Annotated in this window: 159 protein-coding genes and 1 pseudogene (1 of these 160 only partly in view); 83 read left to right on the top strand and 77 right to left on the bottom strand. The window is 47.6% G+C overall.

Annotated features, from left to right (window positions below; all coding sequences use genetic code 11):
* Positions 1 to 280 (top strand): orotidine 5'-phosphate decarboxylase / HUMPS family protein (locus KF839_RS01630; RefSeq protein ID WP_292916064.1); only part of this gene is annotated, 280 nt, incomplete at its 5' end.
* Between the two features lie 3 nt (positions 281 to 283).
* Here the strand turns inward: KF839_RS01630 and KF839_RS01625 are convergent.
* Positions 284 to 1819, bottom strand: a complete 1536-nt coding sequence (locus KF839_RS01625; protein WP_292916063.1) for a class I SAM-dependent methyltransferase — start codon at positions 1817 to 1819, stop codon at positions 284 to 286.
* A 136-nt stretch (positions 1820 to 1955) separates the two neighbouring features.
* Positions 1956 to 4574, bottom strand: a complete 2619-nt coding sequence (locus KF839_RS01620) for a beta strand repeat-containing protein (RefSeq protein ID WP_292916062.1) — start codon at positions 4572 to 4574, stop codon at positions 1956 to 1958.
* A gap of 579 nt (positions 4575 to 5153) precedes the next feature.
* On the opposite strand from KF839_RS01620, the gene KF839_RS01615 reads away from it, so the two are divergent.
* The 12 genes from KF839_RS01615 to KF839_RS01560 all read left to right on the top strand — a co-directional run bounded on the left by KF839_RS01615 (position 5154) and on the right by KF839_RS01560 (position 22426).
* Complete coding sequence (locus KF839_RS01615; RefSeq protein WP_292916061.1) at positions 5154 to 5912, top strand: ABC transporter permease; 759 nt, start codon at positions 5154 to 5156, stop codon at positions 5910 to 5912.
* Complete coding sequence (locus KF839_RS01610; protein ID WP_292916060.1) at positions 5902 to 7164, top strand: ABC transporter ATP-binding protein; 1263 nt, start codon at positions 5902 to 5904, stop codon at positions 7162 to 7164. Before KF839_RS01615 ends, KF839_RS01610 begins: the two co-directional genes overlap by 11 nt.
* Before the next feature lie 37 nt (positions 7165 to 7201).
* The gene (locus tag KF839_RS01605) at positions 7202 to 9004 is read left to right on the top strand and encodes a GNAT family N-acetyltransferase (RefSeq protein ID WP_292916059.1); all 1803 of its coding nucleotides are present in this window, start codon (positions 7202 to 7204) and stop codon (positions 9002 to 9004) included.
* Positions 9005 to 9017: 13 nt separating this feature from the next.
* Complete coding sequence (locus tag KF839_RS01600; RefSeq protein ID WP_292916058.1) at positions 9018 to 10199, top strand: glycosyltransferase family 4 protein; 1182 nt, start codon at positions 9018 to 9020, stop codon at positions 10197 to 10199.
* On the top strand, positions 10165 to 10944 hold the full coding sequence (locus tag KF839_RS01595) for a PIG-L deacetylase family protein (RefSeq protein ID WP_292916057.1): 780 nt from the start codon (positions 10165 to 10167) through the stop codon (positions 10942 to 10944). The genes KF839_RS01600 and KF839_RS01595 overlap by 35 nt, the downstream gene beginning before the upstream one ends.
* A 59-nt stretch (positions 10945 to 11003) precedes the next feature.
* Positions 11004 to 14867, top strand: coding sequence for a rhamnan synthesis F family protein (locus KF839_RS01590; RefSeq protein ID WP_292916056.1), 3864 nt, complete (start codon positions 11004 to 11006; stop codon positions 14865 to 14867).
* A gap of 55 nt (positions 14868 to 14922) precedes the next feature.
* Positions 14923 to 15924 (top strand): glycosyltransferase family 2 protein, encoded by a 1002-nt coding sequence (locus KF839_RS01585; RefSeq protein WP_292916055.1) that lies wholly within the window; start codon positions 14923 to 14925, stop codon positions 15922 to 15924.
* Between the two features lie 74 nt (positions 15925 to 15998).
* Positions 15999 to 16940 (top strand): glycosyltransferase family 2 protein, encoded by a 942-nt coding sequence (locus KF839_RS01580; RefSeq protein WP_292916054.1) that lies wholly within the window; start codon positions 15999 to 16001, stop codon positions 16938 to 16940.
* Positions 16933 to 17823: an NAD-dependent epimerase/dehydratase family protein gene (locus tag KF839_RS01575; protein WP_292916053.1), complete on the top strand. Its 891-nt coding sequence runs from the start codon at positions 16933 to 16935 to the stop codon at positions 17821 to 17823. Before KF839_RS01580 ends, KF839_RS01575 begins: the two co-directional genes overlap by 8 nt.
* A 70-nt stretch (positions 17824 to 17893) precedes the next feature.
* The gene (locus KF839_RS01570; protein WP_292916052.1) at positions 17894 to 19660 is read left to right on the top strand and encodes a type I secretion system permease/ATPase; all 1767 of its coding nucleotides are present in this window, start codon (positions 17894 to 17896) and stop codon (positions 19658 to 19660) included.
* A 73-nt stretch (positions 19661 to 19733) separates the two neighbouring features.
* Positions 19734 to 21086 carry an HlyD family type I secretion periplasmic adaptor subunit gene (locus KF839_RS01565; RefSeq protein ID WP_292916051.1) on the top strand — a complete coding sequence of 451 codons (1353 nt, stop codon included), beginning with the start codon at positions 19734 to 19736 and terminating at the stop codon, positions 21084 to 21086.
* Between the two features lie 5 nt (positions 21087 to 21091).
* Positions 21092 to 22426 carry a TolC family outer membrane protein gene (locus KF839_RS01560; RefSeq protein WP_292916050.1) on the top strand — a complete coding sequence of 445 codons (1335 nt, stop codon included), beginning with the start codon at positions 21092 to 21094 and terminating at the stop codon, positions 22424 to 22426.
* A gap of 20 nt (positions 22427 to 22446) precedes the next feature.
* On the opposite strand, the gene KF839_RS01555 is transcribed toward KF839_RS01560, so the two are convergent.
* Complete coding sequence (locus KF839_RS01555; protein WP_292916049.1) at positions 22447 to 22941, bottom strand: DUF5658 family protein; 495 nt, start codon at positions 22939 to 22941, stop codon at positions 22447 to 22449.
* 219 nt (positions 22942 to 23160) lie between these two features.
* Here KF839_RS01555 and rpmH point away from each other — a divergent pair, with 219 nt between their 5' ends.
* The 5 genes from rpmH (at position 23161) to mnmE (ending at position 27343) form a co-directional block, all read left to right on the top strand.
* Positions 23161 to 23295 (top strand): 50S ribosomal protein L34, encoded by a 135-nt coding sequence (rpmH, locus tag KF839_RS01550; RefSeq protein WP_090721140.1) that lies wholly within the window; start codon positions 23161 to 23163, stop codon positions 23293 to 23295.
* Positions 23296 to 23310: 15 nt separating this feature from the next.
* A complete protein-coding gene (rnpA, locus tag KF839_RS01545; protein ID WP_323802040.1) occupies positions 23311 to 23667 on the top strand; it encodes a ribonuclease P protein component in 357 nt (118 codons plus the stop codon).
* Positions 23655 to 23864 (top strand): membrane protein insertion efficiency factor YidD, encoded by a 210-nt coding sequence (yidD, locus tag KF839_RS01540; RefSeq protein ID WP_292916048.1) that lies wholly within the window; start codon positions 23655 to 23657, stop codon positions 23862 to 23864. The genes rnpA and yidD overlap by 13 nt, the downstream gene beginning before the upstream one ends.
* A gap of 148 nt (positions 23865 to 24012) precedes the next feature.
* Entirely contained in the window at positions 24013 to 25914 is a 1902-nt protein-coding gene (yidC, locus tag KF839_RS01535) for a membrane protein insertase YidC (protein ID WP_292916047.1), read from the top strand.
* Between the two features lie 73 nt (positions 25915 to 25987).
* Complete coding sequence (gene mnmE, locus KF839_RS01530; protein WP_292916075.1) at positions 25988 to 27343, top strand: tRNA uridine-5-carboxymethylaminomethyl(34) synthesis GTPase MnmE; 1356 nt, start codon at positions 25988 to 25990, stop codon at positions 27341 to 27343.
* Positions 27344 to 27357: 14 nt separating this feature from the next.
* Here the strand turns inward: mnmE and KF839_RS01525 are convergent, their stop codons facing one another.
* The 3 genes from KF839_RS01525 to KF839_RS01515 are packed head-to-tail and all read right to left on the bottom strand — an operon-like array spanning position 27358 to position 28705.
* On the bottom strand, positions 27358 to 27786 hold the full coding sequence (locus tag KF839_RS01525) for a DUF3106 domain-containing protein (protein WP_292916046.1): 429 nt from the start codon (positions 27784 to 27786) through the stop codon (positions 27358 to 27360).
* Positions 27768 to 28142, bottom strand: a complete 375-nt coding sequence (locus tag KF839_RS01520; RefSeq protein ID WP_292916045.1) for a DUF3619 family protein — start codon at positions 28140 to 28142, stop codon at positions 27768 to 27770. Before KF839_RS01520 ends, KF839_RS01525 begins: the two co-directional genes overlap by 19 nt.
* The gene (locus tag KF839_RS01515) at positions 28139 to 28705 is read right to left on the bottom strand and encodes an RNA polymerase sigma factor (protein ID WP_292916074.1); all 567 of its coding nucleotides are present in this window, start codon (positions 28703 to 28705) and stop codon (positions 28139 to 28141) included. The genes KF839_RS01520 and KF839_RS01515 overlap by 4 nt, the downstream gene beginning before the upstream one ends.
* Positions 28706 to 28901: 196 nt before the next feature.
* Between KF839_RS01515 and KF839_RS01510 the strand changes: the two genes are divergently transcribed.
* Together KF839_RS01510 and KF839_RS01505 are read left to right on the top strand one after the other, a co-directional pair.
* A complete protein-coding gene (locus KF839_RS01510) occupies positions 28902 to 29087 on the top strand; it encodes a DNA gyrase inhibitor YacG (RefSeq protein ID WP_292916044.1) in 186 nt (61 codons plus the stop codon).
* Between the two features lies 1 nt (position 29088).
* Positions 29089 to 30210 carry a DUF484 family protein gene (locus tag KF839_RS01505; protein ID WP_292916043.1) on the top strand — a complete coding sequence of 374 codons (1122 nt, stop codon included), beginning with the start codon at positions 29089 to 29091 and terminating at the stop codon, positions 30208 to 30210.
* On the opposite strand, the gene KF839_RS01500 is transcribed toward KF839_RS01505, so the two are convergent.
* The 4 genes from KF839_RS01500 to prfB all read right to left on the bottom strand — a co-directional run bounded on the left by KF839_RS01500 (position 30207) and on the right by prfB (position 34534).
* Positions 30207 to 31184 (bottom strand): Nudix family hydrolase, encoded by a 978-nt coding sequence (locus KF839_RS01500; RefSeq protein ID WP_292916042.1) that lies wholly within the window; start codon positions 31182 to 31184, stop codon positions 30207 to 30209. The genes KF839_RS01505 and KF839_RS01500 overlap by 4 nt on opposite strands.
* A 12-nt stretch (positions 31185 to 31196) precedes the next feature.
* Positions 31197 to 32063, bottom strand: a complete 867-nt coding sequence (locus tag KF839_RS01495) for an ATP-binding protein (RefSeq protein ID WP_292916041.1) — start codon at positions 32061 to 32063, stop codon at positions 31197 to 31199.
* A gap of 18 nt (positions 32064 to 32081) precedes the next feature.
* On the bottom strand, positions 32082 to 33305 hold the full coding sequence (gene argJ / locus KF839_RS01490) for a bifunctional glutamate N-acetyltransferase/amino-acid acetyltransferase ArgJ (protein ID WP_292916040.1): 1224 nt from the start codon (positions 33303 to 33305) through the stop codon (positions 32082 to 32084).
* Positions 33306 to 33429: 124 nt separating this feature from the next.
* Positions 33430 to 34534 (bottom strand): peptide chain release factor 2 gene (gene prfB / locus KF839_RS01485; RefSeq protein ID WP_292916039.1). Its coding sequence is split into 2 segments (ribosomal slippage): positions 33430 to 34452 and positions 34454 to 34534, totalling 1104 coding nucleotides; the frame shifts between segments, so codons are not numbered across the junction.
* A 201-nt stretch (positions 34535 to 34735) separates the two neighbouring features.
* Here prfB and ispD point away from each other — a divergent pair.
* Genes ispD through KF839_RS01455 form a run of 6 tightly spaced genes read left to right on the top strand, consistent with a single transcriptional unit; the run spans position 34736 to position 38393 of the window.
* Positions 34736 to 35440, top strand: a complete 705-nt coding sequence (gene ispD / locus KF839_RS01480; RefSeq protein ID WP_292916038.1) for a 2-C-methyl-D-erythritol 4-phosphate cytidylyltransferase — start codon at positions 34736 to 34738, stop codon at positions 35438 to 35440.
* Positions 35441 to 35445: 5 nt separating this feature from the next.
* Complete coding sequence (ispF, locus tag KF839_RS01475) at positions 35446 to 35925, top strand: 2-C-methyl-D-erythritol 2,4-cyclodiphosphate synthase (RefSeq protein WP_292916037.1); 480 nt, start codon at positions 35446 to 35448, stop codon at positions 35923 to 35925.
* A gap of 1 nt (position 35926) precedes the next feature.
* Positions 35927 to 36475, top strand: coding sequence for an RNA 2',3'-cyclic phosphodiesterase (gene thpR / locus KF839_RS01470; RefSeq protein WP_292916036.1), 549 nt, complete (start codon positions 35927 to 35929; stop codon positions 36473 to 36475).
* Positions 36476 to 36529: 54 nt separating this feature from the next.
* Positions 36530 to 37210: a tRNA (adenosine(37)-N6)-threonylcarbamoyltransferase complex dimerization subunit type 1 TsaB gene (gene tsaB, locus KF839_RS01465; protein WP_292916035.1), complete on the top strand. Its 681-nt coding sequence runs from the start codon at positions 36530 to 36532 to the stop codon at positions 37208 to 37210.
* A complete protein-coding gene (rimI, locus tag KF839_RS01460; protein ID WP_292916034.1) occupies positions 37207 to 37662 on the top strand; it encodes a ribosomal protein S18-alanine N-acetyltransferase in 456 nt (151 codons plus the stop codon). Before tsaB ends, rimI begins: the two co-directional genes overlap by 4 nt.
* Complete coding sequence (locus tag KF839_RS01455; protein WP_292916033.1) at positions 37659 to 38393, top strand: uracil-DNA glycosylase; 735 nt, start codon at positions 37659 to 37661, stop codon at positions 38391 to 38393. Before rimI ends, KF839_RS01455 begins: the two co-directional genes overlap by 4 nt.
* 38 nt (positions 38394 to 38431) lie before the next feature.
* Here the strand turns inward: KF839_RS01455 and lplT are convergent, their stop codons facing one another.
* Positions 38432 to 39706: a lysophospholipid transporter LplT gene (gene lplT / locus KF839_RS01450; protein ID WP_292916032.1), complete on the bottom strand. Its 1275-nt coding sequence runs from the start codon at positions 39704 to 39706 to the stop codon at positions 38432 to 38434.
* A gap of 218 nt (positions 39707 to 39924) precedes the next feature.
* Between lplT and alr the strand changes: the two genes are divergently transcribed.
* On the top strand, positions 39925 to 40998 hold the full coding sequence (gene alr / locus KF839_RS01445; protein ID WP_292916031.1) for an alanine racemase: 1074 nt from the start codon (positions 39925 to 39927) through the stop codon (positions 40996 to 40998).
* Positions 40999 to 41037: 39 nt separating this feature from the next.
* Here alr and KF839_RS01440 read toward each other — a convergent pair whose 3' ends face one another.
* The 14 genes and pseudogenes from KF839_RS01440 to KF839_RS01375 all read right to left on the bottom strand — a co-directional run.
* Positions 41038 to 41874, bottom strand: coding sequence for a peptidyl-prolyl cis-trans isomerase (locus KF839_RS01440; protein ID WP_292916030.1), 837 nt, complete (start codon positions 41872 to 41874; stop codon positions 41038 to 41040).
* A gap of 110 nt (positions 41875 to 41984) precedes the next feature.
* A complete protein-coding gene (locus KF839_RS01435) occupies positions 41985 to 42287 on the bottom strand; it encodes a YciI family protein (RefSeq protein WP_292916029.1) in 303 nt (100 codons plus the stop codon).
* A gap of 2 nt (positions 42288 to 42289) precedes the next feature.
* On the bottom strand, positions 42290 to 42907 hold the full coding sequence (locus tag KF839_RS01430; protein WP_292916028.1) for a septation protein A: 618 nt from the start codon (positions 42905 to 42907) through the stop codon (positions 42290 to 42292).
* 58 nt (positions 42908 to 42965) lie between these two features.
* Positions 42966 to 44117, bottom strand: a complete 1152-nt coding sequence (locus tag KF839_RS01425) for an FAD-dependent oxidoreductase (RefSeq protein ID WP_292916027.1) — start codon at positions 44115 to 44117, stop codon at positions 42966 to 42968.
* Between the two features lie 225 nt (positions 44118 to 44342).
* Positions 44343 to 45107: an MlaA family lipoprotein gene (locus KF839_RS01420; protein WP_292916026.1), complete on the bottom strand. Its 765-nt coding sequence runs from the start codon at positions 45105 to 45107 to the stop codon at positions 44343 to 44345.
* A 240-nt stretch (positions 45108 to 45347) separates the two neighbouring features.
* Entirely contained in the window at positions 45348 to 47441 is a 2094-nt protein-coding gene (locus KF839_RS01415) for a M3 family metallopeptidase (protein WP_292916025.1), read from the bottom strand.
* Between the two features lie 73 nt (positions 47442 to 47514).
* Positions 47515 to 48789: a dihydroorotase gene (locus tag KF839_RS01410; RefSeq protein ID WP_292916024.1), complete on the bottom strand. Its 1275-nt coding sequence runs from the start codon at positions 48787 to 48789 to the stop codon at positions 47515 to 47517.
* Positions 48790 to 48798: 9 nt separating this feature from the next.
* On the bottom strand, positions 48799 to 49752 hold the full coding sequence (locus KF839_RS01405; RefSeq protein ID WP_292916023.1) for an aspartate carbamoyltransferase catalytic subunit: 954 nt from the start codon (positions 49750 to 49752) through the stop codon (positions 48799 to 48801).
* Positions 49749 to 50255, bottom strand: a complete 507-nt coding sequence (gene pyrR / locus KF839_RS01400) for a bifunctional pyr operon transcriptional regulator/uracil phosphoribosyltransferase PyrR (RefSeq protein WP_292916073.1) — start codon at positions 50253 to 50255, stop codon at positions 49749 to 49751. The genes KF839_RS01405 and pyrR overlap by 4 nt, the downstream gene beginning before the upstream one ends.
* Complete coding sequence (ruvX, locus tag KF839_RS01395) at positions 50236 to 50724, bottom strand: Holliday junction resolvase RuvX (RefSeq protein ID WP_292916022.1); 489 nt, start codon at positions 50722 to 50724, stop codon at positions 50236 to 50238. The genes pyrR and ruvX overlap by 20 nt, the downstream gene beginning before the upstream one ends.
* A gap of 15 nt (positions 50725 to 50739) precedes the next feature.
* Positions 50740 to 51300: a YqgE/AlgH family protein gene (locus tag KF839_RS01390; RefSeq protein ID WP_292916021.1), complete on the bottom strand. Its 561-nt coding sequence runs from the start codon at positions 51298 to 51300 to the stop codon at positions 50740 to 50742.
* Between the two features lie 64 nt (positions 51301 to 51364).
* Complete coding sequence (coq7, locus tag KF839_RS01385; RefSeq protein ID WP_292916020.1) at positions 51365 to 51991, bottom strand: 2-polyprenyl-3-methyl-6-methoxy-1,4-benzoquinone monooxygenase; 627 nt, start codon at positions 51989 to 51991, stop codon at positions 51365 to 51367.
* 73 nt (positions 51992 to 52064) lie between these two features.
* Complete coding sequence (locus KF839_RS01380; protein WP_292916072.1) at positions 52065 to 52874, bottom strand: (Fe-S)-binding protein; 810 nt, start codon at positions 52872 to 52874, stop codon at positions 52065 to 52067.
* Between the two features lie 246 nt (positions 52875 to 53120).
* Positions 53121 to 53354, bottom strand: a pseudogene (locus KF839_RS01375) (4Fe-4S dicluster domain-containing protein); the annotation flags it as partial.
* Between the two features lie 157 nt (positions 53355 to 53511).
* Here KF839_RS01375 and rpsP point away from each other — a divergent pair.
* From rpsP to rplS, 4 genes are read left to right on the top strand one after another with little or no spacing between them, the layout of a single operon-like run.
* The gene (rpsP, locus tag KF839_RS01370) at positions 53512 to 53787 is read left to right on the top strand and encodes a 30S ribosomal protein S16 (RefSeq protein ID WP_292916019.1); all 276 of its coding nucleotides are present in this window, start codon (positions 53512 to 53514) and stop codon (positions 53785 to 53787) included.
* A gap of 13 nt (positions 53788 to 53800) precedes the next feature.
* Positions 53801 to 54313 (top strand): ribosome maturation factor RimM, encoded by a 513-nt coding sequence (gene rimM / locus KF839_RS01365; protein WP_292916018.1) that lies wholly within the window; start codon positions 53801 to 53803, stop codon positions 54311 to 54313.
* 12 nt (positions 54314 to 54325) lie between these two features.
* Complete coding sequence (gene trmD, locus KF839_RS01360) at positions 54326 to 55099, top strand: tRNA (guanosine(37)-N1)-methyltransferase TrmD (RefSeq protein ID WP_292916017.1); 774 nt, start codon at positions 54326 to 54328, stop codon at positions 55097 to 55099.
* Positions 55100 to 55121: 22 nt separating this feature from the next.
* Positions 55122 to 55541, top strand: a complete 420-nt coding sequence (gene rplS / locus KF839_RS01355) for a 50S ribosomal protein L19 (protein WP_292916016.1) — start codon at positions 55122 to 55124, stop codon at positions 55539 to 55541.
* 107 nt (positions 55542 to 55648) lie between these two features.
* Here rplS and KF839_RS01350 read toward each other — a convergent pair whose 3' ends face one another.
* From KF839_RS01350 to KF839_RS01340, 3 genes are all read right to left on the bottom strand, one after another.
* Positions 55649 to 55996 carry an arsenate reductase family protein gene (locus KF839_RS01350; RefSeq protein ID WP_292916015.1) on the bottom strand — a complete coding sequence of 116 codons (348 nt, stop codon included), beginning with the start codon at positions 55994 to 55996 and terminating at the stop codon, positions 55649 to 55651.
* A gap of 22 nt (positions 55997 to 56018) precedes the next feature.
* Complete coding sequence (locus tag KF839_RS01345) at positions 56019 to 56534, bottom strand: invasion associated locus B family protein (RefSeq protein ID WP_292916014.1); 516 nt, start codon at positions 56532 to 56534, stop codon at positions 56019 to 56021.
* Positions 56535 to 56638: 104 nt separating this feature from the next.
* A complete protein-coding gene (locus tag KF839_RS01340; protein ID WP_292916013.1) occupies positions 56639 to 56893 on the bottom strand; it encodes a DUF2024 family protein in 255 nt (84 codons plus the stop codon).
* A 432-nt stretch (positions 56894 to 57325) separates the two neighbouring features.
* On the opposite strand from KF839_RS01340, the gene KF839_RS01335 reads away from it, so the two are divergent.
* From KF839_RS01335 to KF839_RS01315, 5 genes are all read left to right on the top strand, one after another.
* Positions 57326 to 57910 (top strand): nucleoside deaminase, encoded by a 585-nt coding sequence (locus KF839_RS01335; RefSeq protein ID WP_292916012.1) that lies wholly within the window; start codon positions 57326 to 57328, stop codon positions 57908 to 57910.
* A 65-nt stretch (positions 57911 to 57975) separates the two neighbouring features.
* Positions 57976 to 58185 carry a DUF2798 domain-containing protein gene (locus KF839_RS01330; protein WP_292916011.1) on the top strand — a complete coding sequence of 70 codons (210 nt, stop codon included), beginning with the start codon at positions 57976 to 57978 and terminating at the stop codon, positions 58183 to 58185.
* A 109-nt stretch (positions 58186 to 58294) separates the two neighbouring features.
* Positions 58295 to 58489, top strand: coding sequence for a type II toxin-antitoxin system VapB family antitoxin (locus tag KF839_RS01325; protein WP_292916010.1), 195 nt, complete (start codon positions 58295 to 58297; stop codon positions 58487 to 58489).
* Entirely contained in the window at positions 58489 to 58878 is a 390-nt protein-coding gene (locus KF839_RS01320) for a PIN domain-containing protein (protein ID WP_292916009.1), read from the top strand. The genes KF839_RS01325 and KF839_RS01320 overlap by 1 nt, the downstream gene beginning before the upstream one ends.
* A gap of 123 nt (positions 58879 to 59001) precedes the next feature.
* Positions 59002 to 59577: an HNH endonuclease gene (locus tag KF839_RS01315; protein ID WP_292916008.1), complete on the top strand. Its 576-nt coding sequence runs from the start codon at positions 59002 to 59004 to the stop codon at positions 59575 to 59577.
* An 84-nt stretch (positions 59578 to 59661) separates the two neighbouring features.
* On the opposite strand, the gene KF839_RS01310 is transcribed toward KF839_RS01315, so the two are convergent.
* The 7 genes from KF839_RS01310 to KF839_RS01280 all read right to left on the bottom strand — a co-directional run bounded on the left by KF839_RS01310 (position 59662) and on the right by KF839_RS01280 (position 66036).
* Complete coding sequence (locus KF839_RS01310) at positions 59662 to 60363, bottom strand: O-methyltransferase (protein WP_292916007.1); 702 nt, start codon at positions 60361 to 60363, stop codon at positions 59662 to 59664.
* A complete protein-coding gene (locus KF839_RS01305) occupies positions 60339 to 61322 on the bottom strand; it encodes a class I SAM-dependent methyltransferase (RefSeq protein ID WP_292916006.1) in 984 nt (327 codons plus the stop codon). The genes KF839_RS01310 and KF839_RS01305 overlap by 25 nt, the downstream gene beginning before the upstream one ends.
* The gene (locus KF839_RS01300) at positions 61309 to 62619 is read right to left on the bottom strand and encodes an O-antigen ligase family protein (protein WP_292916005.1); all 1311 of its coding nucleotides are present in this window, start codon (positions 62617 to 62619) and stop codon (positions 61309 to 61311) included. The genes KF839_RS01305 and KF839_RS01300 overlap by 14 nt, the downstream gene beginning before the upstream one ends.
* Entirely contained in the window at positions 62517 to 63545 is a 1029-nt protein-coding gene (locus KF839_RS01295) for a glycosyltransferase family 2 protein (protein ID WP_292916004.1), read from the bottom strand. The genes KF839_RS01300 and KF839_RS01295 overlap by 103 nt, the downstream gene beginning before the upstream one ends.
* 146 nt (positions 63546 to 63691) lie before the next feature.
* Entirely contained in the window at positions 63692 to 64456 is a 765-nt protein-coding gene (locus KF839_RS01290) for an FkbM family methyltransferase (protein ID WP_292916003.1), read from the bottom strand.
* A gap of 57 nt (positions 64457 to 64513) precedes the next feature.
* Positions 64514 to 65779, bottom strand: coding sequence for a hypothetical protein (locus KF839_RS01285; RefSeq protein WP_292916002.1), 1266 nt, complete (start codon positions 65777 to 65779; stop codon positions 64514 to 64516).
* 89 nt (positions 65780 to 65868) lie between these two features.
* The gene (locus tag KF839_RS01280; RefSeq protein ID WP_292916001.1) at positions 65869 to 66036 is read right to left on the bottom strand and encodes a hypothetical protein; all 168 of its coding nucleotides are present in this window, start codon (positions 66034 to 66036) and stop codon (positions 65869 to 65871) included.
* 18 nt (positions 66037 to 66054) lie between these two features.
* On the opposite strand from KF839_RS01280, the gene KF839_RS01275 reads away from it, so the two are divergent.
* From KF839_RS01275 to pgl, 6 genes are read left to right on the top strand one after another with little or no spacing between them, the layout of a single operon-like run.
* Positions 66055 to 66804, top strand: coding sequence for a 3-deoxy-manno-octulosonate cytidylyltransferase (locus tag KF839_RS01275; RefSeq protein WP_292916000.1), 750 nt, complete (start codon positions 66055 to 66057; stop codon positions 66802 to 66804).
* Between the two features lie 14 nt (positions 66805 to 66818).
* A complete protein-coding gene (locus KF839_RS01270) occupies positions 66819 to 67586 on the top strand; it encodes an HpcH/HpaI aldolase family protein (RefSeq protein ID WP_292915999.1) in 768 nt (255 codons plus the stop codon).
* Positions 67586 to 68518 carry a phosphoglycerate dehydrogenase gene (locus KF839_RS01265; RefSeq protein WP_292915998.1) on the top strand — a complete coding sequence of 311 codons (933 nt, stop codon included), beginning with the start codon at positions 67586 to 67588 and terminating at the stop codon, positions 68516 to 68518. Before KF839_RS01270 ends, KF839_RS01265 begins: the two co-directional genes overlap by 1 nt.
* A complete protein-coding gene (locus KF839_RS01260; protein ID WP_292915997.1) occupies positions 68515 to 69453 on the top strand; it encodes an NAD-dependent epimerase/dehydratase family protein in 939 nt (312 codons plus the stop codon). Before KF839_RS01265 ends, KF839_RS01260 begins: the two co-directional genes overlap by 4 nt.
* A gap of 4 nt (positions 69454 to 69457) precedes the next feature.
* Entirely contained in the window at positions 69458 to 70099 is a 642-nt protein-coding gene (locus KF839_RS01255; RefSeq protein WP_292915996.1) for an HAD family hydrolase, read from the top strand.
* Positions 70100 to 70115: 16 nt separating this feature from the next.
* A complete protein-coding gene (pgl, locus tag KF839_RS01250; protein WP_292915995.1) occupies positions 70116 to 70796 on the top strand; it encodes a 6-phosphogluconolactonase in 681 nt (226 codons plus the stop codon).
* A 122-nt stretch (positions 70797 to 70918) separates the two neighbouring features.
* Here the strand turns inward: pgl and KF839_RS01245 are convergent, their stop codons facing one another.
* The gene (locus tag KF839_RS01245; protein WP_292915994.1) at positions 70919 to 71341 is read right to left on the bottom strand and encodes an acyl-CoA thioesterase; all 423 of its coding nucleotides are present in this window, start codon (positions 71339 to 71341) and stop codon (positions 70919 to 70921) included.
* A gap of 134 nt (positions 71342 to 71475) precedes the next feature.
* On the opposite strand from KF839_RS01245, the gene KF839_RS01240 reads away from it, so the two are divergent.
* Positions 71476 to 72321: a ferritin-like domain-containing protein gene (locus KF839_RS01240; RefSeq protein ID WP_292915993.1), complete on the top strand. Its 846-nt coding sequence runs from the start codon at positions 71476 to 71478 to the stop codon at positions 72319 to 72321.
* 39 nt (positions 72322 to 72360) lie between these two features.
* On the opposite strand, the gene metW is transcribed toward KF839_RS01240, so the two are convergent.
* From metW to KF839_RS01215, 5 genes are all read right to left on the bottom strand, one after another.
* The gene (gene metW, locus KF839_RS01235) at positions 72361 to 72978 is read right to left on the bottom strand and encodes a methionine biosynthesis protein MetW (RefSeq protein WP_292915992.1); all 618 of its coding nucleotides are present in this window, start codon (positions 72976 to 72978) and stop codon (positions 72361 to 72363) included.
* A 7-nt stretch (positions 72979 to 72985) separates the two neighbouring features.
* Positions 72986 to 74113 carry a homoserine O-succinyltransferase MetX gene (gene metX, locus KF839_RS01230; RefSeq protein WP_292915991.1) on the bottom strand — a complete coding sequence of 376 codons (1128 nt, stop codon included), beginning with the start codon at positions 74111 to 74113 and terminating at the stop codon, positions 72986 to 72988.
* Positions 74114 to 74223: 110 nt separating this feature from the next.
* Complete coding sequence (gene ptsP / locus KF839_RS01225; RefSeq protein WP_292915990.1) at positions 74224 to 75954, bottom strand: phosphoenolpyruvate--protein phosphotransferase; 1731 nt, start codon at positions 75952 to 75954, stop codon at positions 74224 to 74226.
* Positions 75951 to 76220 (bottom strand): HPr family phosphocarrier protein, encoded by a 270-nt coding sequence (locus KF839_RS01220; RefSeq protein WP_292915989.1) that lies wholly within the window; start codon positions 76218 to 76220, stop codon positions 75951 to 75953. The genes ptsP and KF839_RS01220 overlap by 4 nt, the downstream gene beginning before the upstream one ends.
* A 2-nt stretch (positions 76221 to 76222) precedes the next feature.
* The gene (locus KF839_RS01215; RefSeq protein ID WP_292915988.1) at positions 76223 to 76615 is read right to left on the bottom strand and encodes a PTS sugar transporter subunit IIA; all 393 of its coding nucleotides are present in this window, start codon (positions 76613 to 76615) and stop codon (positions 76223 to 76225) included.
* Positions 76616 to 76868: 253 nt separating this feature from the next.
* On the opposite strand from KF839_RS01215, the gene KF839_RS01210 reads away from it, so the two are divergent.
* The 6 genes from KF839_RS01210 to KF839_RS01185 all read left to right on the top strand — a co-directional run bounded on the left by KF839_RS01210 (position 76869) and on the right by KF839_RS01185 (position 83341).
* Positions 76869 to 78119 carry a diguanylate cyclase gene (locus KF839_RS01210; RefSeq protein WP_292915987.1) on the top strand — a complete coding sequence of 417 codons (1251 nt, stop codon included), beginning with the start codon at positions 76869 to 76871 and terminating at the stop codon, positions 78117 to 78119.
* A 295-nt stretch (positions 78120 to 78414) separates the two neighbouring features.
* Positions 78415 to 80238 carry a fatty acyl-AMP ligase gene (locus tag KF839_RS01205; protein WP_292915986.1) on the top strand — a complete coding sequence of 608 codons (1824 nt, stop codon included), beginning with the start codon at positions 78415 to 78417 and terminating at the stop codon, positions 80236 to 80238.
* A gap of 7 nt (positions 80239 to 80245) precedes the next feature.
* Positions 80246 to 81160 (top strand): NAD-dependent epimerase/dehydratase family protein, encoded by a 915-nt coding sequence (locus tag KF839_RS01200; protein WP_292915985.1) that lies wholly within the window; start codon positions 80246 to 80248, stop codon positions 81158 to 81160.
* A 24-nt stretch (positions 81161 to 81184) separates the two neighbouring features.
* Positions 81185 to 81439: an acyl carrier protein gene (locus tag KF839_RS01195; protein ID WP_292915984.1), complete on the top strand. Its 255-nt coding sequence runs from the start codon at positions 81185 to 81187 to the stop codon at positions 81437 to 81439.
* The gene (gene spt / locus KF839_RS01190) at positions 81439 to 82620 is read left to right on the top strand and encodes a serine palmitoyltransferase (RefSeq protein ID WP_292915983.1); all 1182 of its coding nucleotides are present in this window, start codon (positions 81439 to 81441) and stop codon (positions 82618 to 82620) included. The genes KF839_RS01195 and spt overlap by 1 nt, the downstream gene beginning before the upstream one ends.
* A 73-nt stretch (positions 82621 to 82693) precedes the next feature.
* Positions 82694 to 83341 carry a hypothetical protein gene (locus tag KF839_RS01185; protein WP_292915982.1) on the top strand — a complete coding sequence of 216 codons (648 nt, stop codon included), beginning with the start codon at positions 82694 to 82696 and terminating at the stop codon, positions 83339 to 83341.
* 101 nt (positions 83342 to 83442) lie between these two features.
* Here KF839_RS01185 and KF839_RS01180 read toward each other — a convergent pair whose 3' ends face one another.
* Complete coding sequence (locus tag KF839_RS01180; protein WP_292915981.1) at positions 83443 to 84333, bottom strand: PEPxxWA-CTERM sorting domain-containing protein; 891 nt, start codon at positions 84331 to 84333, stop codon at positions 83443 to 83445.
* A gap of 371 nt (positions 84334 to 84704) precedes the next feature.
* Here KF839_RS01180 and KF839_RS01175 point away from each other — a divergent pair, with 371 nt between their 5' ends.
* Positions 84705 to 85715 (top strand): metal-dependent hydrolase, encoded by a 1011-nt coding sequence (locus KF839_RS01175; RefSeq protein ID WP_292915980.1) that lies wholly within the window; start codon positions 84705 to 84707, stop codon positions 85713 to 85715.
* Here the strand turns inward: KF839_RS01175 and KF839_RS01170 are convergent.
* Positions 85692 to 85940 carry a hypothetical protein gene (locus tag KF839_RS01170; RefSeq protein WP_292915979.1) on the bottom strand — a complete coding sequence of 83 codons (249 nt, stop codon included), beginning with the start codon at positions 85938 to 85940 and terminating at the stop codon, positions 85692 to 85694. The two genes, KF839_RS01175 and KF839_RS01170, sit on opposite strands and share 24 nt — an antisense overlap.
* Positions 85941 to 86055: 115 nt before the next feature.
* Positions 86056 to 86757: a type 1 glutamine amidotransferase gene (locus tag KF839_RS01165; RefSeq protein ID WP_292915978.1), complete on the bottom strand. Its 702-nt coding sequence runs from the start codon at positions 86755 to 86757 to the stop codon at positions 86056 to 86058.
* A 149-nt stretch (positions 86758 to 86906) separates the two neighbouring features.
* Here KF839_RS01165 and KF839_RS01160 point away from each other — a divergent pair, with 149 nt between their 5' ends.
* The gene (locus KF839_RS01160; RefSeq protein WP_292915977.1) at positions 86907 to 88289 is read left to right on the top strand and encodes a DUF2868 domain-containing protein; all 1383 of its coding nucleotides are present in this window, start codon (positions 86907 to 86909) and stop codon (positions 88287 to 88289) included.
* Positions 88290 to 88292: 3 nt separating this feature from the next.
* Positions 88293 to 89696 (top strand): GTPase/DUF3482 domain-containing protein, encoded by a 1404-nt coding sequence (locus KF839_RS01155; RefSeq protein ID WP_292915976.1) that lies wholly within the window; start codon positions 88293 to 88295, stop codon positions 89694 to 89696.
* A gap of 47 nt (positions 89697 to 89743) precedes the next feature.
* Here the strand turns inward: KF839_RS01155 and KF839_RS01150 are convergent, their stop codons facing one another.
* A complete protein-coding gene (locus KF839_RS01150; protein ID WP_292915975.1) occupies positions 89744 to 90910 on the bottom strand; it encodes an FAD-dependent oxidoreductase in 1167 nt (388 codons plus the stop codon).
* Between the two features lie 209 nt (positions 90911 to 91119).
* On the opposite strand from KF839_RS01150, the gene KF839_RS01145 reads away from it, so the two are divergent.
* The 5 genes from KF839_RS01145 (at position 91120) to KF839_RS01125 (ending at position 97697) form a co-directional block, all read left to right on the top strand.
* The gene (locus KF839_RS01145; RefSeq protein ID WP_292915974.1) at positions 91120 to 91653 is read left to right on the top strand and encodes a peptidoglycan-binding domain-containing protein; all 534 of its coding nucleotides are present in this window, start codon (positions 91120 to 91122) and stop codon (positions 91651 to 91653) included.
* Positions 91654 to 92080: 427 nt separating this feature from the next.
* The gene (gene hpnH / locus KF839_RS01140) at positions 92081 to 93199 is read left to right on the top strand and encodes an adenosyl-hopene transferase HpnH (RefSeq protein WP_292915973.1); all 1119 of its coding nucleotides are present in this window, start codon (positions 92081 to 92083) and stop codon (positions 93197 to 93199) included.
* Between the two features lie 54 nt (positions 93200 to 93253).
* Positions 93254 to 94381 carry a glycosyltransferase gene (locus KF839_RS01135; RefSeq protein WP_292915972.1) on the top strand — a complete coding sequence of 376 codons (1128 nt, stop codon included), beginning with the start codon at positions 93254 to 93256 and terminating at the stop codon, positions 94379 to 94381.
* The gene (locus KF839_RS01130; RefSeq protein WP_292915971.1) at positions 94359 to 94997 is read left to right on the top strand and encodes an ABC transporter substrate-binding protein; all 639 of its coding nucleotides are present in this window, start codon (positions 94359 to 94361) and stop codon (positions 94995 to 94997) included. The genes KF839_RS01135 and KF839_RS01130 overlap by 23 nt, the downstream gene beginning before the upstream one ends.
* A gap of 33 nt (positions 94998 to 95030) precedes the next feature.
* Positions 95031 to 97697, top strand: coding sequence for an MMPL family transporter (locus tag KF839_RS01125; RefSeq protein WP_292915970.1), 2667 nt, complete (start codon positions 95031 to 95033; stop codon positions 97695 to 97697).
* An 11-nt stretch (positions 97698 to 97708) separates the two neighbouring features.
* Here the strand turns inward: KF839_RS01125 and KF839_RS01120 are convergent, their stop codons facing one another.
* From KF839_RS01120 to purM, 4 genes are read right to left on the bottom strand one after another with little or no spacing between them, the layout of a single operon-like run.
* Positions 97709 to 98971, bottom strand: a complete 1263-nt coding sequence (locus KF839_RS01120; protein WP_292915969.1) for an RsmB/NOP family class I SAM-dependent RNA methyltransferase — start codon at positions 98969 to 98971, stop codon at positions 97709 to 97711.
* Between the two features lie 44 nt (positions 98972 to 99015).
* Positions 99016 to 99732: a DUF3108 domain-containing protein gene (locus KF839_RS01115; protein ID WP_292915968.1), complete on the bottom strand. Its 717-nt coding sequence runs from the start codon at positions 99730 to 99732 to the stop codon at positions 99016 to 99018.
* The gene (purN, locus tag KF839_RS01110) at positions 99729 to 100367 is read right to left on the bottom strand and encodes a phosphoribosylglycinamide formyltransferase (RefSeq protein WP_292915967.1); all 639 of its coding nucleotides are present in this window, start codon (positions 100365 to 100367) and stop codon (positions 99729 to 99731) included. The genes KF839_RS01115 and purN overlap by 4 nt, the downstream gene beginning before the upstream one ends.
* 16 nt (positions 100368 to 100383) lie before the next feature.
* Positions 100384 to 101442 carry a phosphoribosylformylglycinamidine cyclo-ligase gene (gene purM / locus KF839_RS01105; RefSeq protein WP_292915966.1) on the bottom strand — a complete coding sequence of 353 codons (1059 nt, stop codon included), beginning with the start codon at positions 101440 to 101442 and terminating at the stop codon, positions 100384 to 100386.
* Positions 101443 to 101967: 525 nt separating this feature from the next.
* Between purM and KF839_RS01100 the strand changes: the two genes are divergently transcribed.
* The 5 genes from KF839_RS01100 to KF839_RS01080 all read left to right on the top strand — a co-directional run bounded on the left by KF839_RS01100 (position 101968) and on the right by KF839_RS01080 (position 107103).
* The gene (locus KF839_RS01100) at positions 101968 to 102822 is read left to right on the top strand and encodes a C1 family peptidase (RefSeq protein ID WP_292915965.1); all 855 of its coding nucleotides are present in this window, start codon (positions 101968 to 101970) and stop codon (positions 102820 to 102822) included.
* 450 nt (positions 102823 to 103272) lie between these two features.
* Positions 103273 to 104667: an aspartate aminotransferase family protein gene (locus tag KF839_RS01095; protein ID WP_292915964.1), complete on the top strand. Its 1395-nt coding sequence runs from the start codon at positions 103273 to 103275 to the stop codon at positions 104665 to 104667.
* Between the two features lie 5 nt (positions 104668 to 104672).
* A complete protein-coding gene (locus tag KF839_RS01090; RefSeq protein WP_292915963.1) occupies positions 104673 to 105737 on the top strand; it encodes an AI-2E family transporter in 1065 nt (354 codons plus the stop codon).
* A 35-nt stretch (positions 105738 to 105772) separates the two neighbouring features.
* Positions 105773 to 106444 carry a DnaA regulatory inactivator Hda gene (gene hda / locus KF839_RS01085; RefSeq protein ID WP_292915962.1) on the top strand — a complete coding sequence of 224 codons (672 nt, stop codon included), beginning with the start codon at positions 105773 to 105775 and terminating at the stop codon, positions 106442 to 106444.
* A complete protein-coding gene (locus KF839_RS01080; RefSeq protein WP_292915961.1) occupies positions 106441 to 107103 on the top strand; it encodes a histidinol-phosphatase in 663 nt (220 codons plus the stop codon). The genes hda and KF839_RS01080 overlap by 4 nt, the downstream gene beginning before the upstream one ends.
* A 49-nt stretch (positions 107104 to 107152) precedes the next feature.
* On the opposite strand, the gene KF839_RS01075 is transcribed toward KF839_RS01080, so the two are convergent.
* The 4 genes from KF839_RS01075 to KF839_RS01060 form a co-directional block, all read right to left on the bottom strand.
* A complete protein-coding gene (locus tag KF839_RS01075) occupies positions 107153 to 110992 on the bottom strand; it encodes a translocation/assembly module TamB domain-containing protein (protein WP_292915960.1) in 3840 nt (1279 codons plus the stop codon).
* A 17-nt stretch (positions 110993 to 111009) separates the two neighbouring features.
* Positions 111010 to 112824 carry an autotransporter assembly complex protein TamA gene (locus KF839_RS01070; RefSeq protein ID WP_292915959.1) on the bottom strand — a complete coding sequence of 605 codons (1815 nt, stop codon included), beginning with the start codon at positions 112822 to 112824 and terminating at the stop codon, positions 111010 to 111012.
* Positions 112825 to 112983: 159 nt separating this feature from the next.
* Positions 112984 to 114723 (bottom strand): LTA synthase family protein, encoded by a 1740-nt coding sequence (locus tag KF839_RS01065; RefSeq protein WP_292915958.1) that lies wholly within the window; start codon positions 114721 to 114723, stop codon positions 112984 to 112986.
* Between the two features lie 143 nt (positions 114724 to 114866).
* Positions 114867 to 115121 carry a hypothetical protein gene (locus KF839_RS01060; RefSeq protein ID WP_292915957.1) on the bottom strand — a complete coding sequence of 85 codons (255 nt, stop codon included), beginning with the start codon at positions 115119 to 115121 and terminating at the stop codon, positions 114867 to 114869.
* A gap of 75 nt (positions 115122 to 115196) precedes the next feature.
* Here KF839_RS01060 and KF839_RS01055 point away from each other — a divergent pair, with 75 nt between their 5' ends.
* Entirely contained in the window at positions 115197 to 115703 is a 507-nt protein-coding gene (locus KF839_RS01055) for a BrnT family toxin (RefSeq protein WP_292915956.1), read from the top strand.
* 101 nt (positions 115704 to 115804) lie between these two features.
* Here the strand turns inward: KF839_RS01055 and KF839_RS01050 are convergent, their stop codons facing one another.
* The 7 genes from KF839_RS01050 to KF839_RS01020 all read right to left on the bottom strand — a co-directional run bounded on the left by KF839_RS01050 (position 115805) and on the right by KF839_RS01020 (position 122923).
* Positions 115805 to 116011 (bottom strand): hypothetical protein, encoded by a 207-nt coding sequence (locus KF839_RS01050; protein ID WP_292915955.1) that lies wholly within the window; start codon positions 116009 to 116011, stop codon positions 115805 to 115807.
* The gene (locus tag KF839_RS01045) at positions 116008 to 116235 is read right to left on the bottom strand and encodes an addiction module protein (RefSeq protein WP_292915954.1); all 228 of its coding nucleotides are present in this window, start codon (positions 116233 to 116235) and stop codon (positions 116008 to 116010) included. Before KF839_RS01045 ends, KF839_RS01050 begins: the two co-directional genes overlap by 4 nt.
* Before the next feature lie 147 nt (positions 116236 to 116382).
* Positions 116383 to 117108, bottom strand: coding sequence for a hypothetical protein (locus KF839_RS01040; protein ID WP_292915953.1), 726 nt, complete (start codon positions 117106 to 117108; stop codon positions 116383 to 116385).
* A gap of 128 nt (positions 117109 to 117236) precedes the next feature.
* Positions 117237 to 118505 (bottom strand): hypothetical protein, encoded by a 1269-nt coding sequence (locus tag KF839_RS01035; RefSeq protein WP_292915952.1) that lies wholly within the window; start codon positions 118503 to 118505, stop codon positions 117237 to 117239.
* Between the two features lie 297 nt (positions 118506 to 118802).
* A complete protein-coding gene (gene lysS, locus KF839_RS01030; protein WP_292915951.1) occupies positions 118803 to 120311 on the bottom strand; it encodes a lysine--tRNA ligase in 1509 nt (502 codons plus the stop codon).
* Positions 120312 to 120486: 175 nt separating this feature from the next.
* Positions 120487 to 121254 (bottom strand): hypothetical protein, encoded by a 768-nt coding sequence (locus KF839_RS01025; protein ID WP_292915950.1) that lies wholly within the window; start codon positions 121252 to 121254, stop codon positions 120487 to 120489.
* Complete coding sequence (locus KF839_RS01020) at positions 121238 to 122923, bottom strand: hypothetical protein (RefSeq protein ID WP_292915949.1); 1686 nt, start codon at positions 122921 to 122923, stop codon at positions 121238 to 121240. Before KF839_RS01020 ends, KF839_RS01025 begins: the two co-directional genes overlap by 17 nt.
* Positions 122924 to 123451: 528 nt before the next feature.
* On the opposite strand from KF839_RS01020, the gene gdhA reads away from it, so the two are divergent.
* The 3 genes from gdhA to KF839_RS01005 all read left to right on the top strand — a co-directional run bounded on the left by gdhA (position 123452) and on the right by KF839_RS01005 (position 128288).
* A complete protein-coding gene (gene gdhA, locus KF839_RS01015; protein WP_292915948.1) occupies positions 123452 to 124795 on the top strand; it encodes an NADP-specific glutamate dehydrogenase in 1344 nt (447 codons plus the stop codon).
* A 272-nt stretch (positions 124796 to 125067) separates the two neighbouring features.
* The gene (locus KF839_RS01010) at positions 125068 to 126978 is read left to right on the top strand and encodes a lytic transglycosylase domain-containing protein (RefSeq protein ID WP_292915947.1); all 1911 of its coding nucleotides are present in this window, start codon (positions 125068 to 125070) and stop codon (positions 126976 to 126978) included.
* A gap of 41 nt (positions 126979 to 127019) precedes the next feature.
* The gene (locus KF839_RS01005; RefSeq protein ID WP_292915946.1) at positions 127020 to 128288 is read left to right on the top strand and encodes a multifunctional CCA addition/repair protein; all 1269 of its coding nucleotides are present in this window, start codon (positions 127020 to 127022) and stop codon (positions 128286 to 128288) included.
* 132 nt (positions 128289 to 128420) lie between these two features.
* Here KF839_RS01005 and KF839_RS01000 read toward each other — a convergent pair whose 3' ends face one another.
* From KF839_RS01000 to KF839_RS00985, 4 genes are all read right to left on the bottom strand, one after another.
* Positions 128421 to 129506: a calcium-binding protein gene (locus tag KF839_RS01000; protein WP_292915945.1), complete on the bottom strand. Its 1086-nt coding sequence runs from the start codon at positions 129504 to 129506 to the stop codon at positions 128421 to 128423.
* A gap of 85 nt (positions 129507 to 129591) precedes the next feature.
* Positions 129592 to 129942, bottom strand: a complete 351-nt coding sequence (locus KF839_RS00995) for a YdbL family probable chaperone protein (RefSeq protein ID WP_292915944.1) — start codon at positions 129940 to 129942, stop codon at positions 129592 to 129594.
* A 24-nt stretch (positions 129943 to 129966) separates the two neighbouring features.
* Positions 129967 to 130182, bottom strand: coding sequence for a YnbE family lipoprotein (locus KF839_RS00990; RefSeq protein WP_292915943.1), 216 nt, complete (start codon positions 130180 to 130182; stop codon positions 129967 to 129969).
* A 98-nt stretch (positions 130183 to 130280) separates the two neighbouring features.
* Positions 130281 to 132701, bottom strand: coding sequence for an intermembrane phospholipid transport YdbH family protein (locus KF839_RS00985; protein WP_292915942.1), 2421 nt, complete (start codon positions 132699 to 132701; stop codon positions 130281 to 130283).
* 270 nt (positions 132702 to 132971) lie between these two features.
* On the opposite strand from KF839_RS00985, the gene KF839_RS00980 reads away from it, so the two are divergent.
* On the top strand, positions 132972 to 134825 hold the full coding sequence (locus tag KF839_RS00980) for an ABC-F family ATP-binding cassette domain-containing protein (RefSeq protein ID WP_292915941.1): 1854 nt from the start codon (positions 132972 to 132974) through the stop codon (positions 134823 to 134825).
* A gap of 39 nt (positions 134826 to 134864) precedes the next feature.
* On the opposite strand, the gene fliE is transcribed toward KF839_RS00980, so the two are convergent.
* The 3 genes from fliE to KF839_RS00965 form a co-directional block, all read right to left on the bottom strand.
* Entirely contained in the window at positions 134865 to 135188 is a 324-nt protein-coding gene (fliE, locus tag KF839_RS00975) for a flagellar hook-basal body complex protein FliE (protein ID WP_292915940.1), read from the bottom strand.
* A gap of 97 nt (positions 135189 to 135285) precedes the next feature.
* On the bottom strand, positions 135286 to 136593 hold the full coding sequence (locus KF839_RS00970) for a sigma-54-dependent transcriptional regulator (protein WP_292915939.1): 1308 nt from the start codon (positions 136591 to 136593) through the stop codon (positions 135286 to 135288).
* A gap of 3 nt (positions 136594 to 136596) precedes the next feature.
* Positions 136597 to 137739, bottom strand: coding sequence for a sensor histidine kinase (locus tag KF839_RS00965; protein ID WP_292915938.1), 1143 nt, complete (start codon positions 137737 to 137739; stop codon positions 136597 to 136599).
* A 381-nt stretch (positions 137740 to 138120) separates the two neighbouring features.
* Between KF839_RS00965 and fliF the strand changes: the two genes are divergently transcribed.
* The 14 genes from fliF (at position 138121) to KF839_RS00895 (ending at position 151588) form a co-directional block, all read left to right on the top strand.
* Positions 138121 to 139839, top strand: coding sequence for a flagellar basal-body MS-ring/collar protein FliF (gene fliF / locus KF839_RS00960; protein WP_292915937.1), 1719 nt, complete (start codon positions 138121 to 138123; stop codon positions 139837 to 139839).
* Positions 139832 to 140827 (top strand): flagellar motor switch protein FliG, encoded by a 996-nt coding sequence (gene fliG, locus KF839_RS00955; RefSeq protein WP_292915936.1) that lies wholly within the window; start codon positions 139832 to 139834, stop codon positions 140825 to 140827. Before fliF ends, fliG begins: the two co-directional genes overlap by 8 nt.
* Before the next feature lie 64 nt (positions 140828 to 140891).
* Positions 140892 to 141596 carry a flagellar assembly protein FliH gene (locus KF839_RS00950; RefSeq protein ID WP_292915935.1) on the top strand — a complete coding sequence of 235 codons (705 nt, stop codon included), beginning with the start codon at positions 140892 to 140894 and terminating at the stop codon, positions 141594 to 141596.
* 1 nt (position 141597) lies between these two features.
* Positions 141598 to 143004, top strand: coding sequence for a flagellar protein export ATPase FliI (gene fliI, locus KF839_RS00945; RefSeq protein WP_292916071.1), 1407 nt, complete (start codon positions 141598 to 141600; stop codon positions 143002 to 143004).
* Positions 143005 to 143015: 11 nt separating this feature from the next.
* Positions 143016 to 143477: a flagellar export protein FliJ gene (gene fliJ / locus KF839_RS00940; RefSeq protein WP_292915934.1), complete on the top strand. Its 462-nt coding sequence runs from the start codon at positions 143016 to 143018 to the stop codon at positions 143475 to 143477.
* An 88-nt stretch (positions 143478 to 143565) separates the two neighbouring features.
* A complete protein-coding gene (locus tag KF839_RS00935; RefSeq protein ID WP_292915933.1) occupies positions 143566 to 144717 on the top strand; it encodes a flagellar hook-length control protein FliK in 1152 nt (383 codons plus the stop codon).
* 257 nt (positions 144718 to 144974) lie between these two features.
* Complete coding sequence (gene fliL / locus KF839_RS00930) at positions 144975 to 145484, top strand: flagellar basal body-associated protein FliL (protein WP_292915932.1); 510 nt, start codon at positions 144975 to 144977, stop codon at positions 145482 to 145484.
* A gap of 7 nt (positions 145485 to 145491) precedes the next feature.
* Positions 145492 to 146472 (top strand): flagellar motor switch protein FliM, encoded by a 981-nt coding sequence (gene fliM, locus KF839_RS00925; RefSeq protein WP_292915931.1) that lies wholly within the window; start codon positions 145492 to 145494, stop codon positions 146470 to 146472.
* Positions 146473 to 146483: 11 nt separating this feature from the next.
* Positions 146484 to 146993 carry a flagellar motor switch protein FliN gene (gene fliN, locus KF839_RS00920; RefSeq protein ID WP_292915930.1) on the top strand — a complete coding sequence of 170 codons (510 nt, stop codon included), beginning with the start codon at positions 146484 to 146486 and terminating at the stop codon, positions 146991 to 146993.
* A 9-nt stretch (positions 146994 to 147002) separates the two neighbouring features.
* The gene (fliO, locus tag KF839_RS00915; RefSeq protein ID WP_292915929.1) at positions 147003 to 147434 is read left to right on the top strand and encodes a flagellar biosynthetic protein FliO; all 432 of its coding nucleotides are present in this window, start codon (positions 147003 to 147005) and stop codon (positions 147432 to 147434) included.
* 94 nt (positions 147435 to 147528) lie between these two features.
* Entirely contained in the window at positions 147529 to 148281 is a 753-nt protein-coding gene (gene fliP / locus KF839_RS00910) for a flagellar type III secretion system pore protein FliP (protein WP_292915928.1), read from the top strand.
* A 13-nt stretch (positions 148282 to 148294) separates the two neighbouring features.
* Complete coding sequence (gene fliQ, locus KF839_RS00905; protein WP_292915927.1) at positions 148295 to 148567, top strand: flagellar biosynthesis protein FliQ; 273 nt, start codon at positions 148295 to 148297, stop codon at positions 148565 to 148567.
* A gap of 69 nt (positions 148568 to 148636) precedes the next feature.
* The gene (gene fliR, locus KF839_RS00900; protein ID WP_292915926.1) at positions 148637 to 149434 is read left to right on the top strand and encodes a flagellar biosynthetic protein FliR; all 798 of its coding nucleotides are present in this window, start codon (positions 148637 to 148639) and stop codon (positions 149432 to 149434) included.
* A gap of 237 nt (positions 149435 to 149671) precedes the next feature.
* Positions 149672 to 151588, top strand: coding sequence for a hypothetical protein (locus KF839_RS00895; RefSeq protein ID WP_292915925.1), 1917 nt, complete (start codon positions 149672 to 149674; stop codon positions 151586 to 151588).
* A gap of 3 nt (positions 151589 to 151591) precedes the next feature.
* Here the strand turns inward: KF839_RS00895 and KF839_RS00890 are convergent, their stop codons facing one another.
* From KF839_RS00890 to KF839_RS00860, 7 genes are all read right to left on the bottom strand, one after another.
* The gene (locus tag KF839_RS00890; RefSeq protein WP_292915924.1) at positions 151592 to 152851 is read right to left on the bottom strand and encodes an MgtC/SapB family protein; all 1260 of its coding nucleotides are present in this window, start codon (positions 152849 to 152851) and stop codon (positions 151592 to 151594) included.
* The gene (gene recJ / locus KF839_RS00885) at positions 152841 to 154628 is read right to left on the bottom strand and encodes a single-stranded-DNA-specific exonuclease RecJ (RefSeq protein ID WP_292915923.1); all 1788 of its coding nucleotides are present in this window, start codon (positions 154626 to 154628) and stop codon (positions 152841 to 152843) included. The genes KF839_RS00890 and recJ overlap by 11 nt, the downstream gene beginning before the upstream one ends.
* A gap of 43 nt (positions 154629 to 154671) precedes the next feature.
* Positions 154672 to 155520, bottom strand: a complete 849-nt coding sequence (locus KF839_RS00880; protein ID WP_292915922.1) for an HlyC/CorC family transporter — start codon at positions 155518 to 155520, stop codon at positions 154672 to 154674.
* A 47-nt stretch (positions 155521 to 155567) separates the two neighbouring features.
* Entirely contained in the window at positions 155568 to 155990 is a 423-nt protein-coding gene (ybeY, locus tag KF839_RS00875) for an rRNA maturation RNase YbeY (RefSeq protein ID WP_292916070.1), read from the bottom strand.
* A gap of 29 nt (positions 155991 to 156019) precedes the next feature.
* Complete coding sequence (locus KF839_RS00870; RefSeq protein ID WP_292915921.1) at positions 156020 to 157018, bottom strand: PhoH family protein; 999 nt, start codon at positions 157016 to 157018, stop codon at positions 156020 to 156022.
* A 122-nt stretch (positions 157019 to 157140) separates the two neighbouring features.
* Positions 157141 to 158469 (bottom strand): tRNA (N6-isopentenyl adenosine(37)-C2)-methylthiotransferase MiaB, encoded by a 1329-nt coding sequence (miaB, locus tag KF839_RS00865; protein WP_292915920.1) that lies wholly within the window; start codon positions 158467 to 158469, stop codon positions 157141 to 157143.
* Positions 158470 to 158487: 18 nt separating this feature from the next.
* Positions 158488 to 158856, bottom strand: a complete 369-nt coding sequence (locus KF839_RS00860; protein ID WP_292915919.1) for a hypothetical protein — start codon at positions 158854 to 158856, stop codon at positions 158488 to 158490.
* A gap of 139 nt (positions 158857 to 158995) precedes the next feature.
* Between KF839_RS00860 and KF839_RS00855 the strand changes: the two genes are divergently transcribed.
* Complete coding sequence (locus KF839_RS00855) at positions 158996 to 159130, top strand: hypothetical protein (protein WP_292915918.1); 135 nt, start codon at positions 158996 to 158998, stop codon at positions 159128 to 159130.
* A 301-nt stretch (positions 159131 to 159431) separates the two neighbouring features.
* Positions 159432 to 160496, top strand: coding sequence for a PEP-CTERM sorting domain-containing protein (locus KF839_RS00850; RefSeq protein WP_292915917.1), 1065 nt, complete (start codon positions 159432 to 159434; stop codon positions 160494 to 160496).
* Between the two features lie 56 nt (positions 160497 to 160552).
* Here KF839_RS00850 and rlmD read toward each other — a convergent pair whose 3' ends face one another.
* The 3 genes from rlmD to KF839_RS00835 all read right to left on the bottom strand — a co-directional run.
* Positions 160553 to 161911: a 23S rRNA (uracil(1939)-C(5))-methyltransferase RlmD gene (rlmD, locus tag KF839_RS00845; protein ID WP_292915916.1), complete on the bottom strand. Its 1359-nt coding sequence runs from the start codon at positions 161909 to 161911 to the stop codon at positions 160553 to 160555.
* Positions 161912 to 161960: 49 nt separating this feature from the next.
* The gene (locus KF839_RS00840; protein ID WP_292915915.1) at positions 161961 to 164624 is read right to left on the bottom strand and encodes a hypothetical protein; all 2664 of its coding nucleotides are present in this window, start codon (positions 164622 to 164624) and stop codon (positions 161961 to 161963) included.
* Between the two features lie 151 nt (positions 164625 to 164775).
* Positions 164776 to 166162: the 3' portion of a DegQ family serine endoprotease gene (locus KF839_RS00835; RefSeq protein WP_292915914.1), read on the bottom strand. Its footprint extends 98 nt past the window's final position; the window shows 1387 of its 1485 coding nt (coding positions 99–1485); the start codon falls outside the window, past its right edge; its stop codon occupies positions 164776 to 164778.

The raw sequence follows: 166162 nt of genomic DNA, 5'->3' as shown, positions 1-166162 counted from the left end.
CGAACGCCTGGCGCGACTCGCAAGTGATTGCGGACTCGATGGCGTTGTGTGTTCGGCGCTGGAGACACACCAACTACGTCTGCAACTAGGTGAGAATTTTTGTTTGGTAACCCCTGGCATCAGACCCGGCAACGCGGCATCCAATGACCAAAAGCGAATCACCACACCCAAGCAGGCCATACTTGATGGCGCACATTATCTGGTCATCGGTCGGCCAATCACGCAAGCAAAAGACCCGGTTTTAGCATGCCGACAAATTAATTCTGAAATTTCTGAATAGTTGTTACACAATTTGCAGTGCTTTCAGAATAGGCAAGCGCTTTTCCGAAAATTCTACCGCTTGATGTGTTAATTCGGCGATATTTTCTTCGGATGTTGGGAGACTCTTTCCTTCTTTAATAAGACGTTGATTCAGTATCTCCAAATGCCGCCACGCAAAATTCGCCCATTCATGTGGCTGTTTGTGTCCCTGATGACGCGCAAGTAAGAATAACTGTTGAAAACGGCTGACCGATATGCCACCACCGGTAAGAGGGCTCGCAAGATAAGCGATATCGCTGCTGCTACGGCTCTTATTCAGCAAATAAAGATTCAGTTTATCAGTAGCTCGTTTCGCTCTGTTAATAACTGTATCGTCTTGCAGAATCCCTAAGTCGCCTTTACCCGCCAGAATCATCACTGCTTGCAGCACTTGAGCAAACACCAGTTCCTCCTTTTTCATTTCATACTCGATTTGGCCGAGACTGCGCGGCTTATGATCTGCCAGCAAATCCAGTATAGGTCGGTAAACATCCTCGTTGAGTGTCGCCTCTCCGCGGGCGCCCCCTACTTTCAGTTCCACTGATGTTTTTTCCGTTGTCAACATGACACGCTGCGCCCTGAGTTGCTCACCTCGGTCAAATGTACCTAGTTGACGTTCACCTTTCACCCAATAATCACGGCGAAATTGCGTATTACACATAAAATCCCGGACAGATTGCCGGAATGCAGCATCCGGTAATTCCCGCAGAAGCGCTTGTTGTTCTGTGCTGAGATTCACGGCATCAACGTGATCGCTATAATGCGCGGAACAAGTAAAACCAAGTTTTGCAGCTGAAAGCCATTCCGCCATGCGGGCAAATGACATGGGATGCCAGTCGCGATTGAAATATTCGTGTGCCAGATAATGACGGCTCTGCTCTTTCATGCGTTTTATACGCTCAACAACCTGTGGATTGATCTTGCTATAAAGCGGATCGGTGGCAAGCATCCGTTCCACAAAATCCAAAGCCGCATCGATACGGTTTGCGATCCCTTGTCCGCTGGCACCCATCACTTCCGTATGCAAGTTGAGTAGCTCGCGCATCGGCACCATAGCCGCCCACCCCGGTTGCGTGTTATAGCTGATATACAATACTCCGCCAATTTTCAATTTACGCCGCAGGAAATCGATAATAACGCGGCGATTCTGATCGTTTATCCAACTCCATATGCCATGTAAGCCGATATAGTCAAACTCAGGCAAGTCCGTGCGAGAACAAAAATCTTCAAATGCTTCATCGTAAAGCGTTGCATCTGCGCCAGCGGCAGCGGCAATCTCTTGAGCAAAACCTGCCTGACTTGGGTTGAAGTCAGTTCCATACCACGATACTTGCGATGCGGCTGCATGCATAGCGATACTCATTCCTTGACCAAATCCAAGCTCACACGCTGTTCTCACTTCGGGTAATGCTTGTCCGGTTGCGAGAAATGGCAATTTGAGCCGCTGCGGATTCAATTCGGTGTAATACCCATACGTATATCCAATATCAGCCACGTATCCTGCGGTCCAGTTGCTCATCGAAATTCCCTTCACTTAATTTGCGCTTCTGAAATAGGAGCCGATTATCGGCAACGAAAAACCCCGCCCCTTTTACAGGAGACGGGGTTTTAATTCTATCCTCAAGCAAGGCAAACCGCAGTTTGCCTTTAACCAATTAGAAGTTAACGTCAACTTCGGAGATACTGGTAATACCTGTTAATTTGATAACAATATCGTCAGCAGCCGTAAAGTTACCGTCTTTATTAGCATCGACAAATACGTAACTATCGGCACCAATATTTGTATAAGCTACACCACGATCACCGGCCACAGAACTGAAAAGATCTGCAATACTGGTCAGATCAGTTGTATTGCCAACTGTCGCGCTGACATTCTCGACACCGCGTTGCGCGCCTGTGAAACCAAAATTAGTGAGATCCAGACGATCAGTTATTGCAGTACCACCGATATCAAACTTGGTGATGTCATCGAAACCTGTATCGGCACCAAGTGTGATCTTACCGTCTTTACTGGTATCGGTCAGTTGCGAATCGGATGCGGCTTTCAGCACGAAGGTATCTCGAGCTGCGCCTGTTGACGCTGTCAAATCAATCACGTCAGCACCTTTACCAGAATAAATCGTATCACCCGTCGCTGTTGCAGTGTAAGTATCCACTCCATCAGAACCGGTGTAAGCAACACTCTTAGCATGCGTAGACAAGTCTACCGTCACATTGCCTGTCGAGCCACTGGCATTTACCTTGGTTACTACGCCGATGGTGGTTACGCTGGAAAGATCGACAGAAGCATCACCGGTAATCGTCAAGGTTTCAGCTTCGGTCGCAACGATTTTCGCGGTCAATGTGTGTTTCGAAGCTTCCAACGCATCGGTACCACCATCCAGCGTGCCGACTTTAGCTTGGACCGTTAAATTCTCAACACCCGCCACCGTCACCGTTTGTGCATTGATATCACCGTCCGCTGCGTTATCTTTGTTGCCGTCATTAATTGTGGCAGCCAGCGTGAACGATTCAGCAGTTCCTTTGGCAGTCGTACCGGTGTAATCCTTACCAGTCACAGTAATGTTTTTCACAACATCGAAGTTAGCGTTTGTTTCCGCTTTACTTGCGATGTTCAGCACAAAAGTATCCGCAGCATTTTTGAAATCGATATCGCCTGTTAATGCACCGGCAATCGCTTCATCAATCTGCACTGTAGCAAAACTATTCAGCGAAACATCGTAATTACCCGTACCACCGGAAACATCCAGAGTTTCGAAGTTTGTGATGTAGTTAGCAGTGGTGGAAGTCAATGTTGAACCATCGGTAATATTGATGATATCGGTACCGTCGCCACCATTCGCGCCCTTGTCGAATGCTGCCAAATTTGCACCCACGAAAAGGGTATCATCGCCGCCGCCCAAGTTTGCCGAGGAACCTGCTGTCGCGATCGCGTCACCATCAATCACATCATTACCGCTACCCGTGGTAATGGTGACAGCTTTAGCCGCTTGCGTGAGTTCAGCTTTAACAGCACCTGTCGAAGCGGAAGCATCGAAGGTTGTAACCGCTGCCAGCGCCGCGCCTGTCAGATCCACCGCACCGCTGCCGGTAACAGTAACACTAGTCAAGGATGCGCCGCTATCGGTAAAGGTCAGTGCGTTATCGCCAGATGCTGCAATCGTTGCAGTCGTAATCGCATCGGCATTCGTCGAATTCACATCCACATAAGCATTATTTGCCGTGATATTAGCAGTGGTCGCTTTGCTGGCATTATTTTTACCCAAGTCCAAAACAATCGCTGTCGTATCGGTACCGACCGTATCCAGATTCAAAGCGATCGTCGTCGCAGTACCTGCTGTACCGCCGATAGCGACATCTTGCTTCTGATTTTTAACAGCTAAGGATGCGATATCACCGATGTTATTAACGGTACCCGCTGTGGTGCTGTCAATAACAGTCGCTGTGGTTGCACCAGTGGTGTTGGATAAATCCAATACGGCACCAGCATCTGCAAACCGTACATTAATCTTCTCGATATTCTTGATCGTTGCAGCTACAGTAGCATTTTGCGCCAAAGTCGCATTCAGGGAATCAATACCGGCGCCACCATCGATTGAATCAACGCTTTGCAGTGTATTGGTCAGTGTACCGGAGACATTCTGAGCTGCGGCTTCAAAAACATCAACCCCTGCCGTACCAGTAAAAGCAGAGCCACTATCTTGATTGACGGTAAGCGTAAAGGTTTTTCCAATGCCACCCGCTCCGTCCAATATTGCTTGCACATCATCATCCGTATAAGGTGCTGTGCCAGTCACATCACTCAAAATTTTCTGAAGCGTATCAAAATCGGTTGAAGTACTTACTTTAGAAAAAGCATCGGCAACCAATGCTTTATTTTCCAGCAATGTTTTGGTGTCGGCAAATACCGGATCAGTCGTTGTCGATAAAAAAGTCACCGCGTCGTAGACGATATCGCCAAAACCGTCACCCGCTTCGAGGCGAGTATGGAAGTAGTTATGCGCCTGCGCGCCTGCACTCGCTGCATCCTCACTATCGGTCAAACCAAAATGGTCCATCAGGACACCAACCTGATCCTCTACCGTTACTTTTCCAGCCAAAATATTTGTGGTAAAAATCGGGAGTCCAGCTAATGCATTGGATAATTGCTGAATGGTTCCACCATTCGAAACAAAATTTGCCAAATCAGTTAGATAGATCCCGCCTGGTGCTGCATTGAACAAACCTGCAACAACCTTCAAAATTTCTGTTTTCTGTGCATCATTTATAGCCATGGGGAGCTCCCTTGATAAAAATTAAAAATAATTACGAAAGTAAATTACTTGCAAGTTTTTCACTTTTCACTATGTCTCTTTGTAACCTCTGTGAAAACCAGCAATTTGCCTAGCAGAAATTACCACAAAAGCCAAGTTAAAGTGCATTCTGCCCAAAACAATCTCTCATTGCAAGTCTGCCAGGGAAGTTTTCTCTTGAAATGTTGCTTATTTGCAACATTGTTGCGAATGATAACAACAATGATTTTAGGTGATTAATCCAAGAAACCGGCATAGCAAATGTTTTTTTAACTTCAACTGCAAATCCCATCTACCTACATTCGTTAAAATATGATAAACAAAGCATCAAACGTAAATGACACCACACAAATCGATCAAATATTACACAATGCAGTACCTATCACCCAGTATTATTAGCAAACTTCAGTAGTAGTAATCTTTATAAATTATTATTTTTTGCTTATGATAGATAAGGCATACTGACTGTCATTTTCATTATTCAATTTCTTGCAGCAATTCAAATTCAACTTTCTAAGTCATTTCTCTAGTTTGAGACAACACTATCCTTTGATCGTACAAATGATCAAACGAGAGATCATTGGCCGATATCGAGGCTCATTCTTGGGGTTATTATGGACATTCATCAATCCCATCCTGATGCTTGCTATATATACTTTCGTTTTTAGCGTCGTTTTTAAGGTGCGGCTCGATCCGCAAAATAGCGATATTTACGAAGATAAATTTTCCTTTGCACTACTGCTATTCACCGGCCTCATACTTTTTAATTTATTCTCTGAATGCTTATCCCGCGCACCCGGACTAATACTGTCAAATGTTAATTATGTGAAAAAGGTGATTTTTCCTCTCGAAATCTTGCCGCTGGTTTCTTTGGGATCAGCCCTATTCCATGCCGGAATCAGTTTTTTAGTACTGACTATTTTTTTGTTGATCGTTAACCATCCCATTCATCTAACACTGCTACTCCTGCCCATCATCGTACTTCCGTTTGTATTACTCACCATGGGATTATCTTGGATGCTCACTTCTATCGGTGTTTTTGTACGCGATATCGGTCAGTTTATCGGTTTGGCTTTAACCATGTTGTTGTTTCTCAGTCCGATTTTCTATCCTGCTTCCGCACTGCCGGAATCAATTCGCGACTACCTGTTTCTCAACCCTTTAACATTCATCATCGAACAAACCAGAAGCATCATTCTCTATGGTCAAATGCCGGATTGGATCGGTCTTATCGCCTATTATGCATTAGCTGCCTTCGTCGCCTGGGTGGGATTGACCTGGTTTCATAAAACCCGAAAAGGTTTTGCTGATGTCCTTTAATACCGTTGATCCTGTACCCGCGATACAGGCTGTTAATTTATCGAAATGCTATCAGTTGTATCAGCATCCAAAAGATCGGCTTAAGCAGTTTTTATGGCCGCATCAATGGCTGGGGCCACGACGGTTCTTTCGTGAACTGTGGGCGCTGCACGAAGTCAATTTGTCCGTTATGCCAGGAGAAGTGGTTGGTATTGTCGGTCAGAACGGCTCCGGAAAATCCACCTTGCTACAATTGGTTTGCGGCACATTAACGCCCACAAGCGGTGAAGTTCAAGTCAATGGCCGGATTGCCGCCTTATTAGAGCTTGGAGCCGGCTTCAATCCTGAATTCAGCGGGCGAGAAAACATTTTGATGAGCTCAACCATCATGGGATTAAGTCAGTCAGAAATAGCCGATCGAATTGACGACATCATCGATTTTTCGGGTGTCGGGGATTTTATTGACCAGCCGGTGAAAACTTACTCCAGCGGCATGTATGTCCGTTTGGCTTTTTCCGTAGCGATTAACGTTGATCCGGATATCCTGGTGATTGATGAAGCTTTATCTGTCGGTGATGGTGCTTTTGCCCGTAAATCATTTGCACGGATTATGCAAATGCGCGACACCGGGAAAACCATATTGTTCTGCTCGCATTCATTATTCCAAGTGGAATCGCTGTGCGCTCGCACCATTTGGATTAATCGCGGTCGAATCATGCTTGACGGTGAATCAGCCGAAGTAGTGACCGCTTATCAAGCATTTCTTGATAAAAACACACCCAATTTAGCGAACGATGCGCCTACTCCTTTTACAAATAAAGTCATTACTTCTGAAAATTGCAAACCGCCTTCCGGTACCGCCAGATTATTAAAAGTAGCGCTACAAGAAAATGATGCGAACACGCATGCTAGTATCATGAGCGGCGAATCCAGCATCCAAGTATCGATTGCTTTCGCTTCCGATCCGTCACTGCCCTGTCCGAATGTCGCGATGACGCTACAAACACCGGATGGTCGAACGATTACCAGCGCAGCAACATGGGAAGATCAATTCGTCCTGCACCGGACAACGGAAGGAATGGGCGAAATCAATCTTAAGTTAGATGAAATACCATTACTCAAAGGTGAATATCTGGTTAATATCTATCTGATGTGTGAACGCGGTTTGCACATTTACGATACCGCGATCGCGGCAGCCACGCTTCAAATAAAACAATCAAGCCGCTTACAAGGTTATTTCTCAATACCGCATCGATGGGAAAATACGCTTTGATAGTTGAGGTATGACGAAATCAGTGGATCACAAATTGATGAAATCGAAAATACAGCTCTACCGGCAAGCGGATTATGGGGTATCCGCGACTGCGGTTTTGCCGTCGCCATGCAGAAATTTTGTTTTTCCTTATAATGTCTACGCACACGCAATGCTGCTGCAAGAAGGCAAAGTTTTTGATCTTCATTATGGTTTATTCTCACCAACCATCACCCGCTTACACAGTGCGCAACAATTTGCCACAGATTTGATTTTGACCAAGCTTCCACCGCCTCCCGGGCGAATTCTTGAAGTCGGTGTCGGTCTGGGTACCGTTCTTTCAGTGTTAAGTCAGCGTGGCCACATGGTTCACGGAATCACCGCCGACACTCAACAGATAGCTTATCTTCAAAGTACCTTAGGAACGGACATTTCCGTCAGCAATCACTCTTTGGAAACTTACAAAGCCGAACCGGAAAGTCTGACTGCCATTCTATTAAAAGAAACAACCCAACCGATTGAACCGCTATCAATTCTCAACAAAGCACAAGATTTATTAGCGCAATCCGGGCAATTGCTTATGATGGGTGAGTTTTTGCTGAAAAACGATGCAGCCATACGTAACCCCAGAAACCTTCCACAACTCGATCATATGATCACATTGGCTGAGCGATTCGGGTTTGAATTGGTCGAGCGCTTGGATTTATCCGCTTCAGCAGCACCAATGCTGGATTATCTGCTGCAGATCATCGTCACACACCGGCAGCGATTAATCAGAGATCTGCTATTGAGTCACGAGCAACTTGCGCAGCTCGAGCAATCCAATCAAGTCTGCCGCGATATGTACAACAACAACCAAGCCGGTTATGCACTACTGCAGTTTAGAAAAAAGACGCAACCCAAATGGCGTTTACAACTTCTGAGAAAAAATCAAATGCCGGAATTGCTTGAGTTGTTTAAAAAAACATTTGATCATGACATGATTCCGACTGTCTGGCACTGGAAATACAATACACTTCCAGGGCAGGAAATCGGAGTTTGGCGGGATCAAAAATTAATCGCCCATTATGGCGGTATTGCGAGAAAAATTCTTTTCTTTGGTCAATCACAAACAGCGGTACAAATCGGTGATGTCATGGTCGATAGCACCGAGCGGGGCACATTGACTAAGAAAGGTCCTTTTTTTCTGATGGCTGCGACTTTTCTGGAGCATTACATTGGTTACAACAAACCCTATTTGGTGGGATTCGGTTTTCCAAATGAACGGGCAATGAGAGTTGCGGAACGGCACGGACTTTACGCAGAAGTCGGCAGGATGATCGAATTCTCCTGGAGCCCGTTATCCAAGTGGCCTCGCATCAAATCCCGATTATATGCGATTGATCAAGCGGACGACCCTAATGCCGCTGCCACTGTCGACCACTGCTGGCAACAAATGGCCCAAGATTTATCCGAATCCCTCGTTGGCATCCGCGATTGGTCTTATTTGCAATATCGCTACCTGAATCACCCCACGAATCACTATCAAATCGTGTTAGTAAAAAACCGATTTGGCGGAAAAGCACGAGGAATATTTGTACTGCATTACGATTCCACTGGTTGCGAAGTCGTTGATCTGATAGCAGCGCTTAGCGAAATCCCCGAATTGATCGTGCACGCCAGGCGGTTGGCAGGTATTAACGGTCATCAGCGGCTTTACTGCCGGATTACGGAAAATTTTGCAACACCCTTTGCTGCAACTGGCGGCACTCAACAAGCTTTGGACTTCCGCATTCCCGCCAGTATCTGGGACAGTGCGCCATCCATCGAATTGTTACGAGACCGTTGGTGGCTCATGTCCGGAGACATGGATTTCCGTTGAGCAATCGGCATTCATGAAAATTCTCATGGTGACTCGCGAGACACAGGCGGATCAGCGTTACGGTCTTGGCCGCAGCCTCATGCCGCTGCTACAGGCGTTTCGTCTGCGCGGCATTACTGTCGACTATCTTTGTCAAGCTGATTTGGGGCAACGTGCCTTGCTGTGGCAACACCGTTGCCTTGCTATAGGTTCATTTCTGCTTGGAAAATGGCCCGTTTCCACCAATCTCCCGGCGTTGCTCCAGGTGCTGCTGGAGCGCATCAATATGGGACGCCTTGCCGCCAAACTTTCGACCACGCAGCAATACACACATGTGCATTGTCACGACCCTTTCATCGCTGCAGGTTTACGTTTTTTCTTGCATTTCTACCGTAACCAGCCCATCGTCTGGGGCATCACCGAGCATGGTTTTGGTTGCTACGCTCAAGCGATTCATGAAGATGGCATTCACATGAGCGCTAGCATGATGCGCCTCATCCGCCGATGGGAAGCTCATACGCTGCTCGCCGCATCCTGGGTAATTGCGCCGACCCGCCGATGCTTGAACCAGATCGCCGATGACTTGAGAATCTCCCCATTACCTGGAGACTGGTATTCTATCGTTCATGCGCGCCCTGCACTTAATCACTATAGCCGCCAAGAAGCGCGGCAGCGGCTGGGCTGGGACAATAACGCAATTTATATTCTCAGCGTTGGCCGCATCGCGCCGGTGAAACGGTTCCCCATGCTCATCGAAGCATGCTCCAAATTAATTTTGGAAAAAGATTGGCAACTGGTAATTCTCGGTGAAGGCGATCACCATCTATTGCAACAGCAAGCGCAGCATCTGCAATTTACGCGTGAAATCCTGTTCGCAGTCACCGACGATGTTGGTTTGTATCTTTGCGCCGCCGACTTATATGTCAGCGCTTCGGCATCGGAATCGTTCGGTCTTGCCAATCTGGAAGCACTAACCGCAGGCACTGCGGCGGTATGCACTGCAGTTGGCGGCGTACCGGAAGTTGTCGGTGACGGCGCGTTATTATCCGCTTCCGATACCGACGCACTCGCAGAGGCCATGCAACGCATGTTAAATGATGTTCAACTGCGTCAACGGATCTCTCAGAACGGCCGGGCAAGAGCCGAAGCATGGCCCGATATCATTGAAATTACCGATCAATATGAAACAATTTATCGCCAAGCTGCAGCAGGCTAGAATCTCCCGTTTGGATCTTTGCCCATTGCCGGCCCTGCTCACTCCGATTGAGCGTGGCACCGTACTTGTTTTTGCACCGCACCCGGACGATGAAACATTGGGTTGCGGTGGCACCTTGGCGCTGCTGCGGCAAAAACAATGCAGGGTCAAAGTTGTTTTTGTCACAGATGGCGCAGGCGCGGGTAGCCTCGATACCGACGCTCCCGCCATCCGACGCAAAGAAGCCATAGCCGCTTTAACAATCCTGGGAATCGACGACATCGAGTTCCTCGACGAACCCGACGGGAATTTTCGTAATTCAATCCACTTTGAAAACAAAGTCCGCAATTTGCTACAGCAATTTCAGCCGGATTGGCTATTCGTACCTTCGGTGCTTGATTATCATCGTGATCATGTCGCCATCGGGCAGGCCGTTCTATCTTGCTGGCGGGACTGGAAACCATCAGGGCGCGCATTCATTTACGAAATCTGGTGCCCGCTTCCTGCTACGCATGTCATCGACATCGGCAGTGTGATCGGTATCAAGCAACAAGCCATTTCCTGCTACGCCTTACCGCTCGCGCATTGCGATTATCTTTCCGCAAGTATCGGATTAGCGAGCTACCGGGGTCTTTACTTGCCAGGCAAGCGAGATTGTAATTACGCGGAAGCTTTCACCGAAGTGGAAAAGAAAACCTCTTTTGGAGGCTTACTGCAAAAAATGCTAAACTTACGGCTCTATCTTGAAAACCTATTGAAGCGTTAAACTTGGCTTACTTCTTAAGTTTAAGTGATTTCTTTCCAAATTAATTCCGGAATTCCAGAATGCCTGTAGAAAACGGCGTTGTGCACCCTCTTGTCAGCGTCATCATCCGTAGTATGGATCGTCCGACATTATCCGAAGCATTGGACTCAGTCGCCTCGCAAACTTATCCGAATATTGAAGTGGTGATTGTCAATGCTAAGGGGCATGATCATCAAAAACTGGACGAATGGTGCGGATGTTTCCCACTCAGAACTATTGACAATGATGGGCCATTAAATCGAAGTCGGGCGGCCAATATCGGACTTCATTCAGCCAGAGGAAGTTATCTGATTTTCCTGGATGACGATGATCTATTTTATCCGGAACATATTACAAACCTTGTTGCTGCTCTACAAAATCACACAAACGTTCGATGCGCATACGCCGGCGTACGTCTTGAAAATTACTTGGATCAGCAACTTCAAAACATCTCTACATTTAATGAACCTTATGATCAACGGCGGCTTTGGGGAAGGAATTTTATTCCGATTCACGCCATGTTGTTTGAGCAATCTTTAGTCACTACCGATCATTGTGGTTTTGATGAAAACCTGGAAGTCTTTGAAGATTGGGATTTCTGGATTCAGCTCAGTCAACACAGTGAGATATTGCACATCGATAAAATTACCGCCATTTACCGCAATCACGGGCACTCTGGTTTAGGAATTAAGCAGAATGAAACCTTCATAAAAAAATCCAGAAGCCGAGTTTATGATAAATGGAAAACACGTCTGAGCGGAGAACAACTAGAAGAGTTAATTCAATACCGCGAGGATGCGATATCCAGCCTCCGCAACCAGTTGACTGATAATGAAAAACTGGCCGATTCACTACAAGATCGTCTCGAACAAAATTTATTTGCAAGTACTCAACGTGAACAAAAGCTACAAAAAACAATTGATGATCTACGAAAAACAATCGATGATTTACGAAAAACAATCCATGATTTATCTCATTCAACTTCATGGAAAATTACTGCCCCATTGCGTTTCTTAGTCCGGATTTCCCGCGGACAGCATCACGAGGCATGGGATGGTTTACGCCGCAGAACTTTCCCTTTACTTAAAGCCATTTATTGGCGACTTCCATCGCAGTGGCGTAAACATGTATTAAATAGCGCATACCGCATCGCCGGTCCACTGTTCTCCGGAATAGGACACTATGAGATATGGCGAGCTAGCAAGGCTGGCTATTCAGCTCGAGGATCTGACACTGCCTGCGGCTTGCTGGCAGGAATGCTCGATCTTTCCACGGTTACTCCGCTAACAACACGGCCAGCCGGGCGCATTGCAATCCACGTGCATATTTTTTATGCAGACCTGGCAACGGAATTTGCCAGCTATCTGGGCAATATGCCTTTTCCGTACGACTTGTTTGTCTCAACGCCTGATGAAGCAGCAAGCCAAATATGCAGGCATGCTTTTTCCCATCTGCCTCACCTAGGACAATTAACCATCACTATCGTACCCAACCGCGGACGCGATATTGCACCTATGTTTTGTACTTTTGGGGAGGCATTGCAACACTATGATTATATTGCTCACATCCACAGCAAAAAATCGTTGTATAACGAGGGCTCTACTAATGGATGGCGTGAATATTTACTCACAGGCCTTCTGGGAAGCAGGCCGCAAATACAGAAAATTTTCACGCTACTGACCGGAGAAAAAACTATCGGTTTTGTTTACCCCCAAAATTTCGCTGAATTACCCTATTTTGCAAATTCCTGGCTTTCCAATAAAGCATGCGGGTATTTCTGGTGCCACAAACTAGGCATTCCACATTGTCCAATCGGATATTTTGATTATCCCGCTGGATCTATGTTCTGGGCTCGAACAGAAGCTCTGCATCCATTATTCAAAGCGCATATCCAGATCGAGGATTTTCCCGAAGAAACAGGACAAACCGACGCAACCTTAGCGCATTGCATAGAGCGCTTATTTGTCTTGGTCACCAAGCGATCAGGATTCAATGCCATCATTCTTCGAGACAACAAATCCCCTAGCTGGTCTCGCTGGCGCTTTGAACAATATTTGCTACGCAGCAAAAAAAATGCACATACTGCATTGGCCGATCCAGCTTTACGTGTAGTTGTTTTCGATATTTTTGATACGCTACTGACTCGACCGCTTCTTAATCCTGAGATGATTAAAAATATCGTCGCTCGGCGCATCGGCGGTGAAGCAGGGAAACTCTATCTTGAATTTCGTGCCATTGCAGAATCTCAGGCACGTCAGAAAGCAGGCCGTGATATTGGTCTGGATGCTGTTTTTACCGAACTCTCTATTCTATCCGGACTCTCACTCGAGGCCACCAAGCAATTACATAACCTTGAAGAAGCCATCGAACAGGAAGTCATTACACCACGGTTGGAAGTCATTGCTCTGCTACAACTTGCACTTTCCTTGGGTAAACGCGTCGTATTAGCCAGTGATATGTATCTATCTAAGCTCGTTATCGAAAAGATGCTAACGCGCCATGGTGTCAGCGGATGGCATGCATTTTATTTATCTTCTGACACTGGATTCAGAAAAGATAGCGGTGATTTTTATCGGCAATTGTTAATACATGAGAATGTATCTCCAAGCGAAGTCCTGATGATCGGAGACAACGAACATTCCGATGTCCAGATACCCGGTGACATGAAAATCAAGTATCAGCATATCATGCGTCCCATCGAGTTGGCACGAGCAATGCCACGATTGGAACCACTCATTGAGTATTCATTATATTGTAATGATCTCAACAAACAGCTTACTCTTGGAACTATCGTACAAGGTAATTTTCATCCTCTATTTTTTCCGCACTTTAATCCTTCCGATCTCGTTCCTGTCACACCTTGGGCAATTGGATTTACCATAATCGGTCCTTTGATTCTATCCTTTGTGCAGTGGTTAGCAAAAAAAGCGGCGACAGATGGAATTCAGCGTTTGTATTTTCTTGCACGCGAAGGACAAATACTAAAAATAGTCTATGACCAATGGGTATCCAATATTGCGAATCCAATTGCTTCCGACTACCTAGTGCTTTCTCGTCGGGCAATTACTGTACCAATGATTACAAGTCTCGAGGATATATATAGAATCGCCCGCACACGATACTTCCCCACTCATTTGTCCAAATTTATACATGAACGGTATGGGTTAATTCTGTCTTCCAAAGAATACAAAGATCTTGTACAAAGGGGACTCTGGACAGACAATAAGTTGGTTTCAGTAGAAAATGAAAATATCGACCATTTAATACCTGTATTGCAAGCTCTAGAAAAGCGCATCATGCAGAATGCACAGTCTGAACGTCCAGGATTACTAACCTATTTGAATAATCTGGGTTTAAATTCAGCATCCATATCTGCTATTGTGGATATTGGTTACTCAGCAACTGTTCAAGGATATCTTAATCACTTATTAAATAAAAAAATACATGGTTATTATTTGATAACTCAGGAACGTGCGGAACAAGTATCTTCTCAATATAAAGTAATTACTCAAGGATATTTTGGTCATTACGTCAATCCTAAAATTAATTCGCTATTAATGCTAAGAGAAAGCTTTTCTTTAGAAAAACTATTAAGCTCGGATGATGCACAAATCGTTTGCTATCGACAAACAAATTCTGGTGATATTGTTCCTGAATTTCGCCAACTTGCTGACGAAGAACACCGATCCACATTAACTCGGGTAGAGATAAGACGCGGAGTAATGGATTTTGTAGCTCAATCCATCACCATACGGGATAAATTAATCAGTGATTTCGAGATCCCTCCAGATATACCCGCTGCTTTGTTTGAAGAATTTATTGCGCACACTTCCCCATTAGAAAAGGACATTCTGGGTACATTAGTGCTTGATGATTACTATTGTGGCCGTGGCCTTGTAAGTTAGTGAATTTATCGTTCACAATAAGCACTAACAACACATTGCTTCATATGGTGTAATCATGAGCAATCCTTTTTTCTCAATTGTTATAGTTAACTACAATGCCGGAGCTATGTTGACCAATGTTATGTCAACATTATCCAAACAAACCTATAAAAATTTTGAAGTGATCGTCGTCGATAATAATAGTCAGGATAATTCCTGGCGGGCGGCAGAAAATTTACCTTTCTCATGTCAGCTGGTACGACTAAGTAACAATACTGGATTTGCCTCGGCCAACAATCTCGCAGTAAAAGATCACGTAAAGGGAGAATGGCTCTTTTTACTCAATCCCGATGCTTATCCTGAGCCGGAATGCCTGGAAGAAATTATAAAAAATATTAATCGGATCCCCAACGTCGATTGTTTTGCCTGTGCACTGATTGACGCCAATAAACCATCACGTCTGGACGGGCTGGGCGATACTTACCACATATCCGGATTACATTGGCGCACTGGCCATGGATACCCTTGCGATATCACTCCAAAGCATCCGATAGAGATTTTTTCAGCATGCGCAGCCGCTGCTATATATCGCACCGAAACTTTCCGCCAGTTGGGCGGTTTCGATGAAACATATTTTGCTTATTCCGAGGATGTCGATCTTGGTTTCCGCCTGCGGCTCATCGGTGGTAAAAGTCTGTTATTACCCAATGCAAAAGTTCACCACGTCGGTTCCGGTATCACGGGAAGCTCAAGCGACTTTTCTGTTTATCATGGGCATCGTAACTTAACTTGGACATTTATCAAGAATATGCCCAGCCCACTAATTTTTATCTTCTTGCCGATCCATCTAGCCATGATTTTTTACGTGGGGTTCTTTTATGCGGCTTCTGGCCGTTTCGGGCTTTATTTGCAAGCTAAAATTGACGCTTTTCAGCAGATCGGATCACTATTGGAACAAAGAAAAAAAATTCAAAGCAGGCGAATTTGTTCTTGCATCAGCTTACTTCAAATGATGGTTTGGTCACCTCGCAAGGCCTTTATTAAAGCATCCACCAAACAAAAAAACACAACCTATTGACACTTCGAGATAATTACCGATAATACCAAACAGCAATTATTTGACGCCAAAGTGGCCCTACTTGAAGGTAGACAATGTACGCTCCACAACAAATCTGCCACAATATAAAAAAACAATGCAAACAATCCATATCTGCAATAATCGTCAACTATAACGCCGGTCCAATATTAACCCAGTGTGCCCAGGCAGTTTTGCAACAGGCTGAGCAAGTTTTAGTAATTGACAATGCTTCATCCGACTCAAGTTTGGCAGAACTCGAACGACTTCTCCCCTTAAATGATCGTTTCCAAATCATTCGCCTGCCGCACAATCGAGGCTTCGCTGCCGGTTGCAATACCGGCTTAAGCGCATCAACGCAACCCTATATTCTTTTTCTGAATCCGGATTGTATTCTGCAGGAAAACTCATTACAGCGCATGATGCAAGTAATGGAATCAGATCCTCGGATCGGCATGGTTGGCGGATATCTTATTAATCCCGATGGTTCCGAGCAAGGCGGTGGGCGGCGCGCTATTCCTACGCCGTGGCGGGCTTTTGTACGCGCTTTCGGTTTATATCGTTTGGAAAAATACTGGCCACAAGTATTTTTTGATTTTCATTTGAATAAGCAACCTTTACCTCGGGATCCTATTGAAGTTGAAGCGATATCCGGTGCATTGATGCTAGTGCGACGTCAAGCGATTGAGGATGCCGGTTCCTGGGATGAACAGTATTTTCTGCATTGCGAAGATCTGGATTGGTGCATACGGTTCAAACAAAAAGACTGGAAAATTATTTTTGTGCCGGATGCGCCGGTTATCCATTATCAGGGAACCTGTAGCCGTGCCCGGCCATTCTTCGTGGCTTGGCACAAACATAAAGGCATGATGCGCTTCTACCGGAAATTTTTCCGCCAGGAATACCCAATGGTATTGATGGGATTGATTACTTTCGCTGTATGGCTGCGCTTCAGCGCCACCATCATTTATTACGTTCTTAGAAACGGCTACCGCAAGTTGGTACCCGGTCATGAATGAAAAACAAGTAGGTGTTTTGGGAGCAACAAGCTTAGCCGGTGAGTGCATACTGCGGCAATTGATACAAAATGGCTGGCATGTGAATGCTTTTTCACGTTACGCAATCGCTCACCATCATCCGCAAATGACTTGGCGGCAAATTAATTTACCCCATCCGACTGACCCCGACAACAATGATAATCCCATTCCCTACTGGCTATGCGCGGCTCCCATTTGGGTCCTACCCGGCTATTTTGATTTACTATTAACCTACGGTGCACAACGAGTTGTAGTATTATCTTCCACCAGCCGCTTTACCAAAGAAATTTCATCCGACCCTTTAGAAAAGAAAATTGTACAGCGATTGATAGACAGTGAAGACAAGGTGAAAGCATGGGCAACCGCGCATAAGATAGACTGGATCATTCTGCGGCCAACATTGATTTACGGATACGGACGCGATAAGAACATTAGTGAAATTGCTCAGGTAATCCGCCGATTCGGCTTCTTTCCATTGTTCGGTCCCGCGCAGGGTTTGCGGCAACCTATTCACGTCGAAGATGTTGCATTGGCATGTTGTAGAGCGCTTGACACTTTAAATTTGGCTAATCGATCCTATAATCTTACCGGTGGAGAAGTTTTAACGTTCCGTGAGATGGTCCGTCGCGTATTCGAAGCGCAAAATCTTCCTCCACGAATGCTCACGGTGCCATTATGGTTCTTTAAAATGGCATTATGGGGATTGAAGCGCCTGCCTCGCTATCGCCATTGGACACCGGCAATGGCTGAGAGAATGAATCAGGATTTAAAATTCGATTGTTCGGAAGCACAGCGGGATCTTAACATTGTTCCCAGACCGTTTAAGCTCATGGCGACAGATTTACCCCGTCAACTCAAGCAGTAAACAATCCCTATCAATCAATGTATTTTCGCAAGTAACAATAAAAACACATCATCATGGTGATTATTAAGAGATGAAAATTAAACTGAAAGCTCCTCAAAATGAAGTTGCGCTAGCATTGGTCAGCTTTAAGAAAACTTTCAGAAACATCGGTGTTTTTAGCGCCGTGATCAATATGCTCATGCTCATGCCCGCCATCTATATGCTGCAGCTTTACGACAGCGTATTAACCAGTCGCAATGAAATGACGCTGTTGATGCTGACGTTGATCATGCTGGGTGCTTATATTTTTATGGGCGCGCTCGAATATGTGCGTACTTTTGTATTGATTCGAGTCGGTGCGCAGCTCGACATGAAATTGAATCGGCGTGTCTACACCGCCGCTTTTGAGGCCAGCCTGAAACACGGCGACACCAATGCCGGACAAGCTTTAAAAGATTTAACCAGCATCCGGCAATTTCTTACCGGTAATGCGTTATTTGCCTTTTTTGACGCGCCCTGGTTTCCGATTTATTTACTCGTGATCTTTATGTTTCATCCGGCATTGGGTGTGTTTGCGCTATGTGGCACCACTCTATTGATCACGCTGGCTTATATTAACGAGAAAATCTCGCATCAACCGCTAGCCGATGCCAACTCGGTAGCGGTTGCATCAACCAATTTAGCGTCCAACAACTTACGCAACGCCGAAGTCATTGAAGCCATGGGAATGTTACCCAATCTGCAATCCCGCTGGTACCAATTGCACAGTCGCTTTCTGAATTTACAAGCGGAAGCAAGTGAAAAATCCGGGATTGTCACGGCACTCTCCAAATCTTCCACCGTCGCATTGCAATCCCTGATGCTGGGCTTCGGTGCATTATTGGTTTTGGATAACAGCATCACGCCCGGCATGATGATTGCCGGATCAATCCTGCTGGGTAGAGCGATCGCACCGGTTCAGTTATTAATCAGCGTATGGAGACAAATTGGCGGAACTCGCAGTGCTTATGAACGGCTGGTCAAACTGCTGGATGACAATCCGGCAAGAAAGGCTGGAATGGCACTGCCCAAGCCTCAGGGATTGATTGCCGTTGAAAATGTCACAGCCGCGCCACCCGGCAGTAAAATACCGGTCATCAAAGGATTGACCTTCACTCTTCCTGCTGGCGAAGTCCTCGGTATTATTGGTCCAAGCGGTTCCGGGAAATCAACCCTGGCGCGCTTACTGGTCGGCGTATGGCCAGCCGCTGCCGGCAAGGTCCGACTCGACGGCGCCGATGTTTATCTTTGGAACAAAGACGAATTAGGACCCCATGTTGGTTATCTGCCGCAAGATATCGAGTTATTTGCCGGATCTGTATCAGAAAATATCGCCCGATTTGGCGAAGTCGATGCGGAAAAAGTAATTCTAGCCGCCAAGCGCGCCGGCGTTCATGAGATGATTCTTAATATGCCGGAAGGCTACGACACACATCTAGGAGACGGCGGCGCCGGACTATCCGGCGGGCAAAAACAACGTCTCGGCTTGGCGCGTGCGATGTACGACGATCCCGCGATGATTGTTCTTGACGAACCCAACTCGAATCTCGATGACACCGGCGAGCAAGCGCTTTTAGCAGCAATCGTCGATCTACGTAAGCGTGGTAAAACCATCGTCTTGATTACCCATCGCACCAGTATCCTAGGCGCAACTAACAAACTGCTCTTATTACGCGATGGCACAGCAAAGATTTTTGGTCCTACACAACAAGTCATTGAGGCGATTACCAAACAGCAGCAAGCGCAGTTAGCCCAGAAGAACATGGAAAATCCAACGGCTCAAAATCAAGCGCCTCAGACATCCAGTAATGATACTTAAGCAATACGAAAAATATGGCGACCCCTTATAAACAATCAATTAGAAATACTTTGATTATTGACCGGAAATACTCATGAAGCTTGTGGCTGAAAAAAAAGAAACGATAATTGAGAATGCGCCGGTTCATCTATCCAACCAAGTGCAAACCGATGAAACTATTTACACCCGACTCGGTTGGTGGATCGTTTTAGCCGGCTTTGGCGGATTCATCCTATGGGCAACTTTTGCACCGTTGGATAAAGGCGTACCGATCTCCGGCACTGTAACGGTATCCCGTCACTTGCAAGCCGTTCAGCATCAGACCGGCGGAATTATCGAGAGTATCCTTGTAAGAGAAGGCGAACATGTAGAAATCGGCCAGGTTCTGGTTCGCATGAATGATGTCCAAATCAAAGCAAAAGCTGAAATAACCAGAAATCAGCTTTATACGGCACGCGCTGTTGAAGCTCGTCTATTAGCTGAACGCGATGGCAGCAACGAGATTATTTTCCCGGATGAATTACTGGTATTGCATACCGATAATCGCATTGCTAATAACATACTCATTCAGAATCAATTATTCACGGCCCGGAAATCAGCGCTTCATCATGAAATCGCTGCACTTGACGAAAGCATTTCCGGTTTTAAATTACAATTACGAGGCCTTGAAGCCGCTCGCAGCAGCAAAAACCAGCAATTAACACTCTTAAAAGAACAGCTTAATAATCTAAGAGAGTTATCCGAGGACGGTTTTGTACCACGAAACCGCGTTTTGGAAATAGAGCGTACTTACACACAACTACAGGGTGAAATTTCTTCCGATATCGGAAATGCAGGGCGCATTCAACGCCAAATAGCGGAACTTGAGCAACGCCGCATTCATCGGTTGCAGGAATATCAGAAAGAAGTGCGGCAACAGCTATCGGATATTAAAAAAGAAGCGGATTCATTGAGCAGTCAGTTGCAAGCTCAAGAATTTGAACTGGCTAATATCGAAGTCAAAGCGCCCGTCGACGGTACTGTAGTCGGCATGAATGTATTTACCGAAAGCGGTGTCATAGGTCCCGGATTTAAATTAATGGATATCGTCCCAAGCGACGATGTACTCGTGGTTACCGGACAAGTACCTGTTCATTTAATTGACAAAGTACATATGGATCTTCCGGTAGACCTCATTTTTACAGCTCTTAACCAAAAAAAGACACCTCAAATTCCTGGTGTAGTAACACAAGTATCAGCAGATCGTTTGGTTGACGATCGGACCGGTTTGCCATTCTTCAATATCAAAGTCCAAGTTACTCAAGAAGGCATGAAACAATTGGCGGATCAACAGATTCGAGCAGGTATGCCAGTGGAGGTATTCATAAAAACAGGTGAGCGTTCATTGATAAACTATTTGTTCAAACCGATCCTTGATCGTACACACTCCGCATTAAGCGAAGAATAATCGCAATGACACAAAACAGCCATCAGCCATTCATTATTGTAGCCTTCGTTTTCCTTAATTTTGCAAATCAAGCTTTTGCTATGGGTCTTTTGGATGCTTATGAAGCCGCGCTTAATCATGATCCGACCTTTCGCGCGGCTATTTACGAAAATGAGGCGGGACAACAAGCTGAAGCTATCGGCCGCGCAGGACTCTTACCAAGTTTGAACGTCACTCATGCGCAAAATAGAAACTCTGGGACATTTACGCAACAAGGTGTCTCAACTGTACAAACTTTTGATGGTCAAGTCAGCATGTTAACTTTGCGGCAGCCGTTGTTCAATATGGAAGCCATCGCTGGTTATCAACAAGGAAAAGCCCGGGCGGATTCCAGTCGCGCTAAATTCATTAGCAATGGCCAACAACTTGCTGTCCGGCTTGTTGAAGCCTATGTGGAAACATTATTGGCACAGGATCATGTCGTACTCGCCGAGGCGCAACTGGACGCACTCGAAGAACTGAAACGCGTAAACGAACGCATGTTGCAGAAAGGTGAAGGTACGACCACCGATGTACTGGAAACTCAGTCAAAATTTGCGATTGCCCAAGCGAAATTGATTGAAGCTAAAGACGAGCTGGAAATCGCCCAGCTTAAACTCGAAGCCATTGTGGGACAAAAAATAACAAAACTGGACCGGCTCTCGCCATCCTTCAGTACCCAATCGATTCAATTACTCGATTATGAAAATTGGCATAGCTTGGCACTTGAACAAAATGCGGAATTAATCACTCAGCGGCATAATGTCGCTTCCGGCAAAGAAGAAGTTAAGAAAAATCGCGCTGGCCACATGCCACGTGTCGATTTTGTAGCCAGCCTCACGAAAAATCAACGCGGCTCCTTTATTAATCGAGGCTTGGACGCAGAATTCGGCACAGTAGGCATTGAGGTTAATATGCCGCTTTATGCGGGAGGCCGGGTTAGCGCCCTTACTACCCAAGCTGCTGCAAACCATGCACGCGCTGAAGCCGAGCTGGATGCGATGACTGACAAGGTTGTTGTAGAACTTCGTAAGCAGTTTAACCTACTAATAAGCGGCGTTAAAAAAATCGAATCATTAGAACTTGCAGTCAAATCGGCGGAACTATTAGTGGAAGCCACGCAAAAAAGTATCCGTGGCGGCATTCGAATCAATTTGAACCTGTTGGAAGCCCAACAGCAATTACATACGGCGCGGCGTGACCTGATTCAGGCAAAATATGGCTATCTACTCACTTACCTTCGCTTACAACTTGCTGCCGGCACATTGGTACCTGAAGATTTAAGAGATATCGCAAATTACTTTAAAGCCGGAGAATATTGATTCAATTGTTTGTGGTTCTCTCAATAACTACTCATTGCCAGTGCAATTAAATGCAATTCATAACCAATCAAAATTGCATAACCTGCCAGGATCGAATAATTAATATGCCTCACTCGAATTCCCTTGAACAAATGCGCTTCATGATGGATTATCAGTAGGATTAGAGCCAATGAAGTAAGTGCAAGCTTAAAAGCTACAAATTTTTCCGTGCTATCTTCGATCAAAACTGCCATAAACCAATTCAGTTCTTTACCGCCATTTGCAAGAATATTGAGTGTAAGAAATGCATCCAAAGTACTCAAAAAAAGGATAGCGACGGCACACAGTATCAAATGACCGGCATAACGATCAACATACACCGGCTCCCCTCTTGCGGTTATCCTGCGCTCACCCATTCGCCGACCAACCTTAATTCCCAAATGATAAGCACAAAAAAAAGGCATCTTTTGACGCCGGTTCCGTGTTCGGATATCTAGGACTGCAATAGAATCCGTCATATTTATATGATGACTCATATAGTACCCTCTCTCTTATGTATACCGTGAATCAGGAAACTATTATTCAATTTTTCCACACAGCATAAATATATAATGCATTGTGAAAAATGCTAGTGTAAAACCAGAAAGTGGACATTGCAATAACCTTTTTACTGGTTTATTGATAAAAAAATTGACATCAAGCGCCATAACAAGTTTTAATATGCGGTTCTATATTGACTAAATTTTGAGAAAAAAATGAAACGTACTTATCAGCCATCGGTTACAAAAAGAAAGCGTACGCATGGATTTTTAGTTCGCATGAAAACACGTGGCGGTGCTGCAGTCATTCGCGCTCGCCGCGCAAAAGGACGAGCCCGTCTAAGCGTATAATTTTACGTATTTTATATTTTACGAGTATTACTTCTGTTCAAGCGATGCAAATTACGCCGCGCAACAGAATTTACTGCAGTTATTAATTTTAAGTATCAAGTCAGCGGAAATTTAATCCAAATATACGCAAAACCGAACGGATTGGGTTATGCGCGACGGGGATTAATAGTTTCTAAGAAAATTGAACGGCATGCGGTCAAACGAAATTGGATTAAGCGAATATTACGTGAAACCTTTCGCAAGCATCAATCTGGCGGTCAATCGCTGGACTGGGTATTTCGATTGAAGCATGCGGTAAACAGAAATGAGTCGATAGTACTGATCTCCGAAATGCAATTATTAATGTTTCAACTACAGCAATGTCACGATTAGCTATCGCCTTAATTAAATTCTATCAGTACTGCATCAGCCCTTTCTTTGCACCTTCATGCCGTTTTAGTCCAACTTGTTCCCAATATGCTTGTGACGCATACAAGAAATATGGTTTCATACGAGGAACAGGTCTAAGCGTATGGCGCATCTTGCGATGCAATCCTTGGAACAAGGGTGGATACGAACCTGTACCATGAGACGATAATCCCAATCACAATATCTTTGAGATCATCACTGCAATTATATTGAGACAAATTTGCATAACAAAAAAATACTTATTTTCTCAACTGCAGAATAATCACTTTATGCGAAGCTTCTTCTAGAAAAATAACTTGATCAGAAATAATGGAAACAAGAAAACTTATATTAATTATTATTTTCTCCACGTCATTGCTTTTTTTGTGGGATTCATGGCAAAAAGAAATTTATCCTCCAGCGTCACAAGTAATGCCCGGAGCGGTTTCAAGTACCGCTGACCAGCGTCATGACCCATTACCTGTGCCAGGCGATGAATTAACTTTTACAACAGCCGAATCAGGTGCAGCTTCCCGAGTGGAGGGAATCAGTCCCTCAGTGACACCAAATCTATTTACCATCGGTGAAAAAATACACGTACAAACCGATATGGTTATCGCTGAAATTGATACAGCAGGCGGCGATATTCGTCAACTCGGCTTGGTCTTGTATCCATCCAGAGAAGATATCAATAAGCCCTATGAGCTACTGCTTGATAAGACCGCACGATTCCAGGTTTCCCAATCGGGTCTAATCGGCGACGGGCTACCCAATCACAAAACAAAATATTCTGCAGAATCAGACAAATACCGGCTGGAACCCGGGCAGGACAAAATCGTTGTACGTTTGAAGGCGCCTGAAGAAAATGGTATACAAGTTACTAAACTATATACTTTTCATCGTGGCAGCTATGTCATCGATGTCGGATTTGAGATCACGAATCATAGCGAATCGACGATCATTCCGTTTTCCTACTTCCAAATGCTTCGGGATGCCAATGAGCCAGCCGGTGCCGGTGCATTAGTTCATTCTTACACCGGCCCCGCCATGTATACGGATTCGGAAAAATTCCTAAAAATCAAATTTTCCGATCTCGATAAAGGCAAAGCTGAATACCCGACCAATGACGATAATGGTTGGATCGCCATGCTGGAGCATTATTTTCTGACAGCTTGGCTACCTGCCCCTCATACGCCTCGCGAGTTCTTCGCCAAGCGGTTGGCACCCAACCAATATACGGCGGGAGTGATTGTACCTGTCGGCGCCATCGAACCGGATCAAGTTCAGAATATCTCTGTACCATTTTATGCGGGCCCGCAAGAACAAGACAAACTTGCTGAATTAGCACCCGGACTTGAATTGACCGTGGATTATGGTTGGTTAACAGTTCTGGCTAAACCGCTATTCTGGTTATTATCTTTTTATCATTCATGGACCGGTAATTGGGGAGTAGCCATTATCCTCTTGACTGTTACTGTCAAGCTCATCTTCTTTCCATTGTCTGCCGCTGGTTATCGTTCAATGGCGAAGCTACGAGTAGTCACCCCCAAGCTGCAACGCATCCGTGAGCAATATGCCAGTGACCGGCAACGCATGCATCAGGTCATGATGGAATTTTACAAAGAAGAAAAAATTAACCCAATGGGGGGATGCTTACCTATCTTAGTGCAAATACCGGTATTCATTGCGCTATTCTGGACACTCATGGCGGCCGTTGAGTTACGTTACGCACCTCTTGCGTTATGGATAACCGACATGTCGGTACCGGATCCCTATTACGTTTTGCCGGTAATCATGGGTATCTCGATGTGGGTACAATCGAAACTCAGCCCTACTCCAACCGATCCGATACAAGCGAAAGTAATGCAAATCATGCCTTTCGCTTTCAGTATCTTCTTTTTCTTCTTTCCAGCCGGACTGGTACTCTACTCGCTGTGTAACAATGTTCTCTCGATCGCACAGCAATGGCAAATCACCCGTATGTATGAGAACAAAGCGGAGAGCGATGCTAACAAGGATAAGAACAATAAGAAAGGTAAAGGCAAGCCTGATCCGGCCTCCGAAAAACCTCTGTTGACGGCCACTAAAGAGACGGATACAGCGGAAGCGGATACAACCGCCGCAATCAATACTGAGCAAGAAGTAAAGCAATCACCATCGGTTTCCACTAAAAGTAAAGCATCACCGAAAGCTAAAAGCGGTGCCACTGCCAGGAAAACGAGAAAGAAATAGTAACCTATGCGAGCGGTCGTCCTTCTGAATAACCACTCGCATATTTCACCGTGCAGTCCTTCGGAGTCATTTCATCGTAAGCCTTGATACCATTGCAGCAATTGCAACGCCGCCCGGGCGAGGTGGAATTGGGGTAATTCGCATTTCCGGCAAGGATTTATCAAAACTTGCAGAAAGAATACTCGGCAAGCTTCCAGAACCACGTTTCGCCAGCTACAGCAGTTTCCGGGGTGCTCACGGCCATATCATTGATCAAGGTATTGCACTGTACTTCCCGGCACCTCGTTCATATACCGGTGAAGATGTATTGGAGCTGCAAGGACATGGCGGCCCTGCTGTCATGAATTTATTGCTTGCAAGCTGCCTCACCGCTGGCGCACGTTTAGCGCAACCGGGGGAATTCACACTTCGCGCTTATCTCAACCACAAAATTGATTTAATCCAGGCTGAAAGTGTTGCTGCGATCATTGAAGCCAGTACGAATCAAGCAGCTCAGTGCGCAATTCACTCTTTACAAGGTCACTTCTCGACCAAAATTCACGAATTAGTAAACACATTGATCAAGCTTCGCATGCTTGTTGAAGCCACTCTGGATTTCCCGGAGGATGAAATTGATAATTTACACACCATAAAAATTAACGAGAAACTGGCACAGATCTGCAACAGGCTAGAACAAATAATCTTATCGGCACGCCAAGGAAACTTGCTGCAAGAAGGTATTCGAATCGCGCTTGTTGGTGCCCCGAATGTAGGCAAATCGAGCTTGCTCAATCAATTGGCGCATGAAGAAGCAGCCATAGTCACCGAAATTCCCGGCACAACTCGCGATACCATCCAGCGTACTATTAGCATCGACGGGATTCCAATTCATATCATGGACACAGCGGGTCTCAGAGAAACCAATGATATCGTTGAACAAAAAGGCATTGAACGGACGCATGCCGCAATCCATAGCGCCGATATGATTCTATCCCTCGTTGATATCAGTCAACAACAACCCAATACCACATACCCCATCCAGCAAGTTGTTCCAACCGGCAAACCACAAGTTACGGTATACAATAAAATAGATCTAGTTCATGATCAGCCTGGAATTAAAGAGCAGGAAAATGGTATCGCTATTTATCTTTCAGCAAAGACCGGCGTTGGAATTGATCTGCTAAAACGGAAAATATTAGACTTGGCGGGCTGGCAACTCAATCTTGCAGGAGAAGGTTTATTCATGGCCAGACAGCGTCATCTCGAAGCACTAGGCCAAGCTCATGCGCATATAGTATGTGCACAATCAGCGATGCAGCACCAATATCAATTGGAAATCCTCGCCGAAGAACTGAGACTGACACAAGATGCTTTATCATCCATTACCGGGGAATTTACCGCCGATGACTTATTGGGTGAAATTTTTTCCCATTTTTGTATAGGAAAATAACAAACAGCTGGTTTTTATACCAATCCATTGGCAGTTAATCGAAATCTGGATTTAGAACTTTTCTTCGAGTTACTCGGCAATTGCTCGTACTCGTACCAGCGTTGCTTGATTTCTTGGCGTTTCTGAGGCGGCAACTGCTCCATCTTCTTGAATCTTTCCCTTGCTTGCTTTCGCTGTTCAGCGGTCAGCGAGTACCAGCCTTGCATCTGTGACTGAATCCGCTGCTGTTCAAGCGGACTCATATTAGGATAGCGCTTTGCAATACTCAACCATTTTTTCTTACGTGCGAACTCCATACCGTCCCAGAATTCCGCCAGCGGCTCCAAAATTCTCTGCTGCTGATCAGTCAATTCTTTCCAACGTAATCTACCGGACTCAGCAACAGCTTCAAAAGAAAGAAACAAACACAAACCGCAAAGAGCAATTAATCGATATCCAGCCATTTCTCAAACTCATTGTTTATATAGGCGTCCACTGGCAATTCATCCGCTAAAATCTGAGCATCAATTGCTGCATTACGATCGTGTTCAAAAAATTGGGTGAGGAAAACACTCATTACTATATACAGCACGGTCAATAGTAATAACAGCCTTCCGGCATTAAGATGGCCGCCATGCCGCCCATAAACCGAGCTGCCACGACCGGAATTGATTAATCGCACCGATTCATCATATTCACATTGTTCGAGCGCAGCCCGGCGGGCCGATTGCAACCGATACAAAGTACTTTGCTTTATCGTTTCATTAGCACTTTGATCCAGTATCCTGGCAATTTTTTCCCCAAATTCATGTTCGTTCATAATTCCACTCCCTTTGCTTTGAGTATTGTAGCTAAAGAATGAACTGCACGGGAACAATGTGTTTTTACACTTCCTTCCGAACATTTCATGATGTCAGCTGTCTCCGCCAAACTCATCTCTTCCCAATAACGCAATATAAAGGCTTCACGTTGACGAGGAGGAAGAATTTCTAGTGCCTCTTCTATTAATGCAATTAGCTGCGCTCTTTCAAATTGAACATCGGGATCATTGGAATCCTGTTTAACCAGTAAAGTCTCGAGAATATCGAAATCTTCCTGATTTTTATCCTGATCTTTGGGTGTAAACGCTGAAAATAGTGTTGTCCATAACGTACGGATTTTTTGTCGACGGTAGTAATCGCGAATGGTATTCTGCAGAATGCGCTGAAACAGCAACGGTAGTTCCTCAGCGGGACGTGTTGCATACTTTGCTGTGAGTTTCATCATAGAATCCTGCACGATATCCAATGCAGCTTGCTCATCATGAACCGCAAACATGGCTTGCTTATAGGCACGCTTCTCGGTTCCAGCCAGAAAATCCGAAAATTCTTGTCGAGTAACCAGGATATCAATCCATATATAAAACGTAAACAAGAAAGTTTAAAATAACCCATGTAAAATTTTTGTAAAATAACCAGTAGCGCACCCATAAAAGTCGCTATCTCTTTATCCAAAGTCATACTATAGTTTCAAAATTCTCCTCTATGTTAGTAGACGGAAACTTCACTATCGCCAATAATCCGAATAAAGGTTTACTATTATGCAACGGCGCATAGTTACCTGCCCGCAATGCGGCAAGCCAGTTGTGTGGGAAACCGCTAACCGTTTTCGACCGTTTTGTTCTGAACGTTGCAAGGTGAATGATTTGTCGCAATGGGCGCAAGAATCTTACCGGATTCCTGACTCTCAAACGGATCCTGAAGATAACAAAAACTCTGAATCATAAAATGGGTGAATCAATCTACGATCAGAATCGAGAACTACAGCGCAAACTGGATCAATTTCTCAAGCAAGCCAGAGCCAATGAAAAGAAACAAGAATTATACGAAACATTCGGCTTTGAAATTATCGGTGCCAATACACCCAAGCAGCTGCGCGATTTGCTGTTATCTCAAATCATTTCCCGTTTCCAGTTATTGGATGTCGTATTGTGCCTTGTCGATCATCACAAAGATGCTGAACGGTTATTTTTTGATCACGACGAAGAAGCGCGCTTACTGCTTGAAAATAAGCTATTGATACTCGATACCTTAAAAGATGTGGAAATCATCCACACTCTCGTGAGTCATCCCCTGCTGGGTGTGGAAGCACTAAAAAGATATCCCTGGATGATCGCCAATCTAAAAACCAGAAATCAAATCAAAAGCGCTGCGTTTCTACCACTTTTGCGCAGCGATCGCATTACTGGCGCACTGATGATGCTCAGTCACGATCCGCATCGTTACCAAGAAGGCGTAGGAACACTATTTTTGCAGAAATTATCGGCAATGACCGCTGTAGCGGTAGAAAATTGCCTTAATCAACAAAGACTGAAAGAAATCAGTTATCAAGACGTTCTAACACAAGCGTATAACAGGCGCTACTTTGATCTGCGATTTAAAGATGAAATCGCTCGATGCATCCGTTGGGACGATGATCTGATCTGTATGTTTCTCGACGTTGATTATTTCAAGAAAATCAATGACACCTATGGCCATCAAATCGGCGATCTAGTATTGCGGCGCATGGTCAGCTTAATCAAAGAGCAAGTAAGATCGTGCGATATCGTCGCGCGTTATGGCGGAGAAGAATTCGTGGTCGCACTGCCATCCACATCCTTACAAGCGGCACATGAAATTGCGGAACGTTTGCGCCAGGCAATATGTTCTACGACCATGAATTTTATGAATAAACAATTTACAGTATCTGTTTCGATCGGCATGGCCAGCCTGAGAAATATGTTAACCGCACAGCAACACGATGTGGACTTTATCTGTTCAGCCATGCTCGATAGCGCGGATAAGGCTTTGTACGAAGCCAAAGAAGGCGGCAGAAACCAGGTCGCAGTTTACGCCGATCGTATTTCCTAATTCGGCTCTCCGATTCCGCGCATCATCGCAATACCATGCGCACCGAACTCCTTCGCAGTCACCAGATCATCAAAACGTAATCCTCCCAGTGCATAAACCGGCAACGAATAATCGCGGATCAAGGCGGCAAATTTGCGCCAGCCTAATGACAGCAACCCCGGATGCGTTAGCGTTGGTTGCACCGGTCCCAGCACGGCAAAATCCAAACCCAGCCGCTCCGCTGCAAAAAGCTCTTCGATGTTATGACAGGACGCACCGCACAATCCGTAGGCCGGCTCCGGACGAGATAACAGAGTCATCAGTTGCGATGAGGTCAAATGCACGCCATCCGCCCCAAGTTCGCGCGCCAACTCTAAATCGCCGTTAATCAACACCTTTGCTTGTGAATGACGCGCCATTACCAATACATCTCGCGCAAAATTTCTTAAATCGTCTTTGGCCATCCGCTTCTCACGGATTTGTAATAAGCGCACGCCATGCAACAACGCTCGTTCAATCTTTCCTAATTCCGATTGAACACCCATCTCAGCAGCATGCGTAATGGCATAAACCGGCGGTAGCAGCAACGATTGCAGAATTGCGCCATTCGCCGGAAGTATTGGAGATACTGCAATCTGGTGCGGCCATTGCCAGCTTACATCTTGTTTTTCTCTCGGCGTCAAATTGCCTTCCCATTCCCCGACCCGGAAAAAATGCAAGCGCACTGTCGCATGTGAATAGGCAAATACCCTGGTTACCCAAGGAAACGCATGACAAACATGAATACCGAGCTCTTCCCACAGTTCACGTGTCAGTGCATGCATCAGCGACTCACCCGGCTCTACCTTACCACCGGGAAACTCCCAATAACCGGAATACACTTTGCCTTCCGGCCGCTGTGCCAGTAAAAACCGCCCATCCGGCTGGAATATCACCGCAGCGACGACTTCCACAACCGGATTTGAATGAATGGCAGCTTGTGCAATGGAATTCACGAGTTTCTGCTTCTAACGCCGTGTGTTTTGCCGACCAGAAAAATCCCGCGCAAATTGCCACGCCACCCGGCCGCTGCGCGAACCGCGCTCAATCGCCCATTGCAAGGCCTCGGTACGAGCCGTCTCAGTCATTCTGGCTATTCCGAAATAGCCCAACCAGTAACGCACGATATCCAGATATTCATCCTGATTAAACGGATAGAACGACACCCACAAACCAAAGCGTTCGGACAGTGAAATCTTCTCCTCGACTGCTTCGCTCGGGTGTATCTCTTCACCCATATGTTTCGTGTCGAGATTATCGCGCATGAATTCCGGTACCATATGGCGGCGGTTCGACGTCGCATAAATCAGCACATTATCGGAAACCGTCGCAATCGAACCATCCAGCACCACTTTCAATGCTTTGTAGCCTGGTTCATCGGTTTCAAATGACAAGTCATCGCAAAACAGAATAAACCGCTCCGGACGCTGATAAATTTTTTGCACGATCTCATGCAAATCGACCAGATGATGTTTTTCCACCTCGATTAAGCGTAAACCATCTTTGGCATATTGATTCAGCAATGCTTTAATCAACGATGACTTACCGGTACCGCGCGCACCGGTCAGCAGCACATTATTCGCCGGGAAACCCCGCACAAACTGCCGCGTATTCTGATCGATACGCCGCTTCTGCCGATCGATACCACACAACGCATCGAGTGCAATACGATGCGGATGCGTAACCGCCTCGATAAAACCCGAATTTCCCTGACGGCACCAACGAAAAGCCGACGATGCCTGCCAGTCGGGTTCCGGATGCGACTGTGGCAGTAAATGTTCCAGGCGATCCAATAGTTTGTTCGCCCGCTTATACCACTTATCCCAATCACTCATCGTATATCCTACCGGCTCTTAACTCCGGTAGCTCGCATTAATCTTCACGTAATCATAGGAAAAATCGCAGGTCCATACTGTCGTCGAAGCATTACCCCGATTAAGCACGACACGAATGACGATTTCAGCCTGATTCATCACCCGCTGACCATCTTCCTCGCGATAATCCGCTGCCCGGCCGCCTTTTTCCGCCACCAGCACATCATCGAGATAGAGTTGAATATCATCAACATTCAAGTCATCAATCCCGGCATAACCGATCGCTGCGAGAATCCTGCCCAAATTCGGATCAGACGCAAAAAAGGCAGTTTTGACCAGCGGTGAATGCGCGACGGCATAAGCCACTTTGGCGCATTCGTTCTTGCTTTTACCGTTTTCAACTTGGACGGTAATGAATTTGGTCGCGCCTTCACCGTCACGCACAATCATTTTCGCAAGCCCTGCCGCCACCTCGGTAATCGCATCCTGCAGCAAGCAGAATTCTTCGGTATGTGGATTGAAAATCTCCTTATTACCCGCTTTGCCGGTCGCCATCACGATAAAGGCATCGTTGGTCGAAGTATCACCATCCACGGTAATGCGATTGAACGAACGATCCGCTGCATGTTGGATCAGCCTTTGCAACATCGGTTGGCTAATCGCCGCATCAGTCGCGACATACCCGAGCATCGTCGCCATATTCGGACGGATCATGCCGGATCCTTTCGCAATACCGGTAATCGTGATGGTTTTACCATTGATTTGTACTTGTCTTGACGCCGCTTTCGGCACGATATCGGTGGTCATGATCGCATGCGCCGCATGGAACCAGTTATCTGCTTTGCAATCCGTCACAGCAGCGGGTAATCCTTGGATAATCCGTTCCACCGGCAACGGTTCCATGATCACACCGGTTGAAAACGGTAACACCTGCTGCGGAGCCAAGCCCAGACGACTGGCCAATGCCGCACAGGTAGTTTGCGCATGGGCAATTCCCGGTTCTCCGGTTCCGGCATTGGCATTGCCGGTATTGATCACTAATGCTCGCACCGACTGCGCCAGATGCCGCTTTGCCACGACGACCGGTGCCGCACAAAAACGATTCTGCGTAAACACACCGGCAACCTGAGTGCCTTCGGCCAATACCATCACCAGCAAATCCTTGCGGCCGGGTTTCTTGATACCCGCTTCGGCAATACCAAGCGCCACACCGGCAACGGGCAACAACTGTTCAGGAGATAAAGAGGGAATATTGACTGGCATAGTAAAATCTTTGCGGTGTTAAAAATGCCGCTATGCTACCGTATCTCTGCCGTTTTTTCAGAATTTCGTAAATTGTACGCTTATCCGGTACCTAGCGCCTTATCGACAATCCAGTCAAACTCTATCAAACACCTTGCTTCAGGCTCGCTTCGATAAAACCATTTAAATCGCCATCCAGCACGCTTTGGGTATTTCCAACTTCAACATTGGTGCGCAAATCCTTAATCCGGGATTGATCCAAAACGTACGATCGGATTTGATGACCCCAGCCAATATCCGTTTTGGATTCCTCAACCGCTTGTTTCTCTTCATTGCGCTTACGCAATTCCGCTTCGTACAATCTCGATTTCAGCATTGCCAGCGCATCCGCTTTGTTTCGATGCTGCGAACGTCCGCTTTGGCATTGAACTACGATCCCGGTTGGATTGTGCGTAATCCGAATGGCGGAGTCGGTCTTGTTAATATGTTGCCCGCCCGCACCCGAAGCACGAAATGTGTCGATCCTTAAATCGGCGGGGTTGATTTCAATTTCAATGTTATCGTCTGCCTCCGGATACACAAAAACACTCGCAAACGATGTATGTCGGCGATTGCCCGAATCAAAAGGTGATTTCCGTACCAGACGATGTACCCCGGTTTCCGTTCTTAAATATCCGTAAGCATAGTCACCCATCACTTTTAAGGTTGCGCTTTTTATTCCGGCAACATCTCCCGGTGATTCTTCCATTACTTCCACTTGCAACCCTTCCCTTTCACAATAGCGCAGGTACATACGTTCCAGCATTGCCGCCCAATCTTGAGCTTCCGTCCCTCCCGAGCCGGATTGAATATCCAGAAAACAATTGCTTGGATCCATCGGACCGGAGAACATCCGCCGAAATTCAAGATTCGCAACGGTTTTCTCAATACTCTCGACATCAACCGCGATACTTTCAAGTGCCGAATCGTCTTCTTCCGACTTGGCCAACTCAAACAATTCTTGAGCATCCTGCAGTTGCTGATCCAATGATTCCAGGGTTAACACGATGTCTTCCAACGATTTCTTCTCGCGGCCGATCTCTTCAGTTCGCTTGCTATCATTCCAAATCGCCGGATCCTCAAGGACTAGCGCCAGCTCACTCAGTCTGGTTTGCTTGTTCTCGAAGTCAAAGAAACCCCCGTAATTCTTTGGTTCGATCACCGAGATCCTGAAGTTGATTCGATAATGCATTAATACGTTCAGCTTCCATAAATTTCACCTCGTTTAAAGACATACATTATACCTGTTACGAATTTTCAATATGGCAACCATGTTCGAAAGCGAGTGACTCATTCCAAGTAAAAGTCATAAATTCCAAGCAATCGCAAGCTAAAAAAAATATAATAGCCCCCTAGGTTGCTAGTAACTCAATTATTTCGTTGATAGATTTATTTTCCCTGAAGATCCCGCCATGTCCAAGTTCCTCGCATTAATTCCGGCAGCAGGCTCGGGATCCCGGATGGGTAACGATATCCCCAAACAGTATTTATCGTTGAGCGGCAAACCGATGATCTATCATGCAATCCATACGCTTTGCAAGAACCCGTCAATCGCTCATGTTCTGGTCGTTCTCTCACCCCACGATACCGAGTGGAATAAATTCGACTGGTCTAAGTTTTCCGATAAATTAAATGTATTTAGATGCGGTGGGGCAACACGTGCGGATAGCGTCCTTAATGGTCTCATTGCTGCGCAACATGAACTTCAAATCGACCCGGAGGATTGGATTCTTGTGCATGATGCAGCCCGGCCATGCTTATCCCGTTGGCATCTCGACAAACTGATTGACGAGCTGGCGAATGATGCAGTAGGAGGATTACTGGCGGTTCCCGTCGCCGACACGCTAAAACGCAGTAACAAAGAAACCCGGGTAGCATGCACGGAGCCTCGTGAGAATCTCTGGCAAGCGCAAACACCTCAAATGTTTCGCCATGCGCTTCTCACTCAGGCACTGCAAAATACGATCGAAACACCCATCACGGATGATGCCAGCGCAGTTGAAGCTATTGGATTTCACCCCAAACTTGTTGCGAGTGACTCTTACAATTTCAAAGTCACCTACCCCAATGATCTGGCACTAGCGGAATTAATATTACAACAAAGGAATAACCAGTGAACGCAATGAGAATAGGACAAGGGTGCGACATACATCAATTAGTTGAAGGGCGCCAACTGATTATCGGCGGCGTTACGATTCCGCATGATAAAGGATTGCTTGGGCATTCGGATGCAGATGTACTCTTGCACGCGATTTGTGATGCACTGCTCGGCGCTGCCGCTCTAGGGGACATCGGTCAACACTTTTCCGATTCGGATCCCCGTTTTAAAAACATTGATAGCCGCTTATTGCTTCGCGAAGTCTACAGCTTACTGAAAAAACACCACTATACGCTTAGTAACCTGGACGCAACCATTATCGCTCAAGCTCCCAAAATGGCACCCCATATCCCAGCTATGAGAAACAATATTGCACAGGATCTGGAAACCCACACCGGCAATATCAACATCAAAGCTAAAACAGCGGAAAAATTGGGAGCGCTTGGCCGCCAAGAAGGTATCGCTGCAGAAGTTGTTTGTTTGATCATCCGAGCACCACAATAGAGTGGTTGATAACAACAGCGCATCGGAAAAAGAATCAAGCCGCGTATTTCTAGCTGCTTTTCCAAATGAAATTCTACAAAAGAAATTAACGCAACAAGCCGTGGAACTCCATACAACATGCGGTGGACGAATCATCAAAACACGTCACATTCATCTCACACTTTTATTCCTCGGCAACGTAGATATTTGTCGCATTGATATATTGCGAGAAACGATGAGAAAAATTTCGGCACAGAAATTTGAATTGGAGCTTAATAAAATCAGCTATTGGAAACACAACCAAATCATATTTGCAGAAGCGGAACATTATCCCAATGAATTATTTTTACTGGTAGAATCGCTAAGGAATTCACTCACGGAAGCCGGATTCTTATTTGACAAACGTCACTACAAGCCTCATATCACGCTTATCAAAAAAGCTTCTCACCCGATCACTAGCCAACTGATGAAACCGATTCTGTGGCATATCAATGAATGGCATCTCGTACAGTCAAAACCCGGTCAAAAGGGAATCGATTATATCTCCCTTGCCCATTGGCCCTTGAAATAAACTCCATTTGCGCCATTCAGCAAATCTTTGCATCCATTTTATCGAGTACCGGCGTTGAAAATTCTTGCAATTGAAACCTCAACGGAATTCTGTTCCGTTGCATTATTAATGGACGATGGCATCGTCGCAAAAGAGGTTCATGCCGGCCAGAAACATTCTGAAATGCTGCTGGAAATGGTGCAAGAATTACTGAAAACCACCCAATTAACCTTGCACCAAATGGATGGCATCGCTTTTGGTGCGGGCCCAGGCTCGTTTACCGGTTTGCGCATCGCGTGCGGCGTAGCGCAAGGATTAGCTTATGCCGCCAACCTGCCCGTTGTTGGAATTAATACCCTCGAAGCGTTAGCACAGAAGACGGCTGCACATTTTGTAGTGACAGCACTTGATGCCCGCATGGGAGAAATCTATCATGCCGCATATCAGAAAATCACTCGCTTTAATTGGAAAATTATTAGTCCGCCCATGCTGTGCTCGCCCGACAATGTGCCCTTATTACCCGGTCATGAATGGATAGCATGCGGCAGTGGTTTTGATGTTTATCGCCCAAAGCTGGCGGCATTCTATTCTGATACTATCCAACAGATTCACAGCGGATTTCATCCTCATGCCACAGAAATAGCGCAACTTGCTTTGTATAAATTCCGCGAAGGTATTCGCCTGAATCCCGCGGATGCCAGTCCAGTTTATATCCGTAATAAAGTTGCATTAACAGAAAATGAGCGCAAAGTATGACGTCGCAACAAGCCTTTGAAATTAGAACAATGCATCCAACCGACCTGGAGCACATCATCCTGATCGAACGGGAAATCTTCCTTTTTCCATGGTCACCCGGGAATTTCTCGGATTCAATTAAAGCGGACTATCTATGCCAGGTCATGGAACAAGCGGGCACGATCGTAGGGTATGGAATCATGATGATGAGTCCTGATGAAGCTCATATACTCACACTAGGAATCGCCGCAAATTGGCAGAACAAGGGCTTTGGAAGAAAATTACTGCAACATCTCATACAAAGTGCTCGCAGCATGAATGCAAAGTCGATCTTACTGGATGTTAGAGAATCCAATCACGGCGCAGCGCAACTCTATCAACAAATGGGGTTTCAGCAAATTGCGACACGCAAAGGCTATTACCCCGCAATGTGTGGCCGCGAAGATGCGCGCGTCATGCAATTAATGCTATGAATAGTAAGCACGCATACAGGCTTAAAGAATTAAACTTGCTTCCGGTATGGCGCCAGAAATCGAATATTTCCGAGTACGGTGGTAAGTTCTCTCATGAAGAACCATCCATCCAGGAGACTCCGCCAAACACATTTCATCCGGTCGAGGATAGTCAGCTCATCAAAGAATCTGATCAAACAAGCTGGAATCAGTTAAAACAAGCGGTCACCGATTGTTTCCGCTGCCAATTAAGCCATACCAGAATCCATACTGTTTTCGGTGTCGGCGACGAACATGCGGATTGGTTATTTATCGGCGAAGGTCCCGGCGCAAGAGAAGACGAAATAGGTGAACCTTTTGTCGGACAAGCGGGCAAACTGCTGGATCAAATGCTAGCGGCAATCCGATTAAAAAGAGGCGATAACGTCTATATTACAAACATCGTAAAATGCCGCCCGCCCGGCAACAGGAATCCCACTCTAAACGAAGCTCGGCAATGCGAGTCCTATCTAATAAAACAAATCGAATTAATTAAACCGAAACTCATCGTCGCATTGGGAAAGGTTGCCGCGCAAAACCTTCTCAAATGCGACGACAGCATCTCAAGCTTACGCGGAAAAGTGCATCATTATTCTGACATTCCGCTAATTGTTACCTACCATCCGGCTTATTTGCTGCGATCGCTACCGGAGAAAGCAAAAGCTTGGAAGGATTTATGTTTCGCAAATACGACGATGCAATCTTTGAAATGAAGTTCTTCGACCCGAACAATGAGTCATTTACAAAAAAGTTAGTGAATTTTTCTCGCACCAATCAAATGTAGCGAGTCTTCTTTACTTTGATTCGTTAAATGCCATTTCCTGATCAGCGTCATCATCACCGATACGAACAAACCGAATGCCGCGATCACAGCATAGATATGAACTTCAAGAAAAATCAATAAGGCATAAAGCAATAGCATTACCAGGATACTTAAATTCTCATTAAAATTTTGTACCGCAATCGAATGACCGGCACCCATGAGAATATGCCCGCGATGTTGTAATAACGCATTCATCGGCACCACGAAAAAACCGGCCAAACCACCGATCAACATTAACAGCGCAATCGCAATCCATAAATCCCTGACAAGAATCATCACGATTACAACGATACCCATCGCAATTCCAAGAGGAATAACTTTTACTGATTGCCTCAATGAAATCCACTTTGCAGCCAAGATAGCACCTACTGCGATACCCAGAGCCACCACTCCTTGAAGCTGGGCAGCCTGATTCAACGGATAACCCATCGCCACTTCCGCCCATTTTAAGACAATAAATTGCAATGTAGCACCAGCTCCCCAGAACAAGGTGGTTACCGCTAACGATATCTGACCGAGTTTGTCAGTCCATAATAACTTTACACAATGACTGAACTCATGAACCAGATAGAGCGGATTTTTTTTGGGAATTCGATGATCGACACCAGTATTCGGGATATACAAATTAAATACCGCCGCTACGGAATAGATAGCGGCGATGATTAAGATACTACTTTCCAGAGCATTATCTATTCCAGTATCAATCACCGGAAGATCCAACTCTAATAACAGGTTAGCAACTGCCGGTGTAATCAGGACTCCACCCAGAACAGTCCCCAAAACAATTGAAGCAACTGTCAATCCTTCAATCCAGCCATTCGCAATCACTAATTTTTCAGGTGGTAATAACTCGGTCAAAATGCCATATTTGGCTGGAGAGTACGCGGCTGCACCCAAGCCGACAATTGCATAGGCCATCAATGCAAAGTACTGACTCATAGCAATAAATAGAAAACCGCAACCTATTATTTTAATGGTATTACTAAAAAACATTACCCGCCCTTTTGGCATCGAATCTGCAAAAGCCCCCACGAAAGGCGCGAGAATGACGTAAAACACCACAAAAACAAACTTAAGCATCGGTGTTAAATAGGCTGGAGCATGCAAATCAATCAACAATGCAATCGCCACAACCAACAGCGCATTATCTGCTAACGATGAGAAAAATTGCGCCGCCATGATTGTATAAAAGCCTCGTTCCAAACTTTTTCCTTATTTTTATTAGTCAGTCAATAACAGGCTTTCGCACGAAACCGATCAAAGTGATAGTATTAGCCGCTAAGCGTTAACAGTCCGTGAGATTAGCACATAATGCCAATCATCATCTCACGAACGCTTCAAAGAATAATTGGTGCACGAAAATAAAGACTATCATTTGCTTCTTATCCTAATTTACTCGAAATATTTTACTTTTTAAATTGATGTCACGCCCGATACAAGCAACAATCGATTTATCCGCTCTCACTCAAAATTTAGCAATGGTACGTCAATATGCAACGAAAGCCCGGATTATGGCTGTTATAAAAGCGGATGCATACGGACACGGGCTTTTTCCGGTTGTAAGCGCACTCAAAGATGCGGATGGTTTTGCGTTACTCGAATTGAATGCGGCTATCGCATTACGAAAGGCGGGCTATCAGCAACCGATTCTTCTTTTGGAAGGCTTCTTTTCCATTGAAGAATTACCCGAGTTTCAACGCTATAAGCTGAGTGCGGTTATTCACCACGAAGAACAAGTCGCCATGTTATCTAAATCGAAGCATAGGCTGGACATATTCCTGAAAATTAACACCGGAATGAATCGCCTTGGTCTGCACCCTAATCAACTCGCCCGGATAATCAAGTATCTCATCGATAATCAATGCGCAAGAAGCCTGACGTTAATGACCCACTTTGCAAGCGCCGATATTCCTGCGGAAAAAGAGAGTGTTTCTCGGCAGTTTGAAATTTTCCGTTCAATTACCAAGGATTATCATTACCCTTGTTCAGTCGCAAACTCTGCAGCAATCATCCGCTACCCTGAAACACAGTCTGACTGGATTCGTCCCGGAATCATGTTATACGGCTCATCACCTTTTCCGGACAAAACAGCATCCAATCTTCAGTTGAAACCTGTAATGACACTCTCAAGTAAAATTATTGCTATCCATGATTTGCAAATCGGCGATAAAGTTGGTTATCACGGTCTTTTCGAAGCGGATCGTCCGATGCGTATAGGAATCGTGGCATGTGGCTATGCCGACGGATACCCTCGACATGCGCCCACAAATACACCGGTATTAGTCAATAATCAACGAAGCAGATTATTAGGACGAGTGTCAATGGATATGATCGCAGTAGATCTTACAGATATTAGAGACGCTGGATTAAGCAGTGCGGTAATCTTATGGGGAAAGGGGTTGCCTGTTGACGAAGTGGCTTGCCATGCAAACACTAACAGCTATGAACTGCTTTGTGCTGTCGCTCCAAGGGTTGAAAGACAAATTTCGCACTAGAAGCGTATCCACGTCCATTCAACCCTGTATTGCAGAAAATTATTCGACTTTTGCTTTACTGCGCAAATCTTGAACTACGGTACCGAATTCACGTTGCAATACACGTTGCTGAATATTTTGCTTCACTTCTTCAAAAGGCGGGATCGCCATCGGGCGAATATCCATTAATTCGATCACATGCCAACCGAAAGAAGTTTGAACGGGCAAGTCTGTTCTTCCACCTTTTGACAATTTCACGAGCGCTTCAGAAAAAGGCCGAACATAAGCTGCCGGTGGACTCCAGTTAAGTTCGCCTCCGTTTTCCTTACTACCGTCATCCAGTGATTTTTGCTCGGCTAATTTAGCAAAATTGCCGCCTTTCTTGAGCTGAGCAATGATATCAAGCGCTTCACTCTCAGTCCCTACGAGAATATGACGTGCTTTATATTCCTTATCGCCCATTTGGACTTTCAGCATCTCATATTCCTTGCGCAAAGTATCTTCGCTGACAATATTATTTTTGATGTAATCAGCCTGAAATGCTCTCACCAATACAGCCTGCCGGGCGATTTCTAGCTGTGCAATAACTTCTGGATCCAGATCCAATCTTTTTTTAACAGCTTCCTGAGCCAGGATTTCTTCGGCGATTAAATTTTCACGTAGCGCTTTTCGCATTTCAGGTCCATCGGGCTGTCCTTGTGCTACATTCGCCTTTACCATCAGATCCAAACGCGCTTGCGGAATCGCAACACCATTAACTTTCGCCATCACACCGCCCGATTGAGAATGAGCTGACATGGCGGCAAAGCTTAGAAAACTAACTAATATAATTTGTGAGAATCTCATCAAACGCATGGAATTTCCTCTACTGTAATTAAATAAAAATACATTCTTCATACTATAAGACCAAGAAAGTATACGCTTTAACTGAATATACGTGAATCTTTACCTAACGCGTTATCTACAAAAGTATTTTAATCCCTGGGAAAAGCAACACTCAGTAGAAATTAACTTGGCAATACCTTTTTAAATGGCTTAACAATCACTTTCTGATACACCCCGGCACTTACATAAGGGTCTGCATTTGCCCAAGCTTTAGCAGCCTCCAAAGACTCAAACTCTGCCACAATCAAGCTACCCGAGAAACCTGCCGGTCCGGGCTCCAAACTATCAATCGCAGGAAAAGGACCCGCTAAAATTAACCGGCCTTCATTCTGTAAAATCTGGATTCTACTCAGATGCTGCGAACGCACCGCCATTCTTCTTTCCAGGCTATCCGGCACATCCTCTCCGTTAATCATATATAACATCTTTATTTTTTGCTCGCTGGATTTGGATTTTTGATTTCGTCTTTCACTTTTTCCTGGCTAACGTCATTCTCATTTTCAGTCACCAATGCTTTTGCATCTTCTATATATTTTCCCAACAAAATTATCTGCGCCACGATAAAAATAAGCATTAAGCCGGTTGCTCCAAAAAGTTTATAAGAAACCCATGCATCCAAAGAAAAGCTAAACGCGACAAAAAGATTGACACAACCCATTACTACAAAAAAAACAACCCAACTCAGATTGAGGTAATTCCAAATGGCTGGTGGAAGTGACACCTGTTTCTCAAGAGCCAGCTTTATCAAATTCTTATTAAATAGCAAATTGGATATCAGCAACGCCGATCCAATAAGCCAGTAAAAAACCGTCGGCTTCCATTTAATAAACGTCTCATCCTGAGAAACCAATGTCGCACCACCAAATACAATAATTACTGCCAAATTTATCCACATCATTTTTTCAACTTGACGATGGCGTATCCAAAGCCAGCCGATTTGCACAACCGTTGCAACTATTGCAACCGCAGTTGCAACGAAAATATCGTACAACTTATAAGCAAGAAAAAATAATACAACCGGAAATAAATCAAACAATAGCTTCATCAGCAATAACCATCAATTGATATCGAAAACTATCCGTAAAAAATATTCTAAATTGGTTTTACTGCAAAACTGCCGGCAATCGCGCCGTTAAACTGTTTCTTTCCTTCGTTGCATCTCCCAATAATGCATATCCGATTAAATTGCCGGCATTATCTTCATAAAGCGCCTTAATGCCATTTTCATCCGCCTCTACATTCCATGCACCTATAATGCCAAAGTCCGGTGGCGAAACCACGGTTGGACACGACGAAGTTTTAACAATCACAGGCATCGCCGGATAATGAACAGGCGTAGGATTTCCCGCGAGTGTTGCAGCAAGCGCTCGAGCAGCATGAGAAATAGGCATCACGAACGGCAATACTTTCCCTTCAACCTCAGCACAATCACCCAAAGCATAAATATCATTCAATTGCGTTTGCAGATACCTATTCACAATGATTCCCCGATTAACCGAAATCCCTGTCGATGCCGCAAGCTGAGTACGCGGCCGCAACCCAACTGCTGATAAGACAACATCTGACTCTATTGAGTTGCCATTCGCAAAAGTCAAATACAAATGCTCTTGTACCTGATCAATGGAGTTGACTGAAGTATTTAAATGAAAAGTAACACCAATTCCCTCAAGCTTTCTTTGAATAAAAGCGCCTCCGGCCGGAGGTAGAAGCCGCCCGAGCGGTTGTGAACTAATATCAATCACATCGACGTGATGACCGGTTAAGGCCAAGTCATTTGCAAATTCACATCCGATCAACCCTGCTCCAATAATGCTTACTCTTTTTTTTTCATCTAACTCTGCACGAAATTTTTTATAATCATCCAGGTCATTGACCGTCAGTACCTTCTCCACACCACTGCCTGATAATGGCAAGCGCACTTGATCTGCGCCTAGCGCCAGAACCAACCGATCATAGAGCACGCTTTCACCATCAGCTAAAATTACTTCGTTCTTAGGTTGATTCAGGGACGCTACACAGCAATGAGGACGTATTACAATTTTTAACTGCGCCGACATTTGAGCGGCATCGCCATTTAAAATGGATTCTGGAGTTTTGCCGGATGATAAAGCATTCGATAGCATGGGTTTGGAATAAAAACCGCCATGATCCGCTGACAACATTAAAATCGGTGTTTCGGCATCCAGCTTGCGAAACTCCCGCGCGACCCCATAGCCAGCCAATCCACTTCCAACTATCACTATCTGTTTGATCATTTATTTACTTCTCCAACATTCCAGGAATCACCTGATATCTCACAAATCCACGAAAATCAGAATTTCCGGAATCTCTTCTCCTTTGACACTCATTTCCCAGACCCGAAAAAATAAAGCACACTGGCTATTGGAAAACTCCACAAAGCCGGTGTGCCTTGTTTTCGATCCATTAAACTTGAATACACATACGATATTGCACTCAAAGTTAAAAGATTCGATTTCTCTTTATTTATCCTCGCTACTGTTATTAACCAGGCTCTCTCTTCTCTGGGTATAAGCATCGCGAATAAACTCATATTTGTCTAAAGCAGCTTCTTCAAGTGTCTTGTCTTGTTCTAGAAATTCCGCGCGATTGTTAAATGTGCGTGCTGTCGCAACAGGAAGGCGTAACGCCGGTGAATTAATATAACTGACATGATTCAAGAATACACCCGTTACCCCTTGCGTGACAGGATCCATAAAGAAGCTATCCACCGCCATCCCGAATGTATCACGAACGGAACTCGGACCTAATAGAGGCAATACGATATAAGGTCCGCTTCCGACCCCATATCGGCCTAATGTCTGGCCGAAATCCTCATTACGCTTGTTGAGATTGACATCGCTCACCGCACTAATATCACTTGCAATATCAATCAGGCCAAATACTCCGAATGTCGTATTAACTAACAGTCTTGCGCTACTAGCCAATGCGCTCTCATAATTTAACTGCAGAACTGAATTGGTAATCACGACAACTTCATTGAGGTTTGAGAAAAAATTCCCTACCATCAATTCAAGTGGATCAGGCATGATCCGCTTATACTGTCTTACTGCTGGATCAAATAAATTATCGTAAACCGTTTCGTTAAAATTAAAAACAGCACGATTCATTGACTCCAAAGGATCATACGGACCATTTTGGTCATTCACCTTTGTTGAAGCACAACCACTTAAAAATAAACCAGAAACAAGTATAACAGCAGCTTTGGAACGAATCATATTAATCATGTTCTTATTTCTTTTAGTAAAAATTCAACGAATCTTGCCACATTTATAAAGGAGGTTCAATATGCTTCAATATTAAGCATTTCAAACCATCAACCAATATCACTCTTGTTTAATCTCAGAAATTTACACGCCTTCATTAAAACAGACATTAAATGTTTTGTATATACGACAACCTGATTATGATGCTTAATAGGCTTGTTAATACGTTAAATAAACCCATAACAATATATCATTTTATCTTTAAGACACTTCCATGCCATTATGCCGCAATAACGCATCCAACTCCGGTTCACGCCCACGAAAAGCAACGAATGACTCCAGTGCGGAACGACTTCCCCCCACAGCAAGAATCTCTTCAAGAAAATGAGCACCTGTTGACGCATTGATCACTCCATCAGCAGCAGTTTCTTCAAACATACTATAAGCATCCGCTGACAGCACTTCCGCCCACTTATAACTGTAATAACCAGCCGCATAACCTCCCGCAAAAATGTGCGCAAAGCTGTTTGGAAAACGATTAAAGGCCGGTGGAATAACCACCGCGACCTCGCTGCGAATATCATCGAGCAACTGCAATACAGTTTTATCACCATTCGGTTTATAGTCGAAATGCGCGCGCATATCAAACAACGCAAACTCAATCTGCCGCAGCATTTGCAATCCGCTTTGGAAATTTTTTGCTTTCAACATTTTATCGAATAACATTCTGGGTAGGGAATCTCCTGTCTCAATATGCTGGGTCATGCCAGCCAACACATCCCATTCCCAGCAAAAATTCTCCATAAACTGGCTCGGCAATTCCACTGCATCCCATTCCACGCCATTAATGCCGGATACCCCAAGATCTTCGACTCTCGTCAATAAATGATGCAGGCCGTGCCCAAACTCATGAAACAGAACGATCACCTCCGCGTGCGTAAACAATGCCGGGCGTAGTTGGCCATTTATTGCGACAGGCGCCGAGAAATTACACGTTAGATACGCAACCGGTATCTGTATTGTTTGTTGCACAGCTTCAGAATCATCAACCCGCCTGCGTGTAATGGCATCATCCATCCAGGCACCCCCACGCTTATTCGGCCGCGCGTATAAATCCAAATAAAATTGACCGATCAATTGACCATCAGCATCATGAATATCAAAAAACTTAACATCGGGATGCCAGCACTGAATATTACGCGCTGAATCCGCTAAAGTAATACGGATGCCATACATTTTTTCCACTACACTGAACATTCCATTCAATACTTTATTCTCGGGAAAGTACTGTTTAACTTCCTGATCAGAAAATGCATAGCGCTCTTCGCGAAGTTTCTCGCTAACATACGCCAGATCCCATGCTTCGAGTTTAGTCAGATTCAATTTCTCCGCAGCAAATTGTTGCAATGCCTGTAGATCGCCCATCGCGTGCGGTCTTGCTTTTCCGGCTAATTCCCTCAGAAAATCGAGCACTTGCTGTGGAGAAGTTGCCATTTTCGTAACCAAAGAAACCTCGGCAAAATTCTCATATCCCAACAACTGCGCTGCTTCCCGGCGGAGTTCCAATATCTTATTGATAAGCGGCATATTATCGTTACCTAACCCAGCTTCGCTATCAAATTCACTGGCACGCGTCGCGTATGCGCGATACAACCGCTCACGAACGCTACGATTATCCGCATATTGCATTACCGGCAAATAGGATGGCATATGCAAGGTGAATTTCCAGCCGCGCTTGTTATCGGATGCCGCAAGCTGCGCCGCCGCTTCCAACACATCTGCTGGAATACCCGCCACAGATGCTTCATCCTCAATAATCAATGAATAAGCATTTGTAGCATCGAGCAAATTGTCACTAAACTCGGAAGACAGTTTCGATAACTCTTCCTGAATTTGTAAAAACCGCCGTTTTTTCTCCGCCGGCAATTCCGCACCGCCCAAACGGAAATCTCTCAATTCATTCTCAATAATTTTTTTGCGCGCCGGTGTCAGTTGCTCAAATTCCCTACTTGCACTTAATTTTTTATATTTCTCGAATAACAGCAAATCCTGCGACAATTCGGCATAAAATTGAGTAATCGCTGGAAGATTGGCGTTATAAATTTCGCGCAGTTGCGGGCTATTCATCACTGCATTCAAGTGCGACACCTGTCCCCAAGCTCGAGATAAGCGTTCATTGGCATTCACGATCGGTTGAACGGATGTTTGCCAGGTAGCCACACCATCGTCAGCTCGCACTTTCTCTATTACTGCGCGATTTTCCGCTATCAGCATTTCAACGGCCGGCGTAATATGTTCATTTTTAATTTCAGCAAAACGGGGCAATCCGGAAAAATCTAGTAAGGGGTTTGACATATCTGTTTCAAGAATTCAGTTATAAAGGTTAGTTTTACTTGATTACTCACAAGTGAATTGAGGGTCACGGCAATCAATGCTCATAGACAATTTGACCATTCACCAAGGTATATTTTATCTTTCCAGGCAATTCCATTCCCATGAACGGCGTATTCTTGCCCTGACTCAGAATCGCCGGCGGTGTCACTTTCCAGTACTGATCCGAATCAAAAATACAAATATCCGCAGCGCTGCCTATTGATAAATGACCTGCATCTATTCCCAATATCCCGGCTGGTTCGGAAGTAATCCTGGCCAAAGCTTTCGCTAAAGGCAAACGCATTTCAACACCCCATTTCAACGTCAGAGGCAACAACAACTCCACGCCCGTTGCGCCAACCTCGGATTGTCCGAATGGTAATAATTTTGCATCCTCATCGACCGGCGCATGATCGGAACAAACTGCGTCAATAGTACCGTCCAGCAAACCATGGCGCAATGCATCCCGGTCACTGGAGCCCCGTAACGGCGGCATCAAATGGCAATTGGAATCAAAAAAACCAATATCCATATCCGATAAATGAAGATGATTAATCGTTACATCGCACGTCACCGGCAAACCTTGTTGTTTAGCGTTACGAATCATTGCCAAACCTTCCGCGCTGGCAATTCGGCACAAATGGACTCTGACACCCGTTTCTCGCATTAATAAAATAATATTCGAAATAGCAACCGTTTCGGCACACACAGGAATAGTCGGTAAGCCTAAGCGAGTCGCGACTTCGCCGTCATGAGCAACCCCATCACTCGTAAGCGTCATATCCTGAGGACGCAACCATACACTAAACCCAAATGTAGATGCATAGCGCATCGCCTGCATCAATACCCGCAAATTACTCAATAAACCATCCGGTTGCCCAAAAACCACACACCCGGCGTCGTTCAATTCGGCCATCTCTGTCAAACGCTCGCCCTTCAATCCTTGCGTCAAAGCACCAATCGGGTATACATGCGCTTGATTCAGATTTTTAGCACGATGCTTCAGCATTTCGACCAAACCGGGTTCATCCAGCGGTGGATCCGTATCCGGCGGACAAGCGATACTGGTCACACCACCAGCCACTGCCGCTCTCATTTCGGATTCCAAAGTCGCCTTATATTCAAGACCGGGTTCACGTAAACGTACCGACAAATCCACCAATCCAGGGCACACGATCAATGATTGCGCATTAATAACACGGTTCGCTTGAAATTCATGCGGAGCTGTGCCGATGGATAAAATTTTACCTTTGGAAATGAAGAGATCCTGAATTTCATCAACGCCATTCTTGGGATCGATCAAGCGTCCGTTTTTAATATGAATTTTCATAACACTACGTTAAGCGCCCGCCAAAATAGACATCACTGCCATGCGAACCGCGATGCCGAACGTCACTTGCGGTAAAATGACAGATTGTCCGCCATCTGCCACAGCCGAATCAATCTCTACTCCGCGATTCATCGGCCCGGGATGCATTACAATGGCATCACGCCGTGCAAGGGACAGTTTCTCAGGGGTCAAACCGTAATATTTAAAATATTCCTCCGCACTGGGTAAATTGGCGCCTTTCATCCGTTCATTCTGCAGGCGTAGCATCATTAATACATCGATATCCTTTAGCCCTTTCACCATATCATGATAAACATGCACACCCAAACGTTCCACCATTCTCGGGAGCAATGTTTTAGGCGCAATCACACGCACTTCCGGAACACCCAAAGTCGTCAAAGCATGGATCTGCGAACGCGCCACCCTGGAATGTAAAATATCTCCGATTATTGCCACGCGCAGCTTACGGAAATCCTGTTTATACCGGCGAATTGTGAACATATCCAACAACGCTTGTGTCGGATGCGCATGACTGCCATCGCCCGCATTGATTACATGAATGTCAGAACGGACATGTTTTGCAATTAAATGGGCCGCGCCGCTTTGCGCATGACGGACAACAAACATGTCTGCATTCATTGCGGAAAGATTATTAACCGTATCGAGCAATGTTTCACCCTTGGATTGCGCCGAAACGGCAATATTCAAATTGATGACATCTGCTGACAAGCGCTTAGCGGCGATTTCAAACGTTGTTCGTGTGCGCGTGCTGGGCTCAAAAAATAGATTAAAGATCGACTTACCCCGCAACAAGGGAATTTTTTTAACATCCCGCTCGGTAACCCCTACAAATGATTCCGCAGTATCCAGGATATTCAGCAGAATCGAAGCCGGCAATCCTTCCGTGGTCAGCAAATGCTGCAATACTCCGTTCTCATCCAATTGCGGGTTTCTATTGATCATTCTGGAAGGTTCTTATCGTATAGATCAAAACTCAACTTTCCGCTCTCGTCACACTTGAGCTCCAGCATCTTATCCGCAGGCAGTGCGATTTCTATTCCGACATATTGCGCCGCAATCGGAAGCTCTCTGCCTCCCCGATCTACCAGAGCCGCCAAACTAATTGAAGCGGGCCGGCCATAATCAAATAATTCGTTAATTGCCGCACGTGTCGTTCGCCCCGTATTTAACACGTCATCCACCAACAAAATATGTGCTCCATCCACCTCAAACGGTATTTCAGAAGGCTTGGTTTGTGAATGTAATCCGATCTTGTCGAAATCATCCCGGTAAAAAGATACGCTCAATATGCCTAAAGGTTTTGCAATCGCCAACTCCCGATGCAAGCGTTCCGCCAGCCAAACACCGCCCGTATGAATGCCTATCAGCGAAAAATCTCTCGATCGATTCGCCCGTATCTTTTGCGCGAAGCTTCTGAAAACTTCCTCAGCGTCTGGTAGTTGTATGTTGTTCATTAAAAAATGATTGTAGAATTTGTTGCGCAGAAAATTGATCCAATAAAGGTTTTTGCTTTACTCCAAAAATCCCGGCTGCATTCAATGAAGCACTTGCTATTTCACTGGTATACCGCTCATCTTTCATTACCACTTTAATTTTAAACCGGCCTTCTAAACGACGAGCGAAGCGCTGACTAAGGCGCGTAATCTCATGCGTGGTTCCGTCACTATGCAATGGCAATCCCACTACCAGCAATACAGGTTGCCAAGTCTCGATCAATGTTGCAATTTTTGCAAAACGCCGTTCCGTCACTTCCGTGTCAATGGTTACTAATGGATTTGCCACACCAAGCGCAGTATTGCCTATCGCCACACCAATGCGTTTCTTCCCAAAATCAAACGCCAAAACAACCCCACTCGGCAATTGCTTCTCTGATTGTTGATGCGTTGCGAAACCCTGAGAAAAAAATTCCGTCATTGATTCCACGGGTAATTATGCGTGTCCAACTTCATTCGAGATATTCGCGTCATGAATTCCCAGCAATTGCATCGCTGCCGGCAATCGTTCTTCCGACGGCAAGTCAAATAAAACACCTGCCGTGGCCGGTACCGTCAACCATGCATTTTGCGCCAATTCATGTTCAATCTGACCAGCGGCCCAACCTGCATAACCCATTGCTATTAAAACCTGATCCGGACCTTCCGCATTCGCAATCGCCCTCAAGATATCCAAAGAGGTCGTTAACCCCACTTCCTTATTAACCGTAAGAGTTGACTGCCAATTTCCGATGGGATGATGCAATACAAACCCGCAATCCAACTGAACCGGGCCACCGAACAATACCGGTATCGCCTCGGCTTGAGAATACGTTTGCGGAATGCCAAGCTGTTTAAAAAGGCTTACCAATGTGAGATCCGTAGGCCGATTAATGACAATGCCTAAAGCCCCTTGCTCATTATGCTCACAAATGTAAGTTAGTGTTTTGGAAAATACAGAATCCACCATTGTCGGCATTGCAATCAAAAAATGGTGCGTCAGATTGATATTTTTCATAGCGAAGGCTCTCAATGATCATGTGAACATTCTGCTTCTCTTTTCCAGCAAGTTACAAAACGACTTATACCCAATACGATGTATGAGTCATTACTTTTGACCCAAATTTCATCGTGATTTTTATCGGAAGCGGCAATTCCGCACCACCATATGACAGCGCCATCGTTGCATGGCTGGCTTCATCAATCTTCATTTGTGTAACGATTGCACGGCTCTTTTCATCCTGATTGGGCAAGCGCTGCAAATGCCCTGCCAAATGCTCTCCTACTTGATGTTCTGTTTCAGCGAGAAAACCAAGATTCCATTTATCTCCCAATAATCCGGCTATTACCCCGATTGTAAATGATCCACCATACCACAACGGATTCAAGAAGCTTTTACGCCCGCCCAGCTCCGCAATACGACGCTCAGTCCATGCCAGATGCTCCGTTTCCTCTCTCGCCGCCTGCATCAGCGTTTGCTGTACAGCTCCGTCTCTCGCGGTTAGACCTTGCCCTTGATACAGCGCTTGAGCGCAGACCTCACCCACATGATTGATACGCATCAGCGCACACGACAACCGCTTTTCCGCTTCCGACAAGTCGGCTTCCGGTAATTCATTTCCAGGCACTGGCCGCACTGTTTGCGCCGGCGTTAACAACGTTCTCAACGCACCATCGAAACCAATGATAAGCTTATCAATATTAATCATAATCTCTATGTTCCGTATAAGGAAAACAGGTTTCTAGAATTTCCTAGACACAACTACTAAAAATTTGTTTTTATTATAATTCCAAACCCATCTGTCTTGCCAGTAATGTAACCGGATGCAACACTTCAATCTCCATTCCCTTCTCATGCAATCCATTTGCGATATGCATGCTGCAACCAACATTGGAAGTCACCAGATAACGAGCTCCGCTTTCCTTGATTGCGGTTATCTTATCATTGAGTAACATATTTGAAATTTCAGGTTGATCAATAAAATAAGTTCCGGCAGCACCGCAACATTGGCCATTACCCGCCAAAGGCAGTATTTGAACACCAGGTATATGTTCGAGTAATTTGTACGGATATCGCTGCTCATCCAGAACATTACGGAGACTGCAAGGATCATGCACCAGAATTTTCTCAGACAGCGGTGTGACTTGAATGCCTTCCCACCCTTCACTCAAAACAAGAAATTTGTTAATGTCGATAATCCGATCATTCACTCCGCTCATACCAGATTCAAGTAGTTGCGCTCCGCACCCCGATGCTGTGTTGATAATCGCTTGAATATTGAGATGAGCAAAAGCCGATTGATTTTTTCTTGCACATACATCGGCCTTATCAATCTCACCACGATGCTGATACAGCGCACCGCAACAAGTTTGATCAGCAGGTACATGAACAGTGTAACCCAGATAATTCATTACCACGATGCTCGCATTTAATGATCGGGTATCCGTTATCCTTGCCACGCAACCCAGAAACAAGGCAACCTCGCCACGGCACTTGCCAATAGCGGGATAGATCTTTTGCCATCGATTACCAACCGTCATTTTGCCGATACCGACTTTCGCAAGTGGAAACTTTATTGGCGGAAGTTGCAAGATCGATCTCAACAATGCATTCTTAGCAAAAAAATTTACCTTGGCCATCCGGTGAAACCAGGTTCTTTTTTGCACAAAATAAAATAAGCGGCGCAAATAATCCAATCGAATCGGGTGAGATAATAGTAATCGCAGGAATAAATCTTGCAGCGATGACGATGACTTTCCTCTTGATTTATCCGATTTTGATTGTCTAATGAGATTGCGAGTCTCATCAATTAATGTTCCGTATTGAACGTCATTTGGACAAACAGCCTCACATGATCGACATGTCAAGCACCGATCCATATGTAAAATGAATCTTGAATTCAGAGGAATCCGGCCACTAGCAACTCCATTCATTAAAGCGATACGCCCACGCGGAGAATCGGCTTCTGATTTTAACAATCGATAGGTCGGACAATGCGGCAAACATAACCCGCAAGAAACACATCGATTGGATTCTTCAATAATTAGTTTTTTTGTAATATTTGGAGACAATTGATTAATACTTGTATAAAAATGACAATTTATCTAAGCACCCTATTATCCATGCAAACCAATCCGTTTCATCAATTTTGAGCATCTTATCACTTGTCATTTTTACAGAAATTATTGTAAAATATAGGATTACATAATACTTTCGCTACAAAATTCTATGGTTATTATCAGATTGGCACGAGGTGGTGCAAAAAAACGTCCTTTTTTTAACATGGTAGTAGCGGATTCTCGCTTCCCTCGTGATGGCCGTTTTTTAGAGCGCATCGGTTTTTATAATCCCAGAGCAGCGGGTGGTGAAGAGCCACTGCGAGTTCAGTTGGATCGAGTAGCATACTGGCAGTCTCAAGGTGCGCAATTATCAGCAACCGTATCCCGACTCGTCAAACAATTTGTCGCCAATAAAGAAACTTCCGACAGCACCCCCACAAAATAATCCAAACGAGTCGATGGTAATAATGGGCCATATCATGGGCCCATTTGGTGTGTATGGTTGGATAAAGGTAAATCCATACACGGAATTCATCGATGGATTAATGGATTACTCAATATGGTGGCTCGGCAGCGATAATATAAAATGGCGGCAAGTACATGTGAAAGCCGGTCATGTTAATGGTAATTTGCTAGTAGCACAATTAGAGGGATACACTGATCGCACGCAAGCTTCAGAGCTTAAAGGATTGCAGATTGCAATTTTGAGAAGCCAACTGCCGACACTCCCGGAAGACGGCAAAGATGGTTACTACTGGTCTGACTTAATCGGAACTGAGGTCATCAATTTAAAAGGCGAGCTGTTAGGTAAAGTCATCGGTTTACTTGAAACGGGCGCTAACGATGTTTTATGCATCCAGACAATCGATACTGAGCAAAAAGAGATTCTGATCCCTTTTATTGAACAGTTTGTCATTAAAGTGGATCTTAAGCTCTCAAAAATTACGGTTGATTGGGGTATGGATTATTGAGATGGTCTAACAATGCCTTTTGAGTGCGATGTCATCACGTTGTTTCCTGAAATGTTCGAGGCTCTGACCAATTACGGCGTGACTGGAAAAGCGTGTAGAAACGGCATTATCAACTTGACCACTTGGAATCCGCGCAGGTTTGCATATGATAATCGTCATACGGTAGACGATAGCCCCTACGGGGGCGGGCCGGGAATGGTCATGATGGCGCAGCCGCTGGAGGATGCCATCATTCAGGCAAGAGCGAGGCAAATCGGGTCAGGTGTGTCGCAAACTACTGTTGCTTACATGACACCTCAGGGAAACCGGCTTGACCATCGTATGGTTACGACACTGAGTGAAATGCCGGGCTTAATTTTGCTATGTGGTCGCTACGAGGGCATAGATGAACGTTTAATCAATCGCCAAGTGGATATGGAAATTTCCATTGGCGATTATGTTGTTTCCGGTGGCGAATTGGCGGCAATGGTTTTAATTGATTGCATCATCAGACAAATACCGGGCAGCTTGGGTGATCCCGAATCGGCCAGTCAGGATTCGTTTGTTGATGGGCTATTGGATTTTCCGCATTACACACGTCCCGAGGCCTACCAAGGTGATCGTGTACCTGAAATATTAATGTCAGGGAATCATGCGCAAATCCGCCGTTGGCGGTTGCAGCAAGCACTGGGCAGAACCTGGCTAAAACGCCCGGATCTATTGGAACTAAAATTAGAACAACGTGGCATTACCGTAGACGAAAAAGAATTATTGGAAGAATTCAAACAGACTTGTAAATTCAGATAGAATCAGCAGAGAGGAGAAGAAAATGAATATTATTGAACAATTGGAAGCAGAAGAAATAAAACGCCTGAATAAAGAAATACCTGATTTCTCTCCGGGCGATACCATTATTGTTAACGTTAACGTTGTTGAGGGTGATCGTAAACGGGTGCAGGCCTATGAAGGCGTTGTTATCGCTAAACGCAATCGCGGCCTTAACTCGGCCTTCACAGTCCGTAAGATTTCAAGCGGAGAAGGCGTGGAACGTACCTTCCAAACATACTCCCCGTTAATATCAAGTGTTGAAATTAAACGTCGCGGTGCTGTTCGCCGTGCAAAACTCTACTATCTGAGAGATCGCGCAGGAAAATCAGCCCGTATCCGCGAGAAGCTTCCGGCCCGCCTTGGCAGTAGCGCGAATAATAGCGCAGCGGTGGAACCACAAGACACTACCGCTTCAGAATAAATCTCTAGTAAGCAAACTTCATCGCAATATTATAGATAGAAAAAACCCCCGTCCATTGCTTCCAATCATGACGGGGATTTTATAAGTTAAGCCACTGTTCTCGTTATTTATTTCTTAAGTAGCTCCATCACATTCTCCGGAGGCCGGCATAACTTAGCCTGGTCGCCCCGAACCACAATAGGGCGCTGCATCAAATCCGGATTCTCGACCATTGCTTTGATAATCTCGTCATCGGAAGCCGAGTTCAGACCATGCGCTGCCGGCTCGTCTTTGCGAAGCACATCGCGTACGGGTACATTCAGTTTTTGAATGAGCTTCCGCAACTCCTCGACAGTTAAAGGGACTTCATAATAATTCACAGAATCGAACTCTTGACCGTTTTCTTTCAGCAAAGAAATGGTCGCCCTGCACTTACTGCAAGTGGGTTTCTGATAAATAACAATCTTTTCGCTCATAACATAACAAAAAAACACACAATCATTTGATACCGCATTCCGCCGATATTGCCTTATAAGCCGCTGTTGATCCACTCAGTCCAAACGTATCGACGGTGTTAGTGCCGCGTGCCGATGCACCCTTCACGATCAACGAATTACCACGTTTAATCGCATCCGTTATCTTATTGTCGGTCGCCTCATCCGGTGCCCAAGCCGAATCATCCTGAGTAAACAGACGAAAATTCTGATTATTAACGGTAACTGTCGCATCGCTACCCGGTTTATAAGGATAGCCTGCAATATAACTGAAAACATTAGTACTTTTCTCTGAAGGGCGATGCGTAACCAATGCATAAACATCGCCGCGCTTTGTATAATTTCCTTCAGATTTTTTCGGTTGGCTCACCATATAGCAAACTTTGTTATTGTTCTCCATGAACATATAAGCCGTCCAATCACCATGCTGCCCTAAAAGCTTCGGTTCGGTCGCTTGCACCGAACCACAAAATGCCATAACAGCACTCGCAAATATTAATTCATTAAATTTCAGCTTCATATTTTAATGACCTTAAAAACTATATCGTTACGATCTCAGCAGTTGACCGACGCAAGACATTGAAGTCTTACAAATATAACTTACCATTCACTGGCAAGCAAAAATCAACAACCTTCCATTTTATAGATGTAGAAACCATTTTTGTTAATTTCATCAACAACATTTGGCGGGGCACTTTGGCTATGGCAAAAACTGCATTCCTTACTCGAAACTACGGCATCGCCTTCCCCGACAGTCGCAAGCCATTGTTTAGCGTACTCGACCGCTTTTTGATCATCCTTCACCGCCGTAAACACATCGAAGTGCATTGTATGCCCATCTTTAGCCTTAACATACGTATCATAAACATGAATTTGCATAACATCCCTTCCAAAAAATTAATTGACAAACAATCCTTACGCAGCATAGCGGCCTATCCATCCGCTCATTTTTCATTCCCAACTATACTACCAATTAATACACCAAACTGCCAGGAGATATAGCCATACCTCCGAAGCCGAAAATTTAATCGCATCGTTATTCCCCTAAGAAATCCTTTAATCACAACGTCACAGCGAACGAAGTCGCAAAAATGGATGATTAATGCCTCGGAACAGAGTGGGGCTAGTCTCTATCAGAGAAATGCTGAATAATCCGGTGAGCAAGGTAATATACAAAGACAAGCAGTCCGCAGACAATGAACCGATCAAAACAAATGCAATTTTACAAGCACCGTCCAATGCAACGAATCCCCTTTATAAGCGTTTATTGAACGATTTACTGATAATGAACCTAACCCTGCTATTTGCTGAATGAAAAAATGGACCAACATCTCATTGTCAATCCCGGATTGGCTGAATACCTGGGTTATGAGCATACCGACACACTTTCCCACGCAAAAAAAACGAATGATGTTGACAATCGATTTAGCGAGAATCAATGTGCAGCAAGGCGGTGGACCCTTTGCCGCGGCTGTTTTTGAATCCGGTTCCGGAAAACTTATTGCACCCGGTGTCAATTGGGTTGTTCCGGGAAAATCCTCGCTGCTGCATGCAGAAATAATGGCGCTCGCATTGGCGGAACAATCGCTCGGCAATTACGAACTGGCCCAGTTTGGCTCGTTTGAGCTGGTCACCAGTGTCGAACCTTGCTGTCAATGTCTGGGTGCATTAATATGGGCCGGCGTGGTCTCGGTCGTCTGCGGCGCGCATTCGGAGGACGCGCAGGCCATCGGATTTGAAGAAGGCCCGCGCCCCGCCGATTGGATCCAGGAACTGCAAAAAAGAGGCATCGCTGTAACGACCGGAATCATGCGGCCGCAATCCGTGGAAATATTGCAAAGCTACACCGGAGAACTTTATAACAGCCAGCTACCGGGTTTAAATTCGAATGACTGACTTGTGTGATCGACATGCCAGATACCCATCGTTACAGACCTAAGGATTAATCGTTGAAGCGTCAATTGTTACAGCACTGCCTCTATTGCCTCATCATGTCGGCAACCATGACCGGCTGCGTATCGGCGACCGTAACAGCCGTCAACCTCGGCTTTTCCAATGGCTATCTCGAAGAATGGCTCTATTCCTGGAGCATCGCCTTCCCCGTCGGATTCGTGCTCTTAATATCGCTCTCCCCGGTATTCAGACGCTTAGTCGATAGAATCTTTCGTTAGGGTGCAATCTTAATGCGGACCATACCCCCGCAAGAATGCGAAATCTCAATAGGAGCTTGATCCATTATGCATAATTGTCTATGCTTTTATGCATCGCAAAGGAGGTATTATGAGAACAACCCTGGATTTACCTGAAAATCTGTTAAACGAAGCAATGCGCGTAACCCACACCGAAACTAAAACAGCGGTGATCGTATTGGCGTTGGAAGAATTAATCCGTAAGGCAAAAATCTCCGAACTCAAGCAATTCAGGGGGAAAATCGAACTGGATATCGACCTCGATAATATTCGGGCGCGCCGGTAATGGCAGTGTTGGTGGATACCTCCGTCTGGATCGATTATTTCCGAAGCGGCCAGCAATCCGCCGAATTGAGTTACCTCATTGATGAGAACGCCATCGTTACCAATGATTTGATATTGGCCGAATTAATTCCTTTCTTAAAACTGAAACATCAAACGAGAGTCATCGAATTGTTGTGTGAAATAAAACGCCTGCCATTGCAAATTGATTGGGGCGATATCATCGAATCGCAATGGCAGTGTTTGAAAGCCGGATCCAACGGAATAGGCATTCCCGATCTCATCATCGCACAAAATGCTAAGGCTAATCATTGCGAGGTATTCTCGCTCGACAAACACTTCCAAATGCTCGCCCAAGCAATTAATATCAAACTTTATCAATTATCAGGATAAATACCATCAATCTCGCAACGATAGAATTTTGAGCTGAGGATCTAACACCTTCACGCAATGAAACCTAAATCAGTAGCAACTCAATAAAGTTAAGGGGACAAAATGAATTTTGCATTATTAAACATGCCTCTTGACACCAATGCTGACATCGTGCGTGATGTCAGCGTGCTCATTTCACTGGGTCAGCTTGATTCTGCGTCCGCGCTCATTCGTGAGCGCTACCCTTTTGTACCAGTAAAAAAATTGGGGCGGCAATACACGCCTCGTCAGATGACTGCGGTTTTTTTGCGAGATGGCTTTATTGACCGATATCGCGGAACCAAACTTGTCTTTCCACCGGCTCTTCGTCTGATTTCATACTTTCTCCCTAGCGAGTTTCCCTATCACAAAAATGGAAAAATGACCGAAGGTCACATTGCCTTCTGGGAGTTGCTTCCTACCATTGATCACATTCATCCTGTAGCGCGTGGAGGAAATGACTCAGAAGACAATTGGGTCTCGTGCTCAATGATCACCAACAGCATCAAAGCGAATTGGACACTCGAACAGCTTGGGTGGGAACTGTTACCTCCCGGTGACTTCGGCGCTTGGGATGGTTTGCTTGGTTGGTTCGTCCAGCAAATCGACCGTGCCCCAACACTTCTGAGTGAACCATACTTCAAACGATGGTACAGAGCCACCCGTGACCAAGTAATGTAAACCAAAGAAGAGCACTGGCAAATTCAGCCTGCCCCTTACCGTAACATTAGCACGATAAGTTGCAATGACAAAAAACCCCATCATTTAACTAACAGTTTTCTTCCTTGCCACGACCAACCCATCGCGAGTCGGGTTGATGAACGCATCGAAGTCCGGGTCGTTGAATATGAGGTGGTTATGTTCGACGATGGCTGCGGTTGAGCCCATGGCGGGGTCGTGGTATGCGGGCATGGTGACGCGGCCTTGCCACAGCACGTTGTCGGCGATGTACAGCCCGCCGGGGCGGATTCTGTTTTTGGCCATGCGCCAGATGAGCGGGTAATCACCCTTGTCGACATCGTTGTAACAAATATCGAACAGGCCTTCAGTCTGCTCGAACACCGCTTGCGCCAGGCCGGTGTGGAATTCGATGCGCGGCCATAAATCCGCTTGCGATAGATAATGTTTCGCGCGTTCGCGGTTTTGCGGATCCGAGTCGCTGCAAATAACGCGGCCATTTTCGCCGACCGCTCGCGCAAACCAGTACGCGGAATAGCCATAGCCGCTACCGAATTCGAATACCCGCCGGGCGCCGATCATTTTTGCTTGGGTTTCCAGAAAGATCCCGGCCAGGCGGTTGACGATCGGAAAATGATGCGCCTGCGCGTAGTCTTCCATTGCCGTCAACACCGGATGATCGGTTTGCACCGCCAAATCGCGTTGATACGCTTCAATCGCCGGATCGACCGGCGTGATGCGATTGGCATTGTTCGCCGCATCGTTTATTTTTGAGCAATCGCTACACATTCTTCCCCCGAATTTTTATCGAATAATAATGCCCACCGCGCTAGCCATTGAAACCAAAAACCGCGCCAGACGTCTTGGATGGAACGCGCCGGTAATTGCCGGACCGCTGGATCGCCGGGCACGCTGCTCTCGCCGATGCCGTAAGCACCGACGACTGTGGTCCGGCAGCGCGGTTGCGCAAAACCCGCTTTCTGCAGAAGCAGCGACAGCGTGCGGCAGGTGAACAAATGCAAATGCCGCGGCGGTTCCAGCCCGCGCCAGCCGCCGCCGAATGTGCGGTGTCCCAAGCTCTCGGCATTCGGCGTCAGCATCATCAGCACGCCGCCTGTGCGCAACAAACGATGACAGTGGCTCAGCAACGCAACCGGATCGTGCACATGTTCGATCACATGGCTCAGAATCACGACATCGTATTGTTCCGTTTCCGGCATCGTTTCGAGCGGCCCCAAGTGAACGTCGATGCCCTTTTCCCGGCGCACATACGCCGCCGCCAGCGGATCGATCTCTTGCCCGGTCACGCTCCAGCCCAGCGCCCGTAACCGCGCCAAGCGTTTACCGTTACCGCACCCCACTTCGAGTAACCGGCCCGTCGGCACATCGTCCAAATATATGCGTTTGTAACGTTTACGCTCCGACTGCAATCCCAGCAAGCGCACACTACCGCCGTGCAGCACGGCGCGCAGCAACCGGACAGCGCGCGATGGCCGCGCGGCATTGGTTTCGTCGTGGGTGTAATATTGCCGGTAGGCCTTGCCGATTTCATCCGGCGTCGGTCTGGGATCAAGCCACACCAAACCGCAATCGGCATTGACGCAGCGTTTGAAATGCCACTCCCCGGGCGCGCCAAACAAATAATCGACGCGATTCCGATGCAACAGTTGACCCTCGCTGCCGCAAAGATAGCAATGCGGTTGTGCTTCGGTGCCGATCGGATCGGCTGGTAAATCAGGCGGCTGCATCGTTGCGGTTAGCGATGGACCAATGCAGCGCAATCCCGGTGATCAGCAAGACCAGGATTGGTGTGCGGCTAAAGATCAAAAAAGTGTCAGTCAATCCGGCAAGCCCTAAAAAACCGATCAAACCGGCGCCCAATAGCGCCATCCTGGCGGACTGGAACGCCCGGTACCAACCCCAGTATAAGAATAATAACACTGCCATGCCCGGAACACCGATATGTACGCCGATTTCAATCCAATCGTTATGAAAATGCGAGGTCGGCTGAAATGCCGGCAAATCTTTGTAAATTCCACCCTTGTAGGTTTCGATCGCTTGATCGAAGTATCGCCTCGCCATGCCGGTGCCGTACCCGGTCCAAGGCCGCTCGGCGATGGCATGCACGCCCACATCCCACATCGCCAGCCGATAACCCAGACTGGAGTTGTACTGGCCTTGTTGCAACAAGGCCATGTCGTCGTTAATCAACGCCAACCGTTCCTGAAACACCGGGCTGCTGAGTGCGAAAACCACCGCAGCCGTGATAACGGCCAACGCGATGACCAGCATATTCTTGAGTGCGTGACGATAACGCAGCATGATCAGCAACAATACCGAAATCAACGTCGCCAGCAGCAACACCCGGCCACTTTGATGAAACTGAATAAATAACAATGCCAACGCCACGGTTGCACCGGCCAGTTGCCCGGCAATCGAGCGGCTGGCGCATGCAAAATTGGCTGCAACGATCACACCGACGCCCAGCATCGCCGAGAAACTCAGATACGACATGTTAAGCCACGGAATCCCTTGCACCCCCATCACTTGCCATTGATAAAACCCCATTGCCAGCACGCCGAAGTAACCCGTAACCAAGCCTGCCAATGCCCAAAATAGGCGCTGCCGGTTTAACAGCAAATAAAACGGAATAATAAACAGCAGCATGAAATACTTAAGCCATTTCATGCGCCCGTCGAGCGGCAGTTCGCTCCAAGGTAGTCTTATCAGCAACAGCACGCACAGCACGAGCAATGCCTGCACCAGCGGCAATTTGAGCGCTTGTCCGAATCGCTGCAAGCCACCGTCGATCAAACAGGCAATCACCAGTAACGGAAAAGAAACCGCGTTCAGCGGACCATACCAAAATCCCGCGCACACGGCCACCAGCGTTAGCCGGATAAACCATTCACGCTTGCCGCCGGACGATTGTCCGGATTCCGCTAAGACACCGCCGCTTCCCATTCGCGTATCCTTATGCCGCGCAAGCGCGCCCATATTCGTAGCAACCAACGCAGCCAGATGGCCGTGCCGGGAAAAAACCATAGATCGGTGACGCGTTTATCTTTACGTGACCAGCCGCGCACCATCAGTTTGATAATTCTATTCGATCGGATTTTGCTGTTGCGCATTTGCAGGCAGGAAAGCTGCGGCAAACTTTCCGGTGTTAACCACTCCACCCGCCCGCCTTGCCGCATCACTTGCTCTATTGCATCCACTGCCGGAAGCGGCAAACCGGTCAACGTCGATACACCCGAAACCACCAACACATTCTGCCGCGCCCGCGGGTAGCGCGAAAGATAAAGATTGCGGTTTTTGCGCACCAACTCAAGATACGGCCGGCCACGCCCGAAAGAAGCACCGATTTTATGCTTGATGGCCGCTTGCGGATGTATACCCATGCGCCATCCCTGCTGTTCCAAGCGGCGCCCGAGGTCGGTATCTTCGTAATATCCCCGCTCAAATTGCACGTCGAATCCGCCTAAAGCTTGGAACACGGCGTGGCGAATCAAGAAAGCATAGCCGCGGAAACGATAAGTTTCGATATAACCGCCCGGCTGTTGCAGGTAGCGGTTAGCTGTGCCGCGCGGCATTTCCCCTTCGGTTGGATTGATCACCGCTAATTTTGAATCGGCAGCCAAGGCATTGCACAGTAGCGGTAAAAAATTCGCGGTCACCTCGCTATCGGAATTGAGCACCAATACTAATTCGGCATCCGAACGCGCCATCGCGTCGTTCACCGATCGACCGTACCCTTGGTTGACCGGTGCATGGAAAATCTGTACTTGCGGATACGTCAAACGGTCGAGCATCGTTCGCGTTTCTTCAGCGGATGCATCGTTCTGAATATGAATGGTGCGGATTGATGCGCCAAGATGCGCCACTACGGAATCAATGCATCGCCGGGTTAATTCCGGTGCGTTGTAAACGGGAATTACAACATCGATGATGGGAGTAATGAGATTACTCATCGGCTAACCTAAAAATTCATATCTCGTCACAATACATCATTGCTCACAAAAATTATTCCTTACATATCATTTATATGTTACGTCAATATTTTTTGTTCCCGCCTCGTCTTGTTTAAAACACTGAATTTTTAAAGGTACCCGACAAATCAAGCTCTACCGAAAATCAAGTAGGCTTCACCCCAATTCTTCGAAGGCCGTTGAGTAACGGCAAGCCCGGCCTGCCGCATCAATGCAATCGCTTTTTCTTGTTCGGTGACGGTTCCAAGCTCGATGATGACCGACTTCAACGCCGGATTTTTCAACACCGCCGCTGCGCCTTCGAGGATCGGGATTTCGATGCCGTCGACATCGATTTTCATGTAATTGGGATACGGAAACCCCCAATGCGCGCACAAATCATCCAATGTCACACCGAACATTCCTTGCACATGCGTGGCCGCCATTTTCATGTTTTCCAGATCTTCATGTCCGAACTGCGCACGGTTGCTGCCGGGAATAAATTTGGGAATATACAATTTGGAAAACTCGCTTTTCCCGGAAACCGCAACACAGTAAGACAAAATGTAATTGCTCAGATTGTTCAGATAGATATTTTTGTTCAATGCGTAGTAATTACTGCTCTGCGGCTCGAACGCGAAAGTTTTCACCTGATCGCCGTATTTCTTCGCAGGATACAGCGAATACTGGCCGATATTGGCGCCGATATCGAAATAACTTGAATCCGGTTCAAAACTATCCAGCCAGTCGAGCGTATCCGGCTCTTTCTTAGAATAAGTCCGGGCGCGATTAAGCGTACGCAAGTGATCGACGGAAATTCGCAAATGCTGGCCTCGGACTATGACATCCGAATAACCGCCTTTCAATTTGTAAGCCGCCACCACCAGTTCGTTTAAAATATCTTTTGCCCGCATCTCACCACCTTATGGTTTCATCGGTAAAAACTATGCACCGGTATGGCAACTCACTTGTCAACTCGCCAGTTGTTCCAGCAAGGATACATAACGAGGTAACACATTGGCATCCGGATAATCCAGCATTTCCTCTAAGAAACGCTGCCGGTGTTCCTCGATATAGAAAGAATTGACTCCACTGGTTAGAAAACCATTAATCTTTTCGTACACATCATCGCGGCATTTCAATTCCGTTTCCGGCATGTAATAAGCAACGGCGGAGCGCGCCGCGATTAAATAATCAGCCGCCAAAACCGGCTTTTTCGCCCGCACCGCTTCGAACACCACAGACGTCGCCAAATCGATAATGACATCAGCCCAATTCATCAAATGCACCGAATGCGCATCATCGCTGGCAACCCGGACATTCGGCAATTTTTTGATGGAGCTGTCGGTTGTGAGAGATTGCTTCCAACCACTACGGGTATGCGGTTTAATAATCAATTCCACATCGGGAAATTCGGCGATCAGATGCACCACTTCGCTCACCTCTTCCCAGAAAGTGGTGAAATTGGCTTTGCGCAAGAACATGACAATTTTCAACCGGCTATCGGAGCGTACCAGCGGCGACGGCGGCATCAAGCCGGAAAGGATTTTTAACCATTCTTCGCAGTAGCGAGGCGATCCCAACACTGCCAACCGGCCCTCGTTCATAAAAGGACGGAAGCGCACCGAGCATAACTCGTTAGGAACGACCACCCGGTCGAAAATAGTCGCTGCCGAAAACGTGACATCCGGTTCGACGCGCCGTTCGCCGCGGCGGATTAATTGGCTGTAATGGGGGCTATCACCGTGCGGCAACGATACCGTGCCGAACCCCCGGTGTCTGGCAATAGCGACGACGACTTCCACCCATTCCACGCAAATTACCGAATTTCTTTCGATCCAATCAAACGCCACCACACCTTTGGTATCGTTGCCAAAACAACGATTCAGCAGAAATTCGGCGGTATGCCGCCACAACGGTTCGCGCTGCCGCTCGTCAATACGTTCGGCCAATTTCTCGGCGATCCTGCCGATCACTTTGATGCGCCGCACATTGCGTGTCAGCATTAACATTTGCAAGCGCCATTTGATATATTCAAGCAACGGGAACAGTTCTTTCATATGCGCAACGCGCACACCCTGCAACTGACTCAGATATTTGACACGAAAATCACGGCGGAACTGCGCGGAACCGATCAATACGACATCGCATTGATGACCGGAACTGATCCATTTGTATATGACCGGTGTCACATGATCGATATCGTTATAGTGGCGGAGAAAAAAAAGAGCTTTCATGACTGTCGTTAGATGATCATAATTTTCAGGAAACGCACCATCGCAAATTTTTCCTAAATTTAACAGTAGATTCTGTGAAGCGCGCCATTTTACTCTGGCAACCTCTCAATTACCAGCAGCGCAGCGGACTCCTGCTCAAAATAATACGGCCGACGCAACAAATCTAAAAATCCAGCAATAAATATTGCCCAGAACAGTAGAAAAACCTGATAATCAGCACATTGTTTTTGACCAGTTTTTTTAACCCAGCCATTCACTCAATCTACGAAATTTCCATGAAAACAATCGCTGTTATTCCGGCCCGCATGGGCTCATCCCGTTTTCCGGGCAAACCGGTCGCGAAAATCCTCGGCCGTCCGATGATCGAGCATATCTATAAACGCGTAGCCATGAGTCAATCGATCGATGCTACCTATATCGCCACTTGCGACGAAGAAATCCGTGACATTGCGGAAGGTTTTGGCGCCAGGGTCATTATGACCGCCGATACCCATGAACGCGCCAGCGATCGCGTTGCCGAGGCGGTAACCAATCTGGATGCGGATTTAATCGTGATGGTGCAAGGCGACGAGCCGATGACGCACCCGAACATGGTCGATACCGCGGTTGCGCCGTTCAAACACGATCCGCAGCTTGGTTGCGTCAATCTGGTCAAAAAAATCGATCATGAAGCCGACTATCTCGACGTCAACACCATCAAAGTCGTGATGGATCAAAACGGCAATGCGCTGTATATGTCGCGCCGTCCGATCCCGACCCTGGCCAAAAACGGCTTTGCCAATACCGCCGCCTATAAGCAAGTATGTATCATCCCGTTCCGCCGTGACCTGCTGTTTCAATACACCCGCCTGACGCCGACGCCCTTGGAGCAATTAGAATCGATCGATATGTTGCGTTTACTCGAACACGGCCTGCCGGTGCGCATGGTGCATACCGAATACAACACGCAAGCGGTCGATACCACGGCCGATCTGCAACGCGTCGAGAAATTGATGGCATCCGATCCGTTGCTTTCCCACTACTAGAATCCGAATTCATCATGTCATTAAAAACAAAATTGAACCGGTCTGAATTGACCATCGGCTCCTGGGTCACGCTGGGCCATCCATCGATCGCCGAAATCATGGCGTCCGCCGGGTTCGACTGGCTGGTGCTGGATACCGAGCACAGCGTGTTGGAACTGAACGAAGTACAAGCCATTATCCAGGTGCTCGACGCCAAGCAATGCCCGGCGATCGTGCGCCTGACCTCGAACCATCCCGATCAAATCAAGCGCGTCATGGATGCCGGTGCGACCGGCATTATGGTGCCGATGATCAAGTCCGCTGCCGATGCCAAAGCCGCAGTCGACGGCGTCTATTACCCGCCGCGCGGGCAACGCGGTGTCGGATTGGCGCGCGCGCAAGGCTACGGCGCCAGCTTTCCTACCTACCGCGCCTGGTTGGAAGAAAATGCGGTAATCGTCGTTATGATCGAGCATGTCGATGCGGTCAAAGCCATCGATGAAATCCTTGCAGTACCCGGCATCGATGCGTATATCATCGGTCCATACGATTTATCCGGTTCGATGGGGCGTCCCGGCGACTTGAACCATTCTGACGTGCAAGCCGCCATCGCGCAAGTGCTCGAAGCCGGTCACCGCGCTGGCAAGCCCGGCGGCATTCATGTCATCGAACCCGATCCGCAAGCCTTGCAACAACGCATCGAAGCCGGCTTCAATTTCCTCGGCTACGCGTTGGATATCCGCATTCTCGACGCCATTTGCCGCAACCACTTACAAATCATCCGCACCGCACTGAAAAAATAATGAACACTTTGGTTATTTCCACTTCGTCGTTTGACATCGACAACAACCCACCGCTGCAACAATTGCGGCAAAAAGGCATGCGCATCGTCACCAACCCGCACAAACGCAAGCTCACCGAAGATGAAATTATCGAGCTACTGGGCGATGGCGCGGTCGGCCTGATCGCCGGAATCGAACCGTTAACCGAACGGGTTTTTCACGCATCGCCGCAACTGAAAGTTGTTTCCCGTTGTGGCGCCGGGCTGGATAGCGTCGATTTGAGTGCCGCCAAACAGCGCGGCATCACGGTGTTGAACACGCCGGAAGCACCGGCACAGGCGGTTGCTGAATTAACGATGGGATTTATTTTGAGCTTGCTGCGGCAAACCGCCAGTATCGATCGTGCCGTTCGCCAAAAAGAATGGCCGCGCACGCAAGGCCGTCTGTTAGCGGCGCAAACCATCGGCATCATCGGCTTGGGGCATATTGGCCGCCGCATCGCGCGCTTGTGCCAAGCGTTTGAAGCCAGCGTGATCGCGCACGACCCGTTTGCATCGCAAGTGCCGGATGGCGTGGCATTAGTATCCCTGGAGCGACTGCTCGCAAGCGCCGATATCATCACGCTGCACCTGCCGTATTCCACCGATACGCATCACTTGTTGAATACCGGAGCATTCGCGGCGATGAAACCGGAAGCGATCGTCATCAACGCCGCGCGCGGCGGATTGATCGACGAGAATGCGCTGGCCGATGCGCTCAAATCCGGCAAAGTCAGCGCTGCAGCGCTCGACGTGTTTGAACAGGAGCCGTATCAAGGCCCGCTGCTCGATATTGACAACATCACCCTGACATCGCATGTCGGATCGCTGGCCCGGGAATCGCGTCAACGCATGGAAATCGAAGCAGCGGACAATTTATTGCAAGGCCTCATCAAAACAGGTGCAATCTCATGACAGCCATTTCCAATGAAAAAGTGATCGTATTCGGCGCCAGCGGTTTTCTCGGCAGTCATGTCGCCGATGCCTTGACGGCAGCGGGATATCAGGTGCGATTATTCGACCGGGTCGCATCGCCTTTTCTGAAAAGCAATCAGGAAATGATCGTCGGCGATATCATGAATCTTGAACAAGTTATCGAAGCCGCCAAGGGTGCCTCGATCGTGTATAACTTTGCAGCGATTGCTGACATCGACGAAGCACACGACAAACCGATCCCAACCGCGACCATCAATGTACTTGGCAATATGCACACGCTCGAAGCCGCCCGCATCGCTGGCGCCCGGCGGTTTGTGTTTGCCAGCACCGTATACGTGTACTCCGAATCCGGTTCGTTTTACCGCGCCAGCAAGCAAGCGGCGGAACGCTTTACCGAAACTTACCACGAACGTTACGGCCTGGATTACAACATTCTGCGCTACGGCTCGCTGTACGGCCGCCGCGCCGACCAGCGCAACGGTATTTACCGCATGCTGCGCGAAGCGATCGAGCACCATTCGATTACCTACAAAGGCAGCGGCGAAGCCATGCGCGAATACATTCATGTCGAAGACGCGGCGCGCATGAGCGTGCAAGTGCTGGCGCCGGAATTCGCTAACCGCCACTTGATCCTGACCGGTCAGGAAAAATTACGCATCAGGGATGTCATGACGATGATTTCGGAAATGATGCCGTGGCCGGTCGAATTACATTTTGACGAAGCCAATACCGTGCATCACTACAAAATTACGCCGTATGCATTCCAACCGAAGATCGGCCGCAAATTGGTACTGAACGAACACGTCGATCTGGGGCAAGGCATGCTCGATTGCTTGCGGGAAATTCACCAGGATCTGCACCACGGCGACGAAAACGGCGACGCCACCCCGGCCACGCCGGATAACCGGGCTTGATGCGATGCCATCATTCAACTGGCAGGCGATCATTTTCGATTTCGACGGCGTCGTGGTCGAATCCGGTAAAATCAAAACCCAAGCGTTCGCCGAGCTCTACCGCTCTTACGGTGACGACATCGTCGCGCAAGTGGTGCAATTCCATACGCAAAACGGCGGCATGTCGCGCTACCGTAAATTCCGCCATTTTCAGGAACATTTCCTGCACCAACCGCCATTGACCGAAGCGGAAGAGCAACAGCTCGATATCCGTTTTTCCGAACTGGTGGTCGAAGCCGTGGTCGCCGCCGAGCCGGTGCCTGGCGCAATCGAATTGATTCGCCAACAATCCGGCAGAATCCCATTGTTTGTCGCCTCCGGCACTCCGGAAGCCGAGCTCAAGGTGATCGTCGAGCGCCGCGGCCTCGCGCCTTATTTCACCGATGTACGCGGCGCTCCGGCATTGAAAAAAACCATCATTGCGGAAATCCTATCGGTACACGGCTTGAAACCCGGATCAGTACTGATGATCGGCGACGCCATGGCCGACCTGGAAGGCGCGCAAGCCAACAACACCGCTTTCCTGGGCCGCGTCTTTCCCGGCGACCCCAACCCGTTTCCGGCACATATCGAAGTCGTTCCGAATTTACGCGGATTAGTGCAATAACGTTGGCAGCGCCACGATGCAAAGACGCACCTACCCGGATATTGAATCGTTAAGCCAAGGCTTTGCCGATTTTGCCGCAGCCGCACTACGCGACACCTTAAGCCGGAAACCGCAAGCCACGCTCGTCGTTCCCGGCGGCGGCACCCCGCGCCATTACCTGCCCGCATTGGTGAAATGTCAGCTACCCTGGGACCGGATCACCGTCACGGTGTCGGATGAACGCTGGGTCGACACTAATGACGAGCAATCGAACGAACGATTGGTAAAACAATGCTTGATGCAACACCTTCCGGAACATGCCCGCTTCGTCGGATTGAAAACCGCGCATGACAATCCGTTCGACGCCATCGAAACGATTCACCAACGCTTGGATCGCCTGCCGTTACCGGTCAGTCTGACCGTGTTAGGTTTAGGTGAAGACGGCCACATTGCCTCGTTATTCCCGGGCATGAATCCCAATTCGCTATCGGCGCATCACTGCATCGCCGTCGCCCCCCCGATTGCACCTTCGCTACGCATCAGTCTTTCACTGGAAATATTGGCAAACAGCGAGCGGATTGCGCTGGTGGTAGCAGGTGAAAAAAAGCGGCGGTTGCTGGATAAATTGACAAGAGATCCCGATTCGAAAATACCTTTCACTTGGCTATCGCAACTTGCGAACTCAAACATCACCATTCTTGAAGCTGATGGGAATTAAAGCGGCAAAACCAAGCGATTCACCGGTAATCGCCGCAGGAATGGCGTTGAATACTCGATCTGAGTATGCACTCCGACAAATCAGCGAAAATAAAGTAATCGAAAAAGTTCTCCGGCAAATAATCACTCCACCGGCACCACCCTTGGCTTGCGGTTGCTGTCGATGGCGACATACGTCAACACCGCTTCGGTGACTTTGATGCAGATTTCCTCGCCGCCTTCGCGCACGCCACGCTGAGCGTAGACGGCAACTTCAACGGCAATCGAAGTGCGTCCGATTTTGACGATATCGGCATAAATGCTGACGAGGTCACCGACGAAAACCGGGTGCTTGAACACGAAGGAATTGACCGCGACCGTTGCAACCCGTCCGCAGGCGCGGCGGATGGCCGGGATACTACCCGCCATGTCGACTTGTGACATGATCCAGCCGCCGAAAATATCGCCCGCGTAGTTGGTATCCGACGGCATCGGCACGGTGCGCAGGACCGGTTGCCCTTCCGGCAATGAAACATGTAACGAAGGATCGTAAGGAATATTAGGCATGATTGTTTATTCGTCCAAGTATTATTCGGGTTGCACACATGCGTCCGCACGCAATGCAAGGCTATAATAACGTTTTGGTTAAAATCTGACCTGCTTTTTCTTAAATACCAATCGAATTGCAGAATACAAAGAGTATGCAATCCCTGTCTGCTGCTGCCGAATCATGCCTGAGAGCCTGCGAAATCGCAGAAAAGCTGCATTTGACGCAGCAAACCGCGCAAGCTTGGCACGCAGGTTTACTGACACTGGAATCGGAAAACGAACCGGAATTGATCGATGAACCCGGGCGGCCAGCGCAACCGATTTTGGTCGCACCCGGCGAAGTGCCTAAACGCCGCCTTGGCACCAAGGCCGGACTCATCGCGCTCATTCATGCCATAGCGCATATCGAATTCAACGCGATCAATCTGGCGTGGGACGCGGTCTATCGTTATCGTGATTTACCATCACAATTTTACAGTGATTGGATTCAGGTAGCCGTTGAAGAAGCGTATCACTTTCAATTGCTACGCGAACGGTTGAACGAACTTGGCGGCGATTACGGCGATTTCCCGGCGCATAATGGTTTGTGGGATATGGCGATGCGCACGTCGTTCGATCCCTTGGTACGCATGGCACTGGTGCCGCGCGTATTGGAAGCCAGAGGGCTGGACGTTACGCCGAGGATGATCAAACGCTTGCGGCAAGCCGGCGATGACAACACAACCGCGGTCCTTGAAATCATCTTGCGGGATGAAATCGGGCATGTCGCCATCGGTTCGCACTGGTTCAAATACTTATGCCTGCAGCGTGGATTGGATTCCGAACGAACATTTCGCGAATTGATCGCGCAATACTTCACCGGTCAGATAACCGGTCCCTTTCATTACGAGGCGAGACAGAAAGCCGGATTTAGCCCGGCGGAATTACACGCATTGGAGACTATGAATTCTTTTCAAGCGCAACCGGAGCACTTCGCGCCGGACAATCCTGAATGTTAAGGATCGCGCCTGAGAGCTTTCAATCAAATGTTTGCGCTATTACGCAAACCGTTCGAACCGGTAAAAAGCCAACATTCCTCGCAGATTCGGTAAGAAATTAACCGGCCGGTCATGATTGTTCATCACTTTTCGTTCCAGAATCCGCGCATCGCATTGCTGGCATAATGCTTCAAAATCACCCAGCGTACAGAGATGGATATTGGGAGTATCGTACCAGCGATACGGCAACGTTTCCGATACCGGCATGTGACCGGCGATGACTTGCATGCGGTTTTTCCAGTAACCGAAATTAGGAAACGACACGATACCTTCTTTGCCGACACGCAGCATCTCCTTGATGATGCCTTCGGTATGCCGCATCGCCTGCAGGGTTTGCGACAAAATGACATAATCGAACGAATCCGATGCAAAACTTGACAATCCCGCTTCTAAATCATTCTGAATCACATTAATGCCATTGCGGAAACAACTGAGCAAATTGTCATCGTCGATCTCGACACCATACCCAAAAACGTTGCGGGTATCACGTAAATAGCGTAACAGAGAACCATCGCCGCAACCCAAGTCGAGTATTTTTGCGCCCGGTTTTATCCATTCGGCAATCGCGGCAAAATCCGGACGGAGTGCAGCAGTCGATGATACGGTGGTTTCAGTCATAATCTTGCTAAATCGAAATATTGTCCATATACGCGCGCACAAGCTGATGATAACAAGGCGTTTCCATCAAAAATGAATCATGGCCGTGACTGGCAGTGATTTCCGCATAACTCACGTTGATTTCATTATCCAATAGCGCTTTGACAATCTCGCGCGAGCGTTCGGGAGAAAAACGCCAATCCGAGGTAAACGAGACCACTAAGAAATTCGCTGTGGCCACCCGGAAAGCGGCGCTCAAGTCGCCGTTATACGCTGCAGCCGGATCGAAATAATCCAGCGCTTTGGTCATCAGCAAATAGCTGTTGGCATCGAACATATCGGCAAATTTATCGCCCTGGTAACGCAGATACGACTCGATCTCAAATTCAATGTCAAAACCAAAAGACAATTCGCCTTTACGCAAACTGCGTCCAAATTTGGCCGCCATGGAATCATCGGATAAATAAGTGATATGGCCGAGCATGCGCGCCAGCCGCAAGCCACGTCTCGGCAGCGTATCGTGGGCGTAAAAATTACCCCCATAAAACTCCTGGTCGGTCATAATCGCCTGACGGGCCACATCGTTAAACGCGATGTTCTGCGCGGTCAGTTTGGGTGCTGCCGCAATCACCAAGGCATGACGCACTTTTTCCGGATAATCCAGCGCCCATTGCATCGCTTGCATACCGCCCAGACTGCCACCCACTACAGCGGCGAATTCCTTGATGCCTAAATGCTCAGCCAATTGCGCTTGCGCTTCAACCCAATCTTCCACCGTCACCACCGGAAAACTCGCACCATAATGTTTACCAGTGCGCAGATCAATGCTGGCCGGACCGGTCGAGCCATGACAGCCGCCGGGATTATTGACGCCGATTACAAAAAAACGATTGGTATCAATAGGCTTACCAGGACCCACCAGATTATCCCACCAGCCGATACTTTTCTCATTTTCCGCATAATAACCCGCCACATGGTGATTACCGGACAGCGCATGACAAATCAGCACCGCATTGGAACGCGCCGCATTCAATTGTCCGTAGGTTTCATACACCAGATGATAATTCTCGAGCGACAACCCGCTTTTCAATTGCAATGGCTTGTCAATTTGCACATACTGCGGCGTTACGATACCGACTGATCTTGAATCTTGCATTTATCTTATTGGGAGAAATCTAAGTGATGACTGAATAATCGATGGGGCATTATATCCCCAAAAAAAGGGACATTCACTAAGGAAAACTCTGATTCGACGCTACGAGAAGTTTAGATATCATTCAGCTTGGCAAGTAATGCACCCATTTTTTCCGGTTGGTCCGTCTTCATGATTTTTTGCGTCACCGGCAGAATATCGGGCAAGTGGCTTTTTAAGATCTGGTTTTTTACGGTCAATATCTGCGCCGGATACATGGAGAATTGCTTTAATCCGAATCCCAGCAAAAGCCGGGTAAAGTGTCTATCGCCCGCCATTTCCCCGCAAATCGATACCGGCACCTTGGCACGATTGGCACTCTGAATGATATGTGAAATCATCCATAAAACAGCAGGATGAAGCGGATCATAAAGATGCGCGACGGTATCGTCTATCCGGTCAACCGCCAGCATATATTGAATAAGATCGTTGGTACCGATCGACAAGAAATCCAATTTTCGCATGAATAACTCGAGGCTTAACGCAGCCGCAGGAATTTCGATCATGCCGCCAATCTTGATATGCTCATCAAACTGAAGCTTATCGTCTCTTAACGTTTGTTTCGCATAATCGATATGATGCACGGTTTGATCAATCTCCGCCGCGTTCGACAACATCGGTACAAGAATACGCACATCACCATATTTTGAAGCGCGCAGAATCGCACGCAGCTGCGTATGAAACATTCTTGGTTCCGTCAGGCTCAAGCGGATTGCGCGCAACCCCAATGCCGGGTTGGCCGCTACCTGCTCACTGCCTTTAATATTCTTATCCGCGCCCAGATCAAATGTGCGTATGATCACCGGCTGCTTGTGCATTTTGGTAGCAACCGCCCGATAGGCTTCAAACTGTTCTTCTTCACCCGGTAAATCATCGCGGTTGAGAAACAAAAATTCGCTGCGGAATAATCCGATACCGGTTGCACCGCTTTCTTTTACCTGAACGATATCTTCGGGCAGTTCGATGTTGGCAAATAAATCTATTGGCGTGCCATCCAAAGTCACCGCGGCAACGCTTTTAAGACGCTGCAGCTTTTTCTTTTCCAGTTCAAGCTGGCTTTGCCGCAAACGGTACTCGTCCAGAACATACTTATCCGGATTAACAATGACGTTTCCTTGCGTACCGTCGACAATCAGGCAATCATTCTCCACAATCAGCTGATGCGCGTGATGCAAAGCCACAATCGAAGGAATATTAAGGCTGCGTGCGACAATTGCAGTATGCGAGGTTTGGCTGCCTAAATCGGTTAGAAACGCGGTAAATTGATGTTGCTTATACTGCATAACATCGGCAGGGCTTAAATCGTGCGCCACCAGGATACTATCGCCGGCCAATTTCGAAGCTACCGGCAAATACCCGGGATGTCCCATCATCGCTTTAAGCACACGCTCGACTACTTGCATTACATCGGATTTGCGTTCGCGCAAATAAGCATCCTCGATTTCTTCAAATTGCGCCAGCAACACTTGCATTTGCTGCTTTAAAGCCCATTCCGCATTGCAGTAAGTCTGTGCAATGATGCTACGCGTGGCTTCTGACAAAGTCGGATCATCCAGAATCATCAAGTGCAGATCCAAGAAAGCGCTGAACTCCGCGCGGGCATGTCCATCAGCGACTGATTTCTGCAATGCCTCAAACTCCTTACGCACCACCGCAAAAGCGCTATCGAGCCGGGCGATTTCTTTCTCTACTTGATGTTTGGGAATCAAATAATGTATTACTTCTAAAGCAGCGGGAGCAGCTAAGTGCGCATGCCCGATGGCAATGCCTTCCGATACGCCCATGCCTTGCAGAATAAAGCTCATTCACCTTCACCAAAAAAATCTTCAACCAATGCGGTCAGAGCCGTCATCGCTTCCACTTCATCATCCCCCTCTGTTTCCAGTTGAATGTGGGAGCCTTTATTGGCGGCAAGTGTCATCACGCCCATGATGCTCTTTGCATTAACACGCCGGTTATTACGCGTTGCCCAAACCTCACATTTAAATTGGCTGGCCAGTTTGGTCAACTTTGCCGATGCGCGTGCGTGTAATCCCAGTTTATTGATAATTTCAACTTCTTTAATTTGCATGATCAAGATTCCACTTTGATTTGCACCACTCCGGACTGACCGCCGCTCAATCCCTTTTCAGTCACCACCGAAAGCGATTCGGCGCGGTACGTCAATGCTCTGATTAACATCGGCAAGTTAGCTCCCGCAAGACATTCCACTTTCCCCGGTTGAATCAAACAACTGGCAATATTGCAGGGTGTGGCCCCGAGTATGTCCGTAATAATTAACGCGCCTTTCCCGCTATCCAACTGCGTTAACAAGCTACGTGCATTAACAAGCACTGTACTGGGGTCATCCTGAACAAAAACACCAAGATGCATGAGCTGCGGTGGTCTCATACCGAAAATATGGCTCGCGCAGCGAATTAAATGTTCGCCCAAATCTTCATGTGTTATCACTAAAATTCCTATCATCTTGTCTGCATGAATCCGTGTATCAATAATTTTAGCATTGACAGAGTTTGGAAATAATCAACTATCAAGCGCTATTCTGAAAATCTTTCAGAATACCTGTATATTTCCAAACAACGCCACGATTCATTGCGGTATATTTTTGAATTAATGAATTGAGAAAAGCTCAAAACCCATTAAGCCAGCCAACAAGGACCCAAAACAACCATATACAACCATATGCCCCAACTTACTTAATGATCGGTAGGCATAAAATATGAAAAAGAATGATCGAATCCTAGCCTTGCAAAAAGCAGCTGAAGCGATGGTACGCGGCGATTTCTCGCCGGATATTCCAATTGGCGACGATGAAATCGGGCACTTAGGCAAGTCTCTAAAAGCGCTGTCTGATTATCTTCAGAGGCAGTCAGAAAGAACTCAGTCGCTTTACCAAATAATGCGCGAGTGCAATCTCAATCTTCATCTGATTGATGTATTGAATCATATTTTTGAATCATTTAAGGAACATTTGTCTTATGACCGCATCACTTTAGCGCTCTTGGAAAGTGAAGGAAGTAAACTGAAAATACATTGGTCGCGAGCTTGTTATCAGCATTTAGTATTGAATATCGGTCAATCAATTCCAATGTCCGACAAAGCGCTACAAACGATTCTCAATTCTCAGGAAATGCTGATTATTGATGATCTTGAATCTCATCTTGAAGAACATTCCTCATCCCGGCTGGTTCAAGCAATTTTGCAAGAAGGAATTCACTCGTGCCTTATTTGCCCTTTACATGCAGCAGAAAAAGTACTCGGTTTTATTTTCTTCTCCAACCGCAAAAAGAATGTCTTTAAAGACTCGAACCTGCACCAAGATTTACCTTTACAAATTGCCAGTCAGCTATCCGCCCTGATTGAAAAGGCGCAATTATACCAAGGTATAAAACAAAACAAGCAACTGATAGCGCAAAAGAAATATTTGGAACAGCGTGTTACACATGATGTGTTGACCGGATTGCTGAATCGGATGGCCATTTTCGATATTTTGCACAAACAAATTCAGAGAGCCAAACGAGGAGGTTATGGAATCGCTATCATCATGATCGATATCGATCATTTTAAAAACATCAATGACACCTACGGTCACCTCGCGGGCGATACTGTGCTATGCGAGATCGCTAACCGATTAACTCAATCAGCGCGTGTTCACGAGTATATCGGGCGCTACGGTGGCGAGGAATTTCTGGCGATCATTTCTCCCTATGATCAAGACGGTGCTCTAAAAGCAGCCGAAAGACTCCGTAATGCTGTTGCATGCAGACCCATACAAGTCGACCATTCGTTTATTCCTGTAACAATAAGTCTGGGCATTGCCATTGATTCGCTTCCAGATACATTAGACACCAATCTACTATTACGTCGTGCTGATGAGGCACTCTATTCAGCTAAGCATAAGGGCAGAAATCGTGTTGAAATTTCGCCCCAAAATACCGCAGAAAGAAGTCGCATCGGCAATCACGATTGAGTAAGTAATTTTGTTATTACACAAGAATAGTTCCGGTAACAGCAAATGTTGTTTTAGTACAACACTATTCCCAATATTGCCTTGACATGAAAAAGCTCATTATATAAGCTGCGGTGTGGTCAAATATGACACACTCATATTTTTAAGCAATGAAAGTGGTGAGCGTTCGAATGAAAATTTTCCAGCCAGCAAATAATCCGTTATTAACAATTAATAAAAAGAGTTGGCGCGCTCAACCGGTATATCTTGCTTCAGAAAGTAAGATAACAAGCACTATTACTTCGAGGGGAAGATCTTGAGTTCGACAATAACCAAGTTGAACGCTCCGCTAACGCAAGCGTTTGATTTTCAACCTTCAAGCGAAATACAATTAACACCAACGCCAACCCTTAATTCTCTGTCTCAGAGGTTAGCTGGTTTTGATACTCTAACGAGTGCATTGGAATACGCGGCAAATGGCACGACAGGCTATAACTTTTACGATGCCAAAGGTAATTTACGCTCAGTTCTGCCCTATAGCAGACTCAGAGCGAATGCTCGCGCTTTAGCACAGAATTTAGCTGGATTTGAGTTATCACGCGGTAGTCGAGTTGCGATTATTGCTGATACTTCACCAGAGTTTATCGAATTGTTTTTTGCATGTCGCTATGCTGGTTTAGTACCTTTTGCAATGCCGATACCGGTTAATCTCGGTAGTCATGCGATCTACGTACAACAATTACGCGGGATGCTTGAAAGCAGTCAAGCTAGTATTGCACTGGCAAATCTTGATTACATTAGTTTTCTGGAAGAAGCGGCTGCAAAAGCGAATCATGTGCAGTGGGTTGGAACACCAGGAAAATTAAGCGAAGCCCCATCGAAGGATTTCAACATTCTCCCGAATCTTCCAGACGAAACTGCCTATTTGCAGTTTACATCGGGCAGTACACGTACGCCAAGAGGTGTTGTAATCACAGAACGGGCTTTAATGAGTAATTTGCAAGGAATTGTCCGGAATGGTTTGCAGATTAGGCCTACTGACCGCTCTGCTTCATGGCTACCTTTTTATCATGACATGGGACTGGTTGGATTGGTTCTAGCTCCTATGGTCACACAAATTTCCGTCGATTATTTGGCAACCAGGGATTTTGCGATTCGACCTTTACAATGGCTTCGGTTGATTAGTCGCAATCGTTGTACTGTTGCATTTAGTCAGCCTTTTGGCTTGAAACTTTGCACGTTGCGAGTCCGCGAATCTGATCTTAAGGAACTCGATTTAAATTGTTGGCGGGCAGCTGGTATTGGTGCCGAAATGATACGCCCTGATACTTTAAGAAACTTCGCCGAAAAATTTGCATCGGCTGGTTTCGACAAAAACGCGTTTCTACCATGCTATGGTCTTGCAGAATCAACACTCGCAGTAACCTTCTCCCCCCTCGGTGAAGGATGTAAAAGTATTCAAGTCGACAGTAAAACACTGATTGACAAGAAAATGGCTGCAAGACTGCAAGCAGATGGTCGCAAGCAAAATGAGTTTGTTAATTGCGGACGCCCTTTACCTGGTCATACTGTTAAAATTGTAGATGAAGAAGGTCAGCAATTATCTGAAAAGATGGTAGGAAGTGTATTAGTGCAAGGTGACAGCCTAATGACCGGATACTACAATAACCCTGAAGAAACCAATAAAGCGCTTAAAGCCGGTAATTGGCTCGACACTGGAGATATTGGCTTCTTATTTGAAGGAGATCTGTATATTACAGGGCGTAGAACAGATGTCATTATAGTGAATGGCCGCAATATTCGCGCACAAGACATCGAGGAATTGGCGGAACAACAACCAGAAGTAAGATCACGTGAGGCTTCAGCTTTTGGCATCAATGATGAGGACGGCACTACAACTATTGTTTTAGTTATTGAATGCAGACTTACCACGGTTACAGAGCGTCAATCATTGACAACCAGGTTACAGCAACTTGTTTATATGGCATTTGGTGTCAATTGTGTTGTTGAGTTGGTTCCACCTCATACTTTACCAAGAACTTCATCCGGAAAGCTATCTCGCTTTGCTGCTAGACAAGGTTATATTCAAAGAACGAATGTTTCTAGTCAGCTTTCTTTTGTAGAATCCGGCGACAGATAAGCTGTGTATGCCTAAATTAGTAGCCGTTACAGGTGCTACTGGTTTCATAGGAAGCATACTCATACAAGAGTTAATCCAGAAAGGCTGGTCAGTTCGAGCATTAACCCGAACAGATCAGCCTAATCCGGAGCAAGAAATCCAATGGATTCGTGGTGATCTTGATGACCTCAAAGCTTTGGATCTATTAGTCAAAGATGCATCGGTTGTCATACATTGCGCAGCTACCGTAAGAGGAAGTTCATTTAAGGAATTTTCTCAAGTTAATATCAAAGGAACAGAAAATATTCTTTCTGTTCTTACCAATCAAAAATTCTATCCACGTTTCTTATTAATTTCATCCTTAGCAGCTCGTCAACCTGAATTATCTTGGTATGCTCATAGCAAATATTTATCTGAGCAAAAACTGATCAATTTCTCGAACAAACTGCATTGGGTTATTTTTCGTCCAACAGCCGTATATGGACCTGGCGACAAAGAACTAAAACCACTATTCACCGCCATGCATCGTGGATTTCTCCCCGTCGTGGGAAAGATCAACAACCGAGTTGGGTTAATTCACGTATTTGATTTAGTCGCCGCTATTTTAGCTTGTCTCGTAGCAGAAAATAATGTTAGCGGTATCTTTGAGCTTGATGATGGTATGCCCAATGGATATAGTTATCAGCAGTTGGCTAATTTAGCGGAGCAGAGATGGAAGCGGTCGGTACGCTGTGTTACGATACCCGACAAGCTTATTCGTAGCATCGCTTTCTCAAATCTTATGCTTTCTCGCATATTTCATTATTCTCCGATGCTGACACCCGGAAAAGTTAATGAGTTGCAGCATAGCAATTGGGTTTGCGACAATTCGGCCCTAATGCAAGCGCTGCCAGCTTGGAGGCCAAAAATTCGTTTTCAAGATGCGCTGACGGAATTAGCCTAATTCTTAAATTAACTTGATCTACTTATGACCGAAAGTAATTACAACGAGATTACATCACTTCTCTGTGATCGTCTTAGCACTTTAACAAATTCTAATATAGAAATTACTCCCGACACGAACCTAATTAGTCAATTATCAATCGACTCAATTAAGTTACTTAATCTTATCATGGAGATTGAAGATACTTTTGATGTTTCAATTCCTATCAATGCGTTAGCGGATGTACAAACTGTTAGGGAATTGGCCGACTTAGTCTATAAAATTAAATTTGCATCATAATGAATCTACTTGAGAAACTGGATGCTGCTGCAGCAGCAAGAAAAGCACTGTTACCCGATGGTGTTGGCGCCTTTGGAATACCGATTGAAGAAGTGTATTCAGCAACCGAAGCAAGAATTGGTGATCGCCGCGTACTCCTGTTGGGTACAAATAATTATCTGGGATTAACTTTTGCTCCCGAATGCATTCGTGCCGCACATGAAGCGATTGATAACGAAGGAACAGGAACGACAGGATCGCGAATGGCAAATGGTAGCTATTCTGGTCATCGCGCTCTAGAACGAGAATTTGCCGACTTTTATCAATGCAATTCCAGCATTGTATTTACTACGGGCTACCAAGCTAACTTGGGAACAATTACCGGGTTGGTCGGACCTGGAGACACAGTACTGATTGATGGCGATTCCCATGCAAGCATCTATGATGGCTGTATTTTAAGTGGCGCGGATATCATTCGTTTTAAACACAATGATATGATTGATATGGAGAAACGATTACACCGACTGGGCAGCCGAGTCGAAACAACACTCATTATCGCGGAAGGAATTTACAGCATGCTTGGAGACCAAGCACCTTTAGCTGAGATTGTAAAATTGAAGAACACTTATGGCGGCACCTTACTTCTCGACGAAGCACACTCGCTAGGCGTATTAGGTGAAACGGGACAAGGATTAGTCGAGAAAACCGGATTACTCAAAGACGTTGATTTTATCACGGGTACTTTTAGTAAAAGCTTATGTAGCATCGGTGGATTTTGCGTCAGTAATCATCCGCAACTCAATCAACTTCGGTATGTCAGTCACCCTTATATTTTTACGGCATCGCCGTCACCAGCAACCATCGCATCAACTCGTGCCGCATTAGAATTGCTTAGAAAAGGCAATCACTTACGCACACAACTATGGCATAACTGCATACAACTTTATACACGGCTTAAAGATGCCGGATATGTTCTCGGACCCGATCCAGGTCCGGTTATCGCGGCAATCGTTGACACTCCGCAACAGGCTTTGCTGCTATGGCAGAAGTTGCTTGAAAATAATATCTATGTGAATCTGATTCTTCCACCCGCGGCCCCGGAAGGAAAATCATTGGTTCGATGCAGCGTAAATGCAGCCCATACATACGAACAAATTCAATATGTAGGAGATGTTTTTAGCCGTTTGCGCAGCTTGACATAAGCTCTTCGTCTCATCGTTAAGTATTATATTAATCCGAAGTCGTCACTTTTCTTTTAAGAAATGAGGTAACCCCATGAAATTACCGCTGACACTGCTTTTTGTATTATGTTTCTTTCATGAAAATGCCTTAGGAGTTAGCATCACTTATAGTGGCTTTAAATGCCTGAATGCCACTGATGCAAATGACCCCACACCCAGCAGCATATTCGTTCAAAGTAAATTCGAGTTAACAGAAGATACCGGCAATGGGATATATCGGCTCAATTTAACGGGTGGAATTCCGCGAATTATCAATAACAACCCTGTGATATGCATTGATAGTGATACTGCAATTGGTTACGCCGGGATTCCCGAATTTGACGGATTACCCGGACCACTAGACTCAATAGATGCAACAGCTTTCTTTAATGGCAAAGAATTATTTATTGTCGTCAGTTCCATTGCTACCGATTTGAGTGCAAGAAGAAATCCGTTGTCATCGTTTAGCACCAGTCTCATTTTTACTTTCACCAATACTTTAATATTGGAATACAACGCTACCGAATCAATATTTAAGCTGAGAAATATAATACACAATCGGGGTTTTACACATACCAGCGGATCGACCAGTTCGATAATACCTTTTTTTGAAACAGTTCTTCCTTCTTTTAATGAAACGGCACGCGATCAACCTAAAATTCTAACCCCCATCATTAATATTGATTATTTATTAGAAAAATAAGGTTCTTGTGATAGTTGCAAAAAAACAAGCCACGAAGATATTCTCTCCGCGGCTTGTAAATTTGTTAGCTTTTTGTTGTTTGCTTCTATTTTATAATCTAATTACGCACTACGACGACGTAGTGAGAAGCCAATCAAACCAAGACCTGCCAGCAACATCGCATAGGTTTCTGGTTCTGGAACAGCCATCACATATTCATAGCCAATCGTAACAGTTTGCCCTGGATTAACGTTTCCAAGATCAAATGCCAGGTTAATGGAATGATCGTTAAAACCGTAATCACCAACGGCTTGGTTAGTCGCGAAAATAAACGCTGGATCTATCGGAGCGCAGCAAGAACCGAATACGGTATCAACATAAGCCGCAATGGCTGTTGCAGAAGCGCTGGTGGTGTTATGCAATTCTAAAATATAACCATCCGAACTTGTTGCTCTAACTGCAGCATCTGTCCCACCGGTCGCCAAGATTTCATTGTGTGTTCCAAAACCACCACCAACAGGAATACCTTGATCTGGATCAACGCCCACGCTCCACATCACATCGTTAGCAACTGATGTTGAATTGTTGGTTAAGTTAATCATAACAGATACATGGCCATCTGCTGGAATCGATACTGTTTGAGTGAAGGTCCAACCATGTGCACCAAAAGGCAAGTTGGTGTTGACTTCAACTGCAGAGCCAACCGGAATCGCAGTCGCACCAAATGGATTGCTTGTATCGCCACCTACAGCTTCATCGGCAACAGCAACCAGAGATCCGCCAACGCTCAAAGAATAGTTGGATGCCCAAGTTCCATGATTGACATATTCACGACCATTAAAGCTCATTCCCAATCCACTCGCTTCTGTTGCAGAGAAGTAGCCTGCATCAGCAATCGCTGCAGAAGTCGTGTAATTGCTGATCACAACTGGACCAGCTTGGACAGCAGCAGCGAATGTTCCACATAACGCAACCGCAACAACTTGTGAAATGGTTTTTTTCTTGAAATTCATAATTAAAACTCCTTTTATCTTAACGTTAAAGCATTACAGCAAAAAAACAAAAAACCGTTGGATTATGAAGCCATACATAGTTTTATTAACTACGATGAGAATGCTAACTTAATTATTAATTTAATAAAATAGTACTAGCCGACCTTTTATCTAGGACATTTGTCCTAGAAATTGTACTAGTCACTCGTCTAATAAAGACGCTATTTACAAACAAAAAATATCCACTCGTTTGCATTCTTTAGTACATATGATAATAATTGAGAAAAAGCAATGAAATCATCACTACTCTTTCTTTTGCCATTGTATCCTATTTTCTTTCGATATTACATCCAATTTTCTTACTTTTTAGCATTAAAATTAGCTTAATAACTATGGATTTATTAACTCAGGGGTTACTGGGCGCCACAATGGCGCAGTCAAAGACCCACCGCAATGAAACTCGCCTCGCTGCGGGTATCGGTTTTATTGCCGGAATTGCAGCGGATGCGGATATTCTGATTCAATCAGAAAATGATCCCCTCTTGAACATCGAATTTCATCGTCATTTCACGCATTCATTACTATTCGTTCCACTCGGTGCTTTGTTGGTTGCGCTTGTGCTATGGCCGTTTTTACGAAAACGATTAGCGTTTGCCCGCCTGTATCTATTTGCTTTTCTTGGATATTGTTTAAGTGGCGTGCTGGATGCATTTACCAGCTATGGCACCCATTTGCTCTGGCCGATCAGCGATGCGCGCATTGCACTCAATATCATCTCGGTACTGGATCCGGTCTTTACGATGATTCTGTTGATTGCAGCCGTATTCGCTTTCAAAAAACACACTTATACTGCAGCACGGATTGGGTTGCTACTCGCAGCCGCTTATCTATCGTTTGGCTGGTTGCAGTTGCAACGCGCCGAAACTGTCGCCCGAACATTAATCGCCGAACGCGGACATCAAGCCGAACAGCTTCTGGTCAAACCGACGCTCGCCAATCTGGTGCTATGGCGCTCGATCTACGAATTTGAGGGCAGGTTCCATGTGGATGCCATCCGCGTCGGTTTGTTTTCCGATCCACACGTCTACCCAGGCGAATCAGTAGAAAAATTCGTGCTCGAACGCGATCTGAAAAGACTGCCTGCCTCATCTGTCTTGGCGCAAGATATCGCCCGCTTCAGTCATTTCTCCGCCGGATTCCTCGCCATCCGCCCGCAACAACCGGATGTATTGGTCGACGTACGCTATTCCAATCTACCGACAACAACCACGCCGCTGTGGGGTATTGAAATCAACCCGGAACAACCGGATCAGCATGCAAAATACAAGCTTTACCGGGATTCATCCAGCGCAACACGGGAAAAATTTTTGAAGTTGCTGCTAGGTGAACATATGTTGGAATAGCAAATTTCTATCGCCTTTCGTCACCTGTGCCTTGTGCAACAGGTCATTCCGCTCGATTCCACTCGCTGGAACAACTGTCGGCCATCCTGATCCGACAAAAGCGGCTTTGGCGACTGCTTTGATTGAGCCGCGCGCGCCCCATGTCGTCGCATTCATCCAAACGCAAGTTAAGTTATCGTCGATACCGTAGTCGACATACAACCGTGCCAGCAGAAACTCCGCCAAGCGTCAATGCCAATGCCAATGCCCGCGCATTATTAGCGCTTGAGTGACTGAGAAAAATTTTTGACATGGCCGTTTTTCCAATTTTGATGCTGAATTTTTTAAACAAATGCTCAGATTATTTTAAATACTCGATCCATTTCTGATACAACTTTTTAGCTACCACATTTAACGCAGCAACACGTTCCGGCAGATTCTTTTCAATCTCCTCTAGCGATTGCACTGACGGCTCGTTGAGACTGGCGAGCTCTTCCGCACCGACGCTGCACCAGTCGATGACCAGGCGCTCGGTCATTTCCACGTGGCATTGCATACCAAGATGCACGCCCACTGCAAACGCTTGGTTTTCACAATACGGACTCGACATAATGCAGGTAGCGCCTTGCGGGATACTAAATGCTTCACCGTGCCAGTGAAACGAATTGAAGCCGGTCAAATCGCCGAACCATTCACGCGCCACCGGATTATCCGACACGGTGACCTCACCCCAACCCATTTCCTTGACCGGATTGGCGGTAACGACGCCACCCAAGGCTTTAGCCATGAGCTGACCGCCGAGGCAATGACCCAACACCGGCACATCGGCAGCGACCGCTTGGCGGATCAATGTCAATTCCTGCTCAATCCACGGCAAATCGTCGTTGACGCTCATCGTTCCACCCATGAACACCAGACCGCTGAATTCATCGATAGCGTTGGGTAGTTTTTCTCCTGCGTCGATTTTGATCAAACGCCACGGAATATGATTGTTGTCGAGAAATGTGGCAAAATAGCCAGGCCCTTCGATGGGTATATGTCTGAATATTGCAACCGGCTTCATGGAATCTTCCTGCATAATTTTTGAATGATCTGATAACGAATTTTAGCTTGTTTTGCACAATATTCTGACGCCTTTATCTTGAACTGTGAAGCCACCTCCAATCAGCCAGTGCAAAGTTTTGAATCTCACTATTTGGAATTAACCGGGAAATGTCTGTAAAAAAGTTTGCTTTTGCTGATTTGGTACGTATCGAACAGTTGCGAGCAATCGAATCTGCCAAGGCTGAACAGTTATCGTATACCGGTATTCGCGACATGCCCGGTTCGGTCAACGGGGATTTCAACTATCGTCAGTTTGTCAACAGGCTCACATTCCGCGCTCAGCAGTTGATCCGGGAAAATGCATTGGAAGATGCACTGCGGCAGCCGAAAAAACATTTTGTCCGTGCACGCTGGGTTTGTTGGGCGCTCGCGGTGGTTTTGGGTGGATTAGCGGCCAGCCAAGCGGTCAGCGAGTCGACAACATTGAATATCTACTGGTTGCTGGCGGTGCTACTCGGATTTAACACAATTTCTTTATTGCTCTGGCTATCGGGTATTACGCTCAATCTACAAAGCTTGAGCAGCGGCATCGTGGCGCAATTTGTCAGCTGGTGGCCTTACCGCCACAAAAAAGACCCCACGATTCCTTCACTGGCGTCACATGCCTGGTGGGAAAGTTGTTTAACCGGCGCTGTCGGCAAATGGCGCATCAGTGTTTTGACGCACCAGTTTTGGCTGGCTTACCTGACAGCGGGATTGGTCTTGCTGATCATGATCATGATGGCTAAACAGTACAACTTCATCTGGGGCACGACCATTCTGCCCGATAGCGCTTTGCCGCAACTGACGCAAATGATTGGTAAACCGTTGGAAGCGCTGGGATTGAAAATACCGGACGATCCGCAGACCGCTGCGAGCCGCATCGGGGCAGGTAAACAAGACGCGGAAACACGTACGGCATGGGCGGTTTTCTTAATCGGCGCCTTGCTGGTTTATGGAATTTTCCCGCGGCTGCTACTGCTTGGTTTTTCATGGATCATGCAGCAGTGGGCTGAGAGCCGCTTTAAGCTGGATCTTTACCTGCCTTATTACATCGAGTTGCGTCAGCGGCTCATGGCGCGCGAAGTGAAAGCCGAAGTCATCGACGCCGATCCGTTGGCCGGCATCAAGCCTGCGGAAGTTGTCCGCCCACCGGAGCATGTGGCCATTCCTACCAATGCGCAAGCTTTTGGCGTGGAACTGGACGACAGCACACACTGGCCGGAATCGGTCACTTGCCGCTTTAACATCATTGATCAAGATTCGCATGATCGAGCCATCGCGATGATCCGGACTTTAAGCGCGCCCTTGTTGCTGGGCGTCGCCGCACATCGCTTGCCCGATCGGGGAATACAGCGCATGATCAAAGAGCTGGTCGATAGCAGCCATGACAAACCGTGGTTGATTTTGTTGAACAAGCCATCGGCACCGGTCACCAGCGCACGTGAATTCGCCTGGTTCCGGCTGGCGGAAGCGTGTGGTATTCCCGCAGAACATGTTATTACGCGATAGATCATGATTGTCAATAACTCACGACAAACGCAAACCGATGCACTACTCCATATTGCAGTTGTCGGCCATACCAATACCGGTAAAACGTCGCTAATCCGCACTATGCTCCGCAGCACCGAATTTGGTGTGATTGAAGATGCTGCGGGCACAACCCGGCATGTGGAACAAGCCACTATCTCTGCTGATAACACCCCTGTTTTGAATTTGTACGATACCCCCGGTTTGGAGGACTCCCGGGCATTATTCGCCCATATCAAGAAACTTCAGGCAAAATCCGCGACATTGCGACCTCCGCAAATTCTGGAGCAATTTGTTACACAAGTTACGGTTAACGATCCGCTGGAACAAGAAGCAAAAGTCATCCGCCAGGTATTACGCAGCGATATCTTGTTATACATCATCGATGTTCGCGAACCATTCCTGGAAAAATATCGCCTGGAATTGGAAGTTCTGACGCGAGCGGGAAAACCGATCATTCCTGTATTCAATTTCATCGCCAGTCATGAACGGGAACTTGAAAAATGGCGTGAATATTTGTCGTCCTATCAGATGCACGCAACGCTGGAGTTCGATACGGTTGCTTTTGCATTTGAAGCGGAAAAACGGCTGTACCAAAAAATGCAATCGCTGCTGGAATCGCATTACAATCATTTGCAGAAACTCATCGACTACCGCGCCAAGCTGTGGAATCAGCTGTGCTTATCGGGTGCCAGGCGGATTGCCGAATTGATTGCCCAGGTTGCTTGTTATCGCGAGAGCAAAACTGTTAATAATCATTTAATCGCACATACGTTGCTTGAAGACCGGCTGCAGGAATTTGTCCGTAAAGCGGAACGGCAGTGTCTGCATGATTTATTAACGATTTTTAATTTCTCGGAAAAGGATGTGGCGATTCAGAATATTCCTGTCAGCAATGGTCAGTGGCAATTGGATATTTTCGCGCCCGGCATTCTTAAGGCCTATGGCTTGGATGTCGGCAGCGCCGCTGCTAAAGGCGCCGCAGCCGGCGCCGGTATTGATTTGATGGTCGGCGGCATGAGCCTGGGGGCTGCCAGTGCATTAGGCGCACTTGCCGGCGCAAGCTGGTCCACTTTCAGACGATACGGCGATGAAATCAAAGCAACCGTCAAAGGCACCAAATGGCAATGCGCCGATGAAACCACTGTACAAATTTTGTACTTGCGCCAGAAACACTTATTAAAGAAATTGATGCATCGCGGTCATGCTGCGCAAGATATGCTGCATGTCGATAAAGCGGATACTGAGAAATTGCCTGACCAATGGCAAAAAATGATCAGCACCCTGCGGCAAAACCCCTCTTGGCACGAGCCATCACCGGCCCGCAATGGCAATGCGCAATTTCAGGAATTAGAAACCAAACTGGTCGCGGCGTTACTGGATGCATAGCACTACTTTACAATCTCCAGAATCATAAGAACTCGACACCTTGCGGATTATTGCGATCCACCCGGCAATTTTGGATTAAAGCGCGCCATGAAGGAACGATCAATCATATTTTTCCAATACCAGACCCACTTACCTTTGGCAAAAAAGCTTCCTCTGGAAGCAACGGCGTAACGATCACCCGCGGTTATTATGCTTAAATAATGCCGTTGCGGCCTATAGGGAGACAACGGTTGATTCTCTAGCAGCGCGGCAATATTTCTTACCAGCACCGGTCCCTGACGTACCGCGTAAACCCCCGCTTTTGGCAATGGAACCGGAACAAACGATGCCGCGTCGCCAGTCGCAAAAATATCCGGATGCGAAATGCTGCGAAGATATTGATCCACCCGAACGAATCCTTTCTCATCGCATTGAATACCGCTTTCTCTCAACCACGGCGGAGCTGCTGCATGAATGCACCAAACAGCGAAGTCGTAATTCAGCAGCGTTAAATCATTGAGCATAATCTGGCGCTCATTAATCGATACCACTCGTTTTCCATGAATGATGGCAATTCCTAACGATTGTAAGTGATGATCAAAAAAATCCTGTACTTGCTTATTATGCGAGTTGAGAACTTGCTGATCGGCGCACACCAACGTAAAGTTGGATTGCATCGAAATCGTGCGGTGCATTGCATAGTGCATGGCCAATAAAATTTCAATCCCGGCAGCGCCTCCTCCGATGACGACAATACGTGGTGAATAGCTTAAACGATGAATTGATTCGAACCAATGCCGCCAGTCTTGAAAAAAGCGCTTGATCGGTTTGACAGGATGACCATGGGCGGCGGCTCCCTGAATCTGGTGAAGCGCCGGCTGAGAACCAACATTGATCGAGAGAAAATCATAACGCAAGGGAGGATGCTGATCACAATATACTTGCTTGTCACAAGGATTAATCGCATGCACCTCACTGCAAACAAACCGTATCCCAGCCCATTGACATAGCTTCATTAAATCAATGTGACAATCCTTAAATGCATAGTGACCGGCGATCAATCCAGGAATCATTCCCGAATAGGGTGTCAACGCTTCCGAACTGATAAGCGTTAGGGCTGCTTCCGGAATCGGGTGCATTCCAAACTGCTTAATAACGGCAATATGACTATGTCCGCCGCCAATTAAGCATATGGATTTTTTATTTTTTATGGCGTTAAATCCCTCATTAGTCAATTTATTTTAGATTGCGTTATGATTAGAAAAGTGTGATAGTTCACATCGCAGCAAAATGCAGAGCCCATGACACTATAAATATAATAATTAAATGAAGATAGTTTCACGGATTATTCGGTAACAGATGGAAGATAAAGAGGCTTGTCATTAGAATGCGTATAACCTACGCAATCGAATGATTTTTTGAAAATTTTTCATGGAGAATCGCAATGATGGTTAGTAAAACTAATAAATTAACAACTTACACGATGCTTTTTCTGGCGATAGGATTGCTATTTGGCTGTAAACCTATTTTTGAAAAAAAACCGCTCCCCCCAAAAGATGATGAAACAACAGCAGCCGCACCAGCGCCTGCCGCAGCCACACCTGAACCCGCACCGGCACCTGCACCCGCACCTGCTCCTGCAATCCCTGCTGCAGAGCCAGCTCTCATTGAAGATGTACAAAGCTTACAAAGCATCGAGTCAACCGATGGAGATACTGCTGCAATTGAAGTAGAATCTGCAACCATTGCAGCTGTTGAAGTTGCGGATGATGGCAATGATGTTGTCAAAACAACTCCGGCATTGATGAAAAAAATTCAGCAAGCACTTGTCGATGCAGGATTAAATCCCGGACCTGTTGACGGAGTTAGCGGAGCTAAAACAGTTGCCGCCATTGAAAGTTTCCAGAAACAAAATGGCATCACTCCAGGAAAAATAACCAAGAGAACGCTTCGTACACTCGGTGTTACATTCGAATAAGAAGTCAAATCATTTTGCTATCTTTTCACCCGCACCAGGGGCGTACTGCTCTTAGTGCGGGTGTTGTTTTGTTCCATAAAAAATAACTATCGATCCATTTTTTTGATAGTTACTCGCAATAAATTCCTCCAGCTGATATAAAATATTTGCTATAGAGGGGTTCATGTTCTATAGTTAAACTTGGAATACTGATTTCAATGCCTTTTCAGATAATTATAGAGTCATAGACGCTAAAAGAATCCAGGCTGCCTTAATATTTTCACAGCGTCTTTTTTCAGTATTCAAAAGGTCATGTAGCAAAAAATTTATTGCCTACTTACTAGCACTTATCAAGCGGACAGAGCTTATATTTGCCATTTAGGCTTTTTCGTGCCAGAAACTTTTTGGCCATTCATATGCGTTTGAAGTATTTTTGGAGGTAATATTCATGGGTGTTCCTTTACGTCAGCAAATTACGGTCGGTACTTATCTCATCAAGCAAAAGATAAAAGGTGTTAAGAAGTATCCGCTGGTGCTGATGCTTGAACCTTTGTTTCGTTGTAATCTGGCTTGTGCCGGGTGTGGAAAAATCGCTCACCCTGAAGATGTTCTTGATCAACGCCTTTCCTATGAGCAATGTATGGAGGCGGTTGATGAATGCGGAGCCCCGATGGTCTCGATTCCAGGTGGCGAACCGTTGTTGCACAAGGAAATGCCGGAAATTGTCGCCGGTATCATCAAACGCAAAAAATATGTTTATTTATGTACCAATGCGTTATTGTTGAAGAAAAGAATCAACGATTACACACCCTCTCCTTATTTGACTTTTTCCATTCATCTCGACGGCATGAAAGAACGTCACGACGCTTCAGTTTGTCAGGATGGTGTTTTTGACCGTGCGGTTGAAGCAATCAAATTAGCTTTGGAGAAAGGATTTCGAGTGACCGTAAACTGCACGCTATTCCAGGGAGAAACTCCAGAAGATGTTGCTGAATTTCTCGATTACGTTATGGAGCTCGGTGTTGAAGCGGCTACAATCGCGCCTGGGTTCAGTTACGAAAAAGCACCTAAGCAGGATGTTTTTATCAAAAGTCAGGATACCAAAAAATTGTTCCGCGGCATTTTTGAGTTGGGTAAAAAACTGAAACGCAAATGGCGCTTAAATCATTCTGCATTGTATTTAGATTACCTGGCCGGTAATCAAAATTATAATTGCACCCCCTGGGGCAATCCGACCCGAAATGTATTCGGCTGGCAAAAACCTTGCTATCTGTTATCTGACGAAGGTTATGCAAAGACTTTTAAAGAACTTCTTGACGACACTCCATGGGAAAAATATGGAACGGCTAATAATCCCAAATGCGCCCAATGCATGGCACATTGCGGATACGAAGCCACTGCTGTCGAAGATACGCTGAAGCATCCTTGGAAAGCCTTGGTAGCTTCCATGAAAGGCCCCAGAACAACCGGACCGATGGTGGAGGAGCCCGCTCCAAAATGGGTTGCAGAAGATGCTCAAGCCGCAAAAAAACTTTCCGACATCACTGTATCAGTAATCAATAAGTAAACAGGAAAAGTTACGCAGTCTGTTTTTTTTGGTCTACTGAATGCAGGAATCAGAGTGGAGTTAGTTTTATATTTGTCTTTTTTTGGTGCGATATGCTGGTGGTCATTAATACTGTTGCCATGGAGACCGTGGAGCACCCGGGAAAAGATCGAAACTCAACAAACGACGGCAGTGAATGAATCAGTCCGGGATATTACCGTACTGATTCCTGCCCGTAACGAAGGTCCGTATATCAAGCAGACACTCAGCGGCATAAAATCTCAGGGAAGCGGAATGACCATCATCGTCATTGATGATCAATCGGCAGATGATACTGCCGAGCGGGCTCGTCAATGTGAAGCGATGGTTATTTCAGGTGTTGCACCTCCGGCAGGCTGGAGTGGCAAGTTATGGGCACTGGAACAAGGTTTGCGCGAAGTCAAAACACCCTATACGTTATTGCTGGATGCCGATATTGAACTTGCTCCAGGAATAGTGACCGAACTGCATCGAAAAGCCCGCCAGGAAAAACTTTCATTGGTATCGTTGATGGCCGAGCCACCAATGCTTAATTTTATTGAACGTTTGCTAATGCCCGCTTTTATTTTCTTCTTCAAGCTACTATATCCATTTGCATTAGCGAACAAACCCGCATCACGCGTAGCAGCCGCAGCCGGCGGATGTATTTTAGTTGAAACAGCGGCGCTACGATCGGTAGGCGCTTTCTCAAATCTGCACAACGCACTGATTGATGACTGTACGTTAGCCGCCCATATCAAGCACGCCGGCTTGCGTACCTATTTGGGACTCAGTCATGCTGCGCGCAGTCACCGCGGTTATAATGAACTAAAACCGATTTGGGAAATGGTTGCGCGAACTGCTTATACACAACTACGATATTCGCTAACCTTGCTGATTATCTGTACTTTGATAATGACCGCCATGTTTTGGGCAGCTCCTTTTGCATTTTTGTTTTCACCAGTGCAAGAAATTTTCATCATGTGCTTGCTGGTATGGGCAGCCATGTTCTTCACCTATTTACCGACTTTATCTTATTATCAGCGTTCTCCCTTCTGGTGTTTTGGATTGCCTATCATCGGTACTTTATATCTTGCCATGACTTGGACATCCGCTCTACGTTACTGGCGAGGGGAACGCGCTAGCTGGAAAGATCGCCGATATGAAAGTAAAACAACTAATTAACACAATTCGATGGGGTTTGATGCTGGTCATACTATTGTTAGCTCCACCAGCATTCAGCACCACTGAATCAGAAACCGGAACCCCGGAACAAGTGATTCAGTATTTACAGTCCTCGTTACTGCACGTCATGCAAAACGGAGAAAAACTCGGTTACGATGGACGGTACAAATACTTGGAACCTGTGATTGATCAATCTCACGACATTAGTCTCATTATCAAAACAATCTTGGGCGCAACGTATTGGTCGCAATTGGACCCAACCCAACAAGCTTTAATGGTGGAAACATTCCGCCAGCTCAGTATCGCTACCTACGCCGGGCGCTTTACACAACATGAAGGCGAGCAATTCCGGATTATTGAACAGCGTAACCTCCCGCGCGATCAAGTTCTGGTGCGCAGTCAATTAACCAAATCGGATGGTGGGACAGTCAATTTTGATTATGTGCTTCACTTAGATCAGGGTCATTGGCGTATCACGAATATCCTGTTTGACGGCGTCAGCGATCTGGCAATCAAGCGGGGGGAATATCGCTCCATTTTGCAGCGAAGCGGGTTTCAGGCATTGATTGACATGCTTAAGGAAAAAATTGCATCGACCCGGCTGAATCCGCAATGAAATCCGTATATTTATCCCTGGACGCGGTAGAACGTGCCTAGCACACAAAGTATTAGCTTCAGGTTTTTTTCGCACTGGGCTATATTTTCGTATCGGCACGCCATAGGGATCATCCTAGCAATCCTGGCGCTTACCGCATTCAGTACGTTTTACACCGTCAACAATCTTGGCGTACATACGGATACGACGGACATGCTCTCGGAGGAAGTTCCCTTTCGCGCCAACCATATCCGCTATATCAAATCATTCCCGCAGTATGAAGATACATTACTGCTGGCATTGAACGCTCCTACTCCCGAACAAGCGCATCAGGCTGCCAAAAAATTAACGGCCTTTCTGCAAAACGAGCATTCGTACTTCTCGGATATTTATTTTTTTACAGGCGAGCCTTTCCTGGAGAAGAATGGATTATTATTTAAAAGCTTGGATGAGCTTGGCCGTATCACTGACTATTTAGCCGCGGCACAACCGCTGATTGCTCGTATCGCCGATAGTCCCACACTTTATACGTTTGCTTCCGTCCTCACGGAGGCAACCGAGGAATTACGCAATGGCCGTAAATTGGATCTGGAATCAGTTTTTAGCGGTGTCAGTGCAACTGTGGATGCCCGGCTTGCGGGTCAATCCCGTGCTTTATCCTGGCAAGCGTTATTAGGCGGCGAAGCGCAGAAAGACACTTATCAAGAGCTGATCATCGCGAAACCCAAACTAGACTATTCTCAAATTTTCGCTGCGGAAGAACCCATTTCCATCATACGCACGGCGGCCGAGAACATGGGGCTCGCTTCCGATACATTCGAGAAACTTCGCATCACCGGTGAAGTGGCATTGGCTCATGACGAACTTAACAGTGCAATGCATGGAGCTCAGGATGCCGGAATACTGGCGCTGGTGATGGTCGCCGCCGTATTATTGCTTGCCTTTCGTTCAGCAGGCGCGATTCTGACTGTGATCATAAGCTTGCTACTAGGATTATTATTGACCGCCGCATTTGCCACGATTGCCGTCGGACATCTTAACTTGATCTCCATTGCATTTGCAGTGCTCTATATAGGCCTCGGCGTCGATTATGCCATTCATTTCCTATTGCGACTGGAAGAACTGAGAAGCCCTGATCAACCCTTCTCAGAAGCACTGAGCCAAACCGGGGGTGATATGGGACAATCGCTGTTAGCGTGCGCGATCACAACGGCAATTGGTTTCTATGCTTTTATGCCGACAACATATCGAGGTGTTGCAGAACTAGGCTTAATTTCCGGCACCGGCATGCTCATCAGTTTTTTAATCACAATCACGCTGATACCCGCCCTGCAAAAAGTTTTTCCGACAAAAATAAGAAAATCGCCGGATTCGACTCAATCTATCAATCATATCCTGGATTTGCCAAGACACTCGCGTAAAATGGTATATGGCTTCACTATAGCCGCCGTCATCGCTTCTATCGTGGCGCTGCCAAAAATTAAATTCGATTACAACCTGCTGAATTTGAATAACCCTCAAGCGGAGTCTGTGCAAACATTTCAGGAATTATTGGGTGATGCGGATGATTCACCATGGCATATCAACATTTTGGTGAATGATTTTCAAGAAATTGACCCGATCGTAAAACGTGTTAGCACCCTACCGGAGGTTAAAAGCGTTGTCAGTCTGCTGGATATGGTTCCGCAGCAGCAGGAAGAAAAAAGTCTTTTGATTGAAGAAATGGCCATGATTCTGGGCCCGATCTCGTTCTCTCCCGCCGCGTTTTTAGCGGCCGATCACTATACCGTCGCCGAACAACGCACTGCTCTGGATCGGCTTCGAACCGCACTCGAACATTTCGTTAACGAACAACCGGCACATGCGGCAGCCAATTCCGCCCGCATGTTGCATACATCTCTAACCAATTTATTGCTGCATCTGGAGAAATTATCGGCCACGGAAACTGATAGTACCGGAAGAGCCCAGATGCTCCGTGCGCTTAATAAAGATTTGCTAAGCTTACTACCCGATTCCATTCAACGGCTACAATTGGCGCTCACGGCGCAACCATTCACGGAAGAAGCCCTACCCGCCTCCATCAAGGAACTCTGGCATGGCAACGACGGCGTTTACCGCATCGCCGTTTATCCGCGGGAAAACATCAACGATAACGATGCACTGCGCCGATTCGTTCGCGCCGTGCAACAAATTGCCCCATCCGCCACCGGGATTCCGGTGATCAGCTTAGAAGCGGGGGAAGCGGTCGTGGATGCTTTCATCCATGCGTTTTCCTTGGCACTCCTGGGCGTTATCGTGGCGCTGTGGATAATGCTCAGAAGCGTCACTTCCACATTACTGGTATTGATACCGTTACTGCTTTCAGCTTTATTTACCGGCGCCGGTACCGTTTTGCTCAACCTTCCTTTCAATTTTGCCAATATCATTGCGCTGCCGCTATTACTCGGAATCGGCATCGACAGTAGCTTGCACATGGTACACAGAAGCCGCTCAGGTATTGTCTATGAAAGCTTATTGCATACCAGTACGGCGCGCGCCATTTTTTATAGCGCATTAACCACCTTGGTCGGATTTGGCAGTCTGGTCTTTTCCACGCACCAAGGCACTTCCAGCATGGGATTATTGCTGACAATCGGTTTATTGATTACGATCGTATGCGTATTGATTATTTTGCCGGTATTGCTGCAATCAGCGGATAAACAGCAAGAAAATTCCGGGTAATCGTTTTCCCGCTACTGATCTCCGGTACGTTCAAATGCAGCCGCAAAGAAACCATCGGTTTGGTGCTGTTTTGGAAATAGCTGCAAGAATTCGCCGGTATCCAAAGGAATGTTTTGCTGCGCTAGCAGCACAGCGCAATTCAACAACCTGAATTGCGGATGCGTATTGAGAAATCCCTGCACCACTTGCTGGTTTTCTTCCGGTAAGAAACTGCAAGTGGCATACACCAAACGCCCCCCTGATTTAAGCAAACCGGCAGCAGCAGCCAGAATAGCCGCCTGTTTAGCTTTCAGTTCCTCGATACTTTGCGGTGATTGCCGCCATTTCAAATCGGGATTGCGGCGCAGGGTACCGAGACCACTGCACGGCGAATCGACCAATACACGATCGATTTTTCCAGACAAGCGCTTGATCTTCAAGTCATTCTCATTTTCTATCCGTTGTGCGTGCAAATTGGATAGACCGGAACGTTTAAAGCGCGGCTTCAGATTGCTCAAGCGTTTTTCTGAAACATCAAAGGCGTACAGCCGCCCTTTAGAATTCATTAAGGCTCCCAGCAATAATGATTTCCCGCCCGCTCCGGCGCAAAAATCGACGATCATTTCGCCGCGCTTGGGTGCCAACAGATAACCCAGCAACTGACTGCCTTCATCTTGCACTTCGATTTTTCCAGACAGGAACAATGCGTGTCGATTAATCGCCGGCTTTCCAACCAAGCGGATGCCGCATGGCGAATAGGGCGTCGCTTGCGCTTGAAATCCTTCTTGCTGAAGAACATCGAGCGCCTCGGTGCGTTTCGCGAGTAACGTATTGACTCGTAAATCAAGCGGTGCAGGTTTCTGCAGCGATAACCCGAGATCCAGAATCTCGCTATCGGGCATAAACTGCTGTAATTTTTCCACAAGCCACACTGGAAATTCCGCTTGAACCGGTAGCGAAAAAGCCTCCGGTTTGAGCGCCTTAATTTCTGTCAGCCATTTCGCTTCCGTTTCACTCACCAACGGCGCCAATTCACGCAAATTGGTTCCCTGAAACTTAACGAAATAGGCCAACACGAGCGCACGTGGAGTCGGCAGTTTTGCCAAGCTCTCAAGAAAAAAGCGATGACGCAAAATGCCGAAGACAGTTTCAGCGATCAATGCGCGATCTTGCGCGCCCAGCATGGGATTGTCCTGAAAATAACGCCGCAGTATGGCATCCGCGGGGTACTCCAAAGGTATTACGACACGCGTGGCAACAACCACCGCGTCTAATTGTGAAGGAGTTAAACGCATGAATTTTGTTGAGATATCTCAGATCGGTTAGAGAATAAATAGAATTAATGTTCCGGTTTATAACGAATATTAATTCCGCTGACTATTTTTTCGATTTCACGGCCGTTTTCTTCGACTGTTACGATACGCACCGGCAACATGTGATTGTTCAATGCCAGCCATAGCTTCCTTTTAAGCTTGGAGCCTTTTTCTTCCTGCCGGGTTAACGCAATCGTTTTGATTTCGCCCAACGGCGTATCGAGGATTTCTTCGGTCACAGTGAAATGTGATAACCGTAAACTATGACCATCGGTGACGTAACGTTCCACATACTTTTTAGGAATCGCAGCAAACATGAAACTATACGAGAAACTTAATCGATCCAGCGTACCGTACGGTAGCTGCTGTGTTATCTCGTGCCCCATGTGACTGAGCGTAATGCTGTGATCAGCCCAATCGAAAACAGCCAGGCTGGGTGTTTTTTTCCCGCGCTTTTCGTAAGCGCGAGCCGGCTGCATACCTTGTTCAAATATAAGGCCTTCGCTATGCCGCACAATCCGATTCGGTTCTATCAGCTTGTAAACACCGGTGGCTTGTGCAACGCTGTTAATAGCGTAACGATAGTGCTCGCCGACATGATGAATTTCCATGACTTCATTGATTTCACCTTCTCCGATATCCGTTATCACGTGGTAACTGATTTCAATGCGGGACGGTATATCCGTCGCAAAAACCGGGAAACTGAATAACCATGGAATAAACAACAAGATCGCAAATTTCATTCAGGCAATCCCGGCGAATAGAGCATCATTCCGTCACTTCCGGAATTAGTCACTTCCACGCGATTATCGATGAACTGAATGCAACCATCCATAAACCAGCGGACCGCTTGCGGGTAAATGCGGTGTTCCAGCTGTAAAACCCGGCTTGCCAATGTTTGCTCGGTGTCGTCCGGCAATACCGGAACAGCGGCTTGAATGACAATCGGCCCATGGTCCAGTTTCGGCGTAACAAAATGAACCGTGCAACCATGGATCTTGACGCCTTCTTGTAGTGCCCGCGCATGAGTTCCTAAACCGGGAAACGCCGGGAGTAGTGAAGGATGAATATTCATTAACCGGCCCTGATAATGTTGTACAAAGCGATCACTCAGTATACGCATGAAGCCGGCCAGTGCAACCAATTTCGGTTTGCAGGCATCGATCTTTTCCGCCAATGCAACATCAAAAGTCTCACGATCCGGAAAAGAACGATGATCGAGAACAATCGTCGCAACACCGTAATTCTTGGCAATTTCCAATCCAGCCGCATTGGGATTATTACTGATAACTGTCATGCAATCCCGTGGATATCCGGATTCCAGCAGCGCTTGCATATTGCTGCCGCGGCCTGAAATCAAAATCACTAAAGATTTCATCTTAAGAAATCATTCGCTAAACCAGAACGGTAGCTTCCTGATTTGCCATACGCGATTTAATCTCACCGATTTGCCATGCGGTTTCCCCGCCACTGCGCAATATGCGGAGCGCATCCCCGGCATGTTCAGGTGCAACCACAATAACCAACCCGATGCCGCAATTAAAAACACGCGCCATTTCTTGATCGGTCACGTTACCTTGCTGTTGTAGCCATTGAAATAACGGCGGAATCCGCCATGTGTCTTTTTGCAATACCGCTGTCAGCGAATCCGGCAAAATACGCGGCACATTTTCCACCAAACCGCCGCCGGTGATATGCGCCAAGCCTTTCACCGGCAACTGCTTCATCAATGCCAATACAGACTTAACGTAAATGCGCGTCGGCGCCATGATGGTATCGGCCAACGTTTGACCATGAAAATCCATCGATAAATCGGCGCGGCTGTTTTCGATAATTTTACGAATCAGCGAATAACCATTCGAATGCGCACCGCTGGATGCAATACCCAGCACACAATCGCCAGCTTTGATCGACGCACCGCTGATGATCTGATCTTTCTCGACAACGCCGACGGCAAATCCGGCCAAATCATATTCGTCATGCGGATACATACCCGGCATTTCCGCCGTCTCGCCGCCAATCAAGGAACAACCGGCTAATTCGCAACCTTTGGCAATGCCTCCGACCACTTGGGTCGCAGTCTCGACATTCAATTTGCCACAGGCAAAATAATCCAGGAAAAACAAGGGTTCCGCACCTTGCACTAAGATATCGTTGACACTCATCGCCACCAAGTCGATACCGATTGTGTCATGCCGATCCAATTGAAAAGCCAATTTCAACTTGGTGCCCACGCCATCCGTGCCGGACACCAGCACCGGGTTGCGGTATTGCTTGGAAATTTCAAACAACGCACCGAAACCGCCGATTCCGGTCAGAACTTCGGGACGTAATGTGCGCTTAGCAAGCGGTTTGATATTGTCGACCAAGCGATCGCCGGCATCGATATCGACACCGGCATCACGATAAGAAAGATGATTTGTATCAGGGTGGTTGGAATTGCTGGATGTCAAGTTGAACTCTCAAACGAACAAAGGGTTTGCATTACTTTTAAACGCAATTTTACCGCAAATGAACAATATGTATGGCGCGGAATAAGAATTATCGGTAAGGAACTTCCACAATCGGATACTACGCGATCAAGCACTGTGAGTGCGATCTATCGTTAATTGATTGATATAAATTTAGACTATGCTGATTAAAGTCCCGTTACCATTGGCTTTACAATCAGTGGCCTGAACACATAACTTCACCTTAACCGCTCAAAAATATGGTTTCAACTGTTTCTTGGCAGTTTTATTTGTAGAATGAAATCCGTATAAGACGGTTTTATTGACGCATTATCGGATTCTTTATGCGCGTTGAAATTATCCGGGCATCGTTTTATTGAAACAGCAACTTCAATTTTCTTTTTTAATGCCGGATTTTGCTCTACTATGATCCTTTAAAAGCTATCAATTGCGGGAAACAAAAAAACGATCCATTTTTGCTTGAATGTAACAGCTGTATTATCAACTTACTTTTCTTGGAGGCTAAAAATGCGAACAATTCATGGTTTAGGTTTAGGTTGGCACAGAGATTTACCCGACATACGCGATCATACACAATCGACCGAATCCGTTGCCAAAGTACTGGCAAGATCCTCGCCGTTGAAGAAAGCGGCCAAATCATTACCAGCTGCCGTCGATCTACGAAAATTTTGTTCCCCGATCGAGGATCAGGAATCAATCGGTTCCTGCACCGCACATGCCGGAGTTGGCATGGTCGAATATTTTGAACGCCGCGCCTTCGGCAAACACATCGACGCATCGCGCCTGTTTCTCTACAAAGTCACACGCCAATTGATCGGTTTTACCGGTGACGACGGCGCTTATTTGCGCGATACCATGAAAGCGCTGGTGCTGTTCGGCGTTCCCCCGGAAAAATACTGGCCGTACGATATCAAACGGTTCAACGACGACCCTTCCAGCTTCTGCTTCTCGTATGCGCAAAACTACCAAGCGATCAACTATTACCGACTGGATCCACCCAATACCTCCACTGCCGCAGTTTTAACCAACGTCAAAAAAAACCTGGCGGCTAATCTTCCGTCGATGTTCGGTTTCTCTGTTTATAGTTCGATGCCTGGTTCCGGTGACGGCAAAGGTGAAATTCCGTACCCTGGCAAAGGCGATACGCTGGAAGGCGGTCACGCGGTTCTAGCCGTCGGCTACGACGATCAGAAAAAGATCGGTTCCACCAAAGGCGCATTGCTAATTCGCAACTCGTGGGGTGAGGACTGGGGCGACCACGGCTACGGCTGGCTGCCGTATGCATATATCGAAGATGGCCTCGCCGATGACTTCTGGTCGTTAGTTAAAGCGGAATTTGTCGATAGTGATTTGTTTAAATAATCGAAGTGCTTTGCATTTATTCAATTACAGCGACTTCAGCAACCATTACAAGTAAACCATGCACGCCAATTATTGAAAGAAATTTCAACAATTGGCGTGTAATTTCTGCTGTACTTTTACTGATCGTTTTCTGAAATAGACTCTAATCAAAAATCAGAGCGATCATACATCTCGGGTGATTGCATCACGTCGGCTTGCACAAGAAAAATAGCTTAGATAATTGAATTTTCGGTTTTATGACACCAACACTTCAATAGACCGGCTCTATGGAATTAAACTTTCCATTCCTAAACGATTTCATGTTTTTAACAGCAAAAAATTGTTCAGGAATGGTATGATCTGCGCTAATTTTTGTTGCCATACTATGGTTTTGTAGTAGTTTTTTCTGAATGGAGTCAATAAATCTTTTTTCCAGCTTGGCTGGTAGTTTCTCAAACACCGAGGTTGTTCATGTCTTTCAGTATCGCTAATTTGCTATCCCAACACCGCACCGACAAGTTTGATTTGCACGAGCATTATCTGAATGCGCAGATGGTGCGAGTGCTGAAGACGATCGGCTATGACCGCAATTATCAACGCGCAGCGGGGCAGTATTTGTACGATGAGCAGGGCAACGAATATCTCGATTTGTTGAGCGGGTTCGGGGTGTATGCGTTTGGCCGCAATCATCCGGTAATCGTCAATGCATTGAAAGAAGTGCTGTCGCTTGAGCTGCCGGATTTGGTGCAAATGGACGTATCGGTTCTGAGCGGTTTGCTGGCCAAGGAAATTCTGGCAACCGTGCCGGATAATCTGGAGCGTGCGTTTTTTTGCAATTCCGGTACCGAAGCGGTCGAAGCCGCGATCAAATTCGCCCGCTACGTAACCAAACGCAACCGCATTATTTGCTGCGATCACGCCTATCATGGTTTAACCATGGGCGCATTATCACTGAATGGCGAGCAGATTTTCAAGGACGGTTTCGGACCGCTGCTGCAAGATTGCGGCTCGGTGCCATTCAATGACCTGGCGGCGTTGGAACAAGCGCTCAACAGCCGCAATGTTGCGGCGTTCATAGTCGAACCGATTCAAGGCAAGGGCGTTAACATTCCGGACGACAATTACCTGCCTGAAGTCGAGCGACTGTGCAAGAAATACGGCACCTTGTTTGTTGCGGATGAAATTCAGACCGGCCTGGGGCGTACCGGTAAATTCTGGGCGATTGAACACTGGAACGTAAAGCCGGATATGATTTGCATGGCCAAGGCGTTATCCGGCGGGTTTGTGCCGGTCGGCGCAGTAGTAATGACGCAGCCGATCATGGAGAGCGTGTTCAACCGTATGGATCGCGCGGTGGTGCATGGCTCGACGTTCTCCAAAAACAATATGGCGATGGCGGCAGGCCTGGCAAGCCTGGAAGTCATCAAAACTGAGAAGCTGGTTGAAAACAGCGCCACTATCGGTGCGGATATCATCAGCCGGATCAATGCATTAACCGATCAGTTTGAATTTCTCAAGGAAGCACGCGGCAAAGGATCGATGATCGCGATCGAATTCAAGCCGCCCGGCAGTTTCTCGCTCAAAGCTGCGTGGATGATGTTGGAAGCGGCCAACAAAGGATTGTTCTGCCAGATGATCACCATCCCGCTGTTCAAAGAACATCGTATTCTGACGCAAGTTGCCGGGCATGGCATGAACGTGATCAAATTGTTGCCGCCGCTGATTCTATCCAAGAAAGACCGCGATCTCATCGTCAGTGCTTTAACTAAAACCATCGCCGATACGCATCAAGTACCGGGTTCGATTTGGGAGCTGGGTAAAAATCTTGCCAGCCATGCATTGAAGTCCAAAGCCGGCCAAAGCTAGTTGCGATGACGACCGAAGAACACGCGAACGAATTGCATTACCTCTGGTGGCTTTTTCTGGCATGCATAACCGGCGTGCTCATTTACCTGCTCAGTCCGATCTTGACACCGTTCTTGCTCGCTGCCGTAATCGCTTACATCTGCAACCCGATGGTCACGCGGATGGCCCGCCACAACATTCCGCGCACGATAGGGACTATCGTGGTGATGTTACTGTCACTCGTTGCATTTTGCGCATTAATTCTGATTATGGTGCCGCTATTCGAGAAAGAAGCGGGGCGTTTACTGGATAAAATGCCGGCATTTCTGGATATGCTCAAGAATCATATCATTCCCTGGCTGGAATCAAGGCTGGATATCAGCCTGGAACCCGATATGGAGATGCTAAAAGAAGCGGTATCGAAACACTGGCAAAGCGCCGGCGGTGTCGCGGCAAAAATCCTGCCGTCCTTGACCAGCGGCGGAATGGCCGTTGTGGAATTTCTGGTCAATTTGCTATTGGTGCCGGTGGTATTATTTTATCTACTGCGCGATTGGGATGTGTTGATCAAACAAATCGATGAAATGATTCCGCGTTATTGGTATCCTCAAATGTCGCAATTGGCGCACGAAACCGATCGTGTTCTGGCGGAGTTTCTACGCGGCCAACTGTCTGTCATTGTGCTGATGTGTATTTGTTATGTCACCGGCCTTTGGCTGGTGGGACTTGAATTTGCATTGCCGATCGGCTTGGTGGCCGGAATTCTGGTGTTTGTGCCGTATCTTGGCATGATCGTCGGTTTGACACTGGCGACTTTAGCAGCCGTCATGCAATTTCAAGATTGGAGCAACATCATCCCGATATGGATTGTATTCGGTATCGGTCAATTGCTTGAAGGCATGCTGATCACTCCTTGGCTGGTCGGTGACCGCATTGGTTTGCATCCGGTCATCGTCATTTTCGCATTGTTGGCTTTCGGGCAATTATTCGGCTTCTTCGGCATCTTGCTGGCGCTGCCGGTCAGCGCGGTCATGCTGGTTTGGTTGCGCCATCTTCATCAACGTTATTTAAACAGTAACTTCTATCATTAGCCTGCGTTGCAGGGAATGATCGTTGCGCGAACCCTATGCAACAATTGCTGCTAGACATCAAACCTGTACCGGCGCCGTCATTGGTTAATTTCCTGCCTGGCCGCAATGCCGAGTTGCTGCAAATATTGCACCGTATCCTGATCGGACAGGAGCAAGAACGCTTTGTCTATATCTGGGGAAATCCGGGGTGCGGCAAAAGCCATTTACTGCAGGCGATAACCGCCGCCTATACCCAAAACAACCTAAAAGCGGTATATTGCTGCGCAAAACAGTCCTGCGATTATCCGTTGGATGCCGATTGCGTAGCGATCGACGGTATCGATTGCCTGGATGCCTCGGCCCAAATCCGGCTATTTAATTTCTATAACGAATTGCGCGCGGAAGGTCACGCGCTTTTGTTGATGAGCGGTTCCGTTGCGCCGGTGCATCTCACCCTGCGGCAAGATTTGGTAACACGCTTGAGCTGGGGTTTGGCCTATCAGGTGCATGAATTGACCGAAGACGAGAAAATTCAAGCAATGAAAACACATGCCGCTGACTGCGGCATTCAATTGTCGCAAGAGATTTGTCTTTATCTGTTACGACATGGACAACGCGATTTACCGTCACTGATGATGACGCTGGAAGCATTGGATCGTTATTCCCTGGTTCATCAGCGTCCTATTACCATTCCTTTATTACGAGAATTATTACAGGTGGTTTCATGAATTTAGCATTATTTGATTTGGATAATACACTGATCGCAGGCGATAGTGATTTTCAATGGGCGCAATTCTTGATCGAAAAGAAAGCATTGGATCGCGAATTGCACGAAGCGAAAAATATCGAGTTTTATGAGCAATACAAAGCCGGAACCTTGGATATTCACGAATTTCTGGATTTTCAACTAAAACCGCTGGCGCGCCATCCGCGCGCGCAACTGGAAACCTGGCGGAAAGAATTCATGACGAAAAAAATCACACCACTGATCGCGCGCGGAACACGCCAATTGATCGAGCAACACAAACTGGATGGTGATTTATGCATCATCATCACCGCCACCAACAGCTTCGTCACCACGCCGATCGCACACGCACTCGGTATCGAACATTTAATCGCGACCGAACCGGAAGAAAAAGACGGCGAATTTACCGGACGCGTAGCCGGCACGCCGTCGTTCCGCGAAGGCAAAATCGACCGATTGGAAGAATGGTTGGACAGACACAATCTGACCTGGTTGTCTTTTCTGCGCAGCTGGTTTTACAGCGATTCCTTGAACGACCTGCCGCTACTCAGTAAAGTCACACATCCGGTCGCTGTCGACCCCGATCCGACGCTGAAAAGTCACGCGGAAAAAAATAACTGGCCGATCATCAGCTTACGTTAGCGCTCATCCGTGTAAATCGCTCGTTGCTTTCCTAAGTTTCCATTACGATTCAATCAAATTGCACGGTATAAAACAAATCAACCGCACTATCCTCACCGGCTTGCGTGACGATAGTAATTCTCGGTGTCAGATTGTAATTCAGCTTAGCGATACCGATTGTGCTTGTCGTCAAGCCCCGCTCGTAAGTCAAATAAGCGCGCGATGAAATGCGTTTACCGACCACGCCGATCTGTCCGGTCAGTGAACTGCCGGCGCTTGCTTGTTTGAAAGAGATTTCATCCACACCGAGTGCCTGAGTGATCCGGTCGGTAATGCCGCCGCCGGATTGGCCGCCGAGTATCGATCCGGCGGCTGATAGCAATACCGATGTATCGAGACCGCCGGTGTCGGGTTTTCTGCCCAACACGATCCAGGATAATTTCTCGACTTCGGATACCTCCGGCGTTGACACCAGCCTCACCTGCGGATGGCGCACCGATCCGGAGATTTCGACACCAGCCTCGACCGCCAGTCCCTCCCGCACAGCCAGGACGTTCAGATTGGGATCATCGAGCGGCCCCTGAAAACTGACGATACCGCGTTTGACCGTCAAGTTCTGGCCGTATGCCTTGAATGTAGTGTCCTGCGCAGCGATAGCGCCGGTGAGCTTAAGTTGCTGATTATTATCGTTGCGGATTTGCAGTTGACCCGCCAGACGGCCTTCCAAACCGGAAGCACGGATATGGAATTTCTCGCCCAGATTAAAATTCATATCGAGATCCAATGCCAGTTTTTGCGAACGCTGCGGTGACGGCGTATTGACCAGCACGACATCGTCCGGCAATGACGGACGGCCTCCTTCCGGCGGTTGCATGATCAAACCGGCGTCGGCCCGCAAATCGCCGGCAATGCTAAGACGGTTCTGCTGAAAACGGACAGTGCCGTTGCCGGAAGAAACAATCCAGTAATCAGTTCCGTGCGCGAGTGATAATCGATCGATGGAAAAATCGAGATGACTTGGATTGCCGGCTAATCCGACCTTGCCACTGACAACCAATGAGCCCGCCGTGTCTTGCAGCGCCAGATCGCCGAACAAGCGGCTATCCGGTGGTGATGTATAAGGGCTGGCAAAGTACAACCGATCGATGTGCAAATCCGCTTGCTGAAAATGCGCGGCCAGGGTGCCTTGCTGCAAGCGTATCCCCTGCTCCATTAACGCCAAATGTAAATTTACGCCGGAAACCGTGCCGCTAATATCCGGTTGCTGCACTGTTCCCTGAATTCCAGCTTGAATTTGCAATTCACCATCGGCGTGCAGATTGTCACCGAATGCGTTGAGCCACTTCAAGCTGGCAATAGTGGCGTGAATGTTACCCTGCAACGGCGATTCTTTGGCAATGGACCACTGCGATTTCGTTTGCTGCAGCGGCACCGTTACATCCGCCCGAGCACTGCCCAGCGCTTCGCTATCCAGTATCAATTGTCCGGATAATTTCCCCTGCTGTGCAGTTGCCTGCAGCAGTAATTGTTGCAATCCCAAGGGTTGCGGTACATCTCCGGGCAAGTACCAGTCACCGCGCTCACGCTGAATATGCAGTTCGCCGGTCAGTTGCGCGGCGGCATCGAGATGCCAGCGGCCGCCCAATTGTAACGGTGTTTTTTTTGCACGCGCCGGTATATCGGGCAGCAGCCCAATGCCGGTGAAATCACCACGGGTTTTCAAGCTGTCCGGTGCCCATTGCAATTGCTCGATGCGTACCGATCCATCGGAAATCGAAAATCCGGCATCATTCAACAAAAACGATGAGGCGCTAGCGGCAAGTGCTGCCGGCGCCAGCAGGCGAACCGGCATATCACCGGTAGCAGACAATTCGGTCAGCTGGCCTTGCCAGCGCAACGGCCGTTCAGATTTTGCACCGCTTAAACCGCCACTGGCCATCAGTCGTACCGCGATATCCCGGTTAATACCGGCATTGACCGTCAAGCGGTGCTGGTCGGTTTTACCGTCGAGAGTTGCGATCAATTGGTTGATCGTTGCATGCTCATGCGCACGGTAAGTATCAACTGCAACGTTCAGCGCGATGGTGTCATCACGATGCCACCGCGCACTGGCGGATATGCCTGAGAATTGCTGCTTACCGGGCAACTCCAGGCGCTTGCTGTCAAGCTTCCAGTCGAGATCGGGTGTTTTCATTGTGCCGCGGAAAACAAGCTGTGTCTGCAAATCGCCCGACACGCCCAAACCCAACTGCACCAATGCGGGAGCATTGACCGTCAGTTGCACATCGTGCCGCTCACCGTCCAGCCGCCCCTGCGCAAACAACCGGTTCGAGCCTGCCGACAATTCGGCCTTGCCGTTAAGGTGGCCGGCATCGGTGAATGCGATCTCTCCCAAGCCGCTGACCGGCGCTTTCGCCAAGCGGCTTTTTTGGATGATATACTTCAAAGTACCGGCAACTGCCGGCAGCCGTTGGCCGGATAACTGCAAGGTGGCGTTCAGATCGGAATCGACGGCTTGAATAAAATCCGCACTGTTGAAATTTATCAATTCTCCCGACAATTCAAACGACTGATCCCCGGTCAACTGCAATTTACCTTGACCGGCCAATCGCGAACGATTGCGTTGCAAATTAAACCGCTCAAGCATGATCTGCTCCATGGTACGAGCAATATCAGCGGTCAAACGCAACGACCGGTCGCGCAAATCGATATGAGCGGACTGCTTTTCCGTACCGCCGATGAGCTCGATCTTGCCTGAGATCGCGGCAGTTTGCAGACGGCTATACAGTTGCTGCGGATCGAGCCGCTCGACCGCCAAGTTCGCGGTGAGAACGTGCTTGTCCCTGTTCCAAGCCAATTGTCCACGCACAACCCCATCCTTTCCGGATTGCACTTGAACATCCGGTAACATCAGTAATTCCGGGGAAATCCGCACGCGGGTATGAATGGCGGACAGCGGAACACCGTTTTGATCGAGCGGCGCGGATGCATGATTCTCGATGTTGATATGACCTGCCAATTGTCCGGCCTGGTCTTGCATCAACTGTGCCGACACAGACAACTTCGCTTGCGGCGCATCCGCCAGAAAATCGGCTGGATTCCACTGTTCCAGGATAGCATGCAACTGCGTCAGCGGGTTTTCGGCAAACGGCTGCAACTGTGCTTGCAGGGTCATATTGGCCGCGGACGGCTGACCGACGGATTGAATTGTGAGTTGCATCAGATTGCCGGTAACGGTTGTATCGATGTCACCCCATGCACCGGCGGCGATACCGATGCGAGCGGATAAGTCAAACGGCGCATTGCCGGCAAGTTCCGCTTGCGATTCGACCGTCGCCCAAGGGGTTGTGAAATTCAGTTGCGTGAGCCGGTGATGCGTGCCATCGCTGTCCAACGCCAACATCAGATCGGATATTACCGGCTCGGCATTTTCCTGGATTGCCGCATTAAAATGAATGGAACCGACGGTCACTGCCGCAATCGATAATCCGAACGGGAGTAACAAACTGTCCGGTGGCTGCGGGGCGGTCGGCGCGGTCTCAGTCGTGTGCTGGTTGATGCGAATCGACTCCAGTGCCAGCCGATTGATGCTGATCCGCCGATGAAGCAATTGTGTGGGACTCCAATTGAGGCGGAGATCGTGCAGCGTTAGCTCTAACGCTTCATTTTTGAAAAGAATGCTTTCAACGCGCAAATCTTGTAATGTGCCATGCACGCCGGTCAATTGAACCGTGCCGCCGCCCCAGCGGTTAACTGCAGCAACCGTCGACTGCAGTCCGGATACACTATACAGCAACCAATAACCGGCAATTGCCGCAAACACCGGCAAGAACAGCAAACTGCCAACTAACTTGCGATAACGCCGCGCGGTTTTCGGCAACGATGGAGTTCCGGTGTGTTGATCGGTCATAAGCGATTCCTGATTCATCAAAAAGCGACGGCCATTGAAAAATGCACGCGCCAGTTACCGGTTTCGTGACCGCGCGCCAAATCGAGTGCCAGCGGGCCTGCCGGACTGCGCCAGCGCACCCCCGCGCCATAGCCGAGAAACATCCGCATATCTTGCCAGCGATCGGCTGCGCTACCGATATCGACAAACGTCGCCGCACCCCATTGATGAGTCAGCCAATGCGTATATTCGGCAGTACCGGTCGCCATCGTTCGGCCGCCAACCACGGCGCTGCCTTCGTGCACGCCGATACTTTTAAAAGCGTAACCGCGCAGCGATTGAATACCGCCTGCGCGAAACAGATATTCCTGCGGAATACCGAAACGCGATGGGGCTAATGTATAACCAACCTCAGCCCGCAGAAAAAATGTATCACGCAATCCCACCGGCCACCAGCTCTGATGGTTGGCATAAGTACGGATAAAATCCTGATCCGACAGCAATTGCCGGGTGCCGCCACCGATACGCACTTCAGTGATATCGCCGCGCCGGACGTTAACCGGATCGTCAACGATCCGCCGTCGCCAGCGCCAATCCAGCACCAGCGCCTGATTGATCTGATCGTTCGCACCGTCGGGTTTTTTATGCTCGCGTTGCCAATTCAAACCAAGCTGCATGACTGTCGTCGGCGTCTGGTAATTGCGCGTCAGGCCGGCTTTTTGCACATCGGTTTTCAAACCCGCGATATCCGTCATCTGCAGGCTGGCGCTGAACGAATGATTGATATTGTTTTGATCGGGTAAGGTATCGACCCCCGCCAGAAACGTTTGCCGCTTTTGCTCGAGCCGCAACAAACTGGTGAGATTCCAAGCGCGGTCGAATAGATTATGATACTGGTAATTGATTTCACCGCGCGCGCCATTGTTGGAACTGTAACCGGCACCGAAGGCGAAGCGTTGCGCGTGTGCCTCCGTCAGCATGACTTTAACCGGTATCGACCGGTGCTGGGCGATATCGGGCACGATACTGACCGTAACCGTGCTAAATTGCGGTGTTTTCTGCAATGCGAGTTGATATTGATGCAACAAATCACGCTGATAAATATCGCCTGGCTTGAAAGTCGCAAGCCGCGTGATCAGTGATGCATCATAACGTTTCAGACCGGAAATTTGAATTTCTCCAAGATGAAAAACCGGCCCGGAATCGATCGTAACAGTCAGGTCAGCGCGCGCGGCACCGGGATCGACGCTGGCCTGGCTGCTAGTGATGGCGGCGGCGGCAAATGCCTGTTGCGTGACGCTGTTAATCAAAGCGGATTTTGCCTGTTCCCAATCGGCGGCGCGAAAGGGCTTCCCGGTCTTTAGTGACCACGCAGCGCGAAGCTGCTCGATGCGTTTGCGGTGTTCTTTATCACTATTGGCGATATCACCGGAAAATTCAAGGCTAACCGAACCTACGCGAGTCAATTCGCCCGGATCAACTTTGATCTCGATCGATTGCGCATGCGCCGGCTTTATTACGGAAACACTGACACTGAAGTAACCTTCAGTCGCCATAATTTCGCTGATTTCTTTTTGTATGCGATGCACGAATGCGCTTTCATCATACTCGCTGGCAAATGGCTCTGCAGGTAGCTGAATATATTTATCGAGCATTTTTTTCACCGACTGCGGCGCCGATAATGAGACGATAGCCTGCTTACCGGGCAAATCGAGTATTTCCTGCGCCGCAGCGTGAAAACTCGATGCGACCAATAGCGCGATCAGATAAAATCGGATATTACAAAATAAAGTAAACAACTGGTAATTAAACAATAAATATTGAGTGTCGAAAAAACCGCCACTTTTGTTCAAATTGACTTAACCTATCGTTATGGGCAGCAACTAAAAGGAAGGGTTCCGTCACGCCAGAATGGCGGCGATGACAAAAAATGAACCTATCTTCGACATCCGAATATCCCGTCTGACCGATATTCAGGGAGAAAGCAAACAAACCTTGTGACATTGCCGGTATCAATGCGATGAATCTTTGCCTAATCTCAATCGATGTATGCTTCCTAACAAGTCATGAGGTGGTTTGGCACCGACATAATGACTGCGATCGCCGTCTAAGCGAATGATATAGTCTTCGTCACCACAATGGATGAAAACATCGTCCAAAGCGTAACTGCGACGCGTAAAAATACAAGCGGGTTGGTGTTTGGTTTTCGGTAAAAATATTCCCTGATTCGCGTTTACGCAATGCCGGTCTTGACTCAACCAATGATGGAGCGAAGGTAATAAATCGATTTGAGAGAAGGGATCGACTACTTCCTCATTATTCAAACCATAGCCGATAATGCTGAATGGAATGCGAGCATATGCGCGATCACCGAAGCGCACCATCTCATCCTGACTAGCCGGTACCATGGCGCGGTGATCGCTTACGATCATTAAGTAACCATTATCAAAAAAGCCGATTGATTTTAAATTTTCAACGAAAACCCCTAATGCACGGTCCGCATAACGAAAAACCAATTCTTCGGATTGCGCGGCGCTCTCAGGATCGATAAAAGGGTGATGTGTTGAAACGGTTTCCAATGTCAGGAACACTGGCTTTTTGCGATGATGCGTTTGGAGCTCGATTAGCGCTCGGTCATATAGCGCTTGATCTGGCGCGGCATCGAAGTGAAACCGTTTCATGCCGTCGTAGTAAGCTGCATCATGACCTTCAATTAAATTAAATCCAATTTTTTTAAGCCAATCCCCTTTCCCCAGAAAACCAAGATTCCCAGTCGTAAGAAAAGCGGTGTAGTAATCCAAGTCATTCAGTAGATGAGGCACCGTATGTTTAGAACTTTGGAATTGCTCGAATAACGGAGTCGATGCGTTACCCGTTCCCCTGGCGATAGCCGGTTCACCCGTGAGCAATGCAACCAGGCCCTGTTCCGTGTTGATGGCGTTGGCGTAGAAGTTGCTGAACCATCGTCCATTTTGACTGACACTGTCGAACTGCGGCGTCCAATCGCGAAGTCCTGAAAAAAGCTTGCTGTGATACATAGAAAGCGACTCGACAATCAGCAATATCAAATCAGGACGAGCCCCTACTCCCTCGTAGCACCGGCTTTCTTCCTCAGGCTCGGCTAAAATTTTGTTGGCGAAATCATCTGAATAAGGACGATGTCTTGTTTGCGATGAAAAAAATGCTTCAATCGAGTTTTGCAGATAAGGTCCATGAAATTCAGTGGGTTTCAAATATTCCGTCCCGAACAAGCCGAAGGCAACAAACGCCAAGAACACAGGCGATCGGGTCGTTGCATTATCTAAAATCAAGTAACGGCCCAAAACCCACAAGATTATGGAAATAACCATTGCAGCGATCAGTGCTGACCAGAAACTTACGATAAGCTGTCTGGAGAAATCCATGATTGCGCTGAATTCAGAAACAAATTTCAAGAATTCATGCCAGGTAAAACGAACCAGGAATTGCTGCAATACTATTAGGTCGATTGCCATGATTAGCAGTATGGCAATGACGCTCAAGCGCAAACTGAAACGCAACCAATACCAGCGGGAAAACCCTGCCACGAAATGCAAAATTCCCAGTAAAAAAAGGAATTGCAATTCAAAGAATATCGCTTTTCTTACCAAGCACCAATCACAACCAAGAATAGCCCGAGAATTGATTTCCAGTAGATAAAACTTATAAGCGATAAGCCCGATACAAAAAAACAAGAGCGGCAATCGTGCATTAAAAAGAAGCTTCTTGCTCAATGTAATAAAAGGTATCGAAGTCAATGAATGGTATTCTCGCTATTTTTTAGAAACAAGAACCTACAATGCGGCTGCACCGATATAACGATAATAATTCAGCTTATTGGTTTTTTCAAAACCTATCCTGCAATTACTCGATATAGTCACGATCTGCGGACTCTCGAGCATGATCCAATCAACTTGGGGGTTGAACGCGCCAAAATATTGGCAAAAGCCCTCAAATGCCACCCTGCGGTACTGGTTTTTCCCGGATGGGATAATGAAGACGCTGCATAACACCCCTGCGCAGCGGGTGATGTCGGGCTTTCTTCGGCAGCCCAACCCTGTGCTAATAACAAACCCAGGCGGTTTGCCACAAATTGCTGAAAAATATTCTGGGAAGCGCTATTCAGATACATTTTGTGATAACTTAGCCGTAATGTGGAAGCTATTTTCTAACGTGTCGCATTAATAGCAAGGATACATCGGTATTTATGCATTTTGAGTGGAATGCGAAGAAAGCTGTACTTAATCATCGTAAACATGGCGTCACTTTTGAAGAAGCATCCAGTGCATTGCGTGATGCATTTTCTGCAACTACCCGCGATCCCGATCATTCGGAAGATGAAGAAAGATATGTAACGTTTGGCATTTCTTCTCAAGGTCGTTTACTGGCGGTGGCACGTATACTGAAAGCGGCAATTCGATCCGGATCATATCAGCGCGATTGGCTACAAATTCTGAGAGGAAAATTTATGAAGAAGGTTAAACCTGAAATGACAGACGAGCTTCGGCCAGAGTACCAACGATCTGATTTCGATAAAATTATACGTGGCAAATACGCAAGCCGTATCAAAGCAGAAACCAATGTAGTGATTCTGGAGCCTGATATTGCGAAAGCTTTCCCCAACGATGAAGCGGTTAACAAGGCTCTGAGGCATTTGCTGGAAGAAGCGAAAACTTTATCCAAATTGACCCGGCAATCTGAAAAATCGGAGTAATAGCATGATTTATTCTGCAATTCGATTGAACCAGTAACCGGGTTTTCTGCTTTGATGCATCACGACAACCACATAGATTTTTTCTTTTGATTGCCTGTAAATTACAGCAAATGGGAAGCAGGTAAGGTTATAACGCCGGAACCCTTTCCGAATTGAGGCCACACACCAGAAAGTTCGGCGATGGCTGCATAAGCGCTTTCAAGCTCATTGATGAAACCACCGCCTAACCCTTTTGCCTGCGATTCATACCAGACGACCGATTCACGTATATCGCGCGCGACTTCAGGATGAAAGTAAACGTTTGTCACAGCTCACGGTTCAATTTCAGCTTTATTTCTTCCCAGCTAACCGGTTGCACTGTACCGGACTCAAGTTGCGCGAACCGGCGTTCTGCGATTTGAACCCACGCCTCATCAACATGTGCTTCGTTGGTGTCATCCAAACTTGAAATCAGGCAATGCGCGAGCGTCGCTTTTTCATGAGGCGACAATATCTTGATATTTTCCAGAATCCATTTCATCTTATCGGACATGATATCTCTCCGAAACCTTGATTAACAGGCAGTTTATCATTGAATGACGGGATGGGTTCCGGTATTGAAGTTTGATTTATCCTGGATGACGCAAGCTTATCCAAGCTACTTGCTGTTTATAGTTATATGAAGAAAGTTTTTTTTATTTTATTCACTACATTCTTCTTCCTCTAATAACGGAACAATATTCTCTACGGGAGAAGAATCGTTGCCAGCAACACGAATTATAATTGATGCTGATTGTGAATTTTGCGCAGGACGATAGATGCAATACCACATACTACCCCCTTTGGATACAGAAGTTGCGACACTCTCGAAAAATTTAACATCATCGCTCCCTTCCAGAACACAGTCATTCTCAAAAGATTCAATTGTTTGATGTCTATGGGTGAATGAGCCGCACGCGGACTCGAGTGTGACTTTTTGGTTAATTTTCCAATCACCAGGCACTGGATCACCGCACGTTGATCCACTAATATCATAGGTATAGGTATCTCGACAATTTTCATTTGTGTACTTAAGTTTAAGCAAGGCATTATTAAAAGTATGTTTTTTGTTCGATTGCCAATCCCGTAGCGCGAAGGTATGTTCACCCAAGCTGTAGTGAAATGTCTTGAGAATATCGGTAATTGCATCAGCACATCCCAGGCCCACAGCACCGACACAAATCAAACTATCAAGAAAGGTTTTTCCGACTGATGCGCCATCCGTTGGTTCGAGCGTGGAGGTTAAAATGACACCGAATTCCTTTTTCACAGGTTTAGCATCGTCGGAGTAGTCGCGTTTCTGTCGCCGGCCTTGGACAGGAATGCGTATCTCACCGTTGACATCTGTGTCTTGGTATGGTTTGAATGTGGCAGGACCGAAAAGCACAATCGAATCACCTGGAGCGAGTCCTCTCGTAAAACCAGTCCCCCCGCTGACGTCTATTCGCAAACCGACCGGATTGTGGTCCCTCAGTTGGCATGAACATTAATTGTTTCCCGATGCGGTACCAAGTGCTAAAAAGACAGTTGAAGCGCTCCCCAACTGTGCATCGGTCTCGGGGTTTGAATCGCCGCGCGCGGAATCTGGCATTTCATCTCAAACTTGGCTGCTAGGATTTTAGCCTCCGCGTCGCCTTCGCTTTTTCTCTTATGCCGTACAAGCGGTTCACCGCCCTCCATAGTTACAGTTGCGTGCAACATGGCGAGTTCGAATAGATAGTTTAGAGCAGAAAAGGTACTGCTCATTAGACCTCCGAAGTAGTTAAGAAACTCCGTGGCATGAGTGAGCTTAGATGCATCAATCATTATCGCTTCACCGGATTGTATAATCTCTTTACTAACCCAATCGGTTAAACCTTTCCACGCGGCACTTTCTCCGCCAATAGCGGACATGTCAACTCCACCGAGGGCTTTGGAAAGCACCCAAATACCCCAGCCATTCATCGCATCGTCTGCACAGTTAGGCGGCGGTGTGGTAGTTTTTTCTGGGATGCTAGGCATTCCCTTGGTTTCGTTAGTGCCAACGATTGGTTTTATGAGGTCGTCCGCATAACTGGTCTGGATCAGCAGCGGATTGAAAGAAATCACGCGGGCACGCGAAACCTTGCCGCGATCTGCTACTGGCTGGTTTGCCTTGATCCGCAGAGCTTCCACAAGAGCGAGCCGCAGCATACGGCCGACAAAGACCTCAAGCGTTGCCATATCGATACGCACTTGTTCCGGAGTAGTTGAAGATAGAATAAGAGGCGGGCCTCCGAGCCGAGCGTTACTGTGAGCGATAAGGTGAGCAAAGAATTGTACTTGTGGATCGGGACTTGACAAACCCTCACGGACTGCAGCTAATAGTCTAGCTGCCTTGCCGGAGTCCGCTGCAGGGATTGAAGTGAGTCCCAAGTCCAACAATCGCGCCGCGTCGGCAAACGAAATGGAAAATTGCGGGTTAGTAACCGCGATACCCGATACGTGCATCCACGGCAGCCCCAGATAATCCGATCCAGTCCCAGCAACAATTTGTCCTTTGGAGTCTACTACAGGCACGCCACTAGCTCCGAGAGCTCCAACGAGAGCTGGCATTCGCACTAATGGTTTCTCTGCGGCAAAAGCTGCAGCGGCAGCAGAAGCCTGTTCAATCGGTGTTCCCGGCCACACTGCCGGAGCGATCATCGAAGGAGTCGGTACTGAGGTGGGTCTGCTTATCGGAAGTGTACGGGAAACCTGGTTATCCGATGTCACCCTGGAGTTACACCCGGATAATAGCAATGCGATTACAATGAGAATTAACATATTTGCACTACTTCGAAATACAGTACAGTGCAAAGAAAGAATTGCTCTAACCATTAATACTCACCTCTTAAATATTTATTGGCAGTAAACAGTCATTAGATAGCAAACCCTGAAGAACTACGCCAATCCCAGCTGGGATCAGCGCATATAAGGGATTGGTTCTTGAAATCACTCATCTAAAAAGAGAAGCGATCTTTCACTTTACGCATTAGATGGATTAACTCAGTATCATCCGTACATGATTCGCATAGTATCACCACATGGTGTATTGCACTGTGCTTAATGTCACATTACGTTTTAATCCTCCCGCCGTAACTGCGGAAACAAAATCACATCGCGGATGCTGGGGCTGTCGGTCAGTAGCATGACCAGCCGGTCGATACCGATACCTTCCCCGGCTGTCGGCGGCAGGCCGTATTCCAAAGCACGGATATAATCGGCATCGAAGTGCATGGCTTCGTTATCGCCGGCATCCTTGGCTTTGGCTTGTTCCAGAAAGCGTGCTGCTTGATCTTCCGGGTCGTTTAATTCCGAGAAGCCATTCGCGATTTCACGTCCGGCAATGTAGAGCTCGAAGCGGTCGGTAATTTCGGCGTTGCTGTCGTTGCACCGCGCCAGGGGTGAGACTTCCGCCGGATAATCGACGATGAATGTCGGCTCGAACAGCAAATGCTCGGTGGTTTCGTCGAACAATGAGAGTTGCAAGCCACCAATACCGTCGTGCGGGCTGTAATGAATGCCGAGCGCTTGCAGCTTGTTAATCAGGAAATCACGGTCATTCAATTGCGCATCGGTATATTGCGGATGGAATTGTTTGATTGCTGCGGTAATGGTCAACCGGGCGAACGGTTTCGCCAAATCCATGGTTTTACCCTGATACGTGACTTCGGTGGTACCCAATACTTTTTGCGCGATTTCCGCCAGCATTCTCTCGGTGAAGTCCATCAGATAGGTAAAATCCTGGTAAGCCTCATAAAATTCCACCATGGTGAATTCGGGATTATGCCGGGTGGAAATGCCTTCATTGCGGAAGTTACGGTTGATTTCAAACACTTTTTCCATGCCGCCGACTACCAGCCGTTTCAAATACAACTCGGGCGCGATGCGCAAATACAGCGCCATGTCCAGCGCATTGTGATGCGTGGAGAATGGCCTTGCCGTGGCGCCGCCGGGAATCGGGTGCATCATCGGGGTTTCGACTTCGAGGTAGCCGCGCGCTACGAAAAATTCGCGCATGGCTTGAATAATTTTCGAGCGCGCCGTGAACACCTTGCGCGCGTCTTCATTGGTGATCAAATCGAGGTAACGCTGGCGGTATTTTTGTTCCTGATCGGTTAAGCCATGAAATTTTTCCGGCAGCGGCCGCAGCGATTTGGTCAGTAACTGCAAATTCGTGACGCGAATCGATAGCTCATCGGTCTTGGTTTTGAATAACAAGCCTTGCGCCCATAGAATGTCACCCAGATCGTAATGTTTAAAGGCCGTGTGCGCCGCTTCGCCGGTCTGATCGTTTGAGATATACAGCTGAACTCGGCCGCTCATGTCCTGAATGGTGGCGAAACTGGCCTTGCCCATGACGCGCTTTAACATCATACGCCCGGCCACTTTGACGGTAACCGGCGATTCTTCCAGTTGTTCCTTGGTTAAGTCATCGTATTGCCGGTGCAGATCCGCTGCCAGATGCTCGCGCCGGAAAGTGTTGGGAAAGGCATTGCCGGTCTGGCGCAGCTCAGCCAGTTTGGCACGACGCTCGGCAATGATTTGATTTTCATCGAGCGGCGCAGCCGATTGGTTATCTTGAGTCATATTCCAATTATTCTGTGTAAGATTAGGCGTTCATCCAGCGGCTGCAACATTTTTTGCTGCTGTGCAACCGTGAAATAATCCGCGCAATTATACGCTGCAACCGCAGAAATTCAGAAACGATATCAATGATCGTTCGACATTCTTCCTCGGAACCTGCCGGATTCCGGGTGGTGCTTCAGGGTGGCGTGGATTCAACCGGTGCCGATGGCTTCTTGGTTACGCTTGGACTGAGTGATTTAATGTCAGTTTGACCGTCGATCTTCAACTGCTTTCTATCGATCTTGCCGTTTGACAGCGCTTCACCGCTATAGGTGTAATGTAATTCAGTGGTAAATCCTTGTACGGTCACACCAAAAACATCCGCCAGAAATTGAAGAAAATCCTCGGACAAAGCCGCCTTGCAGGCGTAGACGACTATCACCGCATCTTTGGCGAAGCGGGCTTGAACTTCTGACCAGGGAACAACCGTTCCGTCGTCCTTCAGTATTCCGTTGTCTTTAAAACCTTGCAAAACACCTTCTTCCAGATCTTCGTCGAAATAGACGCCGTCGTCTTCGATTCTTCCTTTCAGCCCGATGCTGTCGCTGGCCCCGTGAGTTACAAAGTTTAACCGGGTAATACTGCCTTTGGGTTGCATGTATACCAGATTGATAAAACTGGCCGAGTGATCAACGATGGTATAGTTCTTTCCCTTCGCACCGCTGTTCTTGATCGCCGCAGCAAAATCCTTAGTACTTGGAAACCATTTGTCACCAGTCAACGCGTCGATTTCGTCTTGTTCCGAAGACCAGGGGTTTGGAAAATCCCCCACCGCCCAGATTTCCCGGGTCTGCACTCGTTTTTTTGAGCCAAGCACCTCTTCCGCTTTATCCGTCACCCGGTCGCGGATGGCATCAAAGCGGATAGCCGTCTTGTTTAAAATGCGTTCAAGTGTCGTTGTCATCCCGACCGCCTTGCTCGCTCTCCTTCTCGGCTTCCGGTTCACAGCAGAAAACCTTGCGGAATCGTTCCGCTTGCTGTTCGTCGCCATTGGCCACGACATCACGCCCCAACGCAATCCTGGAAATTTCTTCCTGCTGCAACGAATTCTTAAGCGCCATCTCGCGGATTGTTTCGGTCTGCAGGCTCGCAGAATAAGTATCGAGCAGACCTGCTTCCGGATCGCCGCCGCGGCCCAGGAATCCATCGACTACGACACCGTCGGTGCGCATGGTGATGACGTTTTCCTTGAGCACCACCCCCGGCACCTCGATGAATTCGCGCCCTTCCAGCCGTGTTTTCAGCGATTTGTTGACCCGGAGGTAAGATACACTTTCGGGCAGGTTAATATTCAACCCGGCAATGACCGTTGCCGGAAACTCCAGGTTCACTTGCTCCAGGAATTGCTGCGGCGTATCGCGGTAGTCGAAGATAAAATACAGCTCACGGATAATACCGCTGAGTATGCTTGTTCGTGTCTCCGGGTCGTCGATAAAATACGCATCCAGGAATTTGTCGAGCTCGTGGATCGCATATTGTGGATAGGGTCCCGGTGATTCGTCGTATAACGCGATCTTCACATCCGTCAGATGCAATACCGAGATATATTCCTGCACCATCTGGCGGAAAACAAGATTCAATGTGCGGCTGACGTTGACATTCTCAATCTGCCGCTCAATGGTACTTTCCGAGCCCTTTTCCGAGGTTGTCGACACACTTTGTTCCTGACTGGTATTGATTTCCACATCCCGCTTTGACGAGGCCCGGGCGGAGTGCTTGAACAATGCATTCGATACTGTGTTGGCAAAAGATTCGCGCGCGCTCCTCGTACCCCATTCCCCGCTGACTTCTTCCGAAGATTCCGAACCGCCGCTACCGCCAGCTTCGACCAACCCCCAAAGCACTTTGGCATTACCGCTGCCTTCCTTCTTGCTGTAGTTTTTCTGAGAATTCAGGATATCCGCTTCGGTTTCGGTGTATTTATTCGACGATTCGCTCTGAATACTGTTTTCGAAGTCGACAGCTGCTTCTTCGGTTACGGAATCAAGCACCGACGAACCGAAATTAACCTTGGATTCATTCTGCTGAATCGTTTTCTGGTAAGTCTTGAGCGAAATCTTGGTCTTTTCACCGGGAAACAAGGAAAAAGTCTTAATGACCCGACCTGCACCGTAGTTACCCAGGAAAGTGGAAATCTGCAGCTTCTCGAAAAACAGAATTTTTGGAAACACCCGCGATGGCGGACGCGGTTTCGGTTGAATAATGTCGAAATCACCGGAGAAACCGAGCATACCTTCGCTGGGGGTGTAAATGAAACTTGAAGGATATTGCTCGTAAACTTCGGCAACCGCTTTGAAATTGTTCACTGTCGCCAAGCGATCGCTTTTGGACACTAACGTTAAGTTATCGATGCGCAAATCCGGTCCGACCGGCTTAGGCCGCTTGACCTTCTTTTTCTCAACGTTCTCTCGAAGCTCTTTCAGAGTGGCAGCGTTAAGAAAATTCTCATCAATATCGATGGAAATGACGCTGACACCGACATGATTGGTGGATTCCGGAATCGAGTAATTCAGCCGGGGTGCTTCGTCAGCATCCTCTCCCAGGCGAATAAAGGGGGCACCGTTCTCGCTCATTGCAACCTCCTGTCATTCAGTGTTATCAAAAAAGCCAGATCAAGAATCTGCGGCTAACTAATGATTATACCGACCAGCAATTGCACAACTTTCAGGGATGGGTTGTTAGTGTAGAGAAATATCGATTGAATGTAAATTTAGTTGTGGGCATTCCCAATCTTAGTTCGATCACACCATCAACACGCAACATAATCCATGAAAAATATTCTACGCAAGCAGTTAATCATATGTTATTAAAATTCTCACTGCTTTCCTAACAATAATTGTCTCTAGATCGAAAATACGTGTTTGAGAAATTGCGCTATTAAAAACGAGTATCCACTTATAACCTTGCATAATAATCGTCATATGATGTGCAATTCATCGAAATAGAGACGGGGAGATGGTGCTGCTGTCAGTTGAAGCAGCCACATGGTAGCCATTTCAATAAAAATCCCCTTTTCTGACAAAAATACAGTGCACCCGGTGAATTTATTTGGCAAAATTGCCCTATTTGCAGATAACCTTTCACTTACCGGGGGAATAAAAATGAAATATAAGAGTCTCGACGAATTCAGTGCCTACGTGGCTGAGCGCAATCCGAATCAGCCAGAGTACATGCAGGCGGTAACGGAGGTCATTGAAAGCTTGTGGCCATTTATCATGGCGCATCCGCGCTATGCCGAGCATGGTTTGCTGGATCGCTTGGTTGAACCGGAGCGGGTGATCATATTTCGCGTTTCCTGGGTGGACGATCATGGCGAGGTCAAAGTCAATCGTGGCTACCGCATTCAGCACAGTTCTGCGATCGGCCCCTATAAAGGCGGTATCCGCTTTCATCCATCGGTGAATTTGTCGATCCTTAAATTTCTGGCATTCGAACAGACTTTCAAAAATGCGCTGACGACGTTGCCAATGGGCGGCGGCAAGGGCGGCTCCGATTTCGATCCTAAAGGTAAAAGCCCCGGTGAAGTGATGCGTTTCTGTCAAGCATTTATCAGCGAGTTATTCCGCCATATCGGCTCCAATACCGACGTGCCCGCCGGTGATATTGGCGTGGGTGGACGTGAGGTCGGTTTTATGGCCGGAATGATGAAAAAATTATCGAATCGCGCAGATTGCGTGTTTACCGGTAAAGGTCTGAGTTTTGGTGGATCGTTGATCCGTCCGGAAGCCACCGGCTATGGCACCGTTTATTTTGCGCAGGAAGTGTTGCAACACGCCGGACGTTCGCTCGAAGGCATGCGTGTATCCGTGTCCGGCTCCGGCAATGTAGCGCAGTTCGCGGTGGAAAAAGCCATGTCGCAAGGCGCCAAAGTGGTGACGGTATCGGACTCCAGCGGCACGATCGTTGATGAAGCAGGTTTCACACCGGAAAAATTAGCGATACTGGCGGAAGTGAAAAATCATTTGTACGCGCGGCTGGATGAATACGCAAAACGTGTCAATGTGACCTACCTGCCGGGCAAAACACCATGGCATGTTCCAGTACAAGTCGCGTTGCCTTGCGCAACGCAAAATGAATTGAACGGTGACGATGCCAGAACGCTGATCAAAAACGGTGTGATTTGCGTCGCCGAAGGCGCGAATATGCCGTCGACCGCGGAAGCTGTCGAATGCTTTATTCATAACAAAGTACTCTACGCACCGGGTAAAGCCAGCAATGCCGGCGGAGTCGCTACTTCCGGCTTGGAAATGAGCCAGAATGCCATGCGTCTTTCCTGGACGCGCGAGGAAGTGGATGCGCGATTGAAGGAAATCATGCAAGCCATCCATCAATCTTGCTTAAAATACGGCACCACGGACGATGGCAGCGTCAATTATGTCGACGGCGCAAACGTTGCCGGTTTTGTCAAAGTTGCGGATGCAATGCTCGGACAAGGCGTCATTTAAGGAATCCTGAAACCAGGATGCTCAGTCATACTCCATTGAGATCAGACGCAGAATGTTCGTTTTACCCTTCGTAAACGGCACTTCTTCACTGAATCTCGCTTTGGCTGACTGTCGCTCGTTACTTTTCTCAGAGCTTCCCCAGCTTGTCTTCAATTCTAGAATTTAAACGGGAAACCGGGCTCTTACCGCACCGTCGGAAGAGCGCGGTTTCATTGTAGAATATCAACAGCGTCTTTTTCCGCCCTGTCAGGCAGTTCGGTACTTTTTATACTATGAAAAATTTGCTGATTGGATTACTGCTCTTAACTTATGTCGGATCGTTACCGGCAAGCCAGGATAGCGATTTCCTGATAGCTCGCGAAGCTTTTCAGTCCGGTAACACAAAACGTCTGGACGAATCTGCCGCAAGACTGAAACGCCATGTGTTGTGGCCGTATGTCGATTATTACCAGCAGCGGATGTTATTGCGCACCTCCGATACCGCAACGATCCGGTATTTCCTGTTACGTTACGACGGCGATTTGGTCGCTGACCGGCTCCGCGGCGATTGGCTCAAAGTATTAGGTAAGAATCAACAGTGGGCACTATTTGATACCGAATACCCGCTGCTGGTCAACAAGGATACTGAACTGCTGTGCTACCACTATCAACGCCAGTTGGATCGACGGGATATTTCGGTGTTACCGGATATCCGTGCGTTGTGGTTAACACCCACCAGTTTACCTGATAGCTGCACGCCGGTATTTCAGTCGCTCATCTATGGCGGACAACTGACTGCCGAAGATATTTGGACACGCATCCGATTGGCGCTAGAAGAAGGCCAGACAGGGGTTGCCACGCATATCAACCGCTATCTTTCCGGCAATGAAACGCTCAACAGCGCCGACTTGAACAATGCCGCAAAAAATCCCTTGCGCTATCTCGATTCTTTAAAAACCATCAAGACCCGCAGTGATCGTGAAATTGTTCTATTTTCGTTATTGCGCTTATTACGCAACGATACCAACCCAACGTATGTGCAATGGTTGAAAGTCAAAAATCAATTGACCTCTTCCGATCGTTCCTATTTCCTGTCGCGACTGGGTTACCGGGCGGCCATGCGGCACGATCCCCGCGCTTTGGATTGGTTTAGCGAAGCACAAAACTCTACGCAATTGTATCCCCCTTCGGATCTTATCCTCGGCTGGCAGGTACGGGCGGCGTTACGAGTGGGAAACTGGGATGAGGTCTTAAGGACCATTAACCGGATGTCCATGACGGAACAGCAAGTGGATACCTGGCGTTACTGGAAAGCGCGCGCTTTGCTGGTGAAAGGTCATACGCTGAACGCCAACACGATATTCATTCCACTCAGCGCCGAACATAGTTTTTATGGGCAGTTGGCGCGGGAAGAGCTGGGTACGATACTCACCATCGCCGACAAAACCTACCGCGTTAATAGTGCCGAAATCACCGCAATGGAGCGCAAGCCTGGAATTCTGCGTGCATTGGCGTTTTCGCGCATGAATTTGCGCACTGAAGCAATGCGCGAATGGAGTTGGACCACTCGCAATTTCAGCGACGCCGAATTGCTGGCGGCAGCGGAAGTCGCCCGCCGTCAGGGTTTATACGATCGCGCGATCAATACTGCCAACCGGACGGTTGCACAGCATGATTTTAGTCTGCGGTTTTTATCGCCACACCGCGAAATGCTTCGGAAGGTATTGCAGCAACATGATCTCGACGAAGCTTGGGTGTACGGTTTGATCCGGCAGGAGAGCCGCTTTATCGCTGACATTAAATCGCATGCCGGTGCCGCCGGCTTGATGCAGTTGATGCCGGCAACTGCAGAATGGGTTGCCAAACAATTGGGAATACCGAATTTCCGTCAAAGCCTGGTGGTGGATATCAACACTAATTTGCGTTTGGGTACGTATTATCTCAAGCATGTACTGAGTACCTTGGATAATCAGCCGCTATTGGCTTCCGCCGCGTACAATGCCGGGCCGGGCCGGGCCAGACGCTGGCGCGACAATATTGTGCCGCTGGAAGGTGCGATTTATGCCGAAACGATTCCATTCAACGAAACGCGCGATTACGTCAAGAAGGTTCTGAAAAACTCGATGTATTACGCCAAAGTTTTGGATCATCGCCATGAACCGACGCTCAAACAACGCCTTGGCGTCGTGCGGGCGGCAAAATAACTGCCGGTTTGATTCACCCTTCTTAACTTTGGGAAAAGATTGTGAAAACTTATCTGGTGGGTGGTTCGGTTCGTGATGAACTGCTGGGATTGCCTGTTCAAGATCATGATTACGTGGTCGTGGGCGCCTCGCCCGAAGACATGGAACGATTGGGCTATCGCCCGGTAGGTAAAGATTTCCCGGTTTTTCTGCATCCTCAAACCAATGAGCAGTACGCGTTAGCACGCACCGAACGGAAAATATCGCGCGGCTATAAAGGATTCGAAGTATTTACCTCGCCACAAGTCACATTGCAGGAAGATCTGGCGCGACGGGACTTGACGATCAATTCGATCGCCAAAGACGAAGCCGGCAATATTATCGATCCGTTCAATGGCGTCGCCGATCTGGAATCGGGAATATTGCGGCATGTCAGCCCGGCTTTCTCCGAAGACCCGGTACGTATTCTCAGGACAGCGCGTTTTGCCGCGCGATTCGGCTTTCACATTGCGCCGGAAACACTGGCATTGATGAACGATATGGTACATAACGGCGAAGTCGATGCACTGGTACCGGAGCGTGTTTGGCAGGAACTCGCGCGCGGATTGATGGAACAACATCCGTCGCGCATGTTTTATGTGTTGCGAGAATGTGGCGCGCTCGCGCGCATCATGCCGGAAGTCGATGTACTATTCGGTGTACCGCAACCGGCACATGCACATCCTGAAATTGATACCGGCGTGCATATCATGATGGCAATTGATTTTGCGGCATCACAGCATTTCTCACTGCCGATCCGCTTTGCAACACTGATGCATGACTTAGGCAAGGGCACAACCCCACCGGAACAATGGCCGCGTCACATTGGGCATGAAGCGCGAAGCATCGAATTGACCAGAAATTTATGCGAACGCATCAAAGTACCCAAGGATTCTCGCGATCTGGCATTGCTGGTTGCTCGTTATCACGGCGATGTGCACCGGGCGGAAGAACTGCGACCGGCAACCATCGCGGATATGTTGAAAGGAGTTGATGCTTATAGAAAACCGGTTAGATTTGAAGAATTCCTGCGAGCTTGCGCCTGCGATTTTCATGGCCGCCCGGGGTATGCCGGGAAACCTTATACACAAGCCGAACTTTTAAAAAAAGCATTAATCGCGGCACAGCAAGTCGATGCCGGTGCAATCGCAACCGAATTAAGCCAAAGCTCAATCGATCCCGCAGAATTGCCCGCCGCCATCCATCACAAAGTACGAAAAACACGGATCGCTGTAATAAAGAAAGAACTGCTTGGTGAAGATGCTAACACTGCCGGAAGTGATACTTCATGATTTTATCTATGCTCCCAAAACTTCCCTGCAATAGCCTTGGGCAGAATCTTTACCCAAGGCTTTATTGGTTTCAGTGTTCGCTATCTTCAGAAATTCCTGTAAAAGAATTCATCAGACTGATTCCGCATCCTGTCACATGAATTCAACACCCGTTTGTTGCAATCCGGTAAGGTTAATATTGATTTCGTTGATATCGGTGTTTGCCGCAATCTCGAGCAGTTGGGCTTGACTCAACGTTCCGCCGCTGCCGGCTAATAGCTTGACATAAAAATCATGCTCGGAAGCAGAAGGTAAACTACCCACAACATTTTGGTACACTTTATCGACAAATGCATCATTGGACAGCCCCATAACGCCTACCACCAGCTGAGAAACCGCAAGCATACTTTCACCGGAGTCAAACAGATTCAGTCCGATACCCACATAATCCGGATGCTGTGAGATCGTGGGAGCATCAAAGGCCGCGCCGATGATGCGAACCGTGCTATTGGCTGATTGACCGTCACTGAGATCCACGGCTATTTTCTCATCCGTAAATCTAAATCGCTCTATTCCAAAAAGCGTATCATTGCCGTCCGGGCCTGTTACGTTAAAACCGCTACTGGTGCTAACAATTGTATAATTTACCCGGCTGCTGCTGAAGATAGCGGTATCAATCCCCAAACCACCGCTTAATTTGTCATTTCCGCTGCCACCATTGAGTGTATCCGCTCCGTCAGCCGCGACAATGAAATCATCTCCTGATGTACCAATCAGATTATCGGGACCGTCTGTTCCAGAAAAGATATTACTCGGAACAGTGCCGGTGCTGCCTGCAAAATTTTTCGGTGAATTGATACCGGTCGAACTGTCCGGATTTAAGGAAGTGACGCCATCCACTGGCAAATTGGCATAAGATAATTTGCCATCATCCATTCCGGGAAAATTGACAGTACCCCCTGATAAAAACAGAAAACCATTCGGAATGATATAGTCAGGAGTCACAATCCCTAAGTCTGCGAATCCTTGCGTTCCAACCAACACTGATTTATTGAGAGTCGCAGTACTGGGAAGGTCTGTCGTAATATTGTAGGTCTTAGTAGTGCTGCCATTAGACGATGTAATGGTATGTCCTGCCCACAAATTCTGAGAATCCGCATCACCCATGAACTCGATGAATTGAATGGTGCCGTCCGCATTGGAATATACTTCATTCAGGTGAAAAATATGAAATGTCATGCTATTACTCTCCAGAGTTAAAATTTATTAAATAAATATCGAGGGCCCAGCGAAATTCAGTTCTTTTTGTTAAATATCAGTGGCGTTATTTTTTTTTCCACTGCCCATTGATTTGAATCCAAGTTCCTGCCGGAACAGTCTTAACGATTTCAGTAGCATAAACCCTGGCTACCTCATCGACATTGATGCCTTGAGCAGTCGCTTTTTCCTGATAAATAGCTCTGCGTTTTGCATTGATAGCATCCGCTTCCGCTTGAGCCTGGGGTTGCCGTGCGATGACATAGCCATTATAGCTTTCACCGATAGCGCCTGATGCACGGAGACTCTCCAGATTTTCCGCTTTGGCCAATGAAGTGTAGAGCGTGAAGGTCAGTAAAAAAGCGATCGTAAGACCGGGAAATGTTTTTTTCAAAATCGTTTTCTCAATAGGCTGCACAATAGTCTCCTTGTATGATAACTGCTAGAAGATACCGGGATTGGCTGCAATATCTTTCTTGGCTTCTTCTTCAAGCTTGACTCGGATATCAGCATCCAGTTTGATATTCAAATTGATCGTGATGGGCTCTTGCGGTGATTCCACTTTAACTGTTGGCGCGCAGGCTGTAATTACCAAACAGAAAAGAATCAGGCCGGTCTTAACGATCGCTATTTTAGTTACTTGATCAATATTGCGCATGATTGCACTCCTCTTTTATGATAGCTCCTAGCGTTCGGTTCGATGGGAGCCGGTAATGAGCATTGCTGCTCCATGGCCGCAATTTAGCGCCCTCTAAGTTAATGAAGTATGAATGAACCACGCAAAATTTTATGGGACAAATGATACCCTTCGTTAATCGTTTGTAGAATTTTATCAATATTTGTTTCCAGTTTAATATTGAGCTGGAACGGTTGTCCATCCTTGACCTTGGGATTATTCCCCAACAAAGAGAGTTTAACCACCAAATCATGCAAATCCAACTTATCAAGATTCAGCGCGAGCTCAGTATAGTGAAAGTCTTGTACAGCCTGCAGCAACAAGTTCATTTCCTTACCGGCGGAAGACAGCATTTTCGAAGCTTTTTCCGATTTAAAGCGTAAAGTCCCTGGCGAACTTGCTGTGAGACGGCCATTTGCTATCGTCAGTAGATTATCCTTTATCGTGATCGGAATTTGACCATCCAATTGACCGCTTCCGGTCAGTCCATCAATTTTTAGCAAGTTAAAGAAGGTTTCGAGATCAATATCCTCAATACGAAACAAGATATCCGTCTGCGCTGCAACAGGGTCAATGACCGTCGGTACCAAGGATACAACGCCGTTAATCATGGAAAATTGCGCTTTTTCTATCTCCAGGCGAGGCGGCGTTGTGCCTTCGATATGGTAAGAAATCAGTAAGTTTTCCAACGGAATCCCGGAATCAATCCGACGAATGGTAATTGATTGGTGCGGTGCACTGCTCGGTGCAATTAAGTTATCCAGATTTAGCATCGCATTCAAATCATTTAATTTTATTGTTTCACGAGTAAATGACAAATCATGTATGCCAAGTTTGGCACCGCTACTTCGCACCCCATCTTTATTCCATCTGAACTGCGCATGCGCATTGACCTTCCCGCTCACATCTTCCAATTGCACCAGAAGCGGCGAAAGATCACTGGGCTGCAAAGCACCCGGTGAGAAACTGAGCGGCGCAATCTCGAATTTCAACATACCGTTACCGGTACTGGTCGTATATCTGCCAGTCAGTTTTAAATAATCCAGCGCAGGAATGCCCCCTTTGAGTTCCAGCGCGTATACAGCGGGCGTCTCTTCATCAGCGGTATCGCGGATAGCACCGGAAAAAGACATTGCAGCAAACAACGGTTCAGATGCTAAATGACGCAGTTGACCGATTGTAAAATTAGCGATGTCGTCATCCTTTTGACCATTTAGCTGCAGAATAACCGAAATATCCGACGCTTGAATCTGAGATAGTAAGTTAACAGCTGCATCACTAACCGTCAGCGTTCCTCGGTATTTTTCATCATCATCCCGTTTTCCAATCAGAGAAATTCTGCCGGGATGAATCAGCGCTTTGCGCTCGGATGATTCAGGGCGCTTGTCCAGCAATGTCAGATTGGCAGGAGTGATCGAAATGGCATGCCTGAGTTTTAAACCATGCGTATCATTTACTATGTCCAGGTCTGCTTGGTCGATAGAGAAGCCTTGAAAATTTTCGATTTGTACGGGGTAATCAGTATGAATTTTTCCCAATGCCACTTGCCCCTGTTCACGCAACCCGATTTGCGCGGATGTTGGAGTGAACTTGATCCGCGCGGGTATGGAGACTGATAGGTGCTCGAGTTTCAGTGCGTCAGCGGATACCTGACCATCGGCGATTTTAAAATCCACATTGCCCAGCATTGAATCGGATGATTCCTGAACCTCCCCTGTCAAAACCATTTCTTCAAAAACCAATTCGGACGTGAGCGTCTCTGTTCGCCGCAATAACCGGATACCCGACAATTTAGTATCGGTCTGCATTTGCTGTAATTGCAATGCAACAATCGTGAAGGAAGTGTCACTTGAAAAATTCGCAATTCGGACTTCAGGGGTATCGAGCCAAGCTTCCGGCACAAGAACTCGTCCTTGGAGCTTTCCCTGATTATCGAAAGATGCTTTAAACACGGCCTTTGCCTGCAAAAACGATGCGGCAGTCACCACATTCAGTTGAATTTCCTGCTGACCGGATTGTATCGCTCCAATACCGCCGGATAGATCCATCGTAATGTCTCCCGCCGCCATCTGAAGATAAATCGCGGAATCACTCAATTTTAATTCCGGCAACCAAGGTATGGAAACTTTCAATTTAGCGGCAGGTGCAGGAGATTGTGGCATTGCGAAATTGGAGGCACCTTCTTTTAAATCGATGGTTATTTGCATGCCGCTGATTACGACCGAAACCGGCTTTCCTGCCAAGAGTTCTCGAAAATCCCAAGTCACCAGAAGCCGCTTCAGACGGAATTCGCTATTTTTCCCAGCCGTGACATCCCGCAATTGCAAAGAATTAAACGAAACATCAGGAATTTCAATCGACTGCAGCGGAAAACCTCGCTGACTCAGTTGATCACTGATTATCGCTTCAACGATGGTATGACGAAATAAATAAAGTCCTAATACGATAACAATCGTAAAACTAATTAGCGCCAGCAATACGGCTTTTAGTAGTTTGCCCATCGAATGGATTAAAATAATGGCCGCGGAATTTTTTTCAATTAATTTATTGTAATTGATAACTTTACTATTTTTGGAAAATCCCTAATAGCAACCCGTAAGCAATATCCTTCAATCTTGATTGATACGATGCTCTTATATAGCACCATAGAATTTGACAGTATCAAAGAAGTTAACAAAGCTTGCAACAACGATTTTACGCACCTCGTGCGATTTATCACACGAACCTTACTATTTTTTGATTTTATGAATCTTTATGATTGCTAGAATGCTATGTTAACCATTCAGTCATTAACCTATTTGCAAGGCGGTGTTGCATTATTAGAAAACTGTAATCTGCAAATCTTTGCCAATCAGCGGATTGGTTTGGTCGGGCGGAATGGTTGCGGAAAATCCACATTATTCAGGTTAATTCGAGGTGTCATCAAGCCGGATGGCGGCGAAGTATGCTTGCAATCCGGTAAAACGATCGCTTTCGTTGAACAGGAAATCATCAACTCCGACCTGCCTGCGATTGAATTTGCATTAGACGGCGATGTCGAGCTGCGGCGGCTTGAGAACACATTGGCGCAAGCGCATCATGATACCGCCTGGTTTGAAGCGCAACAGCGTTATGAAGCGATCGGCGGTTACACGGCACGATCCAGGGCGGCACAGTTATTGAACGGATTAGGATTTGAAAATTCAGCCCTGGAACAAGCAGTCAATCATTTCTCAGGCGGCTGGCGAATGCGCTTGAATTTAGCAAGAGCATTGATGCACCGCGCCGATTTGCTGCTGCTTGACGAGCCGACCAATCACTTGGATCTGGAAGCAATTCTTTGGTTGGAACAATATCTATTGCGTTATCCGGGTAGCTTGATGGTGGTCTCTCATGACCGTGAATTTCTTAATACTTGTGTCAATCGCATTGCCAGCATTCATAACCGCTCAATTGAGACTTATAGCGGCAATTACGACGATTTTGAACGTGCTCGCGCTGAACATCTGACGCAACAGAATCAAGCCTGGCAACTGCAGCAAAAACAGATTGCGCATATGGAAGATTTCGTGCGGCGTTTTCGCGCCAAGGCAACTAAAGCCAAGCAGGCACAAAGCCGCATCAAAGCCCTGGAACGTTTAGTGCGCTTAGCGCCGGTTCATTTGCAAGATGGTCATTTTGACCTGGAGATTGAGGCGCCTGAACGCAGTCCTGATGTATTGCTGCGCATTAAAAATATCAGCTTCGGTTATAACAGCCTTCCGTTATTTCAGCAGGTTCATCTAACATTGCAAGCAGGCTCGCGAATCGCTCTGATGGGTCCCAATGGAACTGGCAAATCGACATTCATTAAATTACTAACCGGGGAAATAATACCGACATTCGGTTCACTGGAACGGGCGGAAAATATTCGAATTGGCTATTTCGCGCAGCATCAGCTGGAAAACCTGGACGGTAAAAAGACACCGCTTCAACATTTACAAGAAATCGCCCCGCTGCGGACCGAACTGGATTTACGAAAATTTCTAGGACGGTTTGGTCTAGGCGGTGATGGCGAAAATCGTCCGGTCAATAGTTTCTCCGGGGGCGAAAAAAGCCGTTTGGCACTGGCTATACTGGCCTGGCAGAAACCGCATTTGTTGTTACTGGATGAGCCCACCAATCATCTGGATCTGGATATGCGAGATGCACTGACACTGGCATTAGAAAGTTATACCGGTGCGGTCGTTTTGGTGTCGCATGACCGTAGCCTGGTACGGGCGGTGGCGGATGAATTATGGCTGGTAGCGGATGGTAAAATACAGCCATTGGATGGTGATCTGGAGGATTATAAAAATTGGCTTGAAAATCGTCGCGCTCCAGATGGAGTAAAAATAAAACCCACTTCGCAGAAGACACCATCTCAAACCGCAATCAAACCAAACAGAAAGGCATTGTTATCGAAACAATCGAAACTTGAAACGGCTTTAGCAATCGCGCAACAAGAGTTATCCGAAGCAAATCGGCAATTAGGTGATCCACTCACCTATACGAAATGCACCCGGGAAGAGATCGACCGGCTTAATGCAATTCACTCGACACTTGAGAAAAAAATAGCGGAATTGGAAGAAGGCTGGCTAGCGTTAGAATTGGCGCTCGATGAATGAAAAAATTGCAGCAGGTCGTTCAGAAACAGTCACCGCTCCCTAGACCTGCATGTTCATTATTTCTTGGTAGGCAGTCACTAATTTATTACGAACTTGAACCATTGATTGAAATGATACATTGGCTTTCTGCAGGGAAATCATCACTTCATGTAAATCGACATTGGCTTGGTCACTGACAAATTGTTCAGTCATCCTGTCCGCACCGCTTTGCGCTTTATTGACTTGGTCGACGGCTGCCTTTAGCTTCTCGCTAAAATCAACACTTGCAACTTCATCGCTTTTCGGTTGCTTTTTAACCCCGGAAGCCAGTTCTGAAGCTGCCTGCAATTGCTGCAATATATTGTCAATTCCCGCTCTATCCATGTTTTATCCTTGCACGCATCTTAGAAATACCAGAAAAATCCCAAATAATTTCAAAATTCTATCAAATCAAGCTTATCTGTCTATAGGAAAATTATAGTTAACTTGTCATGCGGTACTGTTGTAATTTGTATCGCAATGTTCTCTCCGAAATACCGAGCTTTTTAACGGCTAATTTCCGGGAACCATTAACTGCGGCCAGCGTTTCCAAAATATGTTTGCGTTCAAGCGATTTAATATCATCCGTCTCCGGTTGAGTATTTGCTTGATCTTTTATCTCGCCAACGAGGACAGGCAGATGAATATGTTCAGCATCGATAGTATCGCTTGTTGCCAGAATCACGGCGCGCTGCATCACATTTTCTAATTCACGAACGTTACCCGGCCAGGAATATTGTGTCAATTTATCAATGGCTGCCCGAGTCATTCTGTATAACGGTTCTGTATTGGAAGAAGATGCAGTCAACGCACGAAGTGCCAAAGATTCGATGTCTAAAGGGCGCTCGCGTAGCGGTGGGATTTCGATTGGAAACACATTGAGGCGATAGTAGAGATCTTCCCGGAACCGGCCGCTTTTAACCATTGCCAGCATATCGCGATTGGAAGTGGCCAACACCCGGATATCCAATTTAATCGTTCTGTGTCCGCCAACTCTCTCAACCTCTCTTTCTTGCAGGACTCGCAACAATTTAGCTTGTAACTCCAGTGGCATTTCTGAGATCTCATCCAACAATAACGTGCCGCCCTCCGCTTGTTCAAATTTTCCGGGTTGCGCTTGCGCTGCACCGGTAAAAGCACCTTTCTCGTAACCGAATAATGTCGCCTCTAGTAAATTCTCAGGAATAGCAGCGCAATTGATAGCGACAAACGGCTTGGAAGAACGTGGTGAGTGCATATGAATGAAGCGGGCTATCACTTCCTTGCCACAACCGCTCTCACCTGTCAGCAACACCGTTGCAGGCGATTGCGCAACACGCCTGGCGAGTGACAACAATGATCGTGTTCGAGGATCTTTGGCGACAACCTTATCATCCTGTTCATTCTCCGGTAACGCATATCGCTTGACATGCGCTAACAAAATTCCCGGATCGAACGGTTTCAACAGATAATCGCAAGCACCTGTTTGCATTGCGGCAACCGCGCGTTTAACATCACCGTATGCCGTCATCAGCAAGACCGGCAACTCGGGTTCAAACGCTTTAATCTCTTGTAATAGCGCAAACCCATCAATCGGTTTCATTTGCACATCGCTGACAACCATTCCCATTGGTTGCTCATGCAGTATTTTCATTGCGTCAACACCATTAGACGCAGCCCAAGTCTGATAACCGGATAGCTTCAGGGTAGCGCAAATCGCCTCCTGTAAATCCTGATCGTCCTCTACCACCAGAATAGGCAGTGTTTTCATAAATTAATCTCCTGTGCTTCTGGGTAAACGTACGACAAACTCGGTTCCCGTTTCTGGCGTGGAATGAATATGGATGCTACCGCCCATTGACTGAATAACGCTTCTAGCGATAGCCAAACCAAGCCCGGTCCCTTCGGATCGGGTAGTAAAGAAAGGCTCGAATAACCTTTCTTGCAGCGACGAATCAATGCCGGGGCCATCATCATGCACACTTAAAATAATGACGGCCTCTTCCAAGCAAGCGGTAAAAGAAATGACACCACCGATTAAAGATGCCTGAACAGCATTTTCGAGAAGATTCATCAGAGCTCCGAACAGCGCCGGCCGATCCGTCATGATCTTTTCTGATCCGCAATGATTGAAAATATTCAATTGCATTTCCTTTTGCTTCATCTGCGGCTCAATAACTTGTTGCAACTCGGTTATCAGATCGTTTATCCCAACTGTTGATAGCTGATTTGTCTCGCCTTTTACAAAGAGGAGCATGTCTTTTGTTAAATGCTCCAGGTGAAGTAAGCGCTCAATCGTTTTTGCAGCAAATTTCTGCCGCTCACCGGAAGTCAGAACATCACTTCCCAAATGATTCGCATAAATCAGGGCTGTCGATAGTGGCGTGCGAAGCTGATGCGCAAGATTTGCCGCCATTTCCCCCATAGCAGTCAAGCGTTGATTCCGCCTGAACTGTTCCTGCAATGCGTAAGCATCGGTAATATCATTGATGAGCAAAATTCTTCTGCCAGCCGGATCCATCGCGCTGCTTTCAATGCGAATACGCCGAAACTCGGATATTTGCCCCGATTTTATATGCCACTCATTGGCAAGCCTCGTAGCGGTTAAGCGCTCTTGAACGACCTGACTCCATTCCAAGCCGAGCAAAGGCTCTCCCAATAGGCTTATAGCTGCAGGATTCACTTCCTCAATACATTCCTGTGCATTCAATGCGACAACCGCACCCGGCAGAGCATTTAACAACAAACTCAATCGTTGCGATAAATTCTCTTTAGCTACGAGTTGTTTGTGCAATTCTCCATTGGCAAGCGCCAATTCCCGGGTTAATTGCGTCACTTGCCCTTGTAATTCCTGGTATGCGCTTGATAGTTGCTCCGACACTTCGTTAAAAGCAGCAAATGCGCGTTGCAACTGCATTTGATCTTCTGATATATCTTTGATTTTGATAGATTTATTTATCTGCACGGGATATTAATTCAGTTATTAGGAATTACCAGTAGCTTAGCTTGAAGGCTATTCCGGTAATGATGCGAATAAGGCGGACAAACCTATTCTTTTTAAACATTCAGAATTAATAAATTTGCCGATAATCATCAGCTCTGGAAAGTCTATTGAGACTGACAAACTTTTGACTGAATTTTTTACGGCATCGAAATAGCAAGATTGAGAATTCGGTTAATGGCATGGCATTTTAATTCGGCTGATACAACACTATTCAGCTTCAGAGTCTCAATTTAATAATCTTACAGTTAAGAATACTTTTGAAAAGTGATTGAGCGTTAAAGCAGGAGAGCATCAGTGGCAACAGTACCCAGTGAAACCCCCAACACGACAGCACCTACTTCAGCATTTAAACTGGAGCACTTCAAGCAGTTGTCGAATCAGAAAAAACTCGGGGTCATTCTATCAGCCGGAGCGGCTATCGCATTGCTCGTGGGTGCTTTAATGTGGAGTCAAACGCCCGAATATCGCGTGCTTTATTCAAATATCCAGGATCAAGACGGTGCGGCGATTATCAGCGCACTGCAACAAATGAATATCCCGTATAAGTTTTCTGAAAACGGTGGCGCCATCCTGGTTCCCGATAAACAAGTCCATGAAGTACGTTTAAAATTGGCAGGCCAAGGATTGCCCAAGGGGGGGTTGGCCGGTTTTGAATTGATGGAAAATCAGAAGTTCGGTTCGAGTCAATTCCTCGAACAAGTCAACTATCAGCGGGCATTGGAAGGCGAATTAGCACGTTCGGTACAATCGCTGTCCGCCGTACAAAGTGCGCGAGTGCACTTAGCCATCGCAAAACCTTCCGTATTTTCAAGAGAGCGGCAGCAACCCAGTGTTTCCGTACTGCTCAATTTGCACCCGGGCAGGGTACTCAGCATCGAACAAGTCAGCGCCATTGTGCATTTGATGTCAAGCAGCGTCCCCAATTTGCCCGTAAAGAATGTAACCGTCGTGGATCAGAACGGCAATCTATTGAGCACTCAAAACGATAAAAAACAAGATTCCCGGTTTGATGCCAAGCAATTGGAATATATCCAAGAAATTGAAGAAAACTATATCCGCCGGATCGAAACCATCTTGAAGCCTATCACGGGCGCAACCAATGTCCGGGCTCAAGTAACTGCGGATATCGATTTTTCTCGAATTGAGCGTGCCGAAGAGACCTACCGGCCCAACAACACCGAGTCGGACGGCGCTTCGATTCGGAGTCAACAAACACATGAATCAACATCAACCGGTTCAAAATTTGACGGCGGAATCCCTGGCGCGTTATCCAACCGACCGCCTGAACCAGCAACCGCGCCCATTGAAGTAGGAGGAAAAAAAGCCGGAAATGCTGAAGATGGAGAAGGCGCCAATAAGGAAGCATCAGCAATTCCTACCGACAAGAAAAAAGAATCGACTACTAATTATGAAGTCGACAAAACCGTACAGCATACCCAGCAGTCAACCGGCAACATCAAACGATTGTCAGCGGCTGTCGTAGTCAATTATCGGAAAAAAGTCAATGAAAACATGGAAGTAACTTATGAACCGTTCAGTGCGGAAGAAGTTAAAGAAATTAACAACCTTGTTCGAGAAGCCATGGGTTATAACGAGAAACGAGGAGACTCGCTGACGGTTACCAACAGTTTATTTACCGACGATACCGCGCCGGTATTGGAAGTACCGCTCTGGAAAGATCCGGATGTGATTATGTTTGCGAAGGAAATTGGAAAGCAATTGTTAATCGTAGCCGTGGTGTTATTTTTCTTGCTGAAAATATTCAAACCATTCTTGAAAAGCCTGGCGCCCCTGCCACCGCCAGTTCCCGAATTAACCGATAAAACCGTGGCTCTCGGCCCGGACGGAACTCCCGTAGAAGGATTACCTGAACAGATAGATAGAGCATCCATGCAGCAAGCAATACAAAGATCCATATTTGAGGAAAATCTTAAACGAGCAAAACAATTGGCGTTGGATGAACCCGCTATCGTGGCGAATGTTGTCAAGGACTGGATAGCTAAAAATGGATGACGAAGGAATTAAAAAAAGCGCGATCTTACTGATGTCCTTGGGAGAACAAGAAGCAGCATCCGTCATTAAGCTGCTAGGACCCAAGGAAGTGCAGCGGCTGGGTGAAACCATGTCAAAATTGCAAAATATTACGCGCACTGAGATTGAAACCATCATTTCTGAGTTCTGCAACGAAGCGGAAGGAAGGACGACGCTTGGACAGGATTCGGCGGATTATATACGCAAGGTGCTAACCAGTGCATTAGGCGACGAAAAAGCGGCCAATTTGATAGACCGAATTTTGCAAGGTGGCGATACCAGCGGCATTGAAGGGTTGAAATGGATGGATGCCCAATCAGTGGCTGAATTGATTAAGAATGAACATCCGCAAATCATCGCGACTATTTTGGTGCACTTAGAACGAGACCAAGCTTGCGAAATATTAAGCCTCTTTACCGAACGGTTGCGTAACGACACTTTACTACGTGTTGCTACGCTTGACAGCATTCAACCCGATGCGTTACGTGAACTCAATGACGTATTAACAAAATTGCTGTCAGGCAGTACAAATATTCGTAAAGCAGCGATGGGTGGGGTAAGAGCGGCAGCCGAGATTCTCAACTTTGCACCATCCGCTCAAGAAGCCAGTGTCATCGAAAATATCAAACAATATGATGAAGAATTGGCGCAGAAAATAATGGATGAAATGTTCGTGTTCGATAACTTAATAGAAATTGACGATCACGGTATCCAGTTATTACTCAGAGAAGTTCAGTCGGAATCACTGATTATCGCTCTGAAAGGCGCACAAGAAGAATTGCGTCAGAAAATTTTCAAGAATATGTCGCAACGTGCCGCTGAGGCTCTTCGAGAGGACCTTGAAAGCAAAGGACCGGTTCGAATTTCTGAAGTCGAGGCGGAACAAAAAGAAATCCTTAAGGTTGTACGCCAATTGGCTGACGATGGACAGATCGTACTCGGTGGAAAAGGCGATGACGGCTTCATCTAACTAAACTATCCCTTTCATCCTAAAAACCCACCTTATTAATGCGCAGATTTGAAGGTTTAGCACTATGATCACAAGCGATTTCATCCCCAAGGAAAAGCAAAACGGCTATCGGCGCTGGGAAATGGATTCTCTGGAAACGCCTGAGTGTTCAGAAAAAGAACCAGATGATACGATCGAAAATAACATCGAAGATGAACAAACCGAAGTTGCCGCGCCTACCGAAGAGGAAATAGCATCTGTTTTCCAGCACGCCAAAGAAGAAGGTTATGCAGTTGGTTTCCAGGAAGGCCGCACAGCAGGTTATAAGGAAGGCAGGGAAAGTGCGGAGACTGAAGTCAAAGCGGAAGTCGCACGACTCCAAATGCTATTATCGAAACTGGAGTGTGATCTTCATGAAATTGATCAACACGTAGCCAATGACTTACTGGATTTGGCGATTGCGCTTGCCAAGAAAGTCGTGGCACAAGCACTCGCGTTAAATCCGAATCTGATTATTCCGGTCGTGCAAGAAGCGATCCGCAGTTTACCTAGTGCTGCAGATCATCCACGTCTTTTTTTACACCCGGATGATGCAACCCTGATCACGGCTCATCTCAGTCATCAGATCGAACAAGATCATTGGCAAATCCGCGAAGATCCGCAAATCGCCAGAGGCGGTTGCCGCATCGAAGCCGGTGGCAGTGAAATCAACGCAAGCCTCGAAACACGCTGGCAAAGAGCGCTTGCAGCCATCGGTCAAAACAGCGATTGGTTCGATGGAAAAGAATAATATGTCGCGCCATGAACAATGGGGGGGGTTCCTTAAGAACTGCACTCAACTTGTTGCCCCCGCGAATCCTTATCTATTAAGCGGAACAATCACGCGAGTAGCCGGATTGGTCATGGAAGCCGTCGGACTCCGGTTAGCGGTTGGCAGCAGTTGCACAATTTTTCTCACAAACGGCCACCATGTATCGGCGGAAGTGGTTGGATTCGCAGGCGATCGGATATTCTTAATGCCTTCCAGCGATGTCTATGGACTATCGCCCGGCGCCAAAGTTGTTCCTGCCGAAATTGCTGTAGAACCGCCGCAACTTGGAAACTTTCAACACCCGCGCAGACGCGCAGCCGACCGGGCCAAGCATATTATGGTCGGCCCCGAACTCCTTGGCCGCGTACTGAATGGCTTAGGCGAACCACTCGATCGCTTAGGCCCAACGCATGCGCAACACAGCGTCCCCTTATACAGTCGTCCTTATAATCCTTTAGAACGAATCCCCGTAAGTGAGCCGCTTGATGTCGGCGTGCGGGCGATCAATACGCTGTTGACCGTTGGACGAGGCCAGCGCATGGGATTGTTTGCTGGCAGTGGTGTTGGAAAAAGCGTATTGCTTGGAATGATGGCGCGCTATACCGCTGCCGATGTCATAGTGGTGGGCTTGATCGGGGAACGGGGACGCGAGGTTAAAGAATTCATCGAAAATATTCTAGGCGAAGAAGGGCTCGCCCGCTCGGTCGTAGTCGCCGCACCAGCCGATACTTCACCGCTGCTGCGCTTGCAAGGCGCAGCCTACGCGACCGCAATCGCCGAATACTTTCGCGATTCCGGTAAACATGTACTGCTGATTATGGACTCTTTGACTCGCTACGCCATGGCACAACGTGAAATTTCCCTGGCAATCGGCGAGCCGCCCGCTACCAAAGGCTATCCGCCGTCGGTTTTTGCCAAATTACCCCAATTGGTTGAGCGCGCCGGCAATGGCCACCAACAGAATGGTTCTATTACAGCTTTTTATACGGTATTAACGGAAGGCGACGATCAGAACGACCCGATTGCCGATAGCGCACGCGCCATTCTGGACGGCCATGTCGTGTTATCACGCAGACTGGCGGAAGCCGGTCATTACCCGGCGATCGATATCGAAGCCTCAATCAGCCGGATCATGACCAGCATCGTTCCACAACAGCAGGTAGATATGGCGCGTCAATTTAAATCCTTATATTCAAGGTATCAACGCAGTCACGATTTGATCAGTGTCGGTGCCTACGTTGCCGGCTCCGATCCGGAATTGGATCGCGCAATCAGACTCTACCCGGCATTTGAAAGATTCTTACAACAATCGATGACGCAACAAGAAAGCTTCGACAGTGGTCTTGCAAAACTATTGAGGCTGTTCGATTCCGATGGCAGCCGGTAGTCAGAAACAAGATGCCAAAACCATCTTCTCTAAGAATCATGCTGGATTTAGCAAAGCAGCAAGCCGATGCCGCGGCCAAGCAACTCGGTAAACTCAATTATCAGCAGCAAGAAGCGGAAAGAAAATTGCAGCTACTCGTGCAATATCGCGATAGTTATCAATCACAATTCAAAAACACCAGCAAACAAGGCATTGATCAGATTCAGTGGCGTAATTACATCGCTTTTATGAACAAGCTGGATACCGCCATCACCGAACAGCGGCAAGCTGTGCTGTACGCGCAAAACAAAAAGAACGCAGGAAACAATGAATTTCTCTCCTATCAACGCAAGCTAAAGTCCTACGATACATTGGTTCATCGCCAGCAACTCTCCGAAATTCAGCGGCAAATAAAGAATGATCAAAAACTGCAGGACGAGTTTGCTTCAAACTCAACACGTCACGCTCCCTATCCTCCCAAGGCCGACTCATAATTTAACCGGCATCTGCTGAAACTGGTATGGATATTGCATAAACTTATCCGAAATTAACCCAATCTGTGAGAACAAACTTATGTTAAACATGTCTGTTGCACCTTCAATAAAAACGCCAACAGAAAACTCCACCGCCACGGCGGATTCCGGTTTACTCGGCATATCCGATCCTGTTTCGGAAGAATTCAGTAACATCTTGGAACGCGAGGTTTCACAAACAACCAATTCGCGCGGAAAATCAAATACCGATAGCAATGCCAAACCCGAGGAGCAATCCGACGAAACAGAGACGGCGCCGGCTGAAGCTACCGACACCAAAACAGCCGAGACTGTGTCTGCAGACAACATGAGCAACTTTATCCAGAACTTGTTAAGCGGCGATCCAACACTGGGTTTTAGATCCAATCAACCGCTCAATCAATTAAACACACTACCGGAACCAGCGTTGAAGGCCCCTTTAACGGATGCACTGACATCAAAGCTACCGGCCATATTAAATCCATCGACTTCTCAAAACGCTGAAGCCGCACTGAATCCGGCATTTCCTGCCATTAATCAATTATTACAGCAAACCCAGGTTGGTAACGACTTAAACTCCCAAGCTAACCAATTCTGGCAAATGATAGGGTCGGCAAATTCTGCCTCAGACGGCAAATTATTACCGTTAACTTCCGAACTGACCGAAGCCATTGCAACCAATACCAATGACTCGTTTTTATCAGTTCACGGAGAATCCAATTCACAACAATCGCTGGGGTTGAGTAATGCGATGTCCTCGGTCACATCAACAACCTCTTCAAGCGACATTCAAGTCAATCAACCCGTCGGTCATACCAAATGGGGAGGTGAATTCGCACAGAAAGTGGTATGGTTGACTTCGCAACAACAGCAAGTCGCTGAAATTCATCTGAATCCGGCACATTTAGGGCCCGTTGATGTGATGTTGACGATTACCCAGGATCAAGCAACCGCGCAATTCCTGTCACCCCATCCAGCAGTACGGGAAGCCATTGAACAAGCATTGCCGAAACTACGGGAAATGATGGCGGATAATGGCATTCAATTGGGTAATGTCATGGTCGGCGCCGATTCTTTCCAACAAGAAAACAGGCAGCAACACGCCAATCATTCCGATAAGGGCAATGCCAGCATGACGAATGCTCGGGCAGAAACCACGAATCAAACAGAAACATTAACAATCCCGGTCAAACACCAAGGTATTGTGAACACCTATGCATGATCTTCGGTGGACTCCAATTGCAATAACTGTTTCAATTTCTATCGCGCGCTATCAGGATCGGATAGCGCGTTGAATGATGTTTCATTTATGTTTCTCCCGTTTCTGTTCTGATTCATAGAGTTATATCTGCAGATCTCCTGTCGCGTTCGCATAGATCCGAGTAACTGAAAATAGCGATATTATTTCATTGTTATTTGCGGTATCAATTGATACCGCTGTCAAAGATAATTGATTTCGTCAAATTTGGAGTTAAACAAATGTCGAAATCAAATACAGCAACAGCACCCGCACCAGCCGCTGACGGCGGCAAAAACAAGAAAGGACTGATAATAATCATTCTGATCGCGATTATCGCAATTGGCGCAGGCGCAGGCGGCGCCTGGTATTTCATGCAACAAGCCGGTGATGAAGAAAGCGAAGAAGAAAAACCAAAAGCGAAAGCCAAGCAGAAACCTACCACATTTGTTGATCTTGAGATTTTTACAGTGAATCTTCAACCGGAAGAGAGCGGTCAATACCTGCAAGTTGGCTTGACTGTAAAAGCCAGAGAAACGGAAGTCGTGCAAGAAATAGCCAAGCAAATGCCATCAATACGCAACCGCATCTTGATGTTACTGTCCAGCAAAAAAGCAGCGGAAATTTCAAGCATCGCCGGAAAACAACAGCTAAGCGACCAAATTACTGATGAAATCAGGCAATCGCTCGACTCGGAAAACCTCCAGGAAGATGTACGGGAAGTATTGTTCACCTCCTTTGTAATTCAATAATCCGCAAATGGCCGAAGATTTCCTCTCGCAAGAAGAAGTCGATGCACTACTGAAAGGTGCAACGGGTGATAGCGATGAAATTCAAGATGAAGAAGACAAAGGCGGCATTCGTCCCTACAACATCGGAACGCAGGAGCGGATCGTTCGCGGGCGGATGCCGACCTATGAAATTATCAATGAGCGCTTTGCACGATTATTACGCATCGGTTTATTTAATTTCATGCGGCGTACAGTGGATATCGCCGTTGGTCCCGTCAAAGTGATTAAGTTTAGCGAATTTGTACGCAATCTGGTTGTACCGACAAATTTAAACATGGTTCATATGAAACCATTGCGTGGCACCGCGTTACTCGTTTTTGATCCCGACCTGATATTTCTCATCGTAGACAACCTGTTTGGCGGTGATGGCCGATATCACACGCGCGTTGAAGGAAGAGATTTTACTCAAACGGAACAGCGGATCATTCAACGCCTGCTGGGCGTCGTTTTTGAGGAATACGAGAAATCCTGGAAAGCGGTTTATCCCGTTAATTTTGAATATATCCGATCCGAAATGAACCCCCAGTTTGCCACGATCGCCACACCGAATGAAGTGGTCGTTTCAGTGACATTCGATATTGATATGGGAAACAAAGGAGGGGGCTTGCATGTTTGTATTCCTTATTCCATGGTTGAGCCGATTCGCGATATTTTGTATAGCGCGTTGCAAGGCGACCATATGGAAGTGGATAAACGCTGGATCAAACTGCTATCACAGCAAGTACAAGGCGCGGAAGTCGAATTGGTTGCAAATCTTGGACATACAAAAGTTACCTTCGAACAAATTCTAAGCATGCAAGTCGGGGATATTGTTCCGCTGGAAATCCCCAAGATGATTACCGTCCATGTCAGCGGAGTACCGGTCATGGATTGTCGCTACGGCACGATGAACGGCCGCTATGCACTTAAAGTTAACAATCTGATTTCGCAATCAGAAACTGAAAATTAATTGGAGCAAATATGTCTGAACCAACCACCAGCGATCAAGCGGAAACCGATGATTGGGCAGCCGCGATGGCCGAGCAAGCAAATGCGCAAAACGAAGAGGCTCCGGTTGATGACTGGGCAGCCGCGATGGCCGAGCAAGAAGCGGAAACAAGAAACCAATCGGCCTCGGAATCTTCCGCCGGTTCTATATTGAATGCACAATCAGCATCGACATCCGTTTTTCAGGAATTCTCAAAAGAGGGTTCGGAAAACAATACGCGCCACGACATCGACCTGATCCTCGACATTCCCGTACAAATGACGGTGGAATTGGGCCGTACCAAGATTGCTATCAAGAATCTGTTGCAACTTGCACAAGGCTCCGTGGTTGAGCTGGACGGCATGGCCGGCGAACCCATGGATGTACTGGTAAACGGCTGCTTGATCGCACAGGGGGAAGTCGTTGTGGTGAATGACAAATTCGGCATTCGATTAACCGACATTATTACCCCCAGCGAACGTATTCGTAAACTCAACCGCTAGAATTTAACTATGCTAAACCGATTCCCGGCTTTACTGCTGATGATTTCCCTCCCGGTATTCGCCGATACCGGAAAACCAAGTTATGTGCCACCTCCCTCCGTCATATCAACGGAAAACATGCTGCAAATGATGGGAGGATTATTACTGGTGTTGGTCATCATCGGCGGCGCCGCTTGGTTGCTGAAACGCTTCTCGCTGATACCGGCAACCGCTGCGGGAGTCATCAAAATTGTCGCAGCAAGCGGTGTCGGTCAAAGAGAACGAGTGGTCGTAGTCGAGATTGACAGCACTTGGCTGGTACTGGGTGTCGCGCCGGGGCGGGTAAACAAGCTGCACACTATGCAAAAGCCTTCAGAAAATTCCGTCTCCGCACCAACGAATTCTTCGACGAATGCTTTTGCCGATCAACTTAATCAGAGTATCCACAAAGAACATGTTTAATCGAGTTATTGTCGCCCTGCAGACCGGCTTTTTGCACACGATCAATCTTCTGCGATACAGGATTGAGGTTTTCCGGTATTCGAATAGCTGTATCTTGGAAAAGCGCCGGTGGTTGCAAATAATAGCGATCGCACTCAGTTGCGCGGCTTTTCCGGTATTCGCGCAAAAATCCGGTTTTCCGGCATTCACCAGTTCACCGAATGCCGATGGCAGCGCAACCTATACGTTGAGCTTGCAAACGCTGTTATTCCTAACGACTTTGACATTTCTACCAGCCATCGTACTGATGATGTCAAGTTTTACCCGGATCATCATTGTATTGTCGTTACTTCGCCTCGCATTGGGTACACAATCCTCTCCGCCGAATCAGGTGTTGCTCGGAATCGCATTGTTTCTAACTTTTTTTGTTATGTCGCCGGTTATCGATCGGGTGTATCACGAAGCCTATCTGCCGTACTCCGAAGATAAAATCAACATCATGCAAGCAGCCGAACAAGCCAGCATCCCGATTAAATCATTTATGCTGCATCAAACCCGGGAAACGGACCTAGCGCTTTTTGTGCAAATCTCCGGCAATGAGGAAATCGAAAGCCGTGACAATGTTCCGCTGAAACTATTGGTGCCGGCCTATATCACCAGCGAGTTAAAAACCGCATTCCAAATCGGTTTTGTCATATTTATTCCATTTCTAATCATCGATCTGGTGGTATCCAGCGTATTAATGGCAATGGGTATGATGATGCTCTCACCTATGATTATTTCATTGCCATTCAAACTCATGCTTTTTGTCTTGGTGGATGGCTGGCACCTGATCATCGGTTCATTAACGCAAAGCTTTTTCACTTAAGAGGAAATCTTTCATGACTCCAGAAGGTGCAATGACAATTGGCCGGCAAGCGCTTGAAATTACATTCATGATTGCCGCTCCGCTATTGCTTTCGGCGCTGGCAACCGGCCTATTGGTCAGTATTTTTCAAGCGGCAACGCAAATCAATGAAATGACCTTATCCTTCATTCCCAAGTTATTGGTCATGTTTCTGGTAATAGTACTGGCCGGACCCTGGATGATCACGATCATGACGGATTATATGCACCGATTGTTCACCAGCATCCCCTGGCTGGCAGTCGGCTGATATCGTAACGCCGGTATCGCTGAACGAATTCATGCGTGACCATACCGATCAGGCAAGTGATTCCGCATCATGATCAATATCTCAACAGCGGAACTGAATGTATTGCTCGCCTCCTTTTTATGGCCGCTCAGCCGTATTCTCGCATTGGTGGCCACCGCGCCTATTCTTGGAAACCCCAGCATCCCGGTTCGTGTAAAACTGGGGTTGGCGATCGTGATCACGATTCTGGTCATGCCGATGGTGGAACAATCATTACCGCAAATTGACCCCGCTTCCGGCGTCGGCCTTATTATCCTGTTGCAACAAGTGTTGATCGGCATCGCCATTGGATTTGTCATGCGTATCGTTTTTGTCGCAGTCGAAATGGCCGGTGAGTTGATCGGCTTACAAATGGGTTTGGGTTTTGCGGTTTTCTTTGATCCGCAAAGTTCCGGTCAAATCGATATCATCGGCCGTTTTCTCGGGGTGATAGCCAGTCTCGCATTTTTAGCAATTGACGGCCATTTGATGATGATTGCGCTCATTTCACAAAGCTTTAGCACCTTACCTGTCGGATCCGAAGCAACAACCAATGCAACATTTTCGACACTGGCCAATTGGGGCAGCGAAATTTTCAGATCCGGCTTGCAATTGTCACTCCCGGTATTAACCGCGCTATTGATCACAAACCTGGCATTAGGAATTCTCACCAGGGTTGCACCGCAATTGAATATTTTCGCCGTCGGTTTTCCATTAACATTATCAATCGGGATTTTGGTTCTAGCCATCAGCATGCCTTTTTATACTCCCGTACTGGAACAGCTGGTACATGAGGGTTTAAATCTCATGATGAACATCACCAATGTTACTGAAATCCATATGCCGTAGAAATTCTTGCTCTTTCGCAAACCGTTATTGCGTATCGGACAAACGCATATCTTGCTAAAAAACACCGATCCATCCGTGCAGTAAATTCATGAGCATTTCCCTAAAGAGAAACAGACACTTTTCCCCTGTTTTTTCATCGCAAGCTCATCGCTCAAATGCTGTTAGAGTAATTATCTGTTTAGTAAAAGTTGCTGACACCAGCAACACATATACGATCTTACGTTTTGGTAATGGCATATGACATTTAAGTCACGGTTATTCAGCTCGCTGCGCAAACTTTCCGCTTCGCAAGAAATTCATTTTGGCGAAGACACCGCTCCATCCGAGGACGATATACCATCGGACGCTTCGCCGGATAGCCGTCAACAATTCGCTACGGCTGACGAAATCAAGCAGCTCCTCGACAATGCCAATCGCGACCGTATCCATGCGGAAGATCATGCAATCAAAGAAGCGCATAAGCGTATCGAAGCGGAAAATATCGCGCGAGTAGCCGCTGAAGCCAGAGCTCGCGCGGAGGCCAATGCCAGAATCGCGGCGGAAACCAAAAATCAGGCCGAAACGCTTGCAACCAATCAAGCCAGAGCCAGGGCAAAAGCTGAAGCATTGGCGGCCCGGGAAGCCAATGTCCGTCGTGAATTGGAATTAAAAGCCAAATTGCTGGCGGATGAAAAGGTTAAAGCTGAAAAAGCATTAAGCGCATTACTCGAAGCCAAGATCAAAGCGGAAGCTTCGATCGTCGAAAAAACACAGCGGCGTGTCGAACAAGATGCAGTTGCATTGGATCTGGCGCATGCGGCGGCATTAAAAGAAAGCGAAGCCGCCGAAGCCGCCAAAATCCGCGCCAGAACAGCTGAAGAAGCGCACCTTGCGGCATCCGCAGCAATCGAGGCTGAAACCAGCGCTGCCGCATTAGCCGCAGCAAAGCTTCAGGAATCGCAAAAACAACTGGCGCTGGCGCAAGGCTGTAAAGAATTGGAACAGCAAGCACTGGAAACCATTCAAATTCGCACAACACTGGAAACACAACGGCAAGCGCAAATAGCCCAACGTTTGGAAGCCGAACGTAAAGCCAAAGAACAGGAAGAAGCACGATTCGAAGCCGAAGCGGCAGCCACCCGGGCAGCTTTGGAAAAAATCGAAGTGGAGGCAGCCGCGGCGGAACAGGCACGAATCCGCACCGAATCGGATCAACAGGCGATCATTGCCGCGCAGGAGCGGACGGATGCCGATAAAGCCGCAACGAAAATGGCTGAGGCCATAGCCGCTAATGAGCGCGCCGCAACGGATGCCATCAATGCAAAACAGCAGGCGGAAAGCAAATTGCTTGAAGAAACCGAGCGCCGGATGCAGCTCGCAGCGGAAGCGCTGGCAATTGCGGAAGCGGCTTTGCACGCTGAGAAAACCGCTAATCAGGCAGTTGCGGAAAAAAATAAAGCCGAATCCGCTGCGATCAAAGAATCTCAGAAACGCGCCAAAGCGGATGAAGAGGCGCGCAAAGAAGCGGAACAACATAAAGAAGCCGAAAAAGCCGCAAAAATTGCAGCGCAACAGAGAGCAACCGCGGAAATGCGATTAAAAACCGCTGCGGAATCAAAAGCTCAAGCGGATATGCTAATGGCGCAAGAAGTGCAAGCAAAAGCGGATTTGGAGCAACGTTTGCAAGAAGATGCCGAACTGCGCGCCAAAGCCATGACCGACGCCAAACAGGCGGTTGCCGAGCGCCTGGAAATCGAACAAAAAATTACCGGAATGGCGATTACCCGGGCGCAAGCCAAAATTATCGCGACCAATAAAGCCAGAGCACAATTGGAAGCGGAAAAAAACGCCACCCGCATTGCACTGGAAAAAGCCCGGAAAGAATCAGCCGCCTTGGCTGCCATGCAAGAGCGCATTACCCTGGAATCCGCCGCATTGGAAGTTGCCGCAGCACGAGAAGCCGTCGAATCGATGGCGAAAGAAGCGCTTTTTGCACGCTCGCAAGCGGATAAGGAAGCAACTGCCGCCGCCACTGCCAGAATTCGCGCCGAAATCGCCGCCGCAGAACGCTCAAGAAATCAGATGGATACCCGCACCGCAAAAAAATCTCAAACGGTTGAGTCGTTCGCCAACATGGCGGCAGCCGAACGCGTTCCGATGAAATCCAGACGTTAACGGTCAAATCAGCAGTAACAGCGCCAAGCCAACACCGGCAGCGGTTGCCAGCATGCCTGCGACACACTGTTTCGCCAATATTCGATTGCCTAAGAAAAAAATCAAACCAAGCTTAAAACCGATGTTGGACAGAAACGCCAGCGAAATCGCAACGATCACTTGTACCGTCTCCAATTTCTCCAGTTTATATAAATGCAAGCTGGATAGCGTGATCGCATCGACATCGGTCAACCCTGAGACCAATGCGACGGCATACAGACCGCTACTACCGGCGATATCCGAAAGCCACGAAGAACAAAATAAAACGACGCCATAAATTAAGCCGAAAGCAGCGGCTGCACGAATTTCGGTCGGATTCTTGATCTCCGGCACGGGTACTTCATGCTGCAGATTCAAGCGATACCACCAGTAGCCGGTGATGCCCGCGCCAAGCAGGAAACCGCTACCCAGCACCGGCAGCAATTGCGGCAATATCGCTGGCGATACCACCGCGCTGAGAATGGTTAAACGGATCAATACCGTCAAGTTGGCGATCAGAATCACCACGACGGCGAGTTGCGTGAATTCCTGATTCTCCATGCTACGGCGTGCGTAAACCAATGTCGTGGCGGTACTGGAAACCAAACCGCCGAATAATCCCAGTATCGCACCATGGCGTTGCCCGATCAGTTGCAATGCCACATAACCGGCCAAACTGACCCCTGAAATTAGTACCACCATCAACCAAATTTGATACGGATTAATCGCTCCATAGGGGCCGAAATTTTTATCCGGCAACACCGGCAAAATAATAAAGGTCAGCACCGCGAATTGCAGTATGGATATCAAATCGCGCCGGCTCAATTTCTCGGTGATGCCGTGTAATTCCGCTTTAAAATACAACAACACCGTGGTGATAATAGCCAGCATGATCGCCAATGTATCGGCCCCATACCACACCGACGCACCCAGTCCATAGCAAACCAGCGCCGCGGCGATGGTGGTCGTACCAGGATCGGAACTGTCATCCTTGATCCGGTAATACGTTGCAATCATCATCAGGCCGACAATCAGTAAGCCACCCAACAGCATCCACGGCATAACTTTTTCCGACAACATCGCCGCCAGCGTGCCAAACAACGCAACCAATGCGAATGTTCTGAGACCCGCCCGTGACCCCGGGCTACGCTCGCGCTCCAGCCCGATTAGCAAACCGATCGCAAGGCTGGTTACGAAATGCGGCAACACCGCCAGTTCACCATTTAATGTAAATTCAGTGTGCATCGTCAATGACCGATTGATCTGCGTGAAACCAATGCTCCAGCAGAAATTGCAAGGATGTCTTGCCATTATATTCATTGATCTGCAGGCGATAAACCGCATCGATCACATCCGGAAGCGGATCGTGATGAAAAAATAGAATTCCATCGAACGATTCCTCCGACTTTTGCGGTTTTTGCGTCAGTTGGTCTTGAATGCCGGATGTGAGTTTTCGTAATTTCAGCTTCAAATGTTTTTCGCCGACGATACGCTGACTTTCAACGTAGAATCGCGCATTAAACGACGGCTGCGGAAACCCTTGCCCCCATACCTGGCGCTCGAGCGATTGCGCCAATTCCAGATTGATGTCGGTGAGCGCCAGGTCGCCATCGGTTTCAATCACGCGTATCAAATCAGCAGGTGTCAGCAGCATTTGCGCGGCTTGCTCAAACGCTTCGTGAAATGCCTCGAAATCGCTGCTCCGTATGGTCAGCCCGGCAGCGGCCGCATGGCCGCCGAATTTAAGAAGCAACCCGGGATGCTGTTTCGATACCAGATCCAACGCGTCGCGCAGGTGAAAACCATTGATCGATCGCCCGGAACCCTTCATTTCGCCCTCGGCGCCCGGTGCGAAAATGATCACCGGGCGATGATATTTATCCTTGATACGCGACGCCAGAATACCGATCACGCCTTGATGCCAATCGGAATCGAACAGACAAATGCTGTAAGCGGCTTGAAATTCCGTGCGGCGGTTGGTAAGCAGCGCATCGAGCTTGAGCAATGCGCTTTCCTGCATGGTCGATTCGATTTCCCGGCGTTGCCGGTTCAAATCGTCCAATTGCTTGGCAATGTTCGCGGCATATGCTTCATCATCGGTAATCAAGCATTCGATGCCAAGCGACATATCGTCGAGCCGTCCGGCGGCGTTTAAGCGCGGTCCGAGCATAAAACCCAATTCATACGTCGACAACTGCCGGAAATCGCGCCGCGATACTTCGATCAAGGCATTGATTCCGGCGCATGCGCGGCCTTTGCGGATGCGCTGCAAACCTTGCTGCACCAGAATCCGGTTGTTGCTATCGAGCCTGACGACATCGGCAACGGTACCCAGCGCAACCAAATCGAGAAAACCGGCCAAATTCGGTTCCGGCAAAGCCGCTGAAAACGCATCACGGCGGCGCAATTCCGCGCGTAGCGCCAACATCAAATAAAAGATGACGCCCACACCGGCGATATTTTTGCTTGGAAAAGAACAATCCGGTTGATTGGGGTTAACGATAGCAGCCGCAGCCGGCAACTCATCGCCGGGTAAATGGTGATCGGTAATCACCACTTGCATGCCCAAACGGTAAGCTTCGTCAACGCCGGCGACGCTGGCAATACCGTTATCGACGGTGATCAGAATATCCGGTTGCTTGGTCTTATGCGCCAACTGCACGATTTCCGGGGTCAAGCCATAACCGAACTCAAACCGGTTCGGTACCAGGTAATCGACGATCGCACCAAACTTGCGCAAAATACGGATACCGACCGCACACGCGGTGGCGCCATCGGAATCGTAATCGGCGATTATCAGCAAGCGCCTCCCGGCGGCGATGGCATCGGCCAGAAATCCGGCTGTTGCAACGGCATTCTTCAATTCCCCGAAGGGAATCAGTTGCGTCAGCTCGGTTTCGAGTTGATCGGGATTATCGATGCCGCGCGCCGCATAGATACGCGCCAGAATCGGTGGTAACCCGTTGCCGCAGAGTGTCTGGAATGATTGCGGATCATACCGGCGCGTAATGATTTTGGACATGTCGGTACACCGGCGGGTGCATAGAAATTATTGGGAAACCCCGTTATTCTGCCGGGAGTTCGGCAGCCTCCGCAAGTTTTTCCACTTTCAGAACGTGCAGCCGGCGGCTATCAACGCGCTGTACCGTGAACTTGAACGGCTCGATCACCACCGATTCATTGCGGTTCGGTACACGGCCAAACTTATTCAAAACCAAACCGCCGATGGTATCGTAATCCTCGTCACTGAAATTCGCGCCCAACACGTCATTGAAGTTTTCGATCTCGGTAATCGCTTTGACACGGTAACGCCCGTCCGCCTCCATGACGATGTTATCTTCCTCTTCGTCGAAATCGTATTCATCCTCGATTTCTCCGACGATTTGCTCGAGCACATCCTCAATCGTAACCAAACCGGCCACACCGCCGTACTCATTGACGACGATCGCCATATGATTGCGATTACTGCGGAATTCTTTCAGCAAGATATTCAAGCGCTTCGATTCCGGAATAAAAACCGCCGGGCGCAGCATGTCGCGGATATTGAATTCTTCGGGAGCGGCGTAATAGCGCAGCAGGTCTTTTGCCAGCAGAATACCGATAATTTCGTCTTCGTCGCCTTCGATCACCGGAAAACGCGAATGCGCGGCTTCGATGACGAAAGGAATGAAATTCTCGGGTTTCTTGCTGATGTTAACAATATCCATCTGCGAGCGTGGCACCATGATATCGCGGGCCTGCATTTCGGAAACTTGCATGACGCCTTCGATCATGCTGAGCGCATCGGAATCGAGTAAATTGCGTTCAAAGGCGGAGTGTAGCAGGGTAATCAGTTGTTCGCGGTCTTCCGGTTTGCGGATCAGCAGTGCGCCAAGCCTTTCAAACCAGCCGCTTTTAGGTGGAGGTTCGTCCATAGTTGTCGAGGTTAAAAAATAATAATTTACACATAATATTTCAATGATTAATGATGTTCCGCATAGGGATCACCATATCCAAGCCGAGTCAGTATCGCCGTTTCCAATCGCTCCATTTCAATCGCCTCGGCATCTTCCAAATGGTCGTAGCCTTGCAAGTGCAGAATGCCGTGCACCGTCAAATGTGCAAAATGCGCGATCAAGTCTTTGTGCTGTTGCTGCGCTTCTTGCCGCACCACCGGAACGCACAACACGATATCGCCAGCCAAAGGGTGTGTATCGTCATACACGAAGGTTAACACATTGGTGGCGTAGTCCTTGCCGCGGAATTGCCGGTTCAGTTCATGACCTTCCTGCTCATCCACCAGCCGTAACACAACCTCGGCATCGCGCTGCAACGCGGCTTTAACCCAGCGGCGAAACTGCGGCCGCGCCGGCACTTCGCCGGATTCTGTCGCATATTGCACCATCAACTTGAACGATCGATTCGAACGCAACGTCAATCAGCATTCCGGTGCTGTTTGTCGTGCTTCTCATAGGCGCTGACAATCCGCTGCACCAGCGGATGTCGCACGACATCATCGGTGAGAAAATGCGTAAACGCGATCCCGCGGATATTTTTAAGCACTTGCTGCGCTTCCACTAACCCGCTTTTCTGATGCTTGGGCAAATCGATCTGCGTCACATCGCCGGTAATCACCGCTTTCGAGCCCAGCCCAATACGCGTCAGAAACATTTTCATTTGCTCCGGCGTGGTATTTTGCGCTTCGTCCAAAATGATAAACGACTGATTCAACGTACGTCCGCGCATAAACGCCAATGGCGCGATTTCAATGGTATTGCGTTCGAATTGCTTGCTGGTTTTATCAAATCCCATCAGATCGTACAGCGCGTCGTACAAAGGCCGTAGATACGGATCGACTTTTTGCGTCATGTCGCCGGGCAGGAAACCCAGCCGTTCACCCGCTTCCACCGCCGGACGCACCAGAATCAAGCGCGATACCAAATCGCGCTCCAGCGCGTCGACGGCGCTGGCAACCGCGAGATAAGTCTTGCCGGTACCGGCGGGACCAATCGCAAAGGTAATGTCGTGCTCCTGAATTTGCTGCAAGTACTGTGTCTGGCGCGGGGTACGGCCATATAAATTGCTGCGGCGGGTTAGCAGTGACGGTGACGCCGGCGGTTTCACCGTAAAACCATCGGCTGGACTGCCATTTTCTTCAGGTGCTTGCGGATTCAGCGCCTCGATCAAACCGAGCTGAATCTGTTCCAAACTCAGATGATGCTGCGATTGATTATAAAAATTACGCAGCACTTGCGCCGCCAGTTTGGTTTGGCCGGTATTGCCCGACACACTGAAATGTTCGCCGCGCCGTGAAATGGTAACATCCAACGCAGTTTCGACCTGTTTCAGGTTCTCATCCAATGCGCCGCACAAATTAGCGAGGCGTTGATTGTCGGCGGGTGTGAAAGAAATTTCGAGGGGTGTTGGTTTCAAAATCAAGCGCTGTTATTACAATAATGCGATTCTCTCAGCGGTTGCAATACTTTGCAAGCAAAAAAACCCTGCTTAAAACAGGCCTTTTCATCCAAAAGACTTCTCGAATCCCGCTGTAAAAGCTACCCATTGACCATTTCACCGCGCAATGAATGCGCACGAGCTTCGGTAATACGCACGTCGATGAAACTGCCGATCAACCGCAGATCACCGGATAAATTGACAACGCGGTTGTTGTCGGTGCGTCCGGCCAGCTCTTCGGGATTTTTCTTCGATGGCCCGTCGAGCAACACGCGCTGCACCGTTCCCACCATTTGCTGGCTGATTTTGCGTGCTTGCTGCTGAATTTGCGCTTGCAGCCGCTGCAACCGTTCCAGCTTCACTTCCTGCGGCGTGTCGTCGGGCAGATCCGCCGCCGGCGTGCCGGGGCGCTGGCTGTAGATAAAACTGAACGATTCGTCGAAATTCATTTCCTCGATCAGTGCCATGGTCGCTTCGAAATCGGCTTCGGTTTCGCCGGGAAAGCCGACGATAAAATCCGACGACAGTGAAAGATGGGGGCGAATCGCGCGCAGTTTGCGGATGATCGACTTGTATTCAAGCACGCTGTAACCGCGTTTCATCGCCGCCAGAATCCGGTCGGAACCGGATTGCACCGGCAAGTGCAAGTGACTGACCAGTTTCGGCAATTGCGCATACGACTGAATCAAGCGCGTGGTGAATTCTTTCGGATGCGACGTGGTATAACGGATGCGCTCGATGCCGGGAATGTCGTGCAAACACTCCAGCAATAACGAAAAATCGGCGATTTCGCCGTCGTCCATCACGCCCAGGTAAGCATTGACGTTTTGCCCGAGCAAATTGATTTCCTTCACGCCTTGATCGGCGAGCACGGCAATCTCAGTCAGCACATCACCGAGCGGGCGCGATACTTCCTCGCCGCGCGTGTACGGCACCACGCAATAACTGCAATACTTGCTGCAACCTTCCATGATCGACACGAACGCGGTGACGCCTTCGGTGCGGGCGGGCGGCAAATGATCGAATTTCTCGATTTCCGGAAACGTGATATCGACTTGCGAACGGCCGGTACTACGGCGGGTTTCGATCAATTGCGGCAGGCGATGTAAGGTTTGCGGCCCGAACACCACGTCGACGAACGGTGCACGGCTCACAATCGCTTTGCCTTCCTGGCTGGCAACGCAACCGCCGACACCGATCAATAAATCGGGATTACGCTCTTTCAAATGACGCACCCGGCCCAAATCGTGAAACACTTTTTCCTGCGCTTTCTCGCGCACCGAACAGGTATTGAACAAAATAATATCGGCTTGCGCCGGATCGTCGGTTGCCTCCATGCCGTACGCGGCATGCAGCACATCGGCCATCTTCTCCGAGTCGTACTCGTTCATCTGGCAGCCGAAAGTTTTGATATAAAGCTTGTTACTCACGAATCCACTGACATCCACTTAAAAAAATAAAAACCGCCGCTGCGGCGACGGCAACCGCTGCCCTTGGCTTTCCGCATCCTTGACCTCGTCCGGCGTCAAAAACCACACCCGCCGCAAATGACCGGTCATGTCGAGCTGGTAGCGGATCAACCCGGAATAGTTCGCCATCGACGGCATAATAATCAGATTATCCACCCCGCGAATCTGTCCGCCCGGCCCCATGATGAACTGCATCCCGTCGATGGTGAACTGCGGAAACGACACCGCCGTCAGCTCGCCGAGCTTGCTGTCTTCCGGAAACTTGCGCGTCTGCTGCGCCACCGCCGGTTGCATCAGCAAAACGCACAACACCGTCAGTCCCCATAATCTGATGTACGTGTCTTTCATCCTATCAACACTCGCAAAGAAACCATCGGAACTCGAGAAAACAATCAAGAAACATGAGCTTGGATCCTGAACAGCCGCCAGGGCTTTAAGGGCGTAATGATACGCGAAAGCGAAAATCGATAGCAATGATTTTGTCGCGGTGAATACTGCGCTCTTTCACTTCGTACTTCTTCAAACGCACGAAAAATACCTGTTCCTATCCGCCGCCAAACCGTATCGCAGCCACCCCAAGCCGGAGCATCTGATCTTGCCCGCCGAACGTATCGAAGAATAAAACCCGACCGAACATGCCAATGTGGATCAACGAAACCAGCCGGGTTATCGCTCAGGAAAAGAACAAAAACCCTGGTGCATGACGCTGCGCGTGATACGCCCACAAGACTATCCCTGTATCCAGGGAATACAAATTACCCATGAATATATCTTTTTTAGCGATAATAGCGTCTATAATGTGGGTAGCTTTCCAAAAGCTCGTACCAGTTTTACCGCTGCCTCAAGACGAAGCAAATGATTTCACAACAACTTTGAGTGTTGGAGTAAGAATTCAATGTAGACTCAATCGAAAAGGATAAAAAATGATCAAAAACCATTACTCAATACTGATTGCCGGAATTTTATCGGCATCGATCGCAATGTCTGCCAATGCAGAAACAGAATGGGCCATCAAAATATTTGATGGCGTTGATCTGGTGGATATTAATAATTCTGGGCAAATAGTTGGCAGATATACCGGAACGAACCAGCATTTTATTACCGGTACAGATGGTGAAGGGATCATCAAGACTTTTGATTTGAGTGGTGGGTGGGTTAGCGCCATTAATGATTCAGGACAAATCACCGGTATCGGTGGTGGTACCGGCGCATTTATTACCGATGCAAATGGTGAAAACTTGCGTTCTATTGGAACGCTTGGGGGAAAAGACTCTACTGCATTTGACATCAATAATTCTGGGCAAGTCGTCGGTACATCAAGCACACCTGAAGGTGATTTCCATGCATTCATGACCGGTTCGAACGGTGTTGGAATGATTGATCTAGGGACTCTTGGCGGAAAGTACAGTTATGCATCCGCGATCAATGAATCGGGGCAAGTGGTGGGATTGTCAGAAACCGCTGATGGATCTTTTCATGCATTCATGACCGGCTCCAATGGGAATGGCATGACAGATTTAGGCGCTCTGGATGCAAGAGGTAGCATAGCTACTTCTATTAACGATCATGGGCAAGTTGTTGGAGTGCTAAGTTATTCTGGCTACGAGGAAAGCTTCATCACTGGGCCGAATGGTGAAGACATGGATTATCTAGGCAGTTCTCGTGCTATCGAAATCAATAATTCCGGGCAAGTAATACTTAATTTCTATGGACCAGCAATCTCTGCATGGTTATATAGCGGTGATGGATCTTTCATAAATCTCGGACTATTACCTATTTTCTCCACTGTTGGAGGAGTTTCTGAACTTAGTGCAGATGCAATCAACGACAAAGGACAAATTATCGGAAGATTTCACGATAGAAAAGGGTCGTTTATGCTTACGCCTGTCTCACCGGTTCCCGAACCACAAAATTACGCGATGTTGTTGGCGGGACTCGGATTAATGGCATTCAGAAGAAACAGGCTGTTTAAGCTGACAAACTATTGATCCCGCAAACAGCGAGTATCGTAGCCCGTCATCTAAGTACTGAAAATCGCTTACGATTATGAATCAAGGCTTTCCAATCCCGCCGATTCAAACACCGCCAGCGATTCAATATGCGCGGTGTGCGGGAACATGTTGACGACGCCGGCGGCGCGCAGTTGCCAGCCGCCTTTTTGCGCCAGGATGGCGGTATCGCGCGCCAGCGTTTCCGGGTTGCACGACACGTAGACGATGCGCCGCGGCTTGGCAGGTGTTGCCGCCAATGTTTCGGCGACGGCCAAGGCGCCGGCGCGTGGCGGATCGATCAGTACGCGGTCGATACGTCCGTGGGTTTGCAGCAGTTGATTCCAATCATCCAGCGTCCATTTGAACAGATCGCGTGCGATGAAGGTGGTTTTTGCCGCCAGGCCGTTTTGCCGCGCGGCTTGTTCGGCACGGGCGACCAATGTGGCCGCGCCTTCCAGACCGATTACCTGTTGCGCGCGGGTAGCAAGCGGCAGGGTGAAATTACCCAAACCGCAAAAGAAATCGGCGACGACCTCGTCCGGTTGCGGCGCCAATAATTCAATCGCGCGGCTGACCAATAGCATGTTCAATTGGTGATTGACTTGCGTGAAGTCGGTCGGCATGAAGGGCAGGGTGATGCCGAATTCTGGCAATTCCAGCGTCAGCACATTGGCTTCTTCATCCAACATCGGCGCGACGGATTGTGATCCGCCGGGCTGCAGCCACATCGACACGCCGTGCATGCGGCCAAACGCCAGCAACGCTGCGCGATCATCGTCATCGGGTGGTTCGAGCACGCGCACGACCAGCACGGTGGCATGCGCGCCCACTGCGACTTCGATCTGTGGCAAACGGTCGCGAATCGCCAAATTAGCGATCAGTTCGCGCAGCGGCCCCAGCAGATTGGAAATCCGCTCCGGCAGCACTGCGCACGATTGCATGTCGACCACGAAGCCGCGGATGCGCTCGTGAAATCCAACCATTTGAATACCTTTGCGCCGCACGAAGCGCACCGACAGCCGCGCACGATGGCGATAGCCCCACGCCGGACCATCGAGCGGCGGCAGCAGCGTTTCCGGGCGAATTTTGGCGGTGTGCCACAGCGCATCTTCCAGCACTTGCTGCTTGAGTTGCAACTGCGCCGCCACATCCAGATGTTGCAGCGAGCAACCGCCGCATGCGCTCCGGAAATACCCGAAATGCTGACAACGCGGCGTTACCCGGTGTGGACTGGCGTGCACGCATTCGAGCAATTGCCCGATATGATTGCGCGGTTTCGATTTCATCACTTCATACCGCACCCGTTCGCCCGGCAACGCGCCTTCGATGACAACCGGTTTGCCGGCGTGCTGCGCTATTCCTTTGCCATCGAGCTTGAGCGACTCGATAACGGCTTCAAAGTGATCAGTCATGAAATTTTAGAAGGTATTGAGAAATGAGAAAGTGCTGCAAACCGGCTTTTCAATCCGTCATTCCCGCATCGTTGCGCGGATTGCTGCGGCTATGGATGGTAAAAACATCGACCAGACGGAATACCGGCGATGTCGCTTGGGTAAAATCTTCTACCGGCTTATCAATGCCGATGACGTAACCGGTCAAACTGTCCCCGGTCAATTTGAAACGGATCATGTGCCGGTAACATTCGGAGCGGCTGCCGCCACCCGCTTCGTTATTGTGGCCGTTAAATGCTAAAGCGGTGGCAAAATACCAGCCCAGCCAAATGCAACTAAAAACCGCACCCGCCAGAAATGCGGCCAGCAGCCGCCAGCCGTCGACCGGGATTAACTGGCCTTGGGTTGCGGCAATCAATGTGAAAATTCCAACCGCAAACCACGCTGCCAGCAGAAAATACCCCAGCCTGGTTTGATCACTCAAAGGAAATTCTTTTTTTACCAGACTGTCCAGCGTAAAAATCCGCCCGACCAATAAGGTCACCGCAGCGGTGGCGGCAGCGATGACAAACAAACTCACCCAGTCGGCATAAAGCGCCAGACTAACCGGTACTGCCAGCAACAATGCCGCGCACCAGGCAGCGATCAGCGCCAGCCGGATTTTGCCGGTTGCGTTCCTGAACAATTGCCCGCCCCAGAAATAGGCAATCGCGACCAAACCGATCGTCATGACAAGCCAGACGACGACAATCAATAAATTGAAAGTCATGATAGACGTCGAATAAGTCCCGTAACGCAGCATGCCGAAAATCAGATAAGCGGCGGCTAACGCACCGTATCCCCAGAAAGGAACCGCTTCCAAAACCATTCCCGGACCGATTCCGAGTTTCTGATAAAATTCAGCGGGAAAAATGGATGTGTCGCGGTGCGTTTTGCTGCGTTGATCCAATAGATCCCGGTAGCGGCGGCTTAAATAAAGCAGTAATGCCGCAACCACGCCCGACATCAGCATCAATAGACCGGCCATCAACGGATGCGGCGGTTGTTCGTGGTTCATGACGATAAGCAGCATCAGCACTCCGGCACCAGCCAGCACGGGCGTCATGAAGAGCATAACGCTTTTCCGCCATGCATCGGCGTCGGCCTTAAGATTGTCTTCCAGCGACACTACGGGTGTCATTATTCGAGTGACGAACTGCTGCAATTTGCCGGATTGCTTATTTTCTCCGGGCTGTTTCTCCGGTTTTGTGGCTCTCCATAGAGCCAGCAGTACCCCGGCGAATAGCACGAGGACCATCAGATTGAAAACATAACTGCCGGTGAAAAAGCTAACGTTCGCTATGTCAGGATCGATCTGCAATGCCGACTGAATTCTTGACAGTATGCCGTCCTTATTTGCGAGCACCGGATGAAAGCCGCTAAAAATTTGCTGGAAAAGCGATACCGTGCTTTGCGGAATCGTTACCGCAAAATAACTCAGGAATGCGACCAGGCCGCCAATCAACCAGATATAGCCGCCGGTCCAGATAGTCAGCGGATTGAGCAAAGCCCGCGTAAATAACTGGTGCGAATTTCTACGGTGCGGGTAATGCGCGCGCCTTGGCACTTCCGCCATATCGGTATGGCTCGGATGCAGAAACGCGCCGCCGCCACCGGCAACCACCGACGCATAATTGGCCGGCATGGCATCGCCTTGCCCGCTGCCCCAGTAACGTTCGTAATGATGCGTATCTCCGGCAATATCCAAACGGCATTTACTGTCGTCCAATTTCCCCGCATGATTTTCGACGAAACTTGGCTGCAGCCCGAGACGCTGAAAGGTATCCACCAATGCGGCATCCGGTTTTGCCCATCTGCCGAAAACCGTGCTCGGTTCGGGCGTTACGACGATCAATTTTGACGGAACGTGTTGCTGCAATTCTCTTTGCACAGCATCCTGACGGTTGCTATCGAACAGTTCGCCAGTATCGACCAGCCTGTTACAGAAGCTGGATACGAAAAACGCTTGCTGGCGTTTATCCATCTTGCCATTTTGCGAATCCAACCCCCATAATCGCCAGCCGAACGGCAATTGCATATCGACATAGCTCGCTTCTTGGGTGCGGATGAAGCCTTTCAGGCCGAGCTGCGGGTCTTTTTCATCGTTATCAGTTCCCGTATCCGATGAAATCGGCTCGCGGAATTGGCGGTTAAAACCATCCAGCGCATCGTAATAATCGTGATTGGCGGGAATGCCGTAAACCGGCCGCCGGTCGATGGTTTTACCGTTCTTGACCAGATCGTCGTAAGCGCAATTGAATGGGGTTTGAAAGCGCTCCATCAATGACGCGGTATCGGCGACATGATAAGCGGTATCGCCACCGACAAACAGAAATTCCCCGCGCGGCAGCCGTTGCGCATGGGCAGCATCCCCGGATAGGACAACGGTGTCTCCCGGACGCTGGCCGATGCTATCAGCGACCCAAAGATCGCTCATGCACAAATAACCGATATTGTAGACAGCATGCATGCCATCGCCGGTATCGGCGATGAAATCGAACCAGTAAGCATCCTTGGCGAAGTCTTTATTCGGCGCTTGAATGACTTCCGCTTTCATCCAATCTTTGGGATCTTGCTTATCCCCCATGAAGGTATAAGCCACAATCAATTTTAGCCCGGCCAGCAGTTCCCGTCCCAGCAGCCATGCAACAGGCGGTTTAAACCTGGATTTATTACAATTGCCAGTATCGTTCATGGAGGTGGCCTTCGATTCGGTAGTTGGAGACAATAGCGATGTTTACATTCAAGAAAAGCCAAGCATTGTAGCCGATATTTACTGTGCCCATCATCGGCCCTGACGCCCGGAGGAAATGAATCCTCCGGGAAGTCTCGGGAAATTGCTCAGACTAGCGCCAGCTCAGCACCACATAACGCGACACGTCGTCGTCCCGCACTAATAGCAATACTTTGCTATTGGCGCTGCTTTTCACCGCCTGATCAAACTCGGCGGCGCTGTTAACGGCTTTGCGATTGACCTCGAGAATCACGCTGCCGCGGCTGATACCGGCCATCATTGCGACCGATCCGGACGCTACCTCGGTGACGATGACGCCTTTTCCGGGTTTGATGTCAAATTGCCGCGCCACTTCGGCGGTAATCGATTGCACCGTGATACCCAGTTTATCACTGGCTTGCGATTCTTCTTGCGCGGCTTGCTTATTGTCAGGAAGCTTGTCGATACTCACCGATACCGTGCGTTGCTTGCCATCGCGGATGATATCGAACGTTACTTTGCTGCCCGGCTGTTCCGCGGCGACGCGATTGCGGAATTCGCCGGTATCGCTGACCGGCTGGCCTTGGAAATTTAGAATGACATCACCCGGCTTGAGCCCTGCTTTTTCAGCCGGTGAATTCTTGGTCACTTGCGCGACGAGAATACCTTTGTCGGTACTCAAATCGAATGATTTCGCCAGATCGGGCGTCAGCGGCTGGATCATGATGCCGAGATAACCGCGCACCACTTCACCTTTCTCGATCAATTGGTTGGCAATGCGTTCCACGAGATTGATCGGAATGGCAAAACCGATCCCCATATAACCACCGCTGCGGCTGAAAATGGCGGTATTCATGCCGACCACTTCACCATCCAGATTGACCAACGGCCCGCCGGAATTGCCAGGATTGATCGCCGCGTCAGTCTGGATAAAATCTTCATAGTCGTTGATGCCGAGCGAAGTGCGGCCTTTGGCACTGACCACTCCGACTGTCAACGTATGGCTCAGGCCGAACGGATTGCCGATCGCCACCACCCATTCACCCACTTCCAACTGTGAATAATCGCCAATCGGAATCGCCGGCAGACCACTTGCGTCGATTTCGATCACCGCGATATCCGATTTCGGATCGGTACCCTTGATGGTTGCATCGAACTCCCGGCCATCGAGAAATTTGACGCTGATTTTGTCGTTGCCCTCGACCACGTGGTTATTGGTCAGAATATAGGTCTTTTTACCGGGCTTGGCGGCGGCAAACACAAATCCCGAACCTTGCCCGACCACGGAACGCTGCCGCCCGGGTTGTTTCTTGCCCGGCTCATTAAAGCGGGGCATGTCCGGAAAACGGTCGCCAAAAAACCGTTTAAAAAAATCATCGCCGAACGGCAATTGCTGGCCATCACCAAATGGAATACCAAACGGCGACACCTGCGCGGCTTCGGCTTCCCGTTCGACCTGAATCAGCACCACTGAAGGCGATACCTTGCGTGCGACCGCGGCAAACGCTTTACCGGTTTGC

It is taken from the genome of Nitrosomonas sp., from assembly GCF_019635155.1.
Taxonomy (GTDB): Bacteria; Pseudomonadota; Gammaproteobacteria; order Burkholderiales; family Nitrosomonadaceae; genus Nitrosomonas.
Note: the sequence above shows the minus strand (reverse complement) of the source record. Positions and strands in the feature narration are given on the sequence as shown.

Coding starts and splice junctions, on each gene's coding strand:
- rpsP (WP_292916019.1), top strand. CDS start 53,512: ATGGTTATTATCAGATTGGCACGAGGTGGTGCAAAAAAACGTCCTTTT.
- KF839_RS01625 (WP_292916063.1), bottom strand. CDS start 1,819: ATGAGCAACTGGACCGCAGGATACGTGGCTGATATTGGATATACGTAT.
- KF839_RS00985 (WP_292915942.1), bottom strand. CDS start 132,701: ATGGGCAAACTACTAAAAGCCGTATTGCTGGCGCTAATTAGTTTTACG.
- fliQ (WP_292915927.1), top strand. CDS start 148,295: ATGACTCCAGAAGGTGCAATGACAATTGGCCGGCAAGCGCTTGAAATT.
- KF839_RS01350 (WP_292916015.1), bottom strand. CDS start 55,996: ATGAGCGAAAAGATTGTTATTTATCAGAAACCCACTTGCAGTAAGTGC.
- KF839_RS01245 (WP_292915994.1), bottom strand. CDS start 71,341: ATGCCTAATATTCCTTACGATCCTTCGTTACATGTTTCATTGCCGGAA.
- fliM (WP_292915931.1), top strand. CDS start 145,492: ATGGCCGAAGATTTCCTCTCGCAAGAAGAAGTCGATGCACTACTGAAA.
- KF839_RS01340 (WP_292916013.1), bottom strand. CDS start 56,893: ATGCAAATTCATGTTTATGATACGTATGTTAAGGCTAAAGATGGGCAT.
- KF839_RS01055 (WP_292915956.1), top strand. CDS start 115,197: ATGCATTTTGAGTGGAATGCGAAGAAAGCTGTACTTAATCATCGTAAA.
- KF839_RS01620 (WP_292916062.1), bottom strand. CDS start 4,574: ATGGCTATAAATGATGCACAGAAAACAGAAATTTTGAAGGTTGTTGCA.
- KF839_RS01100 (WP_292915965.1), top strand. CDS start 101,968: ATGCGAACAATTCATGGTTTAGGTTTAGGTTGGCACAGAGATTTACCC.
- KF839_RS00850 (WP_292915917.1), top strand. CDS start 159,432: ATGATCAAAAACCATTACTCAATACTGATTGCCGGAATTTTATCGGCA.
- KF839_RS01260 (WP_292915997.1), top strand. CDS start 68,515: ATGACAGCCATTTCCAATGAAAAAGTGATCGTATTCGGCGCCAGCGGT.
- KF839_RS01215 (WP_292915988.1), bottom strand. CDS start 76,615: ATGATAGGAATTTTAGTGATAACACATGAAGATTTGGGCGAACATTTA.
- yidC (WP_292916047.1), top strand. CDS start 24,013: ATGGAAACAAGAAAACTTATATTAATTATTATTTTCTCCACGTCATTG.
- metW (WP_292915992.1), bottom strand. CDS start 72,978: ATGACTGAAACCACCGTATCATCGACTGCTGCACTCCGTCCGGATTTT.
- KF839_RS01555 (WP_292916049.1), bottom strand. CDS start 22,941: ATGAGTCATCATATAAATATGACGGATTCTATTGCAGTCCTAGATATC.
- KF839_RS01525 (WP_292916046.1), bottom strand. CDS start 27,786: ATGGCTGGATATCGATTAATTGCTCTTTGCGGTTTGTGTTTGTTTCTT.
- KF839_RS01605 (WP_292916059.1), top strand. CDS start 7,202: ATGAAATCGAAAATACAGCTCTACCGGCAAGCGGATTATGGGGTATCC.
- rpmH (WP_090721140.1), top strand. CDS start 23,161: ATGAAACGTACTTATCAGCCATCGGTTACAAAAAGAAAGCGTACGCAT.
- KF839_RS01600 (WP_292916058.1), top strand. CDS start 9,018: ATGAAAATTCTCATGGTGACTCGCGAGACACAGGCGGATCAGCGTTAC.
- fliR (WP_292915926.1), top strand. CDS start 148,637: ATGATCAATATCTCAACAGCGGAACTGAATGTATTGCTCGCCTCCTTT.
- KF839_RS01615 (WP_292916061.1), top strand. CDS start 5,154: ATGATCAAACGAGAGATCATTGGCCGATATCGAGGCTCATTCTTGGGG.
- KF839_RS01025 (WP_292915950.1), bottom strand. CDS start 121,254: ATGACAACGACACTTGAACGCATTTTAAACAAGACGGCTATCCGCTTT.
- KF839_RS01505 (WP_292916043.1), top strand. CDS start 29,089: ATGGGTGAATCAATCTACGATCAGAATCGAGAACTACAGCGCAAACTG.
- KF839_RS01435 (WP_292916029.1), bottom strand. CDS start 42,287: ATGTTATATATGATTAACGGAGAGGATGTGCCGGATAGCCTGGAAAGA.
- KF839_RS01275 (WP_292916000.1), top strand. CDS start 66,055: ATGAAAACAATCGCTGTTATTCCGGCCCGCATGGGCTCATCCCGTTTT.
- KF839_RS01430 (WP_292916028.1), bottom strand. CDS start 42,907: ATGAAGCTATTGTTTGATTTATTTCCGGTTGTATTATTTTTTCTTGCT.
- KF839_RS01565 (WP_292916051.1), top strand. CDS start 19,734: ATGAAGCTTGTGGCTGAAAAAAAAGAAACGATAATTGAGAATGCGCCG.
- fliE (WP_292915940.1), bottom strand. CDS start 135,188: ATGGATAGAGCGGGAATTGACAATATATTGCAGCAATTGCAGGCAGCT.
- KF839_RS00840 (WP_292915915.1), bottom strand. CDS start 164,624: ATGAACGATACTGGCAATTGTAATAAATCCAGGTTTAAACCGCCTGTT.
- KF839_RS01455 (WP_292916033.1), top strand. CDS start 37,659: ATGAATAGTAAGCACGCATACAGGCTTAAAGAATTAAACTTGCTTCCG.
- ispD (WP_292916038.1), top strand. CDS start 34,736: ATGTCCAAGTTCCTCGCATTAATTCCGGCAGCAGGCTCGGGATCCCGG.
- KF839_RS01595 (WP_292916057.1), top strand. CDS start 10,165: ATGAAACAATTTATCGCCAAGCTGCAGCAGGCTAGAATCTCCCGTTTG.
- KF839_RS01175 (WP_292915980.1), top strand. CDS start 84,705: ATGGATTTATTAACTCAGGGGTTACTGGGCGCCACAATGGCGCAGTCA.
- KF839_RS01415 (WP_292916025.1), bottom strand. CDS start 47,441: ATGTCAAACCCCTTACTAGATTTTTCCGGATTGCCCCGTTTTGCTGAA.
- ptsP (WP_292915990.1), bottom strand. CDS start 75,954: ATGAGCTTTATTCTGCAAGGCATGGGCGTATCGGAAGGCATTGCCATC.
- recJ (WP_292915923.1), bottom strand. CDS start 154,628: ATGTCCAAAATCATTACGCGCCGGTATGATCCGCAATCATTCCAGACA.
- KF839_RS01290 (WP_292916003.1), bottom strand. CDS start 64,456: ATGCGGGCAAAAGATATTTTAAACGAACTGGTGGTGGCGGCTTACAAA.
- KF839_RS01335 (WP_292916012.1), top strand. CDS start 57,326: ATGAAAAAATGGACCAACATCTCATTGTCAATCCCGGATTGGCTGAAT.
- KF839_RS01575 (WP_292916053.1), top strand. CDS start 16,933: ATGAATGAAAAACAAGTAGGTGTTTTGGGAGCAACAAGCTTAGCCGGT.
- KF839_RS01610 (WP_292916060.1), top strand. CDS start 5,902: ATGTCCTTTAATACCGTTGATCCTGTACCCGCGATACAGGCTGTTAAT.
- KF839_RS01310 (WP_292916007.1), bottom strand. CDS start 60,363: ATGTGTAGCGATTGCTCAAAAATAAACGATGCGGCGAACAATGCCAAT.
- KF839_RS01315 (WP_292916008.1), top strand. CDS start 59,002: ATGCCTCTTGACACCAATGCTGACATCGTGCGTGATGTCAGCGTGCTC.
- KF839_RS01195 (WP_292915984.1), top strand. CDS start 81,185: ATGACCGAAAGTAATTACAACGAGATTACATCACTTCTCTGTGATCGT.
- KF839_RS01420 (WP_292916026.1), bottom strand. CDS start 45,107: ATGATTAATATGATTCGTTCCAAAGCTGCTGTTATACTTGTTTCTGGT.
- yidD (WP_292916048.1), top strand. CDS start 23,655: ATGTCACGATTAGCTATCGCCTTAATTAAATTCTATCAGTACTGCATC.
- KF839_RS01590 (WP_292916056.1), top strand. CDS start 11,004: ATGCCTGTAGAAAACGGCGTTGTGCACCCTCTTGTCAGCGTCATCATC.
- KF839_RS01010 (WP_292915947.1), top strand. CDS start 125,068: ATGAAAAATTTGCTGATTGGATTACTGCTCTTAACTTATGTCGGATCG.
- KF839_RS00935 (WP_292915933.1), top strand. CDS start 143,566: ATGTCTGTTGCACCTTCAATAAAAACGCCAACAGAAAACTCCACCGCC.
- KF839_RS01155 (WP_292915976.1), top strand. CDS start 88,293: ATGATTGTCAATAACTCACGACAAACGCAAACCGATGCACTACTCCAT.
- coq7 (WP_292916020.1), bottom strand. CDS start 51,991: ATGATTAATATTGATAAGCTTATCATTGGTTTCGATGGTGCGTTGAGA.
- KF839_RS00965 (WP_292915938.1), bottom strand. CDS start 137,739: ATGCAGTTGCAACGCGCATTTGCTGCTTTTAACGAAGTGTCGGAGCAA.
- KF839_RS01220 (WP_292915989.1), bottom strand. CDS start 76,220: ATGCAAATTAAAGAAGTTGAAATTATCAATAAACTGGGATTACACGCA.
- KF839_RS01440 (WP_292916030.1), bottom strand. CDS start 41,874: ATGAAGAATGTATTTTTATTTAATTACAGTAGAGGAAATTCCATGCGT.
- fliG (WP_292915936.1), top strand. CDS start 139,832: ATGGATGACGAAGGAATTAAAAAAAGCGCGATCTTACTGATGTCCTTG.
- KF839_RS00895 (WP_292915925.1), top strand. CDS start 149,672: ATGACATTTAAGTCACGGTTATTCAGCTCGCTGCGCAAACTTTCCGCT.
- KF839_RS00990 (WP_292915943.1), bottom strand. CDS start 130,182: ATGCGCAATATTGATCAAGTAACTAAAATAGCGATCGTTAAGACCGGC.
- lysS (WP_292915951.1), bottom strand. CDS start 120,311: ATGACTCAAGATAACCAATCGGCTGCGCCGCTCGATGAAAATCAAATC.
- KF839_RS01120 (WP_292915969.1), bottom strand. CDS start 98,971: ATGCGTTTAACTCCTTCACAATTAGACGCGGTGGTTGTTGCCACGCGT.
- fliN (WP_292915930.1), top strand. CDS start 146,484: ATGTCTGAACCAACCACCAGCGATCAAGCGGAAACCGATGATTGGGCA.
- KF839_RS01300 (WP_292916005.1), bottom strand. CDS start 62,619: ATGGTTTTTTCCCGGCACGGCCATCTGGCTGCGTTGGTTGCTACGAAT.
- KF839_RS01390 (WP_292916021.1), bottom strand. CDS start 51,300: ATGAAAAATATCAATCTGACGCACCATTTTTTGATTGCAATGCCGACA.
- KF839_RS01410 (WP_292916024.1), bottom strand. CDS start 48,789: ATGAAAATTCATATTAAAAACGGACGCTTGATCGATCCCAAGAATGGC.
- KF839_RS01405 (WP_292916023.1), bottom strand. CDS start 49,752: ATGATCAATAGAAACCCGCAATTGGATGAGAACGGAGTATTGCAGCAT.
- KF839_RS01325 (WP_292916010.1), top strand. CDS start 58,295: ATGAGAACAACCCTGGATTTACCTGAAAATCTGTTAAACGAAGCAATG.
- KF839_RS01200 (WP_292915985.1), top strand. CDS start 80,246: ATGCCTAAATTAGTAGCCGTTACAGGTGCTACTGGTTTCATAGGAAGC.
- KF839_RS01210 (WP_292915987.1), top strand. CDS start 76,869: ATGAAAAAGAATGATCGAATCCTAGCCTTGCAAAAAGCAGCTGAAGCG.
- gdhA (WP_292915948.1), top strand. CDS start 123,452: ATGAAATATAAGAGTCTCGACGAATTCAGTGCCTACGTGGCTGAGCGC.
- fliJ (WP_292915934.1), top strand. CDS start 143,016: ATGCCAAAACCATCTTCTCTAAGAATCATGCTGGATTTAGCAAAGCAG.
- KF839_RS01240 (WP_292915993.1), top strand. CDS start 71,476: ATGCAATCCCTGTCTGCTGCTGCCGAATCATGCCTGAGAGCCTGCGAA.
- KF839_RS01075 (WP_292915960.1), bottom strand. CDS start 110,992: ATGACCGATCAACACACCGGAACTCCATCGTTGCCGAAAACCGCGCGG.
- fliI (WP_292916071.1), top strand. CDS start 141,598: ATGTCGCGCCATGAACAATGGGGGGGGTTCCTTAAGAACTGCACTCAA.
- KF839_RS01560 (WP_292916050.1), top strand. CDS start 21,092: ATGACACAAAACAGCCATCAGCCATTCATTATTGTAGCCTTCGTTTTC.
- argJ (WP_292916040.1), bottom strand. CDS start 33,305: ATGCCAGTCAATATTCCCTCTTTATCTCCTGAACAGTTGTTGCCCGTT.
- KF839_RS01130 (WP_292915971.1), top strand. CDS start 94,359: ATGAAAGTAAAACAACTAATTAACACAATTCGATGGGGTTTGATGCTG.
- KF839_RS01265 (WP_292915998.1), top strand. CDS start 67,586: ATGAACACTTTGGTTATTTCCACTTCGTCGTTTGACATCGACAACAAC.
- KF839_RS01035 (WP_292915952.1), bottom strand. CDS start 118,505: ATGTTAATTCTCATTGTAATCGCATTGCTATTATCCGGGTGTAACTCC.
- KF839_RS01020 (WP_292915949.1), bottom strand. CDS start 122,923: ATGAGCGAGAACGGTGCCCCCTTTATTCGCCTGGGAGAGGATGCTGAC.
- KF839_RS01520 (WP_292916045.1), bottom strand. CDS start 28,142: ATGAACGAACATGAATTTGGGGAAAAAATTGCCAGGATACTGGATCAA.
- spt (WP_292915983.1), top strand. CDS start 81,439: ATGAATCTACTTGAGAAACTGGATGCTGCTGCAGCAGCAAGAAAAGCA.
- KF839_RS00980 (WP_292915941.1), top strand. CDS start 132,972: ATGTTAACCATTCAGTCATTAACCTATTTGCAAGGCGGTGTTGCATTA.
- KF839_RS01060 (WP_292915957.1), bottom strand. CDS start 115,121: ATGTATCTGAATAGCGCTTCCCAGAATATTTTTCAGCAATTTGTGGCA.
- KF839_RS00880 (WP_292915922.1), bottom strand. CDS start 155,520: ATGGACGAACCTCCACCTAAAAGCGGCTGGTTTGAAAGGCTTGGCGCA.
- purN (WP_292915967.1), bottom strand. CDS start 100,367: ATGAAATCTTTAGTGATTTTGATTTCAGGCCGCGGCAGCAATATGCAA.
- KF839_RS01045 (WP_292915954.1), bottom strand. CDS start 116,235: ATGTCCGATAAGATGAAATGGATTCTGGAAAATATCAAGATATTGTCG.
- KF839_RS01160 (WP_292915977.1), top strand. CDS start 86,907: ATGTCTGTAAAAAAGTTTGCTTTTGCTGATTTGGTACGTATCGAACAG.
- KF839_RS01165 (WP_292915978.1), bottom strand. CDS start 86,757: ATGAAGCCGGTTGCAATATTCAGACATATACCCATCGAAGGGCCTGGC.
- KF839_RS01145 (WP_292915974.1), top strand. CDS start 91,120: ATGATGGTTAGTAAAACTAATAAATTAACAACTTACACGATGCTTTTT.
- KF839_RS01570 (WP_292916052.1), top strand. CDS start 17,894: ATGAAAATTAAACTGAAAGCTCCTCAAAATGAAGTTGCGCTAGCATTG.
- KF839_RS00970 (WP_292915939.1), bottom strand. CDS start 136,593: ATGAAAACACTGCCTATTCTGGTGGTAGAGGACGATCAGGATTTACAG.
- fliO (WP_292915929.1), top strand. CDS start 147,003: ATGCTAAACCGATTCCCGGCTTTACTGCTGATGATTTCCCTCCCGGTA.
- KF839_RS01270 (WP_292915999.1), top strand. CDS start 66,819: ATGTCATTAAAAACAAAATTGAACCGGTCTGAATTGACCATCGGCTCC.
- ybeY (WP_292916070.1), bottom strand. CDS start 155,990: ATGGTGCAATATGCGACAGAATCCGGCGAAGTGCCGGCGCGGCCGCAG.
- KF839_RS01115 (WP_292915968.1), bottom strand. CDS start 99,732: ATGAAATTTGCGATCTTGTTGTTTATTCCATGGTTATTCAGTTTCCCG.
- KF839_RS01425 (WP_292916027.1), bottom strand. CDS start 44,117: ATGATCAAACAGATAGTGATAGTTGGAAGTGGATTGGCTGGCTATGGG.
- trmD (WP_292916017.1), top strand. CDS start 54,326: ATGCCTTTTGAGTGCGATGTCATCACGTTGTTTCCTGAAATGTTCGAG.
- ruvX (WP_292916022.1), bottom strand. CDS start 50,724: ATGACGGAATTTTTTTCTCAGGGTTTCGCAACGCATCAACAATCAGAG.
- KF839_RS00890 (WP_292915924.1), bottom strand. CDS start 152,851: ATGCACACTGAATTTACATTAAATGGTGAACTGGCGGTGTTGCCGCAT.
- pgl (WP_292915995.1), top strand. CDS start 70,116: ATGCAAAGACGCACCTACCCGGATATTGAATCGTTAAGCCAAGGCTTT.
- metX (WP_292915991.1), bottom strand. CDS start 74,113: ATGCAAGATTCAAGATCAGTCGGTATCGTAACGCCGCAGTATGTGCAA.
- KF839_RS01255 (WP_292915996.1), top strand. CDS start 69,458: ATGCCATCATTCAACTGGCAGGCGATCATTTTCGATTTCGACGGCGTC.
- rimM (WP_292916018.1), top strand. CDS start 53,801: ATGGTAATAATGGGCCATATCATGGGCCCATTTGGTGTGTATGGTTGG.
- KF839_RS01185 (WP_292915982.1), top strand. CDS start 82,694: ATGAAATTACCGCTGACACTGCTTTTTGTATTATGTTTCTTTCATGAA.
- KF839_RS01080 (WP_292915961.1), top strand. CDS start 106,441: ATGAATTTAGCATTATTTGATTTGGATAATACACTGATCGCAGGCGAT.
- KF839_RS01580 (WP_292916054.1), top strand. CDS start 15,999: ATGTACGCTCCACAACAAATCTGCCACAATATAAAAAAACAATGCAAA.
- rimI (WP_292916034.1), top strand. CDS start 37,207: ATGACGTCGCAACAAGCCTTTGAAATTAGAACAATGCATCCAACCGAC.
- KF839_RS01345 (WP_292916014.1), bottom strand. CDS start 56,534: ATGAAGCTGAAATTTAATGAATTAATATTTGCGAGTGCTGTTATGGCA.
- KF839_RS01495 (WP_292916041.1), bottom strand. CDS start 32,063: ATGAGTGATTGGGATAAGTGGTATAAGCGGGCGAACAAACTATTGGAT.
- hpnH (WP_292915973.1), top strand. CDS start 92,081: ATGGGTGTTCCTTTACGTCAGCAAATTACGGTCGGTACTTATCTCATC.
- KF839_RS01000 (WP_292915945.1), bottom strand. CDS start 129,506: ATGACATTTCATATTTTTCACCTGAATGAAGTATATTCCAATGCGGAC.
- KF839_RS01305 (WP_292916006.1), bottom strand. CDS start 61,322: ATGCAGCCGCCTGATTTACCAGCCGATCCGATCGGCACCGAAGCACAA.
- KF839_RS01180 (WP_292915981.1), bottom strand. CDS start 84,333: ATGAATTTCAAGAAAAAAACCATTTCACAAGTTGTTGCGGTTGCGTTA.
- KF839_RS00950 (WP_292915935.1), top strand. CDS start 140,892: ATGATCACAAGCGATTTCATCCCCAAGGAAAAGCAAAACGGCTATCGG.
- rplS (WP_292916016.1), top strand. CDS start 55,122: ATGAATATTATTGAACAATTGGAAGCAGAAGAAATAAAACGCCTGAAT.
- KF839_RS01090 (WP_292915963.1), top strand. CDS start 104,673: ATGACGACCGAAGAACACGCGAACGAATTGCATTACCTCTGGTGGCTT.
- KF839_RS00860 (WP_292915919.1), bottom strand. CDS start 158,856: ATGAAAGACACGTACATCAGATTATGGGGACTGACGGTGTTGTGCGTT.
- ispF (WP_292916037.1), top strand. CDS start 35,446: ATGAGAATAGGACAAGGGTGCGACATACATCAATTAGTTGAAGGGCGC.
- KF839_RS01285 (WP_292916002.1), bottom strand. CDS start 65,779: ATGAAAGCTCTTTTTTTTCTCCGCCACTATAACGATATCGATCATGTG.
- fliL (WP_292915932.1), top strand. CDS start 144,975: ATGTCGAAATCAAATACAGCAACAGCACCCGCACCAGCCGCTGACGGC.
- KF839_RS01510 (WP_292916044.1), top strand. CDS start 28,902: ATGCAACGGCGCATAGTTACCTGCCCGCAATGCGGCAAGCCAGTTGTG.
- rlmD (WP_292915916.1), bottom strand. CDS start 161,911: ATGACTGATCACTTTGAAGCCGTTATCGAGTCGCTCAAGCTCGATGGC.
- hda (WP_292915962.1), top strand. CDS start 105,773: ATGCAACAATTGCTGCTAGACATCAAACCTGTACCGGCGCCGTCATTG.
- alr (WP_292916031.1), top strand. CDS start 39,925: ATGTCACGCCCGATACAAGCAACAATCGATTTATCCGCTCTCACTCAA.
- KF839_RS01320 (WP_292916009.1), top strand. CDS start 58,489: ATGGCAGTGTTGGTGGATACCTCCGTCTGGATCGATTATTTCCGAAGC.
- KF839_RS01295 (WP_292916004.1), bottom strand. CDS start 63,545: ATGAGTAATCTCATTACTCCCATCATCGATGTTGTAATTCCCGTTTAC.
- KF839_RS01585 (WP_292916055.1), top strand. CDS start 14,923: ATGAGCAATCCTTTTTTCTCAATTGTTATAGTTAACTACAATGCCGGA.
- KF839_RS01095 (WP_292915964.1), top strand. CDS start 103,273: ATGTCTTTCAGTATCGCTAATTTGCTATCCCAACACCGCACCGACAAG.